209 protein-coding genes and 1 tRNA gene are annotated in these 203,143 nt (G+C 67.1%); 124 read left to right on the forward strand and 86 right to left on the reverse strand.

Features of this window, described 5'->3' with window-relative positions; translation table 11 throughout:
* Window positions 1-272 (forward strand): transposase (locus tag G579_RS0102600; RefSeq protein WP_028988942.1); only part of this gene is annotated, 272 nt, incomplete at its 5' end.
* Window positions 273-1,222: 950 nt separating this feature from the next.
* Here the strand turns inward: G579_RS0102600 and typA are convergent.
* The 3 genes from typA to G579_RS15430 all read right to left on the reverse strand — a co-directional run bounded on the left by typA (window position 1,223) and on the right by G579_RS15430 (window position 6,371).
* Window positions 1,223-3,040: a translational GTPase TypA gene (typA, locus tag G579_RS0102605; protein ID WP_028988943.1), complete on the reverse strand. Its 1,818-nt coding sequence runs from the start codon at window positions 3,038-3,040 to the stop codon at window positions 1,223-1,225.
* Window positions 3,041-3,365: 325 nt separating this feature from the next.
* Complete coding sequence (locus G579_RS0102610; RefSeq protein WP_028988944.1) at window positions 3,366-3,977, reverse strand: hypothetical protein; 612 nt, start codon at window positions 3,975-3,977, stop codon at window positions 3,366-3,368.
* A 6-nt stretch (window positions 3,978-3,983) separates the two neighbouring features.
* Window positions 3,984-6,371 (reverse strand): penicillin-binding protein 1A, encoded by a 2,388-nt coding sequence (locus G579_RS15430; protein WP_051180748.1) that lies wholly within the window; start codon window positions 6,369-6,371, stop codon window positions 3,984-3,986.
* 269 nt (window positions 6,372-6,640) lie between these two features.
* On the opposite strand from G579_RS15430, the gene pilM reads away from it, so the two are divergent.
* From pilM to hemE, 14 genes are all read left to right on the forward strand, one after another.
* Window positions 6,641-7,696 carry a type IV pilus assembly protein PilM gene (pilM, locus tag G579_RS0102620; protein ID WP_028988945.1) on the forward strand — a complete coding sequence of 352 codons (1,056 nt, stop codon included), beginning with the start codon at window positions 6,641-6,643 and terminating at the stop codon, window positions 7,694-7,696.
* Window positions 7,693-8,292: a PilN domain-containing protein gene (locus tag G579_RS0102625; RefSeq protein WP_028988946.1), complete on the forward strand. Its 600-nt coding sequence runs from the start codon at window positions 7,693-7,695 to the stop codon at window positions 8,290-8,292. Before pilM ends, G579_RS0102625 begins: the two co-directional genes overlap by 4 nt.
* Window positions 8,289-8,957 (forward strand): type IV pilus inner membrane component PilO, encoded by a 669-nt coding sequence (locus tag G579_RS0102630; RefSeq protein ID WP_028988947.1) that lies wholly within the window; start codon window positions 8,289-8,291, stop codon window positions 8,955-8,957. The genes G579_RS0102625 and G579_RS0102630 overlap by 4 nt, the downstream gene beginning before the upstream one ends.
* The gene (locus G579_RS0102635) at window positions 8,954-9,541 is read left to right on the forward strand and encodes a pilus assembly protein PilP (protein WP_028988948.1); all 588 of its coding nucleotides are present in this window, start codon (window positions 8,954-8,956) and stop codon (window positions 9,539-9,541) included. The genes G579_RS0102630 and G579_RS0102635 overlap by 4 nt, the downstream gene beginning before the upstream one ends.
* Before the next feature lie 91 nt (window positions 9,542-9,632).
* A complete protein-coding gene (locus tag G579_RS15435; protein WP_051180749.1) occupies window positions 9,633-11,957 on the forward strand; it encodes a type IV pilus secretin PilQ in 2,325 nt (774 codons plus the stop codon).
* A 36-nt stretch (window positions 11,958-11,993) separates the two neighbouring features.
* Window positions 11,994-13,859, forward strand: a complete 1,866-nt coding sequence (locus G579_RS18500) for a beta strand repeat-containing protein (protein WP_081662542.1) — start codon at window positions 11,994-11,996, stop codon at window positions 13,857-13,859.
* Between the two features lie 154 nt (window positions 13,860-14,013).
* Window positions 14,014-14,550 (forward strand): shikimate kinase AroK, encoded by a 537-nt coding sequence (aroK, locus tag G579_RS0102650; RefSeq protein WP_028988950.1) that lies wholly within the window; start codon window positions 14,014-14,016, stop codon window positions 14,548-14,550.
* 47 nt (window positions 14,551-14,597) lie between these two features.
* Window positions 14,598-15,686 (forward strand): 3-dehydroquinate synthase, encoded by a 1,089-nt coding sequence (gene aroB / locus G579_RS0102655; protein ID WP_028988951.1) that lies wholly within the window; start codon window positions 14,598-14,600, stop codon window positions 15,684-15,686.
* A complete protein-coding gene (gene thyX / locus G579_RS0102660) occupies window positions 15,683-16,495 on the forward strand; it encodes an FAD-dependent thymidylate synthase (RefSeq protein ID WP_028988952.1) in 813 nt (270 codons plus the stop codon). The genes aroB and thyX overlap by 4 nt, the downstream gene beginning before the upstream one ends.
* A 68-nt stretch (window positions 16,496-16,563) precedes the next feature.
* Window positions 16,564-17,715: a deoxyguanosinetriphosphate triphosphohydrolase gene (locus G579_RS0102665; protein WP_155989718.1), complete on the forward strand. Its 1,152-nt coding sequence runs from the start codon at window positions 16,564-16,566 to the stop codon at window positions 17,713-17,715.
* Window positions 17,709-17,918 (forward strand): hypothetical protein, encoded by a 210-nt coding sequence (locus tag G579_RS0102670; protein ID WP_028988954.1) that lies wholly within the window; start codon window positions 17,709-17,711, stop codon window positions 17,916-17,918. The genes G579_RS0102665 and G579_RS0102670 overlap by 7 nt, the downstream gene beginning before the upstream one ends.
* A gap of 183 nt (window positions 17,919-18,101) precedes the next feature.
* Window positions 18,102-22,550 carry a glutamate synthase large subunit gene (gltB, locus tag G579_RS0102675; protein ID WP_028988955.1) on the forward strand — a complete coding sequence of 1,483 codons (4,449 nt, stop codon included), beginning with the start codon at window positions 18,102-18,104 and terminating at the stop codon, window positions 22,548-22,550.
* Window positions 22,551-22,628: 78 nt separating this feature from the next.
* The gene (locus G579_RS0102680) at window positions 22,629-24,020 is read left to right on the forward strand and encodes an FAD-dependent oxidoreductase (protein ID WP_028988956.1); all 1,392 of its coding nucleotides are present in this window, start codon (window positions 22,629-22,631) and stop codon (window positions 24,018-24,020) included.
* Between the two features lie 70 nt (window positions 24,021-24,090).
* On the forward strand, window positions 24,091-25,155 hold the full coding sequence (hemE, locus tag G579_RS0102685; protein WP_028988957.1) for a uroporphyrinogen decarboxylase: 1,065 nt from the start codon (window positions 24,091-24,093) through the stop codon (window positions 25,153-25,155).
* Between the two features lie 604 nt (window positions 25,156-25,759).
* Here the strand turns inward: hemE and G579_RS15440 are convergent.
* On the reverse strand, window positions 25,760-26,974 hold the full coding sequence (locus G579_RS15440) for an alpha/beta hydrolase family protein (RefSeq protein WP_051180750.1): 1,215 nt from the start codon (window positions 26,972-26,974) through the stop codon (window positions 25,760-25,762).
* 196 nt (window positions 26,975-27,170) lie between these two features.
* On the opposite strand from G579_RS15440, the gene G579_RS15445 reads away from it, so the two are divergent.
* Together G579_RS15445 and G579_RS15450 are read left to right on the forward strand one after the other, a co-directional pair.
* Window positions 27,171-28,424 (forward strand): MFS transporter, encoded by a 1,254-nt coding sequence (locus G579_RS15445; protein ID WP_038017893.1) that lies wholly within the window; start codon window positions 27,171-27,173, stop codon window positions 28,422-28,424.
* Window positions 28,417-28,674: a (2Fe-2S)-binding protein gene (locus tag G579_RS15450; RefSeq protein WP_051180752.1), complete on the forward strand. Its 258-nt coding sequence runs from the start codon at window positions 28,417-28,419 to the stop codon at window positions 28,672-28,674. Before G579_RS15445 ends, G579_RS15450 begins: the two co-directional genes overlap by 8 nt.
* A gap of 18 nt (window positions 28,675-28,692) precedes the next feature.
* Here G579_RS15450 and G579_RS0102705 read toward each other — a convergent pair whose 3' ends face one another.
* Both G579_RS0102705 and G579_RS0102710 read right to left on the reverse strand, forming a co-directional pair.
* Window positions 28,693-29,514, reverse strand: coding sequence for a lysophospholipid acyltransferase family protein (locus G579_RS0102705; RefSeq protein WP_051180753.1), 822 nt, complete (start codon window positions 29,512-29,514; stop codon window positions 28,693-28,695).
* Window positions 29,515-29,517: 3 nt separating this feature from the next.
* Entirely contained in the window at window positions 29,518-30,285 is a 768-nt protein-coding gene (locus G579_RS0102710; RefSeq protein ID WP_051180754.1) for a GNAT family N-acetyltransferase, read from the reverse strand.
* 68 nt (window positions 30,286-30,353) lie between these two features.
* Here G579_RS0102710 and G579_RS15455 point away from each other — a divergent pair, with 68 nt between their 5' ends.
* From G579_RS15455 to G579_RS0102780, 14 genes are all read left to right on the forward strand, one after another.
* Entirely contained in the window at window positions 30,354-31,628 is a 1,275-nt protein-coding gene (locus G579_RS15455) for an MFS transporter (protein ID WP_211218637.1), read from the forward strand.
* Between the two features lie 156 nt (window positions 31,629-31,784).
* Complete coding sequence (locus G579_RS0102720; RefSeq protein WP_038017809.1) at window positions 31,785-32,828, forward strand: rod shape-determining protein; 1,044 nt, start codon at window positions 31,785-31,787, stop codon at window positions 32,826-32,828.
* Between the two features lie 54 nt (window positions 32,829-32,882).
* Window positions 32,883-33,749 carry a rod shape-determining protein MreC gene (gene mreC / locus G579_RS15460; protein ID WP_051180755.1) on the forward strand — a complete coding sequence of 289 codons (867 nt, stop codon included), beginning with the start codon at window positions 32,883-32,885 and terminating at the stop codon, window positions 33,747-33,749.
* On the forward strand, window positions 33,746-34,216 hold the full coding sequence (mreD, locus tag G579_RS0102730; RefSeq protein WP_028988961.1) for a rod shape-determining protein MreD: 471 nt from the start codon (window positions 33,746-33,748) through the stop codon (window positions 34,214-34,216). Before mreC ends, mreD begins: the two co-directional genes overlap by 4 nt.
* A 13-nt stretch (window positions 34,217-34,229) precedes the next feature.
* A complete protein-coding gene (gene mrdA / locus G579_RS15465; protein WP_051180756.1) occupies window positions 34,230-36,128 on the forward strand; it encodes a penicillin-binding protein 2 in 1,899 nt (632 codons plus the stop codon).
* The gene (gene rodA / locus G579_RS0102740) at window positions 36,125-37,210 is read left to right on the forward strand and encodes a rod shape-determining protein RodA (protein WP_028988962.1); all 1,086 of its coding nucleotides are present in this window, start codon (window positions 36,125-36,127) and stop codon (window positions 37,208-37,210) included. Before mrdA ends, rodA begins: the two co-directional genes overlap by 4 nt.
* Window positions 37,197-38,414, forward strand: a complete 1,218-nt coding sequence (gene mltB, locus G579_RS15470; RefSeq protein WP_162142959.1) for a lytic murein transglycosylase B — start codon at window positions 37,197-37,199, stop codon at window positions 38,412-38,414. Before rodA ends, mltB begins: the two co-directional genes overlap by 14 nt.
* A gap of 15 nt (window positions 38,415-38,429) precedes the next feature.
* On the forward strand, window positions 38,430-39,290 hold the full coding sequence (locus tag G579_RS19135) for a septal ring lytic transglycosylase RlpA family protein (RefSeq protein WP_051180758.1): 861 nt from the start codon (window positions 38,430-38,432) through the stop codon (window positions 39,288-39,290).
* 58 nt (window positions 39,291-39,348) lie between these two features.
* Complete coding sequence (locus G579_RS0102755; protein ID WP_051180759.1) at window positions 39,349-40,524, forward strand: D-alanyl-D-alanine carboxypeptidase family protein; 1,176 nt, start codon at window positions 39,349-39,351, stop codon at window positions 40,522-40,524.
* A gap of 21 nt (window positions 40,525-40,545) precedes the next feature.
* Window positions 40,546-41,439 carry a D-amino acid aminotransferase gene (locus G579_RS0102760; RefSeq protein ID WP_211218638.1) on the forward strand — a complete coding sequence of 298 codons (894 nt, stop codon included), beginning with the start codon at window positions 40,546-40,548 and terminating at the stop codon, window positions 41,437-41,439.
* Window positions 41,436-41,723, forward strand: coding sequence for a YbeD family protein (locus tag G579_RS0102765; protein WP_038017812.1), 288 nt, complete (start codon window positions 41,436-41,438; stop codon window positions 41,721-41,723). The genes G579_RS0102760 and G579_RS0102765 overlap by 4 nt, the downstream gene beginning before the upstream one ends.
* A gap of 5 nt (window positions 41,724-41,728) precedes the next feature.
* Window positions 41,729-42,427, forward strand: coding sequence for a lipoyl(octanoyl) transferase LipB (lipB, locus tag G579_RS15480; RefSeq protein WP_051180760.1), 699 nt, complete (start codon window positions 41,729-41,731; stop codon window positions 42,425-42,427).
* Window positions 42,428-42,485: 58 nt separating this feature from the next.
* Window positions 42,486-43,445 carry a lipoyl synthase gene (lipA, locus tag G579_RS0102775; protein ID WP_038017814.1) on the forward strand — a complete coding sequence of 320 codons (960 nt, stop codon included), beginning with the start codon at window positions 42,486-42,488 and terminating at the stop codon, window positions 43,443-43,445.
* 156 nt (window positions 43,446-43,601) lie between these two features.
* Window positions 43,602-44,396 carry a YdcF family protein gene (locus tag G579_RS0102780; RefSeq protein WP_038017817.1) on the forward strand — a complete coding sequence of 265 codons (795 nt, stop codon included), beginning with the start codon at window positions 43,602-43,604 and terminating at the stop codon, window positions 44,394-44,396.
* Window positions 44,397-44,794: 398 nt separating this feature from the next.
* On the opposite strand, the gene G579_RS0102785 is transcribed toward G579_RS0102780, so the two are convergent.
* The 3 genes from G579_RS0102785 to G579_RS15490 are packed head-to-tail and all read right to left on the reverse strand — an operon-like array spanning window position 44,795 to window position 46,942.
* Complete coding sequence (locus G579_RS0102785) at window positions 44,795-45,232, reverse strand: hypothetical protein (protein WP_038017819.1); 438 nt, start codon at window positions 45,230-45,232, stop codon at window positions 44,795-44,797.
* Window positions 45,225-45,899 (reverse strand): N-acetylmuramate alpha-1-phosphate uridylyltransferase MurU, encoded by a 675-nt coding sequence (gene murU, locus G579_RS15485; RefSeq protein ID WP_051180761.1) that lies wholly within the window; start codon window positions 45,897-45,899, stop codon window positions 45,225-45,227. Before murU ends, G579_RS0102785 begins: the two co-directional genes overlap by 8 nt.
* Complete coding sequence (locus tag G579_RS15490; protein WP_051180762.1) at window positions 45,899-46,942, reverse strand: aminoglycoside phosphotransferase family protein; 1,044 nt, start codon at window positions 46,940-46,942, stop codon at window positions 45,899-45,901. The genes murU and G579_RS15490 overlap by 1 nt, the downstream gene beginning before the upstream one ends.
* An 87-nt stretch (window positions 46,943-47,029) precedes the next feature.
* Here G579_RS15490 and G579_RS0102800 point away from each other — a divergent pair, with 87 nt between their 5' ends.
* From G579_RS0102800 to yjgA, 7 genes are all read left to right on the forward strand, one after another.
* Entirely contained in the window at window positions 47,030-49,126 is a 2,097-nt protein-coding gene (locus tag G579_RS0102800) for an LPS-assembly protein LptD (protein WP_028988969.1), read from the forward strand.
* A 3-nt stretch (window positions 49,127-49,129) separates the two neighbouring features.
* A complete protein-coding gene (locus G579_RS0102805) occupies window positions 49,130-50,557 on the forward strand; it encodes a peptidylprolyl isomerase (protein ID WP_081662544.1) in 1,428 nt (475 codons plus the stop codon).
* 5 nt (window positions 50,558-50,562) lie between these two features.
* Window positions 50,563-50,829 carry an RNA-binding S4 domain-containing protein gene (locus G579_RS0102810; protein ID WP_028988971.1) on the forward strand — a complete coding sequence of 89 codons (267 nt, stop codon included), beginning with the start codon at window positions 50,563-50,565 and terminating at the stop codon, window positions 50,827-50,829.
* Between the two features lie 4 nt (window positions 50,830-50,833).
* Entirely contained in the window at window positions 50,834-51,838 is a 1,005-nt protein-coding gene (pdxA, locus tag G579_RS0102815) for a 4-hydroxythreonine-4-phosphate dehydrogenase PdxA (protein WP_028988972.1), read from the forward strand.
* Window positions 51,835-52,632 carry a 16S rRNA (adenine(1518)-N(6)/adenine(1519)-N(6))-dimethyltransferase RsmA gene (rsmA, locus tag G579_RS0102820; protein WP_028988973.1) on the forward strand — a complete coding sequence of 266 codons (798 nt, stop codon included), beginning with the start codon at window positions 51,835-51,837 and terminating at the stop codon, window positions 52,630-52,632. The genes pdxA and rsmA overlap by 4 nt, the downstream gene beginning before the upstream one ends.
* A gap of 111 nt (window positions 52,633-52,743) precedes the next feature.
* Window positions 52,744-53,208: a YbjN domain-containing protein gene (locus tag G579_RS0102825; protein WP_028988974.1), complete on the forward strand. Its 465-nt coding sequence runs from the start codon at window positions 52,744-52,746 to the stop codon at window positions 53,206-53,208.
* 16 nt (window positions 53,209-53,224) lie between these two features.
* On the forward strand, window positions 53,225-53,776 hold the full coding sequence (gene yjgA, locus G579_RS15495) for a ribosome biogenesis factor YjgA (RefSeq protein ID WP_051180764.1): 552 nt from the start codon (window positions 53,225-53,227) through the stop codon (window positions 53,774-53,776).
* 49 nt (window positions 53,777-53,825) lie between these two features.
* On the opposite strand, the gene G579_RS0102835 is transcribed toward yjgA, so the two are convergent.
* From G579_RS0102835 to G579_RS0102845, 3 genes are all read right to left on the reverse strand, one after another.
* Window positions 53,826-54,434 carry a flavin prenyltransferase UbiX gene (locus tag G579_RS0102835; RefSeq protein WP_028988975.1) on the reverse strand — a complete coding sequence of 203 codons (609 nt, stop codon included), beginning with the start codon at window positions 54,432-54,434 and terminating at the stop codon, window positions 53,826-53,828.
* The gene (mpl, locus tag G579_RS0102840) at window positions 54,431-55,783 is read right to left on the reverse strand and encodes a UDP-N-acetylmuramate:L-alanyl-gamma-D-glutamyl-meso-diaminopimelate ligase (protein ID WP_028988976.1); all 1,353 of its coding nucleotides are present in this window, start codon (window positions 55,781-55,783) and stop codon (window positions 54,431-54,433) included. The genes G579_RS0102835 and mpl overlap by 4 nt, the downstream gene beginning before the upstream one ends.
* A gap of 187 nt (window positions 55,784-55,970) precedes the next feature.
* Window positions 55,971-56,549 carry a hypothetical protein gene (locus G579_RS0102845; protein ID WP_028988977.1) on the reverse strand — a complete coding sequence of 193 codons (579 nt, stop codon included), beginning with the start codon at window positions 56,547-56,549 and terminating at the stop codon, window positions 55,971-55,973.
* A 250-nt stretch (window positions 56,550-56,799) separates the two neighbouring features.
* Here G579_RS0102845 and G579_RS0102850 point away from each other — a divergent pair, with 250 nt between their 5' ends.
* Window positions 56,800-57,315, forward strand: a complete 516-nt coding sequence (locus tag G579_RS0102850) for a Slp family lipoprotein (RefSeq protein WP_028988978.1) — start codon at window positions 56,800-56,802, stop codon at window positions 57,313-57,315.
* 5 nt (window positions 57,316-57,320) lie between these two features.
* The gene (locus G579_RS0102855) at window positions 57,321-57,839 is read left to right on the forward strand and encodes a Slp family lipoprotein (RefSeq protein ID WP_051180765.1); all 519 of its coding nucleotides are present in this window, start codon (window positions 57,321-57,323) and stop codon (window positions 57,837-57,839) included.
* A 13-nt stretch (window positions 57,840-57,852) separates the two neighbouring features.
* On the opposite strand, the gene G579_RS15500 is transcribed toward G579_RS0102855, so the two are convergent.
* The 3 genes from G579_RS15500 to G579_RS15505 form a co-directional block, all read right to left on the reverse strand.
* Complete coding sequence (locus tag G579_RS15500; RefSeq protein WP_051180766.1) at window positions 57,853-59,235, reverse strand: nicotinate phosphoribosyltransferase; 1,383 nt, start codon at window positions 59,233-59,235, stop codon at window positions 57,853-57,855.
* Window positions 59,232-59,804 (reverse strand): nicotinamidase, encoded by a 573-nt coding sequence (locus tag G579_RS0102865; protein WP_028988980.1) that lies wholly within the window; start codon window positions 59,802-59,804, stop codon window positions 59,232-59,234. The genes G579_RS15500 and G579_RS0102865 overlap by 4 nt, the downstream gene beginning before the upstream one ends.
* A gap of 73 nt (window positions 59,805-59,877) precedes the next feature.
* Entirely contained in the window at window positions 59,878-60,363 is a 486-nt protein-coding gene (locus tag G579_RS15505; RefSeq protein ID WP_038017823.1) for an LEA type 2 family protein, read from the reverse strand.
* 129 nt (window positions 60,364-60,492) lie between these two features.
* On the opposite strand from G579_RS15505, the gene G579_RS0102875 reads away from it, so the two are divergent.
* From G579_RS0102875 to G579_RS0102905, 7 genes are all read left to right on the forward strand, one after another.
* The gene (locus G579_RS0102875) at window positions 60,493-61,644 is read left to right on the forward strand and encodes an MlaE family ABC transporter permease (protein ID WP_028988981.1); all 1,152 of its coding nucleotides are present in this window, start codon (window positions 60,493-60,495) and stop codon (window positions 61,642-61,644) included.
* 3 nt (window positions 61,645-61,647) lie between these two features.
* Window positions 61,648-62,442 (forward strand): ABC transporter ATP-binding protein, encoded by a 795-nt coding sequence (locus G579_RS15510; RefSeq protein ID WP_038017825.1) that lies wholly within the window; start codon window positions 61,648-61,650, stop codon window positions 62,440-62,442.
* A gap of 3 nt (window positions 62,443-62,445) precedes the next feature.
* Window positions 62,446-63,399 (forward strand): MlaD family protein, encoded by a 954-nt coding sequence (locus G579_RS0102885; protein ID WP_028988982.1) that lies wholly within the window; start codon window positions 62,446-62,448, stop codon window positions 63,397-63,399.
* Between the two features lie 59 nt (window positions 63,400-63,458).
* The gene (locus G579_RS15515) at window positions 63,459-64,058 is read left to right on the forward strand and encodes an ABC-type transport auxiliary lipoprotein family protein (protein WP_051180767.1); all 600 of its coding nucleotides are present in this window, start codon (window positions 63,459-63,461) and stop codon (window positions 64,056-64,058) included.
* A 350-nt stretch (window positions 64,059-64,408) separates the two neighbouring features.
* On the forward strand, window positions 64,409-65,314 hold the full coding sequence (locus G579_RS0102895) for a sigma-70 family RNA polymerase sigma factor (RefSeq protein ID WP_051180768.1): 906 nt from the start codon (window positions 64,409-64,411) through the stop codon (window positions 65,312-65,314).
* A gap of 115 nt (window positions 65,315-65,429) precedes the next feature.
* On the forward strand, window positions 65,430-65,831 hold the full coding sequence (locus G579_RS0102900) for a ClpXP protease specificity-enhancing factor (protein WP_028988984.1): 402 nt from the start codon (window positions 65,430-65,432) through the stop codon (window positions 65,829-65,831).
* Window positions 65,832-66,054: 223 nt separating this feature from the next.
* Window positions 66,055-66,693, forward strand: a complete 639-nt coding sequence (locus tag G579_RS0102905) for a transglycosylase SLT domain-containing protein (RefSeq protein WP_028988985.1) — start codon at window positions 66,055-66,057, stop codon at window positions 66,691-66,693.
* Between the two features lie 114 nt (window positions 66,694-66,807).
* Here G579_RS0102905 and G579_RS0102910 read toward each other — a convergent pair whose 3' ends face one another.
* The 3 genes from G579_RS0102910 to ubiE form a co-directional block, all read right to left on the reverse strand.
* Window positions 66,808-68,004 (reverse strand): NAD(P)/FAD-dependent oxidoreductase, encoded by a 1,197-nt coding sequence (locus G579_RS0102910; RefSeq protein ID WP_028988986.1) that lies wholly within the window; start codon window positions 68,002-68,004, stop codon window positions 66,808-66,810.
* A 35-nt stretch (window positions 68,005-68,039) separates the two neighbouring features.
* Window positions 68,040-68,228, reverse strand: a complete 189-nt coding sequence (locus tag G579_RS0102915; RefSeq protein WP_028988987.1) for a DUF3330 domain-containing protein — start codon at window positions 68,226-68,228, stop codon at window positions 68,040-68,042.
* Between the two features lie 248 nt (window positions 68,229-68,476).
* Window positions 68,477-69,247, reverse strand: coding sequence for a bifunctional demethylmenaquinone methyltransferase/2-methoxy-6-polyprenyl-1,4-benzoquinol methylase UbiE (ubiE, locus tag G579_RS0102920; protein WP_028988988.1), 771 nt, complete (start codon window positions 69,245-69,247; stop codon window positions 68,477-68,479).
* 124 nt (window positions 69,248-69,371) lie between these two features.
* Between ubiE and G579_RS0102925 the strand changes: the two genes are divergently transcribed.
* Window positions 69,372-69,836 carry a YchJ family metal-binding protein gene (locus G579_RS0102925; RefSeq protein WP_028988989.1) on the forward strand — a complete coding sequence of 155 codons (465 nt, stop codon included), beginning with the start codon at window positions 69,372-69,374 and terminating at the stop codon, window positions 69,834-69,836.
* A gap of 26 nt (window positions 69,837-69,862) precedes the next feature.
* Here G579_RS0102925 and G579_RS0102930 read toward each other — a convergent pair whose 3' ends face one another.
* Complete coding sequence (locus tag G579_RS0102930) at window positions 69,863-70,510, reverse strand: glutathione S-transferase family protein (protein WP_028988990.1); 648 nt, start codon at window positions 70,508-70,510, stop codon at window positions 69,863-69,865.
* A 137-nt stretch (window positions 70,511-70,647) separates the two neighbouring features.
* Here G579_RS0102930 and G579_RS18505 point away from each other — a divergent pair, with 137 nt between their 5' ends.
* Complete coding sequence (locus G579_RS18505; RefSeq protein ID WP_081662546.1) at window positions 70,648-70,782, forward strand: DUF3096 domain-containing protein; 135 nt, start codon at window positions 70,648-70,650, stop codon at window positions 70,780-70,782.
* On the opposite strand, the gene G579_RS0102940 is transcribed toward G579_RS18505, so the two are convergent.
* The 3 genes from G579_RS0102940 to metX are packed head-to-tail and all read right to left on the reverse strand — an operon-like array spanning window position 70,754 to window position 72,857.
* Window positions 70,754-71,098, reverse strand: a complete 345-nt coding sequence (locus G579_RS0102940; RefSeq protein ID WP_028988991.1) for a DUF4124 domain-containing protein — start codon at window positions 71,096-71,098, stop codon at window positions 70,754-70,756. The two genes, G579_RS18505 and G579_RS0102940, sit on opposite strands and share 29 nt — an antisense overlap.
* Complete coding sequence (gene metW, locus G579_RS0102945) at window positions 71,098-71,709, reverse strand: methionine biosynthesis protein MetW (RefSeq protein WP_038017827.1); 612 nt, start codon at window positions 71,707-71,709, stop codon at window positions 71,098-71,100. The genes G579_RS0102940 and metW overlap by 1 nt, the downstream gene beginning before the upstream one ends.
* On the reverse strand, window positions 71,706-72,857 hold the full coding sequence (gene metX / locus G579_RS0102950; protein WP_028988993.1) for a homoserine O-succinyltransferase MetX: 1,152 nt from the start codon (window positions 72,855-72,857) through the stop codon (window positions 71,706-71,708). The genes metW and metX overlap by 4 nt, the downstream gene beginning before the upstream one ends.
* 148 nt (window positions 72,858-73,005) lie before the next feature.
* Here metX and G579_RS18055 point away from each other — a divergent pair, with 148 nt between their 5' ends.
* The gene (locus G579_RS18055; protein ID WP_051180770.1) at window positions 73,006-75,315 is read left to right on the forward strand and encodes a putative bifunctional diguanylate cyclase/phosphodiesterase; all 2,310 of its coding nucleotides are present in this window, start codon (window positions 73,006-73,008) and stop codon (window positions 75,313-75,315) included.
* Between the two features lie 139 nt (window positions 75,316-75,454).
* Here G579_RS18055 and G579_RS0102960 read toward each other — a convergent pair whose 3' ends face one another.
* Entirely contained in the window at window positions 75,455-76,222 is a 768-nt protein-coding gene (locus tag G579_RS0102960) for a pseudouridine synthase (RefSeq protein WP_028988994.1), read from the reverse strand.
* 47 nt (window positions 76,223-76,269) lie between these two features.
* On the opposite strand from G579_RS0102960, the gene G579_RS0102965 reads away from it, so the two are divergent.
* From G579_RS0102965 to G579_RS15525, 3 genes are all read left to right on the forward strand, one after another.
* Window positions 76,270-76,635 carry a DsrE family protein gene (locus G579_RS0102965; RefSeq protein ID WP_028988995.1) on the forward strand — a complete coding sequence of 122 codons (366 nt, stop codon included), beginning with the start codon at window positions 76,270-76,272 and terminating at the stop codon, window positions 76,633-76,635.
* A gap of 108 nt (window positions 76,636-76,743) precedes the next feature.
* Window positions 76,744-77,139: an encapsulin-associated ferritin-like protein gene (locus G579_RS0102970; RefSeq protein WP_028988996.1), complete on the forward strand. Its 396-nt coding sequence runs from the start codon at window positions 76,744-76,746 to the stop codon at window positions 77,137-77,139.
* A 1-nt stretch (window position 77,140) separates the two neighbouring features.
* Window positions 77,141-77,998 (forward strand): family 1 encapsulin nanocompartment shell protein, encoded by an 858-nt coding sequence (locus G579_RS15525; protein WP_081662547.1) that lies wholly within the window; start codon window positions 77,141-77,143, stop codon window positions 77,996-77,998.
* Here the strand turns inward: G579_RS15525 and G579_RS0102980 are convergent, their stop codons facing one another.
* The 4 genes from G579_RS0102980 to hemW form a co-directional block, all read right to left on the reverse strand.
* Window positions 77,999-79,000 carry a flippase-like domain-containing protein gene (locus tag G579_RS0102980; protein ID WP_038017831.1) on the reverse strand — a complete coding sequence of 334 codons (1,002 nt, stop codon included), beginning with the start codon at window positions 78,998-79,000 and terminating at the stop codon, window positions 77,999-78,001.
* Window positions 78,991-79,740 carry a DUF2334 domain-containing protein gene (locus tag G579_RS0102985; RefSeq protein WP_162142960.1) on the reverse strand — a complete coding sequence of 250 codons (750 nt, stop codon included), beginning with the start codon at window positions 79,738-79,740 and terminating at the stop codon, window positions 78,991-78,993. Before G579_RS0102985 ends, G579_RS0102980 begins: the two co-directional genes overlap by 10 nt.
* Window positions 79,733-80,875, reverse strand: coding sequence for a glycosyltransferase family 4 protein (locus tag G579_RS0102990; protein WP_028988999.1), 1,143 nt, complete (start codon window positions 80,873-80,875; stop codon window positions 79,733-79,735). The genes G579_RS0102985 and G579_RS0102990 overlap by 8 nt, the downstream gene beginning before the upstream one ends.
* 295 nt (window positions 80,876-81,170) lie before the next feature.
* Complete coding sequence (gene hemW, locus G579_RS0102995) at window positions 81,171-82,343, reverse strand: radical SAM family heme chaperone HemW (protein WP_051180772.1); 1,173 nt, start codon at window positions 82,341-82,343, stop codon at window positions 81,171-81,173.
* A gap of 113 nt (window positions 82,344-82,456) precedes the next feature.
* Between hemW and G579_RS0103000 the strand changes: the two genes are divergently transcribed.
* Window positions 82,457-83,044 (forward strand): LON peptidase substrate-binding domain-containing protein, encoded by a 588-nt coding sequence (locus G579_RS0103000; RefSeq protein WP_038017836.1) that lies wholly within the window; start codon window positions 82,457-82,459, stop codon window positions 83,042-83,044.
* 2 nt (window positions 83,045-83,046) lie between these two features.
* Here the strand turns inward: G579_RS0103000 and G579_RS0103005 are convergent, their stop codons facing one another.
* On the reverse strand, window positions 83,047-83,538 hold the full coding sequence (locus G579_RS0103005; RefSeq protein WP_028989002.1) for a Crp/Fnr family transcriptional regulator: 492 nt from the start codon (window positions 83,536-83,538) through the stop codon (window positions 83,047-83,049).
* 386 nt (window positions 83,539-83,924) lie between these two features.
* On the opposite strand from G579_RS0103005, the gene speD reads away from it, so the two are divergent.
* The 7 genes from speD (at window position 83,925) to G579_RS18065 (ending at window position 88,040) form a co-directional block, all read left to right on the forward strand.
* Window positions 83,925-84,326, forward strand: a complete 402-nt coding sequence (gene speD, locus G579_RS0103010; protein WP_028989003.1) for an adenosylmethionine decarboxylase — start codon at window positions 83,925-83,927, stop codon at window positions 84,324-84,326.
* Between the two features lie 111 nt (window positions 84,327-84,437).
* Window positions 84,438-85,277, forward strand: coding sequence for a polyamine aminopropyltransferase (gene speE / locus G579_RS0103015; RefSeq protein ID WP_028989004.1), 840 nt, complete (start codon window positions 84,438-84,440; stop codon window positions 85,275-85,277).
* Between the two features lie 138 nt (window positions 85,278-85,415).
* Window positions 85,416-85,769 carry a DsrE family protein gene (locus G579_RS0103020; RefSeq protein WP_028989005.1) on the forward strand — a complete coding sequence of 118 codons (354 nt, stop codon included), beginning with the start codon at window positions 85,416-85,418 and terminating at the stop codon, window positions 85,767-85,769.
* A 245-nt stretch (window positions 85,770-86,014) separates the two neighbouring features.
* On the forward strand, window positions 86,015-86,698 hold the full coding sequence (locus G579_RS15530) for an RNA polymerase sigma factor (RefSeq protein WP_051180773.1): 684 nt from the start codon (window positions 86,015-86,017) through the stop codon (window positions 86,696-86,698).
* Window positions 86,691-87,161: a cupin domain-containing protein gene (locus tag G579_RS19140; protein ID WP_162142961.1), complete on the forward strand. Its 471-nt coding sequence runs from the start codon at window positions 86,691-86,693 to the stop codon at window positions 87,159-87,161. The genes G579_RS15530 and G579_RS19140 overlap by 8 nt, the downstream gene beginning before the upstream one ends.
* A gap of 13 nt (window positions 87,162-87,174) precedes the next feature.
* Complete coding sequence (locus G579_RS18060) at window positions 87,175-87,495, forward strand: DUF3106 domain-containing protein (RefSeq protein ID WP_051180774.1); 321 nt, start codon at window positions 87,175-87,177, stop codon at window positions 87,493-87,495.
* Window positions 87,496-87,518: 23 nt separating this feature from the next.
* Complete coding sequence (locus G579_RS18065; RefSeq protein WP_162142962.1) at window positions 87,519-88,040, forward strand: UPF0149 family protein; 522 nt, start codon at window positions 87,519-87,521, stop codon at window positions 88,038-88,040.
* Between the two features lie 163 nt (window positions 88,041-88,203).
* Here the strand turns inward: G579_RS18065 and G579_RS0103045 are convergent, their stop codons facing one another.
* From G579_RS0103045 to mrcB, 4 genes are all read right to left on the reverse strand, one after another.
* Entirely contained in the window at window positions 88,204-89,046 is an 843-nt protein-coding gene (locus G579_RS0103045; RefSeq protein ID WP_028989008.1) for a symmetrical bis(5'-nucleosyl)-tetraphosphatase, read from the reverse strand.
* 89 nt (window positions 89,047-89,135) lie between these two features.
* Window positions 89,136-90,026 carry an Hsp33 family molecular chaperone HslO gene (hslO, locus tag G579_RS0103050; RefSeq protein ID WP_028989009.1) on the reverse strand — a complete coding sequence of 297 codons (891 nt, stop codon included), beginning with the start codon at window positions 90,024-90,026 and terminating at the stop codon, window positions 89,136-89,138.
* Window positions 90,027-90,028: 2 nt separating this feature from the next.
* The gene (locus G579_RS0103055) at window positions 90,029-90,802 is read right to left on the reverse strand and encodes a tRNA 2-thiocytidine biosynthesis TtcA family protein (RefSeq protein WP_230973776.1); all 774 of its coding nucleotides are present in this window, start codon (window positions 90,800-90,802) and stop codon (window positions 90,029-90,031) included.
* A 39-nt stretch (window positions 90,803-90,841) separates the two neighbouring features.
* The gene (gene mrcB, locus G579_RS15540) at window positions 90,842-93,304 is read right to left on the reverse strand and encodes a penicillin-binding protein 1B (RefSeq protein ID WP_051180776.1); all 2,463 of its coding nucleotides are present in this window, start codon (window positions 93,302-93,304) and stop codon (window positions 90,842-90,844) included.
* A gap of 328 nt (window positions 93,305-93,632) precedes the next feature.
* Here mrcB and G579_RS0103065 point away from each other — a divergent pair, with 328 nt between their 5' ends.
* Window positions 93,633-94,154, forward strand: a complete 522-nt coding sequence (locus G579_RS0103065) for an SCP2 sterol-binding domain-containing protein (protein WP_028989011.1) — start codon at window positions 93,633-93,635, stop codon at window positions 94,152-94,154.
* A gap of 128 nt (window positions 94,155-94,282) precedes the next feature.
* Window positions 94,283-94,738: a DUF4426 domain-containing protein gene (locus tag G579_RS15545; protein WP_051180777.1), complete on the forward strand. Its 456-nt coding sequence runs from the start codon at window positions 94,283-94,285 to the stop codon at window positions 94,736-94,738.
* Window positions 94,739-94,847: 109 nt separating this feature from the next.
* Here the strand turns inward: G579_RS15545 and G579_RS15550 are convergent, their stop codons facing one another.
* The 8 genes from G579_RS15550 to gatC all read right to left on the reverse strand — a co-directional run bounded on the left by G579_RS15550 (window position 94,848) and on the right by gatC (window position 102,520).
* Window positions 94,848-95,261 (reverse strand): EF-hand domain-containing protein, encoded by a 414-nt coding sequence (locus G579_RS15550; RefSeq protein ID WP_051180778.1) that lies wholly within the window; start codon window positions 95,259-95,261, stop codon window positions 94,848-94,850.
* Between the two features lie 122 nt (window positions 95,262-95,383).
* On the reverse strand, window positions 95,384-96,055 hold the full coding sequence (locus G579_RS0103080; RefSeq protein ID WP_028989012.1) for a response regulator: 672 nt from the start codon (window positions 96,053-96,055) through the stop codon (window positions 95,384-95,386).
* On the reverse strand, window positions 96,040-97,476 hold the full coding sequence (gene baeS / locus G579_RS15555) for a sensor histidine kinase efflux regulator BaeS (RefSeq protein ID WP_051180779.1): 1,437 nt from the start codon (window positions 97,474-97,476) through the stop codon (window positions 96,040-96,042). Before baeS ends, G579_RS0103080 begins: the two co-directional genes overlap by 16 nt.
* Before the next feature lie 209 nt (window positions 97,477-97,685).
* A complete protein-coding gene (locus G579_RS0103090) occupies window positions 97,686-98,228 on the reverse strand; it encodes a DUF882 domain-containing protein (RefSeq protein WP_211218639.1) in 543 nt (180 codons plus the stop codon).
* 38 nt (window positions 98,229-98,266) lie between these two features.
* Window positions 98,267-99,211, reverse strand: a complete 945-nt coding sequence (locus tag G579_RS15560; RefSeq protein ID WP_051180781.1) for a L,D-transpeptidase family protein — start codon at window positions 99,209-99,211, stop codon at window positions 98,267-98,269.
* A 36-nt stretch (window positions 99,212-99,247) separates the two neighbouring features.
* On the reverse strand, window positions 99,248-100,678 hold the full coding sequence (gene gatB / locus G579_RS0103100) for an Asp-tRNA(Asn)/Glu-tRNA(Gln) amidotransferase subunit GatB (RefSeq protein WP_028989014.1): 1,431 nt from the start codon (window positions 100,676-100,678) through the stop codon (window positions 99,248-99,250).
* 18 nt (window positions 100,679-100,696) lie between these two features.
* Window positions 100,697-102,166, reverse strand: a complete 1,470-nt coding sequence (gene gatA / locus G579_RS0103105) for an Asp-tRNA(Asn)/Glu-tRNA(Gln) amidotransferase subunit GatA (protein ID WP_028989015.1) — start codon at window positions 102,164-102,166, stop codon at window positions 100,697-100,699.
* A gap of 66 nt (window positions 102,167-102,232) precedes the next feature.
* Window positions 102,233-102,520, reverse strand: a complete 288-nt coding sequence (gatC, locus tag G579_RS0103110) for an Asp-tRNA(Asn)/Glu-tRNA(Gln) amidotransferase subunit GatC (RefSeq protein WP_028989016.1) — start codon at window positions 102,518-102,520, stop codon at window positions 102,233-102,235.
* Window positions 102,521-102,735: 215 nt separating this feature from the next.
* Between gatC and G579_RS0103115 the strand changes: the two genes are divergently transcribed.
* Together G579_RS0103115 and G579_RS0103120 are read left to right on the forward strand one after the other, a co-directional pair.
* Window positions 102,736-103,473 (forward strand): porin family protein, encoded by a 738-nt coding sequence (locus G579_RS0103115; RefSeq protein WP_028989017.1) that lies wholly within the window; start codon window positions 102,736-102,738, stop codon window positions 103,471-103,473.
* Between the two features lie 59 nt (window positions 103,474-103,532).
* Entirely contained in the window at window positions 103,533-103,829 is a 297-nt protein-coding gene (locus tag G579_RS0103120; protein ID WP_028989018.1) for a hypothetical protein, read from the forward strand.
* Window positions 103,830-103,870: 41 nt separating this feature from the next.
* Here G579_RS0103120 and G579_RS15565 read toward each other — a convergent pair whose 3' ends face one another.
* From G579_RS15565 to G579_RS0103145, 5 genes are all read right to left on the reverse strand, one after another.
* On the reverse strand, window positions 103,871-104,842 hold the full coding sequence (locus G579_RS15565) for a PA2778 family cysteine peptidase (RefSeq protein WP_051180782.1): 972 nt from the start codon (window positions 104,840-104,842) through the stop codon (window positions 103,871-103,873).
* A gap of 110 nt (window positions 104,843-104,952) precedes the next feature.
* Window positions 104,953-105,366, reverse strand: a complete 414-nt coding sequence (locus G579_RS0103130) for a PA2779 family protein (RefSeq protein WP_211218640.1) — start codon at window positions 105,364-105,366, stop codon at window positions 104,953-104,955.
* 69 nt (window positions 105,367-105,435) lie between these two features.
* The gene (gene hemJ / locus G579_RS0103135) at window positions 105,436-105,861 is read right to left on the reverse strand and encodes a protoporphyrinogen oxidase HemJ (protein WP_028989020.1); all 426 of its coding nucleotides are present in this window, start codon (window positions 105,859-105,861) and stop codon (window positions 105,436-105,438) included.
* Window positions 105,862-105,937: 76 nt separating this feature from the next.
* On the reverse strand, window positions 105,938-106,444 hold the full coding sequence (locus G579_RS0103140; RefSeq protein WP_038017841.1) for a DinB family protein: 507 nt from the start codon (window positions 106,442-106,444) through the stop codon (window positions 105,938-105,940).
* 4 nt (window positions 106,445-106,448) lie between these two features.
* A complete protein-coding gene (locus G579_RS0103145) occupies window positions 106,449-106,970 on the reverse strand; it encodes a TlpA disulfide reductase family protein (protein WP_028989022.1) in 522 nt (173 codons plus the stop codon).
* A gap of 218 nt (window positions 106,971-107,188) precedes the next feature.
* On the opposite strand from G579_RS0103145, the gene G579_RS0103150 reads away from it, so the two are divergent.
* Window positions 107,189-108,928 carry a potassium/proton antiporter gene (locus G579_RS0103150; RefSeq protein WP_028989023.1) on the forward strand — a complete coding sequence of 580 codons (1,740 nt, stop codon included), beginning with the start codon at window positions 107,189-107,191 and terminating at the stop codon, window positions 108,926-108,928.
* 114 nt (window positions 108,929-109,042) lie between these two features.
* Here G579_RS0103150 and rdgB read toward each other — a convergent pair whose 3' ends face one another.
* Window positions 109,043-109,636 (reverse strand): RdgB/HAM1 family non-canonical purine NTP pyrophosphatase, encoded by a 594-nt coding sequence (gene rdgB, locus G579_RS0103160; RefSeq protein WP_028989024.1) that lies wholly within the window; start codon window positions 109,634-109,636, stop codon window positions 109,043-109,045.
* Window positions 109,637-109,639: 3 nt separating this feature from the next.
* Window positions 109,640-110,359, reverse strand: coding sequence for a ribonuclease PH (gene rph, locus G579_RS0103165; RefSeq protein WP_028989025.1), 720 nt, complete (start codon window positions 110,357-110,359; stop codon window positions 109,640-109,642).
* A 562-nt stretch (window positions 110,360-110,921) separates the two neighbouring features.
* Between rph and G579_RS19145 the strand changes: the two genes are divergently transcribed.
* The 28 genes from G579_RS19145 (at window position 110,922) to G579_RS18520 (ending at window position 137,570) form a co-directional block, all read left to right on the forward strand.
* Window positions 110,922-111,569: an ATP-binding protein gene (locus tag G579_RS19145; protein WP_162142963.1), complete on the forward strand. Its 648-nt coding sequence runs from the start codon at window positions 110,922-110,924 to the stop codon at window positions 111,567-111,569.
* The gene (locus G579_RS0103175) at window positions 111,566-112,159 is read left to right on the forward strand and encodes a response regulator transcription factor (RefSeq protein ID WP_081662554.1); all 594 of its coding nucleotides are present in this window, start codon (window positions 111,566-111,568) and stop codon (window positions 112,157-112,159) included. The genes G579_RS19145 and G579_RS0103175 overlap by 4 nt, the downstream gene beginning before the upstream one ends.
* A gap of 339 nt (window positions 112,160-112,498) precedes the next feature.
* Complete coding sequence (locus G579_RS15570) at window positions 112,499-114,451, forward strand: response regulator (RefSeq protein ID WP_051180783.1); 1,953 nt, start codon at window positions 112,499-112,501, stop codon at window positions 114,449-114,451.
* Window positions 114,452-114,675: 224 nt separating this feature from the next.
* A complete protein-coding gene (locus tag G579_RS18070) occupies window positions 114,676-115,257 on the forward strand; it encodes a hypothetical protein (RefSeq protein WP_051180784.1) in 582 nt (193 codons plus the stop codon).
* 226 nt (window positions 115,258-115,483) lie between these two features.
* On the forward strand, window positions 115,484-115,840 hold the full coding sequence (locus G579_RS0103190) for a PRC-barrel domain-containing protein (RefSeq protein WP_028989028.1): 357 nt from the start codon (window positions 115,484-115,486) through the stop codon (window positions 115,838-115,840).
* A gap of 328 nt (window positions 115,841-116,168) precedes the next feature.
* The gene (locus G579_RS0103205; RefSeq protein ID WP_028989029.1) at window positions 116,169-117,077 is read left to right on the forward strand and encodes a hypothetical protein; all 909 of its coding nucleotides are present in this window, start codon (window positions 116,169-116,171) and stop codon (window positions 117,075-117,077) included.
* 12 nt (window positions 117,078-117,089) lie between these two features.
* Entirely contained in the window at window positions 117,090-117,224 is a 135-nt protein-coding gene (locus G579_RS19575) for a hypothetical protein (RefSeq protein ID WP_269137043.1), read from the forward strand.
* Window positions 117,225-117,457: 233 nt separating this feature from the next.
* Window positions 117,458-118,321 (forward strand): SDR family oxidoreductase, encoded by an 864-nt coding sequence (locus G579_RS0103215; RefSeq protein ID WP_028989030.1) that lies wholly within the window; start codon window positions 117,458-117,460, stop codon window positions 118,319-118,321.
* A gap of 32 nt (window positions 118,322-118,353) precedes the next feature.
* Window positions 118,354-118,890: a DUF4142 domain-containing protein gene (locus G579_RS0103220; RefSeq protein ID WP_028989031.1), complete on the forward strand. Its 537-nt coding sequence runs from the start codon at window positions 118,354-118,356 to the stop codon at window positions 118,888-118,890.
* Window positions 118,891-118,963: 73 nt separating this feature from the next.
* Window positions 118,964-119,257 carry a hypothetical protein gene (locus G579_RS0103225; protein WP_028989032.1) on the forward strand — a complete coding sequence of 98 codons (294 nt, stop codon included), beginning with the start codon at window positions 118,964-118,966 and terminating at the stop codon, window positions 119,255-119,257.
* A gap of 31 nt (window positions 119,258-119,288) precedes the next feature.
* Complete coding sequence (locus G579_RS15580) at window positions 119,289-120,887, forward strand: bifunctional metallophosphatase/5'-nucleotidase (RefSeq protein WP_162142964.1); 1,599 nt, start codon at window positions 119,289-119,291, stop codon at window positions 120,885-120,887.
* A 52-nt stretch (window positions 120,888-120,939) separates the two neighbouring features.
* Window positions 120,940-121,590, forward strand: a complete 651-nt coding sequence (locus G579_RS18075; RefSeq protein WP_051180786.1) for a BON domain-containing protein — start codon at window positions 120,940-120,942, stop codon at window positions 121,588-121,590.
* A 95-nt stretch (window positions 121,591-121,685) separates the two neighbouring features.
* Complete coding sequence (locus G579_RS0103240; RefSeq protein WP_028989033.1) at window positions 121,686-121,916, forward strand: ChaB family protein; 231 nt, start codon at window positions 121,686-121,688, stop codon at window positions 121,914-121,916.
* 276 nt (window positions 121,917-122,192) lie between these two features.
* Window positions 122,193-123,221, forward strand: coding sequence for a UDP-glucuronic acid decarboxylase family protein (locus tag G579_RS15590; RefSeq protein ID WP_081662555.1), 1,029 nt, complete (start codon window positions 122,193-122,195; stop codon window positions 123,219-123,221).
* 71 nt (window positions 123,222-123,292) lie between these two features.
* Window positions 123,293-124,411 (forward strand): NAD-dependent epimerase/dehydratase family protein, encoded by a 1,119-nt coding sequence (locus G579_RS0103250; protein WP_028989034.1) that lies wholly within the window; start codon window positions 123,293-123,295, stop codon window positions 124,409-124,411.
* Window positions 124,408-126,399: an SDR family NAD(P)-dependent oxidoreductase gene (locus tag G579_RS15595; RefSeq protein ID WP_038017848.1), complete on the forward strand. Its 1,992-nt coding sequence runs from the start codon at window positions 124,408-124,410 to the stop codon at window positions 126,397-126,399. The genes G579_RS0103250 and G579_RS15595 overlap by 4 nt, the downstream gene beginning before the upstream one ends.
* The gene (locus G579_RS0103260; RefSeq protein WP_028989035.1) at window positions 126,396-127,697 is read left to right on the forward strand and encodes a TIGR04295 family B12-binding domain-containing radical SAM protein; all 1,302 of its coding nucleotides are present in this window, start codon (window positions 126,396-126,398) and stop codon (window positions 127,695-127,697) included. The genes G579_RS15595 and G579_RS0103260 overlap by 4 nt, the downstream gene beginning before the upstream one ends.
* Window positions 127,697-128,860 (forward strand): glycosyltransferase family 4 protein, encoded by a 1,164-nt coding sequence (locus G579_RS15600; protein WP_038017850.1) that lies wholly within the window; start codon window positions 127,697-127,699, stop codon window positions 128,858-128,860. Before G579_RS0103260 ends, G579_RS15600 begins: the two co-directional genes overlap by 1 nt.
* Window positions 128,861-128,893: 33 nt before the next feature.
* Complete coding sequence (locus G579_RS0103270) at window positions 128,894-130,012, forward strand: CgeB family protein (protein WP_028989036.1); 1,119 nt, start codon at window positions 128,894-128,896, stop codon at window positions 130,010-130,012.
* Window positions 130,009-131,130: a CgeB family protein gene (locus G579_RS0103275; RefSeq protein ID WP_028989037.1), complete on the forward strand. Its 1,122-nt coding sequence runs from the start codon at window positions 130,009-130,011 to the stop codon at window positions 131,128-131,130. Before G579_RS0103270 ends, G579_RS0103275 begins: the two co-directional genes overlap by 4 nt.
* 1,069 nt (window positions 131,131-132,199) lie before the next feature.
* On the forward strand, window positions 132,200-132,616 hold the full coding sequence (locus tag G579_RS18935) for a hypothetical protein (RefSeq protein ID WP_155989722.1): 417 nt from the start codon (window positions 132,200-132,202) through the stop codon (window positions 132,614-132,616).
* 115 nt (window positions 132,617-132,731) lie between these two features.
* Window positions 132,732-133,298 (forward strand): peroxiredoxin, encoded by a 567-nt coding sequence (locus G579_RS18510; RefSeq protein WP_081662556.1) that lies wholly within the window; start codon window positions 132,732-132,734, stop codon window positions 133,296-133,298.
* Between the two features lie 84 nt (window positions 133,299-133,382).
* Entirely contained in the window at window positions 133,383-134,234 is an 852-nt protein-coding gene (locus tag G579_RS18940) for a hypothetical protein (protein WP_155989723.1), read from the forward strand.
* A 327-nt stretch (window positions 134,235-134,561) separates the two neighbouring features.
* On the forward strand, window positions 134,562-135,113 hold the full coding sequence (locus G579_RS18515) for a P-loop NTPase family protein (protein ID WP_211218641.1): 552 nt from the start codon (window positions 134,562-134,564) through the stop codon (window positions 135,111-135,113).
* A 92-nt stretch (window positions 135,114-135,205) separates the two neighbouring features.
* Window positions 135,206-135,787, forward strand: coding sequence for a hypothetical protein (locus G579_RS18945; RefSeq protein ID WP_155989724.1), 582 nt, complete (start codon window positions 135,206-135,208; stop codon window positions 135,785-135,787).
* 63 nt (window positions 135,788-135,850) lie between these two features.
* Window positions 135,851-136,558 (forward strand): hypothetical protein, encoded by a 708-nt coding sequence (locus tag G579_RS18950; protein WP_155989725.1) that lies wholly within the window; start codon window positions 135,851-135,853, stop codon window positions 136,556-136,558.
* The gene (locus G579_RS18955; protein WP_155989726.1) at window positions 136,528-137,061 is read left to right on the forward strand and encodes a hypothetical protein; all 534 of its coding nucleotides are present in this window, start codon (window positions 136,528-136,530) and stop codon (window positions 137,059-137,061) included. Before G579_RS18950 ends, G579_RS18955 begins: the two co-directional genes overlap by 31 nt.
* A gap of 95 nt (window positions 137,062-137,156) precedes the next feature.
* Window positions 137,157-137,570 carry a GFA family protein gene (locus G579_RS18520; protein WP_081662557.1) on the forward strand — a complete coding sequence of 138 codons (414 nt, stop codon included), beginning with the start codon at window positions 137,157-137,159 and terminating at the stop codon, window positions 137,568-137,570.
* Between the two features lie 179 nt (window positions 137,571-137,749).
* Here G579_RS18520 and G579_RS0103290 read toward each other — a convergent pair whose 3' ends face one another.
* The 5 genes from G579_RS0103290 to G579_RS0103310 all read right to left on the reverse strand — a co-directional run bounded on the left by G579_RS0103290 (window position 137,750) and on the right by G579_RS0103310 (window position 141,303).
* Entirely contained in the window at window positions 137,750-138,562 is an 813-nt protein-coding gene (locus tag G579_RS0103290) for a class I SAM-dependent methyltransferase (protein ID WP_028989039.1), read from the reverse strand.
* A 45-nt stretch (window positions 138,563-138,607) separates the two neighbouring features.
* Window positions 138,608-139,024 carry an MAPEG family protein gene (locus G579_RS0103295; RefSeq protein WP_028989040.1) on the reverse strand — a complete coding sequence of 139 codons (417 nt, stop codon included), beginning with the start codon at window positions 139,022-139,024 and terminating at the stop codon, window positions 138,608-138,610.
* A 130-nt stretch (window positions 139,025-139,154) separates the two neighbouring features.
* Entirely contained in the window at window positions 139,155-139,715 is a 561-nt protein-coding gene (locus G579_RS15605; protein WP_038017854.1) for a hypothetical protein, read from the reverse strand.
* A gap of 66 nt (window positions 139,716-139,781) precedes the next feature.
* On the reverse strand, window positions 139,782-140,705 hold the full coding sequence (locus tag G579_RS0103305) for a hypothetical protein (RefSeq protein WP_081662558.1): 924 nt from the start codon (window positions 140,703-140,705) through the stop codon (window positions 139,782-139,784).
* A 25-nt stretch (window positions 140,706-140,730) separates the two neighbouring features.
* The gene (locus G579_RS0103310; RefSeq protein WP_028989042.1) at window positions 140,731-141,303 is read right to left on the reverse strand and encodes a LemA family protein; all 573 of its coding nucleotides are present in this window, start codon (window positions 141,301-141,303) and stop codon (window positions 140,731-140,733) included.
* 125 nt (window positions 141,304-141,428) lie between these two features.
* Here G579_RS0103310 and G579_RS0103315 point away from each other — a divergent pair, with 125 nt between their 5' ends.
* The 5 genes from G579_RS0103315 (at window position 141,429) to G579_RS15615 (ending at window position 146,480) form a co-directional block, all read left to right on the forward strand.
* On the forward strand, window positions 141,429-142,130 hold the full coding sequence (locus G579_RS0103315) for a class II aldolase/adducin family protein (RefSeq protein WP_230973777.1): 702 nt from the start codon (window positions 141,429-141,431) through the stop codon (window positions 142,128-142,130).
* A 145-nt stretch (window positions 142,131-142,275) separates the two neighbouring features.
* Window positions 142,276-144,582: a molybdopterin oxidoreductase family protein gene (locus tag G579_RS15610; RefSeq protein ID WP_038017857.1), complete on the forward strand. Its 2,307-nt coding sequence runs from the start codon at window positions 142,276-142,278 to the stop codon at window positions 144,580-144,582.
* Between the two features lie 12 nt (window positions 144,583-144,594).
* The gene (locus G579_RS0103325; RefSeq protein WP_028989044.1) at window positions 144,595-145,053 is read left to right on the forward strand and encodes a hypothetical protein; all 459 of its coding nucleotides are present in this window, start codon (window positions 144,595-144,597) and stop codon (window positions 145,051-145,053) included.
* Between the two features lie 21 nt (window positions 145,054-145,074).
* A complete protein-coding gene (locus G579_RS0103330) occupies window positions 145,075-145,926 on the forward strand; it encodes a formate/nitrite transporter family protein (RefSeq protein WP_051180787.1) in 852 nt (283 codons plus the stop codon).
* Window positions 145,923-146,480 carry an HPP family protein gene (locus G579_RS15615; protein WP_051180788.1) on the forward strand — a complete coding sequence of 186 codons (558 nt, stop codon included), beginning with the start codon at window positions 145,923-145,925 and terminating at the stop codon, window positions 146,478-146,480. Before G579_RS0103330 ends, G579_RS15615 begins: the two co-directional genes overlap by 4 nt.
* Here G579_RS15615 and G579_RS15620 read toward each other — a convergent pair.
* Genes G579_RS15620 through G579_RS0103355 form a run of 4 tightly spaced genes read right to left on the reverse strand, consistent with a single transcriptional unit; the run spans window position 146,477 to window position 149,226 of the window.
* Window positions 146,477-146,893, reverse strand: a complete 417-nt coding sequence (locus tag G579_RS15620; protein WP_051180789.1) for a VanZ family protein — start codon at window positions 146,891-146,893, stop codon at window positions 146,477-146,479. The two genes, G579_RS15615 and G579_RS15620, sit on opposite strands and share 4 nt — an antisense overlap.
* A gap of 11 nt (window positions 146,894-146,904) precedes the next feature.
* The gene (locus G579_RS0103345; RefSeq protein ID WP_028989046.1) at window positions 146,905-147,504 is read right to left on the reverse strand and encodes a histidine phosphatase family protein; all 600 of its coding nucleotides are present in this window, start codon (window positions 147,502-147,504) and stop codon (window positions 146,905-146,907) included.
* A 13-nt stretch (window positions 147,505-147,517) separates the two neighbouring features.
* Window positions 147,518-148,441, reverse strand: a complete 924-nt coding sequence (locus G579_RS0103350; protein ID WP_028989047.1) for a glycosyl hydrolase — start codon at window positions 148,439-148,441, stop codon at window positions 147,518-147,520.
* Window positions 148,438-149,226 carry a TIGR04290 family methyltransferase gene (locus G579_RS0103355; protein ID WP_051180790.1) on the reverse strand — a complete coding sequence of 263 codons (789 nt, stop codon included), beginning with the start codon at window positions 149,224-149,226 and terminating at the stop codon, window positions 148,438-148,440. The genes G579_RS0103350 and G579_RS0103355 overlap by 4 nt, the downstream gene beginning before the upstream one ends.
* Window positions 149,227-149,410: 184 nt before the next feature.
* On the opposite strand from G579_RS0103355, the gene G579_RS15625 reads away from it, so the two are divergent.
* Complete coding sequence (locus tag G579_RS15625) at window positions 149,411-150,196, forward strand: PIG-L deacetylase family protein (RefSeq protein ID WP_162142965.1); 786 nt, start codon at window positions 149,411-149,413, stop codon at window positions 150,194-150,196.
* Window positions 150,197-150,202: 6 nt separating this feature from the next.
* Here G579_RS15625 and G579_RS0103365 read toward each other — a convergent pair whose 3' ends face one another.
* Genes G579_RS0103365 through G579_RS0103390 form a run of 6 tightly spaced genes read right to left on the reverse strand, consistent with a single transcriptional unit; the run spans window position 150,203 to window position 156,720 of the window.
* On the reverse strand, window positions 150,203-151,207 hold the full coding sequence (locus tag G579_RS0103365; RefSeq protein ID WP_051180792.1) for a glycosyltransferase: 1,005 nt from the start codon (window positions 151,205-151,207) through the stop codon (window positions 150,203-150,205).
* The gene (locus G579_RS0103370; protein WP_028989050.1) at window positions 151,204-152,175 is read right to left on the reverse strand and encodes a GNAT family N-acetyltransferase; all 972 of its coding nucleotides are present in this window, start codon (window positions 152,173-152,175) and stop codon (window positions 151,204-151,206) included. The genes G579_RS0103365 and G579_RS0103370 overlap by 4 nt, the downstream gene beginning before the upstream one ends.
* Window positions 152,172-152,915: a sugar phosphate nucleotidyltransferase gene (locus G579_RS15630; protein WP_038017861.1), complete on the reverse strand. Its 744-nt coding sequence runs from the start codon at window positions 152,913-152,915 to the stop codon at window positions 152,172-152,174. Before G579_RS15630 ends, G579_RS0103370 begins: the two co-directional genes overlap by 4 nt.
* Window positions 152,916-152,967: 52 nt before the next feature.
* Complete coding sequence (locus tag G579_RS0103380; protein ID WP_028989051.1) at window positions 152,968-154,191, reverse strand: GNAT family N-acetyltransferase; 1,224 nt, start codon at window positions 154,189-154,191, stop codon at window positions 152,968-152,970.
* Between the two features lie 17 nt (window positions 154,192-154,208).
* A complete protein-coding gene (locus G579_RS0103385) occupies window positions 154,209-155,315 on the reverse strand; it encodes a CgeB family protein (protein WP_028989052.1) in 1,107 nt (368 codons plus the stop codon).
* A gap of 55 nt (window positions 155,316-155,370) precedes the next feature.
* Window positions 155,371-156,720 carry an inositol-3-phosphate synthase gene (locus tag G579_RS0103390; RefSeq protein ID WP_028989053.1) on the reverse strand — a complete coding sequence of 450 codons (1,350 nt, stop codon included), beginning with the start codon at window positions 156,718-156,720 and terminating at the stop codon, window positions 155,371-155,373.
* A 368-nt stretch (window positions 156,721-157,088) separates the two neighbouring features.
* On the opposite strand from G579_RS0103390, the gene G579_RS0103395 reads away from it, so the two are divergent.
* The 9 genes from G579_RS0103395 (at window position 157,089) to G579_RS0103435 (ending at window position 164,529) form a co-directional block, all read left to right on the forward strand.
* Complete coding sequence (locus G579_RS0103395) at window positions 157,089-158,177, forward strand: CgeB family protein (RefSeq protein WP_211218642.1); 1,089 nt, start codon at window positions 157,089-157,091, stop codon at window positions 158,175-158,177.
* Between the two features lie 14 nt (window positions 158,178-158,191).
* Window positions 158,192-159,646, forward strand: coding sequence for a sensor histidine kinase (locus G579_RS15635; RefSeq protein WP_038017864.1), 1,455 nt, complete (start codon window positions 158,192-158,194; stop codon window positions 159,644-159,646).
* Window positions 159,643-160,281: a hypothetical protein gene (locus G579_RS0103405; protein WP_028989055.1), complete on the forward strand. Its 639-nt coding sequence runs from the start codon at window positions 159,643-159,645 to the stop codon at window positions 160,279-160,281. The genes G579_RS15635 and G579_RS0103405 overlap by 4 nt, the downstream gene beginning before the upstream one ends.
* The gene (locus G579_RS0103410) at window positions 160,278-160,664 is read left to right on the forward strand and encodes a response regulator (protein WP_028989056.1); all 387 of its coding nucleotides are present in this window, start codon (window positions 160,278-160,280) and stop codon (window positions 160,662-160,664) included. Before G579_RS0103405 ends, G579_RS0103410 begins: the two co-directional genes overlap by 4 nt.
* Window positions 160,665-160,901: 237 nt before the next feature.
* Window positions 160,902-161,342 carry a rhodanese-like domain-containing protein gene (locus G579_RS15640; RefSeq protein WP_051180793.1) on the forward strand — a complete coding sequence of 147 codons (441 nt, stop codon included), beginning with the start codon at window positions 160,902-160,904 and terminating at the stop codon, window positions 161,340-161,342.
* Window positions 161,343-161,687: 345 nt separating this feature from the next.
* Complete coding sequence (gene leuC, locus G579_RS15645; protein ID WP_051180794.1) at window positions 161,688-163,130, forward strand: 3-isopropylmalate dehydratase large subunit; 1,443 nt, start codon at window positions 161,688-161,690, stop codon at window positions 163,128-163,130.
* 123 nt (window positions 163,131-163,253) lie between these two features.
* Window positions 163,254-163,901 carry a 3-isopropylmalate dehydratase small subunit gene (gene leuD / locus G579_RS0103425; protein ID WP_028989057.1) on the forward strand — a complete coding sequence of 216 codons (648 nt, stop codon included), beginning with the start codon at window positions 163,254-163,256 and terminating at the stop codon, window positions 163,899-163,901.
* A 106-nt stretch (window positions 163,902-164,007) separates the two neighbouring features.
* Window positions 164,008-164,145: a hypothetical protein gene (locus tag G579_RS18960; RefSeq protein WP_155989728.1), complete on the forward strand. Its 138-nt coding sequence runs from the start codon at window positions 164,008-164,010 to the stop codon at window positions 164,143-164,145.
* A gap of 57 nt (window positions 164,146-164,202) precedes the next feature.
* Window positions 164,203-164,529 carry a hypothetical protein gene (locus G579_RS0103435; RefSeq protein ID WP_038017870.1) on the forward strand — a complete coding sequence of 109 codons (327 nt, stop codon included), beginning with the start codon at window positions 164,203-164,205 and terminating at the stop codon, window positions 164,527-164,529.
* A gap of 12 nt (window positions 164,530-164,541) precedes the next feature.
* Here G579_RS0103435 and G579_RS18965 read toward each other — a convergent pair whose 3' ends face one another.
* Window positions 164,542-164,715, reverse strand: a complete 174-nt coding sequence (locus G579_RS18965; RefSeq protein WP_155989729.1) for a hypothetical protein — start codon at window positions 164,713-164,715, stop codon at window positions 164,542-164,544.
* Window positions 164,716-165,052: 337 nt separating this feature from the next.
* Here G579_RS18965 and G579_RS0103445 point away from each other — a divergent pair, with 337 nt between their 5' ends.
* Entirely contained in the window at window positions 165,053-165,532 is a 480-nt protein-coding gene (locus G579_RS0103445; protein WP_028989059.1) for a BON domain-containing protein, read from the forward strand.
* A 185-nt stretch (window positions 165,533-165,717) separates the two neighbouring features.
* Here G579_RS0103445 and G579_RS0103450 read toward each other — a convergent pair whose 3' ends face one another.
* From G579_RS0103450 to G579_RS15650, 3 genes are all read right to left on the reverse strand, one after another.
* Window positions 165,718-165,984, reverse strand: coding sequence for a hypothetical protein (locus G579_RS0103450; RefSeq protein WP_028989060.1), 267 nt, complete (start codon window positions 165,982-165,984; stop codon window positions 165,718-165,720).
* Window positions 165,985-166,728: 744 nt separating this feature from the next.
* Window positions 166,729-167,394: a ribose-5-phosphate isomerase RpiA gene (rpiA, locus tag G579_RS0103455; RefSeq protein ID WP_028989061.1), complete on the reverse strand. Its 666-nt coding sequence runs from the start codon at window positions 167,392-167,394 to the stop codon at window positions 166,729-166,731.
* Between the two features lie 130 nt (window positions 167,395-167,524).
* Window positions 167,525-168,271: a type 1 glutamine amidotransferase domain-containing protein gene (locus G579_RS15650; protein WP_051180795.1), complete on the reverse strand. Its 747-nt coding sequence runs from the start codon at window positions 168,269-168,271 to the stop codon at window positions 167,525-167,527.
* Between the two features lie 62 nt (window positions 168,272-168,333).
* Between G579_RS15650 and G579_RS18525 the strand changes: the two genes are divergently transcribed.
* From G579_RS18525 to G579_RS18085, 3 genes are all read left to right on the forward strand, one after another.
* Window positions 168,334-169,080: a pseudouridine synthase gene (locus tag G579_RS18525; RefSeq protein WP_081662560.1), complete on the forward strand. Its 747-nt coding sequence runs from the start codon at window positions 168,334-168,336 to the stop codon at window positions 169,078-169,080.
* The gene (locus G579_RS18080; protein WP_162142966.1) at window positions 169,049-169,318 is read left to right on the forward strand and encodes a TraR/DksA family transcriptional regulator; all 270 of its coding nucleotides are present in this window, start codon (window positions 169,049-169,051) and stop codon (window positions 169,316-169,318) included. The genes G579_RS18525 and G579_RS18080 overlap by 32 nt, the downstream gene beginning before the upstream one ends.
* Window positions 169,319-169,591: 273 nt before the next feature.
* Entirely contained in the window at window positions 169,592-171,502 is a 1,911-nt protein-coding gene (locus tag G579_RS18085; RefSeq protein ID WP_051180797.1) for an MHYT domain-containing protein, read from the forward strand.
* A gap of 74 nt (window positions 171,503-171,576) precedes the next feature.
* On the opposite strand, the gene G579_RS0103480 is transcribed toward G579_RS18085, so the two are convergent.
* Window positions 171,577-171,650: transfer RNA gene (locus G579_RS0103480), tRNA-Gly, on the reverse strand.
* A gap of 93 nt (window positions 171,651-171,743) precedes the next feature.
* On the opposite strand from G579_RS0103480, the gene thiS reads away from it, so the two are divergent.
* The 3 genes from thiS (at window position 171,744) to galU (ending at window position 174,183) form a co-directional block, all read left to right on the forward strand.
* On the forward strand, window positions 171,744-171,947 hold the full coding sequence (gene thiS, locus G579_RS0103485) for a sulfur carrier protein ThiS (RefSeq protein ID WP_028989063.1): 204 nt from the start codon (window positions 171,744-171,746) through the stop codon (window positions 171,945-171,947).
* A gap of 50 nt (window positions 171,948-171,997) precedes the next feature.
* Window positions 171,998-172,783: a thiazole synthase gene (locus G579_RS0103490; protein ID WP_028989064.1), complete on the forward strand. Its 786-nt coding sequence runs from the start codon at window positions 171,998-172,000 to the stop codon at window positions 172,781-172,783.
* A 470-nt stretch (window positions 172,784-173,253) separates the two neighbouring features.
* Entirely contained in the window at window positions 173,254-174,183 is a 930-nt protein-coding gene (galU, locus tag G579_RS15665) for a UTP--glucose-1-phosphate uridylyltransferase GalU (protein ID WP_051180798.1), read from the forward strand.
* A gap of 773 nt (window positions 174,184-174,956) precedes the next feature.
* On the opposite strand, the gene G579_RS0103500 is transcribed toward galU, so the two are convergent.
* The 14 genes from G579_RS0103500 to purD all read right to left on the reverse strand — a co-directional run bounded on the left by G579_RS0103500 (window position 174,957) and on the right by purD (window position 187,687).
* Window positions 174,957-175,367 carry a Mov34/MPN/PAD-1 family protein gene (locus tag G579_RS0103500; RefSeq protein ID WP_028989065.1) on the reverse strand — a complete coding sequence of 137 codons (411 nt, stop codon included), beginning with the start codon at window positions 175,365-175,367 and terminating at the stop codon, window positions 174,957-174,959.
* A complete protein-coding gene (locus G579_RS0103505) occupies window positions 175,358-176,143 on the reverse strand; it encodes a HesA/MoeB/ThiF family protein (RefSeq protein ID WP_028989066.1) in 786 nt (261 codons plus the stop codon). Before G579_RS0103505 ends, G579_RS0103500 begins: the two co-directional genes overlap by 10 nt.
* A gap of 90 nt (window positions 176,144-176,233) precedes the next feature.
* Window positions 176,234-176,692, reverse strand: coding sequence for a hypothetical protein (locus tag G579_RS0103510; protein ID WP_051180799.1), 459 nt, complete (start codon window positions 176,690-176,692; stop codon window positions 176,234-176,236).
* A gap of 59 nt (window positions 176,693-176,751) precedes the next feature.
* A complete protein-coding gene (locus tag G579_RS0103515) occupies window positions 176,752-177,840 on the reverse strand; it encodes an AI-2E family transporter (RefSeq protein ID WP_038017874.1) in 1,089 nt (362 codons plus the stop codon).
* Window positions 177,841-177,850: 10 nt separating this feature from the next.
* A complete protein-coding gene (locus G579_RS0103520; protein ID WP_028989069.1) occupies window positions 177,851-179,065 on the reverse strand; it encodes a malic enzyme-like NAD(P)-binding protein in 1,215 nt (404 codons plus the stop codon).
* 31 nt (window positions 179,066-179,096) lie between these two features.
* A complete protein-coding gene (locus G579_RS0103525; RefSeq protein WP_155989730.1) occupies window positions 179,097-179,615 on the reverse strand; it encodes a hypothetical protein in 519 nt (172 codons plus the stop codon).
* Window positions 179,616-179,678: 63 nt separating this feature from the next.
* The gene (gene rpmE / locus G579_RS0103530; RefSeq protein WP_028989071.1) at window positions 179,679-179,882 is read right to left on the reverse strand and encodes a 50S ribosomal protein L31; all 204 of its coding nucleotides are present in this window, start codon (window positions 179,880-179,882) and stop codon (window positions 179,679-179,681) included.
* A gap of 116 nt (window positions 179,883-179,998) precedes the next feature.
* Window positions 179,999-181,255: a transcription termination factor Rho gene (gene rho, locus G579_RS0103535; RefSeq protein WP_028989072.1), complete on the reverse strand. Its 1,257-nt coding sequence runs from the start codon at window positions 181,253-181,255 to the stop codon at window positions 179,999-180,001.
* Between the two features lie 305 nt (window positions 181,256-181,560).
* On the reverse strand, window positions 181,561-181,887 hold the full coding sequence (gene trxA / locus G579_RS0103540; protein WP_028989073.1) for a thioredoxin TrxA: 327 nt from the start codon (window positions 181,885-181,887) through the stop codon (window positions 181,561-181,563).
* Between the two features lie 201 nt (window positions 181,888-182,088).
* Complete coding sequence (locus G579_RS0103545) at window positions 182,089-183,216, reverse strand: quinone-dependent dihydroorotate dehydrogenase (RefSeq protein WP_028989074.1); 1,128 nt, start codon at window positions 183,214-183,216, stop codon at window positions 182,089-182,091.
* Window positions 183,217-183,218: 2 nt separating this feature from the next.
* Window positions 183,219-184,109 (reverse strand): oxygen-dependent coproporphyrinogen oxidase, encoded by an 891-nt coding sequence (gene hemF, locus G579_RS0103550; protein WP_028989075.1) that lies wholly within the window; start codon window positions 184,107-184,109, stop codon window positions 183,219-183,221.
* 34 nt (window positions 184,110-184,143) lie between these two features.
* Window positions 184,144-185,781: a sulfate permease gene (gene sulP, locus G579_RS0103555; protein WP_028989076.1), complete on the reverse strand. Its 1,638-nt coding sequence runs from the start codon at window positions 185,779-185,781 to the stop codon at window positions 184,144-184,146.
* 65 nt (window positions 185,782-185,846) lie between these two features.
* Complete coding sequence (locus G579_RS0103560) at window positions 185,847-186,416, reverse strand: L-threonylcarbamoyladenylate synthase (protein WP_028989077.1); 570 nt, start codon at window positions 186,414-186,416, stop codon at window positions 185,847-185,849.
* Window positions 186,413-187,687 carry a phosphoribosylamine--glycine ligase gene (gene purD / locus G579_RS0103565; RefSeq protein ID WP_028989078.1) on the reverse strand — a complete coding sequence of 425 codons (1,275 nt, stop codon included), beginning with the start codon at window positions 187,685-187,687 and terminating at the stop codon, window positions 186,413-186,415. The genes G579_RS0103560 and purD overlap by 4 nt, the downstream gene beginning before the upstream one ends.
* 238 nt (window positions 187,688-187,925) lie before the next feature.
* Here purD and G579_RS0103570 point away from each other — a divergent pair, with 238 nt between their 5' ends.
* The 4 genes from G579_RS0103570 (at window position 187,926) to G579_RS0103585 (ending at window position 191,524) form a co-directional block, all read left to right on the forward strand.
* Window positions 187,926-188,978 carry a c-type cytochrome gene (locus G579_RS0103570; RefSeq protein WP_028989079.1) on the forward strand — a complete coding sequence of 351 codons (1,053 nt, stop codon included), beginning with the start codon at window positions 187,926-187,928 and terminating at the stop codon, window positions 188,976-188,978.
* Complete coding sequence (locus G579_RS0103575; protein WP_028989080.1) at window positions 188,975-189,430, forward strand: DUF302 domain-containing protein; 456 nt, start codon at window positions 188,975-188,977, stop codon at window positions 189,428-189,430. Before G579_RS0103570 ends, G579_RS0103575 begins: the two co-directional genes overlap by 4 nt.
* A 258-nt stretch (window positions 189,431-189,688) precedes the next feature.
* Window positions 189,689-190,333, forward strand: coding sequence for a hypothetical protein (locus tag G579_RS0103580; RefSeq protein ID WP_028989081.1), 645 nt, complete (start codon window positions 189,689-189,691; stop codon window positions 190,331-190,333).
* A gap of 48 nt (window positions 190,334-190,381) precedes the next feature.
* Window positions 190,382-191,524, forward strand: coding sequence for a cache domain-containing protein (locus tag G579_RS0103585; protein WP_028989082.1), 1,143 nt, complete (start codon window positions 190,382-190,384; stop codon window positions 191,522-191,524).
* A 456-nt stretch (window positions 191,525-191,980) separates the two neighbouring features.
* On the opposite strand, the gene glcF is transcribed toward G579_RS0103585, so the two are convergent.
* The 5 genes from glcF to G579_RS0103610 all read right to left on the reverse strand — a co-directional run bounded on the left by glcF (window position 191,981) and on the right by G579_RS0103610 (window position 199,719).
* Window positions 191,981-193,222, reverse strand: coding sequence for a glycolate oxidase subunit GlcF (glcF, locus tag G579_RS0103590; protein WP_028989083.1), 1,242 nt, complete (start codon window positions 193,220-193,222; stop codon window positions 191,981-191,983).
* Between the two features lies 1 nt (window position 193,223).
* Window positions 193,224-194,285: a glycolate oxidase subunit GlcE gene (gene glcE, locus G579_RS0103595; protein WP_081662561.1), complete on the reverse strand. Its 1,062-nt coding sequence runs from the start codon at window positions 194,283-194,285 to the stop codon at window positions 193,224-193,226.
* A complete protein-coding gene (locus G579_RS0103600; RefSeq protein WP_028989085.1) occupies window positions 194,285-195,769 on the reverse strand; it encodes an FAD-linked oxidase C-terminal domain-containing protein in 1,485 nt (494 codons plus the stop codon). Before G579_RS0103600 ends, glcE begins: the two co-directional genes overlap by 1 nt.
* A 421-nt stretch (window positions 195,770-196,190) precedes the next feature.
* Window positions 196,191-197,498: a four-carbon acid sugar kinase family protein gene (locus G579_RS0103605; protein WP_028989086.1), complete on the reverse strand. Its 1,308-nt coding sequence runs from the start codon at window positions 197,496-197,498 to the stop codon at window positions 196,191-196,193.
* Window position 197,499: 1 nt separating this feature from the next.
* On the reverse strand, window positions 197,500-199,719 hold the full coding sequence (locus G579_RS0103610) for a phosphoketolase family protein (protein ID WP_028989087.1): 2,220 nt from the start codon (window positions 199,717-199,719) through the stop codon (window positions 197,500-197,502).
* Window positions 199,720-199,818: 99 nt separating this feature from the next.
* Between G579_RS0103610 and G579_RS0103615 the strand changes: the two genes are divergently transcribed.
* From G579_RS0103615 to G579_RS0103630, 4 genes are all read left to right on the forward strand, one after another.
* Window positions 199,819-200,598 (forward strand): IclR family transcriptional regulator, encoded by a 780-nt coding sequence (locus tag G579_RS0103615; RefSeq protein ID WP_028989088.1) that lies wholly within the window; start codon window positions 199,819-199,821, stop codon window positions 200,596-200,598.
* Window positions 200,599-200,681: 83 nt separating this feature from the next.
* On the forward strand, window positions 200,682-201,728 hold the full coding sequence (locus tag G579_RS0103620) for an AI-2E family transporter (RefSeq protein WP_028989089.1): 1,047 nt from the start codon (window positions 200,682-200,684) through the stop codon (window positions 201,726-201,728).
* A gap of 121 nt (window positions 201,729-201,849) precedes the next feature.
* A complete protein-coding gene (locus tag G579_RS15670; RefSeq protein ID WP_038017879.1) occupies window positions 201,850-202,263 on the forward strand; it encodes a globin domain-containing protein in 414 nt (137 codons plus the stop codon).
* Window positions 202,264-202,274: 11 nt separating this feature from the next.
* Window positions 202,275-203,143 (forward strand): FAD-binding oxidoreductase (locus tag G579_RS0103630; RefSeq protein ID WP_028989090.1); only part of this gene is annotated, 869 nt, incomplete at its 3' end.

The raw sequence follows: 203,143 nt of genomic DNA on the forward strand, positions 1-203,143 counted from the left end.
TCAAGCACTGGTGCACCTGCGTCATGCGTTCCAAGGTCGAACCCATGAAGGAGGTCGCCGCCATGGTCCGTCGCCACCTCGAGGGCATCGTCGCCTGGGCCCAGACCCGCCAGACCAACGGCTTCCTCGAAGCGCTCAACGGCCTGTTTCAGTCCGCCAAGCGCCGCGCTCGCGGCTTCACCCGCTTCACCACTATCAGAACCGTCATCTTCCTGATCGCCGGCAAGCTCGACTTCGCAGTGATCAACCCTCATGCCCGGCAACCCACTTGAAATTCAACAGAGCCCCTCGGTTGCATATGGCATAACGCTTTTCGCTTGATTGAGAACAGACCCTAGTAATGATTCGCATTTTCTATGCTGAACAAATGATAATGATTATCATGTATGTGTCAACAGGTTTACTCCGGGGATGGGGACGGTGTCCGGCCCTGCGGCAGGTCGGGTAATTATGGTTTGTTCAGCGAATTGAGGGGTGCAGTGGGGCGGCGAGGCTGAGAAGCGCAGGTTGGGCTGAGTGCAGCGAAGCTCAACGGATGTAGGTTGGAGTGGGCTGCGCCCGCGGGTGCTTCGGCATCGGGGGTTATCCGACAGCAAATCACTTTGCCGCTCCCGCTGGTCGCTCTCGGCTATGCCTCGCGAAAACGGACAGCGCCAGTTGCCTGAGGCGCCGCAGAAACTCCCGTTGGTCGTTGCCTCTGGCTTGCCCAAGAGAAGGCAAAGAGCCGTGCCCCCGTTGTCCCGCGCGGGGTGCCCTGCACGACCCGGCGGGACAACGGGGGCACGGCGAAGGCAACCTAGCAGCCCGTTGTCGCCGCTGGCGGTAGGAGCGAGCTGGCTCGCGATCAGCCATATCGACTAGCGAGCAATCGCGAGCCAGCTCGCTCCTACAAGCCAGGATGACAGCCCGCTCGGTTTGGCACCGCGCCCGCCCGGAATCCCCGCTCCCACTGGAAGCGGGCAGGATGAGGGGACAGCCTTGCGAACACCGGTATCGTCCTGGATCACACGGCTGGCCCGCGATCCTTTATCCCGGCCGCCGCGGTGAATCGCGAGCCAGCTCGCTCCTGCATGCCCTTACCGGCACCCGCTCAGCCTCCGACGCCCGCCGGGCGCGCGCCTGCCGTGGCGGGAGGCCCGCTGGCCATTCCTGGCCGGATTGCTGCTAGCGGCTGCAGGCGCGGGTGGGCCCGCGATGCGTCTCGCCAGCGGGATGGTCCAGGTCAATCCCCCTGCCGGGCAGCTTTCTTGCGCTCGTGCTCCTTGAGGAACTGCTTGCGGATGCGGATGGACTGCGGCGTGATCTCCACCAGCTCGTCGTCGTCGATGAACTCGATGGCCGATTCCAGCGTCAGCTTGATGGGCGGGGTGAGGATGATGTTTTCGTCCGAACCCGAGGCGCGCATGTTGGTCAGCTTCTTTTCCTTGAGCGGGTTGACCACCAGATCGTTGTCGCGGCTGTGGATGCCGATGATCATGCCCTCGTAGACCTTCTCGCCGGGACTCACGAAGAGGCGGCCGCGCTCCTGCAGGTTGAAGAGCGCGAAGCCCACGGCCTCGCCCTGCTCGGCGGAAATCAGCACGCCGTTGATGCGCGCCGGGATGGGGCCCTTCATGGGGCCGTAGCCGTCGAAGACGTGGGCGATGATGCCGGTGCCGCTGGTGGCGGTGAGGAACTCGGTCTGGAAGCCGATCAGCCCGCGCGCCGGGATGCGGTACTCGATGCGCACCCGACCCTTGCCGTCGGGCAGCATGTCCAGCAGCTCGCCGCGGCGCAGGCCGAGCTTCTCCATGATGGCGCCCTGGTGCTGCTCCTCCACGTCCACGGTCAGGATTTCATAGGGTTCCTGCTTCTCGCCGTCGACTTCCTTGAAGATCACGCGCGGGCGCGAGACGGCCAGCTCGAAGCCTTCGCGGCGCATGTTTTCCAGCAGGATGGTCAGATGCAGCTCGCCGCGCCCGGACACCCGGAAGACGTCGGCGTTGTCCGTGTCCTCCACCCGCAGCGCCACATTGGTGAGCAGCTCCTTTTCCAGGCGGGCGCGGATCTGCCGGCTGGTGACCATCTTGCCTTCCTGGCCGGCGAAGGGGCTGGTGTTGACCTGGAAGTTCATGGTCAGGGTCGGCTCGTCCACCGGCTTCCAGGGCAGGGCCTCCGGGGAGGCGATGTCGGCGATGGTCGCGCCGATGCCGATCTCCTCGATGCCGGTGATGGCGACGATGTCGCCGGCATAGGCCGCCGGGGTTTCCTCCCGCTCCAGGCCGCGGAAGCCGAAGACCTGCAGGATGCGGCCCTTGACCGGCTTGTCCGCGTCGCCCTTGAGCACCATCACGTCCTGGCCGGGATAGATCTTGCCGCGATAGACGCGGCCGATGCCGATGCGGCCCACGAAGCTGGAGTAGTCCAGCGCCGCGATCTGCATCTGCAGCGGCTCCTCCGCGCTGCCGGTGGGCGCCGGCACGTGGCTCAGGATGGTCTCGAAGAGCGGGCGCATGTCGCTGCTGGGCTGCTCCAGATCCAGGGTCGCGTAGCCCTGCACGCCGGAGGCGTAGACGATCGGGAAGTCCAACTGCTCGTCGGTGGCGCCCAGATTGTCGAAGAGGTCGAAGGTGGCGTTGACCACCCAGTCGGGGCGGGCGCAGGGGCGGTCGACCTTGTTCACCACCACGATGGGCTTGAGCCCGAGCGCCAGCGCCTTCTTGGTGACGAAGCGGGTCTGCGGCATGGGCCCCTCGCAGGCGTCCACCAGCAGCACCACGCCGTCCACCATGCCCAGCACCCGCTCCACCTCGCCGCCGAAGTCGGCGTGGCCGGGCGTATCGACGATGTTGATGTGGGTGTCGCCGTAGGTGATGGCGGTGTTCTTGGCCAGGATGGTGATGCCGCGCTCACGCTCCAGGGCGTTGCTGTCCATGACCCGTTCCTCCACCTGCTGGTGGGCGGCGAAGGTGCCGGACTGCTGCAGCAGTTTGTCCACGAGGGTGGTCTTGCCGTGGTCCACGTGGGCGATGATGGCGATGTTGCGAAGCTTGCGTGACATAGGAATCTCGGAAAAAACGGCGGAATTGAGTTGCGGCGGAGTATAACCGGGCGGGCGGGGGAATTATAGTGTTTTGATGCCGGTGCAAACGGAGTCGGAGGAGTGGGCTGGCGCCAGCGGCGGCACCGGCATCTCGCAAGCGATCCGCCTATCGCGTCCGGCTGTAGGAGCGAGCTGGCTCGCGATCCGCCATCCCGACCGCCACCAAATCGCGGACCAGCCCGTTCCTGCCTCGCTGCGCTGCGCGGCGGGACGATGGGGTGAAACGCCTGGACCCTACCCCTCTCCCTCCCGCCGGGCGCGTGCCTGCCGTTGCGCCGTGCCGCTATTCCGCGCTCATCAGCGCTTCTACCTGCTTGCGCCGCGCGCGGCGCATGGGTTTGCCGGTGATGCGGGAAACGGGCGCCTCGCGCCCCTCGTCCGGGGCGAAGATCACGCAGTGGATGGCGGCCGGGCCGAGCTCGAAGCGCAGGCTCGGCAGTTCCCGGTAGTTGTTGCCGAAGCGCAGGTGCTGGCTGCCGATCTCATAGTCGATGCCGCGGTCCATGAGGAAGAAGGCCACGCTCTCGGGCGTGTCGGCGAAGAGGTGCAGATTGACATCCGAGTGCTCGGTGGCGGTGCCCTCCAGCACCGAGCCCACCAGGCGCGGATCGAAGTCGGCCAGCAGATCCATGGCCTGCAGGGCTGCTTCCCGCAGCTGCCGCAGCAGGACCGGCTGCCGGTCGCCCTGGAACAGGCGCAGGCGGATCTCCACCTCGGCATTGATCTCGGCATTGGAGGGCAGCACCTGCTGGCTGTCGCCGCTGATGGCTAGGTGCCGCAGGGCCTTGTCCTTGGCCAGCCGAAAATCCTGGATGCCCTCCTCCACCATGATGCGGGCGGCCTCGGTAGCCACCAGCTGGCGCAAGCGCCGGGAGTTCTGGGGGGGTCTGTTCATCGTGTCCTAAAACAGCTCTTCATACAGGTTGGTGGTGGCCGGATCGGCCTCCGGCACATCCGCCACCGGCGCTGCCTGGCCCTCCAGATCCGGGGGCTGGGGCACAAAGGCCGGCGGCAGATGGGCTTCCTGGAAATATTCGGGGATGCCGCCGCTGTCCACTAAAAAGCCGCGATTGGGAGAGATCTCCCGCACCACCACATCGGGCGGCTGGCGGAATTCGCCGATCGGCTGGTCTCTCAGCGCCGTGCGCATGTAGTCGATCCAGATGGGCAGGGCCGTAATCCCGCCGGTCTCGCGCCGCCCCAGGCTGCGTGGTTGGTCGAAGCCCACCCAAACGCCCGTCGCCAGGCGCGGCGTGAAGCCGATGAACCAAGCATCCCGGGATTCGTTGGTGGTGCCCGTCTTGCCGGCCAGATCGGGACGCTCCAAGCTGCGGGCGGCGGTGGCGGTGCCCCGCTGCACCACGTCCTGCATCATGCTGGTAGTGAGGAAGGCCACCGCCGGCGGCAGCACGGTCGAGGTCGGAGCCGGCTGGGCGCACAGGCCGCAATTGACCGGCGTGATGGGGCGGCCCTGGGCGTCCAGCACCTTTTCGATCAGATAGGGGTGCGGCCGGAAGCCGCCGGTGGCGAAGGCGCTGTAGCCCGCCGTCATCTGCAGCAGATTGACCGAGGCCGAGCCCAGGGCCAGGGACAGCCCATTGGGGAGCTGCTGCGGGCTGAAGCCGAAGCGCTGCACGTAGTCGCGGGCGTAGGGCAGGCCGATGGCCTGCAGCAGACGGATGCTGACCAGGTTCTGGGAGCGCGCCAGGGCCACCCGCAGGCGGGTCGGGCCGTAGTGCTTGCTTTCGTAGTTGTCCGGTTGCCAGAGCTTGCCGGAGCCGTCCACCACCGCGAAGGGCCCATCGTCCAGCACGCTGGCCGGAGTGAAATAGTGATTCTGGCCGGCTGCCGCCAGGGCGTCGCCGTCCATGGCGGCGGCGTAGATGAAGGGCTTGAAGGCGGAACCGGGCTGCCGCCAGGCCTGGGTCACGTGGTTGAACTGCTTCAGATCGAAGCTGTAGCCGCCGGCCATGGCCAGGATGCGTCCGGAGGCGGCGTCCAGGGATACCAGGCCGCCCTGCACCTGGGGGATCTGGGCCAGGCGCCAATCCTTGCCCGCCTGCCGCAGCCAGATCAGATCGCCGCGTTGCAGCACGTCCTTGACCCGCTTGGGCCTCGTGTCCGATCCCCGGTGCGCCCAAGCGACGGCCGCGAAGGGCAGGGAAATCTCCTCGCCCGCATCCAGATATACCCGGGCGCGCTCGGCGTCGGCATCGAGCACCGCACCCCAGTGCAGCCCTGCGGGGATCTTGCCGGGCAGCGCGGCGGGCGGCTGGCCGTCGATTACCGCCTGCAGGGCGGCGTCATCCAGCCGGGCAATGGGGCCGCGGTAGCCGTGGCGGCGATCGTAGGCCTCCAGGCCCTCCACCAGCGCCTGCTGTGCCGCCTGCTGGTTCTCGCTCAGGATGGTGGTGTACACCTGCAGGCCGGAGCTGTAGGCGGTCTCCTCGCCGAATGCGTCGACGACCCAACGGCGCACTTCTTCGGTGGCATAGGGGGCGATGTCGTTGCCCGCTACGTGGCGGCTGGCGCTCAGTGGTTCGGCGATGGCGGCCTCGGCCTCGGCCGGCGAGATGAAGCCGAGCTTGGCCATGCGGTGCAGGATATAGTCCCGCCGCGCCAGCGCCCGCTCCGGGTTGATCAGCGGGTTGAAGGCGGAGGGCGCCTTGGGCAAGCCGGCCAGCAGGGCGATCTGCGCCAGGGACAGGTCCCGGATGTCCTTGCCGAAATAGCGTTGTGCCGCCGCCTGCACGCCGTAGGCGCCGTTGCCCAGGTAAATCTGATTGAGGTACAGGGCCAGGATGCTCGGCTTGCTCAGGTGTTGCTCGATCTTCAGCGCCAGCAGGGCTTCCTTGAGCTTGCGCTCGAAGGTCTGGTCGGATTCCAGGAAGAAGTTGCGCGCCACCTGCTGGGTGATGGTGCTGGCGCCCTGCACCACCTGGCCGGCGCGGAAGTTGGCCCAGGCGGCGCGCACGATGCCCATGGCGTCCACGCCGCCATGCTCGTAAAAGCGTGCGTCCTCGGCCGCAATGAAGGCCTGCTGCACCCGGCGGGGAATCTGGTCGATGTGCAGCGGCGTGCGCCGCTCCGCGCCGATCTCCACCAGCAGCACGCTGTCCGCCGAGTAGATGCGCAGGGGCATGCGCGGATGGTAGTCCAGCACCGGGTTGATGTCCGGCAGCTGGCTTTGCAGCCGGTTGTAGGTGAGATAGCCCGCGATGCCGGCCGCACTGAGAAGCAGCACGAGGACGAGCAGGGACCACAGGAGGAAGCGCAGGGCTGGCCGCATATTCTTTGGACGCTAGGGGCTGGTACAGGCTGGAACGGGCAAGCTAAAACATGTCATAGAAGCGAAGAATAGTCTAGCTGGGATGGATGGGAAAGGCGGGCGGGAGCGTGAATCGGAAAGCCGCAAAAAATCCTGGGCGCGCCTTGACAGGGAAGAGAATACTGCTAATTTCCGTGATTACCGGGAACCCGGATAAGACAATATTTACAATGATAAATTCCCGCCAGGCACGGGAATGCCACCCAAAGGTTGCGAAAAAAGGATCTCCATTGCTTGCTTTTGCTCCGCCTCCCGTGATCGGGCTGGATATCAGCTCCTCTTCCGTCAAGCTGGTCGAACTGTCACGAACGAAGGGCCGCTACCGCGTGGAGCGTTTCGGCATCGAGCCCTTGCCCCTCAACAACGGCGGGGCCGGGATGCCGGACATGGATGTGGTGGCCGCCACCGTCGCCGCGCTGATCAAGCGCAGCCAGACCCGTGCCAAGGCAGCCGCCACCGCGCTGCCCGGCGCCGTCGCCATCATCAAGGTCATTTCCCTGCCGGCCGGCATGAACGAGCTGGACATCGACGAGCAGATCCGGCTCGAGGGCGGACAGTACATTCCCTACAGCATGGACGGCGTCAACTTCGATTTCGTGGTGTTGGGACCCGACGACACCCGGCCGGGCTACGATCAGGTGCTGCTGATCGCCTGCAAGCGCGAGGCGGTGGAGGACCGGGTGGCGATCCTGGACAAGGCCGGCATCCAGGCGCGGGTGGTGGACGTGGAGCCTTTTACCCTGCTCGCCGCTTACGAGCACATCGCAGCGCAGCCGGGTGCCGTGCCCCTGGGCCAGACCGTGGCCTTGATCGACGTGGGCGCCACCACCACCAAGGTCAACGTCTTCCAGGCCGGCCAGCCCATCTACAATCGCGAGCACAGCTTCGGCGGCGACCGCCTGACCGAGGAAATCATGCGCCGCTATCGGCTCAGCCAGGAGGATGCCGGCCGCATGAAGCGCCGGGGCGGGCTGCCGGAGGACTACGAGCAGACGGTGCTGGCGCCCTTCGTGGACAACCTGGTAGTCGATCTGCTGCGCTCCCTCGAGTTCTTCCAGTCCAGCATGCCCAACGCTCATGTCGACCAGGTCATGCTCTTCGGCGGCTGCGCGCAGATTCCCGGCGTCTCCGAGGCGCTGCGTGAGCGTGGCCAAGTGCCGGTGACCGTCGCCAACCCCTTCGCCGGCATGGACGTGGCGGCGGGCGTAGACCTCAAGCGCCTGCAACAGGAGGCGCCCTCGCTGGCGGTGGCGTGCGGTCTGGCCTTGCGGAGATTCGACCCATGATTCGCATCAACCTCCTGCCCTACCGTGAAGCCAAGCGCAAAGAGCTGGCGCGCCGCCGCACCATGCTGGTCGGCGCCGGCGCGGCGGTGATCGGCCTGCTGTTCTATGCCGTCTACCTGGGCTTCGATCACCGGCTGCAGCAGCAGCAGGCGCGGGTGGACTTCCTCCGCCAGGAGATCGCCCAGCTCGACGTCAAGATCAAGACCATCGCCGACATCAAGCAGCAGCGCGAGGCCATGCTCGCCAAGCTCAACGTGGTCGAGAAGCTGCAGAAGGACCGCGGCCTCGTGGTGCAGGTCTTCAACGAGCTGGCCGCGCGCACGCCCGACGGCGTATTCCTGACCCACGTCCAGGAAGGGCCGCAGGGTTTCCTGCTGGAAGGCTATGCCGAATCCAACGGCCAGGTTTCCGAGCTGATGCGCAACCTCGAAGCCTCCTCGGTATTCACGGCACCCAGGCTGGAAATCATCTCCAAGAGCGAGCTGGCCGGCTCGCCGGTGGGCCAGTTCAAGATGCAGGTGAGCCTGCGTCCCGCACTGGAGGGGGAAGCGCAGCAACAAGCGACGAGCGCCGGCAAGGGGGCGGCAGGGCAATGAGCTGGGACGAGATCCGCAACCTGCAGCCCGACGACTTCTTCCGCTGGCCGCTGAAGACCCAGTTGGGCGCCGTGGCCGTGGTGGCCCTGTTTCTGGGCATTTTTTTCTATCTGTTCCTGCTCAAGCCCCTCAACGAGCAATATGCTTCGCTGCAGGGCGAGGAGGAGTTCCTGAAGGGCCAGGTGCGCGAAAAGCAGCGGCTGGCGGCCCACTACGACGAATACCAGCAGCAGCTCAAGGAGATCGAGCGGCGCCTGCGGCTCATGCTGCGGCAGTTGCCCAGCCAGACGGAGATCCCCTCGCTGCTGGACGACATCACCCTGGCGGGGCGCAGTCGCGGCCTCGATTTCGAGCTGTTCCAGCCGCTGCCCGAGCAGGCCTTGGAGTTCAATGCCGAAGTGCCGGTCAAGATCAAGGTGCTGGGCGGCTACGACGCCATGGGCAATTTCGCCGCCGCGGTTGCCGCGATGCCGCGCATCGTCACCCTGCACGACCTGGACATCAAGCGCGTGGCCGATGCCGGCGCCGCCGCCACTGCCCCCGCCCAGAGCGGCGCCGCGGGCGCCGAAGTACTGCGGCTGGAATGCACGGCCAAGACCTATCGCTACCTGGACGAGGCGGAAGTCAAGGCCCGCGCCCAGGCCCAGAAGGAGGCGAAGTCATGAAGCAATCCAAGCCCCGCCCGCACAGGTCGGCAGCCGCCGTGCTTGCCCGCGGCGCCGCCTGCGCTCTCGGTTTCGCCGTGCTGGCCGGCTGCGGCAGCTCGGATGATAACCTGGCGGATCTGCGCCAGTTCGTGGCGGAGGGGGCGGGCAAGACGAAAAAGATCGAGCCCCTGCCCGAGCCGCCCCTGCCCAGCATCATCGCCTACACGGGCGAGGACGGCCGCAATCCCTTCACCAGTTTCGAGGAAAGCCGCCGGCGCGAGCGGGCCATGGAAATCGCCAAGGGGCCCAAGCCCAACCCCAATCGCCCGCGCCAGCCCCTGGAAGAGTTCGACCTGGCCAGCCTGACCCTGGTCGGCATCGTGCATGACGTCCAGCACCGCCCCTGGGCCATCATCAAGGGGCCGGACAACAATACCTATCGGATCACGCGGGGCAGCTACCTGGGCAAAAACGAAGGACAGGTGATCGACATCATCCAGAAGCCGGGAGAAGCGACCCTGCGCATCGTGGAGCTGGTGCCCAGCCTGGACGGCGGCTTCGAAAAGCGGGAGCAACGCCTGGCAATGAACCGGATGCCCTGACGGCGCGATCCGGCGCGGCAAGCGGCACTCGATGTGAAAAAAATAACGAAGGACCGGTGACAAGGCCGGTTTGAGCCACAGAGGTTAGTGCATGAACAAAGCAAAACAACAAGACCGACGGAAGTCGTCCCAGGCACACGCGGCCCCGCTGCTGCCGCACCATGCGCGGCGCCCCCTGCGCCTGGCCCTGGTCTTGCTCGGCATCGGCGCCCTGCCCGCTCTCGCCGCCATCGAGCCCCCGGTTCAGCCTGCCGCCGCCAGCCAGGCCGCAGCGGGCCAGGCGGCGCTCATCGACGGGCTGGTGCAGCAGCAGGGTGCCAGGGGCGGGATCCTGATCCAGGCGCGCCAGCGGCCCGACTACGATGTCAACGTGCTGGACGACGGCCGGCGGGTGCAGATCGACTTCCTGAACACCCGCTTCGGCCCGGCCGTGCAGCCGGTCAGGGGCAGCGGCAACGTGCAGCTCATCAAACCCAGCAATCTGCCCGCCTCTCACACGGCCCGCCTGGAGCTCCTGCTCAATCAGCCCATGCCGGTGATGGTCGAACCCGCGGCCAGCGGCTATCGCATCGCTTTCGCCTCTGCCTTCGCCACCGCGCCCGCAGCGCCGGTGTCCGCCGCCCAGGCGGCATCCGTGCCGCCGGCGGGCGCCGTCAGCCCGGCGACGCCCGCCATCGCCGACATGACCTTCCACCGCGGCGCGAACAATGCCGGCCGCATGGAGATCCAAGTCGCCCAGGGCACGCCCTCGCCCGACGTGCAGCGGCAGGGCGACCGCCTCCTGGTGGATCTGCCCAATACCCGCTTGCCCGCCCATTTGGAGCGCCGGCTGGACGTCACCGAGTTCGGCACGCCGGTGCGCACCGTGGACAGCTATCAGCGCGGCCGGGACACCCGGCTCGTCTTCACCGTGCCCGCCGCCTTCGACTATACCGCCTATCAGGTAGGCAGCAAATTGGTGGTGGAGGTCAAGCCGCGCGCGCTGTCCCGCGCCGACGATCCGTCCAAGGCGGAGCCGGGCAAGCCCTACACCGGGGCGCGCTTCAGCATGGACTTCCAGGCCATCGACATCCGCAACGCCCTGCAGGTGATCGCCGACTTCACCGGCCTGAACATCGTCATGGCCGACAACGTGACCGGCACCCTGACCATGCGCCTGAAGAACGTGCCCTGGGATCAGGCCCTGGACGTGATCCTGGAATCCAAGGGGCTCGGCATGCGGCGGGACGGCAACGTGATCTGGGTGGCGCCGCAAAAGGACCTGGACGCGGCCGAAGAGGCGCGGCTCAAGGCCGAGCAAAGCAAGATCAAGCTGGAGCCGCTCGTCACCGAGCTGATCCAGGTCAACTACGCCAAGGCGGAGGAGCTGGCCGAGCTGCTCAAGGCGAGCTCCGGCACGAGCACCACCACCAGCCGCACCAACACCAGCCTGGACGGCACCCGCCAGGAAACGGAAACCTACCGCACCGGCCTGCTCACGTCTCTGGGCCTGAGCGGCCAACTGGGCAACAACCTGTTGTCCGAGCGCGGCGCGGTGACGGTGGACAACCGCACCAACTCCCTGCTCGTCAAGGAAACCCCCAGCAACCTGGCCAACATCAAGCTGCTGATCGCGAAGCTCGACCGGCCGGTGCGCCAGATCATGATCGAAAGTCGCATCGTGGTGGCCACCACCAACGCCAGCCGCTCCTTGGGCGTGCAATGGGGCGGCAGCTACAACGACACCACCGGCTACGACTTCCCCTACTCCATCGACCTGTCCGGCGCCTATGCGGGCGGCCAGGTCGGCGGCGCCCGGGGCGTGGTCACCCCCTCGCCCGTGGTCAACTTCCCGGCCACCCCCACCAGCGGCTTCACGCCCGCCAGCCTCGGCTTCCGCCTGGGCAGCTTCCTGGGCAACAAGATCCTCGACTTCCAGTTGTCCGCCATCGAAGCCGAAGGCCAGGGCAAGGTGGTGTCCAGCCCGCGCGTGATCACCGCCGACCAGCAGAAAGCCATTATCGAGCAGGGCAAGGAAATCCCCTACCAGCAGGCCACCAGCAGCGGTGCCACCGCCGTCAGCTTCAAGAAGGCCGTGCTGAGCCTGGAAGTCACGCCGCGCATCACCCCGGACGGCAAGGTCAATCTGGACGTCTTCGCCACCCGCGACTCCAAGGGCGAGATCGTCCCCGGCGGCGTGGCCATCGACACCCGCAAGGTCAAGACCAAGGTGCTGGTGGACAACGGCGAGACCGTGGTGATCGGCGGCATCTACGAAGAAGAGGAAAACCAGCAGGAAACCGGCGTGCCGGGCTTGAGAAAGTTGCCGCTGCTGGGCCATCTGTTCAAAAACCGGACAAGGACCAAGAACCAGACGGAACTGCTCATCTTCCTGACACCGAAGATCCTGGATGGGCCGGTGCCGGAGTCGCGTTAAGCGCAACTGACACAGTGTGGCGCCCCTGCTTTTGCGATGCTCTTGCTGCAGGTATGCGGGAGTGCGGGCAGCAGCACCGCACCAACCGCTTCCGGCGTGGATGGCGTAACAGGGGTTACCCTCGCAACCAGCAAAACGAGCGTCAAATCGGATAATTCAGACAGCGCGACCGTTATTGCAACCGTTCTGGGTGTGGGAAATTCGGCCATGGCCGGTGTACCCGTCACCTTCAGCGCAAGCGGGGGACAGATCAGCGCTTCGACGGTAACCACTGACGCCAGCGGCAGGGCCACCGTGAGCTTCTCTTCCGGCACCCTCGACAAGAGCAACCGGACGGTGACTGTCACCGCTTCCGTCAACGGCACCAGCAGTGCCCAGATTCCCGTTCAGATCCAAGGGTCGACGCTGAAGCTGAGTGTGGATACTACCAGCATCGTCAGCAACGGAACGTCTCCCGCCACGCTGACGGTGACCGCCAAGGATGCCAGCGGCAATCCGGTCTACAATGCGCCGGTGACGTTGTCGCTGGCCAATAACCCGGGTGACGGCTCGGCCACCTTGTCGCCCGTATCCGGCAACACGGATGTGAATGGGCGAATGACGGCCACAGTGACGGGTACCAGGGCGGGTCCGATCACCGTGAATGTCAGTGCCTTGGGAACCGCCGCCGCCCAATCGCTCACGGTCAGCGATGCGGGCAGCGAATTCAAGATCGTATCGCCTGTGGCTGACCCGATCGCGGCAAGTTTGAATTCTGCGCTCGCTTTCACTGTCCAGGCGCTTCCCGGTCAAGTCAAAGTGCGCTTTGCAAGCACTTTGGGCAAGTGGTCGGAAAACGGGGCTTCTGTTTATGACGCGACAGTGGTCGGGGGTACGGCAACGGCCACCCTGTCCTCGACGAATGCGGGGGTGGCCAACGTGCAGGCCCAAGGCATTGACGCGGGAGGCAACGTCACCGACTCCGATGGCCATACGGTCACCTTCACCTCCAGCGTGGCGGCAACCATCACGCTGCAGTCCAACGTGAACGTGCTGGCGCCCAGCACTGGCGGGACCACCAATTCGGCCGTGCTGACCGCCACGGTCAGAGATGCCAGCAACCAGCTGGTGGGCAACGCGCCGGTCGCCTTTTCCATCGTAAATCCCACGGGCGGTGGCGAAACCATATCGCCGGTCGTGCAGTTGACCTCGGCTAATACCAGCGCGCCGCTGGGCCAAGCCAATGCGACCTTTACTTCGGGCTCGCTGCCGTCCGGGGCCGGCGGGGTGACCGTGGTGGCGACTGTCGTGGGCACATCGATATCCGCGAGTACCAAAATCGTCATTGGCAATACCGCCGGGTCCGTGGTGATCGGGCAGGCTTCCAAGGTGGTGGTGCCCAACACGACCACCTACCAGTTGCCCATGTCGGTGCTCGTGGCTGATTCCAACGGCAATCCGGTGGCGAATACCACCGTCAATCTGAGCGCCTGGCCAGTACAGTATCAGACCGGCACTTATGCTCATGATAGCGCGGGGGCGTGTACGGTCACCAATGACGATGGGATCAACAATACCACCAGCGGCGACCTCCTGATTGGCGGCATCACTGGCACTTTCAACAATGAAGACGTCAATGAGAACCTGATGCTGGATGCAGGCGAGGATTTGAATGGCGATGGCGTGTTGACGCCGCCCAATTCGGCGGTGGGCTCGCTGCCGGCCACGGTGACCACCGACAGCAACGGCGTGGCCAATTTCAACCTGACCTATCTGAAGCAAAGCGGCACCTGGATCGTGGCGCGCATCAGGGCCAAGACGCAGGTGCAAGGCACGGAGGCGACTTCGAGCATAAACTTCGTACTGCCGGTGGCGCAGGACGAGTTGAGAGCGTGTGACTTGCCCAACTCCACTTACCGGTAGGAGTGAAACCAAACAGTGAAACTGCTCTATACCCCGCCCTTGTGGCGGGGTATCCTTGTTGAAATGCCTGCGTGACGAGCAGTTCGGCAGCGGTATGGCGAATGAGCGCCAAACTGCCATGAGGGTTTCAATTTCAGCTATCCGTGTGAATCGCATGCAAAGCGTCATCCTCATCGGCCCCATGGGGGCCGGCAAGTCCACGGTCGGCCGGCTTTTAGCCGGCCGACTGCATTTGCCGTTTTACGATTCCGACAGCGTGATCGTGCAGCGCACCGGGGTGTCGATTCCGACCATCTTCGAGATCGAGGGCGAGGACGGCTTCCGGGCCCGGGAGGCGCGGGTGCTGGCGGACCTGGCCGGGATGGGGCCCATGGTGCTGGCGACGGGCGGCGGCATCGTGCTGCGGCCGGAAAACCGGGCGCGGCTCAAGGCCATGGGCCGGGTGGTGTATCTGGACGTGAGCGTGGACGAGCAGTTGCGGCGGGTGCGCATGGACAGCAATCGTCCGCTGCTGCAGGTGGCCGACCCGCGCGCGCGCCTGGAAACGCTGCAAGGCGAGCGGGCGCCGCTCTATCGCGAGCTGGCGGATCTGACGCTGCGGACCGACGGGTTGCGGGCCGAGCAGGTGGTGGGCCAGATCGTGAAATTCCTGAAGGACGACGGAGCGGACGGCGGTTGCGGAAAAGCGTAAAAGGTGTAAGGATCATGCCTCGTACGTCCGACTGCATTTCCAAGACCATGAGAACCTTGACCGTCGAGCTAGGCCCTCGCGCCTATCCCATTCATATCGGCGCGGGCCTGCTGTGCCGGCCCGAGCTGCTGGAGCCCGCCCTGGGCAAGGGCCCCGTGGCCGTGGTGACCAACACCACGGTGGGGCCGCTGTACCTGCCGACCCTGCGCGAGACCCTGCAGGCCATGGGCCGGGAGCCCGTGGTGATCGAGCTGCCCGACGGCGAACAGTACAAGACGCTGGCCGCCATCGAGCAGATCGTGGACCAACTGCTGGCCCATGGCTGCGACCGCAGCACCACCCTGCTCGCCCTCGGCGGCGGCGTGGTGGGCGACATCACCGGCTTCGCGGCTTCCGTGTACCAGCGCGGCGTGCCCTTCGTGCAGATTCCCACGACGCTGCTGGCCCAGGTGGATTCCTCGGTGGGCGGCAAGACCGGGGTCAATCATCCGCGCGGCAAGAACATGATCGGCACCTTCTATCAGCCCCGTGCCGTGCTGATCGACACGGATACGCTGAAGACGCTGCCGGAGCGGGAGTATCGCTCGGGCATCGCCGAGGTCATCAAGTACGGGCTCATCGTCGACCAGGGCTTCTTCAACTACCTGGAGGACAACATGGACGCCCTGCTGGCCCAGGAGCCGGGGGTGCTCGCTCACGTGATCGAGCAGTCCTGCGCCGACAAGGCCTGGGTGGTGGCCAAGGACGAGACCGAGGGCGGCCTGCGCGCCATCCTGAACCTGGGGCACACCTTCGGCCATGCCATCGAGGCGGCCACCGGCTACGGCACCTACCTGCACGGCGAGGCGGTGGCCATCGGCATGGCCATGGCCGCGGACCTGTCGCGGCGCCTGGATCTCCTGCGCGAAAGCGAGCAGAGTGCCATCTATCGCCTGATCAAGCGCGCCGGGCTGCCGACCGCGGCCCCGGCCCTGCCGGTGGCCGACTATCTGCGCTACATGCGCGTGGACAAGAAGGCGCAGGAAGGGCGCATGCGCTTCGTGCTGCTGACCGCCATCGGCGAGGCGACCATCACCGGCGATGTCCCGGAGGCGGCGGTGATCGAGGCGATACAATCCCACATGGAGGGTCGATGAGCTTCACGCTGAACAAGCCCACCCAGGAGCTGGCCGACGAGGTGGCGCTGCGCTGCGAGCTGAATCCCGCCGGCACGCGCCGCATCGGCAACTTCGGCTTCATCGAGCTGGAGGATGCCTGGGGGGATGAGGCGACCATCGTCAACACGGCGCGCATCAGCTCCACCAACAAGCGCCTGCGTTCTTTGGCGGACTTCACCGACAAGGACCGCGCCCTGCTCTACCTGCTCCTGAAGGACAACCACGGCACGCCCTTCGAGACCGTCTACTTCCGCTATCGCTTCATCGCGCCCATCTTCGTGCTGCGCCAGTGGGTCAAGCATCGGGTCAGCTCCTGGAACGAGTTCTCCATGCGCTACCGCAAGCCCATTTCCATGGCCTATGTCCCCGATGTCGAGGCGCGGCGCGTGGACGGCTTCGAGGTGCTGGACGAGGCAGCGGTGGCCGAGTACGAAGCCCTGATGGCGCAGCTCTTCGACTGGTACGAGCGCCAGTACGAGCAGGCCTGCCAGCGCATCGACGCCGCCCGGGCGGCAGGCGAAATCCCCCAGAAAGAGGGTGGCCGCGATCCGTTCCGCGGCCGGGCGCGGGAGCTTTTGCGCAACGTGACGCCGGTGGCGGCCTACTCGGATGTCTACTGGACCATCAATTTCCGCAGCCTGATGAACTTCTTCAACCTGCGGCGCAAGCCCGACGCCCAATACGAGATCCGCCAGTACGCCGACGCCGCCTTCGAGCTCTTCGCCGCGCGCATGCCGCTGCTGGCGGAGACCATGATGCAGGTGCTGCATGAGAAGGACGGGCAGTGAGCCGCTGACGCTGCGTTGCCCCGGCCGGCCGCATGCCGTTGGCGCCGCGCCCGCGACGGCGTCCTGACATGCTGGCGCCCTACGCCGCCGATCCTGCCAAAACCCGTGGCCGGCGCCACTCCGAGGCGCCGCCTCTGGGCCGCAGCGAGTTTCAGCGCGACCGGGACCGGGTCATCCACTCCAAGGCCTTCCGGCGCCTAGAGTACAAGACCCAGGTCTTCGTCAACCACGAGGGCGACCTGTATCGCACCCGGCTCACCCATTCCATCGAGGTGGGGCAGATCGCCCGCTCCATCGCCCGGCAATTGGGCTTGAACGAGGATCTGACCGAAGCCATCGCCCTGGCCCATGACCTAGGGCACACGCCCTTCGGGCACGCCGGCCAGGATGCCCTGAACGCCTGCATGCAGTCCTACGGCGGCTTCGAGCATAATCTGCAGTCGCTGCGGGTGGTGGACGAGCTGGAGGAGCGCTACGGCGCCTTCCCGGGCCTGAATCTCTGCTTCGAGACGCGCGAGGGCATCCTCAAGCACTGTTCGCCGGCGCGCGCGGCGGCGCTGGGCGAGGTGGGGCGGCGCTTCGTCGACGGCGGCCAGCCGAGCCTGGAGGCGCAGATCACCAATCTGGCCGACGAGATCGCCTACAACAATCACGACATCGACGACGGCCTGCGCTCCGGCCTGCTCACCCTGGAGCAGTTGAGCGAAGTGCCGGTATTCCGGCGGGTTTTCGAGCAGGTGCGGGCTCTCTATCCGGATGCCGGCGAGCGGGTGCTCGCTTACGAAACCATCCGGCGGCTCATCAGCCAGTTCGTCACCGATCTGGTGGAGACCACCCGGGCGCGCATCGAGGCGGCGGGGGTGGCCGGCATCGAGGACGTCCGCGCCCAGCGGGAGCCGCTGGCGACCTATTCGCCCGCGCTGCAGGCCCAGAACCGCGAACTGAAGCAGTTTTTGCGGCGCGGGCTGTACCGCCATCCGCAGGTGCACCGCCAGAGCGAAAAGGCCAAGCGCCTGGTGACCCGCTTGTTTCAGGCGCTATTCGAGGATCCGCGCTTGCTGCCGCTCAAGCATCAGCAGCGGGTGGCGGCATTGGAGCAGGAGCAGGGGCCGGCGGGGCGCGCCCGGGTGGTGGCCGATTATATTGCCGGGATGACCGATCGTTTCGCCATCGCCGAATTCGACAGACTTTTCGATCCCCACGGAGTCACCACATGCTGACGGGCTTTTTGTCGGGCGTGAGCACGGGCTTGAGCCTGCTGCTGCCCATTCTGCTGATCATTCTCATCCTGCTCTGGTTCTTCACGCCCTTCCTGCTGCTGCGGCAAATCCGGCTGCTGGCGGAGATCCGGGACCTGCTGGCGGCGCGGGGGGCAGATGCCGCGCCCGCGGATGCCACCGACCGGGCGGAGGAGCCGCGCTGAGGCCGCCTCGCGCGCAACGGCGCCGCAAGGCGTCCATCAAACTTTTCTAATATTTTGGGTCTAAGTTCGTTGAATGTGCGGGCGGGACGATAGTATACTTGCAGGTTCGACTGCCACCACGGCGATGCTCGGGTCGGCGCGCGCCGCCGAGATTCTGTGACCCTGGGCGAGGGCTTACTCACTGTGAACGATCTGAAACACTCCCTATATTCTCCCGAATTCGAAAAAGATTCCTGTGGCTTTGGTCTGATTGCCCAGATGGACAACGTGCCGAGCCACTACATCGTGGCCACCGCCATTGGCGCGCTGGGCTGCCTGACCCATCGCGGTGCCGTGGCCGCCGACATGAAGAGCGGCGACGGTTGCGGCATTCTGGCGCAGATGCCCGAGGCCTTCATGCGGCAGGTGGCCGCCGAGCAGGGCTGGATTCTCGGCGAGTGCTTCGGCGTCGGCCAGTTCTTCCTGTCGCCCGACGCGGGCCGCGCGCAGGCCTGCCGTGACGCCATCGCGGCCGAGGCCCGGGCCTTGGGGCTCGAGTTCGCCGGCTGGCGCGAGGTGCCCACCAATGGCGAGGCCGCCTGCGGCGTCGAAGCCCTGAAGAGCCAGCCCGCGGTCTGGCAGGCTTTCATCAATGCGCCGGCCGGCCTGGCGGCGGACGCCTTCGAGCGCCAGCTCTTCGTGCTGCGCAAGCGCGCCGAGAAGCAGTTCGCCGATGACGGCTACTTCTTCGCCGTGACCTGCTCGTCCAAGGTGGTGGGCTACAAGGGCCTGGTCATGCCCGCCCACCTGCCCGACTTCTACCCGGACCTGCGCGACGAGCGCTTCGCCTCCGCGCTGGTCACCTATCATCAGCGCTTTTCCACCAATACCTGGCCCGAGTGGCGCCTGTGCCAGCCCTTCCGCGTGCTGGCCCACAACGGCGAGCTGAACACGCTGCAGGCCAATCGCTCCTGGGCCAAGGCGCGCGAGGCCAACCTGTCCTCGCCCTACTTCGAGAACATGGACGACATCCGGCCCATCGTCGGCGGCGGCTCGGACTCCTACAGCCTGGACAACATGCTGGAGACCCTGCTCATGGGCGGGGTGGACTTCTTCAAGGCCGTGCGCCTGCTGGTGCCCTCCGCCTGGCAGAACATGGAGAGCCTCGATCCGGACCTGCGCGCCTTCTACGAGTACAACAGCATGCGCATGGAGCCGTGGGACGGCCCGGCCGGCCTCGTCTTCAACACCGGCGACATCGCCGCCTGCATGCTCGACCGCAACGGCCTGCGCCCGGCCCGCTACGTGATCACCAAGGACCGCGTCATCAACATCGCCTCCGAGGTGGGCGTGTTCAACTACACCCATCAGGACGTGCTGGTGAAGGGCCGCGTCGGTCCGGGCCAGATGGTGGCGGTGGACCTGCATAGCGGCGCGTTCCTGGACAGCAACGCCATCGATGCCCGGCTCAAGCAGTCGCAGCCTTATCGCCAGTGGCTGCGGGATCACACCGTGCACCTGCCCGCCGATCCGGAGGCGCCGGAAGAGCCGGCCCAGAGCCTGGGCGACGAGCTGCCCGTCTTCGAGAAGGCCTACGGCGTCAGCCTGGAGGAGCGCGATCAGGTCATCCGCGTGCTGGCCGAGGACGGCCAGGAGGCGGTGGGCTCCATGGGCGACGACACCCCCATGGCGGTGCTGTCGCGCCAGGTGCGCCACATCGCCGACTACTTCCGCCAGCAGTTCGCCCAGGTGACCAACCCGCCCATCGATCCGCTGCGCGAGGCGGTGGTCATGTCCCTGAACACGGCTTTCGGCAGCGAGTCCAACCTGTTCGAGGAAAAGGCGGAGTTCGCCCGCCGCATCGAGGTGCACTCCCCGGTCCTGCCCGACGACAAGTTCCAGGCGCTGACCAGCCGGCCCGAGCCGGAATTCCGCGCCGGCTTCCTCGACATGACCTACGCCAGCGGCGAGGGCAATCTGGAACTTGCCATCGCGGCGCTGGCGGAGGCGGCGGTGGCGGCCGTGCGCCAGGGCACCGTGATCCTGGTGCTGTCCGACCGCCAGTTGGCCCGCGACCGGCTCTACATCCCGGCCATGATGGCCGTTGGCGCGGTGCACCACGCCCTGATCGACGCCGGCCTGCGCACGCGCTGCAACCTGATCGTGGAGACTGCCACCGCGCGCGATCCGCACCACTTCGCCAGCCTGATCGGCTACGGCGCCACCGCGGTCTACCCCTATCTCGCCTACGAGATCATCCGCGACATGGGCCGCCGGCGCCAGTTCACCCAGCCGGTGACGGTGGAGAAGGCCCTGCAGAACTACCGCAAGGGCATCAACAAGGGCCTCTACAAGATCATGTCCAAGATGGGCATCTCCACCATCGCCAGCTATCGGGGCTCCCAGCTCTTCGAGGCCATCGGCCTCGATCGCCGGGTGGTGGAGCGCTGCTTCACGGGCACGGTCTCGCGCCTGGAAGGCGCTTCCTTCGAGGACTTGGAGGCGGACGTCCGCCAGCTGCTGCGTGACGCCTACAGCCCGCGCAAGAAGCAGAGCGCCGGCGGATTGCTGAAATTCATGCACGGCGGCGAATACCACGCCTACAACCCGGACGTGGTGATCAACCTGCAGCGCGCGGTGAAGTCCGGCGATTACGGCGACTACAAAGTCTTCGCCGAGCTGGTCAACCAGCGCGGCGTGGCCACCCTGCGCGATCTCCTGAAGTTCAAGGAGACGCAGCCCATCTCCATCGATGAGGTGGAGTCGGTGGAGAGCCTCACCAAGCGCTTCGATTCGGCGGCCATGAGCCTGGGCGCCCTGTCGCCCGAGGCGCACGAGGCGCTGGCCATCGCCATGAACACCCTGGGCGGGCGCTCCAATTCCGGCGAGGGCGGCGAGGACCCGGTGCGCTACGGCACCAACAAAATGAGCAAGATCAAGCAGATCGCCTCGGGCCGCTTTGGCGTGACGCCGGAGTACCTGATCAACGCCGAGGAGCTGCAGATCAAGGTCGCCCAGGGCGCCAAGCCCGGCGAGGGCGGTCAGTTGCCGGGCCACAAGGTCAACGGCCTCATCGCCCGCCTGCGCTATGCCAAGCCCGGCGTGGCCCTGATCAGCCCGCCGCCGCACCACGACATCTACTCCATCGAGGACTTGGCCCAGCTGATCTTCGACCTCAAGCAGATCAACCCGGCCGCCTACGTGTCCGTGAAGCTGGTGGCCGAGGCCGGGGTGGGCACCATCGCCGCCGGCGTGGCCAAGGCCTATGCCGATCGCATCGTCATCGCCGGCTACGACGGCGGCACCGGCGCCAGCCCGCTGAGTTCGGTGAAGTATGCCGGCAGCCCGTGGGAGCTGGGCCTGTCCGAAACCCACGTGACCCTGCGCCGCAACCACCTGCGCCACCGGGTGCGCCTGCAGACGGACGGCGGCCTGAAGACCGGCCTCGACGTGGTCAAGGCGGCGCTGCTGGGCGCCGAGAGCTTCGGCTTCGGCACCGCGCCCATGATCGCCATGGGCTGCAAGTACCTGCGCATCTGCCACCTGAACAACTGCGCCACCGGCGTGGCGACCCAGGACGATGGGCTGCGCAAGCACTTCATCGGCCTGCCGGACATGGTCATCAACTACTTCCGCTTCGTCGCCCAGGAAGTGCGCGAGATCATGGCCAGCCTCGGCGTGCGGCGCTTCGACGAGCTGGTGGGCATGACCCAGCTGCTGGAGCCTGTGGCGGGCGAGACGCAAAAGCAGCAGCGCCTGGACATCCGGCCCATCCTGGCCAACGCGGCCATGGGCGCCGAGGCGGACAGCAACATCCAGACCCAGCCGCGCAACGAGCCCTTCGACAAGGGCCAACTGGCGGAGCAGATGGTGGCCGACGCCATGCCCGGGATCGAGCAGAAGATCGCCACCCGCCTGCATTACCGGGTGCGCAACACCAACCGTTCCATCGGCGCGCGCCTGGCCGGCGAGATCGCCCGGCGCCACGGCAACACCGGTATGCCCGCGGACACCATCCAGATCGACCTGGAGGGCACGGCGGGGCAGTCCTTCGGCGCTTTCAACATCCAGGGCCTGCGCCTGACCCTGACCGGCGATGCCAACGACTACGTGGGCAAGGGCATGAACGGCGGCACCCTGATCATCAAGCCGCCGGCGGGTGTGTCCTATGCCAGCCAGGAGTCGGTCATCGTCGGCAACACCTGCCTCTACGGCGCCACCGGCGGTCGGCTCTATGCCGCGGGCATGGCCGGCGAGCGCTTCGGGGTGCGTAACTCCGGCGCGGTGGCGGTGGTGGAGGGCCTAGGCGATCACGGCTGCGAGTACATGACCGGCGGCATGGTCACGGTGCTCGGCGAGACCGGCGTCAACTTCGGCGCCGGCATGACCGGCGGCCTGGCCTTCGTCTATGACGCCCACGGCCGTTTCGCCGACCGTCTGAACCGGGAACTGGTGGACATCCACCGGGTCCATATCGAGTCCATGGAAGGCTACGCCACCCTCTTGCGCCGTCAGGTGCAGGAGCACGTGCAGGCTACCGGCAGCACTTACGCCGAGGGCCTCCTGGACCGCTGGGACGAGGTGCTTCGCCACTTCTGGCTGGTCGCCCCCAAGGCGGCGCGGCTGGAGGTGCTGCTGGAAGAAGCGAGCTAAATCGGTGAGCGGCGGGTTCGCGAGGCGGGCAGGCCGCCACGCCTTGCGCCTCACCCCTCACGCTAAGAAGAGGTAAGAATGGGAACCTTTTCCTTTGTCAAAACGCCCCGCAATGATCCGCCCAAGGAAGCGGCGGAGAAGCGGTCGAAAGAGTTCAAAGAGATCTACGCCAAGTTCGACCTGGAATCGGCCAAGCTGCAGGCGGAGCGCTGCCTGAGCTGCGGCAATCCCTATTGCGAATGGCGCTGCCCGGTTCACAACTACATCCCCAACTGGCTGCAGCTGGTGGTGGAGGACCGCATCCACGAGGCCGCCGATCTCTCCAACCTGACCAACACCCTGCCCGAGGTGTGCGGGCGCGTGTGTCCGCAGGACCGCTTGTGCGAGGGGGCCTGTACCCTGAACGACGGCTTCGAGGCGGTGACCATCGGCGCGCTGGAGCGCTTCATCACCGAGGAGGCCCTGGCGCGCGGCTGGCAGCCCAAGAAGCCCGAGGTGCAGCCGAGCGGCAAGCGGGTGGCCATCATCGGCGCCGGCCCGGCCGGGCTGGGCTGTGCCGACATCCTGACCCGCAACGGCGTCGAGGCGGTGGTCTATGACCGCTATCCGCGCGTGGGCGGCCTGCTGACCTTCGGCATTCCCGAGTTCAAGATGGAAAAGCAGGTCATGCAGCGTCGCGCCGACCTGCTGGCCGAGATGGGCGTCAAGTTCGTGCTCAATACCGAAGTGGGGCGCGACGTCATGCTGGAGGATCTGCTCAAGGAGTATGACGCCGTCTTCCTGGGCATGGGCACCTACCGCTACAAGCAGGGCGGCTTCCCCGGCGAGGACCTGCCCGGCGTCTACGCCGCGCTCGACTTCCTGATCGGCAACGTGCGCCACAACCTGGAGCTGCCCCAGGAGAACACGCCCTTCGTCAGCATGGCCGGCAAGCGCGTGGTGGTGCTGGGCGGCGGCGACACGGCCATGGACTGCACCCGCACCAGCATCCGCCAGGGTGCTGCCAGCGTGATCTGCGCCTACCGCCGCGACGAGAAGAACATGCCCGGCTCCAAGCGCGAGGTGGCCAACGCCCGCGAGGAAGGGGTCCAGTTCCTCTTCAACCGCCAGCCGGTGGAAATCGTCGGCAACGGCCGGGTGGAGGGCGTGAAGCTGGTGGAGACCCGCCTGGGCGAGCCGGACGCCAAGGGCCGCCGGCGGCCCGAGGTGGTGCCCGGCTCCGAGGAGATCCTGCCCGCCGACGCCGTGATCATCGCCTTTGGCTTCGATCCCTCGCCGGCCGCCTGGTTCGCCGACTTCGGCATCGAGCTGGACGAGCGCGGCCGGGTCAAGACCGACGTGCGCTTCCAGACCAGCAATCCCAAGATCTTTGCCGGCGGCGACATGCGCCGCGGCTCCGATCTGGTGGTGACCGCGGTGGACGAGGGCCGCAAGGCGGCCGAAGGCATCCTGGACTACCTGGGAGTCTGAGCTCCGCGCAGCCCGATCGTTCGTGACAGAGCCGCCCGACCCCGGGCGGCTTTTTTGAATGGGATATCCGATGACGCCGCTACAAAACGATACTTTCCTGCGCGCCTGCCTGCGCCAGCCCACCGACTATACGCCGGTCTGGATGATGCGCCAGGCCGGGCGCTATCTGCCCGAATACCGGGCTACCCGGGCCAAGGCAGGCTCCTTCCTGGATCTGTGCATGAGCCCGGAGCTGGCCACGGAGGTCACTCTCCAGCCGCTCGAGCGCTTCCCCCTGGACGCGGCCATCCTGTTCTCCGACATTCTCACCGTGCCCGGCGCCATGGACCTTGGCCTGCGCTTCGCCGAGGGCGAGGGGCCGGTGTTCGAGCGGCCGGTGCGCAGCGCGGCCGACGTGGACCGGCTCTTCGTGCCCGATCCCGAGGGCGAACTCCGCTACGTCATGGACGCGGTGCGCTCCATCCGCCGCGCCCTGAACGGCCGCGTGCCGCTCATCGGCTTCGCCGGCAGCCCGTGGACCCTGGCCACCTACATGGTGGAAGGCGGCGGCAGCAAGGAGTTCGCCCGCATCAAAGGCATGCTCTACGGCGAGCCGGCCACCCTGGCCAGGCTCCTCGACCTCCTGGCCCGCAGCGTGACCGCCTACCTCAACGCCCAGGTGGCGGCCGGCGCCCAGGCCCTGATGATCTTCGATACCTGGGGCGGCGTGCTGACCCCGCGCGACTATCGCAATTTCTCCCTCAACTACATGGCTCAGATCGTCAGCGGCCTGACCCGCGAGGCCGAGGGCCGGCGCGTGCCCGTCATCCTCTTCACCAAGGGCGGCGGCCAGTGGCTGGAGACGATGGCGGAGGCCGGCGCGGACGTGCTGGGCGTGGACTGGACCACAGAGCTCGGCGACGCCCGCCGCCGCGTCGGGCACAAGGTCGCCCTGCAGGGCAACATGGACCCGTCCGTGCTCTACGCCGATCCGGAGCGCATCCGCGCCGAGGTGCATTATATCCTGGACAGCTTCGGTCCCGGCTCCGGCCATGTCTTCAATCTCGGCCACGGCATCCACCAGCACGTGGAGCCGGAACATGCGGCGGCTTTCGTGGCGGCGGTGCATGAGCTGTCGAGGGCGTATCATCGGTAGGACGTAGCTTGGGCTGAGCTTGCTTCAGCCCAACGGTTTGAGGGGTGGAGCGGGCTGCGCCCGCGGCTGGTTGGATGTCGGGCTGCCCGACAGCCGGTTGCTTTTCTGGTGCGCCCCGGAAAAGTAACCGACAGAAGGCGCCCCGGCCCGCCGCCTGGCGCGACGCGGCGGGACAACGAAGCGGAAAAACCAAAACCCTGAACCCCGCTGCCGCCACTGGCCATGGGAGCGGGCTTGCCCGCGATCAACCATGCCAGTCGCCCCTGCATCGCGAGCCAGCTCGCTCCTACGGCCCCGGAGCCAGCCCCTCAGCGCTTGGCACGGCACCGCACAGCCGCCCGGCATACCTGCTCCCGCCGGGCGCGGGCAAGGTGAGGGGATAATCTTGCGAGTACCCGGGCATGGCTCCCGGGTCGCGTTGCCGCCTCCGGCCGTAGGAGCGGGTTGGCCCGCGATCCGTCGTTCCGGCCGCATCGGATGGTGGACCAACCCGCGCCGGCAATGCCGGGCAGCGGCGCCGCCCCTGGGTTCATGCCGGGGTGCCGTCAATGGCTGCCCGCGCCCGGATCGCCCGAACCCGGAGCCTTTGGGCTGCTCCTGCACATCAGTTCTCACCCAAGAGCACGCGCTCGCCCTGCTCCCTCTCCCCCAGCAGCGCATGCACTGCCTGGTACATCCGCCAGAAATCCGGCAGGTCCTCGGTCCAGAACCGCCAGGACAGCAGAGGCTGCTCCTTGAATTCCACGTGGACCAGGATGTGGTGGATGAGGTAAAGCCGGGCTTGGCCGCGGGGCACGGCCTGGGCCAGGCGGATGCTTTCGGTGTAGGGGATGAGGTTGTCGTCCATGCCGTGGACCAGCAGCAGACGGGCGCGCAGGCGGCCGAGATCCTTGTTGTGCAGGCTCAGGGCATCGATTACCGCAAGAAACTTCGGCGGCAGCCGGGCGATGAGCGCGGGGGTGCGTCGGGGATCGCGGTTGGTCAGCAGGTCGTAGACCGCCCGGCCCTCGGGACCGAGGCGAGGCGCCAGGGCGGCGATGTCGGCCTGCGGGTTCTTGAGCCTGAGCTGCACCATGCGGTCCAGCACGGCGCGATCCTGCGTACTGTGCAGGTGGGGGATGCTGCTCATGGCGAAGACCAGGGTGCCGTACTCGTCCGGCTTCAGGTAGGTCCAGCGGCCGCCCACGGACTGGTAGCCGGTGGTGAAGTAGGTGATGGCGCTGTGCAGGTCGTAGTAGCCGCCGATGCCCAGGATGAAGCGCACCCGGTCGCGGATGTCGGGCTCCAGCGCGCCCAGCACAGCCAGACCGACGGCGTAGCTCATCGCCCCCATGCCGGCGCGACCGTCCGGCGCAAGCTCCGGACGGCTGGCGAGATAGGCGAAGGCATCGGCCACTTCGCGCACATTGCCCGGTTGCACGTGCAGATCCCTGAAGCTGGGCATGGACGGAGTGAGCACGGCGAAGCGGGCGCGGGCCAGGGTGGTGGCCAGGGCGACCAGCCTGGGGTCCTCGTTGCCCAGGGGCACGATGCCGGGCACCAGGACGATGCCGGCCCGCGGCGGGCCGTCCGCCGGCAGGTAGAGGTCCGCCCGGTGGCTGCGCCCGGCCACCGCGTAAGCCACGGCGACACGCCGCGGGGGCGGCGTGCTGGCTTTGAGGCGCGACGGCTGGCCGGCGGCGGCGATGTCCTCCAGGACCAGGACCGCGTCATAGGCGCGCTGCGGGGCGCAGGCGCCGAGCAGGAGCAGGCAGCACAGCGCCGCCCACAGGCGCAGTGAGGAACCGTATCCACCGGCGAGTGCCGTCCCGGATTGCATGCCGCCTCCGTCGCGCCGTTCCCGTCCTCAGGAGCATCCCCGTTCCCCTCATTCTAGTCAAATTCTCCCGGCCCGTGCCGAGCAGTCCTCGCGCCCCGAGGCGCGGCCGCGTTTCAAAACGGCATGCGGGCTGCCATACTCGTAGGGCGGCCAAATGGCCCTGCAATGGAAAAGACACATCGTGGAAGGGGGCGGCTTGTATCGTTTCAGAATCCTGGCGCTGTTGCTCGGCCTCTCGGTGGTGACCTACCTGGACCGGGTCAACATCAGCGTGGCGGCGCAGCGCATCATGCCCGAGTACGGCCTCGACGCCATCACCATGGGCTATGTCTTTTCCGCCTTCACCCTCGGCTATGCCCTCTTCCAGATCCCCGGCGGCTGGCTGGCGGATCGCTTCGGTCCCCGCCGTATCCTGAGCCTGGCGGTGCTGGCCTGGTCTGTTTTCACTGCGGCCACCGCCGTGGCCGGCGACAGTCCCTTGGTCGCAGCTTTGGGCGTGGCGGGTGCGCTGGTGCTCACGCGCGTGTTGATCGGCATCGGCGAGGCGGCCGCCTATCCCGCCTACAGCCGGGTCATAGCCGACTGGTTTCCGCCGCGCGAGCGCGCCCTCGGCCTGGGCGTGACCATCGCCGGCGTGGGCTTGGGCGCCGCCGTGACCCCGCCGTTCATCGCCTGGATCATGGAGCACTGGGGCTGGCGCTGGGCCTTCTGGATCTCCGCCGCCGTGGGCGTGGCGTTGGCGGGGCTGTGGTGGCGGGTGGCGCGCGACCGTCCGGAGCAGCATGCCCGCGTCGGCGCGGCGGAACTGGCCGTCATCCGCGGCGGCCGCGGCGGTGCCGAACGTCCGCTGGCGGAGCCCTGGGGGTTGGTGCTGCGCGACGGCCGGGTCTGGCTGCTGACCTTCGGCTATTTCTTCTTCTGCTACGTGATCTACGTCTATCTTTCCTGGTTTTACCTGTACTTGGTGCGGGAGCGCGGCTTCGCGGTGCTGGAGGGAGCCTGGTACGCCATGGGCCCCTTCATCGCCATCACCCTGTTCACGCCGCTGGGCGGTTGGCTGACGGACCGTCTGAGCGGTCGCCTGGGCGCCCTGCCGGGGCGGCGCCGGGTGGCCATGCTGGGCCTCGGTCTGACCGCCCTGTGCATCATGCTGGGCGCCACGGCCGTGCAGCCCTTGTGGGCGGTGTTCTTTCTGTCCCTGGGCGCCGGCTGGCTTTACTTCGCCGTGACCCCGTTCTGGTCCATGGCCATCGAGATCGCGCCGGGCCGCGCCGGCGCGGTGGCGGGCATCATGAATACGGGCGGCAATCTCGGCGGCGTGCTGTCGCCGGTCGCCATCCCCTGGCTCGGCCAGCATTACGGCTGGAGCGTGGCGCTGGCCACCGCCGCCGGCGCCGCGCTGGCCGCCGCGGCGGTCTGGCCTTGGCTGCGGAGCCGATCCCATGGCTAAGCGCCAAGTGCGCATCGAGCGCTGCGTCTGCAAGAACCAGCCTTTCGCCCGGCTCAAGGCGCTGGCGGCCGAACTGGACAATGACGTCGAGCTCCTGGCCCTGGCCACCGGCGCCAGCACCGACTGCGGTCGCTGCCGGCCCTGGGTGGAGCGGATGCTGGCCACAGGGCAGACCTGCTTTCTGGAAGAGCTGGAGGACGATGCGCGGGGCCGCGATTTAGCGGCCCATTTCGGCGAGGAGAAGGGGTAGGCCGATCTGGGGCGGTGTTCAGGCCGGCGGCAGCGCCGCGCTCACCGCCGCGCGGGCCCGCTCGGCCAGTTCGCGGCGCGTGCCCTGCGGAGGCAGTGCTTCGCCGTAGCGCAGCTGCGCCACGATGCGCGGCTCGGCCAAGAGGCGCCACAGGTGGGGCAGCAGGGTGTCGTCGCCCACGAAGGCGGTCCGGGGATGGGGGCGGCTGCGGTCGCGCGGGCTGGCGTAGTGGATGGCGATGGGCTGCACCGGGCAGGCGGCGCGCAGGCCGGCCTCGAAAAGGGCGGCATGGAAGGATCGCACCTGGCCGCCGCGGGTGGTGGTGCCCTCGGGAAAGCAGAGCACGGCATCGCCGGCGGCCAGGGCCTGCGCCACCGCTTCAATGGCCGGCAGGCTGCCGTGGGTCCGCTCGCGCTCGATGAAGAGCGTGTGCATGAGGCGGGCGAACCAGCCGAAGAGCGGCCACTGCGCCACTTCTGCCTTGGACAGGAAGCGCAGCGGCCGCACCGCGGCGAGGCAGAGGATGTCCAGATAGGAAATGTGATTGGCGACCGCCAGGTGCGCCGTGCCGAGCGGCTGTCCATGCACCTCGAGGCGGATGCGCAAAATGCGCAGCAGGCGCCGGCACCACCAGGCCATGATCCCGGCCGCCTGTGGAAACGCCAGCCGGCCCCGCCGCAGACGCCAGTGCAGCACCAGCGCAATGGGCAAGGAGAGCAGCAGGTGCAGGAAGAGCAGGCCCAGGCGCCAAGTGCGGCGGCCGCCGCGGGCCAGGAGGCTGGCCAGACGGGGCAGGCGCCGCCGGCCCGTCCCGGGCGTCAGGACCAGGGAGCCGTCCACGGCTCAGCCGCCGCAGAAGTGGCGCTGGTAGCGCGGGGCGATGCGGCTCGCCGGCAGCCACATGAAGAAATCCGCGCTGTGGAAGGCGGGGTCCCAGGCGGGCGCGCCGCCGATCAGCGCGCCGGCGCGAAGGTAACCCTTGAGCAGCGGCGGCAGGGTCGCGGGCGTGGCGCTGGCGGCCGGGTCGAAGTGCGGCAGCGGGCGCCGCGGGAAGACGCGCTGTTCCGCCGGCGTGAGGTGGCGCGCCGCCAACTGGGCGTAGAGCGCGCCCACCTGGGCGCCCGATTCGTTGGGCACGCTGGCGCAGCCCATGACGAAATCGATGCGCTGGCGCTGCATGATGGCGGCCAGGCCGGACCAGAGCAGGGCGATGGTGGCGCCGTTGCGGTAGTCGGGGTGCACGCAGGAGCGGCCGAGCTCCAGGATGCGCACCGGCAAGGCACGGATGCGGGCGAGGTCGAATTCGGTCTCGGCGTAGTAGCAGCCCACGTGCCGGACCTGCTCGGGCAGCAGCATGCGGTAGGTGCCGACGATCCGGCCGCTGTCCTCGTCGCGCACCAGCAGGTGTTCGCAGAAAGGATCGTACTCGTCCTCGTCGAGGCCGGGCCGGCGTCCGGCCACCTGGGCGCCGAATGCCTCGGCGAAGACCCGGTAGCGCAGGCGCTGGGCCGCTTCCACCTCGTCGGCATGGCGGGCCGTGAAGACGCGCAGGCGCGGGGCGGCGTTCTGCGCGTGCGGGATTGGGATTGGCTGCGGCATCGTGCGGCTCATGCGGTCTCCTCGTGCAAATGCGTACCGGAGACCGTGCCAGAGGCGTGTGACCGCCGCATGACAGCTCCGTGAATTTTTTGTTGCAGGCGCGGGCGGCGGCGTCCGATCCGGCCCTGCGTCAGGCTTCCAAGGAGTCGGCCATGCGCACGCGACTGCCACGCACCGTAGTGATCCTCGGTCTGGTCAGCTTCTTCAACGATTTGGCCTCGGAGATGGTGGTGCCGCTCATCCCGCTCTTGCTGGTCAGCGGCCTGCAGGGCGGTCCCGTGGCCCTGGGCCTGATCGAGGGAGTGGCGGAGGCGGTGGCCAGCTGGCTCAAGCTGTGGTCCGGGCGCCGGTCCGATTGGCTGGGCGGGCGGCGCAAGGGGCTGGCCCTGGCCGGCTATGGCCTGTCCAATCTGGTGCGGCCCCTCTTCGGGCTGGCGGGCGCATGGCCGGTGCTGCTGCTCTTGCGCAGCGCCGACCGGGTCGGCAAGGGGTTGCGCAGCGCGCCGCGCGACGCGCTGGTGGCGGACAGCGCGCCGCCGCAGATCATGGGCTATGCCTACGGCTACCATCGCGCCCTGGACAATGGCGGGGCCGTGCTGGGCAGCCTGGCCGCGGCGGCGGTGATCTACTGGGCGGCCCTGCCGCTGCCGCAGGTCATCGCCCTGTCGGCGCTGCCCGGCCTCCTGGCCGTCCTGCTGCTGGCCTTCGGCATCCGGGAAACGGCCAGGGCATCGCAGCAGGCGGCGCGGCCGCCCATCCCGAAGCTGCGCTGGTCCTGCCTGTCGCGGCCGATGCGCCGCTATCTGCTCATCCTGGGCTTTTTCACCTTGGCGCGCGCTTCGGAGACCTTCATCCTCCTGCGCGCCCACGAGCTGGGCCTCGGTGTGGTCGCCGCCCTGCTGCTGTGGGCGCTGCTCAACTTCGCCAAGGCCGCCACCGGCCAATGGGGCGGCGGCCTGGCGGACCGCTGGGGCCGGCCGCCGGTGATGCTGCTGGGCTGGGCCGCCTTCGCCCTGAGCTTCCTGGCCTTCGGCCAGGTGCAGCAAGCCTGGAGCCTCTGCTTGACAACCTTGCTCTATGGTCTATTTACCGGTATGAGCGAAGGCGCGGAGCGCGCTTTGGTCAGTGATTTCGCCCGCGAGAGCGAGCGCGGCACCGCCTTCGGCTGGTACCACCTGATGACCGGCGTCGCGGCCATTCCGGCCGGCCTGCTTTTCGGACTGGTCTGGCAGGCGCGCGGCGCGCCGGCGGCCTTCAGTTTGGCGGGTGTGCTGGCGGCCCTGGCTGCCATCCTGTTCTGGCTGCACCTGTCTGGCCCGGCCAGCCGGGTCGCGGTTCGGCGGGGCGGCCTCTGACGCGCCGCTTTTCAGACGGTGCGATCCCTGGTTTTCATCCAAGCGAAAGCGCGCTAAATCCTTTGCTCCGCAATGCGTTGCGGTAGTTGAACGGGGCGAGGTGCACTGATAGAGTATGTCAAGTTTTTGTCAGCCTTCCGGACTTCCTAATCTCCCATGATCTTCAATCGACTCCTCGGACTTTTCTCCAGCGACCTTGCCATTGATCTCGGTACGGCCAACACCCTCATCTACGTTCGCGGCAAGGGCATCGTGGTGTCCGAACCCTCCGTCGTCGCCATCCGCACCGGGCATGGCAACAACGGCAAGCGCATCCAGGCGGTTGGCGAAGACGCCAAGAAGATGCTGGGCCGCACGCCCGCGAACATTACCGCCATCCGGCCCATGAAAGACGGCGTGATCGCCGACTTTCAGGTCACCGAGGCCATGCTCAAATACTTCATCAAGAAGGTCCATCAGCAGCGCTTTCTGCGCCCGAGCCCGCGCATCATCATTTGCGTGCCCTACGGCGCCACCCAGGTGGAGCGCCGCGCCATCCGCGAGTCCGCCCAGAGCGCCGGCGCTCGCGAGGTGCATCTGATCGAGGAACCCATGGCGGCGGCCATCGGCGCCGGCCTGCCGGTCGCGGAGGCAACCGGCTCCATGGTGGTGGACATCGGCGGCGGCACCACCGAGGTCGGCGTCATCGCCCTGGGCGGCGTAGTCTACTCGCAGAGCGTGCGCGTTGGCGGCGACAAGCTGGACGAGGCCATCATCAACTACATCCGCCGCCATTACGGCATGCTCATCGGCGAGGCGACGGCGGAACTGATCAAGCAGACCATCGGCTGCGCCTACCCGAGCACCGAGGTCATGGAGATCGAGGTGCGCGGGCGCAATCTGGCGGAAGGCATTCCCCGCAGCTTCCGCATCTCCAGCAACGAGGTGCTGGAGGCCCTGTCCGATCCGCTGTCGGCCATCGTTGGCGCTATCAAGATCGCCCTCGAGCAGGCGCCGCCGGAGCTGGGCGCGGACATCGCGGAGCGCGGCATGGTGCTCACGGGCGGCGGCGCGCTGCTGCGCGACATCGACAAGCTGATTGCCGAGGAAACCCGCCTGCCGGTGGTGATCGCCGACGATCCGCTGACCTGCGTGGCGCGCGGCGGCGGCCGCGCCCTGGAGGAGATGGAACACCTGGGTGATGTCTTCGCCGACGAATGACCGGGGTGCGGGCGCCTCGCCGGGACAGAGGTGTGATTGATCCACAGGGTTTCCATGTCTCAGTATTCCTCGACGCGCCCTTTTCTGCTGGCCAAGCTGATTCTCTTCCTGGCCTTGGCGCTGCTCCTGTTGGTGGTGGATCAGCGCGAACAGGCGCCCGAACGCGGCTGGCTCTTGACCTTGGTCTACCCGGTTCAGGCCCTCGGCCGCGCCCCTGAAAATCTCTGGTTCAATCTGCAGGACTACCTGCGCACCCGCAGCGCCCTGCAAGCCGAAAACGCCCGCCTGCAGCGGGAAATGGCCCGGATGCGGCCGCATCTGCTCAGGCTTATGGCCCTGGAGCAGGAAAACAAGCGCCTGCTCACTTTGCTCGGTGCCGCGCAGCGCACGCCCGGGCGGACTCTGCTGGCCCGCGTCGTCGGCGCCAGCAGCGATCCTTCCAGCCATGTGATCACCATCGACCGGGGCAGCCGCGACGGCGTCTTTGCCGGGCAGGCTGCCATGGCTGCCAGCGGCGTGGTGGGTCAGGTGGTACGCGTCGGCCCCGTCAGCAGCCAAGTGACCCTGCTGACCGATCCCGGCCAAAGTCTGCCGGCGCAGGTCCTGCGGACCCGCAAAAACGTGCTGGTCAACGGCAATGGGGATCCCTTGAAGCTGAGCATCCCGTTTTTGCCGCACAACGCCGACATTCGCGTCGGCGACGTGCTGCTGACCTCGGGACTGGGTGGCCTCTTTCCCAAGGGACTGCCCGTCGGCCGGGTGGTCTCCATCGACCGCGGCTCCGGACGGGTCTTCGCCGATGCGGCCGTTCTGCCCTGGGTCAAGATGGACCGCCTGGAAGAGATTTTGCTGCTGTGGCCCCCCGCGGAACCGGCGGCAGGGAGCCGCAGTGATCTTGCAGCGGGACAGGCGCCGCAGTGAACTATCTGGTCATTCCCCTGACGCTCCTGGCGGCCCTGATGCTGGACAGCGTGCCATTGCCGGCGGCGGTTGCCCAGTTCCGCCCCGATTTCGCGACCTTGCTGCTGATCTATTGGATCCTGGCCACGCCGCGCCTGGTCGGCATCGGCAGCGCCTGGGTGGTGGGCGTGCTCCAGGACGTGCTCGGCGGCGGCTGGCTCGGCCTGCACGCCCTGGCCAAGAGCGCCATTGCCTACATAACCCTGCGTCTGCAACTGCAGATCCAGATCTTTCCGCCCTGGCAGCAGATGGTCATCGTCCTGTTCCTGGCCTACCTGGATCACGCCATCGTGTGGCTGATCCACAGCGCCGTGGAGCCTACGCCCCTGCAGCGGGCCGACTTCCTGCGGCCGCTGACCAGCGCCTTGTTCTGGCCGCTGGTCTATCTGACCGCGACCAAGCTGCGTCAATGGGCGCAGCTGGCCTGAGCGGGAGGCCCCGATGAACATCAAGGACGAGAAAAGCCTGCGGATGTTCAGCGTGCGCACCGCCCAGGCCTTCGCCGGCATCGTGCTGCTGGCCTTGGCCCTGGTCGCCCGGTTGGCCTATCTGCAGGTCTACCAGCACGAGCATTACAGCACGTTGTCCAAGCAGAACCGCATCGCCGTGGTGCCCATTCCGCCGACCCGTGGCCTGATCCTCGATCGCAAGGGGCGGGTGCTGGCGGAGAGTCGGCCCATGTACACCCTGGAAGTGGTGACGGAGCGGGTGGGCGACCGCAAGGCGACCTTGGACCGCCTGCGCCGGATCCTGCCCATCACCGATGACGATCTGAAGGCGTTCGAGCGGGATCTGAAGCGCAAGCGGCCCTTCGAGGGCGTGGTGCTGCGTCGCGACCTGAGCGACGAGGAGGTGGCCACCTTCGCCGTGCACCGGCACCAGTTCCCCGGCGTGGAGATCAACGCCCGGCTGCGCCGGGTCTACACCAACGGCCCGCTGGCGGCGCATCTGCTGGGCTACGTGGGCCGCATCAACAGCCAGGATCTCAGCAAGATCGACCCGAACAACTACGCGGGCCTGGACTACATCGGCAAGGATGGGGTGGAAAAGGCCTACGAAGCGCTGCTGCGCGGCCGTGCCGGCTACAAGCAGGTGGAAATCAACTCCCATGGCCGCATCATCCGCGATCTGGAGTCGGTGCCGGCGGTGCCCGGAGAAAACCTCACCCTGAGCATCGATCTGGATCTGCAGCGGGTGGCGGAGGCGGCCATGGGCAACCAGCAGGGCGCGGTGGTGGCCATGGATCCGCAGACCGGCGAAGTGCTCGCCTTGGCCAGCCTGCCCGGCTTCGATCCCAACTGGTTCGTGGACGGCATCAGCCAGGGGCTCTGGAAGAGCCTGCAGGGGGATCCCTACACGCCGATGACCAATCGTTTCCTGCGCGGCCTCTTCCCGCCCGGCTCCACCCTGAAACCTTTCGTGGCCGCGGCGGGTCTGAAAGCGGGGGTCATCACGCCCGAGCAGACGGTGTACTGCCCCGGCTTCTTCCGCCTGCCCGGCAAGAGCCACAAGTATTACTGCTGGAAGCGGACCGGGCACGGCAGTGAGGATGTGCGCACCGCCATTGCCCAGTCCTGCGACGTCTATTTTTACACCACTGCCATGAACCTGGGCATCCAGCGCATGCACGACGAGCTTAGCTTTTTCGGCTTTGGCGAGAAAACGGGAATTGATTTGTTCGGAGAAAAAGCAGGCGTGCTGCCGTCGCCGGCTTGGAAGAAGCGGCGCTTCAAGCAGATCTGGTATCCGGGGGAAACGGTGATCGCCGGCATCGGCCAGGGCTACGTGCTGACCACGCCTCTGCAGCTGGCGCGGGCGACCGCCATCGTCGCCAACGGCGGCGTGCCGGTCCACCCACGGGTCGGCCTGTATTCGACGGATTCGGTGAGCGGCCGGCGACAGTCCCTGCTGGCGCCGCGCGGGACGCCGATCCCCTTCAGCGCCCGGGAGCTGAGCGTGGTACGCGAAGGCATGCACCTGGTGGTCACCGGCGGCACGGCCACCAACATCAACCACGGTCCGGTCAGCATCGCCGGCAAGACCGGCACGGCGCAGGTCGCCCGGGTGCAGCGCGATGCCAGCGGCCGCGCCCTGAACAGCAGCCAGGAGCACCTGCGCGACCACGCCCTGTTCATCGCCTATGCGCCGGCTGAGGCGCCGCGCATCGCCGTGGCGGTCATCGTCGAGCACGGTGCCCACGGCAATACGGCCGCCGCTCCCGTGGCCCGGGCGGTCATCGATGCCTATCTGGCGCCACAGGCGGCGCCGGTGCTGACCGCGGCCACGGCATCGGGCCAGCCGGCGGCCGCGGCGCCCGCCAGCGCTGGAGGTGACGAATGATTCGGGTGCGCAGCTTCTTCGGCAGTCTCGATCTCGGGCTGGTCGCGCTCGTGCTGATGTTGATGGTGATCAGCCTGCTGTCCCTTTACAGCGCCTCGGGCAAGGACGCGGGCGTGGTCGTGCAGCAGTTGATCCGCTACGGCCTGAGCCTGGCGGTCATCCTGGTGATCGCTCGCATTCCGCCGCGGCTCCTCTATGCCTGGGCACCGTATTTGTATTTCGGCACGCTTGTTCTATTGATCATGGTAGCCCTGGCCGGCGAGATCCGGCTGGGCGCCCGCCGTTGGCTCGACCTCGGCTTTTTCAGTTTTCAGCCGTCCGAACTCATGAAAATCGCGCTGCCTATGTTCCTGGCCCGCTATTACGCCCAGGAAAACGCCCCGCTGGCCGTCAAGCCGGTGCTGGCCGGGCTCGTCATCATCGCCGTGCCCTTTCTGCTCGTGCTGCGCCAGCCGGACCTGGGCACCGCCACGCTCATCGCCTCGGCCGGCTTCTTCGTGCTGTGGCTGGCGGGCACGCCCATGCGCTGGTTCCTGGGCATGGGTGCGGCGCTGGCGGCCAGCGCGCCCGTCCTCTGGCATTTCCTGCACGATTACCAGCGTCAGCGCATTCTGACCCTGCTCGATCCCCAGGCCGATCCGCTGGGCGCGGGCTACCACATCATCCAGAGCATGATCGCCATCGGTTCCGGCGGCAGTCTGGGCAAGGGCTGGCTGCAGGGCACCCAGGCGCACCTGGACTTCATCCCGGAAAGCCACACCGACTTCATCTTCGCCGTATTCGCCGAGGAGTTCGGCCTGCTCGGCGAGATCGTGCTGCTGTCCCTGTACCTGCTCGTCATCGGCCGCGGCCTGATCATCGCCTTCGAAAACCGTGATCCCTTCGCCCGCCTGCTGGCCGGCGCCTTGAGCCTGACGCTGTTCATCTACGTCTTCGCCAACATGGGTATGACCTCGGGCATTCTGCCCGTGGTGGGCGTGCCGCTGCCCTTCATCAGTTACGGCGGCACTTCCATGCTGACCCTGATGACCGCGCTGGGCATCCTGATGTCCGTGCACGCGCATCGCCGTGTCCATTCGTAAGGAGTTTCTGTTGATCCGCATTCGTCATGTCGTTTCGCCCGTGGCCCTGGTGGGCCTGCTGTACCTCGGCGGCTGCGCCGGCACGCCGGTCGCGCCCGAAAGCGGGGCCACGCCTCCCCAGCAGCCCGCGGCCTCCGCGGTAGTGACCCCGCCGCCGGCTGCCCCGACGCCGACGGCACCGCAGGCCCAGCCGCCTTCGGCAAGCGTTGCCGAGCCGCCGGCCGCTGCCCGAGCCGTGCAGGCGCCGGCGCTGGACGAGGCGCAGCGGGCCAAGCTCGCCGCTTTGATCGAGGAGCTGGTGTCGCGCCATGCCTACGATCCGAACCAACTGGAAGCCCTGTTCCAGGGCTTCGCCGTGGATCAGAGCGTCATCCGGCTCATGACCAAGCCCGCGGAGGCCATGCCCTGGCATCGCTATCGCAGGATCTTCATCACCCCCAGCCGCATTGCGGCTGGCAACGCCTTCTGGCGCAAGCATGAACGACTGCTGAATCAGGTCAGCCAGACCTATCAGGTGCCGCCCGAGCTGATCCTGGCGATCCTCGGCATCGAGACCTTCTACGGCAAGAACGTGGGCACGTATCCGGTGCTCGAGGCCAACGCCTCGCTGTTCCTGGGCTATCCGCGCCGTTCCGATTTCTTCCGGCAGCAGCTGGTGGATTTCCTGCTGCTCAGCCGCCAGGAGGGGCTGGATCCTTGGAATACCAAGGGCTCCTACGCTGGCGCCATGGGCATGTCCCAGTTCATCAGCAGCAGCTACCGGGCCTATGCCGTGGACGGCGACGGCGATGGCCGGCGCGATCTGTGGAGCTCGATCCCCGATATCACCGCCTCGGTGGCCAACTATTTCAAGGTCCACGGCTGGCGCTTGGGACAGCCCGTCGCCATTCCGGCCCAGCTGACGCCCGATGCCCAACCGCAGCCGTTTTTGAGCAACGACCTGCGTCCGCGCTATACTCTGGAGCAGCTGGCGGGCGCCGGCATCACCCCAATGGTTGACATGGAGGGGTCTTTGGGTGCTCAATTGCCGGTGTCGTTACTAAAACTCGATGGAACCGACGGACCCGAGTACTTCATCACCTTTCACAACTTCTACGTGATCACCCGCTACAACCGCAGCCCGCTCTACGCCATGGCCGCGGTGGAAATGATGCAGAACCTCCAGCAGCCGGGTGAGGAGTTTGACAGAAGCCTGTCAAAATAACAGTGGAGGACAAGGATGATTGCCAAATCAGAGCGCGTCGGAAGCTGGTGGTATCTTGCCTTTGCCTTTCTGCTCCTGGTGGGCAGCAACACCGCGACGGTCAGAACCGCGGAAGCCGCCTCAAAGCTGGAACGGATCTCCAAGGAAGCCTCCTCGAAACTGAAAAAGCTCTCGCGCACCGCCGCCTACTACGCTCACGGCGTGGCGTCATATTACGGCAAGGCTTTCCACGGCCGCCGCACTGCCTCCGGGGATCTTTTCGACATGCATGCCCTGACCGCCGCGCATAAGACCCTGCCGCTGAACTCCCTGGTGCGCGTGACCAACCTGGAAAATGGCCTGTCCGTCATCGTCAAGATCACCGACCGCGGTCCCTTCCACAAGAATCGCCTGATCGATTTGTCCTACGCCGCGGCCAAGGAACTGAAAATGGTCAAGCGCGGGGTGGCCAAGGTGGAAATCGCGCCGGTGCGCACCCCCGACATGGCGAAAAAAGATGATGTGCCGCTGCTGACGCCCATGCTGGCCGCCTTGGAGGGGCGCACCCCGCCGCAGCTTTACGTGGGCCTCGGGGAACTGGGCAGCGAGGAGGCGGCCCGCCGCCTGCAGGCGCAGCTGCGGGACGCCAATATCGGTCCGGTAAGCATCAAGCCGCTGCGCGAGGAGGGCAAGGTGCATTACGCCGTCCGCCTCGGTCCGCTGGACACCATCGCGGATGCGGACATGTGGATGGACCGGCTGGCCGCCCAAGGCCTGAAGGATCTCAGCATCATCATGGATGACCGCGCGCCGCTGGCCGAGCCGGATGCCATGCTCGCCAAAACGCGCACCTCCCCCCTCGAAACCCTGGCCCAGCAAGCAGGCGATTATCCGTAGATCATTTGTTTCGGCTGTATCCATCCCCTAGTACATCGTGGTAATAGAAAAGGTTTTTATGCGTCGCGCTGCCCAATTCGCTTCCCTGCTGCCGTTTTACCTCCTGCTCGTTGCCGTCCTGCTGCTGCCCCGCTGGGCTTCGGCCGAATCCGTGCCCCTGACGGTACCCATTCCCGGCCCGCCCAGCGTGGGCGCCAAGTCGTACATGCTGATGGATTACACCTCCGGGCAGGCCATCGCCGCCCGCAACGAGCATGAGCGGGTGGAGCCCGCCAGCCTGACCAAGCTGATGAGCGCCTACGTGGTCTTCAACGAACTCAAGAAGGGCACCCTGAAGCTGGACGAGACGGTGCGGGTCAGCACCAAGGCCTGGCGCACGGGCGGCTCGCGCATGTTCATCCAGCCGGACGTGCCGGTGAAGGTGTCCGACCTGATCCAGGGCATGATCGTGGTATCCGGCAACGATGCCACGGTGGCGCTGGCCGAGCGGGTGGCCGGCACCGAGGAGGCCTTCGTCGATCTGATGAACGCCTACGCCCGCCAATTGGGCATGCGCAACACCCATTTCGCCAATGCAGACGGGCTGCCGGTGGCCAATCACTACACCAGCGCCTATGACCTGGCCCTGCTGGCGCGCGCCATCATCCGCGACTTTCCCCAGTACTTCCACTGGTATTCGCAGAAATCCTACAGCTACAACAACATCACCCAGCCCAACCGCAACCTGCTGCTGTACTGGGATCCCACTGTGGACGGCATGAAGACGGGCTTTACCGACAAAGCCCAATACTGCCTGGTGTCCACGGCCAAGCGCGGGCAGATGCGCCTGATCAGCATCGTGCTGGGTGCCGACAGCCCCAAGTCCCGGGCGCAGCAGTCCCAATCGCTGCTCAACTACGGCTTCCGTTTCTACGAGAGCCGCAAGATCTACAGTGCTCGCCAGCCCCTGAGCACGCTGCGCGTGTGGAAGGGCGATCCCAAGGAGGTGCAGGTCGGGCCGGCTCAGGACGTCTACGCCATCATCCCCTCCGGCCGGGCCAAGCAGGTGCGCGCCAGCCTGCAGCTGAATCCCAAGCCGGTGCCGCCCATCAAGCGCGGGCAAGCGCTGGGCCAGATCACCGTGCGCGTGGGCGACAAGGTGGTGACCCGCGTGCCGGCCGTGGCCTTGCAGCCGGTGGAGGAGGCGGGCCTGATCGGCCGCACCATCGACACCATCCGCATGAAGCTCGACTGACCGTGTCGGATGACCGCGATCATGTGGCCCTTTGAAGACCCCGCCGCGCACGGGCTGACCGTTTACCTCAACGGCGAGTTCATGCCGCTGCCCGAGGCGCGCATCTCGCCGCTGGATCGCGGCTTCGTCTTCGCCGACGGCGTGTACGAGGTCATTCCCGCCTACGGCGGGCGGCTGCTGCGCCTGGGCGAGCACCTGCAGCGCCTGGAGAACAGCCTGGCCGGCATCCGCATCGACAATCCGCTCGATCGGCCGGCCTGGACTGCCATGCTGGAGGACTTGCTGGCCCGCAACGGCGGCGGCGATCGCAGCATCTACCTGCAGGTGACGCGCGGGCCGGCCTTCCCGCGCGACCATGCTTTCCCCGAGCAGCCGCGGCCCACGGTCTTTGCCATGAGCACGCCGCTGCGGCCGCTGGATCCGGCGCTGCGCGCCAGCGGCGTGCCGGCCATCAGCCACGAGGATATCCGCTGGGACCGCTGCGACCTCAAGACCATCGCCCTGCTTCCCGCCGTGCTCATGAAGCAGTTGGCCAAGGAGCGCGGCGCCTTTGAAACCATTCTCGTGCGCAATGGTCTGGTACTGGAGGGGGCGGCCAGCAACGTCTTCGCCGTCATGGACGGCGTGCTGGTCACCCCGCCCAAGGGGCCTTTCCTGCTGCCGGGCATCACCCGGGATCTGGTCCTGGAGCTGGCGGCGGAGCACGGCTTTCCCTGGCGCGAGGCGGATCTGCCGGCGGCGGCGCTCGACCGGGCGGACGAGCTGTGGGTCACCAGCTCGACGCGCGAGATCGTGCCGGTGACCTCCCTGGACGGCCGCGCCGTGGGTGCCGGACGGCCCGGCCCCGTCTATGCGCGCTTCTACGGCTGGTATCAGGAAAAACTGGCGCAATTGCGCTCGGGAACCGCACGATGAACGGCAATGGCAACGGGGAAGAGCAGGCGGAGTCGCTGCTCAAGTTCCCCGACACCTATCACATCAAGGCCATGGGCCGCAACGAGGGCGATCTGCTGGCCCGGGTGCGGGCGCTGGTGGCGGCCCACGCGCCGGATCTGCCCGACGAGGCCTTTGCCTGCCGGGCAAGCCGCGACGGCAACTATCTCTCGGTGACCTGCACCTTGGTGGCGGAGAGCCGCGAGCAACTGGACGCCATCTATCGCGCCTTGTCCACGGACGAGGCCATCATGCTGGTGCTCTAGCGGCCGTGACCGGTCGGCAGGACAGTGCCGCGCAGGCGCGCGACGGGCAACGAGCCCTCCGGCTGCGCCGCTTTGCGACGCTGCAGGACTACGGCGAGACCCTGGCGGCCATGCAGGCCTTCACCTTGGCGCGCGCCAGCGACACGTCCGACGAATGCTGGCTGCTGCAGCATCCGCCAGTCTATACCCTGGGCCTGAACGGCAAGACTGAACATATCCTGGCGCCTGGGGAAATCCCGGTGTTGCGCACCGACCGCGGCGGCCAGGTGACTTATCATGGCCCCGGCCAGTGGGTGGCCTATCTGCTGCTGGATCTGCGCCGCCAAGGCATCGGCGTGCGCCAGCTGGTGCACCTGCTGGAGCAGTCGGTCATTGATCTTTTGGCCGAGGGCGGCGTGCCGGCGGAGCGCCGGCACGATGCACCCGGCGTGTACGTGGACGGCGCCAAAATCGCCTCGCTGGGCCTGCGCATCCGCAGCGGCTGCAGCTATCACGGCCTGGCCCTGAACACAGCCATGGACCTCGCCCCCTTCGGCCGCATCAATCCCTGCGGCTATCAGGGCCTGGCGGTGACCCAGGTCAGGGACCTGCTGCCCGGCTGGGAGGCGGAGAGGGTCGCCTTAGGCCTGTTGCGGCACCTGGGCCGGGTGCTCGGCCGTCCGATGCAGGAGGTGGAAGGTGAAACGCGACCACGTGAAACGTGAGTCGAAAAAGCCTACCATGCAAGCATCACGAATCACTTTCACTGTCCACGGTCCCGCCATGTCTGATCCGAATTCCGAACTCCCCGTGCAAGCGCCCAAGCCCGGCAAGGGTGCGGCCAAGACCGCGCGCATCCCCATTCCCGTGGTGCCGGCCGCCACGCGCCTGCCCAAGCCCCAGTGGCTGCGGGTGCGCTCCACCAATGATCCCGAGGTGGCGCGCCTGAAGGGCATTCTGCGCGAGGCCGGGCTGCACACGGTCTGCGAGGAGGCTTCCTGCCCGAACATCGGCGAGTGCTTCGGCGGCGGCACCGCGACTTTCATGATCCTCGGCGACATCTGCACCCGGCGCTGCCCCTTCTGCGACGTGGCCCACGGCAAGCCGCAGCCGCCCGACCCGGCGGAGCCGCTGCATCTGGCGCAGACCATCGTGCGCATGGGCCTGCGCTTCGCCGTCATCACCTCGGTGGACCGCGACGACCTGCGCGACGGCGGCGCCGGGCACTTCGCCGCCGTGATCCACGCGGTGCGGGCGCACAGTCCGCAGACCGGGATCGAAATCCTGGTGCCCGACTTCCGCGGGCGCCTGGAGCGGGCCCTGGACGTCCTGGCGCAGACTGCGCCGGACGTCTTCAACCACAACCTGGAGACGGTGCCGCGCCTGTACAAGCAGGCCCGGCCCGGCGCCGATTATCACCATAGCCTGCGCCTCTTGGCCGAGTTCAAGGCCCGCTGCCCCGAGGTGCCGACCAAGTCGGGCCTGATGCTGGGCTTGGGCGAGACCCTCGACGAGATCCGCGCGGTCATGCAGGATCTGCGCGCCCACGGCTGCGATCTGCTGACCCTGGGCCAGTACTTGGCTCCTTCGAAGCACCACCTGCCCGTGGCCCGCTATGTCAGTCCGGCCGAGTTCGAGGCGCTGGCCCGCGACGCGGAGGCCATGGGCTTTCGCAACGTGGCCAGCGGGCCGCTGGTGCGCTCTTCGTATCATGCGGAGGCGCAAGCCAGGGGCGGGCAGTAGCCGGTCGCCGTGCAAGACCGATGTGCGGCGGCAATGGAGCAGGCGGATATGAGAGGCAAGCATGGATAAGCCGCTGACTTTCCTGGCACGTCGGCACGGCCGCGCCGCCGGTCAGGCTGTGCCGTCCGCCGCTGTCCGCCCGTGCTGCGTGCCCCGATGACTTACGCCACCCTGCTGACCACTGCCGCCGCCTTTCTGCAGCCGCCGGGCCTGCTGCTGGTGCTGAGCGCGCTGGGCATCGTGCTGGCGCTGCTCGGCATGCGCTTCTGGGCGGCGTCGCTGGTGCTGCTTTCCATGCTGGGGCTTTACGCCCTGTCCATCGGCCCGGTGGCACGCGGCCTGGTGCTGCCGCTGGAGGATGCCTATCCCCCTTTGAATCTGCGTTATTTGCCCCAGCCCAGTCCGCAGGCCATCGTGGTGCTCGCCGGCGGCACGGTGGCCAATGCCCCGGACCGGGGCGGCACGACCCTAAGCGCGCGCACCTTTGCCCGGGTGCGCGCCGCGGCGCAGCTGGCGCGCGCTACCGGGCTGCCCATCGTGGTCAGCGGCGGGCGGCCGCGCTGGGGCGAGGACCCCGAAGCGGAGCTCATGGCCGCCGCGCTGCGTGACGAGTTCCACGTCGACAATCCGATCTGGATGGAGGACAAGGCCTTCAATACCGCCCAGAATGCCAGCCGCACCATGGATCTCCTGGAGCGGCACGGCATCCGGCGCATCTATCTGGTGACCTCCGCCCTGCACATGCCCCGCGCCATGGAATGGTTCCAGCACGTGGAGTTCCAGGTGGTGCCGGTACCCACCGACTATCGCCTGGACCGCGGCGTGAAGACCAGTTGGACTCAGTGGCTGCCCCGCGCCGGTTATCTGAGCGTCACCAGCGAGGCGCTGCACGAGTACGTGGGGCGCTGGTGGAAGTGGCTGCGGGAGCAGGCGGCGGATCCGGAGATATAGATGTCGGGTGCCGAGTGGCAGCTTGGGGCTCAGCCCGGCCGCCAAGCCTAGTGCGTCGGCCGCCCCGCTGCCGCCACCGGCGGTAGGAGCGGGCTGGCTCGCGATCCACTGTGCCGACCAGCGAGCCATCGCGGGCAAGCCTGGGATGCCGGTCCGCCAGGCTTGGCACGGCCCCGCATTCGCCCGGAACACCCTCTCCCTGGGGGAGAAGGCAGGGTGAGGGGGATAGGGCGGGCGCCCAGGCATTACCCTGGGCCGCGCTGTCGCCAGCCGTAGGAGCGGGCTTGCCCGCGATAGTCCGCCGGCTGGCTCCGGTGATCGCGAGCCAACCCGCTCCTACCCTCCCACGAGCCCGCGCGTCCAGCGGCAGCGCTGGCATCGCGCCCGCGCCTCATCACTCAATTCTCGTCGCTTTCCTGATACTGCCTGTCCAGCAGCTCCGCCAGGAACCGGTCGCGCGGGCCGAGGGTCTGGTCGATCTCATGCCGCACGGCCTGCAGGGCCTCCCGGAAGGCGGCCAGGTCGGCGCCGCCTTCCAGACCCTGGGCCGTTTCCTCCAGCTTGGTGAGGGCGTCCAGCAGATTCAGGCTGGAGCCGAGGGCGTTTTTGATCTGCTCGCGGGGGTGGGGGATCCAGCTGCGATCGTTGCAGACGGAGCGCAGCTTCTCGCCGAGATCCAGCACGCGCTTGCGCAGCTTGGGCACCAGGCCGATCTGGCTGCTTTTGAGCTCGCCCCAGACGCTGAGATCCTGCAGGTGCAGCCAGTGCGCATGCAGGCGGGCCTGCCACTCGGCAGGGACGTTGACGGCGTTGCGTACCTCCTCGGGGTCAAACATGCTGTCTCCCTTGTGCATGGACGCGGGCCTGCTCCAGGCGCTCCGGCGTGCCCACGTCGATCCACAGGCCGTCGAAGCGCTCGCCGCTGACCTGGCCGGCGGCGATGGCCTCCAGGAGCAGGGGCGCCAGTGGACGCCGGCCTTCAGGCAGCCTCTCGAAAAGCCGCGGCGAGTAGACGCCGATGCCGGCGTAGGTGAGGCGCTCGCCCTCCAGCGCCAGCCGGCCGTCCGTGCCGAGGGCGAAGTCGCCGCGCGGATGGTGCCCCGGATTGGGCACCAGCACCAAGTGGGCCAGGCCCGGCAATGGCCGGCGCAGGGCAGCCAGCGGATAGTCGGTGTAAATGTCGCCGTTGATCAGCAGGAAGGGCTCCGCGCCCAGCAGGGGCAGGGCCTGGCGGATGCCGCCGGCGGTCTCCAGGGCGCCTTCCGGCTCGCGGCTGTACCGGAGGCGCAGGCCGTAGCGGACGCCGTCGCCGAGGGCGGCGGCGATCTGCTCGCCCAGGTGGGCCAGGTTGATGACCACCTCCGTGAAGCCCGCCTGCGCCAGCCGGCGCAGATGGTGGCCGATCAGGGGCTCCGGCCCGGCGGCCAGCAGCGGCTTGGGAGTGTGATCGGTGAGCGGTCGCATGCGCTCGCCGCGGCCGGCGGCCAGGATCATGGCGCGCATCACGATTTGCCCTCCCCGGGCGCCGGCAGGCGGGCCAGCCAGTCGCTGAAGGCGGCGAAGTCCGGGTCCGTCGCCGCGGCCGTGCGCACGTAACCCCAGAAGCGCGGAATCATGTCCAGATAGGCGGCCTTGCCGTCGCGATAGTTGAGGCGGGCGAAGATGCCGACAATCTTCAAATTGCGCTGCAGGCCCATGCGCTGCAGCTGCAGCCGGAAGCGGGCATCGTCGCCCACCGGCAGGCCGGCCTTGCGCGCCAGGTCGAGGTAGTCCTGGATGCGGGCGTCGAGCCAGTCGGCGGGCCAGTCCCAATAGCGGTCCAGGAGCAGGGAGACGAGATCGTAGCTCAGCGGGCCGAGCACGGCGTCCTGGAAGTCGAGGATGCCCACGTCGCCGTCATCCAGGCACATGAGGTTGCGCGCGTGGTAGTCGCGATGCACCCAGACCTGGGGCTGCTCCAGGGCGTTGCGGATGAGCTTGGCGAAGGTGTTCTCCAGCAGGGCGCGCTCGCTGGCGTCGAGCGCCAGGCCCAGGTGCCGCTGCAGGTACCAGTCGGGAAAGAGGTCCAGCTCCATGCGCAGGCGCTCGACGTCAAAGGGCGGCAGCGGCGGGTGGGCCGCATAGCGGCGCCCGCCCGCCTGCATGCGCACGATGGCGCGGATGGCGGCCTGGTACCAGGCCGCCGCGTCCGCGCCCTGGTCCAAGGCGCCCTTGAGGTCCAGGCTGCCCAGATCCTCCAGCAGCAAAAAGCCCTGCGCCGTGTCCGCCGCCAGGATGCGCGGCGCGCGCAGGCCCAGCTGGCGCAGGCGCCAGGCCATGCGCAGGAAGGGCAGGGTGTCCTCCACCGCCGGCGGCGCGTCCATGATGATGCGCGCCGGCGCTTCCAGGCGCCAGTAGTGGCGCAGGCTGGCGTCGCCGGGAATGGCCCGCAGCCGGGCCGGATCCAGGCCGAGGCCGGCCAGCCAGCGCTGCAGGGCGGCCTGCCGCTGGCCCTGCGCCGGGGCGGGTGAATGCGCCGCACCGGCGGCGGTATGTGAAACTGTCACTCTGTCTTGCTCCTTCGCGCGCAGGTTTGCGCGATCCTGACGATTATGCGATTTTAACGCGACCCTGATCAGACGACATGACCTGCCATGCCCGTGCCCTCCCGCCTGCTCGCCCTCTTGCTCAGCGCCATCGTAACCCAAGTGTACGCCGAGGAGGAGGTCGTTCTCTACGCCGACAAGGTCATCGGCGAGGACCCGGCCCACTGGACCGCCGAGGGCAACGTGGAGGTGCAGTACCAGAACCGCACCCTCTATGCCGACCGCGTGGACTACGACCGCAACCAGAACGAGGTGGTGGCGCGCGGCAACGTCAAGCTGGTGGCGCCCGGGATCGTGACCGAGGCGCCGGAGGCGCGGGTCTGGATCGACCAGGACCGCGGCATCATCCTGTCGCCCCGCTACCAGTTTCCCGAGCGCCAGGGCCAGGGCCAGGCGGAAAAGGCGGAACAGGTGGGCCCGAACCAATACGTGCTCACCCGGGGCGATTACAGCAGCTGCCCCGGCCCGCGCCCGGCTTGGCGCATCAAGGCCCGTAGCATCAAGGTAGACCAGAACAAGGAAAAGATCACGGTGCGCGGCGGGCATCTGGATCTCTTCTCGGTACCGGTGATGTACCTGCCCTACCTGAGCTTTCCCACGGCGGATCGTGCCTCCGGCTTTCTGGCGCCCAGCTTCGGCAACTCGCAAATCAACGGCTTCACCCTGTCGGCGCCCTATTACTGGAACATCGCGCCGAACCGGGATGCCACCATCACGCCGCGCTATCTGAGCGAGCGCGGCCTGCAACTGCAAAACGAGTTCCGCTACCTGGGACAAACCTCGCGCGGCGAGGCGCACCTGGAGGTGCTGCCCGGCGACCGGCTGACCGGTTCCACCGTCTACGCCGGCGATCTGCGCCAGTACAAGCGCTACAGTCCCAACATCAGCAGCGAGCTGGATCTGCGCTACGTCAGCTACCGCAATTACCTGTCCGACTTCGGCGCGGGCCTGGGCTACGGCAATCTGCCCTACCTGAACTCCCGCGCCCAGCTCAATTACACCGGCGATCACCTGCAGGCGGGGGTCGCCCTCAAGGGCTACCAGGAGCTCGCCCAGGTCAGCGACAGCCCCTATCAGCAACTGCCCAACGCCTATGTGAACGGCCGCTGGCCGCTGGGGGGCGGCTTCTACAGCCGGATCCTCGGCGACTTCAACTATTTCACCCGCGAACGCGGCGTCCTCGGCCAACGCCTGCACCTGGTGCCGCGCCTGGGCTGGCGCCTGGAGCGCTCCTACGGCTATCTGGAGCCGGAGGTCGGCACCTACTTCACCCGCTACCAGCTGCAGCGCACCGAGCCGGGGCAGACCGAGAATCCGACCCGCACCCTGCCGTCCCTGGGCCTGAGCGGCGGACTCTTCTTCGAGCGCCGGCTGGGCAGCGGCATGACCCAGACCCTGGAGCCCCATTTCCGCTACCTGTACATTCCCACCGAGGATCAGAGCGACATTCCGCTTTTCGACACGGACGTGCGCCAGCTGACCTATCCGGTGCTCTTCGAGGACAATCTCTTCGCCGGCTCCGATCGCATCAACGGCGCCAACCGCGTGACGCTGGGCCTGAGCAGCAGCCTGCTCTCCGCCGGCAACGGCCGCGAGCTGTTCCGGGCCTCCGTGGGGCAGATCCGCAGCTTCGACGATCGGCAGGTGGATCTCAGCGGCCGGGTGGTGGAGGGCCGGCGCCAGTCCGACTACTTCGCCCTCTTGCGCTGGCAGCCGCGCCAGGACGTGCGCCTCTTCACCGACGCTCAGCTCAATCCCGACGACCGGCGCCTGGAGCGCTTCAACCTGGGTGCCCAGTATCAGCCCGGCGTCGGCCGCGTGCTCAACCTGAGCTACCGCTATACCCGCGATTTCATCGACCAGGTGGCCGTGTCGGGGCAATGGCCGCTGGGCGGACGCTGGCAGGCCACCGGCAGCTACCGCTACAACCTGCGCGAAAGCAGCCCCTTGGAGCACCTGGTGGGGCTGGGCTATGATGGCGGCTGCTGGGCGACGCGGCTCATGGTCTACGAGCTGCTGCGCCTCGGCGGCGAGCGCAACAACGCCATCTATTTCCAGATTCTCTTGCGCGGGTTGACCAGCGTGGGCAATCAGCCCACCGCCACCCTGCGCCAGCTGATCCCCGGCGCCCAAATGGAGTATTGAAGCATGCCACTGCTGTCAAGAAATCGCCTGTTGCGGACCCTGTGCCTGTCTCTGGGACTCGGTGCCAGCCTGGCTGGCGCCGCTCAGGCGGCGGAACCCTTCGTGGACCGGAACACGCGCATCGCCCCCGCCGATGGGCCGGCACCGGCGGCCGCCGCGGCTGTCCCGGCCGCCGCGCCCACGCCGTCTGCCTCGGCCGCCAGCGCACGGCCCCTGGATCGCGTGGTCGCGGTGGTGAACAAGGACATCATCACCGACACCGAGCTGGAGGACCGGGTGGCCATCATCGCCGATCGCCTCAGGGCCCAGAACCCCGGCCAGCAGCTGCCCATGGACGTGTTGCGCCGGCAGGTGCTCGACCGCATGATCCTGGAGCGCATCCAGCTGCAGCTGGCCGAGCGCACCGGCATCCGCGTCGACGAGGGCGCCGTGGATCAGGCGGTGGAAAACATCGCCCGGCAGAACAACCTGAGCGTCGAGCAACTGCGCGGCGCCCTGGAGCAGCAGGGCAAGTCCTTCGCCCAGTTCCGCCAGGAGCTGAAGGATCAGATCATACTGTCGCGCCTGGCCCGTCGGGAAGTGGAGGGGCGGGTGACGGTCAGCGCCGACGAGGAGAACACCTTCGTCAAGCAGGCCGGCCAGCAGTGGGGCAACACCTACGACCTGCAGCACATCCTGGTGATCATCCCGGAAAATGCCAGCCCGGCCCAGGTGGCGGAAAAGCAGGCCCGGGCCGAGGCGATTCGCGCCCGGCTGCTGCAGGGCGCCGACTTCGACCAGACCGCCATCACCGAGAGCGACGGCCAGAACGCCCTGCAGGGCGGCCGCATGGGCGTCAAGCGCGCCGGCGAACTGCCGCCGGACTTCGTCAAAGCCCTCGATGCCATGCAGGTGGGGCAGATCAGTCCGGTGCTGCGCAGCAGCGGCGGCTTTCACATTTTCAAGCTGCTGGACAAGAAGGCCGGCCAGCCGACCGTGCCCGAGATCCACGCCCGGCACATCCTGATCCAGGCGCGCACGCCGGCGCAACTGGCGCAGGCGCAGCAGGAGATCGCCTCCATCGAGCGGCAGCTGCGCGCCGGCAAGGACTTCGCCACCCTGGCCCGGGAATACAGCCAGGACCCCGGCTCCGCCGCCAAGGGCGGCGATCTCGGCTGGGTCGCGCCAGGCCAGATGGTGCCCGAGTTCGAGAGCGCCCTTTTCGCCCTGAAGCCCGGCGAGATCAGCGGACCGGTGCGCAGCGCCTTCGGCCTGCACCTGATCCAGGCGCTGGAAGTGCGGGAGAAGGAGATCTCCGACAAGGACATCAAGCAGGCCGCCCGCAACCAGATCTTCAACCGCAAGAGCCAGGAGCGCATGGAGCAATGGCTGCGGGAGCTGCGCGAGGAGGCCTACGTCAAGATCATGGATCCCACGCTGCAGGGGCGCTGATCCCCGTGCGCCTGGACCTCTTCCTCAAGGCCACGCGCCTGATCAAGCGCCGGACCCTGGCCAAGGAGGTCTGCGATGCCGGTTGCGCGCAGCTGAACGGCCGGCCGGCCAAAGCAGGGGATGCGGTCAAGCCCGGCGACCGGCTCGTGCTGGATCTCGCCCAACGGCGCATCGAGGCGCGGGTGCTGGCCCTGCCGCCCAAGCAGCCGGGCAAGGGCGACATGGCCGAGTTCGTGGAGATCCTGCAGGTGGTGGACAAGCGTGGGGAATGAGGGAATGCACGTGGCGCGCTTGGCGCTGACCGTGGGCGAGCCGGCCGGCATCGGGCCGGACATCTGTCTGGAGCTGGCGCGCCGCCCGGTGCCCGCGGCGCTGGTGGCCATCGGCGACCTGGACTGCCTGCGGGTACGCGCCGCGCGCCTGGGCTGGCCCATGGTGCTGCGTCCCTGGGACGGCGAGACGCCGCTGGGCGCGCACCAGCCCGGCCAGCTATTCGTGCTGCACACCCCGCTGGCCGCGCCCTGCCGTCCCGGCCAGCTCAATCCGGCCAACAGTCCCGCGGTCCTGCAAACCCTGGACCGCGCCGTGCACCTGGCCCAGGCGGGGCTGGTGGACGCCATCGTCACCGCGCCGGTGCACAAGGGCGTCATCAACGACGCCGGCGTGTCCTTCACCGGCCACACCGAATACCTGGCCGAGCGCACCGGCGTGGAGCGCGTGGTGATGCTGCTGGCTGGCCGCGGCCTGCGGGTGGCGCTCGCCACCACCCATCTGCCCCTGTCCCGGGTGGCGGCGGCCCTGAACCGCGAGGACCTGCAGCAGACCCTGCGCATCCTGCATCGCGCCCTGCGCCAGGATTTCGGCATCCTCGATCCGCGCATCCTGGTGGCCGGCCTCAACCCCCATGCCGGCGAGGGCGGCCACCTGGGCCGCGAGGAGATCGAGGTCATCGAGCCCGCCTTGCAGGCGCTGCGGCGCGAAGGGCTGCGCCTCAAGGGCCCGCTGCCCGCGGACACGCTCTTCACCCCGCGCTTCCTGGAGGAAGCGGACGCGGTGCTGGCCATGTACCATGACCAGGGCCTGCCCGTGCTGAAGTACCATGCCTTCGGCGAGGCGGTGAACATCACCCTCGGCCTGCCCATCATCCGCACCAGCGTGGACCACGGCACCGCCCTGGAGTTGGCGGCCACCGGCCGGGCGGAGTCCAGCAGCCTGGCCGCCGCCGTGGAAACGGCCATCGAGATGGTGCGCAGCCGGCGCTTGCAAGGCCTGCTGCCGTGAACGGCCATCGTCCGCGCAAGCGCTTCGGCCAGCATTTCCTCACCAGCCGGACGGTCATTCAGGCCCTGGTCGAAGCCATCGCCCCGCGTGCCGACGATCCCATGGTCGAGATCGGCCCGGGCCTCGGCGCCCTGACCCGCGCCCTGCTGCCGCATTTGCGCGCGCTGCACGTGGTCGAGCTGGACCGCGATCTGATCTCCGGCCTGGAGACCCTGGCCGCCCAGGGGCCGGCGCAATTGCTCATCCATCAGGGCGACGCCCTGCGCTTCGATTTTGCCGACCTGGCACGGCAATTGGGGCGCCCCCTGCGCGTGGTCGGCAACCTGCCCTACAACATCTCCACGCCGCTGATCTTCCATCTGCTGGAGGCCGGGCCGCAGATCGCGGACATGCACTTCATGCTGCAAAAAGAAGTGGTGGACCGCCTGGCGGCCGCGCCCGGCGGCAAGGACTACGGCCGCCTGTCGGTCATGGTGCAGGCCTACTGCCAAGTCGCCCCGCTGTTTCACGTCCCGCCCGGCGCCTTCAACCCGCCGCCCAAGGTGGACTCCGCGGTCGTCCGCCTGCTGCCCTTGACCCAGCCCCTCGTGCCGCCCGAGCGGCGTGCCGGCTTCGCCCGCCTGGTGGCGGCGGCCTTCGCCCAGCGCCGCAAGACCCTGGCCAACACCCTGAAAGGGCTGCTCGATCCCGAGGCCATCCGTGCCTGCGGCGTGGACCCGGGCGCGCGGGCCGAGACGCTGGCTGTCGCCGACTTCGTGCGCCTGGCCGCGGCGCTGCACAACCGGGGCGCGTGACGTCGCTGCGCCGCAAATGTGCGATAATGGACGCATCCAGGCGGCCTTGGCCCGCCACAAGCGCACGCGTTGGCGCTGATTCGGGACAACATTGACAAGGAGAAGCGTGCCATGAATCTGATCGATCCCGTTGCCCGATTTTTCGAAAGCATGGGTTGGGAAGCGAACAAGCTGGAAAAAGTCCCTGTGATCACCAGCGGACTGCAGCTGCCCAATGGCGAGGTGGACATCTACATTCATGCCCACGAAGACACCGGCCGGCTGCTGGTCTACGTGCGTCCCAAGGGGCTGGAGGTGCCGCCCGACCAGATGCGCCACGTGGCCGAATACCTGACGCGCGCCAACTATGGCCTGCCTTTGGGCAATTTCGAGATGGACATGCAGGACGGCGAGATCAACTTCAAGAACAGCCTGGAGTTGGTCAATTGCGAACTGAGCCCGGAAATGGTGCGGCCGCTGGTGATCGTCGGCGTGGAAACGGTGAACCATTATCTGCCCGGCCTGCGCCAAGTGATCGAGGGCGAGGCCACCCCCGCCCAGGCCATCGCCGCCATCGAAGTCGGCACGGCGCATTAGCGGAAGCGGGTCTGCCATGGCGCACGACGACCACGAAGCCGACGCCGCGGAATTTTCCGTCAGCCGCAGCCAGCGCAAGCGGGACGCCAGGGCGCGCGAGGCCCTGGGCGAGGCGCTGGCCCAGCTTCCCCCGGCCCGGCGCGCCGGTCTGCCGTTGCCCGAAGACCTGCAAAAAGCCCTGCGCGACCTGGATCGCTTCCCCGAGCGCGGCGCCCACAAGCGTCAGCTCAAGTACGTGGGGCGCCTGATGCGCGAAATGGAGGACCAGCACTTCGACGCCATCGCCCAGGCCCTGGCGCAGCAGCGTCAGGGCGAGCGCCAGGCCACCGCCGCCTTCCACGCCCTGGAGCGCTGGCGCGACCGCCTGCTCGACGAGGGCGCCCCCGCCGTGGAGGCTTGGTGCGACCGCTACCCGCAGACCGACCGGGCCCAGCTGGAAGCCCTGCTCGTCCGCGCCCGCGAGGCCGATCGCCGCACGCCGCCCGATCCGGCCCCCAGGCGGCAGCTGTTTCGGGAGTTGCGGGGATGGATGGCCGGGACTCCGCTAGGGGAGACTGGAAGAGAGTGAGCGGACAGCTGTTGCCGCTTCGGCTGAGCGGGCGAGGCCAAGCTGGCTGCTAAGCCTCCCCCCAACGCCTGCCAATGCCGCTCTCCACGCCCAATTGATCCAATATCCGCGCCACCACGAAGTCCACCAAGTCCTCCACGCTCCGCGGGCTGTAGTAAAACCCCGGGCTGGCCGGCAGCACCACCGCCCCCAGGCGCGCCAGCTTCAGCATGTTTTCCAGGTGGATGGCCGAGACCGGCGCTTCGCGCGGCACCAGGATGAGCTTGCGCTGCTCCTTGATGACCACGTCGGCGGCGCGCTCGATGAGATTGTTGCTGAGGCCGTGGGCGACGGCGGCGAGGGTGCCGCCGGAGCAGGGACAGATGACCATGGCCTCGGGGGCGCTGGAGCCGGAGGCGACCGGGGCGAACCAGTCGTCCTTGGCGAAGGCGCGCAACTGGCCTGGCGCCGCCCCGAAGCGTTCGCCCAAGATCTGGGCCAGGGCGGCGGGCGCCTGGGGCAGCTCCAGGCCCACCTCCTCCTTGACCACCAGGCGCCCGGCCTCGGAGAGCATGAGATAGACCGGCCGCCCGGCCTGGAGCAGCAGTTCCAGCAGGCGCAGGGCATAGGGGGCGCCGGAGGCGCCGGTGATGGCGAGGCTGATGGGCGCGCCGCTCATGGCTCCCGGGCCCGCAAGGCGGCGAGCAGGCGCTCGTGCAGGCCGCCGAAGCCGCCGTTGCTCATGATCAGCACATGGTCGCCGGGCCGCAGCTCGGCCAAAAGCGCCGCCTGCAGGCCGTCCAGATCGGCATGGACGCGGGCCTGGCCGGCGAGGCTGCCGGTCGCATCCCAGCCCAGATCCGCCGGCGCGTAGACGAAGGCCGCGTCCGCGCCACGCAGGGAGGGGCCCAGGCTGTCCTTGTGCACGCCGAGGCGCATGGTATTGGAGCGCGGCTCCAGCACGGCGATGATGCGCGCCTCGCCCACCCGGGCGCGCAGCCCGGCCAGGGTGGTGACGATGGCGGTCGGGTGGTGGGCGAAGTCGTCGTAGACGCGCACGCCGTTCACCTCACCACGCAGCTCCAGGCGCCGCTTGACGTTCCTGAAGCGGCCCAGGGCCTGGGCGCTGGCGGCCACCGGCACGTCGGCATGGCGGGCGGCGGCGATCACCGCCAGGGCGTTGTGGACGTTGTGAGTGCCGAGCAGCTCCCAATGCACCTCGGCCACGGCCCGGCCGTCCTCCAGGACGCGGAAGCGGCTGCCGTCGGCGGCCAGCAGCTCCGCCGTCCACTTGCCCTGCCCGAAGTGCTCCACCGGCGTCCAGCAGCCACGCGCCAGCACCTCGGCCAGATGCGGATCGGCGCCGTTGGCGACGATCAGGCCGTTGCCCGGCACCGTGCGCACCAGGTGGTGGAACTGGGTCTGGATGGCGGCCAGGTCGGGGTAGATGTCGGCGTGGTCGTATTCCAGGTTGTTGAGAATGGCGGTACGCGGCCGGTAATGGACGAACTTGGCGCGCTTGTCGAAAAAGGCGGTGTCGTACTCGTCCGCCTCCACCACGAAGAAGGGGCTGTCGGTGTTGCGGGCCGACACGCCGAAGTTTTCGGGCAGGCCGCCGATGAGAAAGCCGGGGTTCAGCCCGGCATCCTCCAGCACCCAGGCGAGCATGCTGGAGGTGCTGGTCTTGCCGTGGGTGCCGGCCACCGCCAGCACCCATTTGCCGACCAGGTAATGGCGCGCCAGCCACTCGGGCCCGGAGACGTAGGGCAGGCCCAGGTTCAGCACCGCCTCGATCTCGGCATTGCCGCGGGAAATGGCATTGCCCACCACCACCAGGTCCGGGCGCGGCTCCAGGTTCTCCGGACGGTAGCCTTCCATGAGCGCGATGCCCTGGCTTTCCAGGAAGGTGCTCATGGGCGGGTAGACGTTGGCGTCCGAGCCGGTTACCCGATGCCCGGCCTGCTGGGCCAGCACCGCGATGCCGCCCATGAAGGTGCCGCAAATGCCGAGAATGTGAATGTGCGCCATGGAAGCCGATTTACCATGCTTGGCAGTACGTTGACTGCGCGGGTCTAGGGGAACTGGACAATGGAGCCCATCTGTCCAGCGTGTCTGCTACCTTTCCGAAAGGATAGCGGGGAAATTAGCTGCATGCCGGGGTTGTGGCAAGATGCGCGGCTCCACCATCCAGAGCAGGCCCCGCACTTCGCACCGGCTAGTGCATCGCGCCCCGCGCCGGGCGGCCGCTGCTCTCGAACTGCCTTTCCATGGCTTGGTTGGCCTGTTCGAAGAGCACGCCGAGCTTTTCCTGAATCTCCAGGAACAGCGCGGCCAGCTCGGGCTCCTGCTGCAGGACCGGGTGCTCCTCCAGGGAGCGGACCAGGAGGTCGCGGGTCAGGCCGACCCGCTCCACGACCTCGAAGTAGGCCCAGGTATCCGGCGGCGCGGCGTTGGCCGAGGCGAGCTCCTGGGTGTAGTACCAGAGCAGGGCGGCGCGGGTGACTGCCCGGGGAGCGCTCTCCTCCTCGATCTCCACCGTCTGCCACTCGTGGCTGACGGGCTCCTGCCAGTCCAGGTAGGCTCGGAACATGCTCCCGTTTTCCGCGCTGACGAATTCCAGGCGCACGCCCACGCCCAGCTCGGCCAGGCGCGCGATCAGCTTCTCCGCGTCATCCCAGTCGTCGGCGTAATGGGGCATGACCGTAGGATCCGCGTAGCCCATGACCAGGGTTTCCACGCGGCGGATGTAATTGTCGTCGATGACGGCCAGTCTGGCGTAGTTCAGATTGTCCATGCTTCGCTTCCAAAGGCCCGGGGCCTGCTGGGGTTCGACATCCTCGGGTATTCCGGCTGCCCCGCCACGCGAGCGGGAAAACGCCGGAACGGAAATAGCACGAAACTATACCATAAAGCGGGCGAAAGCACCGGTGCCCAGGCCGGCCGGTCCGCCCAGCGGCCGATATGCAGGGCTGAACACCGGCCTTTGAAGCTGGTCTAAATATTGTATGCCGCAGGCACGCAAGCCTGACCGCAGTGAGGCCACCATGGAAAAAGGGTTTCTGATCGTTGCGCTCGCCCTGCTGCTGAGTGCCTGTGCCACCACGCCGGCCCCCTTGGCGACCGGCCCCTTTGCCGACATCACCCCCCAGGCGGCGCAGAACCAGAATCTGAGCGGCCAACGGGTGCGCTGGGGCGGCAGCATCGTCAGCACGACCCCCGGCCAGAGCGATACCTGCTTCGAAATCGTGAGCCGGCCTTTGGACAGCACCGCGCGGCCCGAGGAAACGGATCGCAGTCTCGGCCGCTTCATCGCCTGCGCGCCCGGCTTCCACGATCCGGCCGTCTACGCCAAGGATCGGGAAATGACCGTCACCGGCGTGCTGGAGGCACCCGTGGTGCGCAAGATCGGCGACTACGATTACCGCTTCCCGCGCGTGCGGGCGGAGCAGATCTATCTGTGGCCGAAGCGGGTCGAATATGTCCCCGGCTACTACTATGATCCCTTCTACGACCCGTTCTGGTCGCCGTGGCCCTATCGCCGCTGGCCCTACTACTGGTGAATGCCATGAAGAACACAAGATCCATCGGTATCCGTGCCGCTGCCCTGAGCCTGGCCCTGGGCGTCCTGGCAGGCTGCGCCACCACCACACCTTTCGGCAAGGGCGTGCTGGAGCGGGTGGACCGCAGCGTCACCCCGGCCCAGGTGGTCTCCACGCCGGGCGCCTTGCAGGGCCGCGAGGTGCTCTGGGGCGGACAGATCATCAGCAGCCGCAACCTGAACAACGGCACCGAGCTGACCGTACTGGCCTATCCCCTGGACAGCCGTGGCCGGCCCGACACGGACCAGGCGGCGCAGGGGCGCTTCATCGCCCTGCAGGCGGGCTATCTGGAAACGGCGGACTACGCCCCCAACCGCCAGATCACGATCTACGGCCAGGTGAGCGGTGTGCGCCAGGCGCAGGTGGGCGAAGCGAGCTATCCCTATCCGGTGGTGCAGATCCAGCAGATCCACCTGTGGCCCACCGCGAGCACCTACCGCTACCCGCCCGTGCATTTCGGCGTCGGCGTGGGCATCGGTCTCTAGCCCCGCCGACGCGTCAGCCTCGGAGGCGGCCGCGGATGCGCGCGCTCGTCTCTTCCAGGCGCGCCAGCAGCTGCGCCGACAACTGCACGGGATACGCGGCCGCCGGATCGAGCGCGCGCAATGCCGGCGGCAGCGCGGCCACGGCGGCGCGACAGTGGGCCTGCAACTCGGGCAGTGCCGGTGCCGCATCGGGCAGAACCCGGCCGTCCCGCATCACCGGCCGCAGCAGCGGCTGGCCCGGCAACGTCTCTCCCAGCGCCGCCACCGTATCGCCGGCAATCCCCCCCGCCGCATCCGCGACGCGAAATACCTGCTTGCGCCCAGGCACGCTGCGTTTACCGGCGGACAGCTTGATGCGCCCCTGGCCGCCATACTCCACCAGCTTGTAGGCGCAATCCACCGTCGGCGCGTCCAGGGAGACATCCATGTTGGTGCCGACGCCGAAGCCGTCCACCGGCGCAGCCGCCGCCAGGATCCGTTCGATCTCGTACTCGTCCATGCCGCCGCTGGCGAAGATCTCCACCGCTTCGAGGCCGGCGGCATCCAACTTGGCGCGCGCCGCCCGGGCCAGCTCGGCGATGTCGCCCGAATCGATGCGGATGCCGCGCACCCGGAAATCCGCGCCCAGTTCCGTCTTGAGCCGGATCACGGCTTCCACGCCGGCCAGGGTATCGAAAGTATCCACCAGGCACACGGTCTGCGGATCGGTGGCGGCAAAGGCGCGGAAGGTCGCCAGATCGTCGCCGAAGGCCTGCACCGCGCTGTGCGCCATGGTGCCGCTGATCGGGATGCCGTAGCGCAGGCCGGCCAGCACGTTGGACGTGCTCTGCGCTCCGGCGATGAAGGCGGCGCGCGCCGCCTTCATGCCGGCATCCAGGCCGTGGGCGCGGCGCAGGCCGAAATCCACCACCGTGCGCCCGCGCGCCGCCAGCACCACGCGGGCGGCCTTGCTGGCGATCAGGGTCTGGAAGTGGAGCTGGTTGATCAGCAGGGTCTCGATGAGCTGCGCCTGCGGCAGCGGCGCGCTCACCTGGAGCACGGGCTCGTGGGCGAAGACCGGCGTGCCCTCCGGGACTGCCCAGATCTCGCCGGCAAAGCGCCAGTCGGCCAGGTATTCGAGGAAGGCGGGCTTGAAGCGCCCCGTGCCTTCGAGCAGCGCCAGGGCGCGCGGCCCGAAGCGCAGGCGCTCCAGGTGGTTCAATACGGTGCCGAGCCCGGCGAAGACCAGGAAGTTGCGGCTCGGCGGCAGATCGCGGAAGAAGAACTCGAAGACCGTATTCTCCTGGCGTCCATGCTCGAAATAGGTTTGCAGCATGGTGAGCTGGTAGAGGTCGGTGACCAGGATCAGCTCATCTGCCGCGATGGGGGCATCGGGCCAGCGGGCGGCGGGGCTCAAGGCTGCTCTCCCGTCACGATCTCCGCGCCCGCCTCGCGCATCTCGGCCAGGGCCCGCTCGCCGTCGCCCGGCTGCACCTCCACCGGCCGGGTGCCCTCCTGCAGCAGGCGCACGGCAAAGCCTTCCGCCAGCGCCTCCAGCACGGTGGCGTGCACGCAGTAGTCCTGCGCCAGCCCGCCCACCGTCAGCCGGCGGATGTCCAGGGCCAGCAAGCGTCGGGTCAGGTCGGTGCCGTCGAAGGCGGAATAGGCGTCGCGCTCGGGATCGCTGCCCTTGCTGATGATTACCGTACCCTCGGGAATCGCTAGGTCCGGATGGAAGGCGGCGCCCGGCGTGTGCTGCACGCAATGGGGCGGCCAAGGGCCGCCGCGCTCGCGGAAGGAGACGTGATGGGGCGGATGCCAATCGCGCGAGGCGAAGACGGGACGGCGCGCATCGGTGAAGGGCTTGAGCCAGCGGTTCAGCACCGGGATCACCCGATCGCCGTCCCTGACCGGTAGCGCTCCACCCGGGCAGAAGTCCACTTGCATGTCCACCAGAATGAACGCGTCATGGGCCGAAACGTCCATTGCCACCTCCTGCGCAGGATAGGTACACAGGTATTAGTGGCCCGAAACGTGCTTTGTGTTCCCGTGCTCCGCCTCAGCGGGCGGCCGGCGCCGCGCCGGCGCCCGTCAGGGTGCCCCAGTCCAGTTCGCCCTTCTGCTGAAACGGGATGCGCACGCCGAAACCGCGCGACAGGCGCAAATAGCCGTTCACTTCATAGGGGATGCGCTGGCCTGCGGCCAAGCTGAGCGCCTGCCGCGCCAGGCCGAACATGCTGGTGCTGGCGTTAACGTCCACGATGGCGCTGCCGTAGCGGGGCACGTCGACGCGCTGGTTGCTCAGCCCGCGGGCCAGGGTCTGGCCGTTGACCTTCACCTCCACCTCGGCGCCGTCCACGCGCACGCCGAAGTTGTTCGGATTGTCCACCCGCAGGCCGAGCCGAAACTCCTGAGACAGCAGATTCACGTTTTGCAGATTCAGGGTCGCCAGGCTGACCCGGGGCTCTTCCAAGCCGGACAGGGTGGCGCAGGCGCTGAGCAGGGACAGGAGGGCGAGGCTGAGCACGAACAGGGATTTACGCATGAGGTCGCTCCAAGTGGGGGATGGCCGTCTGGAATAACGCCTATACTTGCATTAGGCTGACCGTCGGCGGAAAAGATCTCCGCCGCGCGGCCAAGGACAAAATCAAATTCGGCATGTTAGCATGCGCTCATGAACGCTGAGGCCAATCCAACCCACCCGCGCCCGCCCGGCTGGCAGATGATCCAGGACAGCCCCAGTCCCGGCGCGGCACGCCTGCTGCTGCACGGCGCCTGGAACCTGCAGGGCATCGGCCGGCACATGCAGCAGTTGCGCAGCGAGCTGGGCCGGCTGGCCGGCCAGAATCGCCTGGACTGGGACCTGCGCGCGGTGGACGCCCTGGACACGGCCGGCGCTCTGCTCCTGTGGCGGGCCTGGGGCGCCCGGCTGCCTTCCCGGACCGAGCTGTCCTCCGAGCAGCGGGCCATCTTCGAGCGTCTGGAGGCACTGCCGGCCCTGCCGCCCCCCGCCTCGCAGCCGCTGAACTGGCGCTTGCCGCTGGAGGCCGTGGGCCGCACGGCCATGCGCATCGGCCGCCAGGGCGTCGATGCCCTGGCCCTGTTGGGCTATTTCCTGCTGGACCTGCTGCACGTGCTGCGCCGGCCCGGCCTCATGCCTTGGCGGGAAACCTCGGCCACCCTCTACAAGAGCGGCCCCCAGGCACTGGGCATCATCGGCTTGGTGGGCTTTTCCATCGGCGTCGTGGTCAGCTACCAGTCAGCCCTGACCCTGGCCGCCTACGGCGCCAACATCTACATCGTCAACTTGCTGGGTCTCAGCATCCTGCGGGAGCTGGGCCCGCTCATGGCCGCCGTCATCCTGGCGGGGCGCTCGGGATCGGCCTTCACCGCCCAACTCGGCGTCATGCGCGTGACCCAGGAGATCGATGCCTTGGAGACCTTCGGCGTCTCGCCCACCCTGCGCCTGATTCTGCCCAAGGTGGTGGCTTTGGCGCTGGCCCTGCCGCTGCTGGTGCTGTGGGCCGACGCCATCGCCATCCTGGGCGGCATGATCATCGCCAAGTACCAGCTGGGCATCGGCTACCCCGTCTTCCTCGCCCGCCTGCCCCAGGTCGTCCCCCAGGTCAACTTCTGGATCGGCATCGGCAAGGGCGTGCTCTTCGGCGCCATCATCGCGCTGGTGGCCAGCTTCTACGGCCTGAAGACCAAGCCCAATACGGAAAGCCTGAGCCGCGAGACCACCAACTCGGTGGTCATGTCCGTCACCCTGGTGATCCTGATCGATGCGCTCATCGCCTTCCTGCTCTCGGACGTGGGGCTCTGAACCATGGGTCGGCCGGCTATCGAGGTTCAGGGCCTGTGGACGCAGTTCGGCAACCAGGTGGTGCACAAGGATCTGACGCTGGCGGTGCAGCGCGGCGAGATCCTGGGTATCGTCGGCGGCAGCGGCAGCGGCAAGACCACCTTATTGCGCGAACTCATCGGCCTGCAGCCTCCCAGCCGGGGACGGGTCTGCATTCTGGGCGAGGACATCCAGCGCCTCAGCGCCGCCGAGCAGCGCCGCCTGAGCCAGCGCTGGGGCGTCCTGTTCCAGCAGGGCGCCCTGTTCAGCGCCCTGTCCGTCTTCGACAACATCGCTTTCCCCTTGCGCGAGCTGCGCACGCTGGACGAGGCCAGCATCCGCGATCTGGTCATGCTCAAGCTGCGGATGGTCGGCCTGCGGCCCGCGGACGCGCTCAAGATGCCGGCCGAACTGTCCGGCGGCATGGTCAAGCGGGTGGGCCTGGCCCGCGCCCTGGCCTTGGATGCCGAGCTGCTGTTCCTGGACGAGCCCACCTCGGGCCTGGATCCGGTGGCCGCCAACGCCTTCGACGAGCTGATCGGCCATGTGCGCGACGGCTTGGGCCTGACCGTGGTCATGATCACCCACGATCTCGATTCGCTGGCCACCGTCTGCGACCGGGTGGCGGTATTGGCCGACCAGCGCTTCATCGCGGTGGCGCCGCTCGCCGAGGTGGTGCAGTTGGCCCACCCTTTCATCCGGGATTTTTTTCATGGGGAACGCGGCGACCGGGTGCTGCGCGCTGCGGCGCAGCCCGCCTCGTCTCCGGGAGGTGCTTGAACGATGGAAAATCGCGCACACGCCTTGATGGCGGGACTCTTTCTCCTGCTGTTCGGCCTGGCCCTGGCCGCGGCAGCCCTATGGCTGGGCCAGCGCGGCACCGACCGCGCCACGTACAACATCGTGACACCCTTTACGGTCTCGGGACTGAATCTGCAGGCGCCGGTCAAGTACCGCGGTGTGCAGATCGGCCAAGTGGAGGCCATCGACTTCGATCCGAAAAATCCCGCCCTGATCGTCATTCGCATTGCCGTGGACAAGAGCGCCCCCATCAAGCGCGACACCTACGCCCAACTCTCCTATCAGGGCGTCACCGGCTTGGCCTATGTGGAGCTGGCCGACAGCGGCCAGCCCAGCCCGCCGCTGCAAACCAGCGAGCGCGAGCCGGCCACCATCCCCATGCGCCAATCCTTGCTGGCGGAAGTCGGCAGCTCGGGGCAGATGCTGCTGATGCAGCTCAATGAACTCATGGGCAAGCTGAACAAGCTGGGCAGCGAGGAAAACCAGGCCCACGTCAGCCGCATTCTCGCCAACGTGGAGACCAGCACTGCGGAGATCGTCCAGATGCAGCAGCAGCTGGAGCCCACGCTGCAACGCCTGCCGGGGCTGCTCGCCTCCGCCGAACGCGCGCTCGGCAACACCAACGTGCTGGTGCAGGATCTCGACCGGCTGACCCTGGCCGCCCAGCAGGAGCTCAAAAACGTGGGCAAGGCGGGCGACTCCGTTGCCGCCATGGGACAGGCCGGCGAACAGATCAGCCGGGAGATCAGCAGCACCACCCTGCCGGAGCTGCATGCGCTGATGAACTCCCTGACGCGCACCAGCGAAAGCTTCGACCGGCTCGCCACCCAGCTGCAGCAGCGCCCCCAAAGCCTGGTATTCGGCAAGGGTCGGGCCGCCCCCGGGCCCGGAGAGCGGGGGTTCACTCCACCCACCGCCGAGGAGGCCAAGCCTTGAGTCGCGCCCACCGTTTGCTAGCACTGCTCCTTCCCTTTCTTCTGCTCCAGGCCTGCACGATGATCACGCCGCCTGCTGGCGGCGGCGCCCTGCGGGAGTACTCCCTGGGACGCATCAACGAAGAGCCGCTCTCTCCGCCCGCCGCCAGGCCGCTGCAGGCGGTGCTGCTGGTGTCCACGGCCGAAGCCCCCAGCTGGTTCGACAGCCAGGCCATCTACTATCGGCTCGCCTACGCGGGCAGCGAGAACCTGCAGCCCTATGCCAGCAGCAGTTGGGTGGCGCCGGTCTCCGAGCTCCTGACCCAGCGGCTGCGCGCCTACCTGGCCGCACGTGGTCCCTTCGCCAGCGTCCTCAGCCCCGAGGACGGTGCACGGGCCGACTATGCGCTGCGGGTCAGCCTGGAAGATTTCAGCCAGGTCTTCACGGATAGCCGCAGCAGCAGCGGCGTGGTCCGCGCCCGCTTCACCCTGGTCGATCTGAGCAATCACCAGGTCCTCGCCCAGCGCATCTTCCAGCAGGAAGCCCCGGCGCCGCGCCCCAATGCCCAGGGCGGCGCCGGGGCCTTGGATCAGGCGAGCGAGGCACTCATCCGCTCGGTCGCCGCGTGGCTGGTGGACTTGGCCCCGGAGCTGCGCCCCGCCGGGGCGGCACGGCGTTAGCCATGCTCTGATCGATTCGCCTTCCAGTACCCCGTCGAAAACACGCCGCTGGCCCGAGTCGTCGTCGGCGTGTTTTTCCACCGCTCCTGCCTGCACTTAGCTGCGCAACAAATGGCCAGACTCCGGTCTTTGTCTTCCCCTGATTGACAAAGTTTGTCACCCCTCGGCCGCAAGCCGCGCCATTTCTCAGCTTTTTCACCGTCCGGCAAAGTTGGTGTGCAACTTGCTTAAGGATTGGGCAAGGAGATGATCACCGCGGCGGCCACGCGCCGCCGGCGTCTTCCGCCCGGCCGGACAAGCACATCGCAGCCGCCCGGGCTGTTGAGTTTCACTTGATCAGGATTATGCTCATGGAAAGTTTGAATTACGCAGATCACGCCCCTGAAGTTTTTCACGGCGTGCCGACGCTGGATCTGGAGAGCCAGCCCTTCGCCGGCGATCAGGAGGCCGCGCCCGACACGGACGACACCCCCGTGCCCAACACCTACCTGTCGGCCGCCAAGCGCACGGTCTTTTTGAGCTGGGAGGAGGAAAAGGCCCTGGTCACACGGCTGCGCGCCGGCGACGCCCAGGCGCGTCAGCGGCTCATCGAGAGCCATCTGCCGCTGGTCATCGGCATTGCGCGCGGCTACGGCAACAAGGGGCTGCCCATGGGCGACCTGATCCAGGAGGGCAACATCGGCCTGATTCGCGGGGTCGACCGCTTCTGCCCGGAGATGGGCACCCGCTTGTCCAGCTACGCCACCTTCTGGATCCGTGAAGGCATGCAGCGTTCCCTGATCCGCTCCCGCCTGATCCGGCTGCCGGACTACTTGGCCAAGTCCCTGCACGCCCGCAAGCAGAAAAACCAAGCCCGCGCCGAGCACCCGGACACGGCTGACGCCCCCGCCGCCAAGGCCGATACCCTGGATGCCTGGTCGGATATTCAGGTTTTATCATTGGATGCGCCCCAGAGCGACAATTCCGAGCATACCCTTCTCGACCATCTGGAGGCCGACATGGAGGCCCCCGAGTCCAGCCTGGACGAAGACCGGGTCCGCAACGCGCTGAAGCACTGCATGAACGCCCTCAGTGCCAAGCAGCGGCAGGTGATCTCCCTGCGCTTTGGTCTGGACGACGGTGAACCCTTGACCCTGGAAGAGGTGGCCAGCCGCGTCGGCACCAGCCGCGAAGCCGTGCGGCAACTGCAGGTGCGGGCGCTGCGCTGCCTGCGCCAGGCCATGGAGGAGGAAGGCTGGTCCGGGGTGGAGGGCTGAGAGCCCTGCCGTCTGTCAGGACGAGGCTTGGCGGCCGGCCGGCGCGCCCCGGCGTCGGCGCACGCTGGCAATTTCAGGCAAATGGATTATGATTTCCCCGAACGGAGGAGATGCCATGTTGCCATCCACTGCCAAGCCTTATCTCATCCGCGCCATCTATGAGTGGTGCCTGGATCAGAATCACACCCCCCATCTGCTCGTCGCCGCCGACTACCCGGGCGTCCAGGTGCCCGCCGGCTACGCCAAAGACGGCAAGATCACGCTCAACATCGCCCCGCGCGCGACCCACGGACTGGTGATGAGCAACGACTGGATCAGCTTCATGGCCCGCTTCGGGGGCAAGCCGATGAAGCTGGAAATCCCGACTGCGGCGGTAGTGGCCATTTACGCCACGGAGACCCAGGAGGGGCTGGTCTTCGGCGAGCCGGAGGCCCCCGCGACCCCGCCCTCGCCACCGGCGCCGGAAACGACGCCCAGCACGCCGGGCAAGCGCCCCGGCCTGCGCGTGGTCAAGTAGGATTTCATCTATAATGATGTAAAATGCAGCTCCGGCCGGATGAGCCGCAAGGGCTGCGTCCCGACAAGAATTGTCACCCGAATCCCGTATCGCGGGCCAGGGTGACAATTTTTGTCACATCGCCGCCCCGCAATCAGGGAACCGCTAAGTAATTGTTTGGCAAGATTCTTGCTGGCTATCAGCCACTCACTGTTGACAGGATCGATCACTCGCCGCGTCAAACATGAATAAGAAACCACTTCTCTTCGCCAGTCTGGCCACGAGCATGCTGATCTGCAGCGCGGGGATCACGACCGCCCATGCCGACATCTATACCTACACGGATGCCGATGGCGTGTTGCACATCAGCAACGTGCGGCAGAACAAGCTCTATAAGCTCTACATGCGCAGCGCCGTGAGCCGGCCGCAAAACCCCGCCGCGGGCGCCGCTCCCGCGCGGGGCTATGGTACCCCCAATGCGGCCCGGCGCGCCCAGTTCGAGCAAATGATCGAAGACGCCGCCCGCACCTACATGGTCGACAAGGCGCTGGTGCATGCCGTCATCACGGCGGAGTCGGGCTACAACCCCAATGCCGTGTCCCGCAAGGGCGCCACCGGCCTGATGCAGCTCATGCCCGCCACCGCCCGCCGCTACGGGGCCACCAACCTCTTCGACCCGTGGGAAAACATCCAGGCCGGCACCCGCTATCTGAAGGACCTGCTGCGCATGTTCAACAATGACACGCGCTTGGCAGTGGCCGCCTACAACGCCGGCGAAAACGCCGTGGTGCGCTACGGCTACGCCGTGCCTCCCTATGCGGAGACCGCCAGCTACGTGCCCAAGGTCCTGCACTTCTACGAGCGGTACCGCAGCAGCATGTAAACGCCGCCGCCTCCATGGCGGATCGGGCGGGTCGGCTTTTCGGGCAAGGCGGATTTGACAGCGGTCAGCGCAGACCGCTTGATGGCAGCAGGGGCAGCCGCGCCGATGCGCAGCCTAGCGGAGGCGGCCGCGCAGCTCGCTGGGCCCCAGGCGTTGTTTCGCGGCGATCAGCGCCCGGGCGGCCTCGACCCGATCCCAATTGTTCCAGAGCAGCACGCCCCGGACCAGGCCGCCCTGCAGGTAATAGGCGGTGCCCTGGCGGTAGTCCGCCGGCATGTCGACGAAGGTCTCCAGCCGGCTGGACAGGCGCCCCACCGCCTCGAAGCCGATGTCCAGCAAGTCGCTGAAAAACATGCTCTGATGCGTGAAGGGCGTCTCGGCACCCGCCATGTTGCGGCCCGCCGCCCGGCCGGTGGCGACGGCATTGTCCCAGTGCTCGATGCGCACCGCATCGCCCCAGACCGGATCCGGATAGTTGGCCAGGTCGCCCGCGGCATAAATGCCCGGATGGCTGCTCTGCAGATGGGCGTCGACCCGCACCCCGTCGTCCACCCGCAGGCCGGCGTTGCCTGCCAGCGCAGTGTTCGGCTCCAGGCCCACGCCCGCCAGGATCCAGTCCGCCTCCAGCACCTGGCCCCGCTCCGTCAGCACGCGGCTGCCTTTGTCCGTCGCTTCGATCCGCACGGCCCGATCCTCGGGGCGTAGATGGATGCCGTGCTCGCGGAAGCGTTCGGCCAGGAGCAGGGACAGGGGCAACGGCAACATTTGGGCCAGCGGTCCGGGGCCCGGAAAGAGCATATCGACCCGCACCCCCGGCTGTTGCGCCAGGGCACAGGCCATCTCGGCACCGATAAAGCTGCCGCCGATGATGAGCACGTTTCCGCCCTGGGCAGCCAGAGCGCGCAGCTTGCGGTAGTCGGCCAGGGTCTGCAAGGTGAAAACATGCTCCCGTACGGCGTCCGGCAGATGGCGGGGCTTCCCGCCCATGGCCAGGAGCAGCTTGCCGAAGCCGAAGCGCCGCCCTTGGGCAGTGGTCACCGTCCTGCCACCGGGATCGAGCTCCACTGCCGCATCGTTCAGGTGCAGCGCTACGTCCATGGCCTGCCAGTCGGGAGCGGTTTTGACGTAAATGTCCTCTTCGCGCTTTTTCCCGAGCCACAAGCCTTTGGACAGCGGCGGCCGGTGATAGGGCGGCTCCGGCTCGCCCCCGATCAGCAGCACGCTGCCCTGTCGGTCGAGCTCGCGGATGCCCTGCGCCGCGCTGGCGCCGGCCAAGCCCGCGCCGATGATGAGGTAATCGTAGTCAGCCATTCCCCCCTCCTTGCCGCGCTTGGGCGCCGACGCGGCTAGGAGCGCTTGCCGCCCGCCTTCTGTCGTGCCGCCTCCTCGTTCCAGCGGCTGTAGCAGTCCACGCCGCAGAAGAACAGCACGTAATCCTGCGCCTCCGGATTGACGGCCTCCGATTGCGGAATTTCCTTCAAGCACACCTCGCACTTCACTTGGGGCTCGTCGATCGGTCTGGTCAGCTTGTCCATGTCGGTACCTCGTGTTGGGCCTTCAATTCAAGTAATAGCACAAGAACGCAGCGGAATGTCGCCATGGAAACATCAAAGACTTGGAGCGCGCGACGGCCCTGTTTGTTCGGCAACGGAGGGGAGGTTCGGCAACAGCGGCGGGGAGAGGCGGGAGCGTCGGGCCCGTCGGCCAGGCTGAGCGGGCGCAGCCCGCTCCTTCGGCCATTCTGAGCATTGGGCCAGCCGTGGCCCGGGCACGGATCAATGGGCTAAATCTTGATCCCCTTGTGCAAGGCCACGATGCCGCCGGACAGGTTGAAGTACTCCACCAGATCGAAGCCGGCCGTCTCCATCATGCCCTTGAAGGTTTCCTGGTCCGGGAAGCGGCGGATGGATTCCACCAGGTACTGGTAGCTGTCGCGGTCGCCGGCCACCCACTGGCCCAGGCGCGGCAGGACATGGAAGGAGTACAGGTCGTAGACCGGGCCGACGCCGGGCCAGGTGGGGTGGGAGAACTCCAGGATCAACACCCGCCCCCCGGGCTTGAGCACCCGGTACAGCTCGTGCAGGGCCTGGTCGGGATGGGTCATGTTGCGGATGCCGAAGGCCAGGGTGGCGACATCGAAGCTGTCGTCCGGGAAGGGCAGCCTTTCCGCATCGGCTTCCACGAACTCCACGTTGCCGACGATGCCCTTGTCCGCCAGCCGGTTGCGTCCCACCTCCAGCATGGCCGGATTGATGTCGGAGATGACCACGCGCCCCCCAGGGCCGACCCGCTCGGCCAGGGCCGCGCCCAGGTCACCGGTACCGCCGGCCACGTCGAGCACCTGATAGCCGGGGCGCACGCGGGCCTGATCGATGGTGAAGCGCTTCCACAGGCGGTGGATGCCGAGCGACATGAGGTCGTTCATCAGATCGTACTTGCCCGCCACGCTCTGGAACACCTGTCCCACCAGGGTGGCCTTCTCCGACTCGGGCACTTCGCGAAAGCCGAAATGCGTGGTGCCCTCGCCATGCCGCAGCGTATCCTGGTCACTCATGGTTCTGTTCCTCCTGTCGCCTGGGCCGTACTGTCGATGAATGTCGCACGCGCTAGCATAACGCAAAACACCGCGATTGCGGTTAAAATTCCTTCGTTTTCCCTGTCCGACGCGAACGCCATCCATGAACGCCACCGCCGACTCCCCGAGTGCCCTCTTCCGTGCCCGCTTCGCGGCCTTCAAGGCGGGCGACACCGATTTCATCTGGCGCACCTACAGCCGCGGCAACGCTTTTTACCGGGAATATCCCAATCCGGCGGATTTTCGGGCCGATTACGGCGCCATGCTGGTCAAGGGCGTAGCGGTGGAGGAGATCCTGGAGGCGCGGGAGCCGGCTCGCTTCGCGGCCGCGCGCGCCCTGCTGCCGGACCCGGACGAGCCCGCCGAGGCGCGCGGCCTGCTGGTCTACGCCCTGGTCTACCAGGTCGGCTGGCACAAGGAGTATCACCATGAGCTCGGGCTCTTCCTGCGGCAGGCCGGGCACTGGGGCTTCCATTCCAGCGTCAGCACGCCTACCCGCCGCTACCGGCCGGGCACGCCGCTGAAGCCCGTCGTGTTCGGCGGCCTGCGCTTCGGCGGCGCGGCCTGAACCGCCGCCCGCTGCAGGCGCCCGCCCTATTTGACGAGCACGCTGCCCTTGTCGCGCAGGTACATCCGGAACTGCTCCCGGAAGTCGGCGGGTACCGAGTCCCGCACCGCCGGCAGCTCCATGAGCGCCCGGCTCCATGCCCGCAGCTTGGCCAGCTCGTCCCAGCGCGGCATGGGCCGCCAGGCGTGCAGGATCTCCAGGCGCATGAAGAGCGGCGCGTAGGCGGCATCCACCAGGGAAAAGCGCCGGCCGCGGAAGAAGGGGGTCGCCACGACGCCTTCCAGGCGCGCCAGGTTGGTGAAGAAGCGCGCCTCGATGGCCGCGAGCCCCTCCTCGCTCTGCGCAGTCATCATGGCGAACTGTTCCGCCAGCAACGCGGCGCCGTACTCGATCCAGGCGCGGTGGCGGGCGCGCTCCAGCGGGTCCTCGGGATGCAGGCGCGGCAGCGTGGTCTCGTCGATGTACTCGTTGATCACCGCTGATTCGAAGAGCGCCGTCTCGTCATTGACCCGCAGCGCCGGCACCTTGCCCGTGGGCGACAGGGCCAGGAACCAGTCGGGTTTGTGGGCCAGATCGATGTAGGTGACCTGAAAGCGCACCTGCTTGTGCAGCAGCGTGATCACCGAGCGCTGCACGTAGGGGCAGAGAGCAAAGCTGATCAGTTCCAGTTTGATAGGCCACCTCCTCGCACTGCTGTGCCATCATTATCCCAGCATTTCCCCGGCCGGCGGGTATAGGACCAAAAACCCAGGCCGGCCCGGACGGCCGGCTCCTACAATGGCAACATTTCCATCATGGCAGGAGGGGCGAGATGACACTGCATTTGGCGCTGGAACCGGTCCTTTCCATCATCGCGGGCATCCTGATCCTCATCATGCCCCGCCTGCTGAACTACGTCATTGCCCTGTACCTGATCATCATCGGCGTGCTCGCCTTGGTCCGCTGATCGCAGCGCGGCCGTCCCGGGACAGGCGCTCGGTCGCGCGAGTGCGGGCACGCCAGGCCTTCTCCCGGTCCCGGGCCTCTGCGGCCCACTCCCGGTCCTTGGCGCGGTTGTACTGCTCCAGCGCCGCGGTTCGGGCGTCGGCGGCCTGGCGGTCGGCCGGAGTCGGCGCCGGCGCAGCCTGCACGGCGCGGGCGCGGCCGGCGGGCGGCGTGTCGCCGTAATGCCAGCGGCCCTGGGCGTCCTGCCACTTGAGCAGGTCCGCCGCCAGCGCGGGCGGTACCAGCAGCAGCGCGAGCACGGCCCAGGCGGCGCGCATCAGCCCAGCGGCAGGCGCGCGCAGCGGTACAGCGCGATCTCGCCGAAGAGGTTGGGGGCCATGCGGTTGAGCCAACTGTCGCGCCGCTGGTCGTCGAGCACCTTGCGCTCCAGTACCTGGATGGCGCGCTTGTCGCACAGCGCCTCGAAGTCGCGGATGGTGCACAGGTGGATGTTGGGCGTGTTGTACCACTGGTGCGGCATGGCGTCGGTGACCGGCATGCGGCCCAGCACGCCGTACTGCCAGCGCGCCTGCCAGTGGCCGAAGTTGGGGAAGGTGACGATGGCCTCGCGCCCCACCCGCAGCATCTCCAGAAGCAACTGATCGGGGTAGGCGGTGGCCTGCAGGGTCAGGGACAGGATCACGTAGTCGAAGGCTTGGTCGCCGAATTCCTTCAGGCCGCGGTCCAGGTCCTGCTGGATCACCGGCACCCCGTTGCGGATGCAGGCGGCCACCTTGAGATCGTCCAGCTCCACGCCGTAGCCGGTGGCCTTGCGATGGTCGCGCAGATGGGCGAGCAGGGTGCCGTCGCCGCAACCCAGGTCCAGCACCCGGCTGCCGGGCCGGATCCAGCCGGCGATGATGTCGAGGTCGGGACGCAACCCGTTCATGCGCCGCACTCCCGGGCCACCCGGTCCATGTAGCCGCCGAACACCTCCACGTATTGCGCGATGGGCATCAGGAAGGCATCGTGGCCCTGGTGCGCCTCGATCTCCGCGTAGCTCACCTCCAGATTGTTGGCGTAGAGGGCGGTGACGATTTCGCGCGAGCGCGCCGGCGCAAAGCGCCAGTCGGAGGTGAAGGAGACCACCAGGAAGCGGGCCGTGACCCCGGCCAGGGCAGCGGTGAGGTTGCCGTCGTAGGCCGCCGCCGGATCGAAGTAATCCAGCGCCTTGGTGATGTACAGGTAGCTGTTGGCGTCGAAGCGCTCCACGAAGCTGCGCCCCTGGTAGCGCAGATAGCTCTCCACCTCGAACTCCACGTCGAAGCCGAAGGAAAAATCCTTGCCGTTGCGCAGGTCGCGGCCGAATTTCTGGCGCATGGCGTCTTCGGACAGGTAGGTGATGTGGCCGACCATGCGCGCCAGCGCCAGGCCCCGGCGCGGCTTGGTGTCGAATTCGTAGTAGCGGCCCTCGTGGAAGTCGGGGTCGGTCATGATGGCTTGGCGCGCCACCTCGTTGAAGGCGATGTTCTGGGCCGACAGCTTGGGCGTGGCGGCGATCACCACGGCGTGGCGCAGACGCTCGGGAAAGTCGATGGCCCACTGCAGCACCTGCATGCCGCCCAGGCTGCCGCCCACCACCGCGGCCCATTGGGCGATGCCCAGCACGTCCGCCAGCCGCGCCTGGGTTTGCACCCAGTCCTTTACGGTGACCATCGGAAAATCGAGCCCGTAAGGCTTGCCGGCTTCGGGGTTGGTGCTGGCCGGCCCGGTGGAGCCCTTGCAGGAGCCGATCACGTTGGCGCAGACCACGAAAAAGCGGCTGGTGTCCACCGGCTTGCCCGGTCCCACCAGGGCGTCCCACCAGCCTGGCTTGCGGTCGGCCATGCTGTGATAGCCTGCCGCGTGGTGGTCACCGGACAGGGCGTGGCAGAGGAGCACGGCGTTGGAGCGGTCGGCGTTCAGCTCGCCGTAGCACTCGTAGGCGAGCGTGTACTCGGGCAGGGTGCGGCCGCACTCCAGCAGCAGGGGCTCGCTGAAGTGGCGGCTTTGCGGCGTGACGAGGCCGACGGAGTTCTCGGGAATGGATTCAGGCATCTTTCCTGCAACAATTCAAAATTTTTCGAGTGTAATCAGGGGCCGGCCGAGGGCAATCCCTGACGATGCAAAACGGCCGCCATGAACTATATTGCTTAAAATTAAGCTGCTAATCATAAAACTACAAGGCCATTCAACGCACGGATTGATGAAACTCGCTTTCAGGCCCCAATTCCGCAATTCCTTCGCCACCCTGCTCCGGGCTGCCACCACGACCTTTCTCGTGCTGGGCCTCTTTGCGCTGGCGGTGTACGGCTTTTTGAGCTGGCGTCAGGAGAAGGAAGATCTGCAAAACAGCCTGGCCATCCAGGCCAGCTTCGCCGCCGCCAGCAGCGAGCACTTCTTCGCCAGCGTCAGCAGCGGACTCGACCTGCTCGGGCAGCTCCTGCTCGAGCGTGACGTGCTGCAGCGTCCCCAGGATGCCCTGCCCCTGCTCGGCGCCTTCCGGTCCCGCCACGAGGAAATCGCCAGCATGGCGATCTTCAGCAGCGACGGCCAGATGCTCGCCAATTCGGCGGCCGCGCCCGGCTCGCGGCTGCCGGATCTGCGCCGGCACCCGGATTTCCTGCAGACCCTGCGCGCGGACATGCAGTCGCCGGCCGCCTATGTGGTCGGCCGCACCCAGTATGGCCTGGTGGTGCGGCAGTGGCGTATTCCGCTGCGCCACACCGTGCGCGACGCCCGCAACCGCCCGCTGCTGGTGCTGCAGGCCAGCATCCCGGTGCAGCAGAAGACCACACTGTGGCAAGCCATTCCATTGCTGCCCGGCACCAGCATCGGCCTGGTGCGTGACGACGGCTATCACCAGAGCCGCTGGCCCGCGCCGCAGCCGGAGCGCGTCTACCTGACCCGCGCCCGGGGGCCGCTGATGCAGGCGCTGCGGGCCCGGCCGGCGCAGCGCACCGGCTTCTTCCAGGGGCGGGTCATGGCGGACGGCCGCAATCGCCTGGGCGCCTACGCGCGGCTGCCCACCATGGGGATGACCGCCTACGTCTCCGTGCCCCAGACGCTGCTGTGGATGCGCTGGTGGGAGCACAATGCTCCGGTGTTCGCGGGCTTTGTCATCTACTTCGCCATCTTTCTCGGTGTCGGCAAGTTCGTCGTGCGGCGGGAGGAGGACCACAGTCGCACGTTGCTGGCCCAGGCCCGGCACGATCCGCTCACCGATCTGCCCAACCGGCTGGCGGCGGAGGAGCAGCTGGCGCACGAGGTGGCGCGGGCGCGCCGGGAGAACAGCCGCTTCGCCGTGCTCTTCCTCGATCTGGACCGCTTCAAGGATATCAACGACAGCCTGGGCCACGCCATCGGCGACAGCATTCTGCGGCAGGTGGCGGCGCGCCTGCAGCACAACCTGCGCGACGAGGATATCCTCGCCCGCCTGGGCGGCGACGAGTTTCTGGCCATCCTGCCGGCCGCCGGCGCCGAGGATGCCACCCAGGCGGCGCAACGGCTGCTGGCCGTGCTGGACATGCCCTTCCCGGTGGACGAGCGCCGCTTCCAGCTCGGCGCCAGCATCGGCATCAGCCTCTTCCCCGACGACGGCCGCAGTGCCGGCACCTTGCTGCAGCATGCCGATGCGGCCATGTACGAAGCGAAGCGCCGCGGGCGCAACAATCTGGTGCTCTTTGCCGAAGCCCTCGGCGAGAGCAGCCGGCAACGGCTGCAACTGCAGCAGGATCTGCGGCGGGCGCTGGAGCAGCAGGAATTCGTGCTCTACTACCAGCCCCTGGTGGAGCTTGCCGGCGGCCGTGTCGTCGGTGCCGAAGCACTGATCCGCTGGCGGGACCCGCAGCACGGCCTGCGCAGTCCGGCCGAGTTCATCCCCTATGCGGAGGAGTCCGGCCTCATCCTGCCCATCGGCGCCTGGGTGCTGCAGGCGGCGTGCCGGCAGGCGCAAGCCTGGGCGGCACAGGGCCTGGACCTGCAGGTGGCGGTGAACCTGTCCACCCGCCAGTTCCAGGATCCGGAGATCGTGGCCAAATTGCGCTCGATCCTGGCCAACAGCGGCGTGGATCCCTGCCGACTGGAGCTGGAGATCACCGAAAGCGCCGCCATGCTGGATCCCGAAGCCAGCATCCGCACCATCGGCGCGCTCAAGGGGCTGGGCCTGCAGATCGCCATCGACGACTTCGGCACCGGCTATTCCTCGCTGAACTACCTCAAACGCATCCCGGCGGACGTCATCAAGATCGACCAGTCCTTCGTGCGCGACCTGGCCACCGATCCCGATGACGCGGCCATCGTGCGCGCCATCATCGGCTTGGCGCAGACCCTGGGGCGCCGCTGCCTGGCCGAGGGCATCGAAACGGCGGAACACTTCCAGACGCTGCAGCGCTTCGGCTGCGACTACGGCCAGGGCTACTGGATGAGCCGGCCGCTGCCCGCCGCCGAGTTCGAAGCGCTGGTCCTGGAGCAACCCTGCTTCCTGGCAACCGGGAATCTGGCACCCGTTTCCTGAATCGTGGTGGTCCCTGGCAACCGGGGGCGGAGTGGCGCCGATCGCGAGCAAGCTCGCTTCTGCAGGGAGCGCAGAGGCCGGGCTTGAGTTGCAGGAACGAGCTTGCTCGCGATGGACTTTGGCCGTGCCGCCGGCCCATTCAGGAGGCAGTTCTGCCCCGCCGTGGTCCCAGCGCCATCACCTCCGCCGGCGTCAGCAGGCGGTACTCCCCCCGCTTCAGCTCGCCGAGCGTCAGCGGGCCGATGGATATCCGCACCAGCTGCAGCACGTCGGCGCCGAGCGCCTCGGCCATGCGCCGGATCTGGCGGTTGAGTCCTTCCTCGAGAGTGATCTCCAGCCACTGGGTCTTCTCCCCCTGACGCAGCACGCGCACCATTGCCGGCCGGGTGCGCTCGCCCGCGCCTAGATCCAGGCCCTGGCGCATGGCTTCCAGGGCCGCGGCATCCAGATGCCGGTCGAGCTGCACGTGGTAGGTCTTGGGCACGTGGCTGGCGGGATCGAGCAGGCGATGGGCCCACTGCGTATCGTTGGTGAAGAGCAGCAGGCCCTGGCTGGCCCGGTCCAGGCGACCCACCGGCGCCAGCCAGGCGTCCTCGCGTCCCCACTCCCCAAGACAATCGTAGACCGTGGCACGGCCCTGCTCGTCGCTGCGCGTGGTCGTCACGCCCGCTGGCTTGTGCAGGGCCAGATAGACCTTGGTCCGAGGGCGCAGCAGAACGTTATCCAGGAAAATACGGTCGCGGTGCATGTCGACCCGGTACCGGCCGTCCCGCACGACCCGCTCGTTGACGCGCACGCGCCCCGCACCGATCAGCACCGCCGCCTGCGTGCGCGAGGCCACGCCCAGCTTGGACAAGGCGCGTTCCAGGGACACGCCGGCGGGCGCTTTTTTGTGGGAGCTTTTCATGGGATGCTATTTTATTGCTGTTTCGACATCCCAGAAAGGAGAATAAAATGAGTCACTTTTTCGTCAACATCACCCACGCCGCCAACGATCTGGACCGTGCCACCGTGGGACTGGTGCTGGCAAAAAACGCCCTTGCCGAAGGCCATCAGGTCACCCTGTTCCTGAGCCTGGATGGCGTGCACCTGGCCCGCGCCGACAACTACGTCGACGGTCTGCAGGAGCCCACTTTCCCGAGCGTGAAGGAGTTGCTGGATTTCCTGCTGGCCCAGAAGGCCACCATCTGGGTTTGCGCCGGCTGCTACAAGAAGCGCGGCCTGGAGGAGACCCACTTCATCCCCGAAGCCGAAATCGTCGGCGCGGGCGCGGCAATCAAGGCCATGGCGACACCTGGCGTCGTGCCCGTCTATTATTAAACTGAATCCAAGCCGTTTGTTCTAAGTTGACGAGTGTAGTTTCTGCTTCATCCATCTGCCATCCCGCCCGCCAGCGCGGGCGGATTTCACGCAAGAAGGGAGTGGATCATGTCTCATGAAGGCCTGCACGAAGACCCCGCCAAGCTGAGCCCGGAAACCCAGGATCGCCACCGGGCCATCATTTCCCTCATGGAAGAATTCGAAGCCGTGGACTGGTATCGGCAGCGCGCCGACGCCTGCGGCGACCCGGCGCTCAAGGCCATCCTCCTGCACAACATGGAGGAGGAGATGGAGCACGCGGCCATGGTGCTCGAGTGGCTCCGCCGCCAGATGCCCGAGCTGGACAAGAACCTGCGCGAGTACCTCTTCACGACCGGGGACATCACGCATCTGGAGGAGGAAAACACGGGCAAGACGGAATCCGGCGCCACCCGTCCCGCGGACGAGGTACAGCCCGCGGCCAGCCCGCGCCGCTTCACCGTCGGTGATCTGAAAGGAGACTGACATGAACGTGACCATCCCCTTCCTCGACCCGGACCTGATTTCCCGCATGGAAGCCGCGGCGGTGGCCACCGCCCGGGATCTCCTGACCGGCCGGCGCATCCTGCCGGTGGAGGGTCCCTTCGGTCCCGGCTTCACCACCTTCGAGCTCGGCAACGACGACCTGCGCCACCACGACAACTTCCACGACGCCATCACCGTGGTCTCCCGGCCCCTGTCGGTGCCCATGATCTTCCGCCGCTTCGTCCTCAGCCGCCGGCAGGTGGCGGCCCACCTGGAGCACGGCCAGCCCCTGGACCTCACGCCCGTGCGCAATGCCACCATGGCCGTGACCCTGCGCGAGGAGGAGCTGGTCTATCGCGGCGCCCCGGAGCTGGGCCAGGCCGGCCTGGCCACGGCGGAGGGCCGCAACCATCTCGAAGGCGGCGACTGGGAAAGCGTGGAGCAGGTGCTCAAGGACGTGCTGGCGGCCGTCACCCTGCTGGACGAGCAGGGCTACCGCGGCCCCTACGCCCTGGTGCTGGCGCCGCGGCTCTACAACAGCTTGTTCCGCCGCTATCCGGACGGCAGCGACCTGGTGCAGATCGAGCACCTCAAGAGCCTGTGCACCGCCGGCATCTACAAGACCCAGATCGAGGGCGCGCTGCTGCTCACGCCCGAGGCGGGCACCCTCCTGATCGGCGAGGACCTGCACGTGGACTACACCATTCCCGACCCCACCCACTTCAACTTCGCCATCAAGGAATCCCTGGTGCTGAAGATCGACGCGCCGGGGGCCATCTGCACCATTGCCCCGGCGGGCATGGCCGCGCCCAAGGAGCAGGACGACAGCGAGGTGGGCCGCCACCCCAGCCGGAGCTGATCAGCCGGCGGGCGCCAGCAGCCGGCGCGCCGCCCGCCCGGTCTGCAGGATGAAGACCGGCGCGCCGACCAGCAGATACCAGTAGAAGGTGCAGAAGCGCCAGACGATGAGGGTCAGGGCGCTGGTGGCGGGGTTGAGATAGGTGCTCAGCAGGGCGCCGAAGCCGATCTCCACCCCGCCGCCGCCGCCCGGCAGCAAGAGGATCTGGCCGCCGAAGAGCAGAATGGACTGCACCAGGAAGAGATAGGCCCAGGGCACCGACTCCTTCAGCAGCCACAAGAGCACCGCCAGCACGCTGTAGCGCAGCAGCCAGTGGCCCGCCGTGAAGAGATAGAGGGCCAGTAGCCGGTGCAGCGGCATGCGTATCAGCAGGGCGACGGCTTGGCGGAAGTGCACCACCATGCGCGCCATGCGGAAGCGGAAACGGGCGAGGAAGCGGATGCGCCGCGCCAGGTTGCCCAGCCACAGCAGGATGCTGCGGTGCTTGTGGACCACCAGCCACAAGAGCGCCAGCCCCGCCAGGATCAGCGTCAGCAGCAGCCCGCCGAAGAGCAGCGGATGGCTGACGCCGCTGCGCGAAAGGAAGAGCAGGATGGCGATGGGAATGGCGGTGCCGAAGAACACCAGATCGGCCAGCGCGTCCACCGCCAGCATCCCCGCGCTGCGCCCCGTGCTCAGCCCCTTCTCCGTCAGCAGGAACACCAGCGTGGGCGGCCCGCCGGAGCCGGCCGGGGTGGCGGCGCTGGCGAACTCGGTCGCCACCACCGTCGACAAGGCTTGGCGGCCACTCAGGCGCAGCCCCAGGCTGCCGCCCAAAAGCTGCAGGCGTGCCGCGTTCAGGCGCCAGCCGAGCAGCACCATGCCGAGCAGCAGGGCGATGCCCCACAAGGGCAGGCGGCCCAGCACCCGGAAGCTCTCCAGGCCGCCGTAGAAGATCGGCACCGAAACGGACAGGGTCAGGCTGACGATGAGCAGCAGGGCGAAGGAGTGCTTCAGACGCATGCGCGAACGGCGGCCTCTTTGGTCATGGCCACGCGATCTGCCAGCGCGCGCGCCAGGAAATCCTGCCAGTCGCGCATCACCTGCGGATGGGCGGCGTCGGCCGGGTGCAGGGACAGGCGCAGCACGGAGTTGTCCTGCAAGCGCTGGAAGAGGAAGGGATTCCAGCGCCGCGACAGCCACACCCGCCAGGGCGAGCGCACGCTGTAGACCAGGCTCTGGCTGGGGATGAAGCGGCGGCTGGGCAGGTGGTGCAGCCCCTGCAGGGTGGTGGTGTACTGAAAGGACAGGGCGCTCAAGGCCTGCCAGGCGCCGTCACCCAGGAGCCAGGCCGGCGCGACGAAGCCGGGCGCGGACCAGCCCAGGCGCTGGAAGAGCGCCAAGCCGGCCTCTAGGCGCTCCCGCGCCTGCGCCGCATCCAGGGCGGCGAACTCTCCCTCGCCGGCGGTGTAGAAGCGCCGCCGCAGCCGCCCCCAGGGCGTGCGCGCCTGGGGCGCGTCGTCCACATGATAAAAGCCGTGCAGGGCGATTTCGTCGCCTTGGGCCAGGCGCGCGTCGATGGCGCGCACGAAGGTGGGGTCCCGGTCGACCCGGCCGAGCCGGTGGTAGTCGGGCACCACCAGCAGGGTCACGGGCACGGGCGCCACGGCATGCAGGGCTTCCAGAATGCGGACGCAGGCGGGCCAGGTGGCGGGCGCCACGTCATGCAGGGACACGCACAGGGCGCGACGGGCATCAGTCAACGGCATACTGGACGGGCAGGCGACTCAGATCCAGGCGTCCGGCCAGGGCGGGAATGCTGGCGTAGTGGCGCAGCAGGCGGGGCATCACCCGGTCCCAGCCGTACAGGCGCTCCACCTTGGCGCGCGCGTTGCATCCGAGCTGCGCCAGATCCTGCTCGAAGAGCGCGGCAATGCCTTCGGCCAGGGCCGCGGCGCGGCCGGGCTCCACCAGCAAGCCGCAGCTCGGGTCCACCAGCTCCGCCACGCCGCCCGCCGCCATGCCGACCACCGGCAGGCCGCAGGCCATGGCTTCCAGCACCACCAGCCCGAAGGTTTCCTGATCGCCCGGATGCACCAGGGCGTCGCAGCTGGCGATGAGACCGGCCAGATCCGCCGTGTCCGACTGGTAGGGCCAGTAGGTCACGTTGCGTTGCGGCGGCAGGTTCGCGCCCGCGCCGACCATGAGCAGGTGGTAGGCGGGGCCGAGGCGTTCCAATGCCTGCAAGAGCAGAGGCAGGTTTTTTTCCCGGGAGAAGCGGCCCACGTAGATCAGCAGGCGCGTATCCGCAGCTAGGCCCAGGCGGGCGCGCAGGGCGGCGTCGCGCAACTCGGGCCGGAAGCGCTCCAGATCCACGCCCAGGGGCTGATAGCGCGCCTGCATGATGCCCAAGCTATGCAGTTTGTCCACCATCACCTGGCTCGGCGCCAAGACCAGGTCGAAACGGCCATAGAGGCGCCGCACATAGGCGGCCGTAGCGGCGCCGGCCATGCCGCCGAAGCGGCTGCGCACCAGCCGCGGCAGATCGGAGTGATAAAAGCTGACCACCGGCACCCCTAAATCGCGGCCCACCCGCAAGCTGAGCCAGGCCAGCTGATAGGGATCGCCGGCCTCGATCAGGTCCGGCTCCAACTGGCGCAGGGTGCGGCCCCAGGCCGCCAGATTGACGGGCAGGCGATAGCCGTGGCCGAAGGGGATCTTCGGGCTGCGCAGCGTCACCACGCCGGGGTTGCTGTGCGGGCTGTTGCGCGCTCCCGGCACCACCAGCGTGTGGCGCAGTACCCGATAGCGCTGCAGCCAGGCCCGTTTCTGGGTCAGATAGCGCTTGACCCCGCCGGATTCCCGGGCAAAAAACATGGTCGTGTCGACTAGATGCAAATTGGCACTCCCAATGCCGTTCTGTTTCATGCCCAAGAAGAGCTGCGTGGCGCGGCCACCGGAGCATGGCCGGCGAAGCGCGGCCCGCTCGGCCCTTCCGCATCCGGACTGCGCAGTGCGTCACTTCAATTGTAGCCAAGCGCCGAATGCTCGGCCGCGTTATCTTAGCTTGTTTCCGCGGAACCGGTAAAACGCCCGCGACGAAGCAAGCCGGCTCGGGCGGGTGTGGGACCGGGCGTCGCTTGTCATGATGCCACCGGCCGCCCGCTCCGGCCTCTTCCGAAAGACCGTCCCGTCAGGCGTCCGGGGGCAGGAACAGGCGCTGCAGATCGTTCAAAAAGCGCAGGCCCAGCGGCGTGGGACGGATGCGCTGCAAGTCCCAGGCGATCAGCCCCTGCCGTTCCGCCGATTCCAGGGCCTGTTGCACCTTGACCAAGGGCAGGCCGGTACGCTCTTCGAAGAGGCGGGTCTCGAAGCCGTCCACCAGGCGGAAAGCATTCAGGGCGAACTCGAAGGGCAGGTCGCGGGCCGCGGCCTCGCGCCGCTCGCCCAGTCCGCCGCTGCCCAGCGCCTGGGCTTGATACTGCTCGGGACCGCGCGGCTTGGTGGTGCGCAGGACACGATCATGGCTGGTGATCTTGCCGTGCGCGCCGGCCCCGATGCCCAGGTAGTCGCCGAAGCGCCAGTAATTGAGGTTATGGCGCGCCTGCTGGCCGGGCGCGGCGTGGGCGGATATCTCGTAGCGGCCGAGCCCCGCCGCCTGCAGCCGCTCCCGCAGCACGTCCTCCATCTCTCCGAGCGCATCGTCGTCGGGCAGTCCGGGCGGCGGCTCGTGGGCGAAGGGGGTGTTGGGCTCCAGGGTGAGCTGGTAGAGGGACAGATGCGAGGGCGCAAAGGCCAGCGCCGCCTCCACGTCGGCCAAGGCCTGCTCGAGTTCCTGGCCGGGCAGGCCGAAGATCAGATCCAGGTTGAAATTGTCGAAGCCCGCCGCCCGCGCCGCGGCCGCCGCCTGCCGCGCTTCGATGCCGCCGTGGATGCGTCCCAGGCGCTGCAGCATGCCGTCGGCGAAGGACTGGATGCCGATGGACAGGCGATTGATGCCCGCCGCCCGGAACCCCTGGAAGCGCGCCACGTCCACCGTACCCGGATTGGCCTCCAGGGTGATCTCCGCCAAGGGCGAGAGCGGCAGGCGGGCGCGGATCCCCGACAACAGCCGGTCGATGGCCTCGGGACTGAACAGGCTCGGGGTGCCGCCGCCGAAGAACACGGTCTCCACGTGACGTCCCCAAACCAGCGGCAGATCCCGCTCCAGATCGGCCAACAGGGCATCCACATAGGCATCCTCGGCCAGCGCCCCGCGCAGGGCGTGGGAGTTGAAGTCGCAGTACGGGCACTTCCTGACGCACCAGGGCAGGTGCACGTACAGGGACAGGGGCGGCGGCGCGCTGAAATGCAGGGGTAGGGCCATGTCGATCCGTTGATGCAAGGGGGCAAGGCGGGCGAGTCCTCACCGGGACCAGGTACGGGTGCTATAATGCGGGTATTTGGTGGAATCCGTCATCCATCGCGCAGGACCGATCCATGCCCGAAAGCATAGAACAACTCCCGCTCTTTCCGCTGAACACCGTGCTGTTTCCGGGCAGCCGGCTGGCTCTGCGCGTTTTCGAGCCACGCTACCTGGACATGGTGACGGACGCCTTGAAGCGCGAGCGGCCCTTCGGCATCGCCCTCATCCGCCAGGGCGCGGAAGTGGGGGAGCCGGCCGAGCCCTTCGACGTGGGCACTCTCGCCCACATCATCAACTGGGACATGCCGGAGCAGGGCATCCTGCAGATCGAAGTTCAGGGCGGACACCGCTTCCGCGTGGAGCGCCGGTCCCTCCGGGACCGGCTGGTGCTGGCCGACGCGGCGCTGTTGCCCGGCGAGCCCGCCACCCCGCTGCCCGACGACCTGCAGGACCTCGGCATCTTTCTGGCCGAAATCTGCCGCGAATTCGGCCCCGCCGTGCTGGGCGATCGCGCCCATCTGGACGATGCCGGCTGGGTGGGCATGCGCCTGGCCCAGCTGCTGCCCATCGACAACCGGGACAAGCAGGAGCTGCTGGAACTTCAGGATCCCCTGGCGCGGCTGGACCGGCTCCGGGAGATCCTGCGCCACCCGCCCGTCTAGGGCTACTTCCCGCGACCGTACAGGTAGCTGGAAAACTCCGTGTAATCCTGGGACACCCGGCGGAACAGGTGATCCAGGCTGATGATGACGTGCTCCAGCAGGTTCACCGCAATGTAGGGGTGCTCCACCCGCAGGCGCTTGTAGCGGGCGCGGGTCAGGACCAGCACCTGGGTATCCTCGCTCTTGGCCACCAGCCGCGCGCTGCGGGGGCGGCGGTCGAAGAAGGACATCTCGCCCATCACCTCCCCCTCCACCATGCGGCCCACCTCCTGCTGATCGCCGGTGGGCGCCTCGTAGATCAGGGCCACCTCGCCCTTCACCACGAAATAGAGTGCTTCGCCGAGGGTGCCGATGTCGGCGATGACCTCGTTCTTGGAGAAATGGGCGTGGGTGACGTATTCCAGCAGCGTGTTGATCTCCTGCATGGTCAGGGATTCGCACAAATGCTGGTGCTTCAGAAACTGGCTTAGCTCCACCTTGTGGGCGGCTGACATGTCCTTGCTCCTTATGTATTGGCGGTGCGCCCCGCCGGCAATGCCGATCGCCGGCGGGGCCATGCCACTCCTGTCCTCGTGGCGTCCCCAGTATATCATGCCGTGTCGCGGAGTTAAGCAACCCTGCAAAAAGTCTTGCATCCCGCGGCCCGCCTCCCTATAATGCGCCGCTTTCACTGTTTCCACGGCACCGAAAGCTGCACCGGGGGGAAACGCCGTCACCGACGGCCGAAGCGGCCCAAACCCTCAGGGGAATACGCCAAATCCAAAACCTAGGGCTGTCTGGGGGTGCACGGGAGCTACTTCTTAAGCGGCCGCTCGCTGGCCTTTCTCCGCAAAGCGGAGGACCGTCAGCTGGCTTTCTCTTGTTAGGGGGGGCTTGACCGATGCGCTCTTTGGGACATCAAATCGTTGCAGAATTCTACCACTGCGACAAGAACATCCTCAGCGATGTTGACCTCGTGACCGATGCCATGCTGGAAGCGGCCCGCCGCACCGGCTGCACCATCGTCACCCAGACCTTCCACCATTTTTCCCCGTATGGCGTCAGCGGCGCGGTCATCGTGGCCGAATCGCATCTGGCCATCCATACCTGGCCCGAGTACGGCTATGCCGCCGTCGACATCTTCACCTGCGGCGACACGGTCTTCCCGGAGCAAGGCCTCACCTACCTGAAGGAAGCCCTGCGCGCCCAGCAGGTGTCCACCATGGAAATGAAGCGCGGCCAAGTGGACATGATGGGCGTGGACCCCAGCCAAGTCACCGTCAAGCTGGCCGCCAGCGCCTGACGGCGCCCACGGCCGTCCGTCCGCGGGCGGCCGTTGCCCATCCCCAATCCCGCAACCCACGGCTCGGCCAGACTGCGACCCGCCTGAGCCTTGCTTTTCCATGGAGGCACTATGAGCACGGAACTGTGGTACTCGGAGCGCTGGGAAGAAGGCCGCTCGGCCATCAGCCTCAAGGTCCTCGAAGTTCTGCATCGGGAGCAGAGCCCCTATCAGACCATCGAAATCTTCCGCACCGAAAGCTTCGGCACTCTGATGACCCTGGACGGGCTGGTCATGGTCACCGACCGGGACAACTTCGTCTATCACGAGATGATGTCCCACCCGGCCCTCTTTTCCCATCCCGATCCCAAGCGCGTGCTCATCATCGGCGGCGGCGACTGCGGCACCCTGCGCGAGGTGCTCAAGCATCCCGGCGTCCGGCACGTGGACATGGTGGAGCTGGATGAGCGGGTCACCCGGGTGGCGGAGCAGTTTTTCCCCGAGCTGTGCGAAGCCAACGGCGACCCGCGCGCCCATTTCCATTTCCAGGACGGCATCCAGTGGGTGGCCGACGCGCCGGCGGGCAGCTATGACGTGATCATCATCGACTCCACCGATCCGGTGGGTCCGGCGGCGGGGCTCTTTTCCGCCCAGTTCTACGGCAACTGCCTGCGCGCCCTGGGCGAACGGGGTGTCGTGGTGGGGCAGAGCGAGTCCCCGCTTTTCCATGCCGAGCTGATCCGCAGCGTGCGCGCCCGCTTGCGCGAGGCCGGCGCCAGCGACGTGGCCACCCTGCACTTCCCCCAGTGCACCTATCCATCCGGCTGGTGGAGCGCCACCCTGGGCGGCAAGGGTGTCAAGCTGGAGGAATTCCGCCATGCGGACGCCGCCGCCAAGTCCTTCGCCACGCGCTACTACAACGCCGCCCTGCACCGCGGCGCGCTGGCCATGCCGGAGTTCCTGCGGGACTGAGAGCCGGCGAGCGCCGCGCCCGTGCAACGCCGCCGGCATGCGCTATAATAGACAGCATGTCGTCGGGACGTGCCGCAAACAGCACCGCGCCGGCCCCGGACAAGGTTTTTCGCGTTTCCCCCCGCTAAGGAACACTGCATGAGCTGGACCATTATCATCCAATCCCGCCCCGATGCCCCCGGCAACCCCGCCTTCACGGCCCTGCGCCTGGCCGGCGCCGCCGTCGCCGACGGGGAGACCGTCTGTCTCTTCCTGGTGGAAGGCGCGCTGCAACTGGCGCTGAAAACCCCCGAGATCGAGGACGAGCGGCTGCAGGCACAGCGGGACATGCTGTGCGAATTCATCGAACTCGGCATGAGCGTCCAGGCCTGCGGCATGTGCCTGACCCGCGAGTGCAAGTCGGAAGGCGATTTGCTGCCGGGAGTGGAGAAAGGCTCCATGAAGACGCTGGTCGCCAGCATTCGCCAATCGGAAAAGGTCCTGACCTTCTGACGGCAGCCAATCCCCTCCGTCAACCACTCATGCGCCACGTCGTTATATCCTCAGCAATGGCCTCCGAGCCCATCCTGACTGTCTGGAGTAACGGCGATGAGTATTCTCTGTTCTGCGCTGCCCGATGCCACCTTGGCGACTCGCGCGCCGCGCCGCGGCCGCCGCGGCGGATTTCCTGAACATGCACGTCCGTCCGGCCACCATCTTCGGCCCGTTGGCCGTCGCCCGGCAGGGAGCGTGCAGCCATGAGCGGCCACGCGCACGGCCTGACGTTTCCTCTGCATCCGCGGGGCACCGTGGCTGAACAGCACGCCGTGCCCGTCGACTTCGATGCGTTTTTCCGGCAGGTGGAAAGGCGTGCCTATCGCATGGCCTGGTACGCCCTCCATGACGAGGAAGCGGCCCGCGACCTGGTGCAGGACAGCATGCTGAAGCTGATGGAGAAATACGCCGACAAACCCGCGGAGGAATGGGCGCCGCTGTTCTATACTATTTTAAACCGGCGCTTGGTGGACTGGCAGCGGCGCCGCAAGGTGGAGCAGATGCTGGGGCTCTTCCTGCCCTGGCGCCACGATTCCGCCGACGAGAACGAAGAACCGGTCTACGTGCGCGTGGCCGATGGCGCGCCGACCCCCGAGGGGCGGGCGGCCGGCAAGCAGATGGCTCTGGCCATCGATCAGGCCCTGGCCACCCTGCCCCTGCGGCAACGCCAAGCCTTTCTGCTGCGCGACTGGGAAGGTCTGTCGGTCAAGGAAACCGCCGTCGCCATGCAGTGCTCGGAGGGCAGCGTGAAGACCCATCACTTCCGGGCGCTGGCCAAGCTGCGCGAACAGTTGCAGAATTTCGTGGAACAGGACGCCAACGGGGGAGAGAAGCTTGCGGGAGAGATCCCGGAGTTCGAGCGGGGAAGGGGAACAGACAATGATTGACGGCACGTTCAGACAGGACTCGAGTGTAACGGCACTCTCGCATCCGGACGATACCTTGCTGGACCAGTGGCGCGCCGGTCTGCTTCGCGCCGAGATGGCCGCACGGGTGGACGAGCATGTGCGCCATTGTCCACGCTGTCGCCGGCGCGCCGACTTGGCGGACGCCGTGCTGCGGCGGCTTGATGCGTTGCCGCACCCCCGCCTGCGCCCCGCCCGCGCCCAACGGCCGCTGCCGGGCATGGCGCCCGTGTACCGCCTCGGTGCCGCCATGGCCACCTTGCTGCTGGTCATCGGCCTCAGCTGGCAAATGCATACCGGCATGAACAACGGCATCAACCATGAACTGGATACGGCCAAGCTGCTGGAAGACCCGCAGACCGTGGATATGCTGTCTGACCTGGAGTTCTATCAGTGGCTGGCGGAACACCCCGATCTTATCAAGAACAACAGCCATGATGCGTAGTGGATTGGAACCCATGCTGAAGACAGCGTTTCACCGAGGCGCGCTGCTGTGCGCCCTGTGCCTGGCCCCGGCGGCTTACGGCGCCGCGCCGGCGGAGCCGGCCCAGCCCTTCTGGAGCCAGGAGGCCTGGCAGCTGGCCCGGGACAACCGCGACCTGAGTCCGGAGGAAAAGGCGCTGCTGCAAAAGCGCTTGGAACAGTGGCGCAACATGCCCCAGGAGGAGCGCGAGCAGATCCGGCGCCAGCGCCAGGACTTCGAGCGCCTGAGCCCCGATGAACAGCAGCGGCTCCGCGAGGAGTTCCGCAGTCGCCACCCCGGCCGCGGCCGCGGCTGAACGCGCTACAGCCGGTGGCCGCCTTGGACTTTTTCGCCCTCCGCCAGTCGCTGCAAGGCGCCGGCGCCCTGATCGGCCCGGCGGAGGCTCACGGCATGCTGGCCGGCATGGTCTGCGGCCCGCGCCTGCCCGGTGTCCAAGACTGGCTGCCCCTGGTGCTGGGGGAGGCGCGGGCGGAAGCCCACAAGGAGCTCGTCGCCAGCCTCGCCGGCGGCCTGATGCAGATGGGCAGGCAACTGAGCGGAGATCAGGCTTTCGCGTTTCGTCTGCTCCTCCCGCCCGATGCAGCCCCGCTGGAAGAGCGGGTGGAAGCCCTGGCCGCCTGGTGCCAGGGCTTTTTGCTGGGCCTGCGCTTGGCTGGCGCGCCACAGCCCCTGCCCGGCGACGCGCAGGAGCTCGCCACCGACTTCGAGGCCATTACCCAAGCCGGGCTCGATCCCGACCTCCCCGCTCCCGAGCAGGAGCAGGAGTTCACGGAACTCGAGGAGTTCGTGCGCATGGGGGTGGCGCTGATCTACACGGAGCTGCACCAGGCCGACGGCTGAGGCTGGGGCTGGGGCTGGGGGCGGGGCGGCCCGGTCAGGGCAGGAGCGGCTTCAGCCGCAAGGCGCGCCGATGCCGTGTCCTGCTGTAGGAGCGAGCCGGCATGGGAAGCGCTATCGCCGCGTTACCCATCCCCGCCCAAGCCATTCGCCCAGTGCTGCTGGCTCATCCCTCGTCTTTCATTGCCGCCGCCTGCGGACAAGCCTGCTGCCACACCGGGGCCAGCGCCGCACCGCTGTCGAGACGGGCGGCGCTGAGCTGCTTGCCCCAGACGCAGCCGCTGTCCAGGGCCAGCAGCCGCTCCTGGCGCACGAGGCCCTGCGCGGCCCAGTGGCCGCAGACCACCCGCACGCCCGGATGCCGCGCCAGGTACAGGGCGTGCCAAGGTTGATAGGAGGACGATTCCTGGGGCGGCTTGGCGGGCCAGTGGAAGCGCCCGTCCGCCGTCACCAGACGGGTACGCGTGAAGACGCCGGCCCGGAAGCGCTGGCGCTCTTCCTCGCTGCCGCAGTCTTCCCAGCGCGCGGGCGCGGGGCCGCCCCACAGCATGGCGAGGAACTCCCGCCACCCGGGGCCGCGCAGCGGCGCGCTGAGGCTCTCCGCGTGCCGGCGCGCCAGCTCGAGATCCCAGTCGGGGTGCAGGCCGGCATGCACCATGCACCAGCCCGCAGACCCATCCTCATGCAAGAAAGGCTGCCGGCGCAGCCAGTCGAACAGCTCGGGGCCATCCGGCGCCGCCAGGAGCGGCGACAGCGTATCGCCGTCCTTGGCTTCGAGCACGCCGGCGGCCCGGGCCAGGCAGTACAGGTCGTGATTGCCGAGCACGACCTGCACCTCGCCGCGCAGGGCGTAAACGCTGCGCAGTACGCCCAGGCTGTCCGGCCCGCGATTGACCAGGTCCCCGGCCAACCATAGCCGATCCCGACCCTTCCGGAAGCCGATCCGCTCCAGGAGGGCTTCGAACGGGTTCAGGCAGCCTTGCAAGTCACCGATCGCGTAGAGGGCCATGCTTGCCTCGAAATACTGAGCGTACAGCTTGGGACGGGCTCACGCAGCGGCACGGGCGCGGCCAAGTCCGCTTGCCTGCTGCGCTTCCTTTAGTGAATCCGTTCTGAATCCAGGAGCCCCGGATGCTCGCTGGCGAGCAGCTCGGCGACGTCGACCGGGTCGAAGTGATAGGGGGTTTGGCAGTACTCGCAGGTCACTTCCACCTGGCCCTGCTGTTGCAGGATATCCTGCAGCTCCGCCTCGCCCAGGCTGCGCAGCATGCGTTCCACCCGCTCCCGCGAGCAATGACAGGCGAAGTAGACCGGCTGCGGGGTAAAGAGGCGGAGATCGTCCTCATGGTACAGGCGGTGCAGGAGTGTCTTGCTGTCGCAATCCAGCAGCTCCTCGGAGCTCAGGGTGTCGGCCAACAGTCCCACCCGCACCCAGTCGTCCATATCGCCGCGCAACTCCGGCAGACGCTGCAGCAGCAGGCCGGCCGCGCCGGCAGCCGCCGGATCGGCGGCCAGCCACAGGCGGGTCAGCAGTTGCTCGGACTGCACGAAGTAGTGTTCAAGGCTGGCGGCCAGCGATTGCTCCAACTGCACGATGCCCTGATAGCGCTCCATCCCCGGGCCGGGATCGATGGTGATCACCATCAGCCCGCCCTGGCAATAATCACGCAGATCGCCCTCCGAGCCGGCAAAGCGGTCACGCGCCTCCTCGTCCCAGCGCGCGTAAGCGCGCAAACCGCCCTTGGGGTCGCTTTCCCCCACCAGGAGCCGCAACGGACCCTGGCCCTGGATCTGCACGATGAGACTGCCATCGAACTTGATGGTGGAGCTCAGCAGGCTGACCGCGGCCAGCATCTCGCCCAGCCAGGCCTGCAGCAGAGGCGGGTAGTCGTGCTGCTTGAGCACGCGCTGGTAGACGCTCGCCAATTGGCAGATCTCGCCGCGGATGGGTTGCTGCTCGAAGGTAAAGCGTTGTCGGTAATCAGGCATGATCAATCCTCCTCGGCCGGTGTACCCGCCAGACCCGCTGCGCCGCCCTGCCGGAACACTTCCTGCCCATCCCCCATGAGCGGACGCATGGCTCTGAGAAGGTTTTGAAAGAGATGCGGCTGAATGGTTTCCTGCGCCGCCAGGATTTCCTTCATCCGCACCCTTTCCGTCGGCGCGGCGAAGCAGGCGGGGCAGTTCTCGCTGATGACCGGCAGGCCCGCCGCTTCGGCGAAGGCGCGGGTCTGGCGCTCGCGCACGTACACGAAAGGGCGGATCACGCGCAGATCGCCGGCCCGGATGCGGTAGTGGGCCTTCATGGTGCGCAGCTCGCCGTTGTGGAAGGCGGACATGAGAAAGCTCTCGGCCAGATCGTCCAGGTGCTGGGCCAGGACCAGCACATTGTACCCCTCGCGCCGGGCGCAGGCGTAGAGGGTGCCGCGCTTCATGCGGGCGCAGAAGCTGCAGTAGGAGTGCTTGCCCATGTGTGCCCGGGCGCGCTCCAGGATGGGTTGGCTCTCGTAAAAATAGGGTATTCCCAGGCTGGGCACGTAGTCCTGCAGCGGGCTGGGATCGAAATCCTGGCTCTGCGGATCGACCGTCACCGCGGCCAGGTCGAAGTGCACCGGCGCGCGGCGCCGCAGATCGAGCAGCACGTGCAGCAGGGACAAGGAATCCTTGCCGCCGGACAGGCCCAGCAGCAGGCGATCGCCGGGCCGGATCATGCGGTAGTGGCCGATGGCCTGGCCGGCCAGGCGCAGCAGGGATTTAGGCGCCACGGCTGTCACCCCAGCAGGGCGTCGGTGCGACGCCCCCGCTCATCGAAAGATGTTCCCCAGGTTCTGGATGAGATTGTCGATGGCGTTGCCCAGGGGCGCGCCGCCGCCCTGCTGCTGCCCGCCATAGCCCGGCTCCACCTCGGGCCCGGGTGCGGGTTCCGGCGTGTAGATCGGGCAGGGATCGCCGAAGGGCGGCTCCGAGCCGGCGATGAAGGGCATCTCCACGTAATTGCGGCGCACCGGCACCAGCTGGGGCGGCGCGGGCACGGGCTCGCCGGTCTCGGGATCCAGCACCACCGCGCTTTCGGTCGGCGCGGTCGGCACCAGCATGGGCTGGTCCAGGCAATTGGCGCCTGGCTGCAGGCCGGTCTGCGGATCCACCAGCACCATTTGCACGCCGCTCGGGCGCGGGAAGGGCTTGGTCCGCAGGCGCAAATTGCGCGCCATGTGTCCCCAGACGTGCAGCGCGCCCTGGCTGCCGCTCAGCCCGGCGGGCTTGTTGTCGTCGCGCCCGACCCAGACCACGCCCAGCCAGTCCTTGCTGTAGCCGGCGAACCAGCTGTCGCGCAGATCGTTGGTGGTGCCCGTCTTGCCGGCCAGGCCGGGGCCGACCGGAATGTACTGGGACACGGCGGTGGCGGTGCCGGACTGTACCACCTGCTGCAAGGCATAGTTGAGCAGGTAGACCGCGCGCGGATCCGCCGCCTGCACCGTCTGCGTGGGATAGCGGCTGAGGGCCTTGCCATCGGCGGTGTAGACCGCGCGGATGCTGCGGATGGGCGCGCGGGCGCCGCTGTTGGCGAGGGGCTGGTACATCTGGCTGACTTCCAGCGGTGTCAGCCCGGCGGCGCCAAGCAACGTTGACGGCAGCGCGGGCATCTCCCGGGTGACTCCCAGGGTGCTCGCGGTGCTGAGAATGGCCGGCAGGCCCAGGGACTGTCCCAGCCGCGCGGTCGGCACGTTGAGGGAGTTGGCCAGGGCGCGGGACAGCATCACCGGACCGCGGAAGCGCCGGTCATAGTTTTCCGGGCTCCAGTCGCCGTCGCTCACGCGCCAGGTGAAGGGGCTGTCGTCGAGCGGCGTGGCCAGCGTGAACTGGGGAGGCCGCGACAGGGCGGTGAGATACACCACCGGCTTGATCAGTGAGCCGATGGGGCGTACCGCGTCCAGGGCCCGGTTGAAGCCCGCGTAGCCCGGCTCGCGGTCACCCACCAGAGCCAGCACCTCACCCGTTGCCGGCTGCACCACGATGCCTGCACCCTGCAGGCTGTCGGCGGGCAGCCGCCGTTGCCGTTCCAGGGCAGGCAGCTGCTTGACCAGGGCCGCTTCCAAGGCGCGCTGGGTGGGAATATCCAGCGTCGTGAAGATGCGCAGACCGTCGGCGGTCAGCGCCTCCTCGTCGTAGCTCTGGCGCAACTGGCGGCGCACCAGATCCAGGAAGGCCGGCGTCGGCCCCAGGGTGCGCGCCGCCTTGACCACGCCCAACGGGGCTATTTTGGCCTGGGTCGCCCGCTCCGGATCCAGGAATCCCGCCGCGACGAGCTTGTCGAGCACCTCGTTGCGGCGCTTGCGGGCGGCCTTGGGATTGCGATAGGGGTTGTACAGGTTCGGCGCCTGGATCATGCCGGCCAGCAGGGCGGATTGCGGCAAGTCCAATTCGTTGACGCCGACACCGAAGTACACCCGGCTGGCCAGGCCCACGCCATGCACGGAACGGCTGCCGTCCTGCCCGAGATAGATCTCGTTGAGATACGCCTCCAGGATCTCATCCTTGGAGTAGTGCATCTCCAGCAGGATCGCCATCATCGCCTCGCGGATCTTGCGCCACAGGCTGCGTTCGCTGCTGAGGTAAAGGTTCTTCACCAGCTGCTGGGTGAGCGTGCTGCCGCCTTCCACGGTGCGTCCGGCCTGGGCGTTGTGAAAGAGGGCGCGGATGATGCCGCGCATGTCGATGCCGTGGTGCTCGTAGAAGCGCCGATCCTCGGTGGCCACGATGGCGCTGATCAGCGGCTTGGGCACGTCCTTGAGCTTCACCAGGATGCGGTCCTCCTGGATCTTGGGATAGAACACCCCGATTTCCTCGGGTTCCAGGCGCACCAGTTCTACCTGGCTCCTTCCATTGAGCCGCGCCACCCGGCTGATCCGGTCTCCGGCGAAGTCGATGCGCAGGGGCAGGGCGGGCTCGCGATTGTCGCCGAAATCGAAGCTGCGGGTGTAGAGCAGCAGGCTGCTGCCATTGCGCTTGTAGTAGCCCGGGGTGGTCGGCGGCTGCGCACTTTGCCGGTAGCCGAGCCGGGCCAGGGAGTCGACCAGCTCATCGGCGCTGAGGCTGCGCCCGGCCGTCAACTCCAGGGGCCTGGCATACACCCGGGCGGGCACCTGCCAACGCTTGCCCTCGAAGCGGCTGGTGACCGTGCGATCCAGATACAGAAGGCTGCCCGCCGCACCCAGGGAGAATGCCAGCAGCAGGAATCCGAGGAAGGCTGCCAGGCGACGTTTCATGGGCAACCTTTAATCGATGCTGAAATGATCACGAGGAACTACTCCACAAGAAAACACCGCGCCCGCAAGCCGGCCGCCGGGACGATAAAATCGCCTGGAGCCGTGCCGCTTGTTGAATGACGTGCTGAGGTCCGATCGCTCTCGGGATATGAAGGGCCACCTGCCAAGGCGGCAGCCGGAATGGCAAAGCCTGGCCACAAGGTCACACAGCTTATAAAGCTATAAAAAATTTTTCCAGGAATTCTGGCTTTCCCTTCCCAATCAGTAACTATACTACTTATGGTAGTTTGCCACTAGCAAAATCACACCCTACGACGAGGAGAAGAGAATGAAAAAAGCAAGTGCCATTGCATCCGTCCTTGGGCTCGGACTGCTTGCCTTGAGCGCCGCCACCGCCTCGGCGGCGCCGGTGCTCATGTCCGCTGAATGGGCCAAGCAGGCCTGCAACGCCTGGAACCAGGATCCGGTGCTGACCACCAAACTGGTGGAGTCCGGCTGGATCAAGAACGACAAGGGCCGCGGCTACAAGCTCATGCAGATCTACCGGGCCGACTGCGAGAACAGCCCGCACGTCGAGCTGAAGATTGCCAACAAAGACGGCAAGGCCTGGTGCACGTCCGGCGGCAAGGCGCAGTCCGCGCTGGACAAGAGCGTGGACTATGCCATGTGGGCGGAAACGGACCGCTGGATGGAAATGGGCCGCGGCGAATATGGTCCCATGAAGGCCATGATGTTCGGCCGCTTGAAATTCGAAGGCCCCAAGGGCGAAGCCATGGGCAACATGGCGCCGTTCACCAACTTCCTGCGCCTGGTCGGCAAAGTGCCCAGCGATACCAGCACCTGCCCCTGAGCCGGCGCGCCGATCGCCACGCCCTTCAAGGGATGCCCAGGCATCCCTTTTTTGAGACCTGCAACCGACGGCGCATCATCTATACTTAGAGGCACATCATCCCAACGCCCGCACACAGGAGAGGCTTTATGTCGAAGGCAATCCGCATCTTCCGGCGTTTGACCTTGCTGTTCACGGCGACGATGCTCGCGACCCTGGGTGCGCCGCTGGCCCAGGCTGAAACCTTTGGCGATTACGAGATCCACTACGGCACGCTGACCACCGACTTCCTCTCGCCGCAGGTGGCGCGTCAGTACGGCGTCAGCCGCAGCGCGAACACGGCCATGCTCAGCGTCGCGGTGCTGAAACGGGAAAAAAATGGCACCACCCGGCATGTCAACGCCGACATCCAGGGCACCGCCACCAATCAGTACGGTCAGCTGCGCAAATTGAGCCTGCGTCGGGTCCAGGAAGGCAACGCCATTTATTACATCGACACCTTCCACATCACCCCGCCGGAGCGCTATACCTTCGAGCTGCAGGTCAAGCCCGCCGGCTCCAATGACCAGCACAGAATCTCCGTCGACCGCCTCTTCGCCGGCTAACCGCCCGGCGTGGCGTGTCCACGCCGCAGCCGCTCGTCCGGCAAATGCAAGCCCCGCCGCAGCCAAGCTGCGGCGGGGCTTGCTGTCATGCCCGGGCAGGGTCTGCTGGTCAACGATGCTGCGCCGCCGGACGCAGGGCGCGCAGCTCTTCGCGGGTGACCGCGCCGTCGCCGTTCCGATCGGCCTTGGCGAAGTGCGCCTGGCTGCGCGCCGCCAGCTCCTCCGGTGACAAGCGGCCATCATTGTTGGCATCCAGACGCTTGAATCGCTGCGCCAGGCGCTGCCGCATCCCGGCTTCCATCTCGTCCATGCTCACCTGGCCGTCGCGATTGCGGTCGAGCCGGGCGAAGTGTTCGGTCCGCGCCTGATTCGCCTCCTCCCGGGTGACCGTGCCATCCTTGTTGATGTCCATGTGGGCGAAGCCGCCGCGGTGATGGCCCGGACCGGACTCGCCGGGCGCCGCCAAGGCCGCGCTGCTCAGGAACGTGAGGGCCAGGGTAGAAAAGATAAGTTTCCGCTTCATTGCCATCTCCTTGTCGAGGCTGGTGCATGGGCCGTCTGGCGGCCCACGTGGACAGCTTATGCGCCGACTGTCGAGAAAGTGTGTGCGAATGGCGGAGAAACTGTGAAGATTGGGCGGGTGCGCTAGAGCTCCAGCTTGTAGCCGACGCCGTAAACCGAATGGATGAGCTCCCGCTCCGGACAGGCCTGGGCCAGCTTGCGGCGCAGATTCTTGATGTGGCTGTCCACGGTGCGGTCGGTCACCACACGGTGGTCGGTGTACAGCTTGTCCAGCAGCCGGTCGCGTGGAAAGACGCGCCCAGGCGCGGCGGCCAGTGCCCGGAGCAGCCGGAACTCCACCGGCGTGAGATCCAGCACTTGGCCGTGGAGCGTCGCCCGGTACTGGGCCTCGTCGATCACCAGCCCCAGCTCGTCCGCCGCCTTGCCCGCCGCACGCCGCGTCCGGCGCAGGATGGCCTTGACGTGAGCAACCACCTCCCGCGGGCTGAACGGCTTGCAGATGTAATCATCGGCGCCCAATTCCAGTCCGAGCAGGCGATCGATCTCTTCCACCCGCGCCGTGATCATGACGATGGGCACTTCGGTGAAAGCGCGCAGCTCCCGGCAGAGCTCCAGGCCATCGCGCCCTGGCAGCATCAGATCCAGCAGGATCAGGTCCGGCGTTGCGGCCTTCACCGCGGGCATCACCTCGCGACCATCCGCGAGCCAGCGCGTCTCGAAACCGGCGGCTGCGAGGTAGTCCGCGAGCAGCGCCGCCAGCTTGGGCTCGTCCTCGACGATCAGGATGCTCGCCATGCCGGCCTCGCCTCGGGCGGGTTGGGGACGGTCGACTGCGCCAGCAGCGGAAAGGCGACGGCGATCCACAGGCCGCCCAAGGGGGACGGCCGGGCGCGGATCTCGCCATCGTGGGCCTCCACGATGCGCTGGCTGATGGCGAGCCCGAGTCCCGCGCCGCCGCTGGCCCGGTTGCGCGAGCCCTCCATGCGGAAGAGCCGCTCGAAGAGGCGCGGCAGCAGTTCCGCCGGCACGCCCGGTGCCGAATCCTGGAAGTCGATGTGCACCCGGTCGGCGTCGCGCCGGCAACTGACCCGAAGGCGACCGCCCGGGTCCGTGTAACGCACGGTGTTCTCGAGGATGTTGTTGAACAGTTGCGCCAGTCGCTCCGGGTCACCCAGCACGCGCAGGGAGCCGGCGTCCGGCAGCGCGGTTTCCAGGGCGATCCGCCGTGCGGCCAGCCGCTCCCGGTACGCCTCCAAGGCGACCTGCAACAGGTGCGCGATGTCCACCGGCACCTTCCGGTAGTTCAAGGCGCCCATGTCCGCCAGCGAGAGCTGGTAGAGATCGTCGACGAGCTTGCTCAGGATCGCCACCTCGGCCTGCAGTGACTGGAGCGAGGCCGGCGTCAAGGCCCGCACGCCGTCCTCCAGCGCTTCCAGTTCGCCGCGCAGCACGGCCAGCGGGGTGCGCAGTTCGTGGGAGATGTCCGCCATGAAGCGCCTGCGCATCTGCTCGTTGCTTTCCAGCGTGTGCGCCAGGCGGTTGAAGTCTTCGGCCAGTTGGCCCAGCTCGTCGCGGGCGCCGACCGTTGCTCGCGCCGCATAATCGCCGGCCGCCAGCCGATGGGTCGCGCCCGTGATGCGCTTCAGCGGCGCCAGAAAGACACGGGCCAGCAGCACGGCCATGATCGCGGCGAGCAGGAGGGACAGGCCGGCGATGATCCAGGCGGCCCGCAGCTGCTGTTCCTGGAAATGCAGGTCGGCGGCACTGGTGAGCCGGCGGAAGGGCGCGGCCGCCAGCCACCCCACCGGGCGCCCGTCCACCAGGATGGGCCGCAGCACCGCATCCGCCACCGGCGGATGATGCCCGATCACCACCCGCCGCTCGGCGTCCAGCAGGGACAGGCGCGGGCTGAGCCGGACCGGTTCGGGCACGGACTGCGGGCCCGCCGGGCCGCGGGCAGCGTCCTCGGCGTGCTGGCGGAGCAGCCGGCGCCAGAGCCGGCGGTTGTCGCGCAGGAAATCCCAGCCGCCGTGCTCCCGATAGGTTTCCGCCAGCACCCGGGACAGGGCCTCCAGGCGCTGCGCCTGGAGGCCGTTGACGTAATCCAGGAAGCCTTGCTTGAAGCTGACGCGCACGGCCACGCCCATGGCGGCGGCCACGATGATGCTGAGGGCCAGCATGGCGAGGAAGAGCTTGGAGGTGATGCCGAGCCTCATGGTCTGCCGCCTTCCGGGGATGGAGCGGGCGCCGCCGCGGGTCCGCTATTATTGAATCATGTCCGCCTGGATCGGCAAGCCATTGCGCCGCTCGCCGCGCAATCTTCAAAGTTTCTGCACAGTTGGCCGCCATGCGGGCGGCACAAACGGCGAAAGCCGGGCTGACCCGGCTTTCGCTGACAACGGCATGCGGCTCGAGAGGCGCCGGTCTATCCCGCCCACTGGCGCACGCGGCCCACGTCCACGTGCACGAAGTTCGAGCCCGGATAGTAGCCTACCCCGCCCGACTTCAGCGACAGGGCCGCGTTGCGCACGTGGGCCAGCGACACGCCTTCCAAGCGGATGTCGATGGCCTTCGCCTCCATGTGCAGGCTGTGCTTGGCCACGCCGTTGCTGCGGCCGCGCAGGGCGGCATTGGTCGCCGGCGAGCGATAGCCGGAAATGATCTGGAAAGGCTTTTGCGTTTCCAGACGATTCCGCATCACGTACAGCAGGTCCAGCAGGCTGCGGTCCATGGCCTGCACTTCGTTGGCGCGGAAATCGCGCAGAATAAAGTCAATTTCCTTCAAGCCCTCGGGCAGGTAGTCGCCTTCGGCCCAATAAGCGGTCCTGACCGATTCGCCCGTGTGCGTATTGTAGAAAGACAGCGCCCGTTCTCCGGCCGGGCTCAGCAGCCCGGCCAGCGCGGGTGCGGGCAGGCCCAGGCCGGCCACGCCGGCCAGGCCAAGCTTGAGAAATTGACGTCGATTCAAAGCGTGAGCGGAATCTCCAAACAGCTTTCCGGTTCGCTTCATCCATGTGCCTCCGTTGCATTCGGAATAGGTGACGGCCCAAGCGGGTCCGGGCTGATCAGCACGGCTCGGCCCTGCTTTTTCAGAATCGCCTGGTTCACGCGATCCCAGTCCACTTGGTCCTGGAGTTGATACTGCCGGATCAACCGTGCCGCCTCCCGCGCCAGATTGATGCCCTTTTTATATACATCGCGATGCACTTCCAAAAAGACGCGCCCGTCGGGCAGGCGCGCCAGCAAGACGGGCTCGTAGATGAGCTGGCCCGTCGTTCCTCTTTCCACCCAGCCAAAGAGGTCCGCGATGTCGTCGTTGTGCAGGCGAATGCAACCGTGGCTGGAAAATGTATAAACCGTCAATGGGGCGATAGTCCCATGCAGGCCATAGCCGGGTCGGTTCAGCCCGATCCAGTACGCGCCCAGGGGATTGTCCGGTCCCGGCGGCACCTTGGTCTTCACCACCTTGCCTTCCCGACGCATCTCCTCCTGGATGGACTTGGGCACGTCCCAGGTGGGATTTTCCTCTTTCACGACCACCCGGAACGGGCCGGTGGGTGTCTGCCAATCGGGCTTGCCCAGGCCCACGGGATAGCCGGCCACCGCCTCGCCGTCCTGCAGGACGAAGACCATGCGCTGGGGGATATTGATAATGATAGTCGCGGAACGCAGCGGCACAATGTGCCGGTTGTCGATCAGCAGCTCGGTGCCGGGCTTGAGCTTGGCATCGGTCTTCAGGCCGTTGTCCCTGGCCAGCACCGAAGGCGCCAAGCCGAAGCGGGCACCCAGGCTGCTCAGGCTGTCGCCGCGCTCGACGCGATGGATCTGCACGTCGCCGAGCAGTTGATGATAGGGGCCGGGAGCCGGCAGGACCTGGGCCGTGGCCAGGCCGCCGGCCATGAGATACAGCAGGCCGGCGACGAAAAGACGAAGGTGGACCGCGCGCTTCAAACCGGAATCAACCTCAAGCCATGCTTGTGAAGCGGGCTAGCCCGCCAGCTTGCGCCGCAGCAGTTCATTGACCTGCGCCGGATTGGCCTTGCCCTGGGTGGCCTTCATCGCCTGGCCCACGAAAAAGCCGAAGAGCTTGTCCTTGCCGGCCCGATAATCGGCCAGTTGCTGCGGATTGGCCGCCAGGATTTCGTCGATGATCGCCTCCAGCGCGCCGGCGTCGGTGATCTGCTTGAGGCCGCGCGCTTCGATGATGGCATCGGCCGTGCCGCCCTCGGTGAAGAGGATCTCGAACACGTCCTTGGCGATCTTGCCGGAGATGGTGTTGTCGGTGATGCGCGCCAGCAGGCCGCCCAGCTGTTCGGCGGATACAGGGCTTTGCTCGATTTCGAGGCCGGCCTTGTTGAGCGCGCCCAGCAGCTCCACCATGATCCAGTTGGCGGCCAGCTTGGCGTCCGTCTGTGAGGCCACCGCCTCGAAGTAGTCCGCCAGCGCCCGGCTGGCGGTAAGCACGCCGGCGTCGTAGGCGGGCAGCTTGTACTGCGCCATGAAGCGGGCGCGCTTGGCGTCCGGCAGTTCCGGCAGCTTCTCCCGCGCCGCCTCGATCTGGGCGTCGGTCAAGATCAACGGCAGGAGATCCGGGTCCGGGAAGTAGCGGTAATCGTTGGCCTCCTCCTTGCTGCGCATGGAGCGGGTCTCGTTCTTGTTGGCGTCGAAGAGGCGCGTTTCCTGGACCACCGTTCCGCCGGACTCCAGGATGTCGATCTGCCGTTCCATCTCGAACTCGATGGCCTTTTCCAGAAAGCGGAAGGAGTTGAGGTTCTTGATCTCGGCGCGGGTGCCGAAGCGGCTCTCGCCCTTGCGGCGCATGGACACGTTGGCGTCGCAGCGGAAGGAGCCCTCCTGCATGTTGCCGTCGCAGATGTCCAGATAGCGCACCAGGGCATGCAGCTTCTTGAGGTAGGCCACCGCCTCGGCGGGCGAGCGCATGTCCGGCTCGGACACGATTTCCAGCAGCGGCGTGCCGGCGCGGTTGAGATCAATGCCCGATTCGCCCACGAAGCCCTCGTGCAGGGACTTGCCGGCGTCCTCCTCCAGATGGGCGCGCGTGATGCCCACGGTTTTCTCGCTGCCGTCGGGCAACTGCACCAGCAGCTCGCCGCGTCCGACGACGGGCAGCTCGTACTGGCTGATCTGGTAGCCCTTGGGCAGGTCGGGATAGAAGTAGTTCTTGCGCGCGAAAACGCTCTCCCGATTGAGCTGGGCGTTGATGGCCAGCCCGAACATGATGGCCTTTTCCACCGCGGCCGCGTTCAGCACCGGCAGGCTGCCGGGCATGGCCAGGCAGACCGGGCAGGTCTGGGTATTGGGCGCGGCGCCGTAGCGGGTGGCGCAACCGCAGAAGATCTTGGTCTTCGTGTTGAGCTGGGCGTGAACCTCGAGCCCGATGACGACTTCCCATTCCATAATCGAATTCGCCTTTTGTTAAACGCCTGCCGGGGCCTTGCGATGCCAGTCCGTCGCCTGCTGGTACTGGTGCGCCACGTTCAGCAGCCGCGCTTCCTCGAAGTAGTTGCCCATGAGCTGCAGGCCCACCGGCAGGCCGGCCTGGGTGAAGCCGCAGGGGATGCTCATGGCGGGGATGCCGGCCAGGTTCACGGCGATGGTGTAGATGTCGGCCAGGTACATGGACACCGGATCCGCGGTCTTCTCGCCGAGGCGGAAGGCCGCCGACGGCGTGGTGGGACCGGCGATGACGTCCACCTCGTGGAAAGCGTTGAGGAAGTCCTGGCGGATCAGGGCGCGCACCTGCTGGGCCTTGCGGTAGTAGGCGTCGTAGTAGCCCGCCGACAGCACGTAGGTGCCGATCAGGATGCGGCGCTGCACCTCGGCGCCGAAACCCGCGGCGCGGGAACGCTTGTAGAGATCGATGAGATCCTTGGGGTTCTCGGCGCGGTGGGTGTAGCGCACGCCGTCGAAGCGCGCCAGATTGCTGGAAGCCTCGGCCGGGGCCAGCACGTAGTAGGTGCTCACCGCATGGGGGTTGTTGGGCAGGTGCACGGATTTCACCGTGGCGCCGAGCTTCTCCAGCTGCCCGATGGCCTCCTGCACCAGCGCGCCCACCTCGGGATCGAGGCCGGCGCCGAAGAACTCCTCGGGCACGCCCACGCGCAGGCCCTGCAGCGGCTGGTTCAGCTGCGCCGTGAAATCAGGCCGTTCGGCGGGGCTGCTGGTGGAGTCCTTGTCGTCGAAGCCGGCCATGGCGTTGAGCAGCAGGGCGCAGTCTGCCGCCGTGCGCGCCATGGGGCCGCCCTGATCGAGACTGGAAGCAAAAGCGATCATGCCGTAGCGGGACACCCGCCCATAGGTGGGCTTCAGGCCCGTGATGCCGCACATGGCCGCCGGCTGGCGGATGGAGCCCCCGGTGTCCGTGCCGGTGGCCGCCGGCGCCAGCCGCGCCGCCACGGCGGCGGCCGAGCCGCCCGAGGAGCCGCCGGGGATGCGCTCGGCATCCCAGGGATTCTTCACCGGCCCGAAGTGGCTGGTCTCGTTGCTGGAGCCCATGGCGAACTCGTCCATGTTGAGCTTGCCCAGCATCACCGTGCCCGCCGCCTTCAGGCGGCCGACCACGGTGGCGTCGTAGGGCGATACGAAGTCCGCCAGCATGCGCGAGGCGCAGGTGGTGCGCACGCCCTCGGTGCAGAAGATGTCCTTGTGGGCGATGGGCACGCCCAGCAGCGGGCTCGACTCGCCTGCGGCGCGGCGGGTGTCGGCGGCCTGCGCGGCCTGCCGGGCCGTCTCGGCGGTCACGGTGATGTAGGCGTTCAGGCCGGGGTTGACGGCGTCGATGCGGGCCAGCAAGGCATCGGTCAGCTCGCGCGAGGAAAAGCGCCGCTCGGCCAGGCCGGCGGCCATCTCCGTCAGCGTCAATGCGGTCAGATCTGTGGCGGACAAAGGATCATCCTTGGCTTCGCGAAGTGGGCTGGGTACTGCGTACGGGAAAGCGGAGGATCGCGCGGACTACTCGATCACTTTGGGTACCAGGTAGAGGCCGGCCGCCTGGTTGGGGGCCGTGGCCATGAGCTTCTCCCGCTCATCGGCGTTGGTGACCTCGTCGGGCCGCAGGCGTTGGCTGAGGTCCAGCGGATGCGCCATGGGCGACACGCCCTCCGTGTGGATGGCCTGCATCTCGGCGATCATGCCCAGGATGCTTTCCAGCTGGGCAGTCATCGCCGCCACGTCCGCGGGCGCCAGTTCCAGCCGGGCCAGGTGGGCAACGTGTTCGACGGTCTTCTGATCCAGGGACATGGCAGCTCCAACCGGTTGTTTGCAAAAAATCCTCCCAATGATACCGGTTGGAACGCGCCAATGCCAGACCGGGCGGCCTCCCGGCGGCGCCAGGCGCTCCCTTGGTCAAATCGCGTCTTTGTCCTATCTTCCCGGATGCGGTATAAAACCGTTGCACTGTGCGGCCGGTCTCCGGCGAAGGCACGATCGATTCACCTAACCAGAAGGTAGTTTGCATGCGTTATCACGGCATTACTTTGGGCATGATCCTGGCTGCTCTGGCGGCGCCGGCGAGCGCGCTGGATTTCCAGCCGTCGCTGGGCGTGGAGCAGGCCAACATCTCCGGCACGGTGCAGACCGATGCCGAAACCACGGTGGACCTGAAATCGGATCTGGGCCTGGACAAGAGCAATCCGGTCGTTGCCGGCTTCCGCATCGGGGCGGGCAAGCATAGCTTCAGCTTCCGCTACGTGCCCTACAGCTTCTCCGGGGATTCCACCATCAGCCGCAGCATCACTTTCAACGGCCGCACCTTCGGAGTGAACGAGCGGCTGCATTCGGAAGTGGACCTGAAGGAGTACGCGGCGGACTACCGCTACAAGCTGCTGCGCACGCCCGTGGCCTATGCCAGCCTGGGGTTGGGCCTGAACGTCTTTGATGCCCGCATCGACATCCGCAGCCAGTCGGGCCTCAACAACGCCCAGGAGGAGTTGACCGCGCCCATTCCGACGCTTGGCGCTTCCGCCGGCGTGAGCCTGCCGCTGACCGGCCTGTCGGTGAACGGCGATCTCTCCGGCATCGGCTACGGCGGCAATCGCTACATCAATGCCGACGCCAACGTGGACTACAGCCCTCTGCCCTTCGTCGGCATCAAGGCGGGCTACCGTTACCGTGAACTCAAGTTCGACGTGAGCGACACCAAGGCGGACATCCGGCTCAAGGGCCCCTATGTAGCCGCCTACGTTGGCTTTTAGTATGCTAGGGCGTTAGCGCGGTCTGGCCGCGTCGACATTCCTAGAGGAGAGCAAGACCGATGGATAAAGCCGCTTTGAATCAACGCTGCGTGACCCTGTTTCAGAACCCGCGGGTGAAGCTGCGCCTGTGGAACCCGCGCATGTTCTGGAAGGTGGAGGACAAGCTGAGCGCCAAGCCGGAGAGCTGGTCCGAGCCCAAGGTGGACCTGTGCGAACTGGAGGTGCTGCTGAGCGCCGCCGCTTACGAGCCTTCCCAGTGCGCCGAGAAGGTGAACCAGCAGGAGCCCGGCCGCGCCGACTTCATCGCCCGCCAGGCACGCGGCGGGATGCGGCCGCTGCTGAAGGGCGCTGCCTGAATCCAGGCACCCGCAAGAAACCGGGCCGCTGGTCCGGTTTTTTATTGTCCGGCGTCGGGGTGAAAAGTGGCCAGGGCGGTGCGCACGGCCGCGAGAGTGTCCCGGAAAGCGGGATTTCCGGCATCCAGCTCCACCGCCTTCTGGGCATGGGGCAGGGCATCGGACGGCTTCTTCAGGTCGAGCAGGGTTTGTGCCAGGTTGTTGTGGAGCACGGCGCTGTCGGGATGCTTGGCCAAGCCGTCCCAGAAGGCCTGCACCGCGCCCGGCCGGTCGCCGTCCGCATAGCGGCTGTTGCCGAGGCCGAGGGCCGCTCCCAGACTGTCCGGCCAGCGCTTCAACGCCGTTTCGTAGGCCTGGGCTGCGGCGGCCCAGCGGCGTGCCTTTTCAAGGCCCAAGGCCGCGGTCAGAAAGGGCTCCTGCTGCGCGGTGGCCGGCAAGGCGGTGGGCGGCAGCACCAGCAGCCCCCAGCGTCCGCCGCGCGCCCAGGTGCGCTCGAACACGCGCAGGGGCATCAGCTGTCTGGCCTCGCGGCCCGAGCGCAGGATCAGATCGCCCGACCCCAGGTCGTAGCCGACCACCACGGCGTAGTGCCAGCGCGGATACCAGTTGAAGGCGAGATTCTGCAGGATGATGACAGGATGCCCGGCCGCCATCTCGCGCAGCAGATCCTCCAGATCCGGGCGGATTACATAGGCCAGCGCCCCATGGCGGCGGGCGGCACCGATGAGATCCATCTGCAGGCTGCCGGCGCGGCCCGGCGTGTAGACTTCGTTCAGCAGGGCTTCCGGCGTCAGGCCGGCGCCGGGCAGATAATTCATGGCCATGGCCAGGCTGGCGGGGCCGCACTGGAGCGCTTCCTGGGGGAAGAAGGGCACCTGCGTGAGCTCCTGGCGCGGCGGCAGGCCGCCCATGGACGCCGGCCCGCCCAGCAGACGGTCGCTCTGGGGCGTGCTGGCGCAACCGACCAGGGACAGTACGGCAACCAGCAGAAACAGGGACCACAGACGGCCCATGGATGGTCCTTTCAAGGCTGGATGGGGGCAAGACCGGGCAGGGAGAGGAAGCCCTCTCCCTGCGCGACGGACTACTCTTTCTATCTTTCCGGCAAGCGGGCGGGCCCGGCTTAGCGGCGATGATAGACGAAGGGGAAGACGTGGGTGAGGCCGAGGATATCGGTGATCAGCAGCACGACGAAGATCAGGATCAGCGCGCCGACCACGGCACCCACGCCATCGCCGCCGGCGGGCAGCATGTCGAGCTTGCCGGCGATCTTGCTCACCTCGGCGTCGCTGAGGGCATCCACGCGGGCCAGGGCCTCGGTGGGCTTGACGCCTTGGCGCTCCAGTTCGGCCTGCACGTCCTGGCGCTCCAGGAAATTGCGGACGCGCTCACGGTCGGCGCTGTTGGTGTACTGGTTGATCACGCTGTCGGTGCCGACCATGCTGGCCTGCGCCGGGCTGACCGGCAGGCTGAGACCGAGCGTGGCGGCAATCAGCAGGGTACTGATGGGTTTGGCGAGGCGCGGCATGATGTGCATGGAAATCTCCTTGTGCGGAAATGTTTGTTTTAATTGCGCAAAGACCGACAGCGGGCCGTGCGGGCCGACTCAAAATGGTTTTACCACAACCAGAATCACCACGGCAATGAGTATAAAGACGGGGAATTCGTTGATCCAGCGGTAGAAGACGTGGGAGCGGGTGTTGCGGTCGTCGCGGAAGACCTTGACCAGATGCCCCAGGTAGAAATGATAGGCGATCAGCACCGCCACCAGCGCCAGCTTGGCGTGCAGCCAGCCGTCGCTCCGGTAGGCCTGCCAAGCGTAGCCGAACAGCAGCCACAGCCCGAGCCCCAGCGCCACCCACATGCTCGGATTGGTGATGCCGCGCCAGAGCTTGCGCTCCATGACCTTGTAGGTGTCCCGACAGGCGGCGTCGGTACTCATGGCGTGATAGACGAAGAGGCGCGGCAGATAGAAGAGCCCGGCGAACCAGGTGACCACGGCAATGAGGTGGAAGGCCTTGACCCAGAGCATGGTTCTTTTCCTTGTGGTGAATCGTGATTCATGAAAAGTGAGGCGCGAAACGGCGCACCCCCCCACATCTACCGCTTCAGCGTTCGCGCAAATAATACACGTAGTCCATTTCCGGCGCCGCTGCGCCCAATTGGGTCAGCAGCGTGCTGGCTTGGCCGCGGTGGTGGGCGGCGTGGTTGAAGAGATGGAAGAGGAGTTCGGCGACCTGGCCCGCCTGCGGCGTGCCGTCGAGGCGGACATAGCGGCAGGTGTCCTGAAAGCGGGCTTCGGGCTGCGTCGCCAGCCAGCGGGCCATATCGGCGAATTCGGCAGCCAGGGCCGCGCGCAGTTCGCCACGGCTGCCGGTGAGCGTGTCATGAAAGCTGAATGCGCTTGCCGGCCGCCCCTCCAGCCGCGCCCGCCACAGCCGGGTGACCAGCAGAATGTGATCCAGGGTGTGGTGCAAGCTGCCGAAGAAGGCGCCGCGCGGCGCGTGCCAATCGGCCTCGCTCAGCGCCGCCGCCGCTGCGAACAGGCGCTCGTGGGCCCACTGCTGGTAGCATGCCAGGTCAGCGAAATGGGCCTGCCATGTCGATGCCGGCATAATCTCAGCCTTGGGCCAGCAGGGAGCGGATCTTGGCGGCCATGGCCTCGCGACTGATGACGCCGAGCTTGCGTTCGACGATGCGGCCCTGGGCATCGATCAGGAAGGAGGTGGGCACCAGGTTGACGCCACCGAAGCCTTCGGCCGCCTTGCCTTCGGTATCGAGGGCGATGACATAGGGCATGCCCATCTGCGCGACCATGTTGCGCACCCGCTGCGGGTCGTCGTATTTCATGGTCATGCCCACGACGGCGAAGCCCTGGGGGCCGAATTCCTGATGCAGCTTGATGAGATCGGGAATTTCCTCCACGCAGCCGGGACAGTCGGTGGCCCAGAAATTCACCAGCACGGGCTTGCCGCGATAGGCCGCCAAGTCGAAGCGGCCGCCGTCGAGGGTCGGCGTGCTCACGGGCGGCGCCTTGGCGGCGAAGATCTGCCCGCCCTGCGGGGACAGCCACAGGAAGGCGGCCACGGCGATGATCACCAGCACCACGAGGCCGCCCACGATTTCTTTCATCTTGCCCATCAGTTTTCACCTGCTGTCGCGCAAACGCGCCGTCACGTTTCCTTAACTCAACAAAGATACTATTTCCCGATCGCGGCAGGCACAAGCGCGCCATCGGTCGCCAACCGCTCGCGGATGGAATTGGCGCCGACGTGCCGGTTACGTTATGTTAAGCAGCAACAATCCTGCCAATCACTGGCTGCCATTATAAGGGCAACGCCCCGCACTGACACAATCGAATGGATCTTTCCAACCAGCTCATCCTTGCCGCCGGCCTGCTGCTGCTGATCAGCGTGCTGAGCAGCGCCGTGTCGTCGCGCCTGGGCGCGCCGCTGCTGTTGGTCTTTTTGGTGGTGGGCATGCTGGCGGGCGTGGATGGCATCGGCGGCATCCGCTTCGATGACTACCAGGGCACGCACCTGGTGGGCAGCCTTGCCCTGGCGGTGATTCTCTTCGACGGCGGCCTGCACACGCACAAGGGGATTTTCCGGGTCGGCCTGCGCCCGGCGCTGACCCTGGCGACCTTGGGCGTGCTCATCACCGCCGGGGCGACCGGCCTCTTCGCCGCCTGGCTGCTGGATCTCGGTTGGCTGGAGGGCTTGCTGCTCGGCGCCATCATCAGTTCCACCGATGCCGCCGCCGTCTTTTCCCTGCTGCGCTCCCATGGCATTGCGATAAAGGAGCGGGTCGGCGCCACCCTGGAGATCGAATCGGGCACCAACGACCCGATGGCCGTCTTTCTCACCATCGCCTTGGTGGAAATGCTGGCGGCCGGGCAGCGCTCCCTGGACTGGCACATCCTGGCCTTTTTCGTGCAGCAGATGGGCTTGGGCGGCCTCTTCGGCGTCGGCATGGGCTTCGCCATGCTTTACCTGCTCAACCGCTTCACTCTGAGCGCCAAGGGGCTTTATCCGCTGCTGGCCCTTGCCGGGGCCGTGATGACTTTCGGTCTGACCAGCAGCCTCGGCGGCAGCGGCTTCCTGGCGGTCTACCTGGCCGGCCTGATCCTGGGCAACCGGCCGTTGCAGATGAAGCAGGACATCAGCAATTTTCACGTGGGCCTGGCCTGGCTGGCACAGATCGTCATGTTCCTGACCCTGGGGCTGCTGTCCGCGCCCAGCGATCTCGTCGACGTGGCCCCCCAAGGTCTCTTGATCGCATTGGTGCTGATGCTGATCGCCCGCCCCCTGGCCGTCTACGTGGGCCTGCAGCCGTTCCGCTTCCCGTGGCGGGAACAGGTTTTCATCGCCTGGGTCGGGCTGCGCGGCGCGGTGCCCATCATTCTCGCCATCTTCCCGCTGCTGGCGCAGTTGGAGCACGCCTATCTGATGTTCAACATCGCCTTTTTCGTGGTGTTGATATCCCTGCTCATCCAGGGCTGGACGGTGGCGCCGCTGGCGCGCTGGCTGCGACTGGAGGTGCCGCCCACCCACGGCCCGTTGCACCGGGTGGATCTGGGCTTTCTGGGCAATACCGATTACGAGCTGGCCGCCTACCGTCTGGAAGAGGACTGCCGTGCCCTGCAATACGCGCCCCTGCAGCTGCCGATGCCGAGCCAGGACAAGCCGGTGCTGGTGCTGCGCGGCAATCGGGTGATGCGTCTGCGCGAAGTGGACAAGCTGCTGCCCGGCGACATCCTTTACGTGCTGACCCGGGCCGCCGACCTGAGCGGCCTCAACCGTCTCTTCTCCAAGCCGCCGCTGGGCAGCGATGCCAAGCGGCAGCGCTTCTTCGGCGAGTTCGAGATCAACGGCGAGGCCCTCCTGGGCGACCTGGCCGCCCTGTACAGTCTGCCGGTGCCACCCGGCCAGGCGCAGACCAGCCTCTCGGACTTCATCTCCCGGGAGCTGCATACCCGGCCGGTGGTAGGCGACCAGATCGCCGTGGGGCCGGTGCGCCTGATCGTCAAGGAACTGGAGGGCAACGCCATCAAGCGGGTGGGATTGAAGCTGGTGGACAGGAGGGAGACGGTCGGCTAGCAGGCATTGCGCAATGCCGGGCCTCGGCCTGGGCTTCGCGGCTGCATGGGCGGCCGGCCTGTCGCCGAGGTCGTTGCCGCGGCATGCCAAGTCCGGTGCGCGACCGCGCTTGGCTCAGCCCTCGGCCCGCAGCCGCTCCAGCAGCGCCCTGACCGCCTGGCCGCGGTGACTGATGCGGTTTTTGAGCGCGGGCTCCAGTTCGGCGGCGCTGCAGCCGTATTGGGGAACGTAGAAGACGGGATCGTAGCCGAAGCCGCCGCTGCCCTGCGCCGCTTTCAGGATGCGGCCGGGCCAGCGGCCCTCGGTGATGAGGGGCGCGGGGTCTTCGGCGAAGCGCAGCAGGACGAGGCTGCAGTGGAAGTGGGCGCTGCGCTGGTCCACGGGGACTTCGGCCAGGGCTTCCAGCAGCTTGGCGATGTTGGCGGCGCTGTCGGCGCCGGGGCCGGCATAGCGGGCGGAGTGGAGGCCGGGCATGCCGTTGAGGGCGTCCACGCACAATCCGGAGTCGTCCGCCAAGGCCGGCAGGCCGGTGTGCTGGCTGGCGTGGCGGGCCTTGAGCAGCGCGTTTTCCACGAAGGTCAGGCCGGTTTCGGCGGCCTCGGGCACGCCGAAGTCGCTCTGCGGGCGCAGATGGTAGCCGAGGGGCGCCAGCAGGGGAGCGAGTTCCGCCACCTTGCCCTTGTTGTGGGTCGCCAGCACCAATTCCATGCGCTAGCTCATCCCCAGGGCGGCCCGTTGCTCGGCGATCAAAGTCTCGATGCCCTGGCGCGCCAGCTGGGTCATGGCCAGCATCTGCTCCATGCTGAAGGGTGCGCCTTCGGCGGTGCCCTGCAGCTCGATGAACTGGCCGGCGCCGGTCATGACCACGTTCATGTCGACTTCCGCCCGGCTGTCCTCGGCATAGTCGAGGTCGAGCACCGCCTGGCCATCGACCATGCCCACCGAGACCGCGGCCAGGAAGTCCTTGAGCGGCGACTGCTTGATCGCGCCGCGCTGGCGCAACACCATGAGCGCATCGGCCACGGCGACGAAGGCGCCGGTGATGCTGGTGGTGCGCGTGCCGCCGTCGGCCTGGAGCACGTCGCAGTCCACCCAGATGGTGCGCTCGCCCAAGGCCTGCAGGTTGATGACCGAGCGCAGGGAGCGGCCGATCAGTCGCTGGATTTCATGGGTGCGCCCGCCGATCCGGCCCTGGGCCGCCTCGCGCGCCACGCGCTCGCGGGTGGCGCGGGGCAGCATGCTGTACTCGGCCGTGAGCCAGCCCTGGCCCTTGCCGCGCAGGAACGGGGGGACCTTGTCTTCGACGCTGGCGGTACACAGCACCTGGGTATCGCCGCAGGAGATCAGCACGGAACCTTCCGCATGTTTGGTGAAGTGACGGGTAATCTTGATGTCGCGCAAGGCGTCAAAGGCTCGGCCGCTGGGTCGCATGCAATCCTCCTAGATCGGGAGGGGCATTCTACCCGCATCGCCGGGAATAGGGAAACCGGCGCGCCCGGGTCATGCGGGCACTTGCCTGGCCCGGCCGGCGCGAGCCGCTGCCCGCCGGCGCCGGATGGTTCAGTTGAAATTTTGCATTTGTCAATAGGCACTTGGTGGGAAGCGAAAGTGGTTCCGCGTGCCGCGATTTAAGCTAGAATGCTTTTTAAGTTGGCGCTGCTCCAGAGATTCAAGCCGAAGCCGAACGGCTGCAAGATTATTCCTGGCTGTCCTATTTCTCTTACAGTTTAACTTGGACTTTTTGGCTGGCTTTGGATGTGTCACGCCGCCGGGTATGCGCGTCAGGGCGTGTCGCGCCGGGTGCATCACCTGCGAAGCGGTCATGATACCCGCGGCAAGGGCGCGAGCGTGCCGTGACAAGAGCTCAGCTGCAAGCCACTGGCCTGCTTTGCCAGCATCCGGCAAATGGATTGCCATCACGAATCAGGGGATTGGCACGGTGAAACAACCTATGGACCGAGAGCGACCTGACTCAGACCGACAGGCATTGTGGGTGTCGCTTGCCGCTGTCTTGCACGATATCCGCAACCCGCTGCACAACACCACTTTGCTGGCCGAATCCCTGGGCGCCGAGGGGGTGGATCCTGCGCTGGTCCGGGATCAGATGCTGGAGCAGCTCGACCGCGTGCACTCGCGCATCAGCCGCGTCATGGCCCAAATGGCGGAGTTCGCTGGCGAGTCCCGGTGCCGGCCGGTGCGCCTGACCCAGATGGTCAGCGAAGCGGTTGCCCTGATCGAGCCCCAGGCCCGCGAGTTCGGCGTGTCCCTCGGCATGGATTGCACCGACCAGCTCATGGTCAAGGCCAACCCGAGTTTCCTGGCCCAGGCATTGGAGCACCTGATGCTGAATTGCCTGGAGATCCTGGCCGGCCAGCCCGAGGACAAGCCCCGGCGGCTGTGGGTATCGGCCAAGCGGGAGAAGTCGTTGGTCTGGTTGTCCGTGCAGGATTCCGGTCCTGGCCTGCCCCCGGAAATCCTGCACTCGCCCTTCGAGCCGCTGGCGGCGCCCCGCTCCCGGGGCATGGGCTTGGGGCTCGCCCTTGCCCACGCCCTGGCGCGCGCCGGCGGCGGCGAGCTGACGTTGCATTGCACCAATGAGATGGGCACCCATTTTCGTATCCGACTGGAAGGAATGCCATGACTATGAGACAGGTATTGCTCATCGAGGATGAGGCGGTCGCTGCACAGACCTTGTGTCAATCCATGCAGGCATTCAATATCGAATGCCGTTGGGTCACCGACGTGGACGAGGCGCGCCGCGCACTCAAGGAAAAAGTGTACGACGCGGTGGTCACCGACATCGTGCTGGGTCCGGGCAAGCCGGACGGCATCGACATGGTGCGCGAGGTGGAGCGGACCGGCATGGTCGCGCCGGTGGTGGTGATCACCTCCTTCGCCGATCTGGACCGGGTCAAGGATGCGCTGAACCACGGCGCTTCCTACCTGCTGGAGAAGCCGTTCCGCGCCACGGAGCTGAAGCGCGTGCTGGATCGCATCTGGGAGGAGCCGCGCGGCCTGGTCGGCCTGCGCGAACGGGCCCTGGCCCACGAGAATCTGACCGAGAAGGAGCGGGAGGTGGCCCGCTTGCTGCTGAAGGGCCTGTCCACTCAGGAGATGGCCCACGTGACCGGCAACAGCGAGAAGACGCTCAAGCAGCATATCAGCCGCATTTACGAGAAGTGCGGCGTGTCCAGCCGCGCCGAGTTCTTCCATTACATTTTCCCGACCTGAGCGCTTGGCCGAGGATTTCGGAGTTCGTTGCCCGCGTTGCCGCTCCAGGCGGCAATGCGGGGGCTGCCAGCGGCCAGCGCCGGATGGCCGGTTGCGCCTGACGGCAGCGAGAATGGCATCGCCCATGGGAGCTGCGGCTGCCCGGCAGATGCCGCATGTCTTTGCTATATTCAATAGTTTGAGCGGGCGGGCGCGCCCGCCCGCCCCGGTGCCGATGCACCGTGCCGCCGCGGAGCGGTCGCCGGGCCCGCGGAAAAGCCGCGCGCATCGCAGCCAGGCTCGGCTGCTTGCCGCCGCTTTCCATTTTCGTATTTTCCCGATGCTTGCAAGTACCACGTCATGAACAACCCACTGAAGGTTCTCCACCTCGAAGACAACCCCCTGGATGCCGACTTGGTCCACTGGACCCTGGCCGCGGAAGGACTGCCCAACACCATCACGCGCGTCGAGACGCGGGACGCCTTCGCCGCCGCCCTGGAGGAGGAAGAGTTCGATCTCATCCTGGCAGACTATACCCTGCCGGCTTTCGACGGCATCAGCGCCCTGGCGATCGCCCGGGAGCGGCGGGCGCACATCCCCTTCATCATTCTGAGCGGGGTCATGGGCGAAGAGGTGGCCATCGAGACCCTGAAAAGCGGTGCCACCGACTACGTGCTCAAGCAGCGCATGTCGCGTCTGGTGCCTTCGGTGCGCCGGGCGCTGCAGCAGACCCAGGAGCGCCTGCAGCGGCAGCTGCTGGAGGAGAAGCTGCGCCTGCTGGAGAAGTCGGTCGAGCACCTGAACGACATCGTGATGATCATCGAGGTCGATTCGCCGGAGCACGCCGGGCCGAAAGTGGTGTTCGTGAACGACGCCTGCATTCAGCGCACCGGCTATACCCCGGAGGAGATCATCGGCCAGGCGCCGCCGACCTTCGAGGGGCCCAGGACCGATCCCGCCGCGCTGGAGCGCATCCGCACCGCCATGGCCAGCTTCCAGCCGGTGCGTGAGGAGCTCCTGAACTACACCAAGGACGGGCAGGAGTTCTGGATCGAACTGGACATCGTGCCAGTGGCCAATGCCCAGGGTCGCTTCACCCATTGGGTATCCATCGGCCGCGACATCACCGAGCGCAAGCGGGCGGAGGAGACGCGCCTGCGTTTGCAGGAGCAGCTCTATCATTCCCAGAAGATGGAGAGCATCGGCCTGCTGGCGGGCGGCGTCGCCCACGATTTCAACAATCTGCTGACCAGCATCCTGAGCAGTGCCGAGCTGGCGCAGGAGAGCCTGCCGGAAGTCCACCCGGCGCGAGAGGACCTGAAGACCATCATCAAGGCGGCCCTGCGTGCCTCCGGCCTGACCAAGGAGCTGCTGGCCTATGCCGGCGGTGGCCGGCGCAGCTCGGAGGTGGTGAACATCAACCACCTGGTCACCGACATGCTGGCCATCCTGCGCTCGCAGATGCCCAAGTCCATTATCGTGCGCAAGGCGCTGCAGTCCGGTCTGCCGCCGGTGGAGGCGGACCCGGTGCAGATCCAGCAGGTCATCATGAATCTCTGCCTGAACGCCAGCGAGGCGATGAAGGACCATGGCGGCGTGCTGTCCATCACCACCGACCGGGTGATGCTGAACGAGGAGCAGACGCGCAAGTTCCGCAGCTTCAATCCGCCGGAGCCGGGTCTCTACGCCCTCTTCGAGGTCAGCGACACCGGTTCCGGCATGGATGCGGAAACGCAGAAGCGCATCTTCGAGCCCTTCTACTCGACCAAGACCCAGGGGCGCGGTCTGGGGCTGGCGGCGGTGCTGGGCATCATCAAAAGCCATCGCGGCGGCATCGAGGTGATGAGCGAGCCGGGCGAAGGCACGACGTTCACCGTCTACCTGCCGGCCACGGACAAGCCCTTCCCGGAGGAGATGGCCAAGCCCGCCGAAGTCGTGCACGGTCCGCATACCATTCTCTTCGTGGATGACGAGGAGATTCTGCGCGCCCTCGGCCAGCGCATCCTGGAACGCCTGGGCTACCGGGTCATCCTGGCGGCGGACGGCATCGAGGCGGTGCGCATCTTCCAGGAGCACATGGAGGAGATCGACCTGGTCATCCTGGATCTGTCCATGCCGCGCAAGGGTGGCGAGGATACCTACCACGAGATCTCCCAGATCCGCCCGGACATCAAGGTCATCCTGTGCAGCGGCTATGACGAATCCACGGCCAACGAGAAGATCGTGGGCGACAATCTGGTGGGCCTGATCCAAAAGCCGTTCGAGATGAACGTCTTCGCCCGCGCGGTGCATGCCGCCCTGGAGCAGCCTTAAGCTGCGCCTCCCTCCCCCTTTGGTCCGAATGGGGCCCGCGACGGGCCCCCGGCTCGGAACTCTCTCAGCCGCACGAAGCTCTCACAGGTTAAGGTCGTCCAAGGGCCTGCCGGTCGGTTGGGCGCAGCGTGCAGGACTGCCTGCTGTCCGCCTGCCCGATCCGGTTGCGTCGCCACTGGGCAAATCTCGTGAAAGTAGACAAAACCGACACAGGGAGCGGCGATATGGAAACTTATCCGCATAAGGTGGCCGGCATCTACGCCGACAGGAGCAGCGCGATCGCAGCCTACGATTTCTTGCGGAAACACGGCGTGCCCGAGGAGCAGCTGCATCTGATCAGCCCCGAGGACGCCAGCAAGGCACAACCCGGCCAGGCTGCCGATGACGCGGCGGTGACCGCCAAGCCCGGCGAGGATCTGCATCAGAAGCTGGAGCCCGAGGGCGATGAGGTCGGCAAGCGCGTGCTGAAGGACCATATCTTGGGCGCCGGCGTCGGCGGTGTGGTCGGCGGCGTGGCCGGTGCGGCGGGCGTCGCCGCCATGGCGGCCGGCGGCGTGACCCTTTTTGCCGCCGCCCCGGTGATCGCCACGTTGGCCATGGCCGGCTGGGGCGCCATGGTGGGCGCCACCGTGGGTACCGGCGTCGGCATGGAGGCGGGCGAGTTCGAGACGATGATTACGGACGCCGCCAAGAACGGCCAGTATATTCTGGTCGTGCACGCCAGCGACGAGGCGGAGCTGGAAAACAGCAAGCAGCTGATCCAGCGCACGGTGGGACCGGACGAGGTGGTGGAGGTAAAGGAATAGCTGCCCCTCTCAGTTTGATTCGGATCGTTCTGATCGGACAGCGGCATGCTGTCCGATTTTTTTATGCCGGTTTTCCGTCGCGGCATGTGGACATGCGTTTGTTCCGGCCGGCGCGGCTAGGACCATGGTGGGACGATTTAAGACGGATCGGCGCGAACTTTTGCAGCGTCGGGCAATCCATAAAAATCATGTTTTCTGTCAAATTCCGCACCAAGGGGCAAATGCCATGGAAAGTACCACGAAACTGCTCTCCGCCGGCTCGCTCATGAAAGACGAAGTCGAGTCCCGGGATGGAGAGCATCTTGGCAAGATCACCGAGCTCATGATCGACATGGAGCGCGGCTGCATCGCGTACGCCGTGCTGTCCTTCGGCGGGCTGCTGGGCATCGGCGACAAGCTCTTCGCCGTGCCCTGGGAGGCCTTCCGGCTGCAAGGGCATACCTTGATCCTGAACGTGGACAAGGACACGCTGAAGCGGGCTCCCGGCTTCGACAAGGACTACTGGCCCGATATCAGTGATCCGGCCTGGGCGGCGCAGGTCCACAGGCACTACGGCGTCGGCTCGCGCGGGATGCGGCATTGACGCGCGCCCCTGCAGCCGCCAAGTGAGGCTTTATGCCATACGTGATCCTTTGGCTGGTGGGGCTGCCGCTGGCGCTGGTCGTGCTCTTCCTGCTTTTTTCCACCCTCTTTCCCCCTGCCTAGCGGCGCCGCGGTGGTCGCGGTGATCCGGCATCGGGGCGTGGTCTCGGGAGGTTTTGCAATAAAGCCATAAGCCATAAAGCAAGGAGGCCGTGATGCTTTACATCATCCTGTGGTTGCTCGGTGTCCCGGTGAGTCTCCTCATTCTGTTCTGGCTCTTCTCCGTCATCTTCTAACCTTGCTTTTCGTGCGCAATACGGAGGCATGTCATGAACCAACGTGTGGTGGCAGAAGAAGTGGTGGAAGAGGTGCGCAGGCCGGCGCCGATCAGTTGGGGCGCGGTATTCGCGGGCCTGGTCTTTACCCTGGCCATAGCCTGGTTGCTGCATCTGTTGGGTTCGGCGCTGGGCCTCAGCATCGTGGATATGACGGATGCTGAAGCCGTGGGCAAGGGATTGGCCTACGGCGCGGCTTTCTGGGTGCTGGTCAGTTGGGCCATCTCCTTTTTTCTGGGCGGCTTGCTTGCCGGCCGGCTGGCGGGCAAGGCCGACCGCGCCGTCGGCATCATGCACGGCATGACGCTCTGGGGCGTGACCACCCTGCTCACGGTGCTTCTCGGGGTGGCCGGCTTGACCAATCTGCTGCAGACCGCGGGCTCGGCCCTGCGCGGCGGCGCCAGCCTGGGCGCGGCGGCGGCCGGCGGGGCGCCGGGCCTGGGTGGGCCGGTGGGGAGCAATGTGGCCGTCGGCCTGCAGGCGGAGCTGAAGCAGAAGGTCAGCGAAGCCTTGGCGCAAGCGGCGCAGCGGGGCGGTCCCGGCGCCCAGGTCAGCCAGGCCGAAGCGCGGCGTGCCGTGGAGCAGTTGGACCGCCAGACTCTCGGGGAAATCGCCGGTGCGCTGGTCAGGGGGGACGCGGAGCAGGCCAAGCGCATCCTGGCTGCCAGCACGACCCTGTCCCGAGCCGAGGTGAATCAGATCGTCGACGGGCTGGGCACCGAGGCGCAGCGCTACCAGCGCGAGGCGAAGGACGCGGCGGACAAGGCGGCGGGCTATTCCTCGGCAGTGCTGTGGGCGGTGTTCGTCAGCAGTGCCATTGGCCTGGTGCTGGCCATCATCGGCGGCTGGATGGGCGCCAAGAGCGTAGCCCGGATCTATGGCTATCGGTTTTACGAATTCTAAAGGAGAACGGCCATGACCTACGGATTGCTGGGGCTGGTGCTTATTGTCCTGTTGATCGCAATTTTGCTGCAGAACGTCTACGTGGGCGGTTTGGGCGGCGTTGTGCTGGTGGTGCTGCTGATTCTCCTGCTGATGGGCCGGGTGTAAAGATCGAATTTGCGAATGCCGGATTGAGCGCATCTCCTGTACCGGCTGAAAAGCCGGTTTTTTGTGGGAAACTTTCAGAATCGTCATTGCGTGATGTTGAATTGCAAAATTTGCCCATTCGTCGGGTGCTGCATCATCAAAAGGTCCGATTCACCATGCAGGCGCAGCAGATATAGTTAAGCCCCTGTTGGGACGAACCAATTTGCAGTCGGTCGTGGCAAAAAGGAGGCCGTATGGCAGAGCAGCAGCATCCGGTGGGCCAGCCCCCGCAGCAGCAGGAGCCGCCTGGCCGGGAATCCGACATGACGCCACGGCCCCGTGCTGACGACAGCCGGTATCGGGGCAGCGGCAAGCTGGCGAACAAGGCGGCGCTGATCACCGGCGGCGACAGCGGGATCGGGCGGGCGGTGGCGATCGCTTTTGCCAAGGAAGGGGCCGACGTGGCCATCGTCTATCTCAGCGAACATGGCGATGCCGAGGAAAGCAAGCGCCTGGTCGAGCAGCAGGGCCGGCGCTGCATCACCATCGCCGGCGATGCCGGGGACGAGGGCTTCTGCCGGCAGGCGGTGCAGCAGACCCTGGACGCCTTCGGCCGCCTGGACGTGCTGGTCAACAACGCCGCCGAGCAGCATCCGCAAAAGCGCCTCGAGGACATCAGCGCCGAGCAGCTGGAAAAGACCTTCCGCACCAACATCTTTTCCTACTTCTTCATGACCAAGGCGGCGCTGCCGCACCTGAAGGCGGGCGCGGCCATCGTCAACACCACTTCGGTGACCGCCTACAAGGGCAGCCCGGAGCTGCTGGATTACTCGTCCACCAAGGGGGCCATCGTCGCCTTCACCCGCTCCCTGTCCCAGTCCCTGGCGGAACAGGGCATCCGCGTCAACGCGGTGGCGCCGGGTCCCATCTGGACGCCGCTGATTCCCTCAACTTTTCCGCCCGAGAAGGTGGAGAGCTTCGGCAAGAACGTGCCCCTCGGGCGCGCCGGGCAGCCGGAGGAGATCGCCCCCAGCTACGTATTCCTGGCTTCGGACGATGCTTCCTACATGACCGGCCAGGTGCTGCATCCCAACGGCGGCACGGTGGTCAACGGCTGAGCGTGAATCACTCCCTCGATGACAGGAGACACATGATGAATACACGCACGATATTGGGCAACAGCCTCATGGCCGGCATGGCTGCCGCCCTGCTGTTCTTTTCACCGGCCAGTCATGCCCAGGCCCAGGCCGACCGGGCCTTCATGGAAATGGCTGCCCAAGGCGGCATGGCGGAGGTGCAGATGGGACAGATGGCCACCAGGCAGGCCGCCGACCCGGATGTGAAGCAGTTCGGCCAGCGTATGGTGGATGACCACGGCAAGGCCAACGCGGAGCTGAAGCAGTTGGCTCAGAAAAAGGGCGTGACCCTGCCCGATGACACGGACAAGAAGCACAAGGACATCGCCGCCCGCTTGGCCAAGCTCAAGGGTGCCGAGTTCGACCGGGCCTACATGGCGGCCATGGTGAAGGATCACCAGGAGGACGTGACCCACTTCGAGAACAAGGCCAAGAACGCCAAGGACGCCGACGTCAAGGCGTGGGCCGGCAAGACCCTGCCGGTGCTGAAGGAGCACCTGCAGATGGCCGAAAGCCTGCATGCCCGTCTGGCCAAGTCGGGGTCCAAGTGAGTTCGGGCCGCAGCCGATGATTGCATGCCGCTCCGGGCCCCGGTCCGGGGCGGCGATCAAGCGGAGGTGCAACATGGCAAGCGAAAGCAAGATCACGACCAATCACGATGAGATCCGTCGCTGGGTGGAGCAGCGCGGCGGGCACCCGGCGCGGGTCAAGGGCACCGGCAAGGGAAGCGACGAAGGGCTCCTGCGCATCGACTTTCCCGGCTACAGCGGAGGCGATTCGCTGGAGGAGATCTCCTGGGAGGACTTCTTCGACAAGTTCGAGGAAAAGGAGCTCGCCTTTCTCTACCAGGACAAGACCGCTGGCGGCGAGGAAAGCCGCTTTTCCAAGCTGGTGAGCCGCAAGGAGCACAAGCACTGAGGGCCGGAGTGGCCGGCCAGCGAGGTAAATGATGAACAAGCAGGCAGCGTGGGCGGGTCTCTTTCTGATCTTGGCCGCTTTTGCCTGGATGGGCAGCGCGGCCGCCGCCGATGGGGCGCGCTCCGGCACCCTGACCATCCTGCACACCAACGACTTCCATGGGCGCTACATGCCCTTTGCCGTGGCCCCCGGCAACGCCACCGCCCAGACCGGTGATCCGGGCCGGGCGCCGCAGAGCTTCGCGCGGACGGGCAAGGTCAACGGATTCGCGCGCCTGGCCACCGCCATCGCGCAGATCCGCCGCGAGCGCGGTCCGACCAACGTGCTGCTCCTGCATGGCGGCGACACCTTCAGCGACGATCTCCTGGGCAACCTGACCCGGGGCGAGGCGATCATTCGCCTGATGAACGCGGTGGGTTATCAGTTCATGGCCCTGGGCAACCATGATTTCGACTACGGCGTCGAGCGCACCCGCGAGCTGCAGCGGCTCGCCCGCTTTCCCATGCGCGGCGCCAACGTCATCGACCAGGCCAGCGGCCGGCCCTTCCTGGGCAACCCGGCCGTGATCCTGACGGCGGGCGGGCTGCGCGTGGGCATCCTGGCGCTGGGCTACCACAACACCGACCAGACCGGCAGTCCGGACAACACCAAGGGGCTGCGCTTCACCAGCGGCATCGAGGCGGCCAAGCGCTACGTGCCCATGCTGCGGCGCCAGGCCGACATGGTGGTGGTCCTGTCCCATCAGGGCAGCAAGGTGGACCGCATCCTGGCCCGCGAGGTGCCGGACATCGATCTCATCGTCGGCGCCCATTCCCACGACGAGATCGCGCCGCCGGAACGCATCGGCAAGGTGCGCCTGGTGCAGGCCCTGTCCGACGCGGCGGTGCTCGGCGAGGTGACGATCCGGGTGGCCGACGGCCAGATCGCCGAGGTGCGCGGCGTGGCCCACACCCTGTGGGACGACCGGTATCCGGCCGACCCTGGGGTCAGCCGCCTGATCGAGCGCCTGCGCGCGCCCCATCGCGCCCAGCTGGAGGCGGTGATCGCCACCGCCGCCGAGCGCATCGGCCGGCGCTACAAATCGGAGAGCCCCTTCGACACCCTGGCCGGCGAGATCCTGCGCCGCCATGCCAAGGCCGAGGTGGCCTTCCTGCCGGGCGTGGGCTACGGCGTGTCCCTGTCGCCGGGCCCCATCCGGCGCGAGGACCTCTACACCCTGCTGCCGCATCCGTCCAAGGTGGTCAGCATGCGGCTCACCGGGGCGCAGATCCTGGCGATCCTGGAGCAGAGCGCGACCAACCAGAAGCCGGAGAATCCCCTCGACGCGGTCGGCGGCCTGGTGCAGACGGCCGGCCTGCGCTGGACCGTTGACCTGACCCGGCCTATCGGCCAGCGCATCCGCGACGTGGCCGTGGGCGACGCGCCCCTCGACCCCGACCGCAGCTACCGGGTGGTGACCCACAGCGGCATGCTGCAGGGCATCCACCGCTACGGCACCTTTGCCGAGGGCCGCGACATCGAGCGGACAGAGGACAAGGTGACGGACGTGGTGGAGGCGGGGCTGCGAGCCATGGGGACCGTGCGTGCTCCGGCTTTGGGCGCGGTCACCCTGATCAAAGACGAAACTTGACGGTCCAAAAGATTGTGAACAGTCAAAGACCGGAACCTTGAGGAGGTTTGCCATGGAACGCAATCGATTCGGCAAGCATGACATGCGGCGCCGGCACCCGCTGGACGGCCAGAATCAGGTGGATCACTCGCCGGAAGGCGTGTCCGGCCGCGACGCCGGGCCGGGCCGCCATCGCCATCACGCGGAACGCTCGGCGCGGCCTTGGGCCGATGCCGAAGAAGGACAGAGCCATGCGCGCGGCGGCCGCGAGGTGTTCCACCCGGAAGCGGATTACGACGAGGACAACCTGGCCTTCATCCCCAATTCCTACGGCGGGCGCTACGAGCGCCGCGACATGATGCAGCACCGCATGGATGCCCAGAGCGGCGACTATGGCAGCCACCGTTCCTGGCACGCTTGGGAACGCAATCCGTCGGGCATCGCGGAGCGGCAGGATGAGCGTCCGCGCGGCGGGCAGCGGGGCAAGGGGCCCAAGGGTTATCAACCCTCCGACGAACGCCTGAAGGAGCGGTTGCAAGAAGCGTTCTATGATGATGATGAACTGGATGCCAGCGAAATCGAGATCCTGGTCCAGGGCGGCGAGGTGACGCTGCAGGGCGCGGTGGCCGAGCGGGAGGACCGTCAGCGGGCGGAGTGGCTGGTCGAGCGCGTGGCGGGCCACCGGGTGCACGTCAACAACAATCTCCGTGTCCAGGGCCACTAGAAGTGCGCCGTGGTCCACGGCAGTCGGCAGGACCTTGGGGTGGGAACGTGGGAGCATCGCGTTGTAATCGGGAATCTGCAAGTGTGGAGGTTGAGATGGCTTCCAGAAAGATGTCCGAGCCGCCGGACCCCAAGGGCAGCCTGCCCAGGCATGTACTGGAGATCTACCTGGCGGCGTTCAACCGCGCCTGGAATGCGTGCGCCGGCGATGATGACCGCAGAGGGCATCTCTCGCGCGCGGAAATCGCCCATAAAGCGGCTTGGATGGCGGTCAGGCAGCAGTATGAGCAGCCGGGCGGGAACGCCCGCAGCGGCGCGGAGGACTGATCCAGCCGTCCTGCGCCGCGCCGGCCGGGCGGCCAAGCGATGATCGCCGGCCGACAGTCCGCGGTTATTCTGCAATGCTGGAATCACTCGTCCGGCGTGCCGCCAGGCACGCGCGGACTCCATGAGCCTGGAGCCAGGCGGGTCACTCCGAGCAGGGAGGATCAAACACACCGGTAACGCAAGTCGAGCAGGCCTTACCCAACTCTTAATAAATCTGAAACGCACCCGCACGCGTTGCGCGCGTTGCCGGTACGGCGAAATAAGATGGAGGAGGCTATGAAGAACTTACAAAGAAAGCGCATTCTGGTCACCGGTGGCGCGGGTTTCCTGGGCTCTCACCTATGCGAGCGGCTGCTGAACGAAGGCCACGATGTCCTGTGCGTGGATAATTTCTTCACCGGCGCCAAGGAAAACATCATCCCGCTGCTGGACAACCCGCACTTCGAGGTGCTCCGCCACGACGTGACCTTCCCCCTCTACGTGGAGGTGGACGAGATCTACAACCTGGCCTGCCCGGCCTCGCCGGTCCACTATCAGTTCGATCCGGTGCAGACCACCAAGACCAGCGTGCTCGGGGCCATCAACATGCTGGGCCTGGCCAAGCGCACCAGGGCCAAGATCTTCCAGGCCTCCACCAGCGAGGTCTACGGCGACCCGCAGGTGCACCCGCAGCCGGAGGAGTACCGCGGTCACGTCAATCCCAACGGCCTGCGCGCCTGCTACGACGAGGGCAAGCGCTGCGCCGAGACCCTCTTTTTCGATTACCGCCGCCAGCATGGCCTGCGCATCAAGGTGGCGCGCATCTTCAACACCTACGGCCCGAAGATGCTGCCCAACGACGGGCGGGTGATCTCCAACTTCATTGTCCAGGCCCTCCGGGGCGAGCCCATCACCGTCTACGGCGACGGCCTGCAGACGCGCTCCTTCTGCTACGTGGACGATCTGATCGAGGGCTTTCTCCGCTTGATGAACAGCCCCGACGATCTGCCCGGGCCGATCAATCTGGGCAATCCCGGCGAGTTCACCATCCTGGAGCTGGCCCAGAAGGTGCTGTCCATGACCGGCTCTAAATCCAAGATCGTGTTCAAGCCGCTGCCCAAGGATGATCCCCTGCAGCGGCGCCCGGACATCTCCCTGGCCCGGGAGCAGTTGCGCTGGGAGCCCAAGATCAAGCTGGAAGAGGGGCTGATCAAGACCATCGCTTATTTCGACAAGCTGCTCAAGGCGGGCAGAACCGCCAAGTCTTTTGCCAAGCCAGTGATCCATCCCGCCGCCGAGGCGCAGTCGCTGCGCCTGAATTTTTGAAGCGCCGGCCGCCTGCTGAGCCGGCATTGGAGATGCGTGGAGCAACGTGAACAGACTTCCGGAGAATGGGCATGAGTAAACTTGTGTTGATTACGGGCGGGGCGGGCTTCATCGGCTCCCATCTCGCAGACGAACTGCTGGCCCACGGCTACCGGGTGCGCGCCCTGGACAACCTGGCGCCGCAGGTGCACGGGCCCGACGCCAAGCGGCCCGATTACCTGCATCCCGACGTGGAGCTGATGGTCGGCGACGTGCGCGACCCGGCCGCGGTGCGGCGCGCCCTGCTGGGCGTCGACGCGGTCTACCACTTCGCGGCGGTGGTCGGCGTGGGGCAGAGCATGTACGAGATCGCCCGCTACACCGACGTGAACAACATGGGCACGGCGGTGCTCCTGGAAACCCTGATCCAGCAGCCGGTGGAGCGCCTGATCGTGGCCTCCAGCATGAGCATTTACGGCGAGGGGCTCTATCGCGGGCCGGACGGCAGCATCTCCGCCGGCGTCGAACGCAGCCTGGCGCAGCTGAAGGCCGGCGACTGGGAGGTGCGCAACGCCGACGGCGAGGTCCTGAGGCCGGTGCCCACGCCGGAGGACAAGGCCCCGGCGCTGCCTTCCGTCTATGCCCTGTCCAAGTACGACCAGGAGCGCATGTGCCTGATGATCGGCCGCGCCTACGGCATCTCCAGCGTGGCGCTGCGTTTCTTCAACATCTTCGGCACGCGCCAGGCCCTGTCGAATCCCTACACCGGCGTGCTGGCCATCTTCGCCTCGCGCTTCCTGAACGGCAATCCGCCCCTGATCAACGAGGACGGCTACCAGCAGCGCGATTTCGTCAGCGTCTACGACGTGGCCCGCGCCTGCCGCCTGGCCCTGGAGGTGCCGGAGGCGGCGGACCAGGTCTTCAACATCGCCAGCGGCAACCAGTACACCATCCGCGAGGTGGCCGAGCGCATGGCCGTGGCCCTGGGCAAGCCGCAGATCCGGCCGGAGATCACCGGCAAGTACCGGGTCGGCGACATCCGCCACTGCGTGGCCGACATCGGCCATGCCCGCCGGGTGCTCGGCTACGAGCCGCGGGTGAGCCTGGAGGAGGGGCTGGTCGAGCTGGCCGAGTGGCTGGAAGGCCAGAGCGCCGTGGACCGCGTGGCCGAGGCGCGCGCCGAACTGGCCATGCGGGGACTGGCCCTATGACACAGCCGATCGTAGGCCTGGTGGAGTGGTTCCGGCCCGGCGAGCATGAGCGCGTGGAGCGCGTGCTCGCCGACTTGCGCAGCCTGGGCGTGAAGGATCTGCGCGTCGGCGTGTCCTGGGCGGACTGGTTCTCGGCGGACGGCGAGGCCTGGTACCGCTGGCTGTTGCCGCGCTTGGCGCAGGAGGTGAGGATCCTGCCCTGCTTTCTCGACGCCCTGCCTTTCCTGAACGCGGTCACCCGCCTGACGCGCCCGCCCCACGAGCCCGAGGCCTATGCCGACTGGATCGAGCTCTTCATCGCCCGCCACGGCCAGACCTTCGAGTGGCTGGAGCTGTGGATCGATCCCTTCCTGCGGCAGCCGGACGCGGCGCTGGATGCCGGCGAGCAGGTGTGCTTCAGCGAGATGCTGAGCGACGCCGCCCGCCGGGCCCGCAAGCAGGGCAAGAAGATCGTCCTGGGCGGCCTCAGCCCGCGCTACCCCAAGTGGCTGCAGGTGCTGGCCGGCCATGGCCTGCTGGCGCACGTGGATGCGCTGGGCCTGCACGCCTTTCCGGGCACCTACGATTTCCAGTGGGAGGGCTGGCCCGATGCCGTCGACCGGCTGCGCGGCATGCTGGCCGGGCCGGGCGCGCAGCCGGAGATCTGGATCAGCGAAACGGGCTACGCCACCGTGCGCCATGACGAGCGCCAGCAGCTGCGCGAATTCCTTGCCGCCCTGGACGCCCCGGTGACGCGGGTCTACTGGTACGGCCTGGAGGACCGGCCCGTGCCGGCCGAGGCGGGCGATTATCAGGACGAGCGCGCGGCCCATTTCGGCCTGCGCCAGGCCGACGGCGCCCCCAAGCTGCTGTTCCGCCTGTGGGCGACGGGCGGCCTGGACGGCGTGCGCGAGGCGGCCTGGATGACCCGGCAGTGGCGGGCGAGCCGCGAGCGCGTGGCGCTCATCACCGGCGGCGCCGGCTTCATCGGCACCAATCTGGCCCATCGGCTGCTCGGCATGGGGCGGCCGGTGCTGATCCTGGACAACCTGGCCCGCCCCGGCGTGGAGCGCAACCTGCAGTGGCTGCGCGACACCCACGGCGAGCGTGCCCGCTTCCAACTGGCCGACATGCGCGATGCCGGCGCCGTGCGCGAGGCGGTGGCGCGGGCGGAGCAGGTCTACCACCTGGCGGCGCAGGTCGCCGTCACCACCAGCCTGGTCAACCCCCTGCACGATTTCCAGGTCAACGCCCTGGGCACCATCAATCTGCTGGAGGCGGTGCGCGCCCAGGACGCGCCGCCGCCGGTGCTCATCACGTCCACCAACAAGGTCTACGGCGCCCTGGAGCAGGTGGGCCTGCGCCTGCACGGCAAGCGCTACGAGCCCGAGCAGGACCTGCTGCGCGGCCGCGGCATCGGCGAGGAGGCGCCGCTGGACTTCCACAGCCCCTACGGCTGCTCCAAGGGCGCGGCGGACCAGTACGTGCTCGACTACGCCCGTTCCTTCGGGCTGGCCACCGCCGTGTTCCGCATGAGCTGCATCTACGGCCCGCACCAGTTCGGCACCGAGGACCAGGGCTGGGTGGCCCACTTCCTGATCCGCGCCATCGAGGATCAGCCCATCACCCTCTACGGCGACGGCATGCAGGTGCGCGACGTGCTCTTCGTGGAGGACCTGGTGGACGCCCTGCTGCTGGCCATGGAGCGCATGGACGCCCTGTCCGGCCAGGCCTTCAACATGGGCGGCGGGCCGGCCAACAGCGTGAGCCTGCTGGAGCTCATCGAGCTCATTGCCGAGCTGCACGGCGGCACGCCCGACTACCGCTTCGGCCCCTGGCGCGTGGGCGACCAGCGCTACTACGTGTCCGACACCCGCAAGTTCCAGGCCGCCACCGGCTGGCAGCCGCGCGTGGACGTGCGCACCGGCGTGCGGCGGCTCTACGAGTGGCTGCTGGCCAGCCGCGGGCTGGCGCCCCGGCGCCCGAAAACAGCGGAGGCAATGCGATGAAATACGCTCTGGTCAACCCCCACTGGCGCTTCGACGGCTCCATCTACTTCGGCTGTCCCGAGCCGCACCTGCCCCTGGAATACGGCTACGCCCGCCAGTTGCTGGAGGCGGAAGGGCACGAGGTGCTGCTGGTGGACGGCCACCTGGAGCAGCTGAGCCGCGAGGCCATCCGCGACCGGGTGGCGGACTTCGCGCCCGACTTCACCGTCGTCACCACCGCGCCCAGCTATCTCTTCTGGCGCTGCGCCCAGCCCGAGCTGCGCGTGCCCCAGGAAACGGTGCGCGATCTGCGCGCGGTCGGCGGCACCCTGATCGGCGTCGGCCCGCACGGCTCCAGCACGCCGGGCATCGTCCTGCAAAAGCTCGGCGTGGACGTGCTGGTCATGGGCGAGTGCGAGGACGTCCTGCCGCAACTGGCCGAGCGCGACACCTGGCCCTTCCTGCAATCCATCTGCTACTGGCAGGACGGCCGGCCGCGCGTGCAGGGCGGCCCGCACGCCACCGACATGAGCCTGCTGCCGGCCCTGCGCTGGCCGGATGCGCTGGTGCGCCGCCACGGCCACCACCACCATCGCTTCGACGGCGCGCCCCAGGGCCCGGGCGCCGAGATGGAGGCCTCGCGCGGCTGTCCCTATCACTGCAGCTTCTGCGCCAAGGACAACTTCCGCGACCAGTACCGCCGCCGGCCGCTGGCGGTGGTGCTGGAGGAGCTGGACGGCCTCATCGCCCAGGGCGTCGAGTACATCTACTTCATCGACGAGATCTTCCTGCCCAACCGGGAGCTTCTGGAGGCGCTGGCGGCACGGCCGGTGAAGTTCGGCGTGCAGACCCGCATTGATCTCTGGAAGCCCGACATGATCGACCTCCTGGGCCGGGCCGGCTGCGTGTCCATCGAGGCGGGCGTGGAGAGCATCAGCGAGGAGGGGCGGCAACTGCTCGACAAGAACTGCCGGCTGTCCACCCCCGAGCTGGCCGAGCGCCTGATCCACGCCAAGCGGCTGGTGCCCTTCGTCCAGGCCACCCTGATGGAGTCCAAGGTGGACGACATGGAGGCCGTGGAGGCCTGGCGCGCCCACCTGCAGGCGCACGGCGTCTGGGCCAACAAGCCGGTGCCGCTCTTCGCCTATCCCGGCTCGCCCGACTACCGCAAGCGCTGGGGCGCGCCCGACGACCAGGCCTGGGAGCGGGCCCACGCCGACTATCTGGCCCAGTTCAGCGAATTCAGCGACATCCAGACGGAGCAGCCTCTGCCCCTGTCCCTGCTGGAGCTGTGCGAGGCCGAGCGCCGGGCGCCCTGATGCCGTCCGCCGCCCGCCCCCGGCGCATCCTGATGACCGCCGACACCGTCGGCGGGGTCTGGGTCTATGCCCTGGAGCTGGCGCGCGCCCTGGCGCCCCACGGCGTGGAAGTGGCGCTCGCCACCATGGGCGCGCCCCTGCGTCCGGCGCAATGGGCGGCGGCGCGCCGCCTGCCCAATCTCACGGTGCACGAGAGTGATTTCCGCCTCGAATGGATGGAGGCGCCCTGGGCGGACGTGGCGCGCGCCGGCACCTGGCTCATGGAGCTCGAAGAACGGATTCGCCCCGACCTGGTGCACCTGAACGGCTACGCCCACGGCGCCCTGCCCTGGCACGCGCCCACCCTGGTGGTGGGCCACTCCTGCGTGCTGTCCTGGTGGCGGGCGGTGCGCGGCGAGGACGCCCCGCCGGCCTGGCAGCGCTACCGCGAGGCGGTGGCGCGCGGCCTGCGGGCGGCGGACCGGGTGGCGGCGCCCACCCGCGCCATGCTGGCGGCCCTGGAATGGCACTACGGCCCGCTGCCCGCCGCCCGCGTGCTGCCCAACGGCCGGGCGGCGGCCGAGTTCGCGCCGCAGCCCAAGGCAAGCTACATCTTCGCCGCCGGCCGCCTCTGGGACGAGGCCAAGAACATCGGCGCCCTGGCCCGCGTCGCGCCGCAACTGCCCTGGCCCGTGTGGGTGGCCGGCGACACCCGCCACCCGGACGGCGGCGAGTGCGAGACCGGCGCCGTGCGCGCCCTGGGCCGCCTCGATCAGGCGGCGCTCGCCGGCTGGCTCGGCCGCGCCGCCATCTATGCCCTGCCGGCCCGCTACGAGCCCTTCGGGCTGTCGGTGCTGGAGGCGGGTCTGGCCGGCTGCGCCCTGGTGCTGGGCGACATTCCCAGCCTGCGCGAGCTGTGGGACGGCGCCGCCTGCTTCGTGGACCCCCAGGACCCGGACGCCCTGGGCGCGGCGCTGACGGCGCTATGCCGCGACGAAGGGCGGCGGGCCCGCTTGGCCGCCGCGGCCCGCGCCCGCGCCCTGGGCTTCGGCCGCGAGCGCATGGCGGCGGCCTACCTGGACGCCTACGGCGAGCTGCTGAGCGAGCGCGCCGCGCTGCTGGGCGCCATGGAACGACTCCCGGCCGCCGGCCTGAGCGGCTGCGCGCCGGGGCCCATGCATTGAACGACAAAACCTAGAGCAAAGGGAGGCCAGCGCTTGCGTATCGTCCTGTTCTACCATTCCCTGGTGTCCGACTGGAACCACGGCAATGCCCACTTCCTGCGCGGCGTGGCGAGCGAGCTCCTGCGCCGCGGCCACGAGGTGCACGTCTACGAGCCCGCCGACGGCTGGAGCCGCGCCAACCTGCTGGCCGAACACGGCGAGAGCGCGCTGGACGGCTTCCACGCCGCCTATCCGGGGCTGCGCAGCCGGCTCTACGACGAGCGCAGCCTCGATCTCGACGCGGCCCTGGACGGCGCCGGCCTGGTGCTGGTGCACGAGTGGAACACGCATGAACTGGTGCGGCGCATCGGCGCGCACCGCGCCCGCACGGGCGGCTACCGCCTGCTCTTCCACGACACCCACCACCGCGCCGCGACCGACCCCGCCGCCATGGCCGCCTACGACTTGCGCCATTACGACGGCGTGCTGGCCTTCGGCGGCGTGATCCGCGACCTCTATCTGGCCCAGGGCTGGGCGGCGCGCGCCTGGACCTGGCACGAGGCCGCCGACGTGCGGGTGTTCCGGCCGCTCGACGGCGAGGAGAAGGCGGGCGATCTCGTCTGGATCGGCAACTGGGGCGACGAGGAGCGCACGGCCGAGCTGCACGAATTCCTGCTGGGGCCGGTCAAGGCCCTGGGCCTCGATGCGCGCATCCACGGCGTACGCTATCCGGCGCACGCGCTCGCCGCGCTGCGCGAGGCCGGCATCGACTACGGCGGCTGGCTGCCCAACCACGCCGCGCCGGCCGCCTTCGCCCGCTACCGCGTCACCGTGCACGTGCCGCGCCGGCCCTACGCGCGGGCGCTGCCAGGCATTCCCACCATCCGCCCCTTCGAGGCCCTGGCCTGCGGCATCCCGCTGGTCTCCGCCCCCTGGGAGGACGCCGAAGGCCTCTTCACCCCCGGCGCGGACTACCTCGTGGCCCGCAATGGCGCCGAGATGCAGGCCCACCTGCGCATGCTGCTGGCCGATGCCGACGCCGCCCGCGCCCTGGCCGAGCGCGGCCGCCAGACCATCCTGGCGCGCCACACCTGCGCCCACCGGGTGGACGAGCTGCTGGACATCCACGCCGAGCTGGAGGGCCTGCCGGCGCGGCAGGCGGCGCTGGCATGAGCGCCGGCCTGCGCATCGCCTTCTTCGGCTCCAGCCTCGTCTCCGCCTACTGGAACGGCGCGGCCACCTACTACCGCGGCATCATCCGCGCCCTGCACGAGCGCGGCCACCGCGTCACCTTCTACGAGCCCGACGCCTACGGCCGCCAGCAGCACCGCGACATCCCCGACCCCGGCTGGGCGCGGGTGGTGGTCTATCCCGGCGAGGGCGAGGACGGCGTGCGCCGGGCCCTGGCGGACGCGCGCGGCGCGGACCTCGTCGTCAAGGCCAGCGGCGTCGGCGTCTTCGACGCGCTGCTGGAGGCCGCCGTGCTGGACATGCAGGGACCGGCCACCCTGGTCGCCTTCTGGGACGTGGACGCGCCCGCCACCCTCGACCGCGTGCAGCACGATCCCGCCGACCCCTTCCGCGCCCTCATCCCGCGCTACGACCTCATCCTCACCTACGGCGGCGGCGACCCGGTGGTCAACGCCTACACCGCCCTCGACGCGCGCCAGTGCGTGCCCGTCTACAACGCCCTCGACCCGGCCACCCACCACCCGGTGCCGCCGGACCCGCGCTTCGACGGCGACCTCGCCTTCCTCGGCAACCGCCTGCCCGACCGCGAGGCGCGGGTGGAGGAGTTCTTCCTCAAGGCCGCCGCCGCGCTGCCGGACAAGCGCTTTCTCCTGGGCGGCAACGGCTGGGGCGACAAGCCCCTGCCGCCCAACGTCCGCTATCTCGGCCACGTCTACACCGCCGACCACAACGCCCTCAACTGCACCCCGCGCGCCGTGCTCAACATCAGCCGCGAAAGCATGGCCCGCTACGGCTTCTCGCCGGCCACCCGCGTCTTCGAAGCCGCCGGCGCCGGCGCGTGCCTCATCACCGACCACTGGGAAGGCATCGAATGCTTCCTGGAGCCCGACCGCGAGATCCTCGTGGCCCGCGACGGCGACGCAGTCGCCGAACACCTCCGCGCCCTCACCTCCGAGCGCGCCCGCGCCATCGGCCAAGCCGCCCTGCGCCGCGTCCTCGCCGAACACACCTACGCCCACCGGGCGGCACAGGTGGAGGCGCTGCTGATGGGGAAGCGGGAGGGCAAGAGGGCGGGGGTGCTGGGGCGCAGGCTGGGCTGAGCCGGCGCCTGATCGAGGGGAGCAGGCAGAGCGGGCGGCGCGCGCCTGAGCTTGCCCCCGTTGGATTTCGCAATCTCAGCCCAATCTTGTCTCAACAGCCTTCCTGCCTCGCCCAGCCACCAAGCTTGCCGGCCGCCTCGCGCACAGCAGGTGGTCCAGCCAGGACAGCGACTGCTTCAGCACCGCGCGAAAAGCCGCGCCGCCCAGCCTCGCCTTGACTTGCACTCGCCATCCCGCCGCCCCTCGTTCCAGAGGCGGCGCTTGCCATGAAACAGGATACAGCCCCCACAATCCAGCCCGACACGCCTGCTCCGTGCATGGGCTATAATGCCTGCATGGATGGGGTCCTTGGCTTGATCCAGCCGCTTTGGTTTGGGATGGCCGGTTGGCGTGACGGCAACTTTGGTGGTCTGATCCGCTTTTTCATTAGGGTGTGTAACAAAGGCGATCTGGCGATATGTGCCGGTGGGGTTAATGCGTATGGGTGTTACACGCTATGTTGGTGTAAAATAATGCACCTGTTAGGGTGGCTAATAGAAAGTTAGGGCTACTATGGAACTCCTCGGAAACCACAAGGTGACATTCGATTTACTTCGTTCAATAGCGATCGAATGTCATGCGCTTGATGTGGCTGCGTATCACTTATTTGTTGACAGTACGCATTTGGAGGGAGTCGAAAAAACCAAAGAAATTTACGAGGAGCTTATGACGTCTCTGCTTCTCAATCTTGCCATTTCACTGCGCACGAAGTTCTATCAGGGTCTCGACCACCGCACCACAATCCCATTTGTTTCCTACTGCGGGTTTCTTTTCAAGTACGCAAATAACCAAGAAGAAACCGTTAATTTCTCTATCAAGGATGTTTGCGACAAGATTGTTCACGCCGATTCAGTTTCAAGGTATATGGAACCGGAGATACGACATCCAACGACATCTTTTCGCAAGATCTTCGCAGCAACTCCACGTGGGAATTATCAATGTCAGTCAATCTGTTTACCGAGGCTGTGCTGAACTGGATACACCACACAGAGACAAACCCACCATCCATTTCGTGTTCGGAGATTGCACAATGAAATACACCCCAGTTCTATTGCTCGGCTTGCTGCTAACCGCATGTGCTACGAGTTTCGATACTTTTGACCGCGCCTTACCAAAACTGAAGGGCCAAAATATCAAAGTCGCAATTAATTATCTTGGCATTCCAGACCAGGAGTACGTGGTCGCAGGGAAAAAAGTGTATGTTTGGAGTACCACCGGAACCAACCCATTTCCGACCGCCGTTACGACCACGACCGACGGCACAGCGGGGAATAAACCATTCAAGGCTACATCAACAACTTACGCTTACGATCCCACCCCTCTTGGTTGCAAAGTCAAAATAGCCACTGACAACGAAATCGTAACCAACATTGAGTACGACGGAAATAATGGTCCTTGCTTCAAATATTCCGAGCGATTGAAGCCTCTTCTGGATGGGGCTAGCTAGCCGTGGTGGCAATCAGCCCTAACAATCGCTTCGAGAGGGACGCTCCGCCAGCAAGCTTCGCTTGCTGCCTCCGCGCCCCTCAAGCGAAACGTTAGGCTGAACACAAAGGAAACAAATGAACACACGGAATCTACTTGTTCTGCCAGATGATTTGCCGGTCCCTGAAGATGATGGTGCATGCGCCCATCTGGAAGGGATGAATATGCCTACCATCGCTCTGGCAAGTACTTCAGGCGCCAAGATAAACCTTGGGCTTGAGGATGGAATATCCGTCGTTTATTTTTACCCCATGACCGGGAGGCCGGATGCACCTCCGATGGTTGGTTGGAACGAGATCCCTGGCGCAAGAGGGTGTACGCCACAATCCTGTTCGTTTCGTGACCATCATTCTGACCTTCTCAATATAGGGGCCAAGGTATACGGCGTCAGCTCGCAATCATCGGAAGACCAGAAAGAAGCTGTTCAGCGCCTCCATTTGCCTTTTGAGTTATTGAGCGACAGCAGCTTTGAGTTGGCAACCGCATTGAGGCTGCCTACGTTCAAATACAACTCCTTACGCCTCATCAAAAGGCTCACCCTCATTATTAAAAACGGTTCGATACGCAAAGTGTTCTATCCAGTTTTTCCGCCAAACGAAAATGCCGCCAATGTCATCGCTTGGCTTCAGAAAAACGATGCCTAACACTGCATTCCACCCGACCCACTACAGAGGGCTTAGCCCGCTTCCGTGGTCGGGTGAATTTGAACGTTAGGGCTTAAGGACATAATGGCAACGTGGTTCGAACAAAACGCAGTTGATCTGATCGGCCATGCTTTGACGGTTGTTGGAATCGTTGCTGCCGCCGTAACTGTAGTCTGGCAGCTTGGTCGCCAACATAAGAGTTCACTCATGCTCCAGCGAGATAACGCCAGAGAAGAACTGAAGCTTCGGTTGCATGAAATTCTTACCAAAAAGGTAAGAAAGTTATCGAACGCAAATGTCCACGCGGCCATGTACGCGTACATGATTCCGTTCAACGTCGAGAATTATCAAAGGCAAATTGCACAGGGGTTGCAACCGGCCCCTATTAAGGAGCGTGCGCCGGAATTTTCACGGCTACATACAGAAGCAAACAATGCGCTTATTGAACTCATCCAGGAATTTGAGGCTTGGTCCATAGCTTTTCCTGGTATTGAGGTCTTTCAGGTAGCATTGAACGCCGCGAATCATGATGCTCGGGAAGCGTTTGTCCCATTGTTTACCGCACTCCTTCGGGTGCTGCCCATGGACCCGCCGGAAAACGCGCCACCGAACATGCCGAGACCTCTAGTGCCCGGTCCGATATCCAAGGATGAGTATGAACAGTTAAAAATATTGGTGGGGAGGTACAAGGAAGCGATGGATGACATCGGCAGTTATGTTCATGATCTTACTATTGAGTCGCAAAACAAGCTGTTATCAGGTCTTTTCGAGCGTCGCGTACCTCTGAGGCAACCAATCGATCCGAAACTAAAAGTAATTACCACCCACCCGGAAAAGGCTGAGCAATTGTTGCGCTATTTTGAGAATGAGACACCCTGGGGGAAATCTAAACGTGACACGGAAGCTAGCGTCAAGGCAAAGCTTGGGGAGCCCTAACAATCGCTTCGAGAGGGACTCGCTACGTCGGCGCTTCGTGCGAAATGCATGAAATGGGGTCAGGTCTCACATTTTACATCTTTCTGTTGTACCTACTGGACCGATCTCTACAGAAAGTGGGGACCCGGCTGGCCGCGGTGTAGGAATGTTAGACCTGACCCCACTGACCGAAGATTGGTATAGCGCTTTTCGTGTTCGCGTCTGTCGCGTAGAGCGCGAGCATGGTTTCTGAAATTCGCTGCCCAACCCATCATTCCAGTGGACTGCCAAAAGCTTCGCTTTTGCCGCTGCTGAACTCACATGTTGGGCGGCATGGAGAGCAGATCAGTGAGCAAAATGCCTGAGATGAGGCGAGTTGCAGTTTTTGGCAATGCTGGCGGCGGCAAATCAACGCTAGCTCGGCAACTGGCCAGCATTACCCGCTTGCCGCTGCACTCACTCGACACCATCAAATACAAGCCTGGTGGCGGTGAGGTGCCTCACAACGAGTACCTTCGGATTCATTCCGAACTCATACGCGGAGACAGGTGGATCATTGACGGGTTCGGCTGCGTGCCATCCGCCTGGGAACGTTTCTCGGCTGCTGACACGTTGATCTACGTCGACCTACCTCTATTCACGCATTACGTCTGGGTGACAAAGCGTCTTGTAAAGGGTCTTGTCGTCACGCCCGAGGGGTGGCCTGAGAATAGTCCGATATGGCGCGGCACATTGAACAGCTATCGCGTACTTCGGCTCTGTCATGAAAAATTGACACCCAAATACCGGCAGTTGGTTGCAGAGCAGACCACTCACAAGCGAGTGCATCACTTGACATCGCCTAAGGCCATGAAGACTTTTGTTCGGGCTATTACCGATGAATATTCCGGTATCCGGTGAAATGACGCCCAACCCTGCGCTCCAGCCGACCGGCTACAGAGGGCTTTGCCCGCTTCCGCCGTCGGCTGAGCTGGTGCGTTAGGTTTCACAAAGTGGATACCGCTACCGTTGGCCTTGTCGGTGCAGTCCTTGGTGCCGCTGGTGCGCTCTCAACAGTCTTCTTAACGCATCGCTTCACACAGAAGCGAGAAGAACAGAAGTACGAGCGAGAGCGAGAACAAGAAAATGATCGCTGGTTGAGAGATCAAAGGCAGACGTGCTATCACAACGCTGTCAAATATCTAATTCGAGTGCGTGCTATTGGTGCCTACGTCAAGAACACCAAGACAGTCAAACTTCCCGAAGATGCACCGCTTAGTTGGTACGACGACATTTCTGAGGCAAATGCTTGGCTAACGTCGTTGCACTACTACTGCGGTGATGACTACCACGACGACATTGGTGAGGTGTCTACTGAATTCCTGAACCTCTCCAACTGGCTAATAGGCTTCCGCCCGACGGGCACCATTTCCAAGAAACAGTTTTTGCATATTCTTTCGTCGGACGGCAAGCTTGACTACCAAGAGTTTGTGGACCTCATGCTTCAAATAGAAAACGTTATTTCCAATTGTGCCCGCCAGGAGTTCAAGCTTGGCCCAAGACCGGAATTTTCTTCGCTGCAAAATGAGATATAACCTTACAGTCGAGTGGCCTGTGCGAAAAGCTGCACAGGCCACTCGCTTCCACGTTAGAACTTCATGACACAGAATGGCTTCGTAAAAGTAAGCTTTGGCAAGGCAGAGTTATCCGCCTTTAAAAGTGCCGTCTTACGGAACAGGCCTTACCAGGAGCGCGTCAGTATCGCCCTGGCGATTCGTCTGGCCAATGCCTCCGCTGAAAACATTGATGTCTTCTCCGTCTTAGATGAGCTCGACTATCTGGAGGGCATCAAGTCGTCATCCCGAATAAAGAAAGAGGCACAATTTCGGAAGCCACCACTTCAAGGCTTTTGGCACAAGCATTTCTTCTCAGCAAGGCACCTCATCAAGAATGTGAGCGTTCGTTGGAATCTTGAAAGCGGCAACAAGGATCTTTCAGTAATGATTGAGGACGTTGCAAACGAGTATGGAGAAGACCCGGATCTATGGCCAAACGTACTGACACATCGACTCGTAGTTGAAGGATTTGAAGATCGGGCCAGCCGTGGCTTAACTGGCGATTGGATCGTTTACGCAAAGCATGAAGAGCAGAATTTTACCTTGACCTTGCGACTCACAATGAAGGGCTTCAACCTGAGCAGTTGCTTCAAAAGCTACGAAATGGATGCCATACAGAATTCTCGTTCATCTTTGATTGAGAAGATTCTAGCTAGTCGTTCAACGGGACTGCCTTCGGCCAGCCACTTAACTCTAACGTTATGCTCCAGGATGGGGAAATGCCGTACCAAACACGAATTGAAAATATAGATCTCGCGGATGTGCCATTTGCGGATGATCTTTTGGAGGCGTTCGACGAGCGATGTTTTCAAATTGTTGAGACCTTTTTGGGCTCTGTTGATTTGTCTAAAGTTCGAGGCTGTTATCACCCTGACTACGCCGGGATGACTTGGGGCCAACTAAAGCCAGTGCTGGGTTCCGTAGAGGGTGATAGGAACGATCCGAAAGTTGCGTTTCAATCTCTGAAGCGGGCCGTCGACAATGCAAAAGACCTTCATCGAAATCCGGACTGCTACCTAGGCAAAGACGAAAAGGACCATTGGTCATTTTATGAGCTCTCTGGGGAATACTTCATAAGCTCGGGAGTGCATAGAACGGTAATCGGAAGATTCTTCTTCTGGTTGAATGGTCTGCCTCCGCTAGTTCATGGGGTCTCCGTTACACGCCTGAAGGCTGCTACCCCCAAAATGGTTGTAGAAGATGAACGTCAGCTCAGCATTGCAGAGAGGATCAAGCATGCTCTTTTTGGATAAAGCATAACACTGCACTTCAGCCGACATTGGACCGCTCCGCAGCCCTCTGCCGCTGAGCTTGGCGTTGTGCACCCTTTATCAGATAGGAGTCTTTTGTGAATGCAAAGTATTCTGGGCAGTGTCTTTGTGGGGAGATAAGCTATTCAGTTGATATTGAGCCAGTGTTTGCTGGAAATTGTCATTGCAAAGACTGTCAAAGGTCATCAGGCAGTGCATTCATTCCAGCGATGATTTTTCCTGAAAAAGATGTTGTTGTTTCAGGTGAAGTAAAATACTTCGAGTCTCAGGCAGACAGCGGAAATATGCACAAAAGAGGTTTTTGCCCGAATTGTGGCTCTCAATTGTTTGCTCGATTCAGCAATATGCCAGGAATGCTGGGTATAAAGGCTGGAACTTTAAATGACTCATCGAATTATGTTCCAAAGTTAGATTTCCATGTGGGTAGTGCTGCACCTTGGGACTTTATGAACCCAGAGCTACCTAAAAAGCAAGGGACAGCACAAGGCTAAGGAAGCGCGAAACAGGGTCAGGTCTAACATTCCTACACCCTTCGGCTACATTTCCTGCGTGGCTCGACCGTCAAAAAGTTGCGACCCGGCTGGCGATGGTGCAGGAATCTGACAACTGATCCTGTTGACGGACTGAGCCAATCCAGCCCGGCGGCCAAGGAACCTAAACAAAAACACCCCTACCTTACCCCCACCCCCAAGCGGGCAGGCCAGTGGATCTCCACCGGGCCTGCGCCGAATTCGCTTTCGAGCCTCGCCACGAGCTCCTTGGAGAGCGCTTCCCACTCAGCGGGAGGGAGCTTCTGCTTCAGGAGCGCCACCGGGGCGGAGCTGCGTACGTTGGACTCCCAGAAGGCGTGTATGGAGGGGTAGGCGTTGCGGTGCGCGGTGGTGTGGATCTCGACTTCGTGAAAGCCCGCGTCCGTCATTTCCAGCCGGAATTCCTCGACATCGGCCAGCGGCCCTTTCCCTGATGCGAACGGCAGGCCGGGCAGGCAGGCGCGCAGGGTGTCGAAGAGGGCGGCCATGAGCGGGACCTGATCGAGGGGCGCCCAGCTGGATACCACGGCGCGGCGGCCGGGACGCAGCACGCGCGCGAGTTCGCGGAAGCCCGCCGCCCGGTCCGGGAAGAACATCAGGCCGAACATGGAGAAGGCGGCGTCGAAGCTGGCCTCGGCAAAGGGCAGGGACTGGGCGTCGGCCTGGTGGATGTCGACATTGCCGATCCCCGCTTCGGCGGCGCGGCGGCGCAGTTGCGCCACCATGGCTTCGGCGAAGTCCACGGCGACCACGCGCTCCGCCGCCGCGGCCACCTGCAGCGACAGCGTGCCCGGACCGGCGGCCACGTCGAGCACGTGGGCCCGGGCGGGCAGCCGGCCGAGCGCGATGGCATCGCGGGCGTAAAGGGCAAAGATCGGCAGCAGATCGGCCACGTAGCCGGCGGCGATGGTGTTCCAGGGGCCGGGCTGGGCCAGGGGGCTGGGTTGCGGCATGGCGGCTGTCCTGTAAAACGTGTGGCTTGAGGGCGATGCTGCGCGTCAGGCGAGAAAGTGCGCCAGGAAACGGACGGTCCAATAGGCGGCGATGGCGTACTGGATCAGGAAAAAGCCGAAGCGGATCAACACCGCGGCGGCGCTGGTGGACAGCAGGTGGACCGTGGACTGGGCGATGCGGCTGGCCAGCAGCACGAGCGCCAGGGGGTCGGTGATGCCGGTGGTGTCGGTGGCGAGGGCGAGCAGGAGCAGGCCGCCGATGAAGGGAAAGCTCTCGTAGACGTTGGCGTGGGCCCGGCACAGCCGGCCCGAGAACGGCGAGACGTCCGAGCCGTCGGGACGGAAGCTGTTGGCCGGCTTGTTCTGCAGGACCGAGACCGACACGCGCAGCACGGCGATCCCTCCCAGGAGCAGCAAGGTCCAAGCAATGTAGCCAAGCAGCGCGATCGCGGTGGCGTTCATCGATCCTCCTCCGTGTTGTTATTGTCGCCGTGGACGCAGGCCGTGCCGCGTCATCCGAGTATAGCCGGGCCGGACGGACTTGGGCTGATCCTGGCTCGGCGCCGGCGATGGAGGGAGGATGCGGCCAGGCTCAATGGCTGGCCTTGCCGAGCTTGGGACAGGGCCGGTCCGCCAGCCGGGTGTCGCAGACCTGCACGGAGCGGAGATAACGGGTCCACTGCACGACCTGCGCTTTGGACGGCTCGAATTTGAAGGCTTTCTGCACGAGGTAGAAGCTGTCGTTGCCCTGGATGGCCTTGAACCAGGTGTTTTCGGGCTTGCCCGTGCTCCGGTTGAGCGGGCAGTGCTGGATCCAGACGGCGAACGGGTAGCCGTTCTCGCGCCCCTCGGCGACGCTGGCGAAGGTGGCGCCTGGACAGGAGCCGGTCCACAGCGTTTGCATGCGGTCGCGGAAGCCTTGGGGCGTGGCGCTTTTCAGGGACAGGAAGATCTGGGTGGTGAGCATTTCCGACCAGTCGTGCACGGACTCGCCTCGGGGCACCATTTCGGTGAGGAGCATGTTGCCCTTGCGGGCCTGGAAATCGATTTTGTAGCCCGGCGGCAGGTCCTGGATGAGGTTTTCATCCTGCAGTTGCGCCCAGGATGTTTGCGCGGCCAGCAGCAGCGCGGCCATGAGCAGGAAGAGTCGCATGCAGCCTCCAGAAAAGTAAGGATGAAAAGCGTACCGCATCGGTGCGGTCCGCCGCGCGAGGGCGCCTCAAGCAGCCGCCAGCCACATCAAGGCCCCCGTGCCCGCCGCCAGGAACACCAGCAGGTGCACCCAGGCCCAGCGGGTATAGCGGCCGGCGAGCTGGCGGGGCGGGAGGTTGGCGATGAGGTAGGGGCGGCCGTCGGTCGGGGCGCGCAGGGTGTGGATGCCGTCCTGGCGCCGGAATTGGGCGTGCTGGCGCTCGACCTCCGTCCGGGCCGCCGCGCGGGCCGCTTCCCACTCGTCCTGGTCGATGTGGCCGCTGCCGTCGGCGTCGAAGCGCTGAAGCAGGCGCGGCTGGTCGCGCTTCCAGTCTTCCAGCAGCAGGCGCAGGTCGAGCTCGGAATCGAGGGCGGCGGTGCTGCCGCTGATCGAGGTGAAGTGGCCGATGGCGTAGAGCGGGTCGAGGGGGGCCAGGTACCATTCAGTGCAGCGCCGCCCGTCCTCGTACCAGGTGCGCTGGTGGCGGGTGACCACTTCCGCGCCGCTCGGGTCGACGAGGCATTGGCCGCTATCGTCCTGCAGGATGAAGCTCTGGTCGCTGCGGCCTTCGCTCACCAGGCGCCACTTGCCCTGGGCGTCGCGTTCCTCGATGCGGTAGCGGAACCAGGCGTGGCCGACGCCGAGGGCCAGTTCCTGCGCGCGCAGGCCGAGCGGCGGGAAGCCGGACGGCAGCACGCAGCGGCCGGTCAGCTCCACGTAGCCCTGGGGCGCGGAGGCGACGCGGGCGGTGGGGGTGTCGAGGATGGCGCGCCGGCGCCGGATGGCGCCCAGCCAGGCGAGCAGGGCGAGGGCGGCCACGCCCCCCAGGGCCACGCCCCCCAGGGCCGCGGCCCGGACGCGGGGCGCGTCGGTCCAGAGGGCCAGCAGGAGCAGCGCGCCCTGGGCGCCGGTGCGGGCGAGCAGGGCGGCGGGGAGGCGCGGCGCGGGCACCGGAGCTGCCGGGGCGGCGCGCCGCTCAGCCGAAGAGCGCCTTCAGGTCCGGGTCCTTTTTCTCGTCCGCCTGGAAATCCAGCAGCCGGAAGGCGGGGAAGGAGAACCAGCCGGCGATGAGGCTGTCCGGGAACTGCTCGATGCGCACGTTGTTGATGTTGACGCTTTCGTTGTAGAACTCGCGGCGGTCGGCGATGGCGTTTTCCAGCCCGGTGATGCGCTCGCGCAGGTGGCGGAAGTTTTCGTTGGCCTGCAGTTCGGGATAGGCCTCGGCCAGCGCGAAGATCTGTCCGAGCCCTTGGCGCAGCGCTGTTTCCGCCAGGCCCAGGGCGGCAACGTCCTCGGCCTGGCGCGCGCTGGCCACCCGGGCGCGCGCCTGGATCACGCGCTCCAGGGTGTCCTGCTCGAATTTCATGTACTGGCGGCAGACCTCCACCAGCTTGGGCAGCTCGTCGTGGCGCTGCTTGAGCAGGACGTCGATGTTGGACCAGGCCTTGCGCACGTTGTGCTTGATGGCGACCAGGCTGTTGTAGGTGACGATCACGTAGATGGCCAGGGCCACGGCGACGGCGAGCAGGAAGTAGGCGGCGGCGTTCATGGGCTTTCCTTTGTGGTGCTGTCCCGCAAGGGGTTCTTTTTTGTGACGGCGATCGTGCTGAATATTAGTACAGCGCCGCCGTTTTGCCAGCGGCGCGCTTCCGCTTGGCACCGGCGCCGCGTAAGATGAGGCGATGCGAAGCGATCCGTTTCTCCGTCTGCACCGGGCCCCGGGCCATGCCGGGTGAGCAGGAGGGCGTCGTCAAGTTCGAGCTGCGCTTCACGCCGGCGCCGCCCGTGGCGCCGGACTGGGTGCGCGAGCTCAGCGCCTGGCGCCGCATCCTCCATCTCACCGGCCTCGTCGGCCGCGACCCACAGCGCTACGGCGGCGTCGGCTATGGCAACGTCAGCCGCCGTCTGCCCGCGGCGCACGCCGGCGCCCAGCCGCGCTTTCTCATCAGCGGCACGCAGACGGGGCACCTGCCCGTGCTGGATGCCGGCCACTACGCCACCGTGCTGGCGTGCCATCCCGAAGGCAACCGCATCGTCGCCGAGGGGCCGGTCCACCCGTCCTCCGAGGCCATGACCCACGGCGTGCTCTACGCCCTCGATGAAGCCGTGCAGTACGTGATGCACGTGCACTCGCCCGAGATCTGGCGCCACGCCCGCGCCCTCGGCCTGCCCGCTACCCCCGCCGACGTGGCCTACGGCACGCCGGCCATGGCCGAGGCGGTGCGGCGGCTGTTGCGCGACGGCCCTGCGCGCGAGCGGAGCATCTTCGCCATGGCCGGCCACGAGGACGGCATCATCGCCTTCGGCCGCAGCGCCGAGGAGGCGGGGCAAATTCTCCTGCGGCATCTGGCCCGCGCTTTCCGGTTGGAGGGCTGAGCGGGCGGACCAAAGCCTGACGGACCAAAGCCGCAGGTCTCCCCGCTTGCAGGAACTTCTCTGCTGATTTCCCCTCAGAAACGCTTATTTATCGGCGTCGGTCCGGTTTCCGCCTTTCTGCCAAAGCCGGGCGAAGGAGGAGATGATGCAGGAGACCAGGGACAGCATCAGCGACATCTGGGGCGAGCGTACCCCCTATGTCGGGGACTGGCCGGTACGGGTGGACGAACGCACGCTGGCGGCGCCGGAACGCTGGGTGCAATCGGCTTGCGTGCTGTGTTCCAACGGCTGCGCGCTGGACATCGGCGTGCGCGATGGGCGCATCGTCGGGGTGCGCGGCCGGGCGGTGGACATCGTCAACCGCGGGCGCCTCGGCCCCAAGGGACTGCACAGCTGGGAGGCGAACAACAGCCCCGACCGCCTGACCCATCCGCTCATCCGCCGCAACGGCCGGCTCGAGCGCGCCAGCTGGGACGAGGCCATGGACCTGATCGTGCGGCGCTCCCAAGAGATCATCCGCGAGCACAGCAGCGGGGCGATCGGCTTCTACACCAGCGGTCAGCTCTTCATCGAGGAGTATTACACCTTGGCCGTCATCGGCAAGGCGGGCCTGGGCACGCCGCACATGGACGGCAATACCCGCCTGTGCACCGCCACGGCCGCCGCCGCCCTCAAGGAAAGCTTCGGCAGCGACGGCCAGCCGGGCAGCTACGACGATCTCGACACCACCGAGGCCATCCTGCACGTGGGCCACAACATCGCTTCCCAGCAGACGGTGCTGTGGATGCGCATCCTCGACCGCCGCCGCGGTCCCAACCCGCCCAAGCTGGTGGTCATCGACCCGCGCCGTACCTTCACCGCGGCGGAGGCCGACATCCACCTGGCGCCGCGCGTGGGCACCAACGTGCCGGTAATGAACGGCCTGCTGCATCTCATCATCGAAGCCGGGCAGATCGACCGTGCTTTCATCGAGGCCCACACTATCGGCTTCGACAATCTGCGGCAGGTGGTGAGCCAGTGGTCGCCCGAGCGCGTGGAGGCGCTGGCCGGCGTGCCCGCCGCGCAACTGCGCGAGGCGGCGCACATTCTCGGCGGGGCGCGCAGTCTGGTGTCCAGCGTGCTGCAGGGTGTCTATCAGTCCATGCAGGCCACCGCGGCGGCGGTGCAGGTCAACAACCTGCACATCATCCGCGGCCTGATCGGCAAGCCGGGCTGCGGCATCCTGCAGATGAACGGCCAGCCCACCGCCCAGAACACCCGCGAGTGCGGCGCCGACGGCGACATGCCCGGCTTTCGCAACTGGGGCAACCATGAGCACATTGCCCAGTTGGCGCGCCTGTGGAACGTGGATATCGACCGCATTCCCCACTGGAGCCCGCCCACCCACGCCATGCAGATCTTCCGCTACGCGGAGCAGGGTTCTATCAAGCTCCTGTGGATCAGCGCCACCAATCCCGCCGTGTCCATGCCGGACCTGCCGCGCATCCGTCGGATACTGGGCCGCGACGATCTCTTCGTGGTGGTGCAGGACGCTTTCCTCACCGAGACCACCGAGTTTGCCGATGTGGTCCTGCCCGCCGCCATCTGGGGCGAGAAGACCGGCACTTTCACCAACGTGAGCCGGACCGTGCACATCTCTCGCAAGGCGGTGGAGCCGCCCGGCGCGGCGCGTGCGGACCTGGACATCTTCCTGGACTACGCGCAGCGCATGGATTTCCGCGACAAGGACGGCGCGCCGCTGATCCAGTGGCAGGACGCGGAGGGTGCCTTCGAGGCCTGGAAGGCCTGTACCCGCGGCCGGCCCTGCGACTACAGCGGCATGAGCTACGCCAAGCTGAGCGAGGGCTCCGGCATCCAGTGGCCCTGCAACGAGCGCTATCCCGACGGTACGCCCCACCTCTACACCGATGGCGTGTTCAACACCGCCGCCGATTACTGCGAGACCTACGGCCAGGATTTCGACACCGGCGCTTCGGTGCCGCAAGAGGAATACCGCGCCCACGACCCCCAAGGCCGCGCGCTCATCAAGGCTGCCGATTACCGGCCGCCCCATGAGCTGCCGGACGACGACTATCCCCTGTGGCTCACCACCGGGCGCTTGGTCTATCACTTCCATACCCGCACCAAGACCGGGCGCGCGCCCTCCCTCTATGAGGCCGCGCCGGATGCCTACGTGCAGCTCTCGCCGGAGGACGCCGCCCGCTACGGCATCGGCAACGGCGACTGGGTGGAGGTGGAATCGCGCCGCGGCCGGGTGGTGGAGCCGGCCCGCATCGGCGACATCGAGCCGGGCCTGGTCTTCATTCCCTTCCACTACGGCTACTGGGACAAGCCCGAGCGCGCCCGCGCGGCCAACGAGCTGACCCTGACCGAGTGGGACCCGGTGAGCAAGCAGCCCCATTTCAAGTACGCGGCCGTGCGCATCCGCAAGGTGGAAGCGCCCAGGAGATGACAGGAGGCGACGATGCACGTGGGACATTATCTGGAACTGCTGCGCGCGAGCGAGCAGCAATTGGCCGACGCCCTGCTGGCGGTGGCCGGGCAGCACGGTGATGAGCCGGACATCGAACAGACCTGCCGGTTGCTGGCCGCCTGGTCGCAGGATGCCGGCCAGGTGCTGGCGCCGCTGGTGACGCGCTACGCCACCGAGGCGCCCGGTGAGCCGGAGCGCCTGCATCAGGCCCTGTTCCGCGGCGTGCGCCGCGGCAACCTGGCGCTGGTGCGCGATCTGCACGACCTGTATCTGCTGGCCCAAGAGGTGCAGCTGTCCGCCGGCGTATTATCGCAGGCGGCCCGGGCGCTGCGGGATCAGGAGCTGCTGGCCGCCTGCGAGAGCATTGGCGCCCAGAGCAAGCGCCAACTCGACTGGCTGCTGACCCGCATCCGCCAGGCCGCCCCCCAGGCCCTGGTGGTCGCCGCCTGACCGGCCGTGCCCCGCGAGGAGATGCGGCCTAACGGCCAGGCGCACGGCGCCTTCAAGCCCGATCCGGGCCTGGAGGCGGCGGAGCAGGCGGAGATCGAGGAGCGCAGCGCCCCGCGGCCGCTGGTGGTGCATGAGGTGATCCGGCGGGAGGGGGAGAGCGAGCTGGCGCGCTCCTCATCGGCCCTGGCCTGGTCGGGGCTGGCGGCGGGGCTGTCCATGGGTTTCTCCCTGGTGGCGCAAGGTCTGCTGCAGGCCCACCTGCCGGATGCGTTCTGGCGCCCGCTGGTGGTCAAGCTCGGCTACAGCGTCGGCTTTCTGATCGTCATTCTCGGCCGCCAGCAGCTCTTCACCGAGAACACCCTGACGCCGATCCTGGTGTTATTGGCGCGTCCGCGCGGCAGCGTCCTGCTCAACGTGCTGCGGCTGTGGAGTGTGGTGCTGGCCACCAACCTGCTGGGCGCGCTGCTCTTTGCCGTGGCGGTCGGCCACAGCGACGTGTTCGCGCCGCCGGTGCAGCAGGCCTTTCTGGAGATCGGCCGCGAGAGCCTGGCGGGCGACTTCTGGACGGTGCTGCTGCGCGGCATCTTCGCCGGCTGGCTGATCGCGCTCATGGTCTGGCTGCTGCCCGCCGCCGAGACGGCGCGGGTCAGCATCATCACCCTGCTGACCTTCCTGGTCGGCCTGGGCGGTTTGGCCCACATCGTCGCCGGTTCGGTGGAGGCCCTCTACGTGGTCGTCGTCGGCCAGGCGGCCTGGGCGGATTATCTGCGCTTCATGTTGCCCACCCTGCTGGGCAATGTTCTCGGCGGCGTGGCCCTGGTGGCGGCGCTGAACCACGCCCAGGTCGTGTCCGGCGACAAGGCGGCGGAATGAGTACCCAGCAGCGCACTGGAACCGCCAAGCGGCAACACTGGCCCGCCGCCGTGCCCGATGCGGTCTGGGCGCCGCTGGTGGCTGGATTGCTCATGCTGGCGGTGGGCACGGTCGGGCTGCTGGCCCATGAGCCCTGGATCTTCCCGAGCCTGGGCCCCACCGCTTTCCTGCAGGCTGAAACGCCGGAGAGCAGGAGTGCGCGCTTCTACAACACGGTGGTCGGGCATCTGCTCGGCCTGGGCGCCGGCCTGGCGGCGGTTTTCCTCCTGGGCGCGGATCAGGCGCCCGCCGTGCTGTCCAGCCATGATCTGACCAGGCCACGGCTTTGGGCCGCGGTGCTGGCAGTGGCCCTGACCCTGCTGCTGGGCTATCTCTTGCGGGCTTCGCACCCGCCGGCCGCCGCCACCACCCTGCTGGTGGCCCTGGGCAGCCTGAAGCCCGACTGGGAAATGGTGCAGACGGTGATGGTCGGCGTGCTGATCCTGGCGATTCTGGGGGATCTCCTGCGGCGCGTGCGCATCGGGGAGTGGCCCTTGCGGGCAGCCCGCGACTAAGCGCCCCGCGCGGGCAGGCGCCGCTCGATGGCGGGCAGCAGCCCGGCCAGCCAGCTCCGGCCGAGCAGCCAGCCGGTCAGCACGCCGAGGCCGTTGGCCAGCATGTCGGCATAGTCGAAGAGACGATAGCCGGTGAGGCCCTGCAGGAATTCGAGCAGCACGCCCAGGCCGATGAAGGCGCCGCCCAGGAGCCGCTGCGCGCCCGGGTGCGGGTACAGTTGCGTGAAGAGCAGCATCAGCAGCAGATAGGCGCCGAAGTGCTCCAGCTTGTCCACCGGCAGTTCGGTGTCCGGCAGCAGCGGGTCGGCGGTGAGGGAGAAGTAGACGATGGCGGCCAGCAGCAGCCAGCCCAGCGCCTTCCACAGCCTGACGCGCCGCAGCGCCGGATTGCTGGCGAACCAGGCTCTGGACATGCCGGCGAAGCTCAGGACAGTGCCCCGCTGTCGTTGAGGCGCAAAATGACCGCGCCGTGGTCGTGCAGGTCGAGCACGCTGACGGAGGCGGGGCTGATTTCCAGGCGCAGGAAGAAGTCGAGCGGCATGCCGGCGTAGTGGAGCAGGACGGCGCGCAGCGGGTCGGCGTGGCTGACCACGGCCACGTAGTCGTCGGGATGCCTGGCATGCAGCCGTTCCAGGGTCGCCGCCATGCGCGCCTGCACCTCGCCCATCAGCTCGCCGCCGGGGGCGCGGGTGCCGCTGCGGAAGCGGTTGAAGCGCTGCCAGAGCGGGTCGTCGTGCAGCTCGGCGAAGCGGCGGCCGGTCCAGGCGCCGATGTCGATCTCGTTGAGCCCGTCCTCGATGCGCACTTCCTGGCCAAGCCGGCGGGCGAGCGGGGCCGCCGTTGCCCGGGCCCGCTCCAGCGGGCTGCTGTAGAGGGCGGCGATGGGCAGGCCCGCCAAGCGTTCGGCCAGGGCCTCGGCCTGGCGGCGGCCGGCATCGTTGAGGTGCACGCCGGGCAGGCGACCGCTCAGCACGTGGCCCACGTGCTCGGTGAGGCCGTGGCGGATCAGCAGGAAGCGGGTCATGCAGGGGGCCCGGCTAGCCGGACTGAGCCAGGCTGGGGCGCGGCAGCGCCTGGTTTTCCTGCAGCACGTAACGGCGCACCATCTGCACGGCGAACTCGGCGAACTCCTCCGGCACCTGGGGCGGGCTGGTGTGGCACTCGCGCCGGCCGCGCGAGGGCGGCGTGAAGCAGAGGGTGACGGTGACGTCGAAGTCGCTCAGGGCGTCCATCTGCCGGTCGAACCACTCCACGGCGTTGGGCCGGTGCCAGTCGGCCCAGCTCAGGCCGGTGCGCAGCTTCTTCACGCCCAGGCGGCGCAGCCAGTCCACGGCGAAGTCCAGGCGGTGGTCCTCGAAATGGAACCATTGGCACAGGCCGAGCGCCGGATTGAAGTGCTCGATGGCGGGCTTGGGGCTGCCGTCGGCGCGGATCAGGCCCATGTAGAAATGGCGGTAATAGGCGCTGCCCTCGCTTTCCTTGTGGCGCGTGGTGGCTTCCCAGGCGGGCGGCAGGTCCAGCAGACTGTACCAGAAAACCCGCTCCACGTGGCCGAGCAGCAGCTCCGTGGTGCGCTGCAGGCCGAAGACCTGCACCTCGTCCGCGCCGAAGGTGGACACCCCTACCTCCGTCACCCACACGGGCAGTCCGGCCACCGCTTCGATCTCCGCGATCTTCTGCGGCCACTCGTTGATCTGCCAGTGGTTCCAGTCCAGCGGAAAGCCATGCACCGCCACCACGTCCATGTGCTCCAGCAGGCCATAGCCCTTCAGGCGATTGATGAAGCGCTCGTCGATGGGCGAGATGCCGCCCAGCACGCGGGTCAGGGCCGGGCATTCAGCGTGCACCGCCTCCGCCGCCAGTTGCGTCATACGCGCGTATTCCCGCCACTCGGGGTCCATCTGGAAATCCCAGTGCGAGAGGTTGTTGGGTTCGTTCCAGAACTTGATGGCCTCGATCACGCTTCGCCCTCCCACCAGATGCCGCGTTGGTGTTTTTCGATTTCGGCCGGCACGGGGCGGCAGATCCATACCTCGGCTTCCGGGTGCTCCAGCAGCTCGAAGCCGGCGCTGCGCAGCATGGCCTCGGCGGCGGCGCGGTTGGGAATCCACCAGTTGGTGATGTCGCCGGCGTAGCGCTTTTCGATGAAGTACATGCAGGGGAAATCGGGGCTCTGGAACGGCGCCGTGTCCCAGAAGGACAGGTCTTCCGGCACCGGCGTCGCCTGGTCCGAACCGCGCAGCATGCTCTGGAAGACCAAGCGCTCGCGCACCACCGGGGCGATCTTGTCCAGGGCCAGCAGGGGGTGGCGCAGGTGGTAGAGCACGCCCATGAAGAGCACGTAGTCGAACTGCTCGCCGAGCTGGTCCACCTCGTAGACGCTCATCCGGCGGAACTCGATGTCCAGGCCGTGGACCTCGGCCGCGAAGCGCGCCTGGTGCAGGTACATGTCCTCGGTGTCGATGGCGAGCACCCGCTCGGCGCCGCGGCGCTTCATCTCGATGGAGTAGAAGCCGCCGTTGCAGCCGATGTCGAGCACGCTCTTGCCGCTCAGGTCGGCGGGGATCTGCGCGGCGAAGCGCTGCCACTTGACGTTGGGGTAGTCCCCCAGGAAGTGTTCGGGCGCGGTCCAGACGCCGCCGAGGTTGAGGTTGTGAAACCAGGGGCCGAGCTGCTGCAGGCGCTCGCGGATGGCCGCCTGCGACATCCCGAAGCTGCTGCCGATCTCCTCTCGCGAAATGCTCATAGGGCCTGGGTTCCTCCCGTGTTGGTCATGACCCGGATCACGCGTGAACGGACACCATAGCAGGATTGGCGCGGCCGTTTAACGAACCATCGTCCTATTTACCCGCCGCCTGGCCGTCCGGCGGATGGGCGCGGAGGCGAACGGCGGCTATGCTGCAAGCGAGTACGGATACGACGGAGCGCCTATGCCGACTGGAAAACGTGAACTGGTGATCGCCCCTCATCCCGACGACGAGGCCTTGGGCCTCGGCGCCTATCTGCGCGAGCGGCGGCCGGCCGCCGTGGTCTTTCTTACCGATGGCGTGCCGCGCGACAGCCGCTTCTTCGCCAAGACGGTGGCGGAGATGACGCCCGAGGCGTACCGGGCCGTGCGCCGCCAGGAGGCGCAGGCCGCGGCGGCGCACTACGGCCTGGACCCGGCCGCGCTGTTTTTCCTGGACGTGCCGGACATGGAAGCCTTCCGCGAGCTGGCGCAGCTGGAGCGGGCGCTGGGCGCCATCGTCGATGCCGTCCGCCCGGAGGTGATCTGGTCGCCGGCCTACGAGGGCGGCCATCCGGACCATGACGCGGCGGCCTTCCTGGCCGCCCGCCAGGCGGCCCGCAGCGGCGCCGCCCATTGGGAATACGCCCTCTACCACTTCCACCACGGCATGCAGCAGCTCTCCTTCCTCGGCCGCGATCCCGGCATCCCGCGGCCCTTGAGCCTCAGCGAGATGGCCTACAAAAAGGAACTGCTGGCCCTCTACGCCTCGCAAAGCAGCACCCTGGGCATGTTCCGCACCAACGTGGAGCGCTATCGCCGCGCCCCCGCCTACGATTTCAGCCGCCGCCCGGTGGCCGGCCGTACCCTCTACGAGACCTGGGGCTGGCCGATCACCGGCGACATGCTGGCGCGGGCCTTCGCCGATTTCCAGAACGGGATCGCGCCCGCCGCAGCGCTGGGCGGCGCCCGGGTCGTGCCGCTGCACTGATCCCTCTCAGTTGGCCAGCGCCCGATACAGGCTCAGGTAGTCCATCGCCATGCGCTGGCTGGAGAAATGCTGTTGGGCATGGCGGCGGCAGGCGTTGCCGTCGATCTCGCCCAGCCGGGCCAGGGCGTTCGCCATGGCGATGCCGTCTTCCGCCACGAAGCCCGTCTTGCCGTCCACCACCACCTCCGGCAGGGCGCCGCGCCGGAAGCAGATCACCGGCGTGCCGCAGGCCGCCGCCTCCATCGCCACCAGGGAGCTGGTCTCCTCCACCTCCGACGGAATGAGCACGCAGCGCGCCCGGCGCAGCAGTTCGCGCTTGAGCGCCGCCGTGGGGCTGTCGATGAAGGTCACGCCCCGTCCCAGGTGCGGCCGGATGGCGGCGTCGAAGTAGCGGACGTGGCTGTCGAAGCGGTACACCTTGCCGGCGATGACCAGCGGCAGGCCGGCCGCGCGCGTGGCGGCAACGGCGTGATGAAAGCCCTTTTCCGGGCAGACGCGGCCGATGCACAGGGCGAAGTCGGCGCGCCGCCCGCCGGGGCGGAAGCGGTGCAGGTCGATGCCGTTGGGAACGACCGGCCACGCCCAGGCGGCGACGTGGTCGGCATATTGGGCGCGCTGGCTGCGGGAGACCAGATTGTAGTGCCGGCCCGGCCCGAGCGCCGGCGCCTCGCCGAGCAGGCTGCGGGTGAGGTGCAGGGTGCTGAGCACGGGCGGGCCGCCCGGCCAGTGGCGAATGCCGCTGCCCTGGTCGTGGATGAGATCGAAGTGCTCGCGGGCCAGCAGCCTTTTCAGGGCGGTTTCGTGGGCCCGGCAGGAGGTCTCGAAGTCGGCGTTGGCCGGCGCGCTCGGCACCAGCCGGCCGGCCACCCGCGAGCCGGCCCGCGCCAGCACCACCGACTTGTGGCCGAGCGCCGTCAGCTCGCGATCCAGCAGGGCCAGGATCTGCTCCGTGCCGCCGGCGCTGGCGGTGGATACCGGCTCGAAGGGATAGGCGACCTGCAGGATCTTCATGGGCAGGCAACCGCTGTGCGTTCGGCGCGGTCGAGCCCGGCGCGCAGGCGCACCAGCGGCAGGCGGTCGTCGTGCCAGCGCAGCTTGTACCACTGCTCGCCGGTCAGGAAGTTGACCCTTGGCACCGCCTGCGCCGCGGCACGCTCGAGCACGTCCCAGAGCAGTACGGTGCCCGGCGACTCCTTGGCGAAACGCGGCTCGTAGACGGTGAAGTATAGATGCCAGCAGTCCGGCTCGGCGAAGTACAGCACGGCGGCGGCGAAGCGCCCGTCGATGGACAGGATCTCCAGGCGCAGCAGGCCGCCCAGGTGCCGGCGTGCCAGGAGCGCCAGCCAGCGCTCATGGCAGCCGTCGGCGAAGAGGTCCTCCTGGCCTGTCGCCTGCAGATTGGCCCGCTTCAGGCGAAAGGCGGCGGCGAGCAGGGCGCGCGCTTCATCGTAATCGCGCAGGGCCCGCACCCGTCCGCCGCGCCCCAGCAGGCGGCGGTGGCGGTAAGCGCTGCGCGGATGCGCCGCGCGCAGATCCGCCGCGGACCAGCGGCCCGTGTGCAGCAGCGGCATGGCGCTGAAATCTTCCTGCGTCAGGCGCGAGTCGAGGGCGGCCAGGCAGCGGGCCAGCGGGCCATCGGCGCTGGTCGCCGCCACCTCCAGGCTGGCGCAGCCGATCCGGCGCATGCCCTGGGCGATGTCGGCCACCGGCGGCTCGCCCTCCAGCAGCATGTCGAGCCGGTCGAAGGCGCCGCTGCCGAGCACGCGCAGCCGCTCGCCGTCGCGATACAGGGGCAGCAGAGCGCGGCCGCGGCCGTTTTCCGCCTCGATGACGGCCAGCTCGCGGCCGGCCCCGAAGGCGCGCCACCAGGCCAGGGCCAGGTCGTAGCGCTGGAACAGGCTCGGGGCCGCCGCTTCCAGGGCCTGCCAGTGCGCGCGCAGCGCGCCCAAGCCGCTGCGGCCGTTCAGGATGCGGATCATGCCGCGACCACGGGCGAACGGCCGGCCAGACTGGCGATGGCGGCCCGGTAGCCCTCGATGGTGCCGACGTCGTGGTAACTTTCCCCGGCCGGCACGCCCACGGCCCGGCCACCCCGGCGCAGGTATTCGTTGACGAGGGTGCCGATGTATTCGTCGCCGCGGCCCGGCTCCTGCCACAGGGCGTGCAGCGCGCGGAATACCGGCACCGGCATGCGGAAGGCGCCCCAGACCCAGTGGGTGCGCGGGCGTGCGGCCTTGACCTGGATTTCCTCCACGCTGCCGTCCGCGCGGGTCACCACGGCGTCGAACTGATCGGGCCGCTCCACCGGAAAGAGCAGAAAGGACAGTTCATCCGCCGGCAGCAGCGCCAGGCCCTCGGCCGGAAACCAGACCGTGTCCGGCAGGCCGATCAGCACCTCCTCGCCGTCGTGGCCCATGGCCGCCGCGCGGAACAAGGCGTCGCAGAGGCCCAGCGGCTGCTCCTGCACCACATAGCAGAAGCGCCGCGCTTCCGCGTGGCGCGCGTAGTACTGCATGATGTCCGTCTTGCCCGGCGAGATGACGAAGCAGATGCGCTCCGCCCCCGCCAGGATCATGCGCTCCACCAGGTACTCGCTCACCGCCTTGGAGCGCTCGACGCCGTGCTCGTCCAGGCGGCTGCCCACCGGCAGCATCTCCTTGGAAAAGGCCAGGGGCTGGATGCGGGTGCCGGCCCCGGCGGCGGGAATGATGCCAAGCATGCGTGCCTCCTCGCTCGATGACCCTGCGGCGCTGAGTCGATCGCGCCGTGCGTTATCCCTTGCGGGCTTCCTGCGCCATGTGCTCTGCCGGCGCGGCGCGCACCGGGCGATACGCGCCGGCCTGCTCCGTGCGCAGTTCCGTTGCTTCAATGGAAATCAGGGGCAGGACGTCGTCCTGCCAGGCCGCCTTGTGTGCGTCCTCGCCGGCGCCGAAATTGAGCACGGGCAGCTTTTGCTCCACCGCGCGCTCGATCACCTCCCACATCAGCACCGTGCCCGGCGACTGCTTGGCGAAACGCGGCTCGTAGGCGGTGAAGTAGCCGCGCCAGCAGTCCCGCTGGTCGAAGTACACGGTGCAGGCGGCGAATTGATCGTCGATGCTCAGGACGAGCAGATGCACCCAGTCGCCCAGGCGGCGCCGGACCATGCCCAGCAGCCAGTGTTCGTAGCGCCGGTCCGCGTAGAGGGTAGGGCGTCCCAGCCGCCGCTGCTGGGCGCGCTTCAGCTCGAAGGCGTGGCGCAGGATGCGGCTGGCCTCGCCGCGGTCGAGGACGGCTTGGATCCGGCCGCCGCGGCGCAGCAGGCGTCGGTGCTCCTTGGCGGTGCGCGGATGGGCCTTGCGCAAGGCCTCCAGCTGCAGGCGCCGGGCGTGCAGCAGCGGCATGGTCTTGGCGCGGCGCTGGAACACGCGTCCGAAGAGCTGCGGCAGGATTTGCGCCAGCTGGCTGCCCGGCGAGGCGCTGTCGACGATCAGGCGTTGGCAGTTGAGCCGGCGCAGGCCCTGCGCCAGTTCGGCCACCGGGACGTCGCCCTGGACCAGCAGATCCATCTCGTCGAAGACGTTCTCGCCGATCAGGCGGCATTGGGTGCCGCGCGCGCGGATGCCCAGCCGTTCCAGGGCGCGCACGCCGTACATCAGGGCGTGATAGCGCCGGGACGGGCCCAGCCGGTTGAACAGGCGCATGGCGGAAGTGCGCGGCCATTTGCCGCAGGGTTCCACCAGCAGGGGCAGCAGGGCGCGGCCGCGGCCGTTCTCCGCCTCGATGAGCACCAGATTGCGGTGCAGGCCGAAGAAAGCGGCCCATTCCCGCGCAAAGTCGTAGCGCTGGAAGATGTGCGGGGCGTGGGCCTCCAGCGCCTGCCAGTGCACGGCGGCTTGCGCCAGTCCGGCGCGCCCGTGCAGCAGGCGGACCGTGCCGCCGGGGCGCTCGGGCGAGCCGTTGATGAGGTGATAATGCGAAAGGGGTGTTTGCGCGTCCGGGTGTAAGTCGGGCATGACCATCCTTTTGCGGGTTAGGAAGAAATCGCGCTGGGTGCCGCTGCTTCCGTTGCTTCGCACAGGGCCGTCAGTTCGCGCGCCCGGTTGGCGCCGGTATGCTCGGCCAGGGTGCGCTCGCGGGCGGCGCCGGCCACCCGTGCCAGCTCGGCGTCGCTCAGACCCAGGATGGCATCGGCCTCCTCGGCGCTGCGCGCCACCAGGATCTCCTCGCCCGGCGCGAAGAATTGCTCCATGCCCGGCCACGGATCCGACAGGATGGGCGTGCCGCAACTGGCGGCCTCGAAGAGGCGCGGCGAGGGCGAGTAGCCCACTTCGGCCATGGCGGCGCGGGTGACGTTCAAGGTCAGGCGGCTGGCGCAGTAGAAGCCCGCGTGCTCGGCGGGGTCGAGATGCCAGCGCATCCACACGTTGGCCGGCCAGTCGATGCCCCAGGGGTACATGGAGCCGACCACGAAGAAACGCTCGTCCGGGCGTCGCCGGGCGGGCTCGATGAGCAGCCGTTCCAAGGCCGGCTGGCGGTCCGGCGCATAGGTGCCGAGATAGCCCAGGGTGCAGCGCAGCTCATCGGGCGCGGCCACCGGCGCATGCAGCTCGGGGTCCACGGAACAGTACAGCGGCGCGGCGCGGCGCGCCCCCCAGCGCGTACTGATCTCCTCCAGCATCGGCCCGCCGGTGAAGGACAGGTAAAGGTCGAATTCGGGAATCAGCGCCGGAGTGAGGTAGTGCACCCCGTCGGCGACGGCGACCCCGTGTTCGCGCAGGGCGGCCAGGGTGACCGGCGTGTCCAGGTCGTAGAAGACGCGCAGGAGACGCGCGCTGTCGAGCACCAGTCGGCAGGCCGCCAAGCCGTCGGCGCAGTAGGAGGTGACCAGGGCCACGTCGGCGCCCCGCAGCGCGGCGCGCGCGCGCGGCAGCACGGTTTCCCAGTCCGGGTAGAGCACCAGGTCGCAGAACGGCGGATCGGGCAGGTCGCGCTTCTCGGCGTAATAGGGCACGTCGCGCTCGAAGAAGGTGACCTGATGGCCGTCGCGATGCAAGGCCTTGAGCAAGCCGCGCCAGGTGGTGGCGTGACCGTTGGCCCAGGCCGACGAGACGGTCAGGCCGAAAATCACCAGCTTCATGCCGCACTCCTCGTGTCATGGCAGACGCCGCCGCGGCGGCTCGTGCCGGGGACGTTCAGACGCCGGCGGTCTTCGTGCTTTCGTAGGGCGAGGCCTGCGGATAATCCAGCAGGGCGCTCGCGGACAGGCTGCGCAGCCGCTCCATGAGCCGTTCGTGCTGCACGAAGAGGTCATGCTCGGCCGGTACGCCCGCGTCGGTCATCGGCGATTTGAAGTAGAAGGACAACCAGTCCTGGATGCCGCCCAGGCCGGCGCGCTGCGCCAGATCCAGCAGCAGGATGAGATCCAGCGCCACTGGGGCGGCCAGGATCGAGTCCTTGCACAGGAAGTCCACCTTGATCTGCATGCTCTGTCCGAGCCAGCCGAAGATGTCGATGTTGTCCCAGCCCTCCTTGGCATCGCCGCGCGGCGGGTAGTACTCGATCCGGACCTTGTGATAGTAGTTGCCGTACAGGTCGGGATAGCGCGCCGGTTGCAAGATGCCATCGAGCACGGAGCTCTTGCTCAGCTCCTTGGTGCGGAAGGAACCCGGGTCGTCCAGCACCTCGCCGTCGCGGTTGCCGAGAATGTTGGAGGAAAACCAGCCGTTCAGGCCCAGCATGCGCGCCTTCAGGCCGGGGGCCAGGATGGTCTTCATCAGCGTCTGCCCTGTCTTCAGGTCCTTGCCGGCGATCGCCACCCCGCGCCGTTCCGCCAGCGCCATCAGCGCCGGCACGTCCACCGCCAGGTTGGGGGCGCCGTTGCCGAAGGGGATGCCCTGCATCAGAGCGGCGTAGGCGTAGATCATGGACGGTGAGATTTCCGGGGCGTTCCGCTTCAGGCCTTCCTCGAAGGCCTCCAGCGTCTCGTGCACCGGGCTAGGCTGCAGGTAGGTCTCCGTGGAGCCGCACCAGAGCATCACCGCGCGTTGCAGTCCGTGCTCGCCCAGGAAGCCTTCCGTGTCCCGCATCAGCGCCTCGGCCAAGTGCATCTTGCTCGGCCCGGTCTTCACGTGGGTGCCGTGCAGGTTGCGTACGTAGGTCTGGTCGAAGACCCCCGGCCAGGGCCGCAGGCGCTCCATCTCCTTGCGTACCGGCGCCAGCATCTCGCGCGACAGCACGCCGGCGGCGCAGGCGGTCTGGTAGGCGTTGTCCGGGAAGATGTCCCAGCCGCCGAAGACCAGGTCGTCCAAGGCGGCCAGCGGCACCAGTTCCCTGATCGGCACGGCGGTTCCGTCGTCCCGCTCGATCTCCTGCATCTGCGTCAGCGAGCCGTAGGGCTTGGCGAAGCGCTTGTTGATGAGATGGACGCCGGCGACGAGCGTGGTCGCCACCGCGCCCATGCCGGGCAGCAGGACGCCCAGCGGGCCCTGGGCGGGCGCGATGACGCGGGTCGGGTGCGGTTCAAACGAGCGCAGCTCGTTCATGGACAACCTCCCTGAGCAGTGCCGTGCCGGCGGATTTCTGGCTGTGTCTTGATGCGGCCGCGCAGCGCCTGGCTGCCGGGCGGAGGGCGGAAGCGCGCGGCTGCAGTGCTTTTGCCGGTACAGGAAAGTACGTTTCGTGGCGACTATTCTGCTTTGCCCGGCCTAATCTCTGAATCAGACGAAGGTAGGGAAGCCCGGCCGAGCCTGGTCGGCCGTTTCCAAAAGCGGCTCCGCTGCGCTACCCTGACAGACAGATAGCGTCCGATTCGCTACAATCCGGAGCCAACCACCCCAAAGCGAGGAGAATACCGGGTGCCCGCCACGCTGAGATCTGCCGTCCCCTTGCCCCAGGCCGTCGGGGAGGCTCTGTGAATCCCGCATCGCTGCGCATCGTCATTCTGGGTCTGTCCATCACCTCGTCCTGGGGCAACGGCCACGCCACCACCTACCGCGGGCTGGTGCGCGAGCTGGTCGGGCGCGGTCACCAGGTGCTCTTCCTGGAGCGCGACGTGCCCTGGTACGCGGCCAACCGCGATCTGCCCCGGCCCCCCTATGGCCGCACCGAGCTGTATCCCGACCTGGCCACGCTGAAGGCGCGCTTCGCCGACGAGGTGCGCGAGGCCGATCTGGTGATCGTGGGTTCCTACGTGCCGGAGGGCGTGGCGGTGGGCGAATGGGTCACGGCCACGGCCCGCGGCGCCACCGCCTTCTACGACATCGACACGCCCGTGACCCTGGCCAAGCTGGCCCAGGGCGATGAGGAGTACCTGAGCCCGGCCCTGATCGCCCGCTACCAGCTCTATCTGTCCTTCACCGGCGGGCCCATCCTGGAGCACATCGAAACGACCTACGGCGCGTCCATGGCCCGGCCCCTGTACTGCTCCGTCGACCCGGCGCTCTATTACCCGGAGGCGGTCGCCCACGACTGGGATCTCGGCTACATGGGCACCTACAGCGCCGACCGCCAGCCGCCGCTCGACCGCTTGCTGGTCGAGCCGGCGCGACGCTGGCCCGCCGGCCGCTTCGTGGTGGCCGGCCCGCAGTATCCCGCCGACATCCTCTGGCCGGCCAACGTGCAGCGCATCGAGCACCTGCCGCCCAGCCGTCACCGCGCCTTCTACAACGCCCAGCGCTTCACCCTGAACATCACGCGGGCGGACATGGTGCGGGTGGGCTACTCGCCCAGCGTGCGCCTTTTCGAGGCGGCGGCCTGCGCCGTGCCCATCATCAGCGATTACTGGGAAGGGCTCGACACCTTCTTCGCCTTCGACCGCGAGATCCTCATCGCCCGCGCCCCCGAGGACACCCTGGGCTATCTGCGCGAAGTGCCCGAGGCGGAACGCCTGGCCATCGGCCGGCGCGCCCGCGAGCGCGTGCTGGCCGGCCACACCGCCGCCCATCGCGCCGCCGAGCTGGAGGGCTACGCGCAAGAGCTGCTGGGCCGGCAGTGCGCATGACCTGAAGCACCCGCATGACCTTCTATCGTCCCAAGTCCCTGCTCAGGCTCACCCTGGTGGGCTTTTCGCTGGTGTCGCTGCCGCTGATCCTGGCCCTGGTTACGGCGCTGGTCTACGTGGACCGGCTGGCGGGCCAGAGCCAGCGCGCCGTCTACCAGGCGGTGCAGGCCATCCGCAACAGCCAGGTGGTCGGGGAGCAGGTCAGGACCATGGAGCGTTCGGCCCGCCAGTATCTGGTGCTGGGTGATCCCAGCTTCCTGGACAACTTCCTGGACGCCCACGCCCAGTTCCAGCAGACCGTGCTGCGCTTGGACGAGCTGCCGCTGGAGGAGTCGCAACGCAGCCAGCTGCAGAATCTGGTCGAAGTGGAGCGGCGCATTCACGAAACCTTGCGGAGCAACCCGCCGGACGCGGAGATCAGCGCGGCCGTGGTCCAGGACTTCGCGCTGCTGAACGAGCAGGCGCGGGCCATCCTGGCCGAGAGCAACCGCCTCATCGACCGCGAGGTGGACGCGATGCAAAGCTCCGCCCTGCGCGCCCAGCAGGTCCTGGTCTGGCAGGCGCTGGCGCTGATTCCGGGCACGCTGATCTTCGTCGGGCTGTTCACCGTCCTGATCACCCGCCCCATCCGCCAGATCGACAAGGCCATCCATCAGCTCGGCGACGGCCGCTTCGCCGACGAGATCGACATCAGCGGGCCGGAGGACTTGCGCAGCGTCGGCAAGCGGCTGGACTGGCTGCGCCGCCGCCTGCTGGATCTGGAGGAGGAAAAGAACAAGTTCCTGCGCCATGTCTCCCACGAGCTCAAGACGCCGCTGACCGCCCTGCGCGAAGGCACCGATCTGCTGGCGGAGGAGGTGGTCGGCCCGCTCAACGGCGAGCAGCGCGAGGTGGCCGGCATCCTGCAGCAGAATTGCCTTTATCTGCAGAAGCTCATCGAGGACCTCTTGAACTTCAGCGTGGCCCAGGCCCGCAGCGCCACCCTGGAGCTGCGCCCGGTGCACCTGAAGGCGCTCATCACCGCGGTGGCCGAGACGCACCGGCTGGCCGCCAAGGCCAAGCAGTTGCAGCTGGGGCTGGAGCTGGACGACATCAGCCTGGTGGGGGATCAGGACAAGCTGCGCACGGTCGTGGACAATCTCGTATCCAACGCGGTGAAATACTGTCCCCCGCGTGGCCGGGTGGAAATCTACCTACGCGCGGAGCTGGGCTTCGCCATCATCGACGTGATCGACACCGGACCGGGCATCGCGGCCACGGACAAGGACAAGCTCTTCGATGCCTTCTATCAGGGCCAGGCCGTGGCCGAGGGCCCGGTGCAGGGCACCGGCATCGGCTTGTCCATCGCCAAGGAGTTCGTGCTGGCGCACCACGGCCGGATCGAGATCATTGAAAGCACCCCCGTCGGGGCCCATTTCCGGGTGACCCTGCCCTTGCATCAAGAGCCCGTCGAGAAGGAAACACTATGAAGGCCCGTTTCAGGCACGCTTGGCGCGCATTGCCCCTGTTGGCTGCCGCCCTGCTGGGCGGCTGCGCCGGCCTGCAGCCGGCGCCCTCGGTCCAGCAGCGCATTTTCGAGCAAAACAAGGACCCCGCCACATATTTGGACTATTTTAATCGTATCAGGACCCTGTCGCCCGAAGAGCTGAAGCTCGAGTACGTGCTGGCCGAAAGCAGCTTCCTGAAGACCGGCTCCACGGCCGACCGCTTGCGCCTGGTCTTGGTGCTGATGCTGCCCGGCACCCCGTTCCAGGACAGCGATCGCGCTGCCGCCCTGCTGAACGGCGCCTTCCTGCCGGAAGCGACCCAGAGCCGGGAGTTGGCCAACTTCGTGAAATTTCTGGAGACCGTGACCGCCGAGGCGAGCCGGCAGGAAAAACGGATCAGCGGCCTGCGCGCGGAGAACAGGCGCCTGGCCGAGCGGGTTGAAGCCCTGAACAGCGATCGCGCGGCGGAGAAGAAGAAACAGGAGGAACGCTATGACGCGCTGGAGCAGAAGCTGAAGCTGGAGCAGAAACGGGCGGAAAACGCGGAAAAGCAACTGGAAGCCCTGAAGAACATCGAGAAAAGCCTTATCCAAAGACGGGTGGCCCCGCGACGATGAATGAAAAGACCATTTTGCTGGTAGACGACGATCCCGACTTGCTCCGCCTCCTGTCCCTGCGGCTCGGTGCCGCCGGTTACACCGTGGTGGTGGCCGACAGCGGCGAGGAGGCCCTGGCCCGCCTGCCCTCCGTCCGTCCCCAGCTCGTCATTACCGACCTGCGCATGGGCGGCATGGACGGCTTGGCCCTCTTCGATGCCATCCATCGCCAGCATCCCTCCCTGCCGGTGATCCTGCTGACCGCCCACGGCTCCATCCCCGATGCCGTCACCGCCACCAACCGCGGCGTCTTCGGTTTTCTGAGCAAACCCTTCAACGGCAAGGTGCTGCTGGCCGAAGTGGAGCGGGCGCTCACGCAGCCGGACTTGGCCCCGTTCCCCTGAGCCGCGGATGCGCGCCCGGGCGGACTGGCGCCGCCTGCCCACTGCCGCCCGCCGGGCTCCTCCTTGTCGACCGCTGACGAATCCTGTCGCGCAGGAACAACATCGCCTCCACAGAGTCTTAGTTGCCACAGGCGTGCGGCCGCCGTGCCGGCGGACCGTGATTTGCATCGTCTGGCAGCAGCGATTCGGACAACTATTAGAGCTTTGCTGAATGGTTCGCCATTCGAGGAGGAGGTGATGGATACGGCCCTGGCCCACAGCTTCAACCCGGAGCAACTGCATCTGGACCCGACCCGGGCGTGGGAGCTCCAAAACGCGGGGGCGGGCGTCATCGTCGACGTGCGCTTGCCGCAAGAGCGGGAGTGGTTCGCGCAGATTCCCGGCGCCATCACGTTGCCGCTGGACTGCCTGCAGCATCTGGCGGGCTTCGGTGAGCATCCGCTGGACAGCGGCGGCGAGCACCTGGAGCCGCAGGAGCGGCGTACCCTGCTGTCCATGCTCATGCACCATGCCAGTGCAGGCACGGCACTGCTGCTGTTCTGCGCCCGCGGCGACCGCAGCCTGGAAGCCGCCCAGATCCTGCGCGACCTGGGCTATCTCCGCGCCTACTGCGTCGCCGGGGGCCTGCACACCTGGGAGCAGCGCGGCCTGCCGTTGATTCGGCCGGGGGATGTTTAGGGGGCGGAATGGCCCGACAGGATCGCAGGTTCCGCCCCTGGCCGTAGGAGCGAGCCAGCTCGCTCCTGCATCGCTGCGCTCAGGCAGGCGCTCGCTCGTTTCCCGCGGCCGTTGCGGTGCTCGGCGGGACAACGGGGTGAAAACCGCCAACCCCAAGCCCCGCTGCCGCCATTGGCGGTAGGAGCAAGTTCGCTCGCGATCAATCATGCCAGCCGCCCGCGCATCGCGGGCCAGCCTGCTCCTGCACGCCCACGAGCCAGCGCAGCCCCAGCCGCTCATGTCCGCCCCTTTGTTCAAACCCGCCGCAAGCGTTATAATTCTTGGATTCTTCCCCCGGAGTACCCCATGCTTGGCAAGACGCTCTACGACAAGATCTGGGAGCAGCACGTGGTCGCCACCGAGGGCGACGCGACCCTGCTCTACATCGACCGCCAACTGATCCACGAGGTCACCAGCCCGCAGGCCTTCGAAGGGCTGCGCGTGGCCGGGCGCAAACCGTGGCGCGTGGACGCCAACGTCGCCGTGCCCGACCACAACGTGCCCACCATCGGCCGTGAACAGGGCATCGCCGACCCCGTGTCGCGCCTGCAGGTCGAGACCCTGGACCGCAACTGCGCCGAGTTCGGCATCGAAGAGTTCGCCATGGGCGATGTGCGCCAGGGCATCGTCCACGTCATCGCCCCGGAGCAGGGGCTCACCCTGCCGGGCATGACCGTGGTCTGCGGCGACTCCCACACCGCCACCCACGGCGCGCTGGGGGCGCTGGCCTTCGGCATCGGCACCTCCGAGGTGGAGCACGTGCTCGCCACCCAATGCCTGTGGACCCAGAAGACCAAATCCATGCGCATCCGCGTGGAGGGCGAGCTGCCCGCCGGCTGCACCGCCAAGGACATCGTGCTGGCCGTCATCGGCAAGATCGGCACCGCCGGCGGCACCGGCTACACCATCGAATTCGCCGGCCCGGCCATCGAGGCGCTCTCCATCGAGGGGCGCATGACCGTGTGCAACATGGCCATCGAGGCGGGTGCCCGCGCTGGCATGGTGGCGGTGGACGACAAGACCATCGACTACGTCAAAGGCCGGCCCTTCGCGCCCCAAGGCGCGCTGTGGGAACAGGCCGTGGCTGCCTGGCGCGAGCTGCGCAGCGATCCGGACGCCGTTTTCGACCGGGAGGTGGTGCTGGACGCCGCCGAAATCCAGCCGCAGGTCACCTGGGGCACCAGTCCGGAGATGGTGGTCGGCATCAACGACCGCGTGCCCGATCCGGCCCGGGAGCCCGATCCCGTGCGCCGGCACGCCATGGAGCAGGCCCTGGCCTACATGGGTCTGGAAGCCAACACCCCCATGACCGCCATCGCTATCGACAAGGTCTTCATCGGCTCCTGCACCAATGCCCGCATCGAGGACCTGCGCGCCGCCGCCGCCGTCGCCAAGGGCCACAAGGTGGCGCCCCACGTCAAGCAGGCGCTGGTGGTGCCCGGCTCGGGCCTGGTCAAGCGCCAAGCCGAGGCCGAGGGTCTGGACCGCATCTTCAAGGAGGCCGGCTTCGAGTGGCGCGATCCCGGCTGCTCCATGTGCCTGGCCATGAACGCCGACCGCCTGGAGCCCGGCGAGCGTTGCGCCGCCACCAGCAACCGCAACTTCGAAGGCCGCCAGGGCAAGGGCGGACGCACCCATCTGGTCAGCCCCGCCGTGGCCGCCGCCGCGGCCATTGCCGGCCATTTCGTGGATGTGCGCGCCTGGGAGCCGCTCGAAAGCCTCGAAGACGAAGAGCAACAGGCCGTATAACCCAATTCAAGATCGGCTCCGGGACCGTGGCGTGGGCGCGAGCTGGCTCGCGATCACGCCGCCCGGGGAGCGGATTGCAGGTCAAAGGCGCACGATAGCGCCCAGCGAACCCGGAGTGACAGCATGCAACCCTTTACGACCCTCACCGCCCTGGTGGTGCCCCTGGATCGTCCCAACGTGGACACGGATGCGATCATCCCCAAGCAGTTCCTGAAGACCATCCAGCGCACCGGGCTCGGGATCAACCTCTTCGACGAGTGGCGCTATCTGGATCACGGCGAGCCGGGCCAGGATCCCAAGAGTCGCCAGCCCAACCCGGATTTCGTGCTCAACCAGTCCCGCTACCAGGGCGCGCAGATCCTGCTGGCGCGCGAGAACTTCGGCTGCGGCTCCAGCCGCGAGCACGCCCCCTGGGCGCTGGCCGACTACGGCATCCGCGCCATCATCGCGCCGAGCTTCGCCGACATCTTCTACAACAACTGCTTCAAGAACGGCATCCTGCCCGTGCGCCTGCCGGCCGAGGTGGTCGACCATCTGTTCCAGGAGGTGGAGGCCAATCCCGGCTACGCGCTCACCGTCGATCTGGAGGCGCAGCAAGTGCGCACGCCCGGCGGCGGCGTCCATCCCTTCGAGATCGCGCCGCATCACCGGCACAATCTGCTGCACGGCCTGGACGACATCGGCCTCACCCTGCAGCACGCCGAGTCCATCCGCGCCTACGAGGCCCGGCGCCGCCAGGAGGCTCCCTGGCTCTTTGCCTCGCGCGCCTGAATTTGCTATTTTAAAGTTCTATCCAACTTTAGGCGGCCGCAGACGTGCCCGGATACGGCGCATCCGCGGCCGCTTGCGGACTTTTGCCAATCTTTGGGAGCAGAAAATGGCTGATCATCACGACGTCAAAGAGCCCGCCACCACCGGGCAGATCGTTCTTTCCATCCTCGGCGGCGCCTTCCCCGTGCTGCTGGCCCTGTTCCTGGTCTACGAACTGGTCGGCACCTTCGCCACCCGCTACTGATCAGATGCCGGCCTCGCGGCGCACGCCGCCGGGTCGGCGCCCTCCGCGAGGCTTGGCATGGTAGAAGACAGTTCCTTCATCGACCATAACCTCAGTTTCGACGAGGCCAATCCGCTCAATCCCGATGCCGTCGTTCTCGAAGGCGTGACCCGCAAGGGCAAGCCGTGCCGGCTCATCGACAACACGGCCAGCGCGCCCCGCGACGAGATGCAGGAGCTTCTGCAGGCCCTCATCGAACAGGACAAGTTCGGGCCCGGCGGCCTGTCCGCGGCGGGCGGCAACACTATCACCCTCGGCATGCCCGAGAGCGCCCACGTACAACTGGGCGACAAGCTCTACCGGCTCATCATCTTCGACTACGAGGCCCGGCTGGAGCCCTTCTGAGCCGCGCCGGGGTCAGTGGCTGTGGCCTGACTTGCCCTTGGTCACCGAGATGATGATCCCGATCCCCACCATGCCCACCACGATGATGCCTGTCCAGGTGGGGCTCAGCCCGGCCATGATGAGGCCGTAGCCCACCGCCGCCGTAAAGATCAGCCAACCGATCAAGATCATCGACACCCATTGCATGGCGTGCTCCTCCTCTGTTGGATAAGGGGACAAGGTTCGCTTGGCCCATCTTGAGCGCCTCTCCTACCGAACGAAAGAGCAAAAAGGTGGAGCGGAGCATGCGGGCCGTGACCGAGGCTGGGGGAGGGCGAAGCCAGCGCAAGCGGCCGCAGGCGCGGGCTTGCCTGCGATCCGATGGGGGGCGGTCCATTGCAGGGGGCGGCGGGCCTGGCCCCGCGTCTGAACTGCCGTCCCCCTGCAGACTCTAAGAGAATTGCACGATTTGAATGGACCCGCGCCAGCGGGTTGAGCGGTTTGACGTCAGCCGGAACGCAACGATCAAGACAGGAGATGAGTCATGAAAAAAACCATGGGTTTGCTGTTCAGCGCCGGCCTCGGCGCCGGCTTGATGTACCTCTTCGATCCCGAGCGCGGCCAGCAGCGCCGCGCACAGATGCGCGACAAGGCCAGCAGCGCGGCCAACAAGGCGACCGACACCGTCAACAAGTTTTCGGAAGACATGATGAACCGCACGCGCGGTCTGGGTTCGGAGCTGCGGGCCCGCATGAAGCGGGAGCCGGTCGAGGACAGCATCCTGGTCGAGCGCATTCACGCCGCCATCGGCCGCCTGACCAGCCATCCCAGCGCCATCCAGGTGGAGGTCCAGGAGGGTCAGGTCACCTTGAGCGGGCCCATTCTGGCCGACGAGGCGCAGGCGCTCATCGACCGGATCGAGAACCTGCGCGGCGTCGCCGGCGTGGTCGATCAGCTGGAGCGCCACGCGGAAGCGGGCAGCGTGCCCGGCCTGCAGGGCGAGCCCGCCGGCGGCGTGCACTAGCGGGCGGGTGCAGGCCGCGCCGGGCGAGGCTCCTGGCGCACAGCGGGGCGGCAGGAGCCGTCCCGCCATCCGCAGCCTGGCGTCAACTCCCTTCCGGCGCGGTTTGGTTTCTGCTTCGGGGAGGTCGGGCCGCTATCGGGATCTGCGGATTCCCGAGCCGCCCGTGCCCGGATTTGGCCCTTCCTCTATCCGCCGTTGTCCAGTCCCTTTTGCAGCAATTCGCCCACCAACTCGTTCAAGCCGATCCGGCGCTCCTGCGCCAAGTCCTGGAGCCGCTTCACCAATTCGCCGTTGAGCTTGACGGCGAACGGCACCAGCCCGAGCGCCCGATCGCGCTCGCGCTGCTCGCGTCGGCTGATGGCCGCGTCCTTGGGCCGCCCGGCCGTCGCCGGACCTTGCATTTGGCTTTTGATCTTCAAGCCCTTGTGTTTTTCCAGGTCGGTTCTTTTCATTCGGCAAGTCCGTTTAAAGCGAGTGTCGATGTTTGAAGCGTGTGTTGGGTTGAGCGGTGCGAAGCCCAACCTGCGGGAGGTTTATCGAGTTTGGGTGTCGGGGGGGGGTCCGACGGCAACCTGCTTTTTCTTGAGCGCACAAAGGCAGGCAAAAAGAATGCGCCCCGTTGTCCCGCCACGCGCTGCTTCCCCGCCGCCCCGGCGCGGCAAAGGACAGGAACGGCAAAACCCCGCTGCCGCCACCGGCGGTAGGAGCGGGCTTGCCCGCGATGGCTGGCCGATCGGCACAGTGGATCGCGAGCAAGCTCGCTCCTACGAGCCAGGATGCCAGTTCGCCAGGATTCGGCACGGTACCGCAACCGTCCGGCATGCCCGCTCCGGGCGGGCGCGGGCCGGGTGAGGGGGCACGGCGAACACCGATCATCGCCCTGCGGCCGTGGTGCCGCCGCCGGTCGCAGGAGCGGGCTTGCCCGCGATCATATGGTGCGGGGGAGACAAAATCCTGGGCAAGCCCGCTCCTCCCCCGCTGCGAGGCCAGGGTTCCGGGTGGATGCCAGCCGCTGTCGGCGCGTTTTCCGCCGCGAATCCGCCAATGCACCGCTTGGGCAGTGCACGCATGCCATGAATCCCTGCGCGTGGACAAGCGTTGACGGGCGCGAACCGGCTTGCGAGTGCCTTCGGGCAAGCGGCACGGCTCTTCGGATCCGGCCTGGCTGAATTACGTGCCGCTTGACCCGTTGGAGCTCAGAAATGCGGCTTATGGGTCTGCACGCCGCTGTCGCCGCCCACCAGCAGCACGTCCGCCCGGCGCTTGGCGAAGACGCCGTTGTCCAGCACGCCCGGGATGTTGTTGATCTCCTTTTCCAGGTTCACCGGGTCGGTGAAATCGAGGCCGACCACGTCCAGGATGACGTTGCCGTTGTCGGTGGTCACGCCTTGGCGCAGGGTGGGATTGCCCCCCATCTTGACCAGTTGCCGGGCCACGTAGGAGCGGGCGAAGGGGAGGACCTCGACGGGCAGGGGGAACTGGCCGAGCATGCCTTTTTCCTTGCTGTCGTCGACGATGCAGATGAACTGGCGCGAGGCGCTGGCGACGATCTTTTCGCGGGTCAGCGCCGCGCCGCCGCCCTTGATCATGCGGAAGTAGGGATCGATCTCGTCGGCGCCGTCCACGTAGACCGGGATATCACCGGTCTGGTTGAGGTCGAGCACGGTCAGGCCGGCGGCCTTGAGGCGCTGCTCGGTGGCGATGCTGGAGGCGACGTAGCCTTCCACGTCGATGCGCGACTGGCTCAGGGCATCGATGAAGAAGTTGACGGTGGACCCGGTGCCCACGCCCACGATCATGCCGGGCTTGATGTAGGCCAGCGCGGCGTGGGCAGCGGCTTTCTTTTTCTCGTTGACATCCATGGCTTGCTCCTTGGTAAGGTGATTCGTGATTCGTGATTCGTGATTCGTGATTCGTGATTCGTGATTCGTGATTCGTGATTCGTGATTCGTGAGCCGTCCGTCCGCCTTTCACGACTCACGTGTCACGGCCTCAATGGCGGCAGGCCCCGCAACCGCTCGGGCAGGCCTTCTGCAGTTCCTTGACCACGGCATAGGCCAGCGCACGGGCGGAGGCCGGGTTCTGTCCGGTGAAGAGATTGCGGTCCACCACGACCTTCTCGCCCCAGGCGGAGCCCGGCTCGGGCTGCGCGCCGGCCGCGCGCAGGGCGCTTTCCAATTCGTAGTCGAGCTTGCCGGCCAGCTCGGTCTGCGCCTCCTCGGCGTTGCTGAAGCAGGTGCTGCGATAGCCGGCGAAGAGCCAGCGGCCCTGCTCGTCGCGGGCGCCCAGCAGGGCGGCGGGACCGTGGCAGAGGGCGGCGATGGGCTTGCCGGCCCGCTGCATGCCGCGCAGGATGCGCGCCACCTGCGGGTCCTTGTCCAGATCCGCCATGGGGCCGTGGCCGCCGGGAAAGAAGACGGCGTCGTAATGCTGCAGGGCGGCGTCGTCCAGGGCCTCCAGCGCCAGCGGCGCGTCCAGCCCCTCGATCATGTCGAGCTGGTCCTTGAGGTTGGCGACCCGCCCGAGGTCGCCGCCGAACTGGGCTGGGTCCAGGCTCAGGGGGTCGGCATGGGGCGGCCGACCGCCGGGCGTGGCGATGTCCACCTGAATCCCGTTCTCGGTAAAGCTATAATAGGGCTCGACCACTTCTTCGGCCCAGTAGCCGGTCGGATGCTCGCTGCCGTCCCGGAGGCGGATGCGATCGGCGGCGCTGAGGATCATGAGTACGCGAAGCTGCATGTCTGACTCCCATCGTCCCTGCCGGGGTCGTTGCAGGGCACTACGAAAATTAGACCCATTATATGCCGCGCCTGCTCCTTCTTCACAAGCCCTATGACGTGCTGTGCCAGTTCACTGACGACGCCGGCCGGACCACGCTGGCCGATTACGTGCCCGTGCCCGGCGTGTACCCGGCCGGCCGGCTGGATCGCGACAGCGAGGGCCTGCTGCTGCTCACCGATGACGGCGCTTTGCAGGCCTTTCTGAGCAATCCGCGCTACAAGCTGCCGAAGACCTATTGGGTGCAGGTGGAGGGCGAGATCGGCGACGCGGCCCTGGCCCGGCTGGAGGCGGGCGTGCCTCTGGAAGGAAAGATGACCCGGCCGGCCCGCGCCCGGCGCCTGGAGCCGCCTGCGGTGCCGCCGCGCGACCCGCCGATCCGCTTTCGCAAAAGCGTGCCCACTTCCTGGTTGGAGCTCGTGCTGACCGAAGGCCGCAATCGCCAAGTGCGGCGCATGACCGCGGCGGTGGGCTTCCCCACGCTGCGCCTGATCCGGGTGGCCATCGGTCCTTTGGCTCTGGCCGGGCTGGCGCCGGGGGCGTACCGTGAGGCCACGGCCTCGGAATGGGCTGCTTTGAACTATAAGTCTCCTTCCTCCAATCCCAAGGGAAATGCTCGCCATGGATACGCAAACCTTGAACGAGTTCAGGGCGATTCTGGAGCAGCGACGCGCCGAACTGACGGAGGCCGTCCGCCAGCATCTGCTCAGCAGCGACTATCTCGCCGCGCCGCGCAGCATGGACGACGGCGCCCGCGATCCCGCCGATGAGTCCGTCGCGGATCTGGCCAGCGACATCACCTTGCAGCGCAGCGTGGGCGAGGGCCTGGAACTGGCCGAGGTGCAGCGCGCGCTGGATCGCATGGGCCGGGGCGAGTATGGATACTGCGTGGACTGCGGTGAGGAGATTCCCATCGAGCGCCTGCGGGTACAGCCGACGGCGGTGCGCGACGTGCGCTGTCAGACCCTTTTCGAGCAGGCCAACGAGAAGCAGACGCCCAATCTCTGATGCAGCGCTCGCCGGGGTTCCGTTGCCGGGCATTGCATTCCGCACCCGGTGAGGGTACCTTTTGCCTCCTGTATGTCGGCACCGGCGGCCAGCCGCCGGTGCCGCGTATCCGTCAACCTTTCCCGCTTTGCAGCGTTTTGATCAAATCCCTCAAGTGAACGAGCGGTGGGCCCGGGCCCAGCAAGCCCTGAGCAAGGGCATCCGCTGCCCGTTGCCGTCAGGCACGGGCGAAGCAAGCCGCTGGATGAGGTCCCCTCCGGAGGAACAACAAGAATGACCCACGCCGGCATGGCTGTGCACGTCAGTTATGATCCCACCCTGGTCATGCTTTCCATTGTGGTCGCCATCGGCGCTTCCTACACCGCGCTCGAACTCGCCGGGCGTCTCGCCGCCGTGCAGGGCCGACTGCGCCTGATATGGCTGCTGGGCGGCGCCGCGGCCATGGGCATCGGCATCTGGTCGATGCACTTCATCGGCATGATGGCGATGCAAATGCCCGTGCCCATGCGCTACGATCCCGACCTGACCATCCTGTCCATGCTCATCGCCGTCGGCGCTTCGGGCGTGGCGCTCTTCACCGCCGGCCGGCGCCTCATGGGGACGGCCCCCCTGCTGGTCGGTGGCATGTTCATGGGTGCCGGCATTGCCGCCATGCACTACATCGGCATGGCAGCCATGCGCATGCCCGTCGTGATCAGCTATCGGCCCGGTCTCTTCATTGCTTCCATTCTGATTGCCGTCAGCGCCTCCGTTGCCGCCCTGTGGCTGGCTTTCCATCTGCGCGGCGAGACGCTGGCCCGCTGGAGCTGGAAAAAGATCGGCAGTGCGGCGGGCATGGGCGTGGCCATCGCCGGCATGCACTACACGGGAATGCAGGCTGCCATCTTCACGCCGCTGGGCCGGAGCGCCAGCCAGGCACTGCCGGGCATGGGCATCGACAAGCTGGGCGCCGCGGCGCTCGGCTTCGCTTCCCTATTCGTGCTCGCCATCGCCGTCATCAGCGCGTACAAGGAATACCTACAACGCGAGCGGGAATTGAGCAAGGATCGCCTGCTGCGCGAGGCCCAGGAGTTCCGCGACCGGGTGATGCACAGCGTCACCAATGCCATCGTCGCGCTGGACCGGCAGGGTCGCTTTACCCTCGCCAACCGCCGTACCGCCGAGATGACCGGCTATGCCCCCGAGGAGCTCATCGGCCAGCCCTTCTCCCGGTTTTTCCGGTCGGACGCCCTGGCGGGCATGGAGGCGCACTTTGCCCAAATAACCAGTCAGGGCAGCGAAGTGCGCGATTACGAGACGGAGCTGCTGTGTCGGGACGGCAGCGTCCGTGCGGTCAGCATCAGCATGGCGCCCCTGCGGCAAGGCGGGCGCGTCGTGGGGGTGGTGGGCACGGCGGAGGACATCAGCGAACGCAAGCGCGCGGAAGCCGCCATCCGCCAGTTGAACGCCGAGCTGGAGCAGCGGGTGGCGGAGCGGACAGCGGAGCTGACCGCCGTCAATGCCGAGCTGATGGCCCTGAACCGCGAGCTGGAGGCCTTCAGCTACTCGGTGTCCCACGACCTGCGCGCGCCCCTGCGGGCGATCCACGGCTTTAGCCAGGTGTTGCTGGAGGACTACAACGGCAAGCTGGATTCGGACGGGCAGAAGTACCTGGAACGGGTGTTGAACGCCAGCCAGCGCATGGGCCAGCTCATCGACGACCTGCTGAGCCTGTCGCGCATCACCCGCAGCGAGATGCATCGCGAGCCGGTGAACCTGAGCATGCTGGCGCACGGGATTGCCGCGGCGCTGCAAGCGGAGCAGCCGACGCGTCGGGTGAATTTCGTCATCGAGCCGGAGGTGACGGCCCACGGCGATCCCCGCCTGCTGGAGATCCTGCTGGACAACCTGCTGGGCAACGCCTGGAAGTTCACCGGCAAGCGAAACAATGCCCGCATCGAGTTCGGCGTGCGGGAGGAGGCGGGGGAGCGGGTCTACTTCGTGCGCGACAACGGCGCCGGCTTCGACATGGCCTATGCCGACAAGCTCTTCGGCGCCTTCCAGCGCCTGCACGGCGTAACGGAGTTCGAGGGCACCGGCATCGGCCTGGCCATCGTGCAGCGCGTCATCGATCGCCACGGTGGCCGCATCTGGGCCGAGGGGGCGGTGGAACAGGGCGCTGCCTTCTACTTCACCTTGGAGTAGCCGCGGACAGCCCGCGGCGTGGCCGGAAAAGCCGCTGGGCCGCCCTTGCACAGCGGCCCTGCGGCAGCGATGAGTGGAGCGGGTGATGGGAATCGAACCCACGTCATGAGCTTGGGAAGCTCAGGTTCTACCATTGAACTACACCCGCATGGAGAAGCTGCGCTACAATGCTATTGCCGACCTCGTGGAAATTCAAGTCCGACTTCTTGACCCCGGCCCGTTTGCCGCATAGCATCACTGCATGCGAATTTTCTTAAACGGGACCGAATATCCCCTGGATCTTCCCCTGACCATCGCCGAGCTCCTCGACCGGCTGAATCTGGCCGGCAAGCGGGTGGCCGTGGAGCTGAACCTGCAGATCGTGCCGCGCAGCCAGCACGCGGACACGCGCCTGCAGGACGGCGACCGGGTGGAGATCGTGCACGCCATCGGCGGCGGCGCCTGATGCCCGCCGGTCCCGTAAAAGCCGAACCTTCATCTTTTTAGGATCTCGCCATGCCACACTCCCACGATCCCCTCGTTATCGCCGGGCGCGAATACCGCTCCCGCTTGCTGGTCGGCACGGGCAAGTACAAGGACCTGCAGGAGACCCGGGCCGCCATCGAGGCTTCGGGGGCGGAGATCGTGACCGTGGCCATCCGCCGGACCAACCTCGGCCAGAACCCAGACGAGCCCAATCTGCTGGACGTGATCTCGCCCGAGCGGTACACCATCCTGCCCAACACCGCGGGCTGCTACAGCGCCGAGGACGCTGTGCGCACCTGCCGGCTGGCCCGCGAGCTGGGCGGCTGGGAGCTCGTGAAGCTGGAGGTGATCGGCGATCCCAAGACCCTGTTCCCGGACATGGTGGAAACCTTCAAGGCCGCGGAGGTGTTGATCAAGGACGGCTTCCAGGTGATGGTCTACGCCACCGACGACCCGGTGGCCTGCAAGCACTTCGAGGAGATGGGCTGCGTGGCGGTCATGCCGCTGGCCGCGCCCATCGGTTCGGGCCTCGGCATCCGCAACCCCTACAACCTCAAGCTGATCCTGGAACAGGCCCGGGTGCCCATCCTGGTGGACGCCGGCGTGGGCACGGCCTCTGACGTGGCCATCGCCCTGGAGCTGGGCTGCGACGGCGTGCTGTTGAACACCGCCATTGCCGCCGCCCGCGACCCGGTGCTCATGGCCCGGGCCATGAGGCTCGGCGTGGAAGCCGGGCGGGCCGCCTTCCTGGCCGGCCGCATGCCGAAGAAGCTCTACGCCACCGCCAGCAGTCCGCTCGACGGCACGTTCTTCTAGGCACAGGAAGCGGCAGGCTGGCACCCTGCCGCCTGATTGGTGGAAGCGTCAAAAATCGGGTTGTTTCTTGAAAATCACAAAAATACCCCATTATTTCCACCCTATCCCGCTGAAGAACCCCGTCCTTCCCAGAGTTGCCTGCCCGTTCTGTTGTTCCCATTCTCCATGCAGAGTCGCCGGCCCTCGGCTATCGGCCCTTTGTTCCACCTCTCTCCCGGTGCTTTGGGCGCCCCTTTGTCATGATACAAACGTTACATTTCCCCAACTCGGGAATGCGGTAACCTTTTCTCCCTCCAAAGGCTGAGCAACTTTCCCGGATCCGGGCAATCTAACTGGCAGGTTCGCGCCTCCCGGACCAGCGCCGCTGATCCGGCATGCGGATGCCGCTCGCCAGCAGGTCACTTCACAGCCTCCCTCGCAGTTTTCCCGGCGGAGGCGGATAAGCTGTAAGCATGCGAGAGGAGCAACAGATGCAGACAGTCAGGAAGGCTGTTTTCCCCGTGGGCGGCATGGGCACCCGTTTTCTGCCGGCGACCAAGGCCAGCCCGAAGGAGATGATGCCCATCGTCGACAAGCCGCTGATTCAGTACGCGGTGGAAGAGGCCATCGCCGCCGGCTGCGACCAGCTCATTTTCATCACCGGGCGCGGCAAATGGGCCATTACCGACCACTTCGACGTCTCCTACGAACTGGAAATGGAGCTGAAGCAGCGCGGCAAGCTGCAGCTGCTGGAGATGGTGCACAGCATCCTGCCGGACCACGTCTCCGCCGTCTTCATCCGCCAGCCGCGGCCCTTGGGTCTCGGCCACGCCGTGCATTGCGCGCGCAGCGTCATCGGCGGCGAGCCCTTCGCGGTGCTGCTGGCGAGCAATCTGATGATGGCGCCGGAACCGGTGCTGGCCCAGATGATGACCCAGTACGAGCGCTTCAACACCGCCATCCTGGGCGTGCAGGAAGTGCCGCCGGCGGTGACCACCCAGTACGGCGTGGTGGAGGGACGGCCGTGCGACCATCACCTTTATCAGGTGACCGGCATCGTCGAGAAGCCCAAGGCGGAGGACGCGCCTTCCAATCTGGCGGTGATGGGCCGCTATATCCTGCCGGCGCGCATCTTCGATCACCTGGAACAGATCCCCAAGGGCGCCGAAGGGGAGATCCAGCTCACCGACGCCATCGCCCGCCTGCTGGACGAGCAGCAGGTGCTGGCCTACCGCTTCCAGGGCAAGCGCTTCGACTGCGACTACAAGCTCGGTTACCTCAAGGCCACCATCGAATTCGCCGTGCAGCACCGGGACGTGGGCCACGGGTTCGCGGACTACCTGCACGACTTGTGCGCCAGCGGGCGCTTTGCCAATCCGCTGGAGTCGGTGGAGCAGGAAGAAGAGCTGGTGGAGGACTGATCTTTCGGATGCCCAGGGCTGGCAAGGTGGCGCAGGAGCGGCTGCAGTGAATTCGCTGCCGGATGGGGTTTGCAGCTTGGGCTGAGCGCCGCGAAGCCCAACCGGTTTGGCTTACTTTTGGTTGCTCACTGCGTTCGCTTTCGCTCTCGTTGCGCTCATGAAACGGGCAATGCCCGTTGCCTGAGGCGCCGCAGGATCCGACAGCGCAACGGTAATCTCCCGTTGGTCGTTTTGCCGTTCGCTGCGCTCACTCTCGCCTGCGGCTCGCGAAACTTCGCTGCGCTTGTTTTGCCGCTCCGGTGGGTCGCTCGCGGTTGCGCCTCGCGCAGCTCCCTCCGGTCGGTGTCTCTGATTGGCCCAAGAGCAAGGAAGCAAAGAGCAAGGCCGGCTGTCGCCCCTGGCTGTAGGAGCGAGCTTGCTCGCGATGGCTCGCCAATCGATATGGCTGATCGCGAGCAAGCTCGCTCCTACACACCAACATACCGGCCTGCCAAGCTTGGCATGGCACCGCAGCCGCCTGGAACACCCGCTCCCGCCGGGCGCGGGCCGGGTGAGGGGCGGCACGGCGAGCGCCTGATCATCGCCCTAGGGTCGTGCGGCCGCCCCTGTATCGCGGGCAAACCCGCTCCTACAATTGCAGGACGCCAGCGTGGCCGATCTGGCGCCAGGCTATGCCGAGGTTGTCGGAGCGGCCTCAGCCGCAGCCGTGGATATGCGGCCGAGGCCGCGCTCACGCTTGATTCCGCCCGATCCCCGCTTCAGCGAGGCGCCCGTCACTCCGGAGCAAGCCCGATGTCCATTTCTTCCACCTTTTTTCCTTCCAAGCGGAAAGCGCGCAGCTCCAGCACGCCTTTGGTATTCAGGGAAACGATCAGATAAAGCGCCTCCGGATAGGCGCTTTCGGCCAGGTCCGTGGCACTAGGGTAGGCCGGCGCGTGCGGGTGGGAGTGGTAGATGGCAAAAAGCGTCTCACCGCTGTCGCGCATGGTTCGGAAAACGTCGATCTGGGCGCTTTCGTCCATGGCGAAGCGGCGCGGGTCGTGCAGGCGGTTGGGTACCGGGTAGAGGGTGGTGGGCTGTTCCCCGCGGGCGCCGATGAGGCCGCAGACCTCCTCGCCCGGGTGCTGCTGGGCCTGGGCCAGGACTTGATTGACGAGGGTGCGCGGCAGGCGAATCATGGGCATCGTGCCTTCTGGTCAGTGGAGGCTTGCCGGCTGCCGCAGACGGCGCAGGCGGGGTCCTTGGGCAGGCGCATGCGGCGCCATTCCTGGGTCAGGCCGTCCACCATCAGCACCTGGCCGGCCAGCGCCGACCCGAGGCCCGCCAGCAGCTTGACCGCTTCCAGCGCCTGCAAACTGCCGAGCAGGCCCACCATCGGGCCCAGGATGCCGCTGCGGGAGCAGGTATCCTCGCCGCTGTCCGCCAGATGGGGCGGATAGAGGCAGGCGTAGCAGGGACTGTCGGCCTGCCGGGGATCGAAGGTGTAGACCTGGCCCTCGAAGCGGATGGCGGCGGCGCTGATCAGCGGCTTGCCGGCGGCCCGGCAGGCGGCGTTGACGGCGAAGCGGCTGGCGAAGTTGTCGGTGCAGTCGAGCACCAGGTCCACCGCCGCCACCCAGGCCGGCAGCGTGTCGGCATCGGCAAAGGCCGGCAATACCCGCAGGCGCACGGCCGGATTCAGGGCACGCAGCCGCAGGGCGGCGGATTCGGCCTTGTTCATGCCCACATGGGCTTCGTCGTGGACGATCTGGCGTTGCAGGTTGCTCCAGTCGACGCGGTCGCCGTCCGCCAGCCGCAGCTCGCCGACGCCGGCGGCGGCCAGGTACTGGGCCACCGGCGAGCCCAGGCCGCCGAGCCCCAGGATCAGCACCCGGCTGGCCAGCAGCCGTTCCTGGCCCGCCACGTCGATGCCGGGCAGCAGGATCTGGCGGCTGTAGCGGAGGAGTTCCTGGTCGTCCATGTGTGGTTTGTGATTCGTGATTCGTGATTCGTGATTCGTGATTCGGCTTTTCCCTGTTTGCGTTTCACGACTCACGTTTCACGACTCACCTCAAAAAGAGCCATAGGGGGTCTCGATGCGGTTGTCGCTGACGGGGATGCCCGTCTCGGCGGCGAAATGCCCGGGCTGCACCTGCAGGCGTGCGTGATAGCGGTCCAGGATGTCGTCCAGCATCCACAGGATCTCGCTCGGATGCGCGGCGGTGCCGTTTTTCACCAGGTGGCGTATGTAAAGGGCCTCGCGGTCGACGCGCACCAGCAGGGGCAGCGGCAGTTCCAGCGGCGCAATGAAGCCATGCACCACCCATTCGATGGGGGTGGGAGGCTGGCCAGGCGCGATGCGCAGATCCACGCGGAAATGGCCGCCGCCGCCGGGTTGCTTGAGCAGTTCCTCGAACCAGCCGACAGGAAAGCCGGCGTGAACGATGAGCGTGCGCCGCGCGAAGCGCTCCAGGAAGCGCGCCTGGTGGCCGAAGGGGTCCGGGGGCGGGCACAGGGTGCTTGGGTTCATGAAAGTATTCTGCTGACGATTGCCAGGCGGGTCAATCGCCCGGCTGGCGCTGGAGCGTTTCAGAGCTCGCGCCCGACCATCGCGTTCCTTTCCAGGATGCCTTCCAGCCACTCCCGCCAGACGGCGATGAGGATGGCCAGGATGACCGGGCCGATGAAGAGGCCGACCAGGCCGAAGGCGCCCAGGCCGCCCAGCACGCCGAACATGACCAGCAGGAACGAGATCTTGGTGGCGCTGCTGATCACCAGCGGGCGGATGAGATTGTCCACCCAGCTTACCACCAGAGCGCCCCACAAAAAGAGACCAATGCCGGACCAGGTGTGCCCTTCCACCAGCAGCCAGATGCTGACGCCGCCCCAGACGAAGGGGGTACCGAAGGGGATGAGGGCGACCAGGGCGGTGACGATGGCCAGGATCACCGGCGCCGCCACGCCGGCGACCCAATAGCCGAGGCCGGCCAGGAAGCCCTGGGCCAGGGCGGTGAGGATCAGGCCGTAGACCACCGCGCGCACGGTGCCGCCGATGGCGGAGAGATAATCGTGGGCACGCTCGCCGATCAGGCTGACGGCGATCAGGCGGATCTGCTGCAAGAGGCTCTCGCCGTGCCGATACAGGAAGTAGGCGCTGAACAGGGTGATCACCGCCTTGGCGGCGATGCGGCCCACGCCGCCCAGGATGCCGGTCACGTACCCGGACCACTGGCCGGCCCACTGCAGGACCTGTTGGCCGAAGGCGGGCGTGCTGCGGATCAGTTGTTCCCACTGGCGCTGCAGGAGTTCCCCGACTACCGGAATGCCGCCCAGCAGTTCCGGGACGGAGTGCTCGCCGCTGGTGACGTAGGCATTGATCCGCTCGAAGGCCAGGGGCGCTTCCCGGGCCAGGGACAGGATCAGCCACAGGGTGGGCAGGATGAAGAGCAACGCCAGCGCGGCAGTCATGAGCAGGGCGGCGAGGCCGGCCCGCTCCTGCAGGCCGCTGCGCAGGGCCTGGTGGAGCGGCCAGGTCACGTAGACCAGGATGCCGGCCCAGGCCAGGGGAATGAGGAAGGGCCGCAGGACCACATAGGCCAGCGAGACCAGTCCGATGAAGGCGACGGCGAGAGCAACCCAGCGCCCCAGGATGCTCGTATCGACGTCGCCCAGTCTCATGACGGTCTCCTCACCGGCGGGCAACCCCGCTGTCCACGGCCGCCCGCGCCACCGCGCCGGACACCCGCTCCAGCAGGCGCGGGTCGAGCGGCTTGGGAATGATGTAGTCCGGACCGAAGCTGAGCGCATCCACGTTGTAGGCCCGCAGCACCTCGGCGGGCACCGGCTCGTGGGCCAATTGCGCCAGCGCCTGCACCGCCGCGCTCAGCATGGCGTCGTTGATGGTGCGCGCCTGGGCATCCAGGGCGCCGCGGAAGATGAAGGGGAAGCCGAGCACGTTGTTGACTTGGTTCGGATAATCGGAGCGCCCGGTGGCCATGATGACGTCGGGGCGCACCGCCCGCGCCGCCGCCGGGGTGATCTCCGGGTCCGGGTTGGCCAGGGCGAAGACGATGGGCCGGTCGGCCATCTGCGCCAGCAGTTCGGGCGGCAGGGCATTGGCGGCCGACACGCCGATGAAGACGTCGGCGCCGGGCAGTACGTCCGCCAGGCGGCGCGCGGCGGTATCCACGGCGAAGGGGCGGCTATAGTCGTTCAGGTCCGGGCGTCCCGCGTAGAGCACGCCATCCTTGTCCACCAGTGTGATGTCTCGGGCGCCGAGGGTGCGCAGCATGCGCATGCTGGCCAGGCCGGCGGCGCCGGCGCCGAGGCAGACGATGCGCACCGCTTCCAGACGCTTGTCCACCAACTCCAGGGCGTTGAGCAGGGCGGCGGCGATAATCACCGCGGTGCCGTGCTGGTCGTCGTGGAAGACCGGGATGTCCAGGCGCTCGCGCAGGGTGTTCTCGATGCGGAAGCAGTCGGGCGCGGCGATGTCTTCCAGGTTGATGCCGCCGAAGGTCGGGGCGATGGCGCTGACCACGTCGATGAAGTGGTCGGCATCGCGCGCCTCCACCTCGATGTCGAAGACGTCGATATCGGCGAAGCGCTTGAACAGCACCGCCTTGCCTTCCATGACCGGCTTGCCCGCCAGGGGTCCCACGTTGCCCAACCCCAGCACCGCCGTGCCGTTGCTGATGACCGCCACCAGGTTGCCCTTGCTGGTGTAGCGGTAGGCGGCGTCCGGCTCGGCGGCGATGGCGCGCACCGGCTCGGCGACGCCGGGGGTATAGGCCAGGGACAGGTCGCCTTGGGTGGCGCAGGGCTTGCTGGACTGGACGCTGATCTTGCCGGGCCTGGGCTCGGCGTGGTAGCGCAAGGCGGCGCTGGCGAAATCCTGGTTCATGGAGGCGTTTCCTGGGGTTTGTAGAACGAAGCTAGACTAGCACATGATAAGCCGGAATTTCATTGGCTGATAGCCAGCGCTCGGCGATGTCCACCTGGGTGGGGCGCAGGGTGAGGACCAGGATCACCGCGCCGTCGGCCAGCTCCGCTTCCGCCAGGCCCCAGTCCTTCTTCGGCAGGCCGAAATCCTGCAGTTCATGGCTGCGGCTGGTCCGGAACAAGCGCCAGTAGAAGTGGGCGAACCAGCCCCACACGGCCCCGGACACCAGCATGCCGGGCAGCCACAGCCAATGGTTGCCCAGCAGCACGCCCGCGAGCCCGATGGGCAGGAAGGCGAGCGCGCCGCCCAGCACCCAACGCTTCGGCGAGCTGGGATGCGTCTGCCCGCCGCGCCATTGGGCGGCGTCGATCTCGCTGGGCAGTTCGCCGCTCAGGATATGGATCTGCTGCGGCGCCAAGCCTTCGGGCAAGGGCTTGGCCAGGATCGGCGCCAGCTCCTCCAGGCTGTCCAGCCGCCCCAGCAGGATGTGGCATTCTTCGGGATTGCGCATGGTGCTCCGCGCACGCAAAAAGGCGCCCAAAGGCGCCTTTTCAAGCCATCCGCGGCATGGTCCTTACTTCATGCCATACTTCTGGCGGAACTTGTCGACCCGGCCGCCCGTGTCGAGCACCTTCTGCTTGCCCGTGTAGAAGGGATGGCAGAGGGAGCAGACATCGATGTGGAGATCCCGGCCGACGGTGGAGCGCGTCGTGAACTCGCTGCCGCAGCTGCACGTGACCTTGATCTCGGAGTATTTGGGATGAATGTCGGCTTTCATGGTGTTGATCCTTGTTGACGCATCAAGCGTGTAAACTCAAATCCGAAATTATAAACGCGCGCCTTGCCTTCGTCCAGATTGCGCCGCGCCCCCGCGCGAGGGCGCAGCGGCGCTCGTCAGCGGTTCATGGAATCGAAGAATTCCGCGTTGTTCTTGGTGGCGCGCAGCTTGTCGAGCAGGAATTCCATGGCTTCCACCGGGTCCATGGGCGCCAGCAGCTTGCGCAGGATCCACATCTTGGACAGGATGTCCGACGGCACCAGCAGTTCCTCGCGGCGGGTGCCGGAGCGATTGATGTTGATGGCCGGGTAGATGCGCTTTTCCGCCAGCTTGCGGTCCAGGTGCACTTCCATGTTGCCGGTGCCCTTGAACTCCTCGAAGATCACCTCGTCCATCTTGGAGCCGGTGTCGATCAGCGCGGTGGCGAGGATGGTCAGCGAGCCGCCTTCCTCGATGTTGCGCGCGGCGCCGAAGAAGCGCTTGGGCTTGTGCAGGGCGTTGGCGTCCACGCCGCCGGTCAGCACCTTGCCCGAGGACGGGATCACGGTATTGTAGGCGCGCGCCAGGCGGGTGATGGAGTCGAGCAGGATGACCACGTCGTGCTTGTGCTCCACCAGGCGCTTGGCCTTCTCCAGCACCATCTCGGCGACCTGCACGTGGCGGGTGGCCGGCTCGTCGAAGGTGGAGGACACCACTTCGCCTTTCACCGAGCGCTGCATTTCCGTCACTTCCTCGGGCCGCTCGTCGATGAGCAGGACGATGAGATAGCACTCGGGATGGTTGGCGGTGATGGCGTGGGCGATCTGCTGCAGCATTACGGTCTTGCCGGTCTTGGGCGGGGCGACGATCAGGCCGCGCTGGCCCTTGCCCACCGGCGACACCAGATCCACCACGCGCGGCGTGATCTCGTCGAAGCTGTAGACGTCGGACTCCAGCTTGAGCCGGTCATTGGGGAAGAGCGGCGTCAGGTTGTCGAAGTGGACCTTGTGCTTGGCGTTTTCCGGCGGCTCGAAGTTGATGCTCTCGACCTTGAGCAGCGCGAAATAGCGCTCGCCTTCCTTGGGCGGACGGATCTGGCCGGCCACGGTGTCGCCGGTGTGCAGGTTGAAGCGCCGCACCTGCGAGGGCGAGACGTAGATGTCGTCGGGGCCGGCCATGTAGGAGCTGTCCGCGGCGCGCAGGAAGCCGAAGCCGTCCTGCAGGATTTCCAGCACCCCCTCGCCGTAGATGCTCTCGCCTTTCTTGGCGTGGGCCTTGAGGATGTTGAAGATCAGATCCTGCTTCTTCAGGCGGCTGACGCCCTCGAGATTCAGGTCCTGGGCAAGTTGCGCGAGTTCCGAGGCGGTTTTTTGTTTCAGTTCGGTCAGGTTCATGAGTGTAGATAGGGACGGACTCAAAGGGGTGGCTGTTGGAAATCTAAAGAATACGGGAATACCGCAGCAGGCCACTTGCCGGATCACCCGGGGCACGTTTTTCTTATGCTGTCCAGCACAGCCCTTTTTTATGTGAAGAGCGGAACCTTATCGGGCGTGGGGAGGAAAGCAGCGGAACGGCAAGCGACTTGTTGGAATGGTTCAGAAAAATAACACTTCTGGATGAAAACCGCTAGTCCTCCGGAAGGCGGATCTATCGGCCCTGCCGGCAGGCGGACCGGCCGGGACGGACCCGGCCGTGCATCCTACAGATTGGCATCCAGGAAGGAGGACAGCTGAGACTTGCTCAGTGCGCCCACCTTGGTGGCTTCGACCGCGCCGTTCTTGAAGAGCATCAGGGTGGGAATGCCGCGGATGCCGTACTTCGGCGGCGTCGCCGGATTCTCGTCGATGTTCAGCTTGGTCACCTTCAGGCGGTCGCCGTATTCCTTGACGATTTCGTCCAGGATGGGGGCGATCATCTTGCAGGGGCCGCACCATTCCGCCCAATAGTCCACCAGCACCGGCTTGTCGGACTTCAGTACTTCGCTTTCAAAGGTATCGTCGGTTAGATAAACAATGGCGTCGCTCATAGAGCCATGTCTCCTCGGTTCGGGTCGGTGGCCTGGGGCCGGTTTATTATTGGAATCATTTAAAAGCAAGCGCCTTGTCATTGCAACCCGGGGCACAGGCAGTCAGGCGCTCCGCGGAGCGCTGCCGCTTCGCGTTGTTGTGGGCCAGCGGGTCAAGTTAATAGATACACCATGCCATATCCCTTGGCAAGGGCGCTCCGGCTAGGCCTGATCCGCCCCCACTGCTTCCGCCACCCGGCCAAAGCCGTCGCGATCCAGCAGGTTCAGCAGCTCGCGCTTGATCCGGCGGGCGATCTCCGGCCCTGCATAGATGAAGCCGGTGTAGACCTGCACCAGGCTGGCGCCGGCGCGGATCTTTTCGTAGGCATCCAAGCCGCTGCTCACGCCGCCCGCGCCGATGAGAGGCACGGCGCCACGGGTGATGCGCGCCAGGGTGCGGATCACCTCGGTGCTGCGCGCCCGCAGAGGCTGGCCGCTCAGGCCGCCGGCCTCGTCCGCGGGCCGGCGCAGGCCGTCACGGCCCAGGGTGGTGTTGGTGGCGATGAGGCCGTCGATCAGGGTGCGTTGGGCGCCGGGCGCCCCGTCGTCCCGGCTTCCTCCGGCAACCGCCAGCTCGCCGATGGCCTCCAGGTCTTCGGGGGCGAGGTCCGGGGCGATCTTGAGGAAGACGGGCAGGGGCGGGCGGCCGTGCTGCCCGGCCAGACGCCGGTTGGCGGCCTGGACGGCGGCCATCAGCTCGCGCAGGTAGTCGGCGCCCTGCAGCAGGCGCAAGCCGGGGGTGTTGGGGGAGCTGACGTTGACCACGCAGTAGTCGCCGTAGGGAAAGAGCTTGTCCAAAGCGGCCACGTAGTCCTGGGCGGCGTCCTCCAAGGCGGTCAACTTGTTCTTGCCGAGATTGATGCCGATGGGTACGGGCTGACGGCCCAGCCGCGCCAGCCGGCCCGCCACCATCTCGGCGCCGTCGTTGGGAAAGCCCATGCGGTTGATGATCGCCCCGTCGTCGGGCAGGCGGAAGATGCGCGGCTTCGGATTGCCGGGCTGCGGGCGCGGCGTGACCGTGCCGATCTCCACGAAGCCGAAGCCCAGTGCCGCCAGGGCGGGCACGGCACGGGCATTCTTGTCGAAGCCGGCGGCCATGCCCATGGGATTGGGGAAACGGATGCCGCAGATCTCCTGGGCCAGGCGCGGGTCTTCCAACTGAAAATGGCTGCGCAGTGCGGCGCGGCTGACGGCGCAGCCGCCCGCCTTTTCCAGGGCGGCAATGGCCAGGTCATGGGCCTGCTCGGGATCGAGGCGGAAGACGGCGGGCTTGAGAAGCTGGTACAGCATGTCTAGGCCCAGTCGCGCGCCGGCAGGAACTGCTCGTAAAGCGCCGCCTCGGGCGTGCCGGGCGCCGGCTGCCAATTGTATTCCCAGCTCACCAGCGGCGGCAGGGACATGAGGATGCTCTCGGTGCGGCCGCCCGACTGCAGCCCGAAGAGGGTGCCGCGGTCGTAGACCAGATTGAATTCCACGTAGCGGCCGCGGCGGTAGAGCTGGAACTGGCGCTCGCGCTCGCCGTAAGGAATGGCCTTGCGGCGTTCGACGATGGGCAGGTAGGCGGGCAGGAAGCTGTCGGCCGCCGTTTGCCAGAAGGCCTGCAGCTTGGCGTGGTCGCCGGTGAGGTCGTCGAAGAAGATGCCGCCCACGCCGCGCGCCTCGTTGCGGTGCTTGAGGAAGAAGTAGCGGTCGCACCAAGCCTTGAACTGGGGATAGTAGTCGGGATCGTGGGCGTCGCAGGCGTCCTTCAGGGTGCGGTGGAAGTGGCGCGCGTCCTCCTCGAAGCCGTAGTAGGGCGTGAGGTCGGCGCCGCCGCCGAACCACCAGATCTCGCCGGCCTCGAAGTAGCGGAAATTCATGTGCACCGTGGGCACATAGGGGTTGTGCGGGTGCAGCACCAGGGATACCCCCATCGCGGTGAAGGGCTGGCCGGCCAGCTCCGGGCGGCTGGCGGTGGCCGAGGGCGGCAGGGTGGCGCCCCAGACCTTGGAAAAGTTCACGCCGCCCTTCTCGAAGACGCCGCCGTCGCGGATCACCCGGGTGCGCCCGCCGCCGCCCTCGGTTCGGCTCCAGGCGTCCTCCTGGAAGCGGCTCTGGCCGTCGGCCGCTTCCAGGCCGGCGCAGACGCGGTCCTGGAGGTCGAGCAGAAAGCTTTCAACGGTGCCGAGATCGGGTTTGGACATGGTTCACGCTCTTCGCTTGGGGTTTGGCCATAGCTTAATCCGCCGCGGCGGCCTTGGCGATAGCCTGGCTGAGCTGCGGGACCACCTGCTCCCGGCCCAGGCGCTCGAGCAGGCCGGCATTCTCCAGCTTGCGCAGCACGGTGGCGTTGGCCTGGCAGAGGATGACGCGGGTCTGCCGCTGCTGGAAGCGGCCGATGACTTCCTCCAGGGTCTGCAGGCCGGTGGCATCGATAAAGGGCACGCGGCCCAGGCACAGGATCACCGTGCGCACCCGCGCATGGATGCCGGCCATGGTGCGCTCGAAGGTCTCCGCCGCGCCGAAGAAAAAGGGACCTTCGATGGTGTAGACCAAGGTGTCCGGCGGCAGGGCCGCGGGTGCCGCCGGGAACTCGGCGGCCAGCCGGTCCGCGTCGAGCCCCTCGATGCGGACGGTCTGGGCCATGCGATGCATGAAGAGCAGGGCGGCGAGCACGACGCCGACGTTGACCGCCACCACCAGGTCGGCGAAGACCGTCAGGGAAAAGGTGATGAGCAGCACGATCACGTCGTTGCGCGGAGCGTGGCGGAGCATGTGCCAGAAGTGCCGCGCTTCGCTCATGTGGTAGGCCACCACGAAGAGGATGGCCGCCAGCGCGGCCAGCGGAATGTAGATCGCCAGCGGCGCCAGCACCAGGATGACCAGCAGCAGGGTCAGCGAGTGGACGATGGCCGCCACCGGACTGTTGCCGCCGTTGCGGATGTTGGTGGCGGTGCGGGCGATGGCGCCGGTGGCGGCAATGCCGCCGAAAAGCGGGGTGACGATGTTGGCGATGCCCTGGCCGATGAGTTCCTGGTTGGAGTCGTGCCGGGTGCCCGCCATGCCGTCGGCCACCACCGCCGAGAGCAGGGACTCGATGGCGCCCAGCATGGCGATGGTGATGGCCGGGCCGATGAGCTCCACCAGGCGGGTAAAGCTGATTTCCGGCATCTGCAGGGCGGGCAGGGCTTGCGGGATGCCGCCGAAGGCGCTGCCGATGGTGGCGACGCCGTCGAAGTGGAAGACGGCCTGCAGCGTGGTCACCGCCACCAGGGCCACCAGCGGGCCGGGCACGCGCTTGATCAGGCGCGGCGTGAGCACCAGCAGGGCCAAGGCCAGCAGCGCCAGGGCGGTGGTGGCCGGATGGAACTGGGGCAGCGCCTGCAGGAGGTGCCAGAGCTTCTGGTGGAAGTGTTCGCCGCCCGGCGCGGGGACGAGGCCGAAGAAGTCCTTCCACTGTCCGACCCAGATGATCACGGCGATCCCGGCAGTGAAGCCGACCACCACCGGATCGGGGATGTACTTGATCACGCCGCCCAGGCGCGCCAACCCCATGGCCAGCAGCAGGAAGCCCGCCATCATGGAGGCCAGCAGCAGGCCGTCGATGCCGTGTTGGGCGGCGATGGCCGCGAGGATGACGATGAAGGCGCCGGTTGGGCCGGAAATCTGCACCCGGCTGCCGCCGAAGAGCGCGGTCAGCAGGCCGGCGATGATGGCGGTGTAGAGCCCCTGTTCCGGCTTGGCGCCGGAAGCGATGGCGAAGGCCATGCCGAGCGGCAGCGCCACCACGCCGACGATGATGCCGGCAACGATGTTGGGCAACAGGTGTTCCCGGCGCAGCAGGCCTGCGCGCCGGGCTTCCAGGATGGCAATCACGTGCCGCTCCGTCGGGCTTGGAATGTGAAAAGAGAGGGGAAAGTCGCTTTATTGTAGGGCTTGCCCTAAGCGCCGCGCAAGACGCGGCCGCTGCGGGTATCGATGATGCGGCTCGGCTGCCTGGCCCGGCCGATGGGGCCGACCAGCACGGCGTCCACCCGCCGGCCCAGGCGGCGCCGGACCTCGGCGGCCGTGCGCGCCGGCCGTTGGCCGCCGGGATTGGCGCTGGTGGACACCAGGGCCATGCGCGCGGCCCGGCAGAGATCCCGGGCCGGCGGATGGGCGTCCTCGCGCAGGGCGATGCCCGTGTGCCGGCCGCGCAGCCAGGGCGGGCAGCGGCGGCTGGCGGGCAGCACCAGGGTGACCGGGCCCGGCCAGCTGGCGTTCATCAGCTGGCGCATCTCGGCGGTGATGCCGCCGAGGTCCATGAAGGGCAGCAGTTGGCGGCGGCTGGCGCCGATCACGATGAGCCCCTTGCGCTGCGGGCGCTGCTTGAGGCGCAGCAGGCGCAGGACGGCGCGGCGGTTGAAGGGGTCGCAGCCCAGGCCGTAGCAGGAGGCGGTGGGATAGGCCACGACGCCGCCCCGGCGGATGACGTGGGCGACGCGCCCGAGCTGGCTGGCCCAGGTCTTCATCGGGCTTCTTCCCGGGCAATCGCCCGGTAGCCGATGTCGTGGCGGTACTGCGCCCCGGGCCAACCGATCCGGTCGACGGCGGCGTAGGCGCGGGCCTGGGCATCGCGCACGCTGTCGCCCAGGGCGGTGACGCCCAGCACCCGGCCGCCGCTGGTGAGCACTTGGCCGCCCTTGAGTTCAGTGGCGGCATGAAAGACCTTGGCCGCGGGATCGGTGACCTGCGCCAGGCCGCTGATGACGTCGCCCTTGCGGACCTGCTCCGGATAGCCCACGGCGGCCATGACCACGCAGAGGGCCGGGCGCGGATCCCAGGCCAAAGACTGGGCGGCCAGCCGGCCGTCCAGGGCGGCCTCCAACACCGCCACGAGATCGCTCTGCAGGCGCATCAGGATGGGCTGGGTCTCAGGATCGCCCATGCGGCAGTTGAACTCCAGCACCTTGGGCTGGCCGTCCACGATCATGAGGCCGGCATAGAGAAAGCCGGTGTAGGGAATGCCCTCGGCGGCCAGGCCCTGGATGGTCGGCAGGATCACCTGCTCCATGATGCGCGCGTGGGTGGCGGCATCCACCACCGGCGCCGGGGAGTAGGCGCCCATGCCGCCGGTGTTGGGGCCGCGGTCGCCGTCCAGCAGGCGCTTGTGGTCCTGGGAGGTGGCCAGCGGCTGCACCTGGCCGTGGGCGGCGAGCACGATGAAGCTGGCCTCCTCGCCGGGCAGGAACTCCTCCACCACGATGCGGCCGCCCGGCTGCAGCCATTGGCGCGCGGCCTCCAGGGCCTGCGCCTGGGTCTCGGCGATGACCACGCCCTTGCCCGCCGCCAGCCCGTCGGCCTTGATCACCACCGGCAGGGAATGGTCGCGGATGTAGGCTTCCGCCGCGGGCAGCTCCTCGAAGTGCCGGTAGGCGGCGGTCGGGATGCGGTGGCGCGCCAGGAAGTCCTTGGCGAAGGCCTTGCTGCCTTCCAATTGCGCCGCCTGGGCACTGGGACCGAAGATGCGCAGGCCGGCGGCCTGGAAGGCGTCCACCACGCCGGCCACCAGCGGCGCCTCGGGACCGACCACCGTGAGATCGATGGCTTGCGCTTGCGCAAATGCCAGCAGGGCGGCGATGTCGGTGGCGGCGATGGCCACGTTCTGCACCTTGGGCTCCAGGGCCGTGCCGCCGTTGCCGGGAGCGCAGAAGACCTGGGCGACCTGGGGCGACTGGGCCAGCTTCCAGGCCAGGGCATGCTCGCGGCCGCCGTTGCCGATGACGAGGACTTTTTTGTTCATGGGTTGGCCTTTCTAGCAACTGGGAAAGGGATAGTTTAAAGCATCAGGCGGGGAGGAAAGTAGTCGGCGCCGGGCATGGTCTCCGGCTCCGTCCGAGGATGCAGGGAGGCGGCAACGGAAACGGCTATACTATCGAGGCGTCGCCGGGCACCGCGGGCCGTGCTTGACAGAGTGGGAGAGCTTGATCTATTTAAGAATATAAGGGTTTTATTATCTTTTGTGTGGCGGGAGAGAAAGCATGTCGCATCGCGCTATCACGTGGTTGTTTGCCGCCTTTCTCGCCGTGACGGCCACGGCGGCAGCCGCGGCGCCCGACGGCGCCCGGCTGTTTGCCCGCCACTGCGCCGCCTGCCACGGCGAACAGGGCAATGGCGGCATCGGCGTGCCGCTGGCCCTGCCCTCCTTCCAGAGGACCATCAGCGACGACTACGTCCGCCAGACCATCCGCCGCGGCCGACCAGGTCGCATCATGCCGGCCTTCTCCCAACTCCGGGCCGACGAGGTGGAAGCTCTGGTCCGCTACGTGCGCAGCTGGAATCCGGGGCCGGCCGTCCATTACGCCGCCACGCGCGTGCGCGGCGATCCGGTGCGCGGCCGGGCGCTCTTCGCCGCCCAGTGCGCGGCCTGCCACGGCGCCCACGGCGAGGGTGGCAAGGGCACCGGCGTGACCTTCTCCCGGCCCCGCGACCTGCCCATCATGGCCCCGGCGCTGAACAACCCCGGCTTTCTCGCCGCCGCCCCCGATGCCATGATCAAGGCCACCCTGATCCACGGTCGGGAAGGCACGCCGATGGTTTCCTTTCTCAAAAAGGGCCTGAGCGAGCGCGACATCGACGACGTGGTCAGCTACGTGCGCAGCTTCGAGAAGGCGCCGGCGCCCGCGGGGGTGTTGTCCCTGCAGGACGAGCCGCCGGTGATCGTGCGCGAGTCGCCTTACGACCTGAAGACCACGATCGAGCGGACCAAGGCCGCCATTCAGCGCAATGACTTCTTTTTCGGACGGATGCAGCCGCTCGACTACGGCCTGGTGCCGGAGGAGCGCAGCGACCCCCATCAGGTGGTGCTCTACTTCTGCGACATCCAAATGCTGAACCAGGCCCTGGCGGTGGATCCCCGCGTGGGCATGTTCCTGCCCTGCCGCATCACCGTGGTGGAGCGCGATGGCCGGGTTTCGCTGATGTCCGTGAATCCCAAGGTCATGAGCCCGCTGTTCAACAACGCCGAACTCAACAACCTGTGCCAGCGCATGGGTGCCAACTATGCCCGGATCATGGAGGAGGCCGTTCGATGAAAGCCTGGATTGCACTGGCATTCTGCCTGAGCCTGCTGCTGCCGGGCGCGCCGGCCCGCGCCGAGGATCTCTTTCTGGTCCGCTCCGATCTGCCTTCGCCCGAAGCCATGGCCCAGCTGCAGGACGCCATCGTCGAACGCGGCTACACCATTTCGCGCCTGCAGGACGTGAGCGCGAGCCTGACCAAGCGGCATTACAAGAGCGACAGCTACCGCGTGGTGTTTTTCGGCAAGGTGGATGAAATCCGGCAGCTGAGCGCCGCGCATCCGGAGCTGATCCCCTATCTGCCTCTCAGCATCACCATTTTTGCCGAAGGAGAGCAGAGCATTCTTATCGCCAGCCACCCCCGCTTCCTGGGTACCCTGTTTCCCGATCCGGCCCTGCAGCCGATGTTCGCGCGCTGGGAAAACGATCTCAGCAGTATCCTGGACGCCGTCCGCGCGGCCGACTGAAGCACGCCGCCGCTGCAACCGCGCTTGGCAGCGGCGCGTTTCCAATTTCCATTTCTCGACTAATATCCCCGTGAGCGCATGGGCGGCAGCCCTGTGCGGGCGCCGCCGTTGGCCCATGCCGGCTGCGCTCGGCACGGCGCCGGCGTCTTTGGCACAACAAGAAACCAGGCAGAAAAACGAAAAAACGGTCCCGCCAGCCGCCCGCCAGGGCGCTGCGCTGGATGGACATGCAACGCAACGTCATCTTGAGGTCGGCAAGTGGACAAGCAATCGCAAATTCGCCGCGTCATCGCGGCTGCTCTGCTGGGCAGGCTGGGGGAGGAGGAAACGCTGGCCCTGCTGCAGCACTGGATGGATCACTACGCGGCCGGCGCCGAAGCGAAGCTGACGTTTGCCCTGTTGGATTTCCTGCGCGTGGGCGTGGGCACGCGCTTCGGCGCCGAGGAGCGCCGACGCATCTATCAGGAGATGGTGGCCGGCCTGGCCAAGCCCCTCGCCGAGTTGGGCCCGGACCTGTGGGCGGAGCGCGGGCCTTCGGCGCAGCCCGCGCTCATGGACGCGGTGTCGGATGAGCTGCTCGCGGTGCGGCGCCAGATGATGGGCGTGGCCGCGCAACCTCAGGCGGCGCGGCCGACGGCGCCGTTGCCCCGTCCGGCTGCGAGTGCCGCCCCGGCGCCTGCGCAGCCGGCGCCCGCCGCCGCTGTTCCCCAGCCCCCGCAGCCGCCGTCGGCCGCGCCGAAGCGGCAGGCCCAGGCCGCTGCCGCCAGCGCCGCCCAGCGGGACGCCCAAGAGCCCGACGCTCCGGCGGCAAAGCCGGCCAAGACCGGCAAAGCCGGGAAAGGGGATGCGCTGTACGGCCTGGACGAGGCGGTCTTCCGCGACATCTTCCTCAACCACGACTGAAGCCGCGCCGTTGGCTGTCCATAACAACTAGACCATCCAGGAAAGAACATGCCGAAATCCGCTCTCACCCGCAGCTTCCTGAAGCGCTACGTGCCGCTCTTCACGCTGAACGCGCTGATCATTCTGAGCATCATCGGGGCCAGCCAGTACATCCTGATCAAGTACTACGACCAGGACAAAATGGCGCTGGTGCGCAACGAGTTCACGGAAATGCAGACCCTCTACGGGCGACAGGCGCTGAGCATGGCGCAGACGCTGGCGCAGAATCCGGAGATCATCCGCGCTTTCCAGATGGCGCCTTCCGCGGAGCAGCGGGCCGTGTTCACCCGGCAGGCCGGCGACATCTATGAGACGCTCAGGGCGGAATACAAGCGTCCCCTGATCAACTTCCATGGTCAGGATCAGGTGCTGTATCGCCTGTCCAAACGGGACATGTTCGGCGACAGCCTGCCGCGCCGGCCCCACCTCTTCCACGCCCTGCGCACCGGCGAGCCCGGCGCGTCCCTGGAAATCCTGAAGCTCGGCTTCGCCATGAACGGCCTGGCGCCCGTAATCGCGCCGACCGCGACGGGGAATGCGGTCTTCGGCGTGGTGCAGGTGAGCCTGCCCTTCTCCGAGCTGTACAAGAAGATCCGGAACAACATCCCGGGCTCGCAGATCGCGGTGCTGGTGGAGACCAAGCGCACCACCGCGCAGGTGGAGAAGACCGAAGGCAAGCAGCTCGGCCGGATGACCCTGGCGCATGCCAGCACGCCGGCGCTGGAAAGCTATGTGTCCGACCATGCCGAGACCCTGAGCGACGGCTATACCGGCTATGCCCGGCTGGAAGGGCAGCTGTACCGGATTTTCGTGCAGAAGATCCCCGGTTTCCAGGGCAATTCGGTGGGCCTGCTCGTGTTCGGCTACAACGTCGACGACGTGGTGCGCTACACCATGATCGCCGTGGGTGCTTCCCTGGCTTTCGTGATCCTGTCCTTCCTGGTCATCGGCTGGGTGCTGGAACGTTTCGTGGAGCGCAAGATCATCGATCCGGTGACCGGACTGGCGGTGCGCGTGCGCGACATCTCCATGGGCAAGCAGCTGGAGCAGGCCATCCACGAAACCGAGAGCAACGAGATCGGCACCATCCAGGCAGCCGCCGAGCGCCTGCGCAAAACCCTGTTGAACATGCTCAAGCACATACAAAAATAAGCCAGTGCAGCGGGCCTGGCCCGCGGCTGTTCAACGGGGTGTTTCAAGGCGGAGCCGGTTGCTCCGCCTTTTTGTTTGGTGGTCTGGGGCTGGGTGGGGTGGGGGTGGGGATGTGCTTGGGGCCGGCACGTGCCCACGCTCCGCAGACCCGCTCCCGCCGGGAGCGGGCAGGGTGAGGGCCAGCGGGGGCGATCCCCGTCGGTTCGCGCGGGCCGTGCCGCTGCCCGTGGTGGTAGGAGCGGGCTTGCCCGCTATAACGGTGCCGCTCGATCAACCCGATCGCGGGCAAGCCCGCTCCTACAGCCGGGGCGCGACAGCGGGGTGGTCCGTGTGGCGTTCGGGCGGCGCCGCGGCTCCCCCAAGCCCCGCATGCCTTGCTGGGGCAGCGCGCAGGCGCACCCCGGGCGCCCTCTTCACGGGAACGGGCGGGGTGTTTGGGCGGCGTTGCGTAGTCGCTTAGCCGGTGCGGGGCTCGCCTGCTGCGGGGATATCCGGGTCCAGCAGTTCGATCCAGTGCCGCACGGCCATGTCGGTGCCGCCTTGCAGGTGGGTCAGGCAGCCGATATTGGCGGTGGCGATGAGGGCCGGGGCGCCCGCTTGCAGGGCGGCGAGCTTGTCGTCGCGCAGTTGCCGGGACAAGTCCGGCTGCAGGATGGAGTAGGTGCCGGCTGAGCCGCAGCAGAGATGGGCGTCGGGCACGGGCGTGAGCTCGAAGCCGGCGCGGGTCAGGATGTCCTCCACCAGGTTGGGCAGCTTCTGGCCGTGCTGCAGGGTGCAGGGGGCGTGGAAGGCGATGCGCCGTGGCCCGGCGGGTACCTGCAGCGGGGTGAGGTCCTCGGCTGTCAGGATCTCGCCGATGTCGCGGGTCAGCGCGCTGATGCGCGCGGCCTTGGCGGCGTAGGCCGGGTCATGGCGCAGCAGGTGGCCATACTCCTTGACCAAGGCCCCGCAGCCGCTTGCGGTCATGACGATGGCCTCGGCCCCGCTCTCCACCGCCGGCCACCAGGCGTCGATGTTGCGGCGCATGAAGTCCAGGCCCTCGTCGTGGGCGGCGAGGTGATAACTCACCGCGCCGCAACAGCCGGCGCCCGGCGCGCGCAGCAGGCTGATGCCCAAGCGATCCAGCACCCGCGCCGCGGCGGCATTGATGTTGGGGGCGAGCCCCGGTTGCGCGCAGCCGTCCAGCACCAGCATGCGGCGGGCGTGGCGCGGGGCGGGCCAGGGACCGGGGTCCTGGCGCGGCGGCACCGCGGCGCGCAGGCGGGTGGGCAAGAGGGGCCGGAACCACTGGCCGAAACGCAGCAGCGGCGTGAAGCGGCGGGGATAGGGGATGACCCGGCGTAACGCCTGGCGCAGCAGGCGTTCGCGCCAAGGCCGGGCGACCCGTTCCTCCACCAGCTCCCGGCCGATGTCCGCCAGGCGGCCGTACTGCACGCCGGACGGGCAGGTGCTTTCGCAGGCGCGGCAGGTGAGGCAGCGGTCCAGGTGGCTCTGGGTCTTGCGGCTGGGTGTTGCGCCCTCCAGCACCTGCTTGATGAGGTAGATGCGCCCGCGCGGGCCGTCCAGCTCGTCGCCGAGAAGCTGGTAGGTGGGGCAGGTGGCGGTGCAGAAGCCGCAGTGCACGCAGGCGCGCAGGATGCTCTCCGCCTCCTGGCCGGCCGGGGTCTGCTTGAAATGGTCGGTGAGTTGCGTCTGCATGTCAGAAATCCGCGTAGAGGCGGCCGGGGTTGAGGATGCCCGCGGGGTCGAAGGCTGCTTTCAGGCGCCGGTGCAGGGCGGCGAGGGCCGGCGGCAGGGGCTGGAAGACCTCGCCCCGGCGCTCGCCGCCGCGAAAGCCGCTCGCATGGCCGCCGGCCTCACGGGCTGAGTCCTGCACGGCGGCCGCCGGCAGATCCGTGCGCAGCCAGCGCTGCGCCCCGCCCCAGTCGATGAGCCAGCGGCCCGGCAGATCGAGCAGGGGCGCGGCCGGGGGCACGGACAGGCGCCAGAGGGGCGTGTCGCCGGCGAAGAAATCGTGTTGCTGCTCGCGGATGGCCTGCCAGAAGGCCGCGCCGTCGGCCAGAGGCTCGCCCCCCAGCCTTGCCTGGGCCGCCCGCACGCCGGCGACGCTGCCGCTCAGGCGCAGGTAGAGGCGCTCGCCGTCGTGCACGGCGCCGGCCAGGGGCAGGGGCTGTCCGGCCCAGCGGTTCGCCTCGCTGATGGCGCGGGCCGGGTCGTAATCGAAGATCAGGGTCTCTTCAAGCGCCGGCCGGGGCAGGACCTTGAGCGAGACCTCCAGCAGCACGCCCAGGGTGCCCAGCGCTCCGGCCATGAGCCGGGCGACGTCGAAGCCCGCCACGTTCTTCATCACCTCGCCGCCGAAGCGCAGGATCTCGCCCTGGCCATTGATGATCTTCACGCCGAGGACGAAGTCGCGGGCCGACCCGGTGTAGGGCCGCCTTGGCCCCGACAGTCCGCTGGCGATGGCGCCGCCCAGGGTGGCGCCGGGGCCGAAGTGCGGCGGCTCGAAGGGCAGGAACTGGCCGTGTTCGGCCAGGAGCGCCTCGATCTCGACGAGCGGCGTGCCGGCGCGGGCGCTGAGCACGAGCTCAGTGGGCTGGTAATTGACGATGCCGCAATGGCCGCCGAGCGCCAGGATCTCGCCGCTGGCCTCGCGGCCGTAGAAGTGCTTGCTGCCGCCGCCGCGGATCTGCAGCGCGGTCTGGCTCGCGCTCGCCTCGCGGACGCGGGCCTGGAGTTCCAGGGATTGGTCGGCATCCATCAGAAGCGCTCCAGCTCGGAGAAGGGCAGGCGGCCGGCGTGCACGTGCATGGCGCCGAACTCGGCGCAGCGGTGCAGGGTGGGCACGGCCTTGCCCGGGTTGAGGAGGCCCGCGGGATCGAAGGCGTGCTTGACGGCATGGAATTGCGCCAGTTCCGCCGCGGCGAACTGGCTGCACATGGGCGCGAGCTTCTCCACGCCCACGCCGTGCTCGCCGGTCACGGTGCCGCCCACGGCCACGCAGAGCTCCAGGATCTGGCGGCCGAATGCCTCGGTGCGCTCCAGCTCGCCGGGCTGGTTGGCGTCGAAGAGGATGAGGGGGTGCAGGTTGCCGTCGCCGGCGTGGAAGACGTTGGCCACCGGCAGGCCGTACTCGGCGGACAGGCGCGCGATCTCCTGCAGCACCTCGGGCAGGCGGAAGCGCGGGATGGTGCCGTCCATGCAGTAGTAATCCGGGCTCAGGCGGCCCACCGCCGGGAAGGCGGCCTTGCGCCCGGCCCAAAGCTTCTGCCGCTCCGCCTCGGTCTCGGCGCTGCGCACCTCGGTGGCGCCGCACGCCCGCAGCAGTTCGCGCACCTGGAAAATCTGCTCGGAGACCTCGGCGTTGGCTCCGTCCAGCTCGCAAAGCAGGATGGCGGCGGCGTCCGTCGGATAGCCCGCGTGCACGAAGGCCTCGGCGGCGCGGATGGCCGGGTTGTCCATCATCTCCAGGCCGCCGGGGATGATGCCGGCGGCGATGATGGCGCCCACCGCCTCGCCGGCCTTGGCCACGTCGTCGAAGGCGGCGAGCAGCACCTGGGCGCGCTCGGGCTTGGGCAGGAGCTTGACCGTGACCTCCACGATGACGCCCAGCAGGCCCTCCGAGCCGGTCATCAGCGCCAGCAGGTCGTAGCCGGGCGTGTCCAGGGCCTTGCCGCCGAGCTCCAGCAGCTCGCCGTCCATGGTGACGATCTTGAGCCCCAGCACGTTGTGCACCGTGAGGCCGTACTTCAGGCAGTGCACGCCGCCGGAGTTCTCCGCCACGTTGCCGCCGATGGTGCAGGCGATCTGCGAGGAAGGGTCCGGCGCGTAGTAGAGGCCGCAGGGGGCGGCGGCCTGGGAGATGGCGAGGTTGCACACCCCCGGCTGCACCCGCGCCACGCGGTTTTCGGTGTCGATCTCCAGGATGCGCTTGAACTTGGCGAGGCTCAGCAGCACGCCGTCAGCCAGCGGCAGGGCGCCCCCCGACAACCCCGTCCCCGCCCCGCGCGCCACCACCGGCACTTGGCGCTCGTGGCAGAGCTTCAGCACCTGCTGCACCTGCTCGACGGTCTCGGGCAGGCAGACGACGAGCGGCAGCTCGCGGTAGGCGGAGAGCCCGTCGCACTCGTAGGGGCGCAAGTCCTCAGCCTCGAAGAGCACCGATTCCGCGGGCATGAAGCGGCGCAAGTCGCGGACCAGGGCCGCGCGGTCGGGGGAAGGGGTTGGGGTGGAGGTGGCGTGCATTCTTATTATTTTACCTTGGCTTGGGTGGAATGACTATTTGCTGATCTTGATTGCTCCGGCAGCTTGGGCTGAGCGGGCGAAGCCTGGCATCCGGGCAGCCCAACGGGTTCGGTGCATTCCAAGGAGCGGGTTGCGCCCGCGACTGTGATTAGGTGTCGGAGGCTGCCCTGCCGCCGGCCCGCCAGGCTTGGCACGGCACCGCAGCCGCCCCGGATACTGCTCCCTTTGAGAGCGGGCCGGGTCAGTGTGGGCCAAGGCCCCGTTGCGCGGGCCACCAAGGCCGTAGGAGCGAGCTGGCTCGCGATTTCTTGACAAATCTATACAGCGGATCGCGAGCCAGCTCGCTCCTACGTTCCGTGAATCAGTGTGGCCCAGGCCGCCGGGGCGCGTTTTGCCCGCTCCCATGTCTGCATCCTTCCCGTCAATCCTTGATCTCCGCAAAGCGCCGATACACCACTGCCAGGGTCTCATCCTCCCCCACGTTCCCCGGAAAGATCACCACCGGCAGGTCCGGGAAGCGCGGGTGGCCGGCGGGGCAGCGGACCACGGAGCAGCCGGGCGCCACCTGGCCGAGCACCCGGGCGGTGCGCAGGCACAGGGCGTCGCTCAGCACATCGTTGGAGGTGATGCCGCCCTTGCTGATGAGAAAGCCGATTTCCGCGGGGAGATTGCGCACGACGTCCATCAGCAGGCCGGAGACCTCTTCGCCGAAGGCGAGCCGCGCAGCCTGGTCGGGGAACTGCCGTTCCTGGCGGCTGGTATAGACGACGGCGGTCTGGCCGGCGGCGAAGCCGCGCTCGACCTGTTTCAGCACGTTCGCCAGCACCGTCGCCCGTTCGGCGGGCAGCCGGCCGACGTCCACCTCCACGTCCGTCACCCCGGGCTCGGCGAGCAGGTGTGCCAATTGGCGGCTGGATTTGGCCACGTGGGAGCCGACGATGACCGCGCCGGGCCGTCCCTGCCGGGTGAAGCGCCCCATGGCCTCCGGGGCCACCGGCTGGGGCGGCAATTGCGCCAGGGCGGTCAGGAGACTCGCCGCGCTGCGGAAGAGGAAGCGCCGGCCCTGGCTCACGGCCATCCGGATGTCCGAGGCGAAGCTCGCAAGGTCTTCCGGCGCTTCGGCGTCGACCACGGCGCAGATGTTGTCCTGCAGGGCCAGCAGCCGCGCCAGCACGCCCCGGCGCAGGTCGGCGAGCAGGATGCGTTCGACCCGCGCCGCCGGGATGCGGCCACGGGTTTTTTCCTCGACGTAATCGGGCAGGTGGCTGTGGCGGTAGCCGAAGATCGAGTCGCGGGCGAATTCGGTCTCGTGCACCGGCACCTCGCGGCCGTCCACCTTCAGATAATGCACGCTGTCGCGGGTGACGCGCCCGCCCTCGAAGAAGGCGGGCACCAGGAAATGGGCGTCGAAGGGCCCCAGTTCCTCGCCGATGACATCGGTCTCCACCGGATAATGGCCGCGCAGGGTGGAGTCCGAGCGGCTGACCAGGATCGGATTGATGCGCGTGCCTTTCAAGGCCTGCTTCAGGTTGCGGCAGACCTCCCGCGTCACCGCCGCCGCCCGCTCGGCGCTCATGCCGCGCGTGTTGGTGAGCACGAAGAAGAGCGGTGCGGCGTCCGCCAGCGCCTCCCGCAGCGTGTCCACATCCCAGCGGGTGAGCAGCAGGCAACTGTGGACGGTCTGCGAGCCGGTGGGGTCGTCGTCGAGGACGATGATCTTGCTGTCCATCTCAGCCTGCCAGCATCATCACGCGCTGCGCCAGGGCCTCGGCGGTCAGGCCGTTGAAGGCCATGAGCTCGGCGGGACTGGCCGTGGTCTCGCCGCGCTGCCAGGCGAAGGTGTCGCGCCGGGGCGCGCGGGCGCGCAGCAGCACCGGCTCCAAGGGACCGCTGGGGCCGCCGCTCACCGCCAGCAGCACGTCGCCGTCGAAGAGGGCGTTGAAGTGCTCGTCGTCCATGAAGGCGTTGTCCGGCTCGGTCACCGTCGCCCAAGCCACGTCCGTGGGCCGGTACAGGCGGCGCGGGTTGACCACGGCGACGATGCGCACCTTGTAGCCCGCGGCCTCCAGCTTGTCCTTGGCCTCGAAGACCGGCAGCAGGATCATGTCGCCGGTGACGGCGAAGACCACCGTGCCCTTGGCGCCCGCGGCACTCTCGTAGAGGATCGCCGCGCCCTTTTCCACCGCCGCGCGGGCCTCCTCCATGCTCAGGTGGACCGGCAAGAGGCTTTTGGAAGCGATGATCACCATGCCCTTGTTGCAGCTCCGGGTGGCGTATTCGTAAGCCGCCTGGATGGTATTGGCATCTGGGGGGAAGAGCAGGTAGACGTTGCCGTTGCGCATCTGCGCGGCGAAATAGTTCTCGATCTCCGGACGCTGATGGGTCCAGCCGTTGCGGCCCTGCTCGAGTGCCCCGGCGGTGAACATGCAGACGATGGACGGCGTCTTGCGGCGCAGTTCGGCCATGGCCTGGGTCACGGTCTGCACGACGGGCCAGCCGTTGATGGCGAAGGACTCGTAGGACAGCCACAGGGCGCGCGAACCGAAGAGCGCCAGGCCCGCGGCGAGGCCCGCGCAGGCGTCCTCGTTGAGCGGCTCGTAGACCTGGCCGGTAGGCGCCTGATTGTAGAGCGGGTCCGCCGTGGGATGGCGGATCTTCAGCGCGTCGTTGATGTTCTTCATGCCCGAGGCTTCGTTGCCGTCGGCATTGGTCACCACGAAGCGCGGGTCCTGTTGGCCCACCCAGGCGACCAGCGCGCCCATGGCGGTGGAGGGCACGGCCTTCTCGCCCTTGGCGTATTCATGCATCGGGAATTCGCCCAGTGGCGCGATGTCCAGCACCCGCTCGGTGACGGCGGTCCTCACGGCCGGCCCGCCGCCGGCGCGCACGAAGTTCTCGCGCACCACGGCCCAGGCCTGCGGGCTGAGCGCCCGGCGCTGGAGGCCCTCGATGATGTGCGGCTGGTCGAGGGTGTCGGCCGGGTAGAGGTTGTGGGACTTGGCGCCCAGCGTGTGCACGCCGGCGCCCTTCAGCTGCTTGATGATGAAAGCGGTGAGCTTGCCCGACAGGGCCGACTGCGCCGCCCAGTGCATGCCGGCCAGCACCGTTTGCGTGAAGGCGAGGCGCTGATTCAGGGAAAAGCGCGTGCTGTCGACGTAGGCGCTGTCCTGGCCCGTATCGTCGAAGCTCTTGGCGTCCACCAGCACCACCTCGTCGAAGCCGTGGCCGGCCCAGTAGGCGATCATGTCCTCGTTGCTCATGCAGGACGCCATGGCATGGTGCTCCTGCGAGTAGCCGTTCCAGATCAGCACCGGCAGGAAGTTGGTGACCTCGGGATAGGCGGTGTGAAAATGCATCATGCTGTTCAGCACGTAGGGCTCGCCCATGCCGCCGTCGCCGATGGTCACCGGAAACAGGGTGCCGGGATGCAGCAGCGCCCCGGCCATGGCGAAGTGCTGGCCCTGCCCAAGCGGGCCGGCGGGGGCGAGCAGGCCCGGGATGGCGCCGGACAGGTGGCCCAGCAGGCCGTGCTTCTCGCGGAAGCGCGCCATCATGTCGCTCATGGTGCGGATGCCCATCTCCTCCAATGAGAGATCGAGGAACATGGCGCTGTAGAAGCCGGGGGCATGATGGCCGACCTCGGTGACGATGTTGGTGTGGCCGAGCATCACCAGGGCGGCGTAGGCTTCGGCGCTGGAGGCGAAGCCGCCGGGGTGGCCGGAGCCCTTGGCCCCGCAGACCTGCAGCGTGACATAGCGCAGTGCGTCGGCCATCAGCAGGGTCTGGTAGGCCGCCCGCGGGTCGGCGGGATCGGCGACGGCACGCTGTCCCGCGCCGATGACCGGCTCGGCGGCGTGCGCCGCGAAGCCCGGCCAGGACTCGGCAAAGTACTGGATGCCCTCGCAGAAGGCGGGAATGGAGGCTGCAGCCTCGTTGGCGGTGGTGCTCATGACGTGCTCCTGATCGCAATGCGGGTAGGCTTGCAATCATGCTATGGCTGAAACTAAAATTCCGCAATATGTAATTATTTTCATAATGCGAAAAATACCATGAAAAACACCGAATCCGCTTCCATTCAAGTCATCGATCGCATGGCCAAGCTGCTGGAAGCCATCGCCGCCGCCGAGCCCGCCAGCCTGAAGATCCTGTCCGCCGAGACCGGACTGCATCCCTCCACCGCCCATCGCATCCTCGCCAGCCTCGTCGACAACGGCCTGGTGGAGCGCAATCCCGCCGGCCACTACTGCCTGGGCAACCGCCTGCTGGGCTGGGCCGGTCGGGTGCAGGCGCGGGTGGACGTGCGGCGCGAGGCGCTGCCCGTCATGGAGGCACTGCGCACGGCCCTTGGCGAGACCGTCAACCTCACCGTGCGCGACGGTGACGAGGTGGTTTACGTGGAGCGGGTTTCCAGTCCGCAGGCAGTGCGGGTCGAGCAGGTCATCGGCGGCCGCGCGCCGCTGCACGTGACGGCGGTCGGCAAGCTCTTCCTGGGCTTCGACGGCCAAGCCGCCGCCCTGGACTATGCCCGCCGCACCGGCCTGCCGGCCTTCACCAAACACACCCTCACCGATCCGGGTCTCCTCTGGGAGGCGGCGCGCCGCGCCTGGGAATGCGCCTACGCGCTGGACGACGAAGAAGCGGATCTTGGCGTGGGCTGCATCGGTGTGCCGGTGCGGGATGCCAACGGCCGGATGGTGGCGGGGCTGTCGGTGTCGGCGCCCATCGAGCGGCGGCGGGACGAGTGGGTGGCGCAGGTCATGGCGGCAGGCGAGCGGTTGTCCGCCCGCCTGGGCTACCGCGGCGGGCAGCCAGGCCGGACGCGCGCCTGAGCGGCTGCTCTTCCCAACGCGGGGCCGCAGGATCCATAATGGCGGCCGTCGCATGCGCGGGCCACAACGCCGGAACGGAGCACATGGATAGCGCCTATCGCCGCTTGGTCAACCTGGGTTTGACGCTGTTCATCGTGCTCCTGGCCGGGCTCGTCTTGTGGCATTTCCTGCTGCCGCTGGCCTGGGCGGCAGTGATCGCGCTGGCCTCGTGGCCGCTCTTCGAGCGCATCCGGGCTGGCCTGCGCGGGCGCAACACGCTGGCCGCCGCCGTGACGACCCTGCTGGTATCCGTCGTTCTCATCGGGCCCTTGGGCTGGCTCATGCTGCTGCTCGGCCAAGAGCTGCATCGCCTGGCTGATTTCCTGGCCGCCACCAACGCCCAGGGACTGCCGGCGCCGGTTTGGCTGGCGCGCCTGCCGTGGTTCGGGACGGAAGCCCAAAGACTCTGGAGCGAAGTACTGAGCCAGCCCCAGGGCCTGAGCCATTACCTGCAAAGCGCGCTGGCCGGCCGGGTGGCCTTCCTGAGCAACTGGCTGCGCGACCTGAGCCTGCAGATCGGCCACCGCTTGCTCATCTTCGCCTTCATGCTCCTGTCCCTGTTCTTTTTCTACCGCGATGGCCCGCAGCTCATCCGCCAGAGCAACGCCGTGGGCGCCCGCTGGCTCGGGCCGCGCTGGGCGCTGTACGCCGGCACCATTCCCGGGGCCGTGCGCGCCACTGTCAACGGCCTGGTGCTGGTCGGCTTGGCGGAGGGGTTCCTGCTGGGCATCGCCTATTTATTGGCCGGTGTGGCTTCGCCGGTGCTCTGGGGTTTCGTCACCGCCATCCTGGCGGTGATTCCCTTCGGGGCACCGCTGGCGTTCACAGGCGTCGCCCTCGTCCTCCTGGTGCAGGGCAGTGCCCTGACGGCCTTGCTGGTCTTCGGCTGGGGGATGCTGGTGGTCTTCGTCGCCGATCACTTCGTGCGCCCCCTCGTCATCGGCGGGGCGACCCGGTTGCCCTTCCTGCTGGTGCTTTTCGGCATTCTGGGCGGCGTGGAGAGCATGGGCCTGGTGGGGCTTTTTCTCGGCCCGGTGCTGATGGTGCTGCTGGCCACCCTGTGGCGCGAGGCGGCCGCCGGGAGCACCTGAGGCCGTTACCCCGGCGCGAGCGGCTGCAATCCGTCTTTTATCGCTTGATCTCGATGAGAAAGTGGTAATAGAATAATCAATGTATTTTTAATACATCTAATGTTTCCGAGAAGGAGAACGCATGAGCCTCAATCCCGCCCTGATCAGGGAAAGTTTTGCCGTGGTGGCGCCGCATGGCGTTGCCGTCACCGATTACTTCTACAACTACATGTTCAGCCACTACCCCGAGGTGCGCGCCATGTTCCCGGCGCAGATGGACGCGCAGAAGGAGCGCCTGCTCAACTCCATCGTGCAGATCGTGACCCACATCGACCAGCTCGACGCCCTGGTGCCGTATCTGCAGGAGCTGGGGGCGGGCCACAACAAGTACCACACCCAGCCCGAACACTATCCCATCGTCGGCGCCAGCCTGCTGGCGACCCTGGCGCATTTCGCCGGCCCCGCCTGGACCCCGGCAGTGGCCGAAGCCTGGAGCGCAGCCTACAACGTGGCAGCCCAGGTCATGATCGAGGCGGCAGAGCAGGCGGCCGCCTGAGGAGCCGGTTCATGTCCTATCGCATCACCGTCGAGCCGAGCGGGGTGTCCTTCACGGCCGAGGCCGGACAGACGGTGCTGGAGGCGGCGCTGGCCCACGGCGTCGCCCTGCAGCACGGCTGCGGCAACGGTTCCTGCGGCGACTGCAAGGGCACCGTGCTGGAAGGCCAGGGCGAGCAGGGCATCTACATGCCCCTGCTGCTCACTCCGGAGGAAAAGGCGGCCGGCGCGGCCATCCTCTGCAAGTTCAAGCCGACCAGCGACCTGTGCATTGCAGCGTCGGTGCACACTGAATCCTTCCAACACGCCGAGATCCGGCGCCTGCTCCGCCTGGGGCCGGACGTGATGGGGCTGTGGCTGCGGCCGGAAACCCCCTTCGCCTACAAGGCCGGGCAGTATGTGCAGGTGGAGGTGCCCGGCCATCCCGGCGTCATGCGCTCCTATTCCATCGCCAACCGGCCGGCGGACGACGGTACCCTGGAGTTCCACATCCGCCGGGCGCCGAACGGGCTTTTCAGCACGCAGCTTTTCGAGGCGCTGCAGCCCGGAGACCGCCTGCGCATCAGGGGTCCCATCGGCGAGTTCTTCTTGCGCGAGGATAGCCCACGCGACGTACTGTGTGTCGCCGCCAGCACTGGTTTCGCGCCCATCAAGGGCATCCTGGAAGAGGCTTTTTTCCGGGGTTTCGATCGGCGCATCCACTTCTTTTTCGGTGCGCGCCAGGAGCAGGATCTCTATCATCTCGACCTGCTGGCCGATTGGGCCAGGCGCTACCCTAACTTCCGGTTTACCACTGCCGTCGATACCGGCGGCACGCAGATGCTGCTGCCCACCGTGGACGAATGCGGGCCCTGGGGGCAGCACGAGGTCTATTTGTGCGG

Source organism: Thermithiobacillus tepidarius DSM 3134 (genome assembly GCF_000423825.1).
GTDB lineage: Bacteria > Pseudomonadota > Gammaproteobacteria > Acidithiobacillales > Thermithiobacillaceae > Thermithiobacillus > Thermithiobacillus tepidarius.

Excerpts from the sequence above, each read along its gene's own strand:
- G579_RS15615 (WP_051180788.1), top strand. The coding sequence starts at position 145,923 with ATGAGTACCCAGCAGCGCACTGGAACCGCCAAGCGGCAACACTGGCCC.
- G579_RS15545 (WP_051180777.1), top strand. The coding sequence starts at position 94,283 with ATGTCGAAGGCAATCCGCATCTTCCGGCGTTTGACCTTGCTGTTCACG.
- rho (WP_028989072.1), bottom strand. The coding sequence starts at position 181,255 with ATGAACCTGACCGAACTGAAACAAAAAACCGCCTCGGAACTCGCGCAA.
- G579_RS0103330 (WP_051180787.1), top strand. The coding sequence starts at position 145,075 with ATGCGGCCTAACGGCCAGGCGCACGGCGCCTTCAAGCCCGATCCGGGC.
- G579_RS0102760 (WP_211218638.1), top strand. The coding sequence starts at position 40,546 with ATGTGGCCCTTTGAAGACCCCGCCGCGCACGGGCTGACCGTTTACCTC.
- G579_RS0102915 (WP_028988987.1), bottom strand. The coding sequence starts at position 68,228 with ATGGACAAGCTGACCAGACCGATCGACGAGCCCCAAGTGAAGTGCGAG.
- G579_RS15635 (WP_038017864.1), top strand. The coding sequence starts at position 158,192 with ATGACCTTCTATCGTCCCAAGTCCCTGCTCAGGCTCACCCTGGTGGGC.
- aroK (WP_028988950.1), top strand. The coding sequence starts at position 14,014 with ATGCAAAGCGTCATCCTCATCGGCCCCATGGGGGCCGGCAAGTCCACG.
- leuD (WP_028989057.1), top strand. The coding sequence starts at position 163,254 with ATGCAACCCTTTACGACCCTCACCGCCCTGGTGGTGCCCCTGGATCGT.
- G579_RS0102845 (WP_028988977.1), bottom strand. The coding sequence starts at position 56,549 with ATGGACAATCTGAACTACGCCAGACTGGCCGTCATCGACGACAATTAC.
- G579_RS15630 (WP_038017861.1), bottom strand. The coding sequence starts at position 152,915 with ATGCTTGGCATCATTCCCGCCGCCGGGGCCGGCACCCGCATCCAGCCC.
- G579_RS0102940 (WP_028988991.1), bottom strand. The coding sequence starts at position 71,098 with ATGCGCGCCGCCTGGGCCGTGCTCGCGCTGCTGCTGGTACCGCCCGCG.
- G579_RS19575 (WP_269137043.1), top strand. The coding sequence starts at position 117,090 with ATGACCTACGGATTGCTGGGGCTGGTGCTTATTGTCCTGTTGATCGCA.
- lipA (WP_038017814.1), top strand. The coding sequence starts at position 42,486 with ATGTCTGATCCGAATTCCGAACTCCCCGTGCAAGCGCCCAAGCCCGGC.
- thyX (WP_028988952.1), top strand. The coding sequence starts at position 15,683 with ATGAGCTTCACGCTGAACAAGCCCACCCAGGAGCTGGCCGACGAGGTG.
- G579_RS0103215 (WP_028989030.1), top strand. The coding sequence starts at position 117,458 with ATGGCAGAGCAGCAGCATCCGGTGGGCCAGCCCCCGCAGCAGCAGGAG.
- speD (WP_028989003.1), top strand. The coding sequence starts at position 83,925 with ATGCGCTCTTTGGGACATCAAATCGTTGCAGAATTCTACCACTGCGAC.
- glcE (WP_081662561.1), bottom strand. The coding sequence starts at position 194,285 with ATGGATGCCGACCAATCCCTGGAACTCCAGGCCCGCGTCCGCGAGGCG.
- G579_RS0103240 (WP_028989033.1), top strand. The coding sequence starts at position 121,686 with ATGGCTTCCAGAAAGATGTCCGAGCCGCCGGACCCCAAGGGCAGCCTG.
- G579_RS0103600 (WP_028989085.1), bottom strand. The coding sequence starts at position 195,769 with ATGCACGCCACCTCCACCCCAACCCCTTCCCCCGACCGCGCGGCCCTG.
- G579_RS0103000 (WP_038017836.1), top strand. The coding sequence starts at position 82,457 with ATGCCCGAAAGCATAGAACAACTCCCGCTCTTTCCGCTGAACACCGTG.
- G579_RS0103545 (WP_028989074.1), bottom strand. The coding sequence starts at position 183,216 with ATGCTGTACCAGCTTCTCAAGCCCGCCGTCTTCCGCCTCGATCCCGAG.
- G579_RS0102925 (WP_028988989.1), top strand. The coding sequence starts at position 69,372 with ATGAACGCCACCGCCGACTCCCCGAGTGCCCTCTTCCGTGCCCGCTTC.
- G579_RS15590 (WP_081662555.1), top strand. The coding sequence starts at position 122,193 with ATGAAGAACTTACAAAGAAAGCGCATTCTGGTCACCGGTGGCGCGGGT.
- G579_RS18510 (WP_081662556.1), top strand. The coding sequence starts at position 132,732 with ATGAACACACGGAATCTACTTGTTCTGCCAGATGATTTGCCGGTCCCT.
- G579_RS0102710 (WP_051180754.1), bottom strand. The coding sequence starts at position 30,285 with ATGAGCCGCACGATGCCGCAGCCAATCCCAATCCCGCACGCGCAGAAC.
- hslO (WP_028989009.1), bottom strand. The coding sequence starts at position 90,026 with ATGCCTGATTACCGACAACGCTTTACCTTCGAGCAGCAACCCATCCGC.
- G579_RS18085 (WP_051180797.1), top strand. The coding sequence starts at position 169,592 with ATGACCCACGCCGGCATGGCTGTGCACGTCAGTTATGATCCCACCCTG.
- rdgB (WP_028989024.1), bottom strand. The coding sequence starts at position 109,636 with ATGGAATTGGTGCTGGCGACCCACAACAAGGGCAAGGTGGCGGAACTC.
- G579_RS0102780 (WP_038017817.1), top strand. The coding sequence starts at position 43,602 with ATGACTTACGCCACCCTGCTGACCACTGCCGCCGCCTTTCTGCAGCCG.
- G579_RS0103005 (WP_028989002.1), bottom strand. The coding sequence starts at position 83,538 with ATGTCAGCCGCCCACAAGGTGGAGCTAAGCCAGTTTCTGAAGCACCAG.
- G579_RS0103020 (WP_028989005.1), top strand. The coding sequence starts at position 85,416 with ATGAGCTGGACCATTATCATCCAATCCCGCCCCGATGCCCCCGGCAAC.
- mrdA (WP_051180756.1), top strand. The coding sequence starts at position 34,230 with ATGAACATCAAGGACGAGAAAAGCCTGCGGATGTTCAGCGTGCGCACC.
- G579_RS0103520 (WP_028989069.1), bottom strand. The coding sequence starts at position 179,065 with ATGAACCAGGATTTCGCCAGCGCCGCCTTGCGCTACCACGCCGAGCCC.
- G579_RS15625 (WP_162142965.1), top strand. The coding sequence starts at position 149,411 with ATGCCGACTGGAAAACGTGAACTGGTGATCGCCCCTCATCCCGACGAC.
- G579_RS18505 (WP_081662546.1), top strand. The coding sequence starts at position 70,648 with ATGACACTGCATTTGGCGCTGGAACCGGTCCTTTCCATCATCGCGGGC.
- G579_RS15670 (WP_038017879.1), top strand. The coding sequence starts at position 201,850 with ATGAGCCTCAATCCCGCCCTGATCAGGGAAAGTTTTGCCGTGGTGGCG.
- G579_RS0103130 (WP_211218640.1), bottom strand. The coding sequence starts at position 105,366 with ATGCACATCATGCCGCGCCTCGCCAAACCCATCAGTACCCTGCTGATT.
- G579_RS15435 (WP_051180749.1), top strand. The coding sequence starts at position 9,633 with ATGAACAAAGCAAAACAACAAGACCGACGGAAGTCGTCCCAGGCACAC.
- gatB (WP_028989014.1), bottom strand. The coding sequence starts at position 100,678 with ATGGAATGGGAAGTCGTCATCGGGCTCGAGGTTCACGCCCAGCTCAAC.
- G579_RS0103225 (WP_028989032.1), top strand. The coding sequence starts at position 118,964 with ATGGCAAGCGAAAGCAAGATCACGACCAATCACGATGAGATCCGTCGC.
- G579_RS15605 (WP_038017854.1), bottom strand. The coding sequence starts at position 139,715 with ATGCGACTCTTCCTGCTCATGGCCGCGCTGCTGCTGGCCGCGCAAACA.
- G579_RS0103295 (WP_028989040.1), bottom strand. The coding sequence starts at position 139,024 with ATGAACGCCACCGCGATCGCGCTGCTTGGCTACATTGCTTGGACCTTG.
- G579_RS18965 (WP_155989729.1), bottom strand. The coding sequence starts at position 164,715 with ATGCAATGGGTGTCGATGATCTTGATCGGTTGGCTGATCTTTACGGCG.
- G579_RS0102965 (WP_028988995.1), top strand. The coding sequence starts at position 76,270 with ATGAGTCACTTTTTCGTCAACATCACCCACGCCGCCAACGATCTGGAC.
- G579_RS0103355 (WP_051180790.1), bottom strand. The coding sequence starts at position 149,226 with ATGAGCATTTCGCGAGAGGAGATCGGCAGCAGCTTCGGGATGTCGCAG.
- G579_RS18955 (WP_155989726.1), top strand. The coding sequence starts at position 136,528 with ATGCCGTACCAAACACGAATTGAAAATATAGATCTCGCGGATGTGCCA.
- G579_RS15565 (WP_051180782.1), bottom strand. The coding sequence starts at position 104,842 with ATGGGCCGTCTGTGGTCCCTGTTTCTGCTGGTTGCCGTACTGTCCCTG.
- mreC (WP_051180755.1), top strand. The coding sequence starts at position 32,883 with ATGTCTCAGTATTCCTCGACGCGCCCTTTTCTGCTGGCCAAGCTGATT.
- G579_RS0103500 (WP_028989065.1), bottom strand. The coding sequence starts at position 175,367 with ATGCCCATGATTCGCCTGCCGCGCACCCTCGTCAATCAAGTCCTGGCC.
- G579_RS0102610 (WP_028988944.1), bottom strand. The coding sequence starts at position 3,977 with ATGAACAGACCCCCCCAGAACTCCCGGCGCTTGCGCCAGCTGGTGGCT.
- G579_RS0103405 (WP_028989055.1), top strand. The coding sequence starts at position 159,643 with ATGAAGGCCCGTTTCAGGCACGCTTGGCGCGCATTGCCCCTGTTGGCT.
- G579_RS0102670 (WP_028988954.1), top strand. The coding sequence starts at position 17,709 with ATGCTGACGGGCTTTTTGTCGGGCGTGAGCACGGGCTTGAGCCTGCTG.
- G579_RS0102970 (WP_028988996.1), top strand. The coding sequence starts at position 76,744 with ATGTCTCATGAAGGCCTGCACGAAGACCCCGCCAAGCTGAGCCCGGAA.
- G579_RS0103615 (WP_028989088.1), top strand. The coding sequence starts at position 199,819 with ATGAAAAACACCGAATCCGCTTCCATTCAAGTCATCGATCGCATGGCC.
- baeS (WP_051180779.1), bottom strand. The coding sequence starts at position 97,476 with ATGAGGCTCGGCATCACCTCCAAGCTCTTCCTCGCCATGCTGGCCCTC.
- G579_RS0103290 (WP_028989039.1), bottom strand. The coding sequence starts at position 138,562 with ATGCCGCAACCCAGCCCCCTGGCCCAGCCCGGCCCCTGGAACACCATC.
- G579_RS0103370 (WP_028989050.1), bottom strand. The coding sequence starts at position 152,175 with ATGATCCGCATCCTGAACGGCCGCAGCGGCTTGGGCGCGCTGCGCGCG.
- G579_RS0103115 (WP_028989017.1), top strand. The coding sequence starts at position 102,736 with ATGCGTTATCACGGCATTACTTTGGGCATGATCCTGGCTGCTCTGGCG.
- G579_RS0103390 (WP_028989053.1), bottom strand. The coding sequence starts at position 156,720 with ATGAACGAGCTGCGCTCGTTTGAACCGCACCCGACCCGCGTCATCGCG.
- G579_RS0103410 (WP_028989056.1), top strand. The coding sequence starts at position 160,278 with ATGAATGAAAAGACCATTTTGCTGGTAGACGACGATCCCGACTTGCTC.
- G579_RS0102630 (WP_028988947.1), top strand. The coding sequence starts at position 8,289 with ATGAGCTGGGACGAGATCCGCAACCTGCAGCCCGACGACTTCTTCCGC.
- G579_RS0102850 (WP_028988978.1), top strand. The coding sequence starts at position 56,800 with ATGGAAAAAGGGTTTCTGATCGTTGCGCTCGCCCTGCTGCTGAGTGCC.
- metX (WP_028988993.1), bottom strand. The coding sequence starts at position 72,857 with ATGCCTGAATCCATTCCCGAGAACTCCGTCGGCCTCGTCACGCCGCAA.
- G579_RS0103220 (WP_028989031.1), top strand. The coding sequence starts at position 118,354 with ATGATGAATACACGCACGATATTGGGCAACAGCCTCATGGCCGGCATG.
- G579_RS0103620 (WP_028989089.1), top strand. The coding sequence starts at position 200,682 with ATGGATAGCGCCTATCGCCGCTTGGTCAACCTGGGTTTGACGCTGTTC.
- rpmE (WP_028989071.1), bottom strand. The coding sequence starts at position 179,882 with ATGAAAGCCGACATTCATCCCAAATACTCCGAGATCAAGGTCACGTGC.
- speE (WP_028989004.1), top strand. The coding sequence starts at position 84,438 with ATGAGCACGGAACTGTGGTACTCGGAGCGCTGGGAAGAAGGCCGCTCG.
- G579_RS18055 (WP_051180770.1), top strand. The coding sequence starts at position 73,006 with ATGAAACTCGCTTTCAGGCCCCAATTCCGCAATTCCTTCGCCACCCTG.
- G579_RS0103560 (WP_028989077.1), bottom strand. The coding sequence starts at position 186,416 with ATGAAGACCTGGGCCAGCCAGCTCGGGCGCGTCGCCCACGTCATCCGC.
- G579_RS18525 (WP_081662560.1), top strand. The coding sequence starts at position 168,334 with ATGCCGCGCCTGCTCCTTCTTCACAAGCCCTATGACGTGCTGTGCCAG.
- G579_RS15610 (WP_038017857.1), top strand. The coding sequence starts at position 142,276 with ATGCAGGAGACCAGGGACAGCATCAGCGACATCTGGGGCGAGCGTACC.
- G579_RS0102755 (WP_051180759.1), top strand. The coding sequence starts at position 39,349 with ATGCGTCGCGCTGCCCAATTCGCTTCCCTGCTGCCGTTTTACCTCCTG.
- G579_RS15650 (WP_051180795.1), bottom strand. The coding sequence starts at position 168,271 with ATGCAGCTTCGCGTACTCATGATCCTCAGCGCCGCCGATCGCATCCGC.
- G579_RS18500 (WP_081662542.1), top strand. The coding sequence starts at position 11,994 with ATGCTCTTGCTGCAGGTATGCGGGAGTGCGGGCAGCAGCACCGCACCA.
- G579_RS0103345 (WP_028989046.1), bottom strand. The coding sequence starts at position 147,504 with ATGACCCGCTTCCTGCTGATCCGCCACGGCCTCACCGAGCACGTGGGC.
- G579_RS0102635 (WP_028988948.1), top strand. The coding sequence starts at position 8,954 with ATGAAGCAATCCAAGCCCCGCCCGCACAGGTCGGCAGCCGCCGTGCTT.
- G579_RS15580 (WP_162142964.1), top strand. The coding sequence starts at position 119,289 with ATGAACAAGCAGGCAGCGTGGGCGGGTCTCTTTCTGATCTTGGCCGCT.
- purD (WP_028989078.1), bottom strand. The coding sequence starts at position 187,687 with ATGAACAAAAAAGTCCTCGTCATCGGCAACGGCGGCCGCGAGCATGCC.
- G579_RS0103065 (WP_028989011.1), top strand. The coding sequence starts at position 93,633 with ATGAAAAAAGCAAGTGCCATTGCATCCGTCCTTGGGCTCGGACTGCTT.
- G579_RS15525 (WP_081662547.1), top strand. The coding sequence starts at position 77,141 with ATGAACGTGACCATCCCCTTCCTCGACCCGGACCTGATTTCCCGCATG.
- G579_RS0103175 (WP_081662554.1), top strand. The coding sequence starts at position 111,566 with ATGACTATGAGACAGGTATTGCTCATCGAGGATGAGGCGGTCGCTGCA.
- G579_RS0102855 (WP_051180765.1), top strand. The coding sequence starts at position 57,321 with ATGAAGAACACAAGATCCATCGGTATCCGTGCCGCTGCCCTGAGCCTG.
- G579_RS0102625 (WP_028988946.1), top strand. The coding sequence starts at position 7,693 with ATGATTCGCATCAACCTCCTGCCCTACCGTGAAGCCAAGCGCAAAGAG.
- rph (WP_028989025.1), bottom strand. The coding sequence starts at position 110,359 with ATGCGACCCAGCGGCCGAGCCTTTGACGCCTTGCGCGACATCAAGATT.
- G579_RS0103045 (WP_028989008.1), bottom strand. The coding sequence starts at position 89,046 with ATGGCCCTCTACGCGATCGGTGACTTGCAAGGCTGCCTGAACCCGTTC.
- G579_RS0103325 (WP_028989044.1), top strand. The coding sequence starts at position 144,595 with ATGCACGTGGGACATTATCTGGAACTGCTGCGCGCGAGCGAGCAGCAA.
- gatC (WP_028989016.1), bottom strand. The coding sequence starts at position 102,520 with ATGTCCCTGGATCAGAAGACCGTCGAACACGTTGCCCACCTGGCCCGG.
- G579_RS0103310 (WP_028989042.1), bottom strand. The coding sequence starts at position 141,303 with ATGAACGCCGCCGCCTACTTCCTGCTCGCCGTCGCCGTGGCCCTGGCC.
- G579_RS0102805 (WP_081662544.1), top strand. The coding sequence starts at position 49,130 with ATGCCACTGCTGTCAAGAAATCGCCTGTTGCGGACCCTGTGCCTGTCT.
- G579_RS18950 (WP_155989725.1), top strand. The coding sequence starts at position 135,851 with ATGACACAGAATGGCTTCGTAAAAGTAAGCTTTGGCAAGGCAGAGTTA.
- G579_RS0102800 (WP_028988969.1), top strand. The coding sequence starts at position 47,030 with ATGCCCGTGCCCTCCCGCCTGCTCGCCCTCTTGCTCAGCGCCATCGTA.
- G579_RS0103190 (WP_028989028.1), top strand. The coding sequence starts at position 115,484 with ATGGAAAGTACCACGAAACTGCTCTCCGCCGGCTCGCTCATGAAAGAC.
- metW (WP_038017827.1), bottom strand. The coding sequence starts at position 71,709 with ATGAACGGGTTGCGTCCCGACCTCGACATCATCGCCGGCTGGATCCGG.
- G579_RS0103585 (WP_028989082.1), top strand. The coding sequence starts at position 190,382 with ATGCCGAAATCCGCTCTCACCCGCAGCTTCCTGAAGCGCTACGTGCCG.
- G579_RS15530 (WP_051180773.1), top strand. The coding sequence starts at position 86,015 with ATGAGCGGCCACGCGCACGGCCTGACGTTTCCTCTGCATCCGCGGGGC.
- G579_RS0103505 (WP_028989066.1), bottom strand. The coding sequence starts at position 176,143 with ATGGACGACCAGGAACTCCTCCGCTACAGCCGCCAGATCCTGCTGCCC.
- G579_RS0102960 (WP_028988994.1), bottom strand. The coding sequence starts at position 76,222 with ATGAAAAGCTCCCACAAAAAAGCGCCCGCCGGCGTGTCCCTGGAACGC.
- G579_RS0103510 (WP_051180799.1), bottom strand. The coding sequence starts at position 176,692 with ATGAACCCAAGCACCCTGTGCCCGCCCCCGGACCCCTTCGGCCACCAG.
- G579_RS0102865 (WP_028988980.1), bottom strand. The coding sequence starts at position 59,804 with ATGGACGTTTCGGCCCATGACGCGTTCATTCTGGTGGACATGCAAGTG.
- G579_RS0102910 (WP_028988986.1), bottom strand. The coding sequence starts at position 68,004 with ATGGCTGACTACGATTACCTCATCATCGGCGCGGGCTTGGCCGGCGCC.
- G579_RS0103575 (WP_028989080.1), top strand. The coding sequence starts at position 188,975 with ATGAAAGCCTGGATTGCACTGGCATTCTGCCTGAGCCTGCTGCTGCCG.
- G579_RS18935 (WP_155989722.1), top strand. The coding sequence starts at position 132,200 with ATGAAATACACCCCAGTTCTATTGCTCGGCTTGCTGCTAACCGCATGT.
- hemF (WP_028989075.1), bottom strand. The coding sequence starts at position 184,109 with ATGTCCAAACCCGATCTCGGCACCGTTGAAAGCTTTCTGCTCGACCTC.
- G579_RS0102905 (WP_028988985.1), top strand. The coding sequence starts at position 66,055 with ATGAATAAGAAACCACTTCTCTTCGCCAGTCTGGCCACGAGCATGCTG.
- G579_RS0102875 (WP_028988981.1), top strand. The coding sequence starts at position 60,493 with ATGAACGCTGAGGCCAATCCAACCCACCCGCGCCCGCCCGGCTGGCAG.
- G579_RS15600 (WP_038017850.1), top strand. The coding sequence starts at position 127,697 with ATGCCGTCCGCCGCCCGCCCCCGGCGCATCCTGATGACCGCCGACACC.
- aroB (WP_028988951.1), top strand. The coding sequence starts at position 14,598 with ATGAGAACCTTGACCGTCGAGCTAGGCCCTCGCGCCTATCCCATTCAT.
- G579_RS15430 (WP_051180748.1), bottom strand. The coding sequence starts at position 6,371 with ATGCGGCCAGCCCTGCGCTTCCTCCTGTGGTCCCTGCTCGTCCTCGTG.
- rpiA (WP_028989061.1), bottom strand. The coding sequence starts at position 167,394 with ATGGATGTCAACGAGAAAAAGAAAGCCGCTGCCCACGCCGCGCTGGCC.
- G579_RS18080 (WP_162142966.1), top strand. The coding sequence starts at position 169,049 with ATGGACGACGGCGCCCGCGATCCCGCCGATGAGTCCGTCGCGGATCTG.
- G579_RS15510 (WP_038017825.1), top strand. The coding sequence starts at position 61,648 with ATGGGTCGGCCGGCTATCGAGGTTCAGGGCCTGTGGACGCAGTTCGGC.
- G579_RS0103610 (WP_028989087.1), bottom strand. The coding sequence starts at position 199,719 with ATGAGCACCACCGCCAACGAGGCTGCAGCCTCCATTCCCGCCTTCTGC.
- G579_RS0103275 (WP_028989037.1), top strand. The coding sequence starts at position 130,009 with ATGAGCGCCGGCCTGCGCATCGCCTTCTTCGGCTCCAGCCTCGTCTCC.
- G579_RS0103205 (WP_028989029.1), top strand. The coding sequence starts at position 116,169 with ATGAACCAACGTGTGGTGGCAGAAGAAGTGGTGGAAGAGGTGCGCAGG.
- G579_RS15450 (WP_051180752.1), top strand. The coding sequence starts at position 28,417 with ATGGCTAAGCGCCAAGTGCGCATCGAGCGCTGCGTCTGCAAGAACCAG.
- pdxA (WP_028988972.1), top strand. The coding sequence starts at position 50,834 with ATGCACGTGGCGCGCTTGGCGCTGACCGTGGGCGAGCCGGCCGGCATC.
- G579_RS0103140 (WP_038017841.1), bottom strand. The coding sequence starts at position 106,444 with ATGCCGGCATCGACATGGCAGGCCCATTTCGCTGACCTGGCATGCTAC.
- G579_RS0103150 (WP_028989023.1), top strand. The coding sequence starts at position 107,189 with ATGGATCTTTCCAACCAGCTCATCCTTGCCGCCGGCCTGCTGCTGCTG.
- G579_RS0102680 (WP_028988956.1), top strand. The coding sequence starts at position 22,629 with ATGGGAACCTTTTCCTTTGTCAAAACGCCCCGCAATGATCCGCCCAAG.
- G579_RS0103435 (WP_038017870.1), top strand. The coding sequence starts at position 164,203 with ATGGTAGAAGACAGTTCCTTCATCGACCATAACCTCAGTTTCGACGAG.
- hemW (WP_051180772.1), bottom strand. The coding sequence starts at position 82,343 with ATGGCCCTACCCCTGCATTTCAGCGCGCCGCCGCCCCTGTCCCTGTAC.
- G579_RS0103365 (WP_051180792.1), bottom strand. The coding sequence starts at position 151,207 with ATGAAGATCCTGCAGGTCGCCTATCCCTTCGAGCCGGTATCCACCGCC.
- G579_RS0102980 (WP_038017831.1), bottom strand. The coding sequence starts at position 79,000 with ATGCGTCTGAAGCACTCCTTCGCCCTGCTGCTCATCGTCAGCCTGACC.
- thiS (WP_028989063.1), top strand. The coding sequence starts at position 171,744 with ATGCGAATTTTCTTAAACGGGACCGAATATCCCCTGGATCTTCCCCTG.
- G579_RS15620 (WP_051180789.1), bottom strand. The coding sequence starts at position 146,893 with ATGTCCAGAGCCTGGTTCGCCAGCAATCCGGCGCTGCGGCGCGTCAGG.
- G579_RS19135 (WP_051180758.1), top strand. The coding sequence starts at position 38,430 with ATGATTGCCAAATCAGAGCGCGTCGGAAGCTGGTGGTATCTTGCCTTT.
- G579_RS0103450 (WP_028989060.1), bottom strand. The coding sequence starts at position 165,984 with ATGAAAAGAACCGACCTGGAAAAACACAAGGGCTTGAAGATCAAAAGC.
- yjgA (WP_051180764.1), top strand. The coding sequence starts at position 53,225 with ATGGCGCACGACGACCACGAAGCCGACGCCGCGGAATTTTCCGTCAGC.
- G579_RS15515 (WP_051180767.1), top strand. The coding sequence starts at position 63,459 with ATGATCACGCCGCCTGCTGGCGGCGGCGCCCTGCGGGAGTACTCCCTG.
- G579_RS0102825 (WP_028988974.1), top strand. The coding sequence starts at position 52,744 with ATGAATCTGATCGATCCCGTTGCCCGATTTTTCGAAAGCATGGGTTGG.
- G579_RS0102665 (WP_155989718.1), top strand. The coding sequence starts at position 16,564 with ATGCTGGCGCCCTACGCCGCCGATCCTGCCAAAACCCGTGGCCGGCGC.
- G579_RS0103380 (WP_028989051.1), bottom strand. The coding sequence starts at position 154,191 with ATGCCCGACTTACACCCGGACGCGCAAACACCCCTTTCGCATTATCAC.
- mpl (WP_028988976.1), bottom strand. The coding sequence starts at position 55,783 with ATGGCGCACATTCACATTCTCGGCATTTGCGGCACCTTCATGGGCGGC.
- murU (WP_051180761.1), bottom strand. The coding sequence starts at position 45,899 with ATGCGCGCCATGATCCTGGCCGCCGGCCGCGGCGAGCGCATGCGACCG.
- G579_RS15440 (WP_051180750.1), bottom strand. The coding sequence starts at position 26,974 with ATGCAATCCGGGACGGCACTCGCCGGTGGATACGGTTCCTCACTGCGC.
- G579_RS0103315 (WP_230973777.1), top strand. The coding sequence starts at position 141,429 with ATGAGGCGATGCGAAGCGATCCGTTTCTCCGTCTGCACCGGGCCCCGG.
- G579_RS0103260 (WP_028989035.1), top strand. The coding sequence starts at position 126,396 with ATGAAATACGCTCTGGTCAACCCCCACTGGCGCTTCGACGGCTCCATC.
- G579_RS15550 (WP_051180778.1), bottom strand. The coding sequence starts at position 95,261 with ATGAAGCGGAAACTTATCTTTTCTACCCTGGCCCTCACGTTCCTGAGC.
- ubiE (WP_028988988.1), bottom strand. The coding sequence starts at position 69,247 with ATGAGTGACCAGGATACGCTGCGGCATGGCGAGGGCACCACGCATTTC.
- G579_RS0102765 (WP_038017812.1), top strand. The coding sequence starts at position 41,436 with ATGAACGGCAATGGCAACGGGGAAGAGCAGGCGGAGTCGCTGCTCAAG.
- G579_RS18060 (WP_051180774.1), top strand. The coding sequence starts at position 87,175 with ATGCTGAAGACAGCGTTTCACCGAGGCGCGCTGCTGTGCGCCCTGTGC.
- G579_RS0103490 (WP_028989064.1), top strand. The coding sequence starts at position 171,998 with ATGCCACACTCCCACGATCCCCTCGTTATCGCCGGGCGCGAATACCGC.
- G579_RS15640 (WP_051180793.1), top strand. The coding sequence starts at position 160,902 with ATGGATACGGCCCTGGCCCACAGCTTCAACCCGGAGCAACTGCATCTG.
- G579_RS0103525 (WP_155989730.1), bottom strand. The coding sequence starts at position 179,615 with ATGCGCAATCCCGAAGAATGCCACATCCTGCTGGGGCGGCTGGACAGC.
- G579_RS0102885 (WP_028988982.1), top strand. The coding sequence starts at position 62,446 with ATGGAAAATCGCGCACACGCCTTGATGGCGGGACTCTTTCTCCTGCTG.
- G579_RS0103120 (WP_028989018.1), top strand. The coding sequence starts at position 103,533 with ATGGATAAAGCCGCTTTGAATCAACGCTGCGTGACCCTGTTTCAGAAC.
- G579_RS15595 (WP_038017848.1), top strand. The coding sequence starts at position 124,408 with ATGACACAGCCGATCGTAGGCCTGGTGGAGTGGTTCCGGCCCGGCGAG.
- hemE (WP_028988957.1), top strand. The coding sequence starts at position 24,091 with ATGACGCCGCTACAAAACGATACTTTCCTGCGCGCCTGCCTGCGCCAG.
- rodA (WP_028988962.1), top strand. The coding sequence starts at position 36,125 with ATGATTCGGGTGCGCAGCTTCTTCGGCAGTCTCGATCTCGGGCTGGTC.
- galU (WP_051180798.1), top strand. The coding sequence starts at position 173,254 with ATGCAGACAGTCAGGAAGGCTGTTTTCCCCGTGGGCGGCATGGGCACC.
- G579_RS0103385 (WP_028989052.1), bottom strand. The coding sequence starts at position 155,315 with ATGAAGCTGGTGATTTTCGGCCTGACCGTCTCGTCGGCCTGGGCCAAC.
- G579_RS0102900 (WP_028988984.1), top strand. The coding sequence starts at position 65,430 with ATGTTGCCATCCACTGCCAAGCCTTATCTCATCCGCGCCATCTATGAG.
- G579_RS18075 (WP_051180786.1), top strand. The coding sequence starts at position 120,940 with ATGGAACGCAATCGATTCGGCAAGCATGACATGCGGCGCCGGCACCCG.
- G579_RS19140 (WP_162142961.1), top strand. The coding sequence starts at position 86,691 with ATGATTGACGGCACGTTCAGACAGGACTCGAGTGTAACGGCACTCTCG.
- G579_RS18940 (WP_155989723.1), top strand. The coding sequence starts at position 133,383 with ATGGCAACGTGGTTCGAACAAAACGCAGTTGATCTGATCGGCCATGCT.
- G579_RS0102785 (WP_038017819.1), bottom strand. The coding sequence starts at position 45,232 with ATGTTTGACCCCGAGGAGGTACGCAACGCCGTCAACGTCCCTGCCGAG.
- G579_RS0103080 (WP_028989012.1), bottom strand. The coding sequence starts at position 96,055 with ATGGCGAGCATCCTGATCGTCGAGGACGAGCCCAAGCTGGCGGCGCTG.
- leuC (WP_051180794.1), top strand. The coding sequence starts at position 161,688 with ATGCTTGGCAAGACGCTCTACGACAAGATCTGGGAGCAGCACGTGGTC.
- G579_RS0102835 (WP_028988975.1), bottom strand. The coding sequence starts at position 54,434 with ATGAGCGGCGCGCCCATCAGCCTCGCCATCACCGGCGCCTCCGGCGCC.
- G579_RS18070 (WP_051180784.1), top strand. The coding sequence starts at position 114,676 with ATGGAAACTTATCCGCATAAGGTGGCCGGCATCTACGCCGACAGGAGC.
- G579_RS15570 (WP_051180783.1), top strand. The coding sequence starts at position 112,499 with ATGAACAACCCACTGAAGGTTCTCCACCTCGAAGACAACCCCCTGGAT.
- G579_RS0103250 (WP_028989034.1), top strand. The coding sequence starts at position 123,293 with ATGAGTAAACTTGTGTTGATTACGGGCGGGGCGGGCTTCATCGGCTCC.
- mrcB (WP_051180776.1), bottom strand. The coding sequence starts at position 93,304 with ATGAAACGTCGCCTGGCAGCCTTCCTCGGATTCCTGCTGCTGGCATTC.
- G579_RS0103605 (WP_028989086.1), bottom strand. The coding sequence starts at position 197,498 with ATGGACAGCAAGATCATCGTCCTCGACGACGACCCCACCGGCTCGCAG.
- G579_RS0102895 (WP_051180768.1), top strand. The coding sequence starts at position 64,409 with ATGGAAAGTTTGAATTACGCAGATCACGCCCCTGAAGTTTTTCACGGC.
- glcF (WP_028989083.1), bottom strand. The coding sequence starts at position 193,222 with ATGCAGACGCAACTCACCGACCATTTCAAGCAGACCCCGGCCGGCCAG.
- G579_RS18960 (WP_155989728.1), top strand. The coding sequence starts at position 164,008 with ATGGCTGATCATCACGACGTCAAAGAGCCCGCCACCACCGGGCAGATC.
- G579_RS0103145 (WP_028989022.1), bottom strand. The coding sequence starts at position 106,970 with ATGGGCAAGATGAAAGAAATCGTGGGCGGCCTCGTGGTGCTGGTGATC.
- G579_RS0103515 (WP_038017874.1), bottom strand. The coding sequence starts at position 177,840 with ATGAGACTGGGCGACGTCGATACGAGCATCCTGGGGCGCTGGGTTGCT.
- trxA (WP_028989073.1), bottom strand. The coding sequence starts at position 181,887 with ATGAGCGACGCCATTGTTTATCTAACCGACGATACCTTTGAAAGCGAA.
- typA (WP_028988943.1), bottom strand. The coding sequence starts at position 3,040 with ATGTCACGCAAGCTTCGCAACATCGCCATCATCGCCCACGTGGACCAC.
- G579_RS0103570 (WP_028989079.1), top strand. The coding sequence starts at position 187,926 with ATGTCGCATCGCGCTATCACGTGGTTGTTTGCCGCCTTTCTCGCCGTG.
- G579_RS0103445 (WP_028989059.1), top strand. The coding sequence starts at position 165,053 with ATGAAAAAAACCATGGGTTTGCTGTTCAGCGCCGGCCTCGGCGCCGGC.
- G579_RS15505 (WP_038017823.1), bottom strand. The coding sequence starts at position 60,363 with ATGCGTAAATCCCTGTTCGTGCTCAGCCTCGCCCTCCTGTCCCTGCTC.
- hemJ (WP_028989020.1), bottom strand. The coding sequence starts at position 105,861 with ATGCTCTGGGTCAAGGCCTTCCACCTCATTGCCGTGGTCACCTGGTTC.
- G579_RS0102720 (WP_038017809.1), top strand. The coding sequence starts at position 31,785 with ATGATCTTCAATCGACTCCTCGGACTTTTCTCCAGCGACCTTGCCATT.